Source organism: Polaribacter sp. ALD11 (assembly GCF_002831685.1).
Taxonomy (GTDB): Bacteria; Bacteroidota; Bacteroidia; order Flavobacteriales; family Flavobacteriaceae; genus Polaribacter.
Genome location: NZ_CP025119.1, coordinates 35,001 through 265,686, shown reverse-complemented (window position 1 = coordinate 265,686; position 230,686 = coordinate 35,001). Strand labels below are relative to the sequence as shown.

The 230,686-nt window shown below is 31.2% G+C and carries 179 protein-coding genes, 1 tRNA gene and 2 rRNA genes (2 of these 182 only partly in view); 93 read left to right on the top strand and 89 right to left on the bottom strand.

Annotated elements, in window-relative coordinates; all coding sequences use genetic code 11:
- The 3 genes in view from CW731_RS01045 to CW731_RS01035 are tightly spaced (at most 55 nt apart) and all read right to left on the bottom strand, a layout consistent with a single transcriptional unit that may run on beyond the window.
- Positions 1-1,202, bottom strand: the 5' portion of a protein-coding gene (locus tag CW731_RS01045; protein WP_232734699.1) for a SusD/RagB family nutrient-binding outer membrane lipoprotein. 205 nt of this gene lie to the left of the window's left edge; the window shows 1,202 of its 1,407 coding nt (coding positions 1-1,202); its start codon is at positions 1,200-1,202; its stop codon lies beyond the left edge, outside the window.
- 55 nt (positions 1,203-1,257) lie between these two features.
- Positions 1,258-4,356, bottom strand: a complete 3,099-nt coding sequence (locus CW731_RS01040; protein WP_100944969.1) for a SusC/RagA family TonB-linked outer membrane protein — start codon at positions 4,354-4,356, stop codon at positions 1,258-1,260.
- A 4-nt stretch (positions 4,357-4,360) separates the two neighbouring features.
- Entirely contained in the window at positions 4,361-5,611 is a 1,251-nt protein-coding gene (locus CW731_RS01035) for an alkaline phosphatase family protein (RefSeq protein WP_100944968.1), read from the bottom strand.
- A 170-nt stretch (positions 5,612-5,781) separates the two neighbouring features.
- On the opposite strand from CW731_RS01035, the gene CW731_RS01030 reads away from it, so the two are divergent.
- Positions 5,782-6,378 carry a TetR family transcriptional regulator gene (locus CW731_RS01030; protein ID WP_100944967.1) on the top strand — a complete coding sequence of 199 codons (597 nt, stop codon included), beginning with the start codon at positions 5,782-5,784 and terminating at the stop codon, positions 6,376-6,378.
- A 3-nt stretch (positions 6,379-6,381) separates the two neighbouring features.
- Here the strand turns inward: CW731_RS01030 and CW731_RS01025 are convergent, their stop codons facing one another.
- On the bottom strand, positions 6,382-6,615 hold the full coding sequence (locus CW731_RS01025) for a hypothetical protein (protein ID WP_100944966.1): 234 nt from the start codon (positions 6,613-6,615) through the stop codon (positions 6,382-6,384).
- Between the two features lie 604 nt (positions 6,616-7,219).
- Between CW731_RS01025 and CW731_RS01020 the strand changes: the two genes are divergently transcribed.
- Genes CW731_RS01020 through CW731_RS01005 form a run of 4 tightly spaced genes read left to right on the top strand, consistent with a single transcriptional unit; the run spans position 7,220 to position 10,499 of the window.
- Positions 7,220-7,660, top strand: a complete 441-nt coding sequence (locus CW731_RS01020; protein WP_100944965.1) for a GNAT family N-acetyltransferase — start codon at positions 7,220-7,222, stop codon at positions 7,658-7,660.
- 49 nt (positions 7,661-7,709) lie between these two features.
- On the top strand, positions 7,710-8,516 hold the full coding sequence (proC, locus tag CW731_RS01015) for a pyrroline-5-carboxylate reductase (RefSeq protein WP_100944964.1): 807 nt from the start codon (positions 7,710-7,712) through the stop codon (positions 8,514-8,516).
- A 1-nt stretch (position 8,517) separates the two neighbouring features.
- Positions 8,518-9,288, top strand: coding sequence for a glutamate 5-kinase (gene proB / locus CW731_RS01010; RefSeq protein WP_100944963.1), 771 nt, complete (start codon positions 8,518-8,520; stop codon positions 9,286-9,288).
- An 11-nt stretch (positions 9,289-9,299) separates the two neighbouring features.
- The gene (locus tag CW731_RS01005; RefSeq protein ID WP_100944962.1) at positions 9,300-10,499 is read left to right on the top strand and encodes a glutamate-5-semialdehyde dehydrogenase; all 1,200 of its coding nucleotides are present in this window, start codon (positions 9,300-9,302) and stop codon (positions 10,497-10,499) included.
- Between the two features lie 139 nt (positions 10,500-10,638).
- On the opposite strand, the gene CW731_RS01000 is transcribed toward CW731_RS01005, so the two are convergent.
- Together CW731_RS01000 and sucC are read right to left on the bottom strand one after the other, a co-directional pair.
- Complete coding sequence (locus CW731_RS01000; protein ID WP_100944961.1) at positions 10,639-11,202, bottom strand: hypothetical protein; 564 nt, start codon at positions 11,200-11,202, stop codon at positions 10,639-10,641.
- Positions 11,203-11,295: 93 nt separating this feature from the next.
- A complete protein-coding gene (gene sucC / locus CW731_RS00995) occupies positions 11,296-12,495 on the bottom strand; it encodes an ADP-forming succinate--CoA ligase subunit beta (protein ID WP_100944960.1) in 1,200 nt (399 codons plus the stop codon).
- A 240-nt stretch (positions 12,496-12,735) separates the two neighbouring features.
- On the opposite strand from sucC, the gene CW731_RS00990 reads away from it, so the two are divergent.
- The 9 genes from CW731_RS00990 to CW731_RS00950 all read left to right on the top strand — a co-directional run bounded on the left by CW731_RS00990 (position 12,736) and on the right by CW731_RS00950 (position 22,784).
- Positions 12,736-15,222 (top strand): DUF5916 domain-containing protein, encoded by a 2,487-nt coding sequence (locus CW731_RS00990; RefSeq protein ID WP_100944959.1) that lies wholly within the window; start codon positions 12,736-12,738, stop codon positions 15,220-15,222.
- A gap of 103 nt (positions 15,223-15,325) precedes the next feature.
- Positions 15,326-15,985 carry an ABC transporter ATP-binding protein gene (locus CW731_RS00985; protein ID WP_100944958.1) on the top strand — a complete coding sequence of 220 codons (660 nt, stop codon included), beginning with the start codon at positions 15,326-15,328 and terminating at the stop codon, positions 15,983-15,985.
- Between the two features lie 47 nt (positions 15,986-16,032).
- Positions 16,033-16,578: a CPBP family intramembrane glutamic endopeptidase gene (locus CW731_RS00980; protein WP_100944957.1), complete on the top strand. Its 546-nt coding sequence runs from the start codon at positions 16,033-16,035 to the stop codon at positions 16,576-16,578.
- An 8-nt stretch (positions 16,579-16,586) separates the two neighbouring features.
- Positions 16,587-17,351, top strand: coding sequence for a TIGR02757 family protein (locus CW731_RS00975; RefSeq protein WP_100944956.1), 765 nt, complete (start codon positions 16,587-16,589; stop codon positions 17,349-17,351).
- Between the two features lie 78 nt (positions 17,352-17,429).
- A complete protein-coding gene (locus tag CW731_RS00970) occupies positions 17,430-19,370 on the top strand; it encodes a BatA domain-containing protein (protein WP_100944955.1) in 1,941 nt (646 codons plus the stop codon).
- Positions 19,367-20,623 (top strand): dihydroorotase family protein, encoded by a 1,257-nt coding sequence (locus CW731_RS00965; RefSeq protein WP_100944954.1) that lies wholly within the window; start codon positions 19,367-19,369, stop codon positions 20,621-20,623. The genes CW731_RS00970 and CW731_RS00965 overlap by 4 nt, the downstream gene beginning before the upstream one ends.
- Positions 20,624-20,630: 7 nt before the next feature.
- On the top strand, positions 20,631-20,957 hold the full coding sequence (locus tag CW731_RS00960; RefSeq protein WP_100944953.1) for a hypothetical protein: 327 nt from the start codon (positions 20,631-20,633) through the stop codon (positions 20,955-20,957).
- 16 nt (positions 20,958-20,973) lie between these two features.
- Positions 20,974-21,615, top strand: coding sequence for an alpha/beta hydrolase (locus CW731_RS00955; RefSeq protein WP_100944952.1), 642 nt, complete (start codon positions 20,974-20,976; stop codon positions 21,613-21,615).
- A 65-nt stretch (positions 21,616-21,680) separates the two neighbouring features.
- Positions 21,681-22,784, top strand: a complete 1,104-nt coding sequence (locus CW731_RS00950; protein WP_100944951.1) for an aminotransferase class V-fold PLP-dependent enzyme — start codon at positions 21,681-21,683, stop codon at positions 22,782-22,784.
- A 58-nt stretch (positions 22,785-22,842) separates the two neighbouring features.
- Here CW731_RS00950 and CW731_RS00945 read toward each other — a convergent pair whose 3' ends face one another.
- Positions 22,843-23,520, bottom strand: a complete 678-nt coding sequence (locus CW731_RS00945) for a class I SAM-dependent methyltransferase (RefSeq protein WP_100944950.1) — start codon at positions 23,518-23,520, stop codon at positions 22,843-22,845.
- Positions 23,521-23,635: 115 nt separating this feature from the next.
- On the opposite strand from CW731_RS00945, the gene CW731_RS00940 reads away from it, so the two are divergent.
- Together CW731_RS00940 and CW731_RS00935 are read left to right on the top strand one after the other, a co-directional pair.
- Positions 23,636-24,871 (top strand): DEAD/DEAH box helicase, encoded by a 1,236-nt coding sequence (locus tag CW731_RS00940; RefSeq protein ID WP_100944949.1) that lies wholly within the window; start codon positions 23,636-23,638, stop codon positions 24,869-24,871.
- A gap of 99 nt (positions 24,872-24,970) precedes the next feature.
- Positions 24,971-25,726, top strand: coding sequence for a YoaK family protein (locus tag CW731_RS00935; RefSeq protein ID WP_100944948.1), 756 nt, complete (start codon positions 24,971-24,973; stop codon positions 25,724-25,726).
- 27 nt (positions 25,727-25,753) lie between these two features.
- Here the strand turns inward: CW731_RS00935 and CW731_RS00930 are convergent, their stop codons facing one another.
- The 5 genes from CW731_RS00930 to CW731_RS00910 form a co-directional block, all read right to left on the bottom strand.
- Positions 25,754-27,277: an ATP-binding protein gene (locus CW731_RS00930; RefSeq protein ID WP_100944947.1), complete on the bottom strand. Its 1,524-nt coding sequence runs from the start codon at positions 27,275-27,277 to the stop codon at positions 25,754-25,756.
- 6 nt (positions 27,278-27,283) lie between these two features.
- Positions 27,284-27,769, bottom strand: a complete 486-nt coding sequence (locus CW731_RS00925; RefSeq protein WP_100944946.1) for a Rab family GTPase — start codon at positions 27,767-27,769, stop codon at positions 27,284-27,286.
- A complete protein-coding gene (locus CW731_RS00920; RefSeq protein WP_100944945.1) occupies positions 27,769-28,581 on the bottom strand; it encodes a cell envelope biogenesis protein OmpA in 813 nt (270 codons plus the stop codon). Before CW731_RS00920 ends, CW731_RS00925 begins: the two co-directional genes overlap by 1 nt.
- Positions 28,582-28,935 (bottom strand): hypothetical protein, encoded by a 354-nt coding sequence (locus CW731_RS00915; protein WP_100944944.1) that lies wholly within the window; start codon positions 28,933-28,935, stop codon positions 28,582-28,584.
- Positions 28,936-29,048: 113 nt separating this feature from the next.
- A complete protein-coding gene (locus CW731_RS00910) occupies positions 29,049-29,831 on the bottom strand; it encodes an MBL fold metallo-hydrolase (protein ID WP_100944943.1) in 783 nt (260 codons plus the stop codon).
- A 77-nt stretch (positions 29,832-29,908) separates the two neighbouring features.
- Between CW731_RS00910 and CW731_RS00905 the strand changes: the two genes are divergently transcribed.
- The 4 genes from CW731_RS00905 to CW731_RS00890 are packed head-to-tail and all read left to right on the top strand — an operon-like array spanning position 29,909 to position 32,994.
- Positions 29,909-31,357, top strand: a complete 1,449-nt coding sequence (locus CW731_RS00905) for a nicotinate-nucleotide adenylyltransferase (protein ID WP_100944942.1) — start codon at positions 29,909-29,911, stop codon at positions 31,355-31,357.
- A gap of 55 nt (positions 31,358-31,412) precedes the next feature.
- Positions 31,413-31,961: an RNA polymerase sigma factor gene (locus CW731_RS00900; RefSeq protein ID WP_100944941.1), complete on the top strand. Its 549-nt coding sequence runs from the start codon at positions 31,413-31,415 to the stop codon at positions 31,959-31,961.
- Positions 31,962-31,994: 33 nt separating this feature from the next.
- Positions 31,995-32,537, top strand: a complete 543-nt coding sequence (locus CW731_RS00895; protein WP_100944940.1) for a hypothetical protein — start codon at positions 31,995-31,997, stop codon at positions 32,535-32,537.
- A gap of 1 nt (position 32,538) precedes the next feature.
- Positions 32,539-32,994, top strand: a complete 456-nt coding sequence (locus CW731_RS00890; RefSeq protein ID WP_157812162.1) for a sensor of ECF-type sigma factor — start codon at positions 32,539-32,541, stop codon at positions 32,992-32,994.
- A 52-nt stretch (positions 32,995-33,046) separates the two neighbouring features.
- On the opposite strand, the gene CW731_RS15720 is transcribed toward CW731_RS00890, so the two are convergent.
- The 4 genes from CW731_RS15720 to kdsB form a co-directional block, all read right to left on the bottom strand.
- Positions 33,047-33,241 (bottom strand): hypothetical protein, encoded by a 195-nt coding sequence (locus tag CW731_RS15720; RefSeq protein WP_100944938.1) that lies wholly within the window; start codon positions 33,239-33,241, stop codon positions 33,047-33,049.
- A gap of 126 nt (positions 33,242-33,367) precedes the next feature.
- Positions 33,368-33,628: a hypothetical protein gene (locus tag CW731_RS00880; protein ID WP_100944937.1), complete on the bottom strand. Its 261-nt coding sequence runs from the start codon at positions 33,626-33,628 to the stop codon at positions 33,368-33,370.
- 41 nt (positions 33,629-33,669) lie between these two features.
- Positions 33,670-34,362 (bottom strand): HAD family hydrolase, encoded by a 693-nt coding sequence (locus CW731_RS00875; RefSeq protein ID WP_100944936.1) that lies wholly within the window; start codon positions 34,360-34,362, stop codon positions 33,670-33,672.
- A gap of 2 nt (positions 34,363-34,364) precedes the next feature.
- Positions 34,365-35,096: a 3-deoxy-manno-octulosonate cytidylyltransferase gene (kdsB, locus tag CW731_RS00870; RefSeq protein WP_100944935.1), complete on the bottom strand. Its 732-nt coding sequence runs from the start codon at positions 35,094-35,096 to the stop codon at positions 34,365-34,367.
- 100 nt (positions 35,097-35,196) lie between these two features.
- Between kdsB and CW731_RS15520 the strand changes: the two genes are divergently transcribed.
- Positions 35,197-35,364 (top strand): lmo0937 family membrane protein, encoded by a 168-nt coding sequence (locus tag CW731_RS15520; RefSeq protein ID WP_157812161.1) that lies wholly within the window; start codon positions 35,197-35,199, stop codon positions 35,362-35,364.
- A gap of 62 nt (positions 35,365-35,426) precedes the next feature.
- A complete protein-coding gene (locus tag CW731_RS00865; RefSeq protein WP_100947587.1) occupies positions 35,427-35,867 on the top strand; it encodes a DUF4199 domain-containing protein in 441 nt (146 codons plus the stop codon).
- A gap of 83 nt (positions 35,868-35,950) precedes the next feature.
- Here the strand turns inward: CW731_RS00865 and CW731_RS00860 are convergent, their stop codons facing one another.
- Entirely contained in the window at positions 35,951-36,820 is an 870-nt protein-coding gene (locus CW731_RS00860; RefSeq protein WP_100944934.1) for an OmpA family protein, read from the bottom strand.
- A 192-nt stretch (positions 36,821-37,012) separates the two neighbouring features.
- Positions 37,013-39,649, bottom strand: coding sequence for a valine--tRNA ligase (locus CW731_RS00855; RefSeq protein ID WP_100944933.1), 2,637 nt, complete (start codon positions 39,647-39,649; stop codon positions 37,013-37,015).
- Positions 39,650-39,772: 123 nt separating this feature from the next.
- On the opposite strand from CW731_RS00855, the gene CW731_RS00850 reads away from it, so the two are divergent.
- Entirely contained in the window at positions 39,773-40,177 is a 405-nt protein-coding gene (locus tag CW731_RS00850) for a DUF1573 domain-containing protein (protein WP_100944932.1), read from the top strand.
- Here CW731_RS00850 and CW731_RS00845 read toward each other — a convergent pair.
- Positions 40,174-41,514, bottom strand: a complete 1,341-nt coding sequence (locus CW731_RS00845; protein ID WP_100944931.1) for an aspartyl protease family protein — start codon at positions 41,512-41,514, stop codon at positions 40,174-40,176. The genes CW731_RS00850 and CW731_RS00845 overlap by 4 nt on opposite strands.
- 154 nt (positions 41,515-41,668) lie before the next feature.
- Between CW731_RS00845 and CW731_RS00840 the strand changes: the two genes are divergently transcribed.
- Positions 41,669-42,859 (top strand): pyridoxal phosphate-dependent aminotransferase, encoded by a 1,191-nt coding sequence (locus CW731_RS00840; protein ID WP_100944930.1) that lies wholly within the window; start codon positions 41,669-41,671, stop codon positions 42,857-42,859.
- The gene (gene murB, locus CW731_RS00835) at positions 42,860-43,870 is read left to right on the top strand and encodes a UDP-N-acetylmuramate dehydrogenase (protein WP_100944929.1); all 1,011 of its coding nucleotides are present in this window, start codon (positions 42,860-42,862) and stop codon (positions 43,868-43,870) included.
- Between the two features lie 51 nt (positions 43,871-43,921).
- Here murB and CW731_RS00830 read toward each other — a convergent pair whose 3' ends face one another.
- A complete protein-coding gene (locus CW731_RS00830; protein WP_100944928.1) occupies positions 43,922-44,752 on the bottom strand; it encodes a mechanosensitive ion channel family protein in 831 nt (276 codons plus the stop codon).
- A gap of 126 nt (positions 44,753-44,878) precedes the next feature.
- Between CW731_RS00830 and CW731_RS00825 the strand changes: the two genes are divergently transcribed.
- From CW731_RS00825 to lipA, 6 genes are all read left to right on the top strand, one after another.
- A complete protein-coding gene (locus tag CW731_RS00825) occupies positions 44,879-45,082 on the top strand; it encodes a membrane or secreted protein (protein WP_100944927.1) in 204 nt (67 codons plus the stop codon).
- 12 nt (positions 45,083-45,094) lie between these two features.
- Positions 45,095-46,198, top strand: coding sequence for a glycosyltransferase (locus CW731_RS00820; RefSeq protein WP_198519838.1), 1,104 nt, complete (start codon positions 45,095-45,097; stop codon positions 46,196-46,198).
- Positions 46,189-46,755 (top strand): RNA polymerase sigma factor, encoded by a 567-nt coding sequence (locus CW731_RS00815; RefSeq protein WP_100944926.1) that lies wholly within the window; start codon positions 46,189-46,191, stop codon positions 46,753-46,755. The genes CW731_RS00820 and CW731_RS00815 overlap by 10 nt, the downstream gene beginning before the upstream one ends.
- On the top strand, positions 46,755-46,913 hold the full coding sequence (locus CW731_RS15515) for a hypothetical protein (protein WP_157812160.1): 159 nt from the start codon (positions 46,755-46,757) through the stop codon (positions 46,911-46,913). Before CW731_RS00815 ends, CW731_RS15515 begins: the two co-directional genes overlap by 1 nt.
- Positions 46,914-46,918: 5 nt before the next feature.
- The gene (locus tag CW731_RS00810; protein ID WP_100944925.1) at positions 46,919-48,139 is read left to right on the top strand and encodes an Nramp family divalent metal transporter; all 1,221 of its coding nucleotides are present in this window, start codon (positions 46,919-46,921) and stop codon (positions 48,137-48,139) included.
- Positions 48,140-48,432: 293 nt separating this feature from the next.
- Entirely contained in the window at positions 48,433-49,302 is an 870-nt protein-coding gene (gene lipA, locus CW731_RS00805) for a lipoyl synthase (RefSeq protein ID WP_100944924.1), read from the top strand.
- Between the two features lie 295 nt (positions 49,303-49,597).
- On the opposite strand, the gene CW731_RS00800 is transcribed toward lipA, so the two are convergent.
- From CW731_RS00800 to CW731_RS00790, 3 genes are all read right to left on the bottom strand, one after another.
- Complete coding sequence (locus tag CW731_RS00800; protein WP_100944923.1) at positions 49,598-50,878, bottom strand: dipeptidase; 1,281 nt, start codon at positions 50,876-50,878, stop codon at positions 49,598-49,600.
- Between the two features lie 121 nt (positions 50,879-50,999).
- Positions 51,000-52,358: a pyridoxal-phosphate dependent enzyme gene (locus tag CW731_RS00795; RefSeq protein ID WP_100944922.1), complete on the bottom strand. Its 1,359-nt coding sequence runs from the start codon at positions 52,356-52,358 to the stop codon at positions 51,000-51,002.
- Positions 52,359-52,664: 306 nt separating this feature from the next.
- A complete protein-coding gene (locus CW731_RS00790; RefSeq protein WP_100944921.1) occupies positions 52,665-53,900 on the bottom strand; it encodes an ABC transporter permease in 1,236 nt (411 codons plus the stop codon).
- A 3-nt stretch (positions 53,901-53,903) separates the two neighbouring features.
- On the opposite strand from CW731_RS00790, the gene CW731_RS00785 reads away from it, so the two are divergent.
- Positions 53,904-55,175 carry an exo-beta-N-acetylmuramidase NamZ domain-containing protein gene (locus CW731_RS00785; RefSeq protein WP_100944920.1) on the top strand — a complete coding sequence of 424 codons (1,272 nt, stop codon included), beginning with the start codon at positions 53,904-53,906 and terminating at the stop codon, positions 55,173-55,175.
- Positions 55,176-55,325: 150 nt separating this feature from the next.
- Here the strand turns inward: CW731_RS00785 and CW731_RS00780 are convergent, their stop codons facing one another.
- Positions 55,326-55,850 (bottom strand): YkgJ family cysteine cluster protein, encoded by a 525-nt coding sequence (locus CW731_RS00780; protein WP_100944919.1) that lies wholly within the window; start codon positions 55,848-55,850, stop codon positions 55,326-55,328.
- A gap of 166 nt (positions 55,851-56,016) precedes the next feature.
- Here CW731_RS00780 and argS point away from each other — a divergent pair, with 166 nt between their 5' ends.
- The 3 genes from argS to CW731_RS00765 all read left to right on the top strand — a co-directional run bounded on the left by argS (position 56,017) and on the right by CW731_RS00765 (position 59,907).
- Positions 56,017-57,792 carry an arginine--tRNA ligase gene (gene argS / locus CW731_RS00775; protein ID WP_100944918.1) on the top strand — a complete coding sequence of 592 codons (1,776 nt, stop codon included), beginning with the start codon at positions 56,017-56,019 and terminating at the stop codon, positions 57,790-57,792.
- Positions 57,793-57,957: 165 nt separating this feature from the next.
- Entirely contained in the window at positions 57,958-59,346 is a 1,389-nt protein-coding gene (lpdA, locus tag CW731_RS00770) for a dihydrolipoyl dehydrogenase (protein ID WP_100947585.1), read from the top strand.
- 186 nt (positions 59,347-59,532) lie between these two features.
- Positions 59,533-59,907: a LysM peptidoglycan-binding domain-containing protein gene (locus CW731_RS00765; protein ID WP_100944917.1), complete on the top strand. Its 375-nt coding sequence runs from the start codon at positions 59,533-59,535 to the stop codon at positions 59,905-59,907.
- Positions 59,908-59,972: 65 nt separating this feature from the next.
- On the opposite strand, the gene CW731_RS00760 is transcribed toward CW731_RS00765, so the two are convergent.
- Complete coding sequence (locus CW731_RS00760) at positions 59,973-61,463, bottom strand: hypothetical protein (protein ID WP_100944916.1); 1,491 nt, start codon at positions 61,461-61,463, stop codon at positions 59,973-59,975.
- Between the two features lie 148 nt (positions 61,464-61,611).
- Here CW731_RS00760 and CW731_RS00755 point away from each other — a divergent pair, with 148 nt between their 5' ends.
- Entirely contained in the window at positions 61,612-62,211 is a 600-nt protein-coding gene (locus CW731_RS00755; RefSeq protein ID WP_100944915.1) for a hypothetical protein, read from the top strand.
- An 87-nt stretch (positions 62,212-62,298) separates the two neighbouring features.
- Here the strand turns inward: CW731_RS00755 and rlmF are convergent, their stop codons facing one another.
- The 3 genes from rlmF to CW731_RS00740 all read right to left on the bottom strand — a co-directional run bounded on the left by rlmF (position 62,299) and on the right by CW731_RS00740 (position 65,529).
- On the bottom strand, positions 62,299-63,153 hold the full coding sequence (gene rlmF, locus CW731_RS00750) for a 23S rRNA (adenine(1618)-N(6))-methyltransferase RlmF (RefSeq protein WP_100944914.1): 855 nt from the start codon (positions 63,151-63,153) through the stop codon (positions 62,299-62,301).
- A gap of 118 nt (positions 63,154-63,271) precedes the next feature.
- A complete protein-coding gene (bshC, locus tag CW731_RS00745) occupies positions 63,272-64,864 on the bottom strand; it encodes a bacillithiol biosynthesis cysteine-adding enzyme BshC (protein WP_100944913.1) in 1,593 nt (530 codons plus the stop codon).
- 2 nt (positions 64,865-64,866) lie between these two features.
- Positions 64,867-65,529: a class I SAM-dependent methyltransferase gene (locus CW731_RS00740; RefSeq protein ID WP_100944912.1), complete on the bottom strand. Its 663-nt coding sequence runs from the start codon at positions 65,527-65,529 to the stop codon at positions 64,867-64,869.
- Between the two features lie 135 nt (positions 65,530-65,664).
- Here CW731_RS00740 and CW731_RS00735 point away from each other — a divergent pair, with 135 nt between their 5' ends.
- Entirely contained in the window at positions 65,665-68,148 is a 2,484-nt protein-coding gene (locus CW731_RS00735) for a M14 family metallopeptidase (RefSeq protein WP_100944911.1), read from the top strand.
- A gap of 322 nt (positions 68,149-68,470) precedes the next feature.
- On the opposite strand, the gene CW731_RS00730 is transcribed toward CW731_RS00735, so the two are convergent.
- The 5 genes from CW731_RS00730 to CW731_RS00710 are packed head-to-tail and all read right to left on the bottom strand — an operon-like array spanning position 68,471 to position 70,618.
- Positions 68,471-68,839, bottom strand: a complete 369-nt coding sequence (locus CW731_RS00730; RefSeq protein WP_100944910.1) for a hypothetical protein — start codon at positions 68,837-68,839, stop codon at positions 68,471-68,473.
- Positions 68,840-68,863: 24 nt separating this feature from the next.
- Complete coding sequence (locus CW731_RS00725; protein WP_100944909.1) at positions 68,864-69,355, bottom strand: pyridoxamine 5'-phosphate oxidase; 492 nt, start codon at positions 69,353-69,355, stop codon at positions 68,864-68,866.
- Positions 69,352-69,702, bottom strand: coding sequence for a hypothetical protein (locus tag CW731_RS00720; RefSeq protein ID WP_100944908.1), 351 nt, complete (start codon positions 69,700-69,702; stop codon positions 69,352-69,354). The genes CW731_RS00725 and CW731_RS00720 overlap by 4 nt, the downstream gene beginning before the upstream one ends.
- Before the next feature lie 2 nt (positions 69,703-69,704).
- A complete protein-coding gene (locus CW731_RS00715; protein ID WP_100944907.1) occupies positions 69,705-70,076 on the bottom strand; it encodes a hypothetical protein in 372 nt (123 codons plus the stop codon).
- A gap of 38 nt (positions 70,077-70,114) precedes the next feature.
- Positions 70,115-70,618: a GbsR/MarR family transcriptional regulator gene (locus CW731_RS00710; RefSeq protein ID WP_100944906.1), complete on the bottom strand. Its 504-nt coding sequence runs from the start codon at positions 70,616-70,618 to the stop codon at positions 70,115-70,117.
- A gap of 105 nt (positions 70,619-70,723) precedes the next feature.
- On the opposite strand from CW731_RS00710, the gene CW731_RS00705 reads away from it, so the two are divergent.
- The 9 genes from CW731_RS00705 to CW731_RS00665 all read left to right on the top strand — a co-directional run bounded on the left by CW731_RS00705 (position 70,724) and on the right by CW731_RS00665 (position 79,055).
- Complete coding sequence (locus tag CW731_RS00705) at positions 70,724-71,251, top strand: hypothetical protein (RefSeq protein WP_100944905.1); 528 nt, start codon at positions 70,724-70,726, stop codon at positions 71,249-71,251.
- Positions 71,252-71,563: 312 nt separating this feature from the next.
- Positions 71,564-72,103 carry a sigma-70 family RNA polymerase sigma factor gene (locus CW731_RS00700; RefSeq protein WP_100944904.1) on the top strand — a complete coding sequence of 180 codons (540 nt, stop codon included), beginning with the start codon at positions 71,564-71,566 and terminating at the stop codon, positions 72,101-72,103.
- Between the two features lie 71 nt (positions 72,104-72,174).
- Positions 72,175-72,738, top strand: a complete 564-nt coding sequence (locus CW731_RS00695) for a PAS domain-containing protein (RefSeq protein WP_100944903.1) — start codon at positions 72,175-72,177, stop codon at positions 72,736-72,738.
- A 43-nt stretch (positions 72,739-72,781) separates the two neighbouring features.
- Positions 72,782-73,672 carry a dienelactone hydrolase family protein gene (locus tag CW731_RS00690; RefSeq protein WP_100944902.1) on the top strand — a complete coding sequence of 297 codons (891 nt, stop codon included), beginning with the start codon at positions 72,782-72,784 and terminating at the stop codon, positions 73,670-73,672.
- A gap of 124 nt (positions 73,673-73,796) precedes the next feature.
- The gene (locus tag CW731_RS00685; RefSeq protein ID WP_100944901.1) at positions 73,797-74,618 is read left to right on the top strand and encodes a class I SAM-dependent methyltransferase; all 822 of its coding nucleotides are present in this window, start codon (positions 73,797-73,799) and stop codon (positions 74,616-74,618) included.
- A gap of 53 nt (positions 74,619-74,671) precedes the next feature.
- Positions 74,672-76,117, top strand: coding sequence for an NAD(P)/FAD-dependent oxidoreductase (locus tag CW731_RS00680; protein ID WP_100944900.1), 1,446 nt, complete (start codon positions 74,672-74,674; stop codon positions 76,115-76,117).
- Positions 76,118-76,426: 309 nt separating this feature from the next.
- Complete coding sequence (locus tag CW731_RS00675) at positions 76,427-77,167, top strand: hypothetical protein (RefSeq protein WP_100944899.1); 741 nt, start codon at positions 76,427-76,429, stop codon at positions 77,165-77,167.
- 72 nt (positions 77,168-77,239) lie between these two features.
- Positions 77,240-78,286 (top strand): sensor histidine kinase, encoded by a 1,047-nt coding sequence (locus CW731_RS00670; protein ID WP_100944898.1) that lies wholly within the window; start codon positions 77,240-77,242, stop codon positions 78,284-78,286.
- Positions 78,279-79,055, top strand: coding sequence for a LytTR family DNA-binding domain-containing protein (locus CW731_RS00665; RefSeq protein ID WP_100944897.1), 777 nt, complete (start codon positions 78,279-78,281; stop codon positions 79,053-79,055). Before CW731_RS00670 ends, CW731_RS00665 begins: the two co-directional genes overlap by 8 nt.
- A gap of 94 nt (positions 79,056-79,149) precedes the next feature.
- Here the strand turns inward: CW731_RS00665 and CW731_RS00660 are convergent, their stop codons facing one another.
- Positions 79,150-81,114 carry a YgiQ family radical SAM protein gene (locus tag CW731_RS00660; RefSeq protein ID WP_100944896.1) on the bottom strand — a complete coding sequence of 655 codons (1,965 nt, stop codon included), beginning with the start codon at positions 81,112-81,114 and terminating at the stop codon, positions 79,150-79,152.
- 482 nt (positions 81,115-81,596) lie between these two features.
- On the opposite strand from CW731_RS00660, the gene CW731_RS00655 reads away from it, so the two are divergent.
- The 3 genes from CW731_RS00655 to CW731_RS00640 all read left to right on the top strand — a co-directional run bounded on the left by CW731_RS00655 (position 81,597) and on the right by CW731_RS00640 (position 86,230).
- Positions 81,597-83,510, top strand: coding sequence for a CocE/NonD family hydrolase (locus CW731_RS00655; protein ID WP_100944895.1), 1,914 nt, complete (start codon positions 81,597-81,599; stop codon positions 83,508-83,510).
- A gap of 14 nt (positions 83,511-83,524) precedes the next feature.
- Entirely contained in the window at positions 83,525-85,348 is a 1,824-nt protein-coding gene (locus CW731_RS00650) for a Xaa-Pro dipeptidyl-peptidase (RefSeq protein WP_100944894.1), read from the top strand.
- A 420-nt stretch (positions 85,349-85,768) separates the two neighbouring features.
- Positions 85,769-86,230, top strand: a complete 462-nt coding sequence (locus CW731_RS00640; protein ID WP_100944893.1) for a DMP19 family protein — start codon at positions 85,769-85,771, stop codon at positions 86,228-86,230.
- Positions 86,231-86,233: 3 nt separating this feature from the next.
- Here CW731_RS00640 and CW731_RS00635 read toward each other — a convergent pair whose 3' ends face one another.
- A complete protein-coding gene (locus CW731_RS00635; RefSeq protein ID WP_100944892.1) occupies positions 86,234-86,620 on the bottom strand; it encodes a nucleoside triphosphate pyrophosphohydrolase family protein in 387 nt (128 codons plus the stop codon).
- 186 nt (positions 86,621-86,806) lie between these two features.
- On the opposite strand from CW731_RS00635, the gene CW731_RS00630 reads away from it, so the two are divergent.
- Positions 86,807-86,971, top strand: a complete 165-nt coding sequence (locus CW731_RS00630; RefSeq protein ID WP_232734698.1) for a hypothetical protein — start codon at positions 86,807-86,809, stop codon at positions 86,969-86,971.
- 52 nt (positions 86,972-87,023) lie between these two features.
- On the opposite strand, the gene CW731_RS00625 is transcribed toward CW731_RS00630, so the two are convergent.
- Both CW731_RS00625 and CW731_RS00620 read right to left on the bottom strand, forming a co-directional pair.
- Positions 87,024-87,749: a hypothetical protein gene (locus CW731_RS00625; protein WP_100944890.1), complete on the bottom strand. Its 726-nt coding sequence runs from the start codon at positions 87,747-87,749 to the stop codon at positions 87,024-87,026.
- On the bottom strand, positions 87,746-88,306 hold the full coding sequence (locus CW731_RS00620; protein WP_100944889.1) for a DNA-3-methyladenine glycosylase I: 561 nt from the start codon (positions 88,304-88,306) through the stop codon (positions 87,746-87,748). Before CW731_RS00620 ends, CW731_RS00625 begins: the two co-directional genes overlap by 4 nt.
- 100 nt (positions 88,307-88,406) lie before the next feature.
- Between CW731_RS00620 and CW731_RS00615 the strand changes: the two genes are divergently transcribed.
- Positions 88,407-88,841 carry a DUF6146 family protein gene (locus tag CW731_RS00615; RefSeq protein WP_100944888.1) on the top strand — a complete coding sequence of 145 codons (435 nt, stop codon included), beginning with the start codon at positions 88,407-88,409 and terminating at the stop codon, positions 88,839-88,841.
- On the opposite strand, the gene CW731_RS00610 is transcribed toward CW731_RS00615, so the two are convergent.
- Positions 88,838-89,326: a dihydrofolate reductase gene (locus CW731_RS00610; RefSeq protein ID WP_100944887.1), complete on the bottom strand. Its 489-nt coding sequence runs from the start codon at positions 89,324-89,326 to the stop codon at positions 88,838-88,840. The two genes, CW731_RS00615 and CW731_RS00610, sit on opposite strands and share 4 nt — an antisense overlap.
- 302 nt (positions 89,327-89,628) lie before the next feature.
- On the opposite strand from CW731_RS00610, the gene CW731_RS00605 reads away from it, so the two are divergent.
- Positions 89,629-89,925: an isoamylase early set domain-containing protein gene (locus tag CW731_RS00605; protein WP_100944886.1), complete on the top strand. Its 297-nt coding sequence runs from the start codon at positions 89,629-89,631 to the stop codon at positions 89,923-89,925.
- A gap of 67 nt (positions 89,926-89,992) precedes the next feature.
- On the opposite strand, the gene CW731_RS00600 is transcribed toward CW731_RS00605, so the two are convergent.
- The 5 genes from CW731_RS00600 to CW731_RS00580 form a co-directional block, all read right to left on the bottom strand.
- The gene (locus CW731_RS00600) at positions 89,993-90,817 is read right to left on the bottom strand and encodes a thymidylate synthase (RefSeq protein ID WP_100944885.1); all 825 of its coding nucleotides are present in this window, start codon (positions 90,815-90,817) and stop codon (positions 89,993-89,995) included.
- A 162-nt stretch (positions 90,818-90,979) separates the two neighbouring features.
- Positions 90,980-92,791 (bottom strand): NupC/NupG family nucleoside CNT transporter, encoded by a 1,812-nt coding sequence (locus CW731_RS00595; protein WP_100944884.1) that lies wholly within the window; start codon positions 92,789-92,791, stop codon positions 90,980-90,982.
- Positions 92,792-92,805: 14 nt separating this feature from the next.
- Complete coding sequence (locus CW731_RS00590; RefSeq protein ID WP_100944883.1) at positions 92,806-93,420, bottom strand: bifunctional nuclease family protein; 615 nt, start codon at positions 93,418-93,420, stop codon at positions 92,806-92,808.
- Between the two features lie 416 nt (positions 93,421-93,836).
- Positions 93,837-94,793, bottom strand: coding sequence for an electron transfer flavoprotein subunit alpha/FixB family protein (locus tag CW731_RS00585; protein WP_100944882.1), 957 nt, complete (start codon positions 94,791-94,793; stop codon positions 93,837-93,839).
- Between the two features lie 105 nt (positions 94,794-94,898).
- Entirely contained in the window at positions 94,899-95,645 is a 747-nt protein-coding gene (locus CW731_RS00580; RefSeq protein WP_100944881.1) for an electron transfer flavoprotein subunit beta/FixA family protein, read from the bottom strand.
- Between the two features lie 217 nt (positions 95,646-95,862).
- On the opposite strand from CW731_RS00580, the gene CW731_RS00575 reads away from it, so the two are divergent.
- The 4 genes from CW731_RS00575 to CW731_RS00560 all read left to right on the top strand — a co-directional run bounded on the left by CW731_RS00575 (position 95,863) and on the right by CW731_RS00560 (position 101,247).
- Positions 95,863-96,840 (top strand): pyruvate dehydrogenase complex E1 component subunit beta, encoded by a 978-nt coding sequence (locus CW731_RS00575; RefSeq protein WP_100944880.1) that lies wholly within the window; start codon positions 95,863-95,865, stop codon positions 96,838-96,840.
- A 179-nt stretch (positions 96,841-97,019) separates the two neighbouring features.
- Positions 97,020-97,547: an inorganic diphosphatase gene (locus CW731_RS00570; RefSeq protein WP_100944879.1), complete on the top strand. Its 528-nt coding sequence runs from the start codon at positions 97,020-97,022 to the stop codon at positions 97,545-97,547.
- A 119-nt stretch (positions 97,548-97,666) separates the two neighbouring features.
- Positions 97,667-100,156, top strand: coding sequence for a sodium-translocating pyrophosphatase (locus tag CW731_RS00565; RefSeq protein ID WP_100944878.1), 2,490 nt, complete (start codon positions 97,667-97,669; stop codon positions 100,154-100,156).
- Positions 100,157-100,242: 86 nt separating this feature from the next.
- Entirely contained in the window at positions 100,243-101,247 is a 1,005-nt protein-coding gene (locus CW731_RS00560) for an App1 family protein (RefSeq protein ID WP_100944877.1), read from the top strand.
- Positions 101,248-101,302: 55 nt separating this feature from the next.
- On the opposite strand, the gene CW731_RS00555 is transcribed toward CW731_RS00560, so the two are convergent.
- The 3 genes from CW731_RS00555 to CW731_RS00545 all read right to left on the bottom strand — a co-directional run bounded on the left by CW731_RS00555 (position 101,303) and on the right by CW731_RS00545 (position 102,768).
- The gene (locus tag CW731_RS00555) at positions 101,303-101,464 is read right to left on the bottom strand and encodes a DUF1328 domain-containing protein (RefSeq protein ID WP_100944876.1); all 162 of its coding nucleotides are present in this window, start codon (positions 101,462-101,464) and stop codon (positions 101,303-101,305) included.
- A gap of 197 nt (positions 101,465-101,661) precedes the next feature.
- Complete coding sequence (locus CW731_RS00550) at positions 101,662-102,108, bottom strand: PA2169 family four-helix-bundle protein (protein WP_100944875.1); 447 nt, start codon at positions 102,106-102,108, stop codon at positions 101,662-101,664.
- Positions 102,109-102,327: 219 nt separating this feature from the next.
- Positions 102,328-102,768, bottom strand: coding sequence for a hemerythrin domain-containing protein (locus CW731_RS00545; RefSeq protein WP_100944874.1), 441 nt, complete (start codon positions 102,766-102,768; stop codon positions 102,328-102,330).
- 159 nt (positions 102,769-102,927) lie between these two features.
- Here CW731_RS00545 and CW731_RS00540 point away from each other — a divergent pair, with 159 nt between their 5' ends.
- Positions 102,928-103,959 (top strand): AraC family transcriptional regulator, encoded by a 1,032-nt coding sequence (locus CW731_RS00540; RefSeq protein ID WP_100944873.1) that lies wholly within the window; start codon positions 102,928-102,930, stop codon positions 103,957-103,959.
- An 84-nt stretch (positions 103,960-104,043) separates the two neighbouring features.
- Here CW731_RS00540 and CW731_RS00535 read toward each other — a convergent pair whose 3' ends face one another.
- The 5 genes from CW731_RS00535 to CW731_RS00515 form a co-directional block, all read right to left on the bottom strand.
- Positions 104,044-104,244 carry a hypothetical protein gene (locus CW731_RS00535; RefSeq protein ID WP_100944872.1) on the bottom strand — a complete coding sequence of 67 codons (201 nt, stop codon included), beginning with the start codon at positions 104,242-104,244 and terminating at the stop codon, positions 104,044-104,046.
- Between the two features lie 24 nt (positions 104,245-104,268).
- The gene (locus CW731_RS00530; RefSeq protein ID WP_100944871.1) at positions 104,269-104,616 is read right to left on the bottom strand and encodes a hypothetical protein; all 348 of its coding nucleotides are present in this window, start codon (positions 104,614-104,616) and stop codon (positions 104,269-104,271) included.
- A gap of 3 nt (positions 104,617-104,619) precedes the next feature.
- Positions 104,620-104,952 carry a YtxH domain-containing protein gene (locus tag CW731_RS00525; protein WP_100947584.1) on the bottom strand — a complete coding sequence of 111 codons (333 nt, stop codon included), beginning with the start codon at positions 104,950-104,952 and terminating at the stop codon, positions 104,620-104,622.
- A 461-nt stretch (positions 104,953-105,413) separates the two neighbouring features.
- On the bottom strand, positions 105,414-107,024 hold the full coding sequence (gene pckA, locus CW731_RS00520; protein WP_100944870.1) for a phosphoenolpyruvate carboxykinase (ATP): 1,611 nt from the start codon (positions 107,022-107,024) through the stop codon (positions 105,414-105,416).
- Positions 107,025-107,117: 93 nt separating this feature from the next.
- On the bottom strand, positions 107,118-107,498 hold the full coding sequence (locus CW731_RS00515) for a DUF423 domain-containing protein (RefSeq protein ID WP_100944869.1): 381 nt from the start codon (positions 107,496-107,498) through the stop codon (positions 107,118-107,120).
- Between the two features lie 74 nt (positions 107,499-107,572).
- On the opposite strand from CW731_RS00515, the gene CW731_RS00510 reads away from it, so the two are divergent.
- Positions 107,573-108,940 carry a saccharopine dehydrogenase family protein gene (locus CW731_RS00510; protein WP_100944868.1) on the top strand — a complete coding sequence of 456 codons (1,368 nt, stop codon included), beginning with the start codon at positions 107,573-107,575 and terminating at the stop codon, positions 108,938-108,940.
- A gap of 81 nt (positions 108,941-109,021) precedes the next feature.
- On the opposite strand, the gene CW731_RS00505 is transcribed toward CW731_RS00510, so the two are convergent.
- The 9 genes from CW731_RS00505 to CW731_RS00465 all read right to left on the bottom strand — a co-directional run bounded on the left by CW731_RS00505 (position 109,022) and on the right by CW731_RS00465 (position 121,733).
- Entirely contained in the window at positions 109,022-109,744 is a 723-nt protein-coding gene (locus tag CW731_RS00505; RefSeq protein WP_100944867.1) for a tRNA1(Val) (adenine(37)-N6)-methyltransferase, read from the bottom strand.
- 89 nt (positions 109,745-109,833) lie between these two features.
- The gene (locus CW731_RS00500) at positions 109,834-112,455 is read right to left on the bottom strand and encodes a sodium/solute symporter (RefSeq protein ID WP_100944866.1); all 2,622 of its coding nucleotides are present in this window, start codon (positions 112,453-112,455) and stop codon (positions 109,834-109,836) included.
- Positions 112,456-112,627: 172 nt separating this feature from the next.
- A complete protein-coding gene (locus tag CW731_RS00495) occupies positions 112,628-113,401 on the bottom strand; it encodes a creatininase family protein (RefSeq protein WP_100944865.1) in 774 nt (257 codons plus the stop codon).
- A 1-nt stretch (position 113,402) separates the two neighbouring features.
- On the bottom strand, positions 113,403-114,053 hold the full coding sequence (locus tag CW731_RS00490; protein ID WP_100944864.1) for a GDSL-type esterase/lipase family protein: 651 nt from the start codon (positions 114,051-114,053) through the stop codon (positions 113,403-113,405).
- 1 nt (position 114,054) lies between these two features.
- Entirely contained in the window at positions 114,055-116,103 is a 2,049-nt protein-coding gene (locus CW731_RS00485) for a family 20 glycosylhydrolase (RefSeq protein ID WP_198519836.1), read from the bottom strand.
- 10 nt (positions 116,104-116,113) lie between these two features.
- Complete coding sequence (locus CW731_RS00480) at positions 116,114-117,295, bottom strand: glycoside hydrolase family 27 protein (protein WP_100944862.1); 1,182 nt, start codon at positions 117,293-117,295, stop codon at positions 116,114-116,116.
- Between the two features lie 16 nt (positions 117,296-117,311).
- Positions 117,312-119,384: a GDSL-type esterase/lipase family protein gene (locus tag CW731_RS00475; protein ID WP_100944861.1), complete on the bottom strand. Its 2,073-nt coding sequence runs from the start codon at positions 119,382-119,384 to the stop codon at positions 117,312-117,314.
- 25 nt (positions 119,385-119,409) lie between these two features.
- Positions 119,410-120,543: an exo-alpha-sialidase gene (locus CW731_RS00470; RefSeq protein ID WP_232734697.1), complete on the bottom strand. Its 1,134-nt coding sequence runs from the start codon at positions 120,541-120,543 to the stop codon at positions 119,410-119,412.
- A 23-nt stretch (positions 120,544-120,566) separates the two neighbouring features.
- On the bottom strand, positions 120,567-121,733 hold the full coding sequence (locus tag CW731_RS00465) for an AGE family epimerase/isomerase (protein ID WP_100944860.1): 1,167 nt from the start codon (positions 121,731-121,733) through the stop codon (positions 120,567-120,569).
- Positions 121,734-121,859: 126 nt separating this feature from the next.
- Between CW731_RS00465 and CW731_RS00460 the strand changes: the two genes are divergently transcribed.
- Positions 121,860-122,585, top strand: a complete 726-nt coding sequence (locus CW731_RS00460; RefSeq protein WP_100944859.1) for a FadR/GntR family transcriptional regulator — start codon at positions 121,860-121,862, stop codon at positions 122,583-122,585.
- Positions 122,586-122,791: 206 nt separating this feature from the next.
- Here CW731_RS00460 and CW731_RS00455 read toward each other — a convergent pair whose 3' ends face one another.
- The 8 genes from CW731_RS00455 to CW731_RS00420 all read right to left on the bottom strand — a co-directional run bounded on the left by CW731_RS00455 (position 122,792) and on the right by CW731_RS00420 (position 137,167).
- Entirely contained in the window at positions 122,792-123,697 is a 906-nt protein-coding gene (locus tag CW731_RS00455; RefSeq protein WP_100944858.1) for a dihydrodipicolinate synthase family protein, read from the bottom strand.
- 120 nt (positions 123,698-123,817) lie between these two features.
- Positions 123,818-125,326 (bottom strand): RagB/SusD family nutrient uptake outer membrane protein, encoded by a 1,509-nt coding sequence (locus tag CW731_RS00450; RefSeq protein WP_100944857.1) that lies wholly within the window; start codon positions 125,324-125,326, stop codon positions 123,818-123,820.
- 11 nt (positions 125,327-125,337) lie between these two features.
- Positions 125,338-128,592: a SusC/RagA family TonB-linked outer membrane protein gene (locus CW731_RS00445; protein WP_100944856.1), complete on the bottom strand. Its 3,255-nt coding sequence runs from the start codon at positions 128,590-128,592 to the stop codon at positions 125,338-125,340.
- Between the two features lie 424 nt (positions 128,593-129,016).
- Positions 129,017-130,369, bottom strand: a complete 1,353-nt coding sequence (locus tag CW731_RS00440; RefSeq protein WP_100944855.1) for a DUF3472 domain-containing protein — start codon at positions 130,367-130,369, stop codon at positions 129,017-129,019.
- 42 nt (positions 130,370-130,411) lie between these two features.
- Complete coding sequence (locus CW731_RS00435) at positions 130,412-130,609, bottom strand: hypothetical protein (RefSeq protein ID WP_100944854.1); 198 nt, start codon at positions 130,607-130,609, stop codon at positions 130,412-130,414.
- 450 nt (positions 130,610-131,059) lie between these two features.
- Positions 131,060-132,655: a RagB/SusD family nutrient uptake outer membrane protein gene (locus tag CW731_RS00430; RefSeq protein ID WP_100944853.1), complete on the bottom strand. Its 1,596-nt coding sequence runs from the start codon at positions 132,653-132,655 to the stop codon at positions 131,060-131,062.
- 13 nt (positions 132,656-132,668) lie between these two features.
- Complete coding sequence (locus CW731_RS00425) at positions 132,669-135,686, bottom strand: TonB-dependent receptor (protein WP_100944852.1); 3,018 nt, start codon at positions 135,684-135,686, stop codon at positions 132,669-132,671.
- Positions 135,687-135,823: 137 nt separating this feature from the next.
- Complete coding sequence (locus CW731_RS00420) at positions 135,824-137,167, bottom strand: Gfo/Idh/MocA family oxidoreductase (protein WP_100944851.1); 1,344 nt, start codon at positions 137,165-137,167, stop codon at positions 135,824-135,826.
- Between the two features lie 290 nt (positions 137,168-137,457).
- Between CW731_RS00420 and CW731_RS00415 the strand changes: the two genes are divergently transcribed.
- From CW731_RS00415 to CW731_RS00390, 6 genes are all read left to right on the top strand, one after another.
- A complete protein-coding gene (locus CW731_RS00415; RefSeq protein ID WP_100944850.1) occupies positions 137,458-141,549 on the top strand; it encodes an ATP-binding protein in 4,092 nt (1,363 codons plus the stop codon).
- Positions 141,550-141,816: 267 nt separating this feature from the next.
- A complete protein-coding gene (locus tag CW731_RS00410) occupies positions 141,817-142,773 on the top strand; it encodes a M28 family metallopeptidase (protein ID WP_100944849.1) in 957 nt (318 codons plus the stop codon).
- Positions 142,774-142,794: 21 nt separating this feature from the next.
- Positions 142,795-144,474 carry a beta-N-acetylhexosaminidase gene (locus CW731_RS00405; RefSeq protein WP_100944848.1) on the top strand — a complete coding sequence of 560 codons (1,680 nt, stop codon included), beginning with the start codon at positions 142,795-142,797 and terminating at the stop codon, positions 144,472-144,474.
- Between the two features lies 1 nt (position 144,475).
- On the top strand, positions 144,476-146,773 hold the full coding sequence (locus CW731_RS00400; protein ID WP_100944847.1) for a family 20 glycosylhydrolase: 2,298 nt from the start codon (positions 144,476-144,478) through the stop codon (positions 146,771-146,773).
- Entirely contained in the window at positions 146,766-148,334 is a 1,569-nt protein-coding gene (locus CW731_RS00395; RefSeq protein WP_100944846.1) for a sulfatase, read from the top strand. The genes CW731_RS00400 and CW731_RS00395 overlap by 8 nt, the downstream gene beginning before the upstream one ends.
- Positions 148,335-148,337: 3 nt before the next feature.
- The gene (locus CW731_RS00390) at positions 148,338-150,095 is read left to right on the top strand and encodes a DUF4091 domain-containing protein (RefSeq protein WP_100944845.1); all 1,758 of its coding nucleotides are present in this window, start codon (positions 148,338-148,340) and stop codon (positions 150,093-150,095) included.
- A gap of 211 nt (positions 150,096-150,306) precedes the next feature.
- Here CW731_RS00390 and CW731_RS00385 read toward each other — a convergent pair whose 3' ends face one another.
- The 5 genes from CW731_RS00385 to CW731_RS00365 form a co-directional block, all read right to left on the bottom strand.
- A complete protein-coding gene (locus CW731_RS00385) occupies positions 150,307-151,902 on the bottom strand; it encodes a sulfatase (protein WP_100944844.1) in 1,596 nt (531 codons plus the stop codon).
- 17 nt (positions 151,903-151,919) lie between these two features.
- Positions 151,920-153,482, bottom strand: a complete 1,563-nt coding sequence (locus CW731_RS00380) for an arylsulfatase (RefSeq protein ID WP_100944843.1) — start codon at positions 153,480-153,482, stop codon at positions 151,920-151,922.
- Positions 153,483-153,490: 8 nt separating this feature from the next.
- A complete protein-coding gene (locus tag CW731_RS00375; protein WP_100947582.1) occupies positions 153,491-155,920 on the bottom strand; it encodes a DUF4982 domain-containing protein in 2,430 nt (809 codons plus the stop codon).
- 177 nt (positions 155,921-156,097) lie between these two features.
- On the bottom strand, positions 156,098-157,345 hold the full coding sequence (locus CW731_RS00370; RefSeq protein ID WP_232734696.1) for a glycoside hydrolase family 27 protein: 1,248 nt from the start codon (positions 157,343-157,345) through the stop codon (positions 156,098-156,100).
- Between the two features lie 73 nt (positions 157,346-157,418).
- Positions 157,419-160,535, bottom strand: coding sequence for a glycoside hydrolase family 2 TIM barrel-domain containing protein (locus tag CW731_RS00365; protein WP_100944841.1), 3,117 nt, complete (start codon positions 160,533-160,535; stop codon positions 157,419-157,421).
- A 1,797-nt stretch (positions 160,536-162,332) separates the two neighbouring features.
- Here CW731_RS00365 and CW731_RS00360 point away from each other — a divergent pair.
- Both CW731_RS00360 and CW731_RS00355 read left to right on the top strand, forming a co-directional pair.
- Positions 162,333-165,401 (top strand): SusC/RagA family TonB-linked outer membrane protein, encoded by a 3,069-nt coding sequence (locus CW731_RS00360; RefSeq protein WP_232734695.1) that lies wholly within the window; start codon positions 162,333-162,335, stop codon positions 165,399-165,401.
- Positions 165,402-165,421: 20 nt separating this feature from the next.
- The gene (locus tag CW731_RS00355) at positions 165,422-167,335 is read left to right on the top strand and encodes a SusD/RagB family nutrient-binding outer membrane lipoprotein (protein WP_100944839.1); all 1,914 of its coding nucleotides are present in this window, start codon (positions 165,422-165,424) and stop codon (positions 167,333-167,335) included.
- 176 nt (positions 167,336-167,511) lie between these two features.
- Here CW731_RS00355 and CW731_RS00350 read toward each other — a convergent pair whose 3' ends face one another.
- Both CW731_RS00350 and CW731_RS00345 read right to left on the bottom strand, forming a co-directional pair.
- Positions 167,512-168,222: a LytTR family DNA-binding domain-containing protein gene (locus CW731_RS00350; protein WP_100944838.1), complete on the bottom strand. Its 711-nt coding sequence runs from the start codon at positions 168,220-168,222 to the stop codon at positions 167,512-167,514.
- Between the two features lie 44 nt (positions 168,223-168,266).
- Positions 168,267-169,064 carry a sensor histidine kinase gene (locus CW731_RS00345; protein WP_368356661.1) on the bottom strand — a complete coding sequence of 266 codons (798 nt, stop codon included), beginning with the start codon at positions 169,062-169,064 and terminating at the stop codon, positions 168,267-168,269.
- Positions 169,065-169,611: 547 nt separating this feature from the next.
- Between CW731_RS00345 and CW731_RS00340 the strand changes: the two genes are divergently transcribed.
- The 15 genes from CW731_RS00340 (at position 169,612) to CW731_RS00270 (ending at position 194,418) form a co-directional block, all read left to right on the top strand.
- On the top strand, positions 169,612-171,867 hold the full coding sequence (locus CW731_RS00340; RefSeq protein WP_100944836.1) for a GH92 family glycosyl hydrolase: 2,256 nt from the start codon (positions 169,612-169,614) through the stop codon (positions 171,865-171,867).
- Entirely contained in the window at positions 171,867-173,744 is a 1,878-nt protein-coding gene (locus tag CW731_RS00335) for a sodium:solute symporter family protein (RefSeq protein WP_100944835.1), read from the top strand. The genes CW731_RS00340 and CW731_RS00335 overlap by 1 nt, the downstream gene beginning before the upstream one ends.
- A 36-nt stretch (positions 173,745-173,780) precedes the next feature.
- On the top strand, positions 173,781-174,746 hold the full coding sequence (locus tag CW731_RS00330) for a glycoside hydrolase family 130 protein (protein WP_100947581.1): 966 nt from the start codon (positions 173,781-173,783) through the stop codon (positions 174,744-174,746).
- A gap of 80 nt (positions 174,747-174,826) precedes the next feature.
- Positions 174,827-175,900, top strand: a complete 1,074-nt coding sequence (locus CW731_RS00325) for a carbohydrate-binding family 9-like protein (RefSeq protein ID WP_100944834.1) — start codon at positions 174,827-174,829, stop codon at positions 175,898-175,900.
- A gap of 5 nt (positions 175,901-175,905) precedes the next feature.
- Positions 175,906-177,066, top strand: a complete 1,161-nt coding sequence (locus CW731_RS00320) for a glycoside hydrolase family 18 protein (RefSeq protein WP_100944833.1) — start codon at positions 175,906-175,908, stop codon at positions 177,064-177,066.
- Between the two features lie 22 nt (positions 177,067-177,088).
- Complete coding sequence (locus CW731_RS00315; RefSeq protein ID WP_100944832.1) at positions 177,089-178,192, top strand: family 10 glycosylhydrolase; 1,104 nt, start codon at positions 177,089-177,091, stop codon at positions 178,190-178,192.
- 38 nt (positions 178,193-178,230) lie between these two features.
- Positions 178,231-179,544: a sugar MFS transporter gene (locus tag CW731_RS00310; RefSeq protein WP_100944831.1), complete on the top strand. Its 1,314-nt coding sequence runs from the start codon at positions 178,231-178,233 to the stop codon at positions 179,542-179,544.
- A gap of 56 nt (positions 179,545-179,600) precedes the next feature.
- Complete coding sequence (locus tag CW731_RS00305; protein ID WP_100944830.1) at positions 179,601-181,847, top strand: GH92 family glycosyl hydrolase; 2,247 nt, start codon at positions 179,601-179,603, stop codon at positions 181,845-181,847.
- Positions 181,848-181,929: 82 nt separating this feature from the next.
- Positions 181,930-184,260, top strand: a complete 2,331-nt coding sequence (locus CW731_RS00300) for a family 20 glycosylhydrolase (RefSeq protein WP_100944829.1) — start codon at positions 181,930-181,932, stop codon at positions 184,258-184,260.
- 3 nt (positions 184,261-184,263) lie between these two features.
- On the top strand, positions 184,264-185,613 hold the full coding sequence (locus tag CW731_RS00295) for an alpha-L-fucosidase (RefSeq protein WP_100944828.1): 1,350 nt from the start codon (positions 184,264-184,266) through the stop codon (positions 185,611-185,613).
- 121 nt (positions 185,614-185,734) lie between these two features.
- Positions 185,735-188,080, top strand: coding sequence for a GH92 family glycosyl hydrolase (locus tag CW731_RS00290; protein WP_232734694.1), 2,346 nt, complete (start codon positions 185,735-185,737; stop codon positions 188,078-188,080).
- Positions 188,081-188,087: 7 nt separating this feature from the next.
- Positions 188,088-190,316, top strand: coding sequence for a GH92 family glycosyl hydrolase (locus CW731_RS00285; RefSeq protein ID WP_100944827.1), 2,229 nt, complete (start codon positions 188,088-188,090; stop codon positions 190,314-190,316).
- Positions 190,317-190,343: 27 nt separating this feature from the next.
- Entirely contained in the window at positions 190,344-192,371 is a 2,028-nt protein-coding gene (locus CW731_RS00280; RefSeq protein ID WP_100944826.1) for a glycoside hydrolase family 97 protein, read from the top strand.
- A 1-nt stretch (position 192,372) separates the two neighbouring features.
- Complete coding sequence (locus tag CW731_RS00275; RefSeq protein ID WP_100944825.1) at positions 192,373-193,218, top strand: endonuclease/exonuclease/phosphatase family protein; 846 nt, start codon at positions 192,373-192,375, stop codon at positions 193,216-193,218.
- Positions 193,219-193,233: 15 nt separating this feature from the next.
- Positions 193,234-194,418 carry a PNGase F N-terminal domain-containing protein gene (locus CW731_RS00270; RefSeq protein ID WP_100944824.1) on the top strand — a complete coding sequence of 395 codons (1,185 nt, stop codon included), beginning with the start codon at positions 193,234-193,236 and terminating at the stop codon, positions 194,416-194,418.
- 1,105 nt (positions 194,419-195,523) lie between these two features.
- Here the strand turns inward: CW731_RS00270 and CW731_RS15510 are convergent.
- Entirely contained in the window at positions 195,524-198,952 is a 3,429-nt protein-coding gene (locus CW731_RS15510) for a M43 family zinc metalloprotease (protein WP_157812158.1), read from the bottom strand.
- Positions 198,953-200,973: 2,021 nt separating this feature from the next.
- On the opposite strand from CW731_RS15510, the gene CW731_RS00260 reads away from it, so the two are divergent.
- The 4 genes from CW731_RS00260 (at position 200,974) to CW731_RS00245 (ending at position 207,193) form a co-directional block, all read left to right on the top strand.
- Entirely contained in the window at positions 200,974-201,930 is a 957-nt protein-coding gene (locus CW731_RS00260) for an ABC transporter substrate-binding protein (RefSeq protein ID WP_100944823.1), read from the top strand.
- Positions 201,917-206,053 (top strand): PAS domain S-box protein, encoded by a 4,137-nt coding sequence (locus CW731_RS00255; RefSeq protein ID WP_100944822.1) that lies wholly within the window; start codon positions 201,917-201,919, stop codon positions 206,051-206,053. The genes CW731_RS00260 and CW731_RS00255 overlap by 14 nt, the downstream gene beginning before the upstream one ends.
- Entirely contained in the window at positions 206,050-206,703 is a 654-nt protein-coding gene (locus tag CW731_RS00250; RefSeq protein WP_100944821.1) for a response regulator transcription factor, read from the top strand. The genes CW731_RS00255 and CW731_RS00250 overlap by 4 nt, the downstream gene beginning before the upstream one ends.
- Before the next feature lie 127 nt (positions 206,704-206,830).
- Entirely contained in the window at positions 206,831-207,193 is a 363-nt protein-coding gene (locus CW731_RS00245) for a response regulator (protein WP_157812157.1), read from the top strand.
- A gap of 305 nt (positions 207,194-207,498) precedes the next feature.
- On the opposite strand, the gene CW731_RS00240 is transcribed toward CW731_RS00245, so the two are convergent.
- The 3 genes from CW731_RS00240 to CW731_RS00230 form a co-directional block, all read right to left on the bottom strand.
- Positions 207,499-208,011, bottom strand: a complete 513-nt coding sequence (locus CW731_RS00240) for a hypothetical protein (protein WP_100944819.1) — start codon at positions 208,009-208,011, stop codon at positions 207,499-207,501.
- A 229-nt stretch (positions 208,012-208,240) separates the two neighbouring features.
- Positions 208,241-208,675 carry a hypothetical protein gene (locus tag CW731_RS00235; RefSeq protein ID WP_100944818.1) on the bottom strand — a complete coding sequence of 145 codons (435 nt, stop codon included), beginning with the start codon at positions 208,673-208,675 and terminating at the stop codon, positions 208,241-208,243.
- Positions 208,676-209,116: 441 nt separating this feature from the next.
- Complete coding sequence (locus CW731_RS00230) at positions 209,117-209,890, bottom strand: LexA family transcriptional regulator (RefSeq protein WP_100947579.1); 774 nt, start codon at positions 209,888-209,890, stop codon at positions 209,117-209,119.
- 802 nt (positions 209,891-210,692) lie between these two features.
- Here CW731_RS00230 and CW731_RS00225 point away from each other — a divergent pair.
- Positions 210,693-210,765: transfer RNA gene (locus CW731_RS00225), tRNA-Gly, on the top strand.
- A gap of 130 nt (positions 210,766-210,895) precedes the next feature.
- On the opposite strand, the gene CW731_RS00220 is transcribed toward CW731_RS00225, so the two are convergent.
- Both CW731_RS00220 and CW731_RS00215 read right to left on the bottom strand, forming a co-directional pair.
- Complete coding sequence (locus CW731_RS00220; RefSeq protein ID WP_100944817.1) at positions 210,896-211,597, bottom strand: hypothetical protein; 702 nt, start codon at positions 211,595-211,597, stop codon at positions 210,896-210,898.
- A 27-nt stretch (positions 211,598-211,624) separates the two neighbouring features.
- Complete coding sequence (locus CW731_RS00215; protein WP_100944816.1) at positions 211,625-212,281, bottom strand: rhomboid family intramembrane serine protease; 657 nt, start codon at positions 212,279-212,281, stop codon at positions 211,625-211,627.
- Positions 212,282-212,365: 84 nt separating this feature from the next.
- Between CW731_RS00215 and CW731_RS00210 the strand changes: the two genes are divergently transcribed.
- Positions 212,366-213,256, top strand: coding sequence for a lysophospholipid acyltransferase family protein (locus CW731_RS00210; protein WP_100944815.1), 891 nt, complete (start codon positions 212,366-212,368; stop codon positions 213,254-213,256).
- Here CW731_RS00210 and CW731_RS00205 read toward each other — a convergent pair whose 3' ends face one another.
- The 4 genes from CW731_RS00205 to rpsA all read right to left on the bottom strand — a co-directional run bounded on the left by CW731_RS00205 (position 213,257) and on the right by rpsA (position 219,161).
- The gene (locus CW731_RS00205) at positions 213,257-214,723 is read right to left on the bottom strand and encodes an aminotransferase class V-fold PLP-dependent enzyme (protein ID WP_100944814.1); all 1,467 of its coding nucleotides are present in this window, start codon (positions 214,721-214,723) and stop codon (positions 213,257-213,259) included.
- An 11-nt stretch (positions 214,724-214,734) separates the two neighbouring features.
- Positions 214,735-215,547 (bottom strand): hypothetical protein, encoded by an 813-nt coding sequence (locus CW731_RS00200; RefSeq protein ID WP_100944813.1) that lies wholly within the window; start codon positions 215,545-215,547, stop codon positions 214,735-214,737.
- Between the two features lie 40 nt (positions 215,548-215,587).
- Entirely contained in the window at positions 215,588-216,979 is a 1,392-nt protein-coding gene (glmM, locus tag CW731_RS00195) for a phosphoglucosamine mutase (protein WP_100944812.1), read from the bottom strand.
- 361 nt (positions 216,980-217,340) lie between these two features.
- Positions 217,341-219,161, bottom strand: a complete 1,821-nt coding sequence (gene rpsA / locus CW731_RS00190; protein ID WP_100944811.1) for a 30S ribosomal protein S1 — start codon at positions 219,159-219,161, stop codon at positions 217,341-217,343.
- Between the two features lie 245 nt (positions 219,162-219,406).
- Between rpsA and CW731_RS00185 the strand changes: the two genes are divergently transcribed.
- Positions 219,407-220,036, top strand: coding sequence for a 7-carboxy-7-deazaguanine synthase QueE (locus CW731_RS00185; RefSeq protein WP_100944810.1), 630 nt, complete (start codon positions 219,407-219,409; stop codon positions 220,034-220,036).
- Positions 220,037-220,230: 194 nt separating this feature from the next.
- On the opposite strand, the gene cmk is transcribed toward CW731_RS00185, so the two are convergent.
- On the bottom strand, positions 220,231-220,917 hold the full coding sequence (cmk, locus tag CW731_RS00180; protein WP_100944809.1) for a (d)CMP kinase: 687 nt from the start codon (positions 220,915-220,917) through the stop codon (positions 220,231-220,233).
- Entirely contained in the window at positions 220,918-221,943 is a 1,026-nt protein-coding gene (gene porQ, locus CW731_RS00175; RefSeq protein WP_100944808.1) for a type IX secretion system protein PorQ, read from the bottom strand.
- 627 nt (positions 221,944-222,570) lie between these two features.
- Between porQ and CW731_RS00170 the strand changes: the two genes are divergently transcribed.
- The 4 genes from CW731_RS00170 to CW731_RS15920 all read left to right on the top strand — a co-directional run bounded on the left by CW731_RS00170 (position 222,571) and on the right by CW731_RS15920 (position 229,955).
- Positions 222,571-225,651 carry a SusC/RagA family TonB-linked outer membrane protein gene (locus tag CW731_RS00170; RefSeq protein WP_100944807.1) on the top strand — a complete coding sequence of 1,027 codons (3,081 nt, stop codon included), beginning with the start codon at positions 222,571-222,573 and terminating at the stop codon, positions 225,649-225,651.
- A gap of 6 nt (positions 225,652-225,657) precedes the next feature.
- Positions 225,658-227,517, top strand: a complete 1,860-nt coding sequence (locus tag CW731_RS00165; protein ID WP_100944806.1) for a SusD/RagB family nutrient-binding outer membrane lipoprotein — start codon at positions 225,658-225,660, stop codon at positions 227,515-227,517.
- A gap of 33 nt (positions 227,518-227,550) precedes the next feature.
- Positions 227,551-228,423: a hypothetical protein gene (locus tag CW731_RS00160; RefSeq protein WP_100947578.1), complete on the top strand. Its 873-nt coding sequence runs from the start codon at positions 227,551-227,553 to the stop codon at positions 228,421-228,423.
- Between the two features lie 1,373 nt (positions 228,424-229,796).
- On the top strand, positions 229,797-229,955 hold the full coding sequence (locus CW731_RS15920) for a transposase (RefSeq protein WP_157812156.1): 159 nt from the start codon (positions 229,797-229,799) through the stop codon (positions 229,953-229,955).
- Positions 229,956-230,129: 174 nt separating this feature from the next.
- Here the strand turns inward: CW731_RS15920 and rrf are convergent.
- Together rrf and CW731_RS00150 are read right to left on the bottom strand one after the other, a co-directional pair.
- A 5S ribosomal RNA gene (gene rrf / locus CW731_RS00155) occupies positions 230,130-230,239 on the bottom strand.
- Between the two features lie 111 nt (positions 230,240-230,350).
- Positions 230,351-230,686, bottom strand: a 23S ribosomal RNA gene (locus tag CW731_RS00150); it runs 2,548 nt beyond the window's last position.

Genomic DNA, 230,686 nt, shown 5'->3' with positions numbered 1-230,686 from the left:
CCTGAATTTAGAAAAGTTGCAATATGCTTTTGATCTAAAATTTGTTGTATTTCTCTTCCTGCAACTAAAGCTACATTTGAATTTGAAAGGTATGTTGCCGCCTTATCTGAAACTTCGTAAAAAGTAAATGATGACTCAATTCCTTTTTGATAATACTCTTGTGCATCACCAGAAACCCAACCTCTAACAATTGCTTCAGATAAAATAAAATTCAATTCTGCATAACTAATAACAAAACTCGGTTTATTAACAGGGTTTGAAAAGTAGTTTTCATTAATTCTAGACGAATTTCCATTTGTATTTTGCGTTTGATTATCGCTTAACAATCCACTTCCTAAAACGCCATTATACGCATTAAAATCAGTTGTACTTAAACTAGCTGCTGAAGACATTTTTTGTGCTATTTCAAACAACCTTGGGTCTTCTAAACTTTTCATTTTGTCTATAAAAGTCTTTTCCATTGTGTAAGCTGTTTGCAAGCTATTACTATTAAATAGAGGAAATCTATTTTCTACAATATCTAAAAACTTCAACTGACCACTTTCATCATTGTTTTCAATTAAAGGATACAAAGTTGGATTGGAAATAATTTCACTAAACCTTCCTTTTATATTCAAATCTGCATCACCGGCATGTTTAGATAATTGCAGCAATACTTTTAAATAAAAAGAATTGATTAGTTTTTTCCATTTTAGAGGGTTTCCATTATAAATAATATCTCCTTTAAAGCTAATTCCTGAGCTTGGTAAATTAGTTGAAGCTTCTTTCAACTTATTCAATACCTTTAAAAATATTTCTTTTTGTGAATCGTATTTTGGCTGTGAAATTCCTTCTGTAAGTTTTAAAGCTTCAGCATACGGAATATCTCCAAAAAAACTGGTGGTATTCACAATAAAATAGGCTTCAAAGAAATCTGCTAAAAACAAATAATGTGTATCACCTGTTCTTTCTGCTTCTTTTCTCATTAGCACAACTTCCCTCAAATTATCATAATTATTAAAAGAAGCTCTATTCCAAGTATAGTATTGACTGTCTGCATTTGAATCTACATTTGCCATTTGCCTTGAGGCTAAAGCAGCATCTAATGATACATTGCTAAATGCGTTGATACAAAGTTTTGTTAAAATTAAATCTGGTGTAGCTTCTGTGGTTCTATTTGGATCATTTTGTAATTCTTCAATATTTGTGCATGATAAAAACATCAATATTGAAAAAATTATAACGTTATATTTTATATAGCTTTTCATTGTAATTGAATTAAAATTTTAATTTAAGATTGATACCTATATTACGTGTAGATGGTGTTTGTAAATTGTCTGAACCAGAATCTGGATCAATATTTGGCGCATCTGAGAACAACAATAAATTGCGCCCAACCAATGAAAGGCTTGCTGCATTAAAAAAGGTGTTACTTAGTACTTGCTCATCAAACCTATAGCTTAAAGTAACCTCACGTAACTTGATAAAAGATTGAGAATAATAGTGATGGTTATAATTAGCTCTATTTGATGTTTTTTGCATAAAGTTGATGTAATTAATTGCAACATCATTCTCTTTATAAGTACGAGTATCTGAAAGAATACCTCCATCTACATTATAAGTAACATCACCTCCTGTTACAACAACACCTTGTCCTACATATGTACTATTGCCATTATTAGCATCATCTCTAAATTGATTTACAGTACCAGAATGTGTGCCTCCCCACCACATTTTTTGATTTGTAGTAGAATAAATTACACCTCCGTTTCTTCCGTCGAAAGAGAATGAAAAATCAAAGTTCTTATAAGATAAATTATTTGTAATTCCGAAGACCCAATCTGAATTTGAGTTCCCTATAAATCTGTTGTAAGGATCTGCTACAGGTAGTCCGTTCTTGTAAATAATATCTCCATTTGGGTTCGTTTGATATACTTCTGTATAAATGGCATCTGTACGCTCTCCAACTTTTATATTATTAGCTGTTTTATCTTTACCTCCATAAATTTCAGTTTGAGTTCTTTCATTCTTACTTAGATTAGCACTAATGTCCCATTTAAAATTCTCTGTTTTCACAGGTTTACCACTCAATACAAATTCTAATCCTTGTCTTTGATACTCATCTCCATTTAACAATACATAAGAGTATGCAGATGGCTTAGAAACAGAACTATTAATAATGTTATTATAATCTCTAGACTTGTAATACGCAACATCTAAACCTAAACGATTTCCTAAAAGTTTAACGTTTGCACCAATTTCCCAAGTAGAAGTGCTTTCTGGTTTAATATCAGAGGAAATATAAGTATTACTTGAGTTAACAGAAGAAGTACCATTCCAACCTCTTCCTTTATCATATCCGCTAATGTAACCATAAGGATCATTACTTATCTTTCCGTCGGAAACCATTGCCCAAGAACCTCTAATTTTAGCAAATGACACCCAATTTGGTAATTCAACTAATTTAGAAACAATTAAAGACCCTGATACAGAAGGATAGAAAAAAGAATTATTTCCAGATCTTAATGTAGAAACAACATCATTTCTTCCTGTTAAAGATAGATAGTAAGTATTTTTAAAGTCAAAATCTACAAAACCATAAATACTATTTACTCCTTGCTTTTGAATCTTATTTTCTGCAACTATTGATGCTCCTGCGTTGTTTGACAAGTTGTAAAACTCGGGAATGTTTAAGCCATCTGTAGATTGAGATCCCGTAATGTATTTGCTATAGAAACTCTCTGTTCCTACTTGACCTCTAATACCAAAATCTTCTGTTATCTCTTTTTTATATTCTAAAGCAACGCCAGAAGTCATATCAAAATAATTAGCTGTAGAAATACTAAAATTACCTCTCGATTTATTTCCGTAACCTATGTAACTTTTTGGCTCTTTATACGTACGGTATAAACTGTAATTATTTACACCTACTCTACCTTTTAAGGTCAAACCTGAAGTAATTTCATAACTCGCATTAAAATTACCAAATACGGTATTTTTATCATAACCTCTTAAATATTCATATGCTTGAAAATAAGGATTATTATAGTAAGAACTATTAAAATGTCTTTGTTGATAGCCTTCTTCTCCTTTTTTCCAATAATTTTTTAAATCTCTAACATCTACATCTGCACCTGTCCAAAGAATTAAATTATATAAATAGTTTGTAGGGCCATATCCTACTTCTGGAAAGTTATCTGAATATTGGTTATTATAAGTTAAACCCCCAGAAACCTTCAATTTTTCTGACAAATCTACAGATGTATTAATAGAGAATGAAGCGTTTTCTAATGATGTATTAGGTACAATTCCTTCCTGAGAAATATTAGCTGCTGAAAAACGTACTTTTGCTTTTTCAGAACCCCAATCAATTCCTATAGAATTTGATAAAATACTTCCTGTTTCAAAAAAGTTTTTAATATTATTTTTTCCTCTAGAAAGAAAAGGTAATGGAACTAAATTTCCGTTAGTATCTGTAGGACTATTAAATTGAGTCGTTTCCACAAAACCACTAGAAGTTGAAGCATCTTTTTGGTCTAATTTTGGCCCCCAAATCCAACCTCCACCTTCAGTACCTCCACCACTTCCATTGATGTAAGCATAATTTCCTTGGTTTCCAGTTCCATAAGTTGTTTGCACATCTGGCACTCTAATAAAAGATGTTTGAAATATCTTTGAAGAATTTACTGTAACAGAAACCTTTCCTTCTTTCCCTTTTTTGGTCACAATCATTAAGGCTCCGTTTCTACCAATTGAACCATACAATGCTGAAGCTGTTGTTCCTTTTAAAACACTAATACTTTCAATATTATCTGAATTTACTTTCCAAATATCTGCAGATCGGTCTGGAATACCATCAATAACAATTAACGGAGTAGAACCACGTAGTTTAACAACTGCATTCTGAAATAAATCTGTAGAATTTTGAATGGTTAATCCTGCTACTTTTCCTGTAAGAGAGTTTACAAAATTAGACTCTTTTGCCTTATTAATATTGTCTCCTTTTACATCTTGAACAGCATACCCAAGTGCTTTCTTTTCTTTTTCAATACCTAATGCAGTCACAACAATTTCATCCATTTGAAAAGCATCTTCTTCTAATAAAATTATTAGATCTGAATAATTTTTTAAATGTACTTTTTTTGTTTTGTATCCCATAAATGAAAACTCAAGTGTTTCGTCTATCGCTACTTTTAACTCAAATTCTCCATTAAAATTAGTACTGGTACCTTTCGTTGTGCTTTTAATTATAACACTAACACCTGGCAATAATTCTCCTGCAGCATCTTTAACAATTCCTTTAATACTACTTTGAGCATATAAAGGGATTATTGTTATCAGGAAAAATAAATAAAATAAAAAAGGATATTTTTTCATCGTTTTAATTCTTTAGTATGATTGTTGTATTTAATATTTGATTTTTGGTTGTTAGAATACATTTAATAGTATCTGTTTTTTCTGTAGGAAAAGCTTTTGTAAATTTTGTATCTGATAGCTTTACGGTTGCTAATTCTATAAAATTGTCTTTACTACCTTTTTTAAAATTATTGGTTGTACTGAAAGAAATAGTTGCATTTTCTTCTAATTGTTCTATACCATCCCAAGAAAAATGAAGTGAATCATTTTCATATTCTCCTCTGAAATTTTTTACTGATTTTGAATTGTAAAATGAAATTCCGTCTAATTCTTGTTGTAGTTCTGCTGGAATATCCACATTAAAAAAATCTGTTATTGTAGGAAAAACATCAACAATACCAACGGTACTTGTTTTAAAATACTTGTTAAAGTCGTTTTTATTCGTTATCATCCAAGTACTTCTTTCTCGATCACTTTGCCCTCCATGACCTCTACCATCCTCAACACTTCTTCCATGATCTGTAGTTACAATGAACAACCAGTCTTCATTAAAATTTTTCTCTCTGTAGTTTACAGCTTCATATATTTTACCAACATTAGTATCTTCAAAATAAACAGCTTCATCAAACTCTTTACTGTCACCATATCCATGTCCCATATCATCACTAAATTGTAAATACACCCAAGAAACATCTGGAGCTTCTTTTTTAATGTATCTATTAGCTTCATTAGAAACAATACTGTCGATATTTCTAATATATTTCCTTTTTCTATCATGAGGAAAACCAACAGTGTCTAGTTCAAAACCATCATAATGATAGTCCAGTTTCATTTTTCTAGTAGCTGGTAAATTTTCTCCTACTAATTTTGTTCTATTATCTAGCCAAGTAGAAAAAATGGCAGTCTTTAAATCTGGTATAGAGTCCTTTAAGAATCGGAAGATTGTTGGATAGTTATAATTTGGTTTGTGAATGCTATTACCGTAAACATTGTGTTTGTTTGCCCATGTTCCTGTTAATAAACTGTTATAACCGACTGCTGAAATTGTAGGTGTTTCTGCTATGGTTTCTTTTATTCCTCCTACAAAAGCATCACTATAACTCCCTTTCTCTGCAATTGCATCTAAAATTGGTGTATTGGCTTTTTTCAATTGATCATTTGAGACGCCATCTACAATTATGAAGACCACTTTTTTCTTTTTAACAGGCACTTCTTCTTTAGCTTTACAGCCGATACCTAGAAAAAGAAAAATCAATAATAATTTTAGTAATTTCATTTTATATTTGTTTTAGTTGTGGCAAAACTAAAGAAGAGAGAAAATAAATTGACCAGTTGGTCAGTTAATAAATACCTACCTTATTGTTAAGAAATTCTAAACAAAATTCATAAATTAAAAAAAAGGAATAGTTTTTAAAATTTCTATTTTTGCTATTAAGAGAAAAGTTAATGGGAAGAAAAAATTTAAGCGTAATAAGAAAGAAAGAAATAATTATTTCTTTTTATGAAGTAGCTAAAAAAATAGGTTTAGAAAACACTTCATTTGCCAAAATTGCTGATGAAATGAATATAAGTAAAAGTCTAATTATTCATTACTTTCAGTCTAGAGAATCTTTATTAATAGGGCTAAATGAATATATGTTAGAACAACATTTACATATAGTTAGTGATAAAAGCCTTAGAATAAACTCTAAAGAGAATATTGAAAGATTGATACATTCTTTATTCTCTAGAAGTTGGAATAGTTATTTTGATGATGGTGTATTTTATAGTTGTTATGCGCTAATATATAGAATGAAAGAATTTAATGAAAGTTTTAAAAAATATTTAGAAGAACTACATATTATTTTAGAAAAACAATTGATAGAAGCTAAAGAAAATAACCTTATTAAAAATGATAATATTAAGGAAGTTACAGAAATTATGTATGCACTAATTGATGGTGCTTATTATTATTTAGGGTTATTCGAAGAAAATGATGAAAACTATAAGAACAAAGTCAAATTATATCAAAAGTATGCTTTAAGCTTACTTCAATTCAACTAAAAACTAAGCTTTTCTATTTTTTAGAAATATTTTAAAAATAGAAATTATTGCAATAATTAACCAAACCAAATTAACCACAAGGTTTGGGGTATCATCTAGATATAATGCATTAATTAATAAACAAATAGCTCCTAAAGCATTAAATATATGATACATTTTTTCTTTTGTAGTGAAAATTTCTAATAGCAAAAACAAATAGGCTATAATAAATAACAAAGCACCTGCCCAACCAAACATATAAATATCAATTTAACGCAAATTAAACAAATATTAATTATCCATTTGTAAACTTCGTGTTATCAAAGTTTTTACAATATTATAAATTTTAAATTAATGTTAAGAAACAATAAAACTAAGCCTTCATTTTATATTTTTTTTTAAAGTATTTAACGAACCTTTTTTTACAGCACCGAAACTTAACTTGCTTTCTATATAGCTTGTTGAAACACAATTTCAAAAAACATACATTTTAACTAATTATATATTCTTAAGATTTAAAAATAACATAAAAAAATAGTCACTAAAACATCAAATATAATAAGAGTTTTACCAAGAGTTTTTTTTAATAAACCCTTTATAACTTGGCTTATGGCAACCATTTTTGTAACTTTGTAAAATGAAAGTAAGGATACACGAACAGCGTAACTTTAGAATATTCAATTTTAATTTTTTAGTTTTTAGAAATCAACCTAAAAAATTCATACCTCCTCACCCTCTATTTTAAGCATTTCATCAAAAGTACTTATTCTTTTTTTTGATTAAAGATTTTATCTTTTTCAGAAGAAAACTAGCTATGTAGCTATTCATTTTATCGCTTTCAGATAAATTATATCAATTAATAATGGTTATAACAACATTTGACGCCTATACAAGGTTGTCGTTCTTAAATATAGATAAAATTACAAATTTTATACACCAACATTTAGAAAAAAATAGAGACGATAAAAGTGCCATAAGAAAATCTTTATTATATGCTGCAAAAGAAATTCCTAGTTTAGGTGGTTATGCTTTTGTTATGGAGAAAGATGATGAAATTATTGGAGCTACCATTATTAATAAAACAGGAATGAGTGAATACCAGTCAGAAAATCTATTAGCTTATTTGGCTGTTCATAAAGAGTTTAGAAACAAAGGCGTTGCCACAAAACTATTAAATGAAGCTATTGACTATTGTAACGGAAATATTACACTGAACATTAATAAAAAAAATGATGCGATTGGATTATTTGAAAAAAACGGATTTGAATCCAAAAAAATTCAAATGACATTGCATAAAAAGTAATCAAAATAAATAATAACAAAGAAAATTAATAATACTTAATTAAAACAAAATGAAAATTTTAGTAATTGGCGCAGGAAACATGGGTCTAACTTATGCTCAAGGAATGTCTAAATCAAAATTGTTGAAGAAAAAAAACATCATGATTTTAGACAAATCTGAAGAGAAGTTAGAAGAATTGAATGAAATTTCTCACTTTGATGCTTTTAAGGAACTAGAAGATTGTGTACCTAAAGCAGACATTATCTTTATTGCTGTAAAACCATACCATGCAGAAAACCTATTTAAAGCTTTAAAACCATTTGTAAAACCAGGGCAAGTTTTAGTCTCTATAATGGCTGGTATTAATATAGAAAACATCAAAAAATATTCTGGTTTAAACAAGATTGTAAGAGCAATGCCTAATTTACCCGCTCAAATTGGTAAAGGCTTAACATCTTACGTAACTTCTGAAGAAGTGTCTAGAATAGAAAAATTAACTGTTGAAAGTTTTTTAGATACCACTGGAAAATCTATGGAAGTAAGCAGTGAAAAATTTATCGATGCATCTACAGGTATTTCTGGTAGTGGACCTGCATACGTTTTCTACTTTATGCAAAGTATGATGGAAGCAGCTTTAAAAATGGGCTTTTCAAAAAAAGACTCTACAGTGTTGGTAAGTCAGACTTTTACAGGTGCAGTAGAACTCTTTAACCAATCTAACTTATCGCCAAATTCTTGGATGGAAAAAGTAGCTTCTAAAGGCGGTACCACACGTGCAGCTTTAGATTCTATGGAAGATAATAATGTAAACGAATTAATTAAAGACGCCGCTTTTGCCGCTTTTAATAGAGCTGTAGAGTTAGGTAAAGAACATTAAAATGTATAAAGAAAGAATAGTAATTAAAGTAGGAACAAACGTAATGACCAACAGAGACAACAGAATTGTTAGACCTGTTTTAAGACGTTTAGTAAAACAAGTTGCAGAATTATATGAACGTGGAATTATTTCCATTTTAGTTTCCTCTGGTTCTGTAATTGCTGGTAAAGAAGTTTTAGGAGAATCTAATATTGAAAATGAAACACAAAGAAGACAAGTATATTCTGCTATTGGACAACCAAGAATGATGCGCCATTATTATAATATCTTTAATGATTATGGTATGAAATGTGCCCAAGTTTTACCTACTAAAAGAGATTTTAGCGAAGGTGTTCATAGAGAAAATATGATTAATTGCTGTGAAGGTTTGTTAGCAGAAGGTGTAATACCAATTGCGAATGAAGACGATGCCGTTTCTGTAACCATGTCTATGTTTTCTGATAATGATGAATTGGCGAGTTTGATTGCACAATTGATTAATGCAGACAAATTAATTATCTTAACAGATATTGATGGATTGTATACCGGACATCCAGAATCTGAAAGTAGCGATTTAATCACAAATGTAAATCCTGATGAAGATTTAGATAAATACATTAAAGACAGCAACAAGAAACCTGGTGAAGGTCGTGGCGGAATGGGGTCTAAATTAGATTATGCACAAGAAGCTGCAGCAAAGAACATTCCTACCTATATCGCAAACGGAAAAAGAGACAATACCATTATTGATATTATCGACGGAAAGTCTGTTGGTACAAAAGTGGCACTTTAAAAACTTACACAATGAAATTATTAAACACAACCATAAAAAATAATGTTTTACAAAGCATGACAAAAATTCTTGATGAAAATCGGGAATTGTTATTAAAAGCAAATAAAAAAGATTTAGATGCTTTTAATAAAGAAGACCAAGCGATGTATGATCGTTTAATTTTAAATAATGGTAAAATTGATGGAATGATAAAAGCCATCAACGAAGTAAAGGCACAAGAAGATCCTGTGAATCAAATTATTAGTAATGATGTTTTAGAAAACGGATTGCAGGTGACTAATAAAACTTCGCCATTTGGCACCATCATGATTATTTACGAATCTAGACCAGATGTTACCGTAGAAGCTGCTGTTCTAGCGTTTAAATCTAATAACAGAATTTTACTAAAAGGTGGTAAAGAAGCGATATTTAGTAACAAAGTATTGGTAGAGTTTTGGCACAAAGCATTAACTGAAAATAATATAAGTGAAGATTATATTAAGTTGTTGCAAATGGACAGAAAAGAAACACAAGAGTTTTTAAAAAACCCAACAGAACAATTAGATTTAATTGTACCAAGAGGTGGAGAACGCTTAATTAATTTTGTTAAAGAACATGCAACATGCGCCGTTTTAATAAGCGGAAGAGGAAATAACTTTTTATATGTTGATGAAAAAGCAGACTGGAATAAAACGTTGGCAGTAATAATCGATGCAAAAACCGCTAAAATTTCTGCTTGTAATGCCTTAGATAAAATCCTTATCAACAAAAATATAGAAGATTTTAACAACAAACTAAAAGAGTTACAAACTGTCTTAAAAGATAGAAATGTAAGTATATTAGTAGACGAGGATGTACAAAATGTATTGAAAAATGAGTCGCTAATTACAGATAAGACTATTTGGAGACAAGAATTTTTGGCTTTAAAATGTTGCATCGGTGCTGTTAATAATCTTAATGAAGCTGTAGAAATGATTAACAAGTATTCTGGCGGACATTCAGCAGCAATCATGACAACGAATGATGAAAACGCAGATAACTTTATGCAACAAGTAGATTGTGCTGCAGTTTATAAAAATTCATCTACCAGGTTTACAGATGGTGGGCAATTAGGTGTTGGCGCAGAATTAGCAATTAGTACCGATAAATTACACCACAGAGGTCCTTTAGGTTTGAAAAAATTAGTAACCAATAAATATTATATTTATGGTAAAGGACATATTCGTAACTAATTTTTTAAGAATAGGATAAAAGTAAAAACGCCTCATGAAAATGAGGCGTTTTTAATAAATATAAAATTATTATTCTATTTAAAAATAAAAATCTAATAATAAGACACATACAATACACTTCCCATAGCTCTCTAATAAGTTAATCTTCACTTCCCCAAGGTGCACTCGGAGTCTTTATTTTTTTCGTTAAGTCAAACTTTACAGAAAAGAGTCTTTCAGATCCTATTCTTCGTAAATTATACGTAAAGCTAGTTTCATTTAAAGTAACCCACCAAATATTATTAGAAGCATAAGGTATTAAGTTTGCTGTATGCTGGTCTGCAGGAAAAAACTGAATATTAGCTAAACCAGTATTAGAGTTTATACCTCCGTACTGTGTTACTTTATCTTCTGCCCCATCTTTATGTCTGTGGTCGTGCTTCAATTGAATTAAATCATCCTCATTTATTGTAAAAACCCAAGTACGCGATTTATCATCACCAACAAAGAAAGGAATTCTAATTGTATTTTCTTCACAAGAACGAACATGCATTACTAATTTTTTCCCCGTAAAACCATCTCCTTCTTTCCCTCCTGCAACTATTTCACCTTCATATGTTTTACCACAGTGCTCTTTTAAGGTATTCCAAAAAACGGTTGAGTTAGGTACTTCCTGTGCCAATATCTGTAAAGGCAATAATAGTAGTATTAAAATTTTTTTCATTTTATGTATATTATTAACGTGTTTCAATATAATTTAAAAAAACAAAAAGCCTCACAAATTGTGAGGCTTTTTTTTATCGTTGATAAATAAAGTTTATGAAGCTTCTAAAACTTCTTGTACTTTATCTGCAGCTTCTTGAAATTCTGTAGCAGAGATAATTTCCATTCCAGAATTATCTATCAATTCTTTTGCTTCTTTAGCATTTGTACCTTGTAATCTACAAATAATTGGCACAGTAATTTTGTCTCCCATACTTTTGTATGCATCAACAACTCCTTGTGCAACTCTATCGCAACGTACAATACCACCAAAGATGTTAACTAAAATTGCTTTTACATTACTATCTTTTAAGATAATACCAAAAGCTTTTTCTACACGTTCTGCATCTGCGGTACCACCAACGTCTAAAAAGTTAGCAGGCTCACCACCAGATTCTTTAATTAAATCCATAGTTCCCATTGCTAAACCAGCTCCGTTTACCATACAACCAACGTTTCCGTCTAAATCTACATAGTTTAAACCAGCAGCTTTTGCTTCAACTTCAATTGGATTTTCTTCACGTAAATCACGCATTTCTGCATAATCCTTATGTCTATATAATGCGTTTTCATCTAAAGAAACTTTAGCATCAACAGCCATAATTTTAGAATCAGATGTTTTTAAAACTGGGTTAATTTCAAACATAGCAGAATCTGAACCAATGTATGCTTTATATAAATTGGTAACAAACTTTGTCATTTCTTTTAATGCAACACCAGATAAACCTAAGTTAAAGGCTACTTTTCTAGCTTGAAAAGGCATGATTCCTAATAAAGGATCAATCTCTTCTGTAAAAATTAAATGTGGTGTTTCTTCTGCAACAGTTTCAATATCCATTCCACCTTCTGTAGAATACATAATCATGTTTTTACCAGTAGCTCTATTTAATAGAACAGACATGTAATATTCATCTGGCTCAGAATCTCCAGGGTAATATACGTCTTCACAAATTAAAACTTGATTTACCAATTTTCCTTCAGCAGATGTTTGAGGTGTAATTAACATCATTCCTAAAATATCATCAGAAATACTTTTAACTTCGTCTAAATTTTTAGCCAATTTAACACCACCACCTTTTCCACGACCACCTGCGTGTACTTGTGCTTTTATAACGTGCCAACCTGTACCAGTTTCTTCAGTTAGTTTTTTCGCAGCTGCAACAGCTTCTTCAGGAGTGCTTGCAACAATTCCTCTTTGAATTCTAACTCCAAAACTATTTAATATTTCTTTTCCTTGGTATTCGTGTAAGTTCATCCTATAAATGTTTTAAAACGGTAACAAAAATACAAATTCAGATGTTATTTACTGCAATGTTTTAAATAAAAATAAACAAAAAAAGCTATTAAATTTCTTTAGGAAATTTTTAACGATTGGTATCTGTCACACTTTTATAATAAAAAGGTCTTTATTACAATTAACACAATTTTGTGAAATGAATTTCATAGGGATAAATACTTTTGCGATCTCCTTATACATAATCAACCAAAAAACCGCATGTTTAAACGAATTTTAGTATTACAATTAGTACTTTTCTGTACATTTAGAATCTATGCACAGACTAATGAAAACCGAAAAAAAACAACTACAACAAGGGTTTCTATAGCGCCTAAAATTGATGGTCTCTTAAATGATAGTGCATGGAAAAATGCAGAAATATTAACTGACTTTGTTATTTTAAGACCAGATAATGGAAAGTTGGTTTCTTCAGAGTATCAAACTGCTGTTAAAGTTATTTATGATAACAATGCCGTATATATTTCTGCTAAAATGCGAGATCCAGATCCTCTTAATATTCCACAAGAATTTGCTGTGAGAGATAATTTTGGTCAAGCAGATTTCTTTTCGGTAACTATTAACCCTAATGATGATGGTCAAAATCCTTTTCAATTCATTGTGCAAAGCACAGGAAACCAAGCGGACGCTAAAGTATCTAATGGTAATGAAGATTTTAATTGGAGTGCTGTTTGGGAAAGTGCTACTATAATTACAGACAAAGGTTGGAATGTAGAAATTAAATTACCTTACAGAGCAATTCGTTTTGCAAATAGACCTGTACAGTCTTGGGGTTTTAATTTTCATAGACGTTTAGAAAAATTAAATGAACAACATACTTGGACTTTTATTGATAATTCTGTTGGAAGATGGACACAATATGATGGTTTAATAGAAGGTTTTAATAATATTACACCACCAACAAGATTAAATTTATACCCTTACGCTTCTGCAACATCTGTTTCTTTTGATGGAAAAACAAAGTTTGACTACAGTGTGGGGATGGATCTAAAATATGGTTTAACAGATAATTTTACTTTAGATGCCACTTTAATACCAGATTTTAGTCAGGTTGGTTTCGACAATGTAGAACTAAATTTAGGTCCATTTGAACAACAATTCTCTGAACAACGTCAATTTTTCACAGAAGGAACAGAGCTATTTAACAAAGGACAATTATTTTATTCTAGAAGAATAGGAGGCTCTCCAATAGATCAATTTAACATTTCATCTAACTTAATAAAGCAAGATAATTTTGATGGAAATGGATCAAGAATTCATGAGGAAATTATAGATTACCCTAGAAAAGTAACGATGCTAAATGCTGTAAAAATATCTGGTAGAACAAAAAGTGGTTTGGGAATTGGTTTTTTTAATGCAATCACAGAAAACACAGAAGCCACAATAAAAACAACAACCGAACAAATGAATGGTGGTAAAACAACCGAAACGATTACTACTAGAAAAGAGGTAATAAGTCCTTTTACAAATTATAATATCATGGTTTTAGACCAACAGTTCAATCAAAACTCTACAGTAACATTAATTAATACAAATGTTACACGTGATGGTAGGTTTAGAGATGCAAACGTTTCTGCTTTAGATTGGCATCTAGAAACAAAAGATAGTAAATACAATGTAGATGGTTCTTTTAAAATGAGTGCTATTTCCGATGACATTAACAACCCGAATACTGGTTATACTTTTGATACGAGCTTTGGTAAAAACTCTGGGCATTGGAACTGGGAACTGGGCTATAATTTTGAAAACAAAGATTTTAACCCTAATGATTTAGGAATCCTATTTTCTAATGACCAACAAAGTATTTATGGTAGTGCAGGTTGGCGAACACTACACCCTACAACAAAATTTAACAGATATAGTTTCAATTTTTACAATCAAGCAAATTTCCAACATTTCTCGGGGATTTTTACAGGGTATGAAGCAGGTCTTAATGCTAGTGCTCAAACAAAACAACGTTTCACTTTTGGTGGAAACTTAAATTACGGTTCAGAAAATAGAGATTATTTCGAACCAAGGCAAGGAAGCACAAGTGGAATATATTTTAAAAGACCTGAAAAATTAAATGTAGGTGGTTGGATTTCGACAAATTCTCAAAAGAAATTAGAGATAAATGCAGATGCCTATTTTACAGGACATTCAAATCACTCACAAGAAAGTTATGGTTTTGAGGTTACACCTCGTTACCGTTTTACAAATCAGTTTTCTCTACAATACAGCCTAAATTATAACAAAACCGACAATGATCAAGGCTATGTAAGCGAAGATGCTAACAACGTTATTTTTGGTCAAAGAGATAGAAAAAGCTACACAAACACCATTTCGGGTAAATATAATTTTAGTACAAACTCTTCATTATCATTAAGTTTTAGGCATTATTGGAGTGATGTTGCTTACAATGGATATTACAATCTAAATGCTGATGGTTCTCTTTCTAAAAAGGCAAACTACAACGGTAAAGATGTAAATTTTAATAGCTGGAATTTAGATTTGAATTACTTCTGGCAATTTGCTCCAGGAAGTCAATTAATTGTCTTTTATAGAAATTCTATTTTTGATGCTAACAATAAATCGGGTTTAGATTTTTATAAAAACCTAGAAAACCTATTTAATCAACCTAATCAACACACGTTATCTCTAAGATTTGTCTATTTTATAGATTATAACGCTCTAAAAAGTATTTTTTAAAACATACTTTTTTAATTTATTTAAAGTTTAAAATTGAAATCAGAAGCGCATTTAGGTGTTTCTGATTTCTTTTTTATACATTCGTTTTTAAATTAGAAAAGGTATGATTGTTTGTAAAAATATTCACAAATATTATGGTGATGTAGAGGTTTTAAAAGGTGTAGATTTACACATCAAAAAAGGAGAAATTGTTGCCGTTGTTGGTCCTTCTGGAGCAGGAAAAACAACATTACTACAAATATTAGGTACTTTAGACAAACCTTTATCTGCCCAAAATTTTGAACTTTCTTTAAACAGTATTTCTCTTAAAAACCTATCAGACAAAGAATTGTCTTCTTTTAGAAATAAACATATCGGTTTTATTTTTCAATTTCATCAATTATTACCCGAATTTACAGCATTAGAGAATGTTTGTATTCCAGCTTATATTGGAAAAAAAACGAAGAAAGAAACAGAACAAAAAGCCAAAGAAATTTTAGATTTCTTAGGTTTATCTCATAGAATAAACCACAAACCGAATGAACTTTCTGGTGGAGAACAACAGCGTGTTGCCGTTGCTAGAGCGTTAATAAATAATCCTTCAGTAATTTTAGCTGATGAACCTAGTGGTAATTTAGATAGCGAATCTGCTAAAAATTTACATGAGTTATTCTTTAAACTTCGTGATGAATTTGGACAAACTTTTGTTTTAGTAACCCATAATGAAGAACTAGCAGAAATGGCAGACAGAAAATTAACCATGAAAGATGGTAAAATAATTTAATTCTGTAATAATTTAGGCCTTTATACTATTAATACGTAAACTTTAACATGAAGGAAACTTTTCTAAACTTAATTACCTATTTAAAAAACCCTGTTCTTGAAAAAGATTCTAATACAAGTCTAAATTACAGATTTACCATATTTTTTCGAATTCTTATTATAAGTCTTTTAACAGGAATCATCATCTCTCCTATTTTTGCATTAATAGAAGAAATGGGATGGGTAAATATGCAAAATCATAAAGTTGAAGCCATGTTTGAAAACATGGGAATTCTTCAAATGTTTTTGTTGGGTGCAATAGCTGTTCCCGCTATAGAAGAAGCCCTTTTTAGAGGTCCAATAACAGCTTTTAAGAAACCAAAATATTTTAAAATTGCATTTTATGCCTTTGCTTTATTATTTGGTTTTATTCACATTACAAATTTTGATATAACAACCAATACTTTGCTATTATCCCCTTTACTCGTATTACCACAAATATTGTTAGGTGGCTATTTTGGGTATATAAGAGTCCGTTTTGGCTTGCAATGGTCTATATTACTTCATGGGTGCTATAACGGAACCTTAATTTTACTTAGTTTTATCTTTAAATAATAAAATTTATGAAAAAATCTGAACTCAAAGAATTTCTAGACGAAAAAGTTATCTTATATAACAATCCTAAATTCATAGAGTCAGATCCCATACAAATTCCGCATTTATTTTCTAAAAAAGAAGACATTGAAATTGCTGCCTTTTTAACGGCTATTATTTCTTGGGGAAACAGAACTATGATTATTAGAAATGCTTCTAAAATGATGGAACTTTTAGACAATTCTCCGCACGATTTCATCTTAAATCATCAAGAAAAAGAGTTGAAAAGTTTAGAAGGTTTTGTTCACAGAACTTTTAATTATATCGACTTTCAACAGTTTATAAAATCGTTACAACATATCTACATAAATCATGGCGGATTAGAAAATGCGCTATCAATAAAAGACAATTCCAACACTTATCAAACCGCAATAAATAACTTCAAAATCTTATTTTTTGAAGTTGAACACCTACAAAGAACTCAGAAACATATTTCAGATCCTTTGAAAAATTCTGCTGCAAAACGAATAAATATGTTCTTACGTTGGATGGTTAGAAACGATGAAAAGGATGTAGATTTCGGACTTTGGAACACACATAATCCTGCTGATTTATCTTGCCCATTAGACATACATTCTGGCAACGTTGCAAGAAAATTAAAGCTCTTACTTAGAAAACAAAACGACTGGAAAGCTGTTTCTGAATTAGATCTAAATCTTAGAAAACTAGACAAAATAGATCCTGTAAAATATGATTTTGCACTCTTTGGGTTAGGCGTTTTCGAAAAGTTTTAATTAAAAATGAACAAGTGTTTCTAAATCCCTTTTTTTGTAATAAATTTATACTTTCATAAAATGAATAATTACAACTAAATGCAATTTAAAAACCCTGAAGTTTTATACTTTTTAGCACTACTAATTATACCGATATTAGTACATCTTTTTCAGCTACAAAGGTTTGTTAAAGTACCATTTACCAATGTTGCTTTTTTACAAAAACTACAAAAGGAAACTCGTAAAAGTTCACGTATAAAAAAGTGGTTAATACTAGCAACGAGATTGCTGTTATTTTTCGCGATACTTTTAGCTTTCTCCCAACCTTACTTTAGTAATAAAAATAGCAATAAAAAGCAACACAACTTCATCTACTTAGACAATTCTTTAAGCACTAATACCAAAGGAAAAAAAGGAAATTTATTAAAGATAGCGGCACAAGAAATTATAGAAAACACAGATTCTAAAAACGTATATTCCTTACTAACAAACACCAATTTCTACAAAGACATTAGCAAAGACGAATTAAAAAATGTACTTTTAAAATTAGAAAACACAGCTATAGAATTAGATTTAGAGACAGTTTTACTTAAAATCGGCCAAGAAAACAAAACCAAAACAAACACTTTAAATAAAAACATATTAATATCTGATTTTCAGAATACTTACAGAAAAAAGTTTACAAATGTAACACCCGTTTTTTCTGCTATAAAACTAGAGGCCAGCCTAAAAAGTAATCTTTCGATAGACAGTGTTTTTATCAACAATAAAAACAATGATAATTTTACCGTAAATGTAATTATAAAAAATCAAGGAAGTAAAAAAGACAACCTACCAATAGCCCTTTTTAACGGAGATAACTTAATTAGCAAACAGTCCTTCCCTATTGAGAAAGATACAGACAAAACAATTCAGTTCACCGTAAAAAACACACCTGAATTCTTAGGGAAAGTAGAACTTTCTTTTAGCGACACTTTTTCGTTTGACAACACTTATTACTTCACACTAAATAACAATCAAAAAACACGTGTTTTAGCTATTGGAAATGATGCTACTTTTTTAAATAAAATTTACACAAAAGAGGAATTTGAATTCACTAATTATTCACCACAAAACATAAATTACAACACCATTCAAAAACAACAATTAATTGTATTGAATGAGTTAGAAAACATTCCAGAAATTTTATTAAAAAGCCTAGTTAATTTTTCTAAAAACGGCGGAAGTATTGTCATTATTCCGAATGAAAAAACAGACATTTCTTCTTACAATATCTTTCTAAAAAAATTGAATTTAGGTAAAATTGAACCTCAAAAAAAGGACACTTTAAAGATTACAAATATCAATTATAAACACCCCATTTTTAAAAATGTATTCTCTAAAAAAGTTTCTAATTTTCAATACCCAACAGTGCAAACCCACTACCCCATTTTAACCAATATTTCTAAAATAGTTTCCTTCGAAAACAACTCACCTTTTATAAGTCAATTAGCAAATAGTAATACTTATTATATTTCTAGCGCGCTGAATAAAAACAACAGTAACTTTTTAAATTCACCTTTAATTGTACCTGTCTTTTACAACTTTGGTAAAATGAGTATTCAATACCCCAAATTAGCCTATCGCATACATCAAGAAAATAAAATAGAAATAGAAACACAGATTAGTAAAGATGAAATTTTAGCAATTTCAAATGCAAATAACTCTTTTATTCCGATGCAACAAACCTTCCAAAACAAGGTTGTAATTACTACCAAAGAGCAACCTCTAAAAGCCGGTTTTTACAAAATACTAAAAGATGATATTAAAATTAAAGACATCGCTTTTAATTACCCAAAAGAAGAAAGTTTATTACATTTTCTAGATTTGAATACTTTAAAAGAGCAGCATAAAAACATCACAATTTCTTCATCTATAGAAGAGGTTTTCGAAAAAATTAATAAAAATAATGAAGTTCATTGGCTTTGGAAATGGTTTTTAGCATTGGCAATTGTATCTTTGTTTTTAGAAATTTTGATTTTAAAATTCTATAAACCATGATTACGCTTATAAAATCGGCAACGATTATAGATTCTTCTAGCCCATACCATCAACAAAAAAAAGATATTTTAATTCAAGAAGGTATTATCAAACAAATTGACGATACCATTCCGTCTAAAAAAGAATACACTATTGTAACTAAAGAAAACCTACATGTTTCTTGTGGTTGGTTCGATACGAGTGTTTCTTTTGGTGAACCTGGTTACGAGGAACGTGAAACGATTAAAAACGGATTGCAAGTTGCTGCAAAAAGTGGCTTTACAGCAGTTGCTGTGAACGCAAACTCAAATCCTGTAATTGACAATAAAGCTGCCGTAGAGTTTCTAATTCATAAAGGAAATGGGTTTGCTACAAAATTATATCCAATTGCCGCCTTAACCACGCAAAGCAAAGGTATAGACATGGCAGAACTGTATGACATGCAACAATCTGGCGCAATTGCTTTTGGCGATTATAAAAAACCAATTGACAACGATAATTTGATGAAAGTCTCTTTATTATACGCTCAGAATTTTGATGGTTTGATATTAAGTTTTCCGAAAAACAGAGCTATTGCAGGGGAAGGAATTGCACATGAGGGCATTAACAGCACAAAATTAGGTTTAAAGGGAATTCCTGCATTGGCAGAAGAATTACAAATTGCTAGAGATTTGTTTTTACTGGAGTATACTGGTGGTAAACTGCACATTCCAACAATTTCTACCGTAAAGTCTATAGCACTTATTAAAGACGCTAAAAAGAAAGGCTTGCAAGTTACTTGTAGTGTTTCTGCACACCACTTAACATTAACAGATAACGAACTAAATGAGTTCGATAGCAATTATAAAACAAACCCGCCATTAAGAACAAATGCAGATTGTAAAGCGCTTCAAAAAGGTGTAAAATCTGGTATTATTGATATTATTACGTCAGACCACAATCCTATTGATATTGAACATAAAAAATTAGAATTTAGCGAAGCAAAAGACGGAGTCATTGGTTTAGAAAGTTTATTTGGCGCAATAAATTCTGTTTTAGATTTAAACGATTTTATTGAAAACATCACCTCAAAACCAAGACAAATTTTTGGTTTAGAAACCAATTCTATTTCGGAAGGAAAAACAGCAGATATCTCACTTTTTAATCCTGAAGAAAAATACACTTTTACAAAAAAAGATATATTATCTACCTCTAAAAACAGTCCATTTATCAACAAAAAAATGAACGGAAAAGTATATGGTATCTTCTCTAATAATCAACTTATATTAAATTAACAATTACATGGAAAATTATACAGTAAAAGAAGGAAAAACAACCGCTATTATTAGTCATTTATGGGTAATTGGCTTACTTATCGCTTTTATTATGAACAACAGTAAAAAAAATTATTTTGCTAGTTTCTATATAAGACAAATGATTGGCTTAAACCTTTTGTACTTTGCTAATCAATACATAGTATATAGATACATTGGTGCTACTGCTGGTTGGATTGTTGGTATTTTAGTTTTTGTTCTTTGGATTATTTCTTTATTCGGAGCAATTAAAGGTGAAGAAAAATTAGTTCCTTTTATTGGTGAACAGTTTCAAGAATGGTTTAAAAATATTTAATTAAGTTTTTTTTAGAATGAGTGATTTACATTATATCGTTAGAGAACCTAAAGTTGCTTTAGAAAACCCATCTTTATTAATTTTACTACACGGTTACGGTAGTAATGAACAAGATTTATTTTCTTTTGCAGAAGAATTACCAGACAATTTGCTAATTGTAAGTGCACAGGCACCGCTTTCTATGGGGTTTGGCGGTTATGCTTGGTATTCTATTAATTTTGATGATAAAAACGGAAAGTTTTCCGATTTAAAAGAAGCGAAAGAATCCATTGATAAAATTGCCATTTTTATTGATGAAATAAAGAAAAAATACAACACAAATTCTGAGAAAACCTTTCTTTTAGGTTTTAGTCAAGGTGCTATTTTAAGTTATTCTTTGAGTTTTTTCTATCCGAATAAAATACAACACGTAATCGCATTGAGTGGTTACATAAATACAGAGTTGCTTCCAGAAAATATCTCAACAGCTATTACAACCGATTATTACTGTTCTCATGGCTCGGTAGACCAAGTTTTACCAGTAGAATGGGCTAGGAATTCTAAACCTTTTTTAGACAAATTAGGTTTTGAAAACGTCTATTCTGAATACAATGTTGGACATGGAGTTGCGCCACAAAATTTTTATAGTTTTAAAAACTGGATTGAAGAGCGTTTGTAACCACAATTAAACTAAAAATGAATAGTTAAAGTTTAATTTAAAGATCATACCAAATTAATCTTGACATGAATACAAAAGAAATTCGATCACTTTTTCCAATTACCGAAGCATTTATTTATCTTAATAGCGCTTCGCAAGCGCCCCTAAACACCCTGGTAAATGATAAGTTGCAGACACTTATAAAATCAGAATTAAATTTTATTGATAAAAAAGGATTTAATCGTGATGATGTTCGTCTTCCGTTATCAAAAATATTAGGTGGTTCGCCAGATGAATACGCACTTACCACAAGTACTGGCGTTGGTTTAGGAATGGTAGCACAAGGCATCGATTTCAAAAAAGGAGACAATGTTGTTATTCCTGAAAAAGAACATTGGAACAACACTTTCCCATGGTTAAACTTAGAAAGTAAAGGTGTTGAAGTTCGGTTTGCAAAGTTAAATAAAGACAATAGTCTTGATTCTAAAGCAATTGAAAAACTTATAGATAACAAAACACGGGTTGTTGCAGTTGCCGCTGTAAGATTTAATAGTGGCTTTAGACCTAACTTATCTAAAATAAGCAAGATAGCACATGCTAATAACGCCTTATTTGTGGTAGATGCAGCCCAAGGAGCTGGAATGGTTCCAATAGATGTCGAGAAAGATCAGATTGATGTAATGTCTGGTTGTGGCTTTAAATGGTTGCTTGGCATGCATGGAACGGGATTCTTATATGTTAGCAAAAGAGTTGTAAAAACAATTAGCCCAATTTTACCAGGAATGTTTGCAGCACCTGCAATTCATGATCAACTTTCTTATCATACCGATTCTCGAAAATTTGAAACAGGCACAATTGCATATTCACTGTTTTCGGCTTGGTCTGCAGGTCTGCAACTAATTCTTAATATTGGCGTCGAAAATATTTATGAGAAAGCACTTCAAAACACAGATCTTATTATCGCTGATCTGCAAGCTAAAGGATATGAAATAGTAACACCAATAGAAGAAAGAGAAGGAAGAACAGCAATTGTTCATTTTAAAACAAGTGCTTTCGAAACAACTAAAGTACTATTTGAAAAACTTAAAGAAAATAAAATATTATTAACTTTACAAGGCGAAAATATTAGAATTAGCCCTAATTTTTTCACCACAGAAGAAGAAATTTCAAGTTTCTTAGCCTTAATTTAAGTCATACTCTTTTTTATACTAATAAACAAAAACACCTTTTCAGCAATAAAAAGGTGCCTTAAAAAAGTTTATATAAAGTAGTTACAATAATACCTTTAGAATCATTTAGAACAAATGATACTAATTGTTTTTGCTCAATTACCTTCAAATTAAATGGCGCCATTAATAAGTTGATTCCACTTTGTTTCTTCAATCGAATTCCTTGTCCTGAAATAATATCTTTATTTGGCGTGAAATTTCCTTCTGGTATATGCTCCGTCAAAACAACATATTTAAAAGCCACTAATTTATGCGCTACGTCTTGTACTTCTGCATTAGATAAATGCTGTAACACCTGCCTTACTAAAACACAATCTGCAGCAGGCAAATCATCTTTAGCAATATCTAAACAACGGAATTCTAAATTTTCTTCTTTAAATTTTTCTTTATTGTAGGCTATCAAATCTTTTACAATATCTATAGCAACGTACTTCTTTGTGTATTGTACCAATTCTTTTCCTACGTTAAAATCTCCACACCCTAAATCGCAAACTGTAATAAGGTTTTTAAAAGAGGTTAAAAACGCTGCAACAGCATTTATATAAGGTTTTACAATCCCAGAATTATGAGAACCGTCACCTGAATAAAAATCAGAGTTGTTATCTCCCCATAGTTTCAGTTTGTAAACCTGATCCATAGCGTCTTTGGTTGGCCAAGGTTTTTTTATTCTTTTAAGTCCGTTTTCTTTCTTATTCATAAATAATATTGATCTAAACCAGACTATAAAAGTAAATTATACACCTATACTATTAAAACAAAATTGAACAAAAAATATACTTACTTTTAAACTACCTTTGCATTAAAAATAATACATGCAGTTTTCTGATTTTCCTTTCAATAAATCTATCTTAAAAGCAGTTGCTGAAGAGAGATTTCAAACACCAACTTTAGTACAACAAAAAGCGATTCCTTTAGTTTTAGATAAAAAGAACGTTATTGTTTCTGCACAAACTGGTACAGGAAAAACGGCTGCTTTTGCATTGCCAATTATACAGTTATTATTTAAAGAACAAGATGCAGAAAAAGGCGATAAAAAGATAAAGTCTTTAATTGTAACTCCTACGCGTGAATTAGCTATTCAGATTTTAGAAAACTTTAAAAGTTTTAGTAAATATTCTAATCTAAGAGCTACAGCTGTTTTTGGAGGCGTTTCTTTAGAGCCTCAAAAAGAAATTTTAGCAAAAGGGGTTGATATTTTAGTTGCAACTCCTGGTAGATTGATTGACTTACAAATGCAAGGAAATATCGACTTAAGCGCAGTAGAAATATTTGTTTTAGATGAAGCAGATTTAATGCTAGACATGGGCTTTATAGCTGACATTAAGAAAATAGAAGCTTTATGTCCTAAGAAAAAACAAACCTTACTTTTTTCTGCTACAATGCCAGAAAAAATCGTTGATTTAGCAAAAAAAGTAATAAAAAGTCCGGTTGTTGTTGAAATAAACCCTGAAGAAACTACGGCTAAGAATATTGGTCAGTTATTATATTATCTTCCAAAAAAGAACAAGACAGATTTATGTTTGCATTTGTTGAGAAATACCATAAATGGAAAAATCATCATTTTTAGACGTACAAAATTTGGTGTTGATAAGTTAGAGGAATCTTTAACTAAAAACGGATATAAAGTAGCTAGTATTCATGGTGATAAAACACAAGGTGTTAGAAATAAAGCTATTGAAGATTTTAAAGAAAAAAAAGCACATATTTTAATAGCTACAGATGTTGCGTCTCGTGGAATTGACATTACAAATGTAGATGCGATTATCAACTTTGATATTCCTAATGTTGCGGAAACTTATATTCATAGAATTGGTAGAACTGGTAGAGCTGGTAAATCTGGAATCGCATTTTCTTTCTGTTCTCCTGATGAGAATGCGTATATTAAATTGATTGAAGTTTTAATTGAAAGACCAATTAAGGTTATTACAGAACATCCTTATGTTATAAATAAACCAAAAAACAAAAAATCACAACCAAATACAGTTAGTAAAAATAAAAAAGGAAGAAAATCTGAAGCTTCTAAAAAGAAGAAAAAACGCTGGTATTAATTCTCTAGTTTTATTTTGAATTAGAAAAACAAACTCGTTTACAGTTATTACAATTACAGGCTATAAAACGATAGATTATTATCTAAAGGAAGCTACAACATGTTTAGACATCAAGGCAAAAGCAGAACTTTAAAACACAACCTTAGAATTGCGACTGTTTTATCTTTTGTTGCTGGCATTGTTAATGTTACAGGGTTTTTATCTTTTAAACAATTAACAACAAATGTAACTGGTCATTTTGCTTTATTTATTAGTGACGTAGCCAATTTCGAGTTTTGGAAAGGCACTGTGTATTTCCTTTATATCTTTTCTTTTCTATTTGGTTCTTTTCTTTCAAGTTTCCTTATTGAGGCGTTTAGAGAGAAAAAGAAATTGAATCTTTTTGTCTTACCAACAATTATTGAATCTTTAATCTTAATAGCAATTGCTCTAATAAGCAATGTTACTAAAATAAAATATCCTGACTTAATTGTTTGTTTACTACTTTTTGCAATGGGTCTTCAGAATTCTTATGTCACGAAGATTTCGAATACCATTGTTAGAACCACACACCTAACAGGGCTATTTACAGATTTAGGAATTGAACTTTCTCAATTATTTTTTCCTAAATCTTATCCAAAAAGAGATCAAATTAAAGCGACTATAAAACTACGAATTTATATAATTTGCTTCTTCTTTCTCGGAGGAATAACTGGAGGATATCTTTATTCTAGTATTGGTTTAGAATTAAATACACTTCTTTTAGGAGCAATCATTTTATTAATAAGTCTGTTTTATGACGACTTGAGGTATCGTTTAATTAAAACGAATAGAAAGTATAAACAAAGAAAAACACAACATATTAATACTTATTAAAATGAATTACACTTCAAAAATAAATCACTAAAGAACTAAACCGATTCGCTTAACAAATTCAACAGCTGTATAAGGTTTTCCTATTACATCATTAAAACCGATACTTTTATATCGTTTTAAATCTTCTGGTGTTGTGTTTGCTGTTAATGCTAAAAAAGGAAGCGCTCTGTTTTCTTTTTTAAAATCATTTTTTTGTTGCACTAACTGTTCGCCAGTAATATTTGGCATGTGAATATCCAATAAAACAATATCAAAAATTGCAGTTTTAAGCACATTTAATGCTTCTAATCCATCTTTTACTTGTGTTAAAATTGAATTTTCCTTTTTAAGAATATGCGCAACAATTGTTTGATTTAAAGCATCATCATCTGCAACTAAAATTCTTTTACCTCGTAAACTTTTTGAAGTTAAAACTTCTACTTTTTCAACAGATACAATATTTGAAGAATTTACTTTTAAAAACGGAATTTCTACCTTAAAAGTGGTTCCTTTATTTAATTCACTTTCAACCAAAATAAAACCATTCATTGCTTTTAAGAGTCTTTTTACTATAGACAAGCCCAATCCTGCACCACCAAAAACACGATTGTCACTTTTTTTATTTTGCTGGTACTCGTTAAATATTTTAGAAGCTTGTTCATTAGTCATTCCTCTTCCAGAATCTGAAATAGAGAAAGTAATCTTCGTAGAATTTCTTTCTTCAGAAATCAAATTAATCTTCAATGAAACAATACCACTTTCTGTAAACTTTAAAGCATTCGATAATAAATTAGATAGTATTTGATTGATTCTTACATCATCTCCTAAAACTAAACTAGGTACATTTTCTGCAATTTCAATAACTAATTTTACTTGAGTGTTTTTATTCTGATATCTAAAATTTTTAATAGAATTTTCAGCAATTTCTCTAATATTTATTGGTGAGTTTATCAACTCTAATTTACCTGCTTCAATTCTAGACAAATCTAAAACATCATTTACAATTACTTTTAGATTCTTGCCAGAAAGCGATAATAATTTTGAGTACTCTTTTACATTCTCATTAATCTGTTCTTCAGAAATCATTTCAGCGTATCCCAAAATAACATTTAATGGGTTTCTTACTTCATGACTCATCATTGCTAAAAAACGTGATTTTTCTTCATTCGCTTTATCGGCAATTTTACGCAACCTATCTAGTTCTAAATTTTTTTCTGCAAGTTCTCTTTTAACAAAGAAAATATCGTTTCTATTTTGGTTTAGCTGATCTACATATTTATAAATTTTTGTTCTATTATGAATTAAAACGGTTACATTTTCTTCACTTTTAAACAATTCTAAATCTACATTATACTCTATCGAGCTAGAAAGAATAATCATTCCTTCCAATAAAAAAGGATCCGAAACTTCTAAAGCTTCTAAAGTACCTTCTAAAAAAGGGCAGGTTTTATAAATAGATTCTTGGAGAGTAAATTCATTCTTAGCAAATTTCCCTGCAACAATGTTTATAATTACTCCAGAAAGACTGGTTGTAATTTGTATAAAAACATCTTCTATTTTTGCAGGTATCAAATACGTTTATTTTATTGCTTGAGACGCTAATTGTAAAAATGCACTTTCTACATTATCATCTTCCTTAGCGCTTGTAATTAAGTCAATTTTTACAGAAACTGTTTTTATAACAGCATCTAATTCTTCTTTGGTTAGTAAATCTTTTTTATTACCAACAATGGTAACCTCCTTTAAACTAGAAAGATTTCTAATACTTTCTAAATGATTTTCTATGCTTAGATATGTTTCTTCTCTACTTAAATCGAAGACAAACATGGCTGCACTTGCGCCTAAAAAATAAGCTTTTGGTATTTTTTCATCTCCACTTGTACCCGCAACGTCCCAAATTAGTAATTTAATTTCTTGCTTTTCAAATTGTACTATTTTAGAACTTACCCTAACACCAATGGTACTTATATAATCTTCAGAAAATTGATTGAGCACAAACCTTCTTATTAACGAAGTTTTTCCAACGCCAAAATTACCAACCAATAAAACTTTCTTAGCTATCATTAACTTGATTCTATTAAATGTTTTTCAATTAGAGTATTAAGTTTTACTTCATCAGCTAAATAAGTACGGTCTCTTAAAATAATTTCTGCTAAATTACTTACATTATCAGCAATGGCCTCTTTAAATTCTCCGTTTAAAACCCCTGAAGTAGCAATGGCAATATAAATAGATTTGTAGTTTTTAATAGTCAGTTGAAAGTTATCGAACTTAATATCTTCTAAATTCTGATTCTCTTTAGAAAAAGCCTCTTCAGCAAAAGACTTAATAGCTGTTAACATACCAGAAACCATATCTTTGTCTGCTATACTACCTCTTGTATAACTTCCAGACAGTAAACCAGAATCTTTCTCAATAACAAAAATCTCTTCTATAATTGGTTCAAAAACTTCTTGCAAAACAACATCTGCATCATTCTTTTTACCCTTAAGGAATCGTGTGAATATTTCTTTTAAAGAAAATTTCTCTTTGATTGTTTTATTTACACTGTCAGATAATTTAGTAATTTCACTAAAAATAGCTTTTTTTATCAATTTACCCATAATTGGATACAAAGCTTCCACTACTTCATCCTGAGAATCTCTAATTTGAATTTTTATTGTTTGAGTAATTGTATCTCCAAAATATTCAGGAAAATTCTTGCGAAGGTCTTCAATTTTTTCATCTACAAGAGGCACAACTCTTTTTGATAATTTTTCTTTTAGAATAATTTCTTCACTTAGAGCTGTAAATTTATCTCTATCCTCTTCTAATAAAAGTTCTCTGAGCAACTCAAAACGATTGTCTTTTTTGTTATCTACAGTTTGCTTTCTCATCTATTCTTGCAACATCAATGCAATTTTTTCTAAGGCTTTTCCTAATTTTTTTCTGTCTGCTTTTTCATCATCTAAATCTGCTAACCTCTTGTCTAGATCATCATTTAAATCTTGAAACTTATGATCCATTAAACTTTCTAAATCTGCTAATTTATTTTCTAAATTACTAACAGAATCTCCTAAGTTCTTTTGTGTTTCATCTTCTAAAGCCTTAATTCTATTGAAAACATCTTCGAATTCAGAGTTATATTGCTGAATATTTTCACCAAAGATTAAGTCTCTAACTGCTGCAATTCTACTATCTACTACTTGATTAGTTTCTGCTGCTTGGTTTTTTTCTGACTTTTTTTCCATTTATATTTTTGTTGAGTTGAGTTTTTGGTAATATTCATTAAACTAGACAACCTTAAATCAATAATAAAAAGGCTATTTAAACAAATATACATTAAAATATAATTACTAAAAATCTAAGACTCAATTTTTAAACCATCAAACGCTAAAAACACATTTTTAGGTAATTTTTTAGAGATTTCGTTGTGAAACCCTAACTTGTGACTTATGTGTGTGAAATATGTTTTTTTAGGTTGAATTTCTTCCACAAACTCTAATGCTTCTTGTAAGTTAAAATGTGTAGGATGCTCTTCTATCCTTAATGCATTTACAATTAAAATATCTAAACTTTTAAGTTTATCCTTTTCTTCAGCAGTGATTGTTTTTACGTCTGTTAAATAAGCAATATTTTGAATTCTATATCCTAAAACTGGTAATTTACCATGCATCACATTAATCGGAATTACTTCTAAATCATCAATAAAAAAAGGTGCATTTCCTACAACGTTTGCCTGTACACTTGGTGCTCCAGGATATCTATTTTCTTTGGAAAAAATATACTGAAAACGTTGTTCTAAACTATCTAATGTTTTCTGATCTAAATAGATAGGCATCTCTCCTATTATATAACAAAACGGACGTAAATCATCTAAACCCGCTGTATGATCTGCATGTTCATGTGTAAATAAAACACCGTTAATTAACGGCACCTCTTCTCTTAGCATTTGCTGTCTAAAATCTGGTCCACAATCTATTACATATGCTTTATTATCCCAAGAAATTAAAACAGAAGAACGCAGACGTTTGTCTTTAACTTCTTTAGATAAACAAACAGGATCATTACTCGCAATCATTGGTATGCCTTGTGATGTTCCCGTTCCTAAAAAGGTAATCTTTAAAAGTTTTTTATCTATTTTCATTCAAACAAAAATAAGATAAAAATTGACTGATAGCACACTTATTCATTACATTTGTTATAACGTATAAAAACCGATTTATGGCCATTTCTTTAAAAGGAGATCAAGAAATAAGTAGTGTACCAACTACTAAAAGCAAAGCACTTAGAATTAACTTAAACTCAGATATTTACGGAACTTTTGCCGAAATTGGCGCAGGACAAGAAACTGCTCGTAATTTTTTTAGATCTGGTGCTGCTTCTGGTACAATTGCAAAAGCAATGAGTGCTTATGATAAAGATTTTTCTGATGCTATTTATGGTATTGAACACGATAAACGTTACGTTACACAGCCACGTCTTAAAAAAATGTTGCGTCACGAAATCGATTTAATGGAAGATCGCCTAAGTAGATCTAAACACCCAGATAAATTGTTTTTTAGTTATGCTAACACAGTAACAACTATAGATTTTGCTAAAAAATTTAAAGGACATGGTTGGATTGGTATTCGCTTTCAATTAGATCCTTTAGAAGAATATAATGAAATTATTTTACATCTTCGCTTCAAAGAATCAGATGCTCGTTTACAACAAGAAACTTTAGGTATTTTAGGGGTTAACTTAATTTATGGTGCGTTCTATTTAAATGACAACCCGAAAGAATTGGTAAAATCTTTTTACGATAATTTAAGTAACGACCAGTTAGAAGTTGACATGATTAATTTCTCTGGCCCACGTTTTATGTACGTAGATAACCGTTTAATGAGTTTACAACTGCTTAAAAACGGAATGACTAATGCAGTAATGTTTGGCCCTGATGGAAACAACTTATTACCTGCACAAGTTTTATATAAGAAGAATATTTTAGCGTTACGTGGTAGTTTTAGACCTGTTACAAAAGTTAATATGGATATGTATGAGAAGTCTAAAAGGCTTTTCTTAGAAGAAAACAAGGTAAAGGAAGAAAACACTCAAGTTATTTTCGAAATCACCTTAAGTAACCTTACTTCCGAAGGAAAAATTAACGAAAGAGATTTCTTAGATAGAGCAGAATTACTGTGTTCTTTAGGACAAAATGTAATGATTACCAGCTTTCAACAATACTTTAAATTAGTAGAGTATTTTAGCGAATTCACAAAAGAAAGAATGGGACTTGCAATGGGGGTTTACAACCTTATTCAAATTTTTGATGAAAAATACTATCGTAATTTAAGTGGTGGAATTCTAGAAGCATTTGGTAAACTTTTCTATAGAGATTTAAAAGTCTACATGTATCCTTACCACGATCAAGCTTCGGGAGATTATATAAATAGTGAAAACTTAAAAGTGCACCCAAGAATGAAAGAATTGTACAAATTCTTTAAAAACAATGGGAGACTTATAAATATTGATGATTTTGATCCTGAAATTCTTGATATTTTCTCTAGAACAGTCTTAAAAATGATTAGAGATGGAGAAGAAGGTTGGGAAGTAATGTTACCAGAAGGTATACCTGAAATTATTAAACAAAAACGTTTATTTGGCTACTCTAGATCTAGAATAAGTAAATAATTTGATTTCATTTTAAACCTTTTGGAAAACATTTTGTCTAAATAAAAAAACATACTTGACAGACGAAATTGTTTTAATAGAACAACTAAAAAATGTTCATACTAGAGAAAAGGCGTTCAGAGAATTAATTTCTCTATACAAAGAACGCTTGTATTGGCATATACGTAAGATTGTAATTTCCCATGATGATGCTGATGATGTTTTACAAAATACATTCATAAAAATTTACAGAAATGTAGGCAAGTTTAACCAAGAAAGTAAACTGTTTTCGTGGATGTATAGAATTGCTACCAATGAATCTATCACCTTCATAAACAAACGTGCAAAAGAAAAAAATGTAGCTATTTCTGAAATACATGAACAACTGGCCTCTAGTTTAGAAAGTGATGTTTATTTTTCTGGTGATGAAATTCAGGAAATTTTACAAAAAGCAATTGCTACTTTACCACAAAAACAACAATTGGTTTTTAATATGAAATATTTTAATGAAATGAAATATAACGAAATGTCGGAGATCTTAGAAACCTCTGTTGGCGCCTTGAAAGCCTCTTATTTTCATGCTGTTAAGAAAATAGAAAGTTATATAAAAAACAAAACAGATTAAACCTTTTATAAAAATAAAGGTCTAAATAGTTGTATGGAAAACAATATAAACAATAGCGAAGATTTTTTAAAACAAGTACTAAATAAAAGTACTGGATTTTCTGTACCTAAAAATTATTTTAGTGATGCTGAAGATCGTTTTTCTTCCTTTCTTATAGAGGATGAACTTCCAAAAGAAAATGGGTTTATAATTCCTGAAAACTATTTTGAAGGTTTAGAAAATTCCATAATTAAGAAAATAGCAACTAAAAAAGAAGTGAAAGTTATTTCCTTAAAGAATAAGTTGTTAAAATACATACCTATTGCAACAGCTGCTTCTGTAGCTTTATTTTTAAGTATTAATTATTTTAATACTTATAGTAACGAAGAAGTTAGCTTCGAAAATTTAGCACAATCAGACATAGAAAATTGGATTATAGAAAACTCAAATGAATTATCCGACCAAGATTTTGCAACTCTTTTACATAGTGAGATTACAAATGAAAATGATTTTGCCTTAACAGATCTTAATAATAATGATATTGAAGAATACATTATTGACTCAGGAAGTACTTCTTTATTAAATGAAAACTATTAATATGAAAAAACACATCATAATCTTAACGCTATTTCTTACAGCTCTCCATGCTTTCGGACAACACAGCAAAGAAAGTAGAGCTAAAATAAAAGCATTAAAAGTAGCTTTTCTTACCCAAGAGTTGCAATTTTCTTCTGTTGAAGCAGAAAAATTTTGGCCTATTTACAACAAACACGAAGAAGAAATTGATTTTCTAAGAAACAAAGGCCGTCTAGAATATAAAAAGAAAATTAAAGAAGTTGGTGACCTAAATAACTTAGAAGAAGCTGAAGCAAAGAAATTTGTACTATTAAGATTAGACTTAGAAAAAAAGATGGTTGCTGCTAAAGAAGATTTTCTTTCTAAAGTTTCTGTGTTTTTACCTTATAAGAAAATAATAAAACTTCATATTTCAGAAAGAGAGTTTACCAGACAGCTAATGCGAAAATATGGCAAAGGAAGAAAGAGTAAAGAATAATATATTTTAGTTGCTAAAATAAAAAGAGGCTAAAAGCCTCTTTTTATTTTTATTATTTTATCAAAGTCATGCAAATTAATAACTCTGGTTTATTTGCTGTAAAACTTTTTAACCAAATTGTTAACTCATCTCTTTCGTAAGGTAACAAACTTTCTAAACCCTTTTTTAATTCTTTACAAAATAACTCTGAATTAAAACTAACTTTCTTTAATACAGTTTTAGTGTATTCAAACATTGCTCTCGCCATATTTCTTAGTATTTAAATTATAACGCACATAATAGTATGTTTAGTATAACGTACTCAAATTTACTAAAAAAAACCATCAACTGATCGTTGATGGTAGTTAAAAAAATGTTTAAAAAATGTTAAGATTTAAAGCTTGTTAATTTTAGCAACTAACTCATTCGCTTTAACTTCTAAATCTGCACTGACTGCTCTGTAATGCGCTTTCTTGTTCTCAACACCTTTTTTGTTAATTTTTGCAATTAAAGCGTCAAAAGTATTTATAGTTTCATCTATAATTGCTTCAACTTCTTTATTATCTCCTTTAACATCTACTTTTTCTGAAACATATCCAATAATATCTCCTAAAGTGTAATTAATATCTTTTTTTAAGTTTTTTATGCTAGCCATAATTTGTTTTAATTTTAAAGGTGCAAAGTTAGTTTATTTATTTAAAAGAGCGTTATAAGTTCTTTGATATTTCTAAACGTTCTATAATCTATTTTTTGCTGGGCTTCTAAAGACACTTCTTCATGAAGCCAAGTTGTATGAAATGGTACGTGAACTGCAGCTGCTCCAATTCTTAACAACGGTAATACATCCGATTTTAAAGAATTACCAATCATTAATAATTGCGATGGTTCGATATCTAAATGTTTTACTAATTTTAAATAGTCCTTATCTTTCTTATCACTCATTACTTCTACGTGATGAAAATAATGCAATAAATTAGATTTTTCGAGTTTTCTTTCTTGATCTAATAAATCTCCTTTCGTAGCAACAATTAGCTTAAACTTGCCTTGTAAACTTTGTAACACCTCTTCTACCCCACTTAATAACTCTATTGGTTGCTCTAGCATTTCTTTACCAATATTTAGTATTTTCTCTATGGTTTCTTGCGGTAATTTATAATTAGAAAGTTCTAAAGCACTCTCTATCATAGAGAGTACAAAGCCTTTAACTCCATAACCGTAAATAGCTAAATTTTTGATTTCAGTTTTAAATAATTCTTGATCTATCTTATTTTTAGTTTCATATTTAGAAAGTAATTCTGCAAAAACTTCTTCAGCTTCCCTAAAATAAGTCTCATTTACCCACAAAGTATCATCTGCATCAAAAGCGATTACTTTTATATCTTTAAGCATTATTAAAGGTTTAAATATTTTTTTGCTTTTTCTAAATCTTCTGGCGTATCTATACCAACAGCTTCTACTGTAGTTTCTACCATTTTAATTTTTTTACCTATTTCTTGGTATCTAATTGCTTCAATTTTTTCTGAAGCTTCTAAAGGCGTCATTGGTGTATTGTAAAAGTCTAACAATGCTTGCTTTCTAAACGCATATACACCTTTGTGCTTGTAATACTTTACATCGATGTCTTTGTCTCTATGAAACGGAATTACACTTCGAGAAAAGTAAATAGCTAAATTATTTACATCTGTAATAACTTTTACATTATTCGGATTTTCTATATCTTCTTTATTTGTTATTTGAACTTTTAAAGAAGCTAAATCAATTTCTTTCTTTGTGTCTTCTTTAAAAACGGCAACTAATTTAGACAAAGACACTTCGTCTATAAAAGGCTCATCTCCTTGTACATTAATAACAATATCTGCATCTATAAACGCTACTGCTTCTGCAATTCTATCAGAACCACATTCATGCTCCTTTATACTCATTATTACGTTTCCGCCAACATTCGAAATATTTTCTCTAATAATTTCTGAATCTGTAACTACATATACCTCTGCAAACAGATTAGTATTTAAGGCAGCTTCGTAAGTTCTTTGTATAACCGTTTTACCTCCTAAGTCTTTCATTAATTTACCAGGAAAACGAGATGCACTGTAGCGTGCAGGAATCATTGCAATAATTTTCATAAACACGATGTATAAGCATCAAAGATAATATTTAAATGGATAGCGTTAAACTTCACTGTATAAATTTTCTAAATTTGAATGAACAAAAAAATTAAATATTATGAGAAGTATTTTGTGGCTTGTAGCCGTAGTTTGTATTATTATTTGGGCTTTAGGAATGTTAGGAGTTGTACCCGGAATGGCAACTAACAACCTAGTTCACACCTTATTAGTTATTGCAATAATTGTAATTCTTTACAATATTATTTCTGGTAGAAAACCTTTGTAATCTACACTTAGTATATTTCTTATTCAGAATAATTATTTATGAACTTAAAAACACCAAGCAAAATGTCAACAAATAAAATTATTATTAAAAACGCCTTGTTAACTACCATTTTGATTGGTGTTTTTTTCCTCTTATGTAAATTATTCGGGTTAGAAGAAAATCCATATTTGAGATTCTTAAATTTAGCATTTGTACTCTTCGGAATTTATTTAGCAATTAAAGAAAGTGTTTTTAGAAATAAAGAAACAAAATACACCACAAATTTAGGAATAGGAATTATAACCTCTGTTTTGGCAGTTTTTTTATCTATAATTGGCGTTGTAGTTTACATTAAATTTATTAACCCAAATTTTATGTCTGTAATGAATAATTCTTTTTTAATTGGAGGGAATTTATCATTGCCTGAAATTATAATTACTTTGGTAATCGAAGGTATGGCATCTTCATTTATTGGTTCTTTTATAATAATGCAGTTTTACAAAAACCATGATAAGAAAAATTAAAGATCAAACATAGATTCGAAATATTATAGAACAAAAAAAACGCCCAAATTTGGGCGCTTTTTAGTTTTTAATAATTAAACCAATTATTGGTCTAAAGGTTTATCGTTAGCTAATAATGCAAAAAACTTATCTAAATTAGGTAGAATAACAATTCTTGTTCTTCTATTCTTTGCTCTATTTGCATTGGTTGTGTTTTCAACTAAAGGCATTGTAGAACCTCTACCAGAAGCAATTAACCTACTTCCGTCTACCTTATATTTACTTTCTAAAAGTCTTACAATAGAAGTGGCTCTTTTTACACTCAAATCCCAATTATCTTGTACATTAGCATTATTTATAGTTCTAGAGTCTGTATGACCTTCAATCATAACATCCATACTTGGTTCAGACTTAATTATATTTGCTAACTTCTTAATTAACTTAAATGCGCCCTTCTTAACTCTATAACTTGCTGTATTAAATAATAATTTATCAGAGACAGAAATCATTACTACAGTTTGATCAATATCGATATTAATATCATCAGAATTGTTTAAATCTTCTGTATTCATCTTGCTTTTTAAGTTATAAGATATTGCAAGGTTTAAAGAATCTTTTAAAGTTTTTGCTTTTGCTAAAAGTGTAGGATCTACTTTAGACAATGTTGCTCTCATGGTTTCTCTTGTCTTATTAGAAATAACAGCCGTATTGCCAACCATATCTAATTTAACATCATTTTCATTTTGTAACGTAACGTTGTCACTTTTTAAAGAATTAATTTTCTCATTATAACTTGCAACTCTGTTTTCAATTTTCGCAAATTTTCCTTCTAAAGCTTCTTTTTCTAAAGTTGTTTTTTGAAGGTTTCCTTTAGTATCCTTATACTGGCTTTCTAAAGCAGCATATTTTTTCTTAGATACACATGATGTTGCCAATAGGGAAAATGCTACAACTGGAATAATTAGTTTGTTCATAATAAATTAGTTTAAATTACATAACCATTTACCGGTTATTTTGTTATTAAATTATACTATATAATTAGAACAACTATGTTTAAAAAAACCCTACCAAAAAATACGCTTTTTTCTAAAAAAAAATAAAACACAATAAAAAGCCCATAAAAAACTAGTTTTTATGGACTTATATTATGAAAAAAAAATCAACTTTTACTTAAGTGAATTCAAACTACTTTTAATGGTTTCAATTTTAGCAAGGGTATCTGCTTCTTTCTTGCGCTCTAAAGCTAATACTTGTTCTGGTGCATTATTTACAAAACGCTCATTAGATAACTTTTTTGTAATTCCGAATAAGAAACCTTCTGCTCTTTTTAATTCGCCTTCTAGTTTTATAATTTCAGCTTCAACATCTATATTTTCAATAGAAATAGGTACAAAGTATTCATTAGATTTCACTCTAAATGATGCTCCTTCTATTTTTTCTGAAACATAATTTATAACGGAAGTATTTGTTAATTTCTGAATAACAGCATCAAATTCGCTTGAATTCTTATCATTATTAATCACAAATAATTCTACAGCGTCTTTAAAAGAAATATTTTTATCTTTTCTAATTGTTCTAATTCCTGAAACAACTCCTGTTGCAAATTCGAAATCTTCAATAATTTTTGAATCAAAATCTTTAATTACTGGATATTTCGCAATTATCAAGGCTTCTTCTGGTGTTCTATCTGCAATATATTGCCAAATATCTTCCGTTAAAAATGGCATAAAAGGATGCAATACCTTTAAGTTATTTTCTAAAACTTCAATAATCGCATCAAAAGTCTTTTTATCTATTGGTTGTTGGTATGCAGGTTTTACTATTTCTAGTAACCATGAAGAAAAATCATCGTTAATTAATTTATAAATTGCCATTAAAGCATCAGACAAACGGTATTTAGAGAAATGATCTTCTATTTCTGCTAGTGTTTTTTGAAACTTTGCTTCATACCATTCTAAACCAATTTTAGACGTTTCTGGTTGTGGCAAATTGGCGTCTACTTCCCAACCTTTTATCAAACGGAAAGCATTCCAAATTTTATTTGCAAATCCTTTTCCTTGCTGACATAAATCTTCTTCGAACATTAAATCGTTTCCGGCAGCGGAACTTAATAAAAGTCCAACTCTTACTCCATCTGCTCCATAATCTTCAATTAACTTTAAAGCATCTGGTGAATTCCCTAAAGATTTAGACATTTTACGTCTTTGTTTATCTCTAACTAAACCAGTTAAATAAACATTGTTAAACGGTTTTTCGTCTTTATATTCATATCCTGCAACAATCATTCTTGCAACCCAGAAAAACAAAATATCTGGCCCTGTTACTAAATCGTTTGTTGGGTAATAATATTTAATTTCTTCGTTTTCTGGATTTCTAATTCCGTCGAAAACAGACATTGGCCATAACCAAGAAGAGAACCAAGTATCTAAAGCATCTTCATCTTGTTTAAGGTCTGTAGTTTTTAAATCTTCTTTTCCTGTTCTTTCTTTTGCTAAAACTAAAGCATCATCAATATTTTCTGCAACTACAAAATCTTCTTTTCCGTCTCCGTAGAAATAAGCAGGAATTTGTTGTCCCCACCAAAGTTGACGAGAAATATTCCAATCACGTACATTTTCCATCCAATGACGGTACGTATTTTCAAATTTCTTTGGATATAGATTGATTTCTGCATCTTCACCTAAAACTGCATCAATTGCAGGTTGTGCAAGATCTTTCATCTTTAAAAACCATTGATCTGACAATCTTGGTTCTATAACAGCTTTTGTTCTTTCTGATGTACCTACTTTATTTGTATGTACTTCCGTTTTTACTAAAATTCCTTTTTCTTCTAATTCTTTAGCAATTTCTTTTCTTACAACAAATCTGTCTTTCCCTTGATAATGTAATCCGAAGGAATTTAAAGAAGCATCATCATTAAAAATATCAATTACTTCTAATTTGTGTTTGTCTCCTAAATTCTTATCATTTTCATCGTGTGCAGGTGTTACTTTTAAACAACCTGTACCAAATTCTAAATCTACATACTCATCTTCTATAATTGGAATTACTCTATTAGATAAAGGTACTATTGCTTTCTTCCCTTTTAAATGTGTAAAACGCTCATCATTTGGGTTGATACAAATTGCAGTATCTCCAAAAATAGTTTCTGGTCTTGTAGTAGCAATTGTTAAGGTATCGTCAGATCCTTCAATTTTATATTGTAAGTAGTACAAGTTCCCTTGTCTTTCTTCGTGAATTACTTCTTCATCAGAAAGTGTTGTTTTTGCTTCAGGATCCCAGTTTACCATTCTGTAACCTCTATAAATTAAACCTTTGTTATATAAATCAACAAAAACTTTAATTACAGATTCAGACATTTCTGGATCCATTGTAAACGCAGTTCTTTCCCAATCGCAAGAAGCACCAAGCTTCTTTAATTGTTCCAAAATTTTACCTCCATATTCATCTTTCCAATCAAAAGCATGTTGCAAGAACTCTTCACGCGTTAAATCGTTTTTAGTAATTCCTTGCTCTTTTAACTTTGCAACAACTTTAGCTTCTGTTGCAATAGATGCATGATCTGTACCTGGAACCCAACATGCATTTTTACCTAACAAACGTGCACGTCTTATTAATACATCTTGTATGGTATTGTTTAACATGTGTCCCATATGTAAAACTCCCGTTACGTTTGGTGGCGGAATTACAATGGTGTAAGGCTCTCTTTCATCTGGCGTTGAATGAAAATAGTTATTTTTCATCCAGTAGTCGTACCATTTATCTTCTACTTGGCTTGCATCATATTTAGATGGAATTGTCATACTTTGGTATTGTTTTTGTAATATAGTCTACAAAAGTACAAAACTCTATTTTGTAGAAAAAATTAGTAGTTGATTTTTTAAAACAAATTATAAACCTTAATTTTACACCGTAAAATATTAGTTATGAAAGCATTCGGAACATTATTAGCAGTATTCTTTATTTCTTTTTCAATGAATTCTCAAGAATTTAAATTCGAAAAGGAGTCAATTAATTACGGTAAAATTAATAAAGGTTCTAACGGAGAGCGAGTTTTTGTTTTTACAAATATTGGAGACGCTCCTTTAATTATAAAAAACATACAATCTTCTTGTGGCTGTACAGTTCCGGAAAAGCCAGAAAAACCTATTATGCCTGGTGAAAAAGGAGAAATAAAAGTTTCTTACAACACAAGTATTATTGGTGGTTTTTCTAAACAAATCACCATTCTTTCAAATGCAAAAATGTCTAGAAAACTTTTAAAAATTAGAGGCTATGTAGAAAAAAAAGCTCTTTTAGAGAAAGAAAAAAGTATGCTGTTAAATAATTAGATTCTTTTCTCTAAACGAAACTGAAAAGCCATATCGATTCCTTCCCTCTCAATTCTAAAGCGTATTTTTTTGTTGTCTTTTTCGTGTAATTTCAGAATAATATCATTTAATGTATAACCGTAAGCTGGTTTACTGTTAATACTTAAAATAACATCACCCGCTTTTAAACCGGCTCTATCTCCTACAGAGTTTTTAACAACCCCTTTTATCACATAAGTATGGGTAAACTTATAGGTATAATTAGTAACAAAAGAAACGGTATTTTTAGTGTCTAAAGAATTACGATAAGTATCTGATGCTAATTTTTTAGTTGCTACTTTTAGCAATTGTTTTCCATTATATATAATATCTAGACCACTCATATTATAATTAAGACCGCTTTTAAAAGATCCATTTTTCTTTAACATTATTTGTCTATTAGGGTAATCTAACCAAACAATAAATCTTTTTAAAACATTGCCACCAATACTACCATTTCTATTTCTTAGCTTCCTTGCGTTTAACGTAGAAAGTGTGTCTAAAAAAGAGACTGTTGGTTTTTCAATTTCAAAATCCCCTATTTTTAGTTTCGGAATTCTACTTCGATTTCCAAAAATAGAACCACTTAAACCCTCTCCTAAAATATCATTAAAATGTTTTTTAGGTGTTTTAATTTCTGATTTAGAATTTTCAAAAAGCCAAATAGCATCACTTCCACCAGAATCTATTAACATTTTTACATTAGTTAATTTAGCACCAATAGTATCTAATTGCACTTTAACATCTACAAAGGGTTTATTTCTATAAAACTGAATAGGTAAAATTTCACATTTCCTACATTTTTTGTAAGGATGCGCATCAGGATTGTAAAAAATCAATTTTTTACTCTTATAATTCACCTTAACAATAAAATTTCTTAATAAATCGTAACCAATAATTCCATGAATCGTTGTTCCCATTCTACTCGATAAATCAAAAAAATCTTTAAGTATTACATAAATAGATTCATTGTAGCCAATTAAACTTTTTATGTTCATCTTGTTGTTTTTAGATATTATAGCCTCCACTGCCTCACCTCCTCCAAGACCTCTTAAAGTTATTTTCTCTGGGTTTAAAAGGCCAATACTATCATTCTTAAAAAGATTAAAAATGATTGTTTTGTTAACGCCCGTGTCTAAAATAAAAGAAAGTTCTTTTCCATTAATCTCTACAGGAATAACAATTAAGTTATTTATCAATTTAAAAGACACTTTTTGTTTTGTTCTTGTCTTTTCTTGAAAACGAAAACCATTTTGAGAATTACTGTTAAATATTACAGTAAATAATAGTGTTAATAAGGTAAAATATTTTTTTGTCAAATTGTTTTTTTTCTGTTATTTATAAAACTACAACAAAAAAATTAGCATAAATTCTTTTTTAGTAAAAAATTAACGTGTAAAGTTTCAGTAATATATCGCATGATATAAAATATATTTTGCAAATTTGCGGAGACAAATTTTAAAAAAAAATAATATGCCTTCAATATCTAGAAAAGGAATACAAATGCCAGAATCTCCAATTAGAAAATTGGTACCTTTTGCAGAAGATGCAAAAAAAAGAGGAGTTAAAGTTTTTCACTTAAATATTGGGCAACCAGATATTAAAACACCACAAGTTGCGCTAGATGCCGTTAAAAACAATACTATAGAAACACTTTCTTACGCACGCTCTGAAGGCTCTGAAGAATACAGAACTAAATTAGCAAAGTACTATGTAAAGAACAACATTCCTGTTAACGCAAACAATATTATTGCAACAACTGGTGGTTCTGAAGCTTTATTATTTACTATTGGTAGTATTACAGATCCAGGTGATGAAATTATAATTCCAGAACCATTTTATGCAAATTACAATGGTTTCTCTACTGCTTCTGGTGTAACTGTTGTTCCAGTAATTTCTAAAATTGAAGATAATTTTGCGTTACCAAAAATAGAGGAGTTTGAAAAATTAATTACACCTAAAACAAAAGCAATTTTAATTTGTAACCCTGGTAACCCTACAGGTTATTTATATTCTGAAGAAGAGATTGAAAAATTGAAAAAAATTGTTTTAAAATACGACTTATTTTTAATTGCTGACGAAGTATACAGAGAGTTCACATACGATGGCTTAAAGCACACCTCTGTTTTATCTTTAGAAGGCTTAGATAATAATGCAATTGTTATCGATTCTGTTTCTAAACGTTACAGTATGTGTGGTGCAAGAATTGGTTGTATTGTTTCTAAAAACCAAGAGTTTATTAAGACTGCCATTAAATTTGCACAAGCAAGATTAAGCCCGCCAACGTATGCTTTAATTGCAAGTGAAGCCGCTTTAGATACACCACAATCTTATTTTGATGATGTAAAAGAAGAATATGTTGCAAGAAGAAATACACTAATTTCTGAATTAGAAAAAATTAACGGCGTAAAAGTAGCCAAACCAAAAGGTGCTTTTTACTGCGTTGCAGAATTACCTGTAAAAGATTCAGATCATTTTGCACAATGGCTCTTAGAAGATTTCAACTTGAATAATGAAACAGTAATGGTTGCTCCTGCAAGCGGATTTTACTCAACACCAGGAGAAGGAAAAAACCAAATTAGAATGGCCTATGTTTTAAACAAAGCTGATTTAATTAGATCTGTAGAAATTTTAGGAGAGGCTTTAAAGCAATACCCTAACTAATTGAGTATTCAAAAAAACATATCATTAAAAAATTATAACACGTTTGGCATTTCTGTAAATGCCAAACGTTTTATATCTGTTACTTCTGTTTATGAACTACAACAGCTTTTAAAAACAGAAAAAGACTTATTTTTAATATCTGGCGGAAGTAATATGTTACTTACAAAAGATCTAGAAAAACTTGTTGTTCACATAGATATTAAAGGAATCTCTATAGACAGAGAAAATAATGAAGGTGTATATTTAACTGTAAATGCAGGGGAAAATTGGCACGAATTTGTTTTGTGGTGTATTTCTAATGATTATGGTGGAATTGAGAATTTATCTTTAATCCCGGGTAATGTTGGTACGTGTCCTATTCAAAATATTGGTGCTTATGGCGTAGAAGTTAAAGATACTATTACCAAAGTTGAAGCTTTAAAGATTGAAACAGGTAAGTTAGTTGTATTTCCGAATGAAGTTTGTGAGTTTGGTTATAGAAATTCAATTTTTAAGAATGATGAAAAAGGTAAATATATTATTACTTCAGTAAGTTTTCATCTCACAAAAAAAAACCACCAACTAAATACTTCTTACGGGGTAATTGAAACAGAATTAGCTTCAAAAAACATTACGAAACCAACTTTAAAAAATATTTCTGATGCCGTAGTTTCCATTAGAAAATCTAAATTACCAGATCCTAAAAAAATTGGTAATAGTGGTAGTTTTTTTAAAAATCCTGTTATTTCTAAAAATCAGTTTTTAAAACTTCAGAAAGAAAATCCAAACATGCCTAATTATCCAGTTTCTAACACAGAGGTTAAAGTTCCTGCAGGTTGGTTGGTAGAACAAAGTGGTTTTAAAGGTAAACGTTTTGGTGATGCTGGTATTCATGAAAAACAAGCCCTAGTTTTAGTAAATTATGGCAATGCTTCCGGTTTAGAAATTCATCAATTAGCAAAAAAAATACAAGAGACTGTTTTTAATAACTTCGAAGTTTCTTTGGAAATTGAAGTGAATGTCATTTTATAAAAAAAGACTGCCTTATTAGAACAGTCTTTTTTTTATGAATCTTTGTATAAACTATTTAGTCATTGTTACAATACGCTGTGGTAATGGTGCTTCATAACCTGCATTTCCAAGAGCTTCGACTACTTGCTGTCTAGTATCCCAATAAACATCCCAGTAGTTTTCACATCTTGTGTATGGTAAAGCTAATAATTCAACACTATTTTGCCCCAAATTATTTACTGCAACCCTTGGTGTATTTGCGCCTTCTTGTAAAACATTTTTATCCTTTTTAAGAACATCTAATACAATTTGTTTTGCTTTCGAAATATCTGAACCATATCTAATTGCAAATGGCATATCGATACGTAAATTTCCTATTTTGGTTAAATTTGTAATTTTATTAGAAGTAATTGCAGAGTTTGGTATAATTTCTGTTTCATTTTGAAACGTTTCTATAACCGTTACAAAAACAGATATCTCTTTTACAAAACCAAAAGCTCCGTTTGTTTTTATTAAATCGCCAACTTTAAATGGCTTAAAAATAAGCAGCATTATTCCAGATGCAATATGCCCTAAAGAACCATTAAAAGCAGCGCCAATTGCTAAACCAACACCTGCTAATAAGGCTGCAAAAGAAGCCATAGGTAAACCAACAATTCCTGCAATAGAAATTACTAACAATAGCTTTAAAATAAAGCCAATTGTAGTTAAAAGAAAAGGTTGTAAAGTTTCATCTAAATTTGTTTTCTCAAACGCTTTAGACACTGCCTTCATTATCATTCTAATTACCCAAAGACCAATAACTAAAGCAGCAATTGCCCCTATTAATTGAAGTCCCCAATTTCCTAAGCCAGAAGAAATAGATTTATAAAAATTTTGTAAAGATTCTGTAATTGTGTTCATAGATAAATTTTAATTAGTTCTAACTTTTGACACAGTTAAAATTAAAAAGTCACGAAGCAAAATAAAGTTTAGTTGATTTTTTGGGTAACAATTAGAATTTGTATCTTTGCAATTCAAATATTACTTATGAAACTATTACTGATTACTTTAGTATTATTAGGACTTGGTGTTGCAGGAATTGCAATTAAAATTTGGGCAAAAAAAGATGGTAAATTCGCAGGAACTTGTGCTAGCCAAAACCCTATGTTAAATAAAAGTGGTGAATCTTGTGGTTTTTGTGGAAAAACTCCTGAACAATATGAAGATTGTTCGGAACCGCAACATAATTAATTTTATTTTTTTATGATAATATCTGTACTTTTCTACAGCTTTGTAGTTTTTGCAGCAATTCAAATTATGTATTATCTTTCTTTCTCTTCTTTTTTATTTACGGATAAAAAACAAGTGAAAAATTTTAAAGAAATTCCTATTTCTGTTATAATTTGTGCTAAAAATGAAGCTAAAAATCTTCAAAAATTTTTACCTAGTATTTTAGAACAAAATTATTCTGACTATGAAGTGGTTTTAATTAATGATGCTTCTTCTGATGACACTGCTGATGTAATGGAAGCTTTCAAAGAAAAACATGCGAACATTAGAATTATTAGTGTTCAAAATACGGAAGCCTTTTGGGGAAATAAAAAATACGCACTTACTTTAGGTATCAAAGCAGCAAAAAACGAACATTTATTATTTACAGATGCAGATTGTAACCCTGTTTCTAAAGAGTGGATTTCTGAAATGGCTCAAAATTTTAATACAGAAAAAACAATTGTTTTAGGTTATGGAAAATATAGACAAGCAAAAGGTTTTGTAAATTTACTCGTCCGTTTTGAGACTTTGCTAACTGCAATTCAATATTTTAATTACACAAAATTAGGATCGCCTTATATGGGCGTTGGTAGAAATTTAGCATATACAAAAACCACTTTTTTTAGTGTAAATGGTTTTATAAAACATATAAGAATAAAATCTGGCGATGATGATTTATTCATACAAGATGCTGCAAGTAAAACAAACACACAAATTTGTATTTCTGAAAATAGTTTTACAGAATCTGAAGCACCAATCTCTTTAAATGATTGGTTTCAACAAAAAAGAAGACACATTTCTACTGCTAACTACTATAAAGTGCAACACAAATTTTTCTTAGGATTATTTTTTGTTTCTAAAATTCTCTTATTGATTTCTACAATTGTTCTTTTTTTCGTTTATCCTTGGGAATTTATTTTACCAATTATTTTAAGTTATTATGTTGTTAAATATTTAGTAGTTGGTTTTTCTGCAAAAAAATTAAAAGAACCACAAATTACTTATTTTTTACCTTTTTTAGAAATTGGATTATTAATATTTCAATTTAGTATATTTATCACTAATTTGATTTCAAAACCCAATCATTGGAAATAAACAACGAAAACCTAGAAACGTATATTATAAAAGCTAAAAGTGGAGATCAAGCTGCTTTTCGTTTCTTATTGGATTTCTTTTGGCCAAGTGTTTATAATTATCAATTAAAACGTACAAAAAGCGAAAATGATGCTGAAGATATTACCATTCAAACATTTTCTAAAGCATTTGATAAAATAAATACTTTCGATGAAAAATATGTTTTTAAAACATGGTTAATTACTATTTCTAAAAATATTCACATCGATTTACTTCGAAAAAAAAATACTTCAATCTTCACAGAAACATCCAAAGAACAAGAAGAAAAAGTGTATTTGGTTGTTGATGAAAATCCTACTCCCGAAGATAAAATTATTAGAGAGCAAAATTTAGCAAAATTGTTAAGAGACATCAAGCAATTAAAACCTAAATACCAAGAAGTTATTCATTTAAGGTACTTTCAAGAATTGAGCTATAAAGAGATTTCTACTCAAATTAACGAACCGATGAACAATGTAAAAGTGAAACTTTTACGTGCTAAAAAGCTATTGGCAGAGATAATTAAGAGTCATAAATAATGAAAAAATTAGAAACTTTATCTCTTCATGCAAATGGGAAGCAATCTTATCTGGTGGAATTAAGAAAAGAAGTTTGCAGAATAAAGTCTTCTTCAAATATTTTAGAAAAGAAAAACTTTTTAAAAAAATTAAAAGACGCTGAATTTTGTAACTTCTAAATTCAATGAAAAAATTATTCTTACAATCTTTAGGTCCGGGTTTATTATTTGCAGGAGCAGCAATTGGCGTTTCACATTTAGTGCAATCTACTAGAGCTGGTGCAGAGTTTGGTTTTGGTTTAATATGGGCATTAATATTAGTCCACTTGTTTAAATATCCCTTTTTTCAATTTGGCCCACGATATGCAGCAGCAACAGGTGAAACATTATTAGACGGTTACAAAAAGTTAGGTAAAGGAGTTTTAATTGCCTATTACATTATAAACTTTGCGACCATGTTTACCATACAAGCTGCGGTTACTATTGTTACAGCTGGTTTGGCATCGCAACTTTTTGGTTTTACCAATGATTTGGTTTTATGGGCGACTATTTTAATGGTAATTAGTCTGATTTTCTTAGTAATTGGTAAATATAAATTGTTAGATAATTTAATGAAATACATTATTGTAATTCTAACAATTAGTACTATTGTAGCCGTAATTATGGCTCTATTTAGCACAAAAGATGCTTTCGATGTAACTCAAATTATTCCTTCAGGCACGGTAGAATTAACATTCTTAATTGCATTTTTAGGTTGGATGCCAGCGCCTTTAGATATTTCTATTTGGCATTCTATTTGGTCTGTAGAAAAAGATAAAACTACCGTTCTAAAAACAAAAAGAAAAGCTGCTGTTTTCGATTTTAATGTAGGATATATTAGTGCACTTTTTTTAGGGATATGCTTTTTATTACTAGGTGCCTTAGTAATGTATAAATCTGGTGAGAATTTCTCTAATATAGCAGGTGTTTTCGCAACCCAATTAATTGATTTATACACAAAAAATCTAGGCGAATTTTCTTATATATTTATTGCTATTGCTGCCTTTACAACAATGTTTAGCACAACAATAACTGCACTAGACGCATCTCCAAGAGCAATGAACAGAACTACAAAATTATTATTCAATAGAGCGTTTAAATATGGGTATTGGTTTTGGATTCTCTTCTTATTTACAGGTACTTTTTTAATCTTAAAGTACTTTATGGATAATATGGGGATATTGGTTAAAACTGCAACTATTTTATCTTTCTTAACAGCACCTTTTTACGCAATTTTAAACTACAAATTAATTACAGGAAAACATACGCCAAAACAACACAGACCAGGAATTTATTTAAGAATTTTAAGTATTGTTGGTATTGTTTTTTTAATTGGTTTTAGCATTTGGTTTTTAATGAGTTTATAAATAATTCTTTATCTTCACAATAAAATTATTGTTATGACTTTAAAACTAAAAAACAAAACACTTTCAAAAAAAGAGAAAAATAAATTGAGATTTAGAATATTTATTATGGGAGTTTCATTCTATATCACTAAAATTATTATTTCTGATTGGGAACATTTTAAAGCTGGAGTATTTGGTAGTTTTTAAATACACCAGCATTCTTTTTTCATTAAACAATCAGTTTAATTACTAAAGCTATTAATCGCTTTTTTTCATAGAATTCTTTGTAAATTTGCATTCTAATAAAGTTAGAAATGGCAATAGAATCTGTAGTACTTCCTGAAAGACCTAAAAAACCAAAATGGTTGCGTGTAAAATTACCAGTTGGTAAAAAATACACAGAACTTAGAGGTTTAGTAGATAAATATAAATTAAACACCATTTGTACAAGTGGTAGTTGCCCAAATATGGGTGAATGTTGGGGTGAAGGAACCGCAACATTTATGATTCTGGGGAATATCTGTACACGTTCTTGTGGCTTCTGTGGCGTAAAAACCGGTAGACCAGAAACGGTTGAATGGGATGAGCCAGAAAAAGTGGCACGTTCTATAAAAATTATGAGCATTAAACATGCTGTAATTACTTCTGTAGATAGAGACGATTTAAAAGATGGTGGTTCTATAATTTGGGCAGAAACTGTAGATGCAATTCGTAGAGCAAACCCAAAAACAACCTTAGAAACTTTAATTCCAGATTTTCAAGGAAACACAAAACAAATTGATAGAGTTATAGCAGTGCATCCAGAAGTGGTTTCTCATAATATGGAAACTGTTAGAAGGCTAACACGCGAAGTTAGAATTCAAGCAAAATACGATAGAAGTTTAGGTGTTTTAAAATACCTAAAAGAAAACGGAATGCGCACCAAAACGGGTTTAATGTTAGGTTTGGGTGAAACGGAAGAAGAAGTAATACAAACAATGAAAGATCTACGTGAGGTTAATTGTGATGTAATTACAATCGGTCAATACTTACAACCTTCTAAAAAACATTTGCCTGTTAAAGAATTTATAACACCAGATCAATTTAAAAAATATGAAACTTTAGGTTTAGAAATGGGCTTTATGTATGTAGAAAGTGGTGCTTTAGTACGTTCTTCGTACAAAGCGCACAAACATGCTGTGTAAAAATTCTTAAGTTGATAATTCATTCCTTAAAAAAATTAAATATCAATACTAAAAATAAGTATAAACGAACGATTCTCTAACGAGAATCGTTTTTTTATTAAGAATATATAAAAACTACATAAAGCCATCACTTACTTATATTAAAAGGCACTTTGGCACAATACTTGTAAAAGAACAGATGAAAAGAAAACAACGTAGTAAACTGTTTTCATTGTGTAAATTATTTGAATTAGTTAATTAAAAAAAACCATCTCTTTGAGATGGTTTTTTGATTTTATAAAAAGTAAAATTAAACCTATGCCTTCAACTGGATTTCTTTAGCTATTTTTTCTACTTCGTCTAAAACACGTAATAAATTGCCATTCCAAAGTTGTGCTATTTGTGCTTCAGTATATCCTCTTTTAACTAACTCTACAGTAACATTTAAAGTTTCAGAAGCATCGTTCCATCCTTCTATTCCACCACCGCCATCAAAATCAGAACTGATTCCAACATGGTCTATTCCCATTTTTTTAACTAAATAGTCAATATGATCTACAAAATCAGTAACAGCTACAGGTGAAAAATCTGAGGTTTTAATTTTCGTTTTTGCTTCTTTAGAAAGTTTTTTATAGACTTCAATTGCGGTTGCTTGTTCAGCTCCTTCAAGGTTTCCAATCTCCCATCTAGCATGCAATTCTAAGTTTTGCTCATTCGCCAATCTCTTCATCACTTTTTGAAGTTCATCATTATAAGCATTATGTTTTTCTGTATTCACATAAGAGCTAAAAGCAACTGCTTGTACAACTCCCCCATTCTCTTTCATCCATTGTAATTGCTCATCATCTAAATTCCTACTATGATTACACAAGGCTCTTGCAGATGAATGAGACGCTATAATTGGCGCCTTAGACAACGCAATCATATCTTTCATAGATTTTTTTGAAGGATGAGAAACATCAATCATAATTCCCCATTTATTCATTTCTTTAATCACTTCTTTTCCTAGTTCGCTTACGCCATTGTGTAACCAAATGCTGTCTTTTTCTCCTGTATTAGAATCACAAAACTGACTGTGGCCATTGTGAGAAAGACTCATATATCTTGCTCCTAAGTCATGAAACTGCTTCACTCTAGAAATATCTGTTCCTAAAGGATATGCGTTTTCAACACCAATCATGGCTACTTTTTTTCCTGAAGCATAAATTGCTCTAGCTTCTGCAGAGTTTACAGCCAAACCAATTCTTTCTGGCGCAATTTCTTTTGTTAGTTTATGAATTGCCTCAAACTTACTCATTGCATTTTTATATGCTTTGTTATAACCTTCTTCTGTTAAATCTCCTTGCCCAGTATACACTATAAAAAAAGCAACATCTAAACCTCCTTCTTCCATGTTTGGTAGGTTTACTTGGTTGTCTAATTTTTGCGTGTAATTTATAGAATCTGTAAAATTATTTACATTAATATCTACGTGCGTATCTAAAGTCATAACACGTTTATGAATTTCTTTCGCTTTAGACATAACGTCTACTTCTTTTTTGGTCTCTTTACAAGAAGTTACAATTAAAAGTACTGCTAGAATTTTTAGGTATTTCATTTTGATAAAAGTTTGTTATTTTGATAAAGATAGCAAAATTTACAACACTAAAAAACCACCTCAAGGAGATGGTTTTTAACTTTATATCTAAGAGACTAAAACAAGTTTAACTTCATTAAAATTATATTGCGCTTATAATATCATACTTGGTAATAATATCATAGTTTCCGTTTTCTAAATCTACCAAAACAGCCTGATTCTCTTTGGTAATCAACTTAGAAATTACTTCTAACTTTGCAGATAGTTTTACAATAGGATACGGTTTTCCCATAATATCCTTAATTGGTTTATCTGCGATATTTTTATCTGCAATAAAATTGTGTAATAACACAGATTCATCAATAGAACCAACAAAACCATTTACATCTTTTACAGGAATTTGCGATATTTTAAAATCGCGCATTCTCTCAATTGCATGCGAAACTAATTCTTCTGTCTGTGCAGCAACTAATGAATTTCCTGAATGATTCTTAATGATATCTGCAGCCGTTTTAATCTCTTCTTCCAAGAAACCTCTATCACGCATCCAATCATCATTAAACATTTTACCAACATACCTGCTTCCATGATCATGAAACACAACTACAACAACATCTTCTTTTCTAAAATGCTCTTTTAATTGTAACATTCCTTTGATAGCAGAACCCGCAGAATTACCAACAAATATGCCTTCTTCTTTGGCAATTTTTCTAGTATAGACCGCTGCATCTTTATCTGTAACCTTGGTAAACCCATCAATTACAGAAAAATCTACATTTTTAGGTAAAATATCTTCTCCAATTCCTTCGGTTATGTATGGGTAAATTTCATTCTCATCAAAAATACCTGTTTCATGATATTTTTTAAATACAGAACCATACGTATCTATTCCCCAAACTTTAATATTAGGGTTTTGTTCTTTTAAGTACTTTGCAGTTCCAGAAATAGTTCCTCCTGTTCCAACACCAACCACTAAATGCGTTATTTTACCGTCCGTTTGTTCCCAAATTTCTGGTCCTGTTTGCTCGTAATGCGTTAACGCGTTACTCGGGTTGTCATACTGATTTACATACCAAGAATTAGGTGTTTCTGCTCCTAAACGCTTAGAAACCGAATAATAAGATCTAGGATCTGTTGGTTCTACGTTTGTAGGACACACAATTACTTCTGCACCAACAGCACGAAGAATGTCCATTTTTTCTTTAGATTGCTTGTCAGACATTACAAAAATACATTTGTAGCCTTTTATAATTGCAGCCAATGCCAACCCCATTCCGGTATTTCCAGAAGTACCTTCTATAATTGTTCCTCCAGGTTTTAAACGTCCGTCTGCTTCTGCATCTTCTACCATTTTTAATGCCATTCGATCCTTTATAGAATTTCCTGGATTAAACGTTTCTACCTTTGCTAAAACTAAAGCATCAATCTCTTTTGTAACCGAGTTTAATTGCACTAAAGGTGTATTACCAATAGTTTCTAATATATTTTTTGCGTATTTCATTTCTATAATTTACAGTTGCAAAGGTAATTATTTTTTGGGCGTTACCTAAAAAGGTCGTGCTTTCATTACTCGCTTTTTTTAATTTTGTTCTCGATACAAATTTTTGAAAAATGAAAATTCACTAGAACTAACAATAAAAAAGAGCTCAAACACGCCATTCAATCACTAACGCAAATTGTCTGCCAGCAAATAGATGCGCTAAAATTTTATAGAAATGCTGCGTTAGCGATTGAAACGGCATCCTTTTTCGAGGAACGAGGAAAAGATATAGTGAAAAGCGCGACCTGTTTAGGGAACGCCCAAAAGCTATGCAAACTTAATAGACTTCGACGGATTTATTTTGGTAATAATATAAGAAGGAATGATAAGCATTAGAAAACACAAAACTAATGTACCTATATTTAACGCCAAAATTGCGCCAATAGAAATATGAACTGGCATTACAGCAACATAATAAGTTTCTGGATCTAACGTAATTATTTTAAAGAAATACTGAATACCAATAATTGATAACCCAATCATATTTCCCCAAAAAAGTCCTTTTAAGATTAGATAAGATGCGTTGTACAAAAAGATTTTACGAATGCTCGAATTATGACTTCCCAAGGCTTTTAAAATACCAATCATTTGTACACGTTCTAGAATTAAAACTAGCAATGCAGTTATCATATTTATACCTGCAATTAAAATCATAATTCCAATTATAAACCACACATTGTTGTCGAATAATTTAATCCAATCGAATACGGTTGGGTATAAATCTAGAATAGTTTTGCTATTTAAGGTGGCTCCAATTTCACTATAAATCTCATCTCCTTTAGCTTCTATATCATCAAAATTATCTAGCACAACTTCGAAACCGCCAACTTGGTTTTCTGTCCATTTATTTAATTTCTGCACTTCTCTAATATCGCCAATCATCATGTTTTTATCAAACTGAGCGAAACCAGAATTGTAAATTCCAGAAATAATATACTTTCTATTGGATGGTAATTTACTGGAAGTAGTTTTTAAGAAAGTGGCAGCAATAGTGTCGTTTAATTTTAATTGTAAACGACTCATAACTGTTTGAGAAAGCAGCACCTCTTTTGTTCTTGGTTGTCTAAAATCTGGTAATTTTCCTTCCACCAAATATTCCTTGAACAAGGTCCAATCATAATCTGTAGAAACTCCTTTAAACACAATACCTTCAAAATCTGTGTCTGTTCTTAAAATTCCGCCTTTAGAAGCAAATATTTGTACATTTTTTATGCCTTCTATATTTTTAAATTCAGGATAGAAATCTTGTTCAATAGCTATAGGTGTTGTAGAAACATCAGAATTATTATTGTCGTAATTTACAACCTGAACATGCCCTTTAAAACCTGCCATTTTATCGCGAATCTTCGTCTGTAAGCCAGATGCTGTTGCCACAGCAATAAGCATAATCATTATTCCCAATGCAATTGCTGTAATTGCAATTTTTATTATTGGAGATGAAATGCTATTTTTATACTTTTTGCCAGCAATAATGCGTTTTGCAATAAATAACTCGTAATTCAAACTATGATCAATTTTAAACCCTTCAAAAGTACATATTTATTCTTATTTCTCTTACTGAATTTTCAGCTGATTTCTTGTGCACAAAAAGTAAAAGTTCAAGATTCTAAATCTAAAGGTCAAAATTTAGAAAAGGAAAAGTTAATAATTAAAACAGGGGCAGAAAGAACCGATTTATATTTAGATCTTTTAAAAGGGAAAAACGTGGCTATTGTTGCAAACCAAACTTCTGTTTTAACGGTTTTACAAAGAACTGAAGTTGCACCAAATGTAATGGGTTCTAAAAAAATTATGCATCATCTAGTAGATTATTTACACAATTACAATGGTATCAATATTAAAAAAGTTTTTGCACCAGAACATGGTTTTAGAGGAAAAGCAGACGCCGGAGAAGTTGTAAAAGACGGTATTGATACTAAAACAGGATTACCAATTGTTTCGCTTTACGGAAAAAACAAAAAGCCTTCTGTAGCACAATTAGCAGGAATTGATGTGGTGCTTTTTGATATTCAGGATGTTGGTGCCCGTTTTTACACCTACATTTCTTCTTTGCATTATGTAATGGAAGCGTGTGCAGAGGCAGGAATTAAAGTAATTATTTTAGATAGGCCAAACCCAAATGGTCATTATATAGACGGCCCTGTTTTAGAACTAGAGCACAAATCTTTTGTTGGCATGCATAAAGTTCCGGTGGTTTACGGAATGACTATTGGAGAATACGGACAAATGATAAACGGAGAAAAGTGGTTAGAAAACGGTATACAATGTGATTTAAAAGTGATTCCATTAGAAAATTATACGCATAAAACAGAATATAGTTTGCCCATAAAACCATCGCCAAACTTACCAAATGATAAAAGTATAAATCTATACCCGAGTTTGTGTTTTTTTGAAGGAACAAATATTTCTGCTGGTCGTGGAACAGAAATGCAGTTTCAAATCTATGGTTCTCCTTTTTTAACTAAAGGTAATTTTTCATTTACTCCTCAAGCAAATGAAGGTGCAAAATACCCAAAGTATAAAAATAAATTGTGCTTTGGTGAAGATTTAAGAAAAGCAGCAAACCTTAACAAACTCGATTTATCTTATTTAATAAGAGCCCACAAACAAAATACTTCTAAAGACTTCTTTAATAATTTCTTTACCAAATTAGCAGGAACAAAAGAATTACAACAACAAATAGAGCAAGGTGTATCTGAGAAAGAAATTAGAAAAACTTGGGCGGAAGATTTAGAGAAGTTTAAATTGGTTCGAAGTAAGTATTTGATGTATAATTAGTTTTTTATTTATTACTGAACCGAATAACAAGTAGAAAACAACGACCTAAAATCATATTATTTAAAACTAAAAATCACTCAAACGAACAGATTTATGTGTCGATTTGAGTGATTTTCTAATATTTTAAAATTCTTAAAAAATAAAACTAAATTAAGAATGTTTTACTTTTTTATTACCTTCTAAAGGCAAACGTTTCTTTAAATTTTCTACAATTCTATATGCTGCAGGACAAACTTCTGTATTATCTATTGTTAAATCTGTAATACCAATAAACTTTTTACGGTTTGTGTGCGGATATTCTGCACAGGCTTTTGGTCTTACATCATAAATAAAACAAGAATTATCAGATTCATCAAAAAATGAACAGGGCGCTGTTTTTAAGACTAAAAAATCATCTTCATCTCTTAGTAAGTACTTCTCTGTAAAAGCAGCTGCTTTCATTTTTAAAGACTTAGAAATTCTGTCTACATCTATGTTTGTAAAAATAGGACTTGTAGTTTTACAACAATTACCACAATCTAAACAATCTGTTTTTTTAAACTCTTCTTCGTGCAATTCTTGCATTAAATAGTCCAACCTTTTTGGTGTACGTTTCTTTAATCTTGCAAAATATTTCTGACTCTCCTTCTTTGCTTCTTTTGCTAATTTTGGTAATTCTCTTAAACGCTTTTCCATCATAAAAATAGGTTTCGACTCCGCTTTACCTTAGATATTAGAGCTCCAGAATCGGAGTTTGAAGGTTATAACGAATAACCCTGCAAAAATACAATTATTCTTGCCCGAAAATGGTTCTAAAAAACAAATAAAATTCTTAATTTTGCAATTCAATTTTTTTAAGTAAATGAATATTCAAAACACCATAGAAACCAAAGTAAAAGAAGGTTTTTTAGCTTTATATAATACTGAAATTCCATCTGTAGAATTTCAAGCAACAAGAAAAGAATTTGAAGGCGATATTACAGTCGTTGTTTTTCCTATGTTGCGCTATAAAAAAGGAAATCCTGTTCAAATTGGTGAAGACTTAGGGAAATACTTAGTTGAAAACGTCGAAGAAATAACTAATTACAATGTTGTAAAAGGCTTTTTAAACTTGGTAATTGATGATGTTTTTTACACTAATTTTTTCAATTCAATTTATGCTGACGCTGCATTTGGTTTTATTTCGCCAAAGGCGGATGAAAAAGCGATGATGGTAGAGTATTCATCACCAAACACCAACAAACCTCTACATTTAGGGCATGTTCGTAATAATTTATTAGGCTATTCTGTTGCAGAAATTATAAAAGCTTCTGGTAAGAAAGTTTATAAAACTCAGATTATTAACGACCGAGGAATTCATATTTGTAAATCTATGTTGGCTTGGGAGAAATTTGGAAATGGAGAAACACCTGAATCTACCGGTTTAAAAGGCGATAAATTGGTTGGAAATTATTACGTAAAATTCGATCAAGAATATAAAAAAGAAATAGCGCAGTTAATTTCTGAAGGTAAAACGGAAGATGAAGCTAAAAAACAAGCTCCTTTATTTGTTGAAGCACAACAAATGTTGTTAAAATGGGAAGCTGGAGATAAACAAGTCGTTGACTTGTGGGAAACGATGAACTCTTGGGTGTATGCTGGTTTTGAAGTGACTTATAAAAATATGGGTGTTAATTTTGACACGTTGTATTACGAAAGCAATACCTATTTATTAGGAAAAGATGTGGTTGCACAAGGTTTAGAAAAAGGGGTGTTCTTTAAAAAAGAAGACGGTTCTGTTTGGTGCGATTTAACAGAAGATGGTTTAGATGAGAAAATTGTGTTGCGTTCAGACGGAACAGCCGTGTATATGACACAAGATATTGGTACTGCTATTCAGCGTGTAAAAGATTTTCCTGATGTTGGCGGAATGGTCTATACAGTTGGTAACGAACAAGATTATCACTTTCAAGTCTTGTTTTTAATTTTGAAGAAACTTGGTTTCGACTGGTCTAAACAATTACATCATTTAAGTTACGGTATGGTAGATTTACCTTCTGGAAAAATGAAATCTAGAGAAGGAACCGTTGTAGATGCAGATGAGTTGATGTTAGAAATGACGGCTACAGCCAAAACAATTTCTGAAGAATTAGGAAAGTTAGACGGATATTCTGAAGAAGAGAAAAACGATTTATACGAAACAATTGGTTTGGGTGCATTAAAATACTTTATTTTAAAAGTAGATCCTAAAAAGAGAATTTTGTTCGACCCAAAATCTTCTGTAGATTTTCAAGGAAATACAGGTCCTTTTATTCAATATACATATGCTAGAATTCAATCTATTATTAGAAAAGCAACTTTCGATTATTCAAAATCTGTAACGATTGAATTGCACGAAAAGGAAAAAGAATTATTAAAACAATTAGAATTATATCCTGAAACAATTCAGCAAGCAGCTGCCAATTATTCACCAGCAATTGTTGCAAATTATACGTATGATTTGGTGAAGGAATTCAATTCTTTTTATCAGAACGTTTCTATTTTAGGAGAAGAGGACCTAGATAAAAAAGTATTTAGAGTTCAGTTAGCTAAAAAAGTTGCGGATACTATAAAATCTGCATTTTCTTTGTTGGGAATTAGTGTTCCAGAGAGAATGTAAAAAAAGTTGGCAGCTGCAGTATGCAGTTGGCAGTAAGACCAAAAGTTAGTAAATTAGCACGCGTTAGGGATTGAAGTGGCATCCTTTTTTGTTTTTACAAAAAAGATAGAACGGAAAGCCCGCTCGAACGCCCAAAATAAAGAAATAAAAGTTAAAAATACAATTATGAAATACGACATCATTATTATTGGAAGTGGTCCTGGAGGATATGTTACAGGAATTAGAGCTTCTCAATTAGGCTTTAAAGTTGCCATTGTAGAAAAAGAAAATTTAGGTGGAATCTGTTTAAACTGGGGTTGTATTCCTACAAAAGCATTGTTAAAATCTGCACAAGTGTATGATTATTTAAAACATGTGGATGAATATGGTTTAAAAGCTGAAGCTATTGATAAAGATTTCGAAGCGGTTATTAAAAGAAGTCGTGGTGTTGCAGACGGGATGAGCAAAGGTGTTGCTTTCTTAATGAAGAAAAACAAAATTGATATTATTAACGGTTTTGGTAAAATTAAAACGGGTAAAAAAGTTGATGTTACTGCCGAAGATGGAAAAGTAACTGAATATAGCGCAGACAATATTATTATTGCAACAGGTGCACGTTCTAGAGAATTACCAAACTTACCGCAAGATGGTAAAAAAGTAATTGGTTATAGACAAGCAATGACGTTGCCTACACAACCAAAATCTATGATTGTTGTGGGGTCTGGTGCCATTGGTGTAGAGTTTGCTCATTTTTATAATTCTATGGGAACAGAGATTACTATTGTAGAATTTATGCCAAATGTAGTGCCTGTAGAAGATATAGATATTTCAAAACAGTTTGAGCGTTCTATTAAAAAAGCGGGAATTAAAGTAATGACAAATTCTTCTGTAGAATCTGTAGATACTTCTGGTGAAGGTGTTGTTGCAACTGTAAAAACAAAAAAAGGTGAAGAAACTTTAAAGGCTGATATTTTATTATCTGCAGTTGGAATTAAATCGAACATCGAAAATATTGGTTTAGAAGATGTTGGTATTATTGTAGACAGAGATAAAATCTTAGTAAACGATTTTTATCAAACAAATATTCCTGGTTATTATGCTATTGGTGATGTGGTTCCCGGACAAGCTTTAGCACACGTTGCTTCTGCAGAAGGAATTACTTGTGTTGAGAAATTAGCTGGTTTACATACAGAACCTATCGATTACGGAAATGTACCGGGTTGTACGTATGCAACGCCAGAAATTGCATCTGTTGGTATGACAGAAGCGAAAGCAAAAGAAGCTGGTTACGAATTAAAAGTTGGTAAGTTCCCTTTTTCTGCTTCTGGAAAAGCAAAAGCTGCTGGAACACCAGATGGTTTTGTGAAAGTAATTTTTGATGCAAAGTACGGAGAGTGGTTAGGTTGCCATATGATTGGTGCTGGTGTTACAGATATGATTGCTGAGGCAGTTTTAGGTCGTAAATTAGAAACTACAGGTCATGAAGTATTAAAAACAATTCACCCACACCCAACAATGAGTGAAGCAGTTATGGAAGCTGTTGCAGCTGCGTATGATGAAGTAATACATTTGTAAAATTATAGAACCAAGAATTTAGACACTAGATTATTATCTTTTTATAAAACCTGGAAACTAAAAACAAAAGGAATCTAAATATAATTTCAACTACATAATTAGTAGTTTTATCGAAAAACCGAAACAAAATGTTTCGGTTTTTTTGTATATTTATAGTATTAACAACAATTATAAAAAAGAATTAAAATGAAAGCAAAATATCAAAGTGTTCTTAACTTAGGTGAAGAATTAAATATTAAAAATGGTGATGTAAAGGAAGAAAATGGTGTTTTACATGTTACAGGAACTGCAAAAAACCAATATGAAAAAAATCTTCTTTGGGATGAAATAAAAAAAGTTGGCGGCGAAAATCCTTCTGATATTATGGCAGATATTAAAGTAGAAAATACTGCTGTATTTGCAAATCATACGGTTGCTAAAGGAGAAACTTTAGGTAAAATAGCGAAGCAATATTATGGTAAAGCTTCTAAATACACTGTTATCTTTGAGGCAAATACAAATATTCTTAAAAACCCAGATGTTATACAACCTGGTCAAGAGTTAGTGATTCCTAACTTGTAGAAATAACAACATATGACAAAAAAACCGAAGCAAATCGCTTCGGTTTTTTTAGTTCATAAATTAACTTATGAAACCAAAGACTTTTGTAAACCCTTTTCAATATTCTTCCAAAAATAGTTCCAGAAAGATTTTGTTTGATCTCTTTCTAACTTTTCAATTTTCACTTTTACCATTCCGTTTTTCGAAGAATCTCTTATAAATAAATTTGCCAACCAACTGATAACTGTCTTTTTATTTTTTTCTTCATCTAAGATTTTAATGTTGAAATTATTAAAATCTAAATTTAATTTACCGTTAGAGGCAAAATCATTTCCTTCAAAATCAAAATACATTTTATCTATAAAACCATCCATTTTTACATTCATGGTTGGTAATAAGAAAGAACTCATATTTTTAGATGTTATATCTAATAAACTGCCTTTTATCCTAAAATCATCATTTTTATTATTAATATCAAACGTCCATTCAATCTCTAACGGAGAAGATTTCATAAAACTCGATTGAATTTTAGCTGTAGTTAATTTTGTCTCCTTATTACTGTTATTATTAATATTACTTATTTGAGCATTTAGATTATCAAAAATTAAGACACCAGATTCATTTCCTTTTATCGTGTATTCTTCATAAATAAGTTCAGAATTTTTTATTTCCAAATTCTTAATATCAATACCAAAAGGTAAATCTCTAAGACTTTTACTATACAAGTCTTTTCTTTTATTTGGGTGCTCGAGCAAGGTTGCATCTAAATACAAGTTAAAAAAAACATCCTCTAGTAAAACATCATTTGAAGTAAAGGTTAATCGTTCTTTTTCTTCAATTTGAATATTAGAAAATATTATTTTCTTACTAAACAACGTCAATAATTCTTTTTCTTCGGAAACATCGTGAATGTATGTTTTTCTAGATTTTAAAGGAACAATTTCTACACTATCTAAAGATAAATGATCCTTTTCAAAAACCAACCTAGAAAATTTTACTTTTTGAACTTTCGAAAATTGCATTTCAAAATCTGTTATTGAAGCTTCTATATTAGAGTATAGAAAAGGAATTGATGTATTTAAAGTTGAATCTAACTCAAAATTATTAATTTCAAAATAAATACTTTTCGCAATCAATGGAAAACGATCACTCTTTATAATATCAATTTCTAAATTATCGAATTCAATGTTTTCTATTTTCAAGTCCAAAGACTTGGGCTTTGAACTCTCTTTTTCAACCTCTTTATCAGTCTCTTTCTTTGTGATTTTTCCTGTAATTTTCGGATTTATCGTTTTTAAATCAGATATATGAATTGATTTATTTTTTAGATATTGATAATAAGAAATCCCTTTTATTTCTATCTTTTCAATTTTAAAATGAAGACTATCTTTTACTGTTATAACATTACTTAAAGAAACATTTCCTAACAATAAATTCGTAGAAATAGCATCATAACTTAACTCCTGAGACTTTAAATAAGTAGAAATTTTATCTGTAGCATAATAATCAGCCATTTTATAAATTCCCAAAATAGCTGCTAGCACTAAAAATATTTTAAAGGATTTTCTTTTGTTCATGTATTTTTAATTTAATACAAATTTAATACGGAAAAATATTTTTTCTTACACCAATACAGAAAAAAATTAACTGATATCCTTCAATTTTAGTTAAAAATAAGACTAGACTCGATTTTGTATCTTATTTTTGTGGCAAATAAATAATACTTTGATTACAAACAAAAAGGTTTTTTTTACAGAAACTCTAAAAGCTCTTGTTAAATTAATTGTCGCAGGAATTCTTATTGGGGTTTTAAAAGAATATGATTTTTGGATTGCACTTATTTTAGCTGCAAAAATTTTTCATAATATTTATAAAGACATTATAAGGCCCAAAAACAAAAATTGGTTATTGTTAGCAGGAATGTTACTAACATGTTTTGGCGGAATTGTGGGAGAAACTTGGGGCGTTGCAAATGGCTATTGGGAATATCATAAAGTTACAAGAGAATTACCGCTTTGGCTACCTTTTGCTTGGATATTGGCTTTCCATTATTTGTACAAACTAGAGTTAAAATTAATTCCTTTGTTAAAAAATAAAAGCCAAAAAAATAAAATTTTTCTGGCTTTAATACTCGCTTTAATTCTACCAGCTTTTGGTGAAATTATCACTATTTACTTAGGTGTTTGGACGTATTATTGGCCTTACCAACTTTTCGGTGTGCCTTTATATGCCTTTATTTGTTTGGTATTTGTTCACATGTTGGTCTACACAATTTTACATTTTGTTTGTAAAAAGTATAAAATTAACGATGTCGTTTTTAATTAGTTATTTAGTGTTATTGCGAAGAATGAAGCAATCTTTTTATTTTAATAAACAGATTACTTCGTCATTCTTCCTCGTAATGACGTTAGCCTAAAACCTCCAACACGCAATTCTAGTTACTTTATTTCCCTGACTCATTGGAATTACTTTAAACTCTACAGCGCCTAATTTTGCTGAAGATTTTTCTAAGCTCTTAATGTTTTCCTTTTTAGAAACCAAACTAGTAAACCACTTACTTTTCTCTTTAAACAAAGAACTTTCGTATAAATAGTTATGTAAAAATGCTTTTTCTCCACCAATGTACCACAACTCATTGTTGTTACCAGAGAAGTTTCTTACGGTATTATTTCCTAAATTTTTATTCTTACGTTTATTTGCTCCTTGTGCTTCTTCTGCCGATTTAAAAAATGGCGGGTTGCACATTACAGCTGAAAAAGAATCTCCTTCTTTTAAAATTCCTTTTAAAATTTCTTCTTCTTTTACTTGATGGCGTAATTCTATCTTGCTTCCTAAATCATTATCATCTATAATATCTTGAGCGGTATCTAAAGATTTTAAATCAATATCTGAAGCCACAAAACTCCAGTTATATGCTGCAACACCTAAAATAGGGTAAATACAGGTTGCTCCCGTTCCAATATCTAAAATCTTAACATCAGCTTCATCTGAAATTAGATCAGCTAAATAATGAATGTAATCTAAACGACCAGGAATTGGCGGGCATAAATTTTCTTTGGGAAAATCCCACACAGAAATTTTATCAAAAGAAAACAATAACGCTTTATTTAATTCTTTTACAGCCTCCGGATTAGAAAAATCAATCGTAACAACATCAAACTGATTCTTTGAAACGAAAGGTGCTAATTTCTGATTGATTTTGATTAATTCATCAAAGTTATAACCGTTATTAAATTTATTTTTTGGGTGAAGATTTTTTTCTTTCATAATATATCGTGTCATTGCTAATTCCAAAAATTTAGGAGACGCAATTTAAGCTGTAAAATTAGTGTTTATTTTTAGATTGCCACGGTATTCTTACTCGCAATGATGTATAAAATTTATTCTACAATTCTAAAATCGTAAATTCTAGCTCTAAAGGTTTTAAAGATTCTTTTAGAGCTGCTATAAAAGTAGCCCCATATTCTAAATAATACTCAGAGAAATTACGTTGTCTTTCTTCTAAACTTTGGTTTGGTAGCAGTTCATTTTGAAGCGCTGTAATTCTTTCTACTAAATCGCTTTGCCTTCTTTTTTCTGCTCTTAATAATCTTTTCTGAAGATTTTCTAAGCCTTTAATTTGCTTTCTCTCTTGCGCATTTACTGCATTTACAAAAGAAACATCTGTCTTTTCTGCAACTACTTTTAACTCAGAAAACTGATTTTCTAAATATTGAATTTTCTCATTAAAGTCAACTTCAATATCAGCGTTTTCTATTACCTTTTTAGATAATAATTCATGCTGATTTAAAAAGAGTTCTTCATGAGAAATCGTTAAATTATCTAGTTTTTTTTGTTGCTTTTCTGCTATTACTTGCACAGAATTGCGCAATAACAAAATAGGAAAAGGAACATTTACTTTTTCAAAATAATTCTTTAACTCAAACCAATAGGCAATTTCTCCTCCTCCGCCTAAATAGCAAAGATTTGGTAAAATTACTTCTTGATACAAAGGTCTCATAATAACATTGGGCGAAAATGCTAACGGATTTTCATCCACTTCTTTTAAAATTTCAGTCTTAGAAAAAGTGATGTCTGTATTATTTACTTTGTAAACCCCGTTTTCGAAAATAATGCGTTCGCGAGAATTTTTACTCAAGTAAAATAAATTTATTTCTCTTGGGTTTACTTGAATTTTATAGTTTTCTTCTAATTTAGAAATGGTTTTAGAAACTTCTTTAAATGACGTTTCGTTTTCTAATTCGTCTTTTACAAAAGGTATAAAAAGATTTTTCAAATCTTTATCATCACCATCAATAATTACCAAACCATATTCTTTAAACAAATCGTTTGCAATAAAACGTGTAGCATCTGCTAAATTATTGTGTTCTAAATATCCTTTAGAAAATAATTCTTTTAAATACTTGGCATTTTTAGAACCGCCTAATTGGTTTGCAAAAACGGCTAAAACATCTTCCAATCCGTCGGTAGAAAAACGTCCAACTGCGCCGCCATCTTCTCGCGTCCATTTTACTTTTTTCCCTTCAAAATTAAAATAATTAATTTCATCAAAATCATGATCTTCAGTTGCCATCCAATACACGGGAACAAAATTTTTCTCAGGAAATTTATGACCTAATTCTTCCGCTAAATTAATGGCAGAAATAATTTTATACAAAAAATACAAAGGCCCTGTAAACAGATTTAATTGATGCCCTGTAGTGATTGTAAAGGTGTTTTTTAATTTTAAAAGAGCTATATTTTCTTGCGTTTTTTCCGAAACATCAAAATTATGATACTGTTTTTTTAAAGCATCTACTAAAACCAATCGAGATTGTAAACGATATGATTTTTCTTTTTCTTCTATTTGATTGTGAAAACCTGTAATATCTGGAAAGTTGTTATAAAATGGTTGTATCGTATCTTTTTTCTCTAAATAATCTAGCATTGTTTTAGAGAAGAAGCCTGTATTTTTAAATGGAATTTGTGTTACTTTCATTTTTAACTTTTTCTTTGAAACAATGAATAAATATAAGGTCTGTCATCTCCGTTAGGATTTACAAACGTATGATTAAAACTTTTTATAAGCTCAAAACTAGGGCCTAAGTTATTTTGTAACATTGCCACGGAATATCTTTTTAAAGGCAAACCACAACATTTTTCTGCACCATTTTCTGCAAATACCGCAATGATTACAAATCCGTTTAGTTTTAAAATTTTCTTCAATAGATTAAAATAAGTGGCAATCTCTTCCTCTTTTAAAAAGAAGTGTAAAACAGCTCTATCATTCCATAAATCGATATTTTCTAACGTATTTAATTTTGAAGGATTTAATAAATCATCCACCAAAAACTGAACTTTACCACTATCTCCTACTCTACTTTTTAAAGAAGTTAAAGATGCTTCTGCTAAATCATTTGCAATAATATTAGAAAAACCTGCTGCTAATAAATTATCTATTATAGTGGATGAACCTGCACCAACATTTAAAATAGTTGCATTTTTTGCAATTTTTGTTTCTTTAATTAATGCTAAAGTTTGTGCTGAACTCTCTTCGTACCAACCTAACTTTTCAGTTGAATTCTTACTATAGGCAGCGTTCCAATGCTTTTTATAATCTATTGCTGGTGCTGTAATTTTACAGTCAGTTTCGTTTGTAGTCATATATCAAAAATACTAAATTTAGAAGTTACAACGTTGCGTCAAATTGAAACTAACAAATATTTAACGAGTTTAACTTTTTTCATTTTAAAAAGAGCATATATATTCATTACTTTTGAAAACCAAACGGTTTATTTTATGAAATTTATATCATTTTTTATTCTTGCATTATTATTAACAACAAATATTTCTTCTCAACAAGTAAAGTCTCCCTCAGAGTTTTTAGGTTATGAGATTGGTTCTCGTTTTACAAGACATCACAAAGTTGTAGACTATTTTAAATACGTTAGCAGTACTTTGTCTAATGTAAAATTAGAAAAATACGGAGAAACAAACGAACACAGACCTTTGTATGTAAGTTATATTTCATCGGAAGAGAACATTATCAATTTAGAAAAAATTAGAAAAGACAATCTTTCTCAAACAGGAATTATTGCTGGAAATGCTACCAATAAAAAAGCAATTGTTTGGTTAAGTTACAATGTGCATGGAAATGAAGCTTCTAGCACAGAAGCAGCAATGTTGACTTTATATGAATTAATTACCTCTAAAAAAGCCTGGTTAGAAAATACCGTTGTTATTTTAGATCCGTGTATAAACCCTGATGGTAGAGATCGATACGTAAATTGGTACAATCAAGTAAAAAGTACGCCTTTTAATATTGATCAAAATGCAAAAGAACACTCAGAACCTTGGCCAAGTGGAAGACCAAATCATTATTTATTTGATTTAAACAGAGATTGGGCTTGGGCTAGTCAAGTAGAATCTCAACAAAGAATTGCTGTTTACAATAAATGGATGCCACATGTTCACGTAGATTTTCATGAACAAGGAATTAATAGTCCGTATTACTTTGCACCTGCAGCAGAACCTTTTCACGAAGTAATTTCTGATTGGCAACGCAATTTTCAAACTGCAATAGGGAAAAATCATGCAGAATATTTTGACAAAGAAGGTTGGTTGTACTTTACAAAAGAAAGTTTCGATTTATTGTACCCAAGTTATGGTGATACCTACCCAACATATATGGGCGCAATTGGCATGACGTATGAACAAGCTGGTCATGGGCGTGCAGGTTTAGGAATTAACACAGATGAAGGTGAAGTTTTAACCTTAAAAGACAGAGCAGCACATCATCTAACAACAGGCTTGTCTACCGTAGAAATTTCTTCTAAAAATGCTGAGAAATTAAATATTGAATTCAAAAAATTCTTCGATAATTCTAATTTGAATTATAAAAGTTATGTGTTAAAAAATGAGAATGAAGACAAAATGAATCGTCTTAAAAAATTATTAGACACGCATGAAATTAAATATGAAAATGCAAAAAGCGGCACTGTAAAAGGATACAATTACAACACGCAAGAAGAGGATAAATTTGATGCAAATAACACCGATTTAGTAATTCATACAAACCAACCAAAAGGAAAAATGGTAAAAGTTTTGTTTGAACCAAATGCTAAATTAGCAGATTCTTTAACCTATGATATTACTGCTTGGTCTTTACCTTATGCGCATGGTTTTAAAGCCATTGCTTCTAAATCTAAAATAAGTTCAACTTTTATTAATGATACAAAAACGGTAAAAAATATTATTGATACATCTGCTTATGCCTATATTTCTAAATGGAATAGTTTAGACGATGCTACTTTTTTAGGAGCATTATTGCAACACAATATTGTACCAAGATATACTGAAAAAGCATTTTCAGCAAATGGAAAATCATTTAAAAAAGGAACTTTAATTATTCTAAGAAATGATAATAGAAACTCAGACTTTGATACAAAAATAATCGAAATTGCAAATAAGCATCAACGAAGTTTAACCCCTATTTCAACTGGTTTCTCCGAAATTGGTGTAGATTTCGGTTCTTCCTCTGTAAAACCAATTCACAAGCAAAAAATAGCAGTTGTATCTGGTAAAGCTACTTCTTCTTTAAGTTTTGGTGAAGTTTGGCATTTCTTTGAAACACAATTACAATACCCAATTACAAATATTAATTCTACTAATTTTGGTTATACAGATTTAAGTAAATATGATGTAATTATATTGCCAAATGGCTACTATAATGCTGTCTTAAACAAATCAACTTTAACAAAAGTAAAAAAATGGACACGTTCTGGGGGAACTTTAATTGCTATCGGAAATGCCTTAAAAAGCTTTGCAAATAAAGATGGATTTTCTTTAAAAACTAAAAAATTAGAGGAAGAAGAGAAAGGTAAAGAAGACAATTTAATTCCGTTTGAAGATAGAGAGCGTAAAAGTGTTGCTAATTTAATTACAGGAAGTGTTTTTAAAAGTACCTTAGACAATTCGCATCCATTAGCTTTCGGATATGGTAAAGAGTACTTTTCTTTAAAATTAAGTGGAACTTCTTATAGCTATTTAAAAGAAGGGTATAATGTTGGTTATTTTGATAAAAATGCTAAAAATATTTCTGGTTATGCTGGTAGTAAAGCTGTGAAAAATGTACCCGAATCTTTATTATTTGGTGAAGAACCAATGGGTAGCGGAAGTGTAATTTATATGGTAGACAATCCGTTATTTAGATCTTTCTGGGAAAACGGAAAGCTATTTGTAGCCAATGCTGTTTTTCTTTTAAATTCTAATAAATTGAAGTAACATATAAGCGAAATCTAACATCTAAAATATCGTTTTTAAATGAAACCCTTTCTTGTTTAAAAATAGGAAAGGGTTTATTTATACTTCAAATGAATCAAAATTATCTACAGAAAACTCAAAATCCTTTTCTAGTAATTTCTCAAGATATACTTTTCTGCTTTTCAAAATAAATTCAGATTCAGTTCTTATGACAATCCCCCCCTAATTTTAATAAAAACTTTGGGGTCAGAATTCCGATAAAACAATTCAACTTTTGTCTTAATCAAATAAAAGACAACCAAATACCCATTTCTGCCGGCGATTACTATTTTCATGATTTTTACTAATTAGTTTTTAAATTATTCTCTTTACTTGCTTTTCTTCCCTTTAAAAAGAATAGAATAAAAGCAATCATTACAACACCTAAATAGATCGAGAAACCTCCAATTTTACTACTTAAGGTTTCTACTAGATCTGTATAGTCTGCCAATCCATAAATTTTGATAATTCTCAACGCAAAACCGATGTTTAATAAATAGAATCCTATTTTAAAAAGTTTGTTTGTAGCCATTGCAATCTCTACTTTTTGATGAAAAATATCCAACATAAATATTTTACTATTTTTAAATAAATGTTGAGACACTAATGTTGTTAACCCAATACTAATTGGTAAGTAAATGATGTACGCGATTAATTCTAATGAGGTATTCATAATTATTGATTTTTAGTATTTATTTTAATTTTCTTTGGTCATTATTCCTAAATTGATTTTCTCTCCTTTTGTAAACTTAATTTCTCTTACCATCTTCATATCTTCCCACAAATAACTACTTCCTTTTAATCTTTTTGTCTTTCGAACTCTTCTTTCAAAAGCTCTGTATTCTTTCTGTGTAGCTTGTCTTTTAGTACCTAATTTTCCATATAATTTTAGGGCAGGATACTCAGAAAAACTCATTTTAAACAAAGATTTTAACCAAAACCATTTGTTACTATTCACCGCTAAAACACAAATATTTTTATTCGTTTTTGAGTTGATATTTAATTTTGATGCAAATTTTTCAAAATAAAAACCCGTCTGATATTTATTGAGAAACAAAGAACCAATTGGTGTAATTGTTGGTTGATGCTCTTCATTAACAGAAGCAATAGAAACATGCATATTTGCCTTAATAGATTTACTAAAATGTATTCTAATTTTTTGCCAGTTTTCTTCTAAATTAATTTTCATTTTGATTGTTTTTTAAAATGTTTATGAATTAAATACACTGTGTAAATATTAATAAAGTGTAGTGCTGCAATGATTAATAAAATAAAACTTAACCTGCTACTTATTTCAATAATAACCTCTATTGAAGTCTTAATTTCTCTCATAGAATGTAAACTCCAAATTGCCAAACCAAGGTTTAATAAATAATATGCAATTCTTAGTAATTTATTAATTCCGTTTCCGAAGTTTATATCATTAGAGAAATAACTTAAGATGTATACTTTTCCGTTTTTGTAACACCAATTACCAACCAGAATTACAATGGTACTTGAAAGTAAAATATAAAGTGTATAAGTGAGTAGGCTCATCTTTATTTTTTTAATGATTCTAAAATATATGTACAGAAAAGTGATAAAACAACAGGAGCTAGATAGCCTATACTGCTCAAAGTTGGGGTTCTCATAAATACCCCATAAAATATTGATAATAAATAAAAACTAACAAAATAAACTAAGACCAAAGACAAATAAATAACTAAAATTCTTCGGTTATTTTTATTAATATTTTTCCAAAAAATCAGTATTAAAAAGGATGATAAAACTTGGTAAATCCCTAGAAAAAAAGCAATACACAAAGCATAAAATAAGAGTTCGTAAATAGCTATAGAAACTAATAAACAACTTAAAAAAACGGCCATTAATATTAAGTTTAATATGGAGATTACTTTAACTGTACTTTTCATAGTTTCAGAAATATTTGAAAGTTTATCTGCAAATTTTTTTATTTTTTTATCATTTTTGTAAAATTAGACAACAACCAGTGTTCATCTGCTTTTATTGCTGTTTCTAACATACCATTTACTTTTGTGGTTACAGAAGATAAATCGCTTAATACTTTTTTAAATTGCATTCCGTCTTCTGTAGAATCATCAACTTTTTGTAAATCTTCTAATACTTTTAAAACAGGCTCAATTTCTCTTTTCTTGCGCTCTTTGGTAATTTGTTTAAACAATTCCCAAATATCTTTATCAGCAATAAAAAACTCTTTACGCTCCCCTACCACAAATTCTTTCGAAACAATTCCCCAATCAATTAAAGCTCTTACATTCATATTTACATTTCCACGAGAAATCTGTAAAGTATCCATTATTTCTTCAGCAGAAAGTGGCTTTGTAGAAACTAATAACAAAGCATGTACCTGCGCCATTGTTTTATTAATTCCCCAAGAAGTTGCTAAACTTCCCCAAGTCTGAATGTATTTATTTTTTGCTTCGTCTAATTTCATATGTCAAATGTACAACTATTCTCTAAACTTTCAATAATTATTGAAAACTAAATAACTTTATAATTTAGAGATTAATTATTATCTTTCAATTAAAAATAGAAACACATGAAATTATTAGGAGTTGGCTCTAGAATAGAGCATTCAGAATTTGGCTTAGGTGTTGTTACCAACGTTACAAGCAATCATTATTGGGTGACTTTTATAAAAGATGGTTTAGAAACCATAGCTATAGATAGCGATTTTGAAGTAATTGAAGCTGTTGAAGACGAAGTTGATACCGTTAGTTTTTACGAAGTAGAAAAATCTTTAAAAACTATTTTACAAAAATGGTCTGATGTTACAGAGATTTCTCCTATTGCAGACAAATGGAAAAAAGGAACTTTAATTTTTCAACCAGAAGACAAAAATCTATCGAAAAAAGAAATACCTATTGATACCTTTTTTCATAAAATAGTAATGGTTAGAGATCGAATTAGAGTTATGGAGCAAAAGATAAATGCAAGTAAAACTTTAGACGACCAAGATAAAATAGATTTACAACAATACATTACTAGAATCTATGGAAGTTTAACTACCTTTAATATACTTTTCAAAGTGAAATCAGATCACTTTGTAGGTGCAAAATTAACTTAGATTCTTGTTATATAATCAAACCCTATATAAATCTTACTGAATGATGATTTATAGGGACTTTCGAGAAAGTTTATTTTTTTTGCATCTTTTAGATAAATAACTTGTCTATTATATGAACATTAAAAAAGAATATCATGAAAAACACAAATTGTAACTGTAATTGTGAAGGTTGTAAAACTGGAGATTGTAAAAATTGTACGTGTACAAACTGTACTTGCAGTAATTGTAATTGTTAAAAAAAAATTCTAAAACACGAAGCAATCTCATATATTTAAAGGATTGCTTCATGCTTCATAATGATACATATCTGTTATGACTACAAAACAAGTTTGGACTTCTTATTCTAAAGATTTAAAACGATTTATCATCAGCAAAGTAAAAGATACCACTATTGCAGATGATATTTTACAGGATACTTTTATTAAAATTCATACAAAATTACATACGTTAAAAGATTCTACAAAACTGAAATCTTGGTGTTTTACTGTCGCTAGAAATTCTATTTTAGATTACTGGAAATCTACAAATCAGACATTTGAAATCGCTAATTTTGAAAGTAAAGCAGAAATATTAAATGAAATTCACACAGAAAAAGATTGCTTAAGAGGCATCTTAAAACACTTGCCTAAAAAATATAGAGATCCTTTATTTCTTTCTGATATAAAAGGTTTAAAACAACAGGAAGTAGCCAATCAACTCCATCAATCTTTACCAACTACAAAATCTCAAATTCAACGTGCAAGAAAATTAATTGCACAAGGTTTTATAGATTGCTGTGGTTTTGTGCTAAACAAAAACGGCAACTTAGTTGGCGAAATTCAAGATAAGGAAGACTGTAAAGTTTGCAGTTAGTATTTTTAACAGAAGAGTTCTTCATTTTTTTTTATAGCTTAGCATTTTAAACTTAAAAACTCTATTTTTCTATGAAAAAGAATTTAGCTAGTATGATGTGTTTAGACCTATTTATAGCCTCTCAAGATCAAGAAGAATATGCTGCCATAAAAGACCTTCTTGCACCTTCAAAATCTCTTCAACTTCCAATAATTAGTTTCGATTTATATATGGATTATTTTTCTACTGAAATGATTAACTTAGGTATAAAAAATGATATAGATATCGTAAAAAACTTTGCAACTAAGCTTCAATGGACTAATAATGTTGATGAAATTTTTAAGGATGAAGTTTTTGAAACAATTGTACTTACAAATAACAAGCAAGAAATTATTTGGGTAAATGATGGTTTTAAAAAAATGACAGGGTTTAGTAAAAATTTTGCACTTAAGAAAACTCCTTCCTTTTTACAAGGTGAGGGAACTTGCAAAGAAACTAGTACAAGAATTAGAGAAAAAATACGTGCAAAAAAACCATTCAAAGAAGTTGTTTTAAATTATAAAAAAGACAAAACTCCTTATAAATGTGAAATAAAAATATTTCCATTATCTTATAAAAATACAACACATTATATTGCGTTAGAGAGAGCCGTTTAACATTTATATTGTACTAAGCAATAGAAGAAAAAAAATCAGCAAGATGGAAAAAATAAAAAAAGAAGATATTAGCCAAGAAGTATTTGATTTATACGATGATTATGCACACAACAAGCTCAACAGAAAGGAATTCTTACAAAAACTTTCTTTATTTGCTGTGGGTGCAATTACATTACCCGCTTTATTAAGTTTTATTTCTCCAAACTATGCAGATTCAATTATAGTAAAATCTAACGATCCTAGAATAAAATCAGAAACTATTCACTATGAATCCCCTAAAGGTGGTAAAAAAATGAATGGTTTACTATCAATTCAGAAAGATGTAAAAGGAAAATTACCTGGTATTTTAGTTGTTCATGAAAACCGCGGCTTAAATCCTTATATAAAAGATGTTGCCAGAAGAGCTACTCTAGAAGGTTACGTAACCTTAGCTCCTGATGCGCTTGCTCCTATGGGTGGTTACCCAGGAAATGATGATGATGGTAGAGAAATGCAAAACAAAAGAGATAAAAATGAAATGCTAGAAGATTTTATTGCGGGGTATAAGTATTTAAAATCTCACAAAGATTGCAACGGAAAAGTAGGTGTTGTTGGTTTCTGTTTTGGTGGGTGGATTTCTAATATGATGGCGGTAAGATTACCCGAATTAGGAGCTGCTGTTGCGTATTATGGAAGACAGCCTGAAAAAGAAGATGCTGCAAAAATTAAAGCCCCTTTATTATTACAATATGCAGGTTTAGACAAAAGAGTAAATGAAGGTTGGCCAGCTTTCGAAAAAGTTTTGAAAGAAAATAAATTAACCTATGAAGTCTATATTTACCCTGAAGTTAATCATGGCTTTCACAATAATACAACACCTCGATTTGATGAAACTGCAGCAGATTTATCTTGGGAGAGAACCATTGCTTTTTTAAATATACATTTAAAAGGATAGTGCTGTCATTGTGAGGAAGAATGATGAAGCAACCTGCTTCTGTATTATTTTTTATCTCAGGTCTCGCATTAACTTTCTTACCTTTCATTTTAAATTAAGTACTTTTATCCTTTAAATATTTAAGGTGAAAAAGAAAACTCTTATTAGTAAAGAATTAGACGATTTTTACAACAAAGCTTCAGAAGAAACCAGACTAGAAAAAGGAATGGGAATTTTTGAATTTGAACGTATTAAAGAACTCATAGCACAACATATTTCAAAACCAAATAGCACTATTATTGATGTTGGTGGCGGAACAGGAAAATATTCGGAATGGTTAGCTAAAAACAACCACACTGTTCATTTAGTAGAACCTGTTTTAAAACACATAAAACTTGCCGAGAAAAGAGCTAATAAACTTAAGAAACCTTTTTCTGTTACTATTGGTGAAGCAAAAAAGTTACCTTTTAAAGACAATTCTGCCGATTTAGTAATTTTACACGGCCCTTTATATCATTTACAAAAAAGAGAAGATAGAGTTGCCGCTATTATTGAAGCAAAAAGAGTGCTGAAAAAAAGCGGAATTATTTTAGGTTTCGCAATTAACGCAACGGCTTCTACAGTGGTTGGTTTAATGAACGGAATGATTCATGCCAACTCATTTTTTGATATGTGCAAAGCAGAACTTACCACAGGTGTGCATGATGCTCCTAAAGATTTTCCTTTTTTATTAGCAGATGCTTTCTATCATAAACCAGCAGGACTAAAAGCAGAATTTTTAGAACAGAACCTCAACTTTGTAAATATTTTTGCAGTGGAAGGAATGATTTGGTTAGACAACGAATATTTTGCAAATATGCTAGATAAGAAAAAGTCGAAGACCTTAAAAGCATTACAAACGCTTACTCAAAATGATGAATATTTGTTACCATTTAGTCCACATATGATGATTGCTGTGAAGAAATAGTTTGAATATTAAATAGTCGCAGAAAAGCAAAATACTGATTTAAGTTAAGGAAACTGGAAAAGAAGAAAAATAAAAAGTCTAATTGGATTATTTGTCAGGACTGTAAAGGTGATGGCAAAAAAAAACAGCGTCTTCACAAGAAAGCACGACTGAATTACCAAATGGCATTAGAACAATTTGAGAAATCAAATGGTGAAGGAACTGCTCCTATTTCTCCTAAAGTACAAATCCAAGCTTGCATAAACTGTAAAGGATCGGGCTTGACTCCTACTACAAGTTATCCAATAGCAGACAAAGAAAATTTGCCACATATTGCAATTATTGGTGGTGGAATTGGAGGTGTTGCGCTCGCAATAGCTTGCTTGCATCGTGAAATTCCTTTTACACTGTATGAACGAGATAACAGCTTCGATACTCGGTCTCAAGGCTACGGACTTACTTTACAACAAGCCAGTAAAGCAATGGCGGGTTTAGGCATTCTCTCTTTAGAATCAGGAATCACTTCCACCAGGCACGTAGTACATACTATCGATGGAAAAATTATTGGCGAATGGGGAATTAGAAAATGGGGCCGACCAGCCAACAAAACCTCTCCAAAGCGAACAAACATTCACATTGCAAGACAATCTTTACGCTTAGCACTGCTTGAACAACTTGGTGAGCATAACACTGTAAAATGGGGCCATCAATTATTGAGTTTTAATGATTCTGACGACGGAACTGTACATTTAAAATTTGAAGTAAATAACGAAATAAAATTTGCCAAGGCAGATCTTGTAGTTGGCGCAGATGGAATCCGAAGTACCGTAAGAAAATTACTCATTGGAGAAAATAAGACTCCTTTGCGTTATTTAGATTGTATCGTCATTTTAGGAATTTGTCCGTTAAAGAGTTTAGAAAATATAGAAAGTCCACTACTCGATTCGGCTACTGTATTTCAAACTGCAAATGGTCATGAACGCATCTACATGATGCCTTATGATTCAGAGACTATTATGTGGCAACTTAGTTTTCCTATGTCAGAAAAAGAAGCTAAAAAACTCAATATACAAGGCACAAAAGCACTAAAAGAAGAAGCGTGTAAAAGAACGCAATGGCACGATCCTATTCCTCAGATTGTATCAGCTACTCATGAAACTCAGATTTCTGGTTATCCGGTCTATGATCGAGAAATACTAACACCTGAATTGTTTGAAAAAGGAACGAAAGTAACACTAATTGGAGATGCTGCGCACCCAATGAGTCCGTTTAAAGGACAAGGTGCAAATCAAGCATTGTTAGATGCACTAGCATTGGCTCGAGGAATTTCAAAAAAATGCAACATTTCTTCTCAATGGAAAGAAGTAGGAATACGAAAAAGTGTATTAACTGCCTTTGAGGCTGAAATGATAAAACGTAGTGCTTCTAAAGTGAAAAGTTCGGCAGAAGCTGCAAAATTACTGCATTCCGAAATTGTACTTTATGAAGGAGATGGACCTAGAGGGAAACATCGAGAATAAAAAAAAACTAACATTTAGCTTCAATTAGCAAAAAACGATACGCATTTCTTACTTCTTAACCATTTCATTCCAATCTACTAAGAGATGAATTAAGTAACTCTGCTCCGTAAATAAAATTTAAAATCCTTTTACATTAAAAACTTACTCTTAATTTAAAATACTAATTAACGTAGTAATTTAGAGAATCACTTAACATATTTTTTCCTTATTTCAACGGATATTTTCCTGCACTCACTATATGGTACTTGTTGAGATTCTATTATAGTTTTACTATTGTATCAAATAATTAAACTAATAGAAACAGAGACAATGAAAAAATTAAATCGTGAATTAATATTCCTTAGGGCATTTGCAGCATGTACAGTTGGTGGTATACTATTATTGTCAACTTTTGCTTTTAAAACAAATAAAAATCAAAAGTTTGGAACTATTGATGTTGAACGTATCAATATTGTAGAATCAGATGGTACGGTTAAAATGATTATTACTAATGTAGAGAAGTTTCCAAACGGAGCAACTACTATTAATAATAGAATACTAAATAAGAACAGAAAAAAAAGATCAGGAATGTTGTTTTTTAATGAAGATGGCATTGAGTGTGGTGGGTTTATATATGACGGAACCAAAAATGAAAAAGGTCATAGTTCTGGCCTTTCATTAACTTACGATCAATATGACGGAGACCAAGTAATGCAACTCTTAACTACTGATACAGGAAAAGGTGACAAGAGAAGAGTAACTAGTGCGTTAACTTTTAACGATCGAGCTGCAAATGAAACACAGCAAGGAACACAAAGCATAATGGATGAACTGGACGCTATTAAAGACAAAGAATTATGGAGAAAAAAATACCAAGAATATGTTGATCAAGAACTAATTGGCGCAACACCGAGAATAATGCTAGGAAAAACGAGAAGTGAAAATAATGGATTATTTTTATTTGGAGATAATGGTAAAACAAGAGGTATGTTTTATGTTGATAAAAACAATAAAGTAAAACTAGAAGTCTATGATGACAAGGGGAATGTTACTAATTCATGGCCAGAGTAATTTAATATCATTCCTAAACTTCCTTGAAGCATATTTAATATATTTCAAGGAAGTTTCTTAATTTGCCTTCTAATGAAAAAACTATTAAATTATTTACATGTTGATAAATATTTCATCCTATTTATCTTCTTTATAAGCTATGTACTCGTAGTAAACAATAGAATTAATGTAGGTCAAAAACTAAATGTGATTTTTTTACCAGACGGACCAATTGTACAGTTTTTAGCAGCTTTAATTATCTGTTTTTTTATAAAATTCATCATAAACCATCTGATTGGGAAGAATGTAAAAAAAGTTAGCAATCTTAAAACTTACTTAAAATACTTTGCCATCGCATTCATATTATATATTTGTGTTTCAAACATATTAGGAATTTTAATAGCAATAATATTTGATACTGTTTCTAGAAATTTTAATTTCCAAACTTTAGTGGCCTCAAATATTAGTAGAATTGTTGAATTCATATTATTCGGCAGCCTATATTTAGCATATTTATATTCAAAAGAGAACAACACCTATAGAATTGAGATGAATGCATACGACAAAGCACTCGCCTCAAGTAAAATCCAACAGTTAAAGGCGCAATTAAATCCGCATTTTTTGTTTAATAATTTAAACACACTAGACCAACTTATTGAAGAAGATAAAGATAAGGCAAGTGCTTTTTTACATCATTTTTCAGAACTATATCGTTACTCTTTAATTACATCAGAAAAAAAACTAGTGTTCTTACAAGAAGAAATTCTGTTTACCAAAAGTTACTTTAAATTAATGGAAGAAAAATATTTGGGTTGCTATTCTTTAGAAATCAACCAAGGTACTCTGCTACCAGAAATACTAGTTCCTCCGTTTTGTTTACAAATATTAGTAGAAAATGCTGTGCAACATAATTTAGGATTAATTGAAAACCCTGTACATATTAGCATTTCTATTAACGAAAACATTCAGGTAACTAATAATAAAGTTCTAAAGCAACATAAAAAAAGAACTAGTGGTAGAGCACTTAAAAACCTGTCGACTCAATTCGCTTTATTAGGGAACAACACTATTAACATAGAAGAAAATGACACTCATTTTAAAGTGACGTTGCCATTTATAAACAAGAATATAAATGTATAGAATACTTATAATAGAAGACGAAGCTCCCACAAGAAAAAAACTTAAAAGATATATAGCGCAGGCATGTAGCTCTTATGAAATTGTGGCTGAATTAGAAACCGTTACAGACACTAAATTTCTTTTATCACAGACACATCATTTTGACCTTATTTTTTCTGATATAGAATTAAGAGATGGTAATGTTTTTGAAGTTTATAATGACGTCTCGCTAAATTGTCCAATTATTTTTACTACCGCCTATAATGAGTTTTTAATGAATGCCTTTGAAGCTAACGGAATAGAATATCTTTTAAAGCCATATTCGTTTGAGCGGTTTTCGAATGCTTGGGATAAGTTTATTCGATTAAAAGAGAATTCACCTGTAAATTATAATAAATTGATTGGCAGAATAAATAATCTAGTAAAAGAAAGTCAAGAAAACCTCATTGAATATAAAGACCAATTCGCCATAAAAACGGCAAAGGGAATCTACTTTTTAAAAGTAGATACTATTGTTTATTTTAAAGCAGATAATGGAGTTATTTTTGCTTTTGATGAAATGAATAAGAGACATCTAATGCCTCAAACAGTCTTTAAAGAAATAGAGCCTTTTTTAGATCCAAAAAAGTTTTTTAGAATTAATAGAAGTGAAAATGTACAACGTAAGTTTATTGACAAGCTTGAAAGGTATAATAAAAATACTGTATCCATATATTTAAACTCAGAAAGCAAAATAGTAAGAACAAGCCAAAATACTACAGGAGCATTTAATACTTGGCTAGGTATATAATTCAAAAAACGAAACACCTCATTTTTATAAAGATCTTATAAAAATGAGGTGTTTCGTCATTAATTTTCACATAATTTGTTCGTCAAACACAAATCTATCTCCTTTTCTTAGGCGCTCTACTCACCTTCTTCTTTCGCTTATTAAAAGGAACAGGCACAGCGTCATCAAAAGTATTTTTTACTTCTTTGGCATTTTTATTCTTTTTCCAAGAATTATTTTCTGGCAATAATTTTTGTAATAAATCTTGTCTTCCAACTTTGTTTAGTGTGTTTTTAATCCAATCTTTATTTTCTTTCTTATACCAGAAGAAAAACTTGTGTTGGTCTTCACGCTCCTTTTTAGTCTTCGGAGTTTTAGTTGGCTTTAATGTATATGGATGAAATCCTGAATAATAAATTACCGTTGCAACCGTCATTGGTGTTGGCGTAAAACCTTGTACTTGCTCTAACTGAAAGCCCATATCTTTGGTCTCTGCAGCTAAATTTGCCATGTCTTCCACTTCACTTGCTGGGTGACTCGAAATAAAATACGGAATTAACTGTAAATTTAATTTCTTCTTAATATTTATCTTATCGAAACGCTCTTTAAACATATGAAAATATTTAAAAGAAGGTTTACGCATCAACTTTAAAACAGGATCTGAAGTATGTTCTGGCGCAACTTTTAATCGACCAGAAACATGTTTTGTCATTACTTCTTCAGTATATGCATCCAACTCTTTTGGGTCTGCGTTTTTATTGAATTCTGGTACTAACATATCATGTCGAATTCCACTTCCAATAAAAGATTTTTTAATCTTCGGGTGTTTATCAACTGCTTGATATAACTCCGTTAAAGGTTTGTGAGACGTATCTAAATTAGAACAAATCACTGGAGAAATACAACTTGGCGCAACACATTTGTCACAGATAGATTGTACTTTTCCTTTCATCTGATACATATTTGCAGAAGGTCCGCCAATATCAGATAAATAGCCTTTAAAATCTGGCATGTTAGCCACTTTATCTATTTCTTTTAAAACAGATTCCTGACTTCTACTCGCTATAAATTTTCCTTGGTGCGCAGAAATGGTACAAAAACTACAACCACCAAAACATCCTCTGTGAATATTAATGGAGAATTTTATCATCTCAAACGCAGGTATTGGTCCACGTTTGTCATATTTTGGGTGTGGTAAACGAGTAAAAGGCAAATCGAAAGAACCATCAATTTCCTTTTCTGTCATGGTAGGAAATGGCGGATTAATCACCAACGTTTTTCCTTCTACATCTTGTAAAATTCTTCTTGCTTTTAATTTATTAGATTCTTGCTCAATCACTTTAAAATTAGAAGCAAATGTCTTTTTATCTGCCAAACAAGCTTTGTGAGAATTTATAGTAACATCTTGCCAATCATTCACAACAGGCAATTTTTCTACCTTTTCATCCACAAAAACAGCCGTTTGCTTAATGTTTTTCAAACTAGAAAACGGCACTCCTTTTTGCATTAATTCTACAATTTCACGCAAAGGCTGCTCTCCCATTCCATACACCAACATGTCTGCTTTAGACGTTTCTAAAATAGAAGGCAATAACTTATCAGACCAGTAATCGTAATGCGTTACACGTCTTAAAGAAGCTTCAATTCCACCAATTAATACAGGAATATCCGGAAATTTTTCTTTTAATATTTTAGAATATACAGAAGTTGCGTAATCGGGTCTAAAACCCTTATCTCCATTTGGTGTGTACGCATCTTTATCTCTTCGTTTTTTACTCGCAGTGTAGTTAGAAACCATCGGGTCCATACAACCACCAGTAACCCCAAAAAATAAACGAGGCGTTCCTAATTTCTCAAAATCTTGTAAATTATCGTTTACACTTGGTTGCGGCACAATGGCTACGCGTAAACCGTAACTTTCTAATATTCGACCAATTACAGCAGGCCCAAATGATGGATGATCGACATAAGCGTCTCCACTAAATAAAATAACGTCTAATTCTTCCCAACCACGAATTTTAACTTCTTTGTTTGTTGTTGGTAACCAATCTGTTAGTTGATGTCTCTTTGTGCCTTCCATATTTTGCAAAAATACGAGAATTTTAATTGAATAAACACTTATTTTAAAAATGTCTTTTAGAATAATTAGAAGCTATTTCCTGCTTTCCACTATATCTTTTTTTCGTACCTCAAAAAAGGATGCCGTTTCAATCAGGGCTAGACTTTTTGCTTACTAAAGGCAATCCTTAAAGTTTCACTATTTCTAGAAAAAGAATATAAGAACTCAAAAACACAAGCACAAGAATGCCACTTTGATGAAATATGAGGAAAAGTCTTATTAGAATTCTTCTATTTTATGAGATTTCTCAGTCGCTTAAAAAGCTCATTTTAAAATAACATGGCTACACAATAATTAAATACGGAATCTTATTTAGCTTCAACCAATTATCAAAAGTTCTGCTAGCTACTTTACAAAAGTGTCATCAAAAATTCATTTTAACAGAAGTTTTTTCATCAACTCTTATTTGTTTCGTAATTTTATCAAAACTAATCAACAGTCAAATGAAAAAACTTTTACTATTAACCATTTTTAGTCTTTTCCTATTTGCTTCTTGTAATTCTACAAAGGAACAAGAAGACAAAAAAGACACCTATGTAATTGATAATTACATAAAAAAAGAAGTAAATATTGCCATGCGAGACGGTACAAAACTGCATACAACTATTTATTCTCCAAAAAACACTTCTAATAAATACCCTATTTTAATGCAAAGAACGCCTTATAGTTCTGCGCCTTACGGAGAAGGAAAAATGAAAACAAAAATAGCACCCAATGTTCATTTAATGAAAGAAGGAAATATTGTGGTCTATCAAGATGTTCGTGGTCGTTGGATGAGTGAAGGCGTTTATGATAACATGCGTGCCTATATTCCGAATAAAACAGCACAACAATCTGATGAGGTTTCAGATACCTATGACACCATCGATTGGTTGGTAAAAAATGTAGCAAACAATAACGGAAATGTGGGTACTTGGGGAATTTCATATCCTGGGCATTATGCAACCGTTTCTACAATAGATGCGCATCCTGCATTAAAAGCGGCATCTCCGCAAGCAAGTATTGGCGATTTTTTCTTTGACGATTTTCATCATAATGGTGCTTTTTTATTAAGTTATTTTAGAGCCATTTCTTTATTCGGAACTTACAAAGACACGCCAACAGATTCTGCTTGGTACTCTTTTCCTAAGATGGATTCTAAAGATCAATATCAATTTTTTCTAGACAAGGGGCCTTTAAAAAACCTGAATGAATATTTTCAATATGATAAGTTAGACGTAAAAACAGCGGAAAACAAAGACAGAATCGACGACTTTTTCTGGAAAGAAATTACAGAGCATCCTAATTACGATTCTGTATGGCAAAGCAAAGGAATTATTCAACATTTAGACAAGGTTCCTGCTACTGTAGCAACCATGGTTGTTGCTGGAGAATTTGATGCAGAAGATCTATACGGACCTTTAGAAACTTACAAAGCCATTGAAAAACATGCAAAAGACAATTATAATACCTTAGTTTTCGGACCTTGGGATCATGGAAAATGGGCTAGAAATACTGTAGAAAATTATGTTGGTAATTATTATTTTGGCGATTCTATTTCTTTGAAATTTCAGAAAGATATTGAAACTAAATTTTTCAATCATTTCTTAAAAGGAAATGGGGACAAAAACTCTGGTTTGCCAGAAGCCTACGTTTTCGATTCTGGTAAAAAAGAATGGAAATCTTATGATGTGTGGCCTCCTAAGAGTGTGGTAAAAGAAGATTGGTTTTTATCTGAAAATCAAGAATTAACTCCAACTAAAAAAGCAACAGAAAAAATAAATTTTATTAGTGACATTAAACGTCCTGTTCCCTATTCCGAAGATATTAAAACGGTTTTTACTCCTAGAAAATACATGACAGACGATCAACGTTTTGCAGCAAGAAGACCCGATGTGTTGGTTTTTGAAACAGCTATTTTAACGGAAGATTTTACTTTGGCTGGAGATATTTTAGCGAAATTAAAAGTAGCAACTACGGGTTCTGCGGCAGATTGGATTGTAAAAGTGATTGACGTGCATCCTGATAATGTAGAAGAAACGAACGACAAATTACAAGATCATTTAAAAATGAGTAATTATCATTTAATGGTTCGAAGTGAAGTTTTACGTGGACGTTTTAGAAATAGTTTTGAAAATCCAGAACCTTTTATTCCGAATAAAAAGACAGCTGTAAATATTAAATTGCAAGATGTTTTTCACACCTTTAAAAAAGGACATAAATTACAAATTCAAGTGCAAAGTACTTGGTTTCCTTTAATCGACTTGAATCCGCAAACGTATGTAGATAATATTTACAAAGCAGATGAAAAAGATTTTAAAACACAAACACACACTGTTTTTACCGACTCTTCAATAGAGTTTTCGGTATTAAAATAAATCAATAATTAAGAATGAAAAATAGAATTAAAATTCAGTTTATAGCTTTATTTATTTTAGCTATTTCAGTAAATGCCCAAGAAAAAGCAGCTCCCATATTTAAAGATGGTGAAGCTCAAATTGTAGCTGCTTTTAATGATGACAGCAAATGGATTCGTACCGACTTATGGGTAGAGACTACGTTTGACACAGATGGTGATGGTAAATTAGACAGAATGCATGTAGATGTTACAAGACCTGCACAAACCGAATCTGAAGGATTAAAATTGCCTATCGTTTATGAATCTAGTCCGTATTATGCAGGAACTGCAGGAGATACACCAGGTTTATTTTGGGATGTAAAACATGAAATTGGCGCAAAAGAGAAACAAAGAACACGCGTAGAAGTAGAAAGAAGAGGAAAAAGACCAATTATTTCGAATTCTCAAGTTAAAACGTGGGTTCCTAGAGGCTATATTGTTGTGCATTCTTCTTCACCAGGAACGGGTTTGTCTGACGGTTCACCAACGGTTGGTGGAGATAACGAATCTCTAGCTCCGAAAGCTGTGATAGATTGGTTAAACGGTCGAGCAAAAGGTTTTACTGAAAGAGAAGGAAATGAAGAAGTTAAAGCCTTTTGGTCTACTGGAAAAGTAGGAATGACAGGAACCTCTTATAACGGAACAATTCCTTTAGCAGCAGCAACAACAGGTGTTAATGGTTTAGAAGCAATTATTCCGGTGGCGCCAAATACTTCTTATTATCATTATTATCGTTCTAACGGTTTGGTGCGTTCTCCTGGAGGTTATTTAGGTGAAGATATTGATGTTTTGTATGATTTTATCCACAGTGGAAAAGAAGCTAACAGGGCACATAACAATAGGGTTACCAGAGATACTGAATTGGCAAATGGAATGGATAGAGCTTCTGGAGATTATAATGATTTTTGGGCTGGAAGAGATTATTTAAACGACATGAAACCAATGAAAGCAGCTTTGTTAATGTCTCATGGTTTTAATGACTGGAATGTAATGCCAGAACACAGTTACAGAATTTATAAGAGAGCTAAAGAAATGGGAATTCCTTCTCAGATTTTTTACCATCAAAATGGACATGGAGGACCACCTCCAATGAAGATGATGAATCGTTGGTTTACGCATTATTTACACGGCGTAGAAAACAATGTTGAAAATGACGCAAAGGCTTGGATTGTTAGAGAAAATGATAAAAGAGATGCACCAACTGCGTATGCAGATTATCCGAATCCGGAAGCAAAACCTGTAACATTGCATTTAGAAGCAGGAGCGCCAAAAGCGGGTAAACTATCTGTAAATAATACTTCTAAAGGAAAAGAAACGTTAGTAGATAACTATTCTTTTTCTGGTGAAGCTTTAGCGCAGGCAGAGTATACTAATCATCGTTTACTTTATCTTTCGCCTATTTTAAAAGAAGATATTCATATTTCTGGATTAACTTCAATTACAATAAAAGCGGCAAGTAGTAAACCTGCCATAAATTTATCTGTTTGGTTGGTTTCTTTGCCTTGGAATGATGGTAGAAGGGTGAAAATTACGGATAATATTATTACTCGCGGTTGGGCAGATTTACAGAACTACAAATCATTAACTAAAAGTAAACCTTTAAAACCTGGTAAATTTTACGAAATGACTTTTAATCTACAACCAGACGATCAAATAATAAAAAAAGGACAACAAATTGGTTTAATGATTTTTTCTAGTGATAATAATTATACCCTTTTACCAAAACCAGGAACAGAATTAACTGTTGATTTAAACGGAACTTCTATTACAATACCTGTAGTTGGAGGTAAAAATGCCTTTACAAAAGCAACTGAATAGTTTTTAAAATTGTTCTTAACCTAAAAGGTCTTGATATTTAAATATCAAGACCTTTTTTTATAGAATAAATTAACACCTTTTTTCCTTTTCAATTTCTTTGTTTCTTAAAACATTCCTCTTAAATAAAACTATTTATCATAAAAATACGTAATAAAATAAAAGGATTTTAAAATAGTTTCATTAGTTTAGAGGAACCTAAAAAAGGTATACTATTCTAACTTTTGATTACATTAAAATTAGGGTTATATCGAAGATTTAGATGGAATTCTAATCGAATTTATTGAGACTCATAAAGTACCAATTGTAAAAAAGTTAGGTATAAACATCAATTTAAAAAATAGAGATCCTAAAAAACCATTACCAAATAAGATGATTAAGGGAATCAATTTAAAAAGCGTTAAAAAATTTAATTAACAAGAAATGAAATCTACAGAAATTGCACTTCTTTTAAATGATAATAAAGAACAAGTTACAAGAATTGGAGAAATTATTGGGAAGAAAATTCCTGAAAGAGACAATTTTAGTAATTTGAATAAATTTGAAAAAACATTTATTTATATTGATATTTTAGAACAAAGTATTACCAATGGTGGTTTTATTCAGTTCTTCTTTGGTTCTTCTGGTCAATTTACACATGAAATTTTTCATGCTTATATGGAAATTAAAGCAGAAAAGACAATTGATATTCTTACGAAAGCAATTCACTTGTTTCCACAAATGCCTGTTCCTAAAAATTTAAGAACAAGACAAGCTGTATTAATGCAAAAAGAATCGAATATTGATTTGTGGGATGATTTAGATATAGAGTTTTACAAATATGAAGATGATATTTTAAAGCTTACATTAGATTATGTTCGAGAAAACATTGTCCATTTCGATTAAATATTACTTTTCTAAAATTTCTTTAATATTTGGCTTAAAATAATCTGGTCCTTTTAAAACTTTACCATCTTCTCTGTAAATCGGTTTTCCATCTTCCCCCAATTTACTCATATTACTGCGTTGAATTTCATTAAAAACTTCTTCAATCTTATCTTGCATTCCGTGTTCTATAATGGTTCCGCATAGTATATATAACATATCTCCTAATGCATCTGCAACTTCAACTAAATCATTATTTTCAGCAGCTTCTAAATATTCTTCATTCTCTTCTTTCATCAACTCAAAACGCAATTTTTTTCTCTCATTAGAAATAGCTACTGTTGGTTTGTCTTGAATATTTAATTTAAATGCTGTGTGAAATTGGTGTACTGCTTTTATTTTGTTTTTCATCTGTATTTTAATTCATAGAAGTTTTTAAATTCGTAATTTTGCAACTTCTAATAGGTTCATTTTTAGAAAGACAAGATATAGGAAAAATATTAAAAATTAAACCTAGAATTCTTCTATTCATCAAAATTATAAAGAATATTTAATATGTTTTTAAGCGCTTATTTTACAACTGGTAGAATTATATTTATGATTTTTTTCATTTTAGCTTTTATAGCTTTAATGATTTATAGCTATAGAAAAGACATAAAAAATCATGAGCGTTATTATAAGAATGCAGGTAAAAAAGTACTTATCTATGGTAGTTTAATTATTATCGTTTTTGTTGCTATTCGGTTACTTGCAGGAAATTAATTTACTTTAAGCTACTGTTTTACAGAGCTTTTCATATCTTTTTTAATATTTTTCAAGCTACTTTATGTCTTTTTGTATAAATAAATAAGCAAGTTATATTCAATAAAAAGTAAAATAAGCTAATTCCGCTTGGTGGGTTATTACTCGGTAAAACTTCAAAAATACCAAAGGCAATATTTGGCCATTTCCATACGCCAAAACCTGTACCAACAATTTCTAAAACAGCAACTAATATATACATTGTATAGAAAAATAATTGGAGTTCATGTTTTTTTCTGAATAATAGAAAAACACCAATTGTCATAACAAAACCAAAAACATCCTTATAAAAAACTAAATAGGTAACTGCAAAAATTGCGATTAAAATTGCAAACAACTGAGCGATCTCTTGCTTATATTTTTTTACTACAGATGCTTTACTGAACCGAAAAACTCTGGCAAACAAAACGGCATGACCGAAAGGCACATATAACGGAATGTTTTGTAACCTATAGGAATACATGTTCAATCCTTTAGAAAAAAGGTACTCGCCAATAAATCCTAAAATAACAGCATACAACATAAGCTCTTTAATTCTTGAAACTGCTCTATAAAACATTATAATAAAAGCAGAAATCATAAGTATATTAAGAAATGTTTGTACATCAAAAAACGCTTTGTTAAAATATACTCCATCGAAAAAGAGAATAAAAACTGAAGCTATAAAAACACCCGCCTCCCTTAAAAACACGTTTGCAATTTTTATAAAATCGCCCTTAGGAACAGAGAATATCTTCATAAGTTTAAATGTTTAAAACAATCGGTCGTGTGGTCATTTACCATACCAACTGCTTGCATATATGCATATATAACAGTAGAGCCTACAAATTTAAATCCGCGTTTTTTTAAATCTTTAGAAATCTTATCTGAAAGCTGAGTTGTTGCAGGTACTTCTTCCCTATTATCAAATTTATTAATAATTGGCTCGCTATCTACATAAGACCAAATAAACTTAGAAAAAGAGCCAAATTCTTGTTGAATATCCATAAAAAGTTGCGCATTTGTAATCGCACTTTTTACTTTTAATTTATTTCTAACAATACCTGCATCTTTTAAAAGAGATTCGTATTTATTTTCAGAATACTTAGCTATTATTTTATAATCGAAACCATCAAAGGCTTTTCTAAAATTTTCTCTTTTGTTTAAGATTGTAACCCAACTTAAACCTGCTTGGAAAGTTTCTAAAATTAAAAATTCAAAAAGTGTTGCATCATCATAAACTGGTTTCCCCCATTCTTTGTCGTGATAGTCTATATAAAGCTGACTATCTGAAACCCAAAAACACCTACTTTTCATTTCTATTAAATTTAAAAGTGAAAAATAGTGTTAAATCATTTAAAAATCTATCTATTTTGGAATATTTTTTGCAACTTTACTACTACTAAATTGATTGATTATGAAACTCTTAAAAAACATTTCTCTAGTTATTTGTGTAGGATTTTTTCTTTGTTCTTGTGGTTCATCTCCAATAAACAAGGTGAGAACTCCTAAAGAAGAACCTGTAGTAATTGCCAACGATAGTTTAGAATATAAGATTATAATTATAGATCCAGGTTTTACCTTATATTTAGCAACAACAGCACAACCAGAGGGTTTTTATAGTCAGAATTATCTGGAAGCTAGAAACAGCGCTTGGGTTGTTAGTTGGAATCAAAGAGCGCAAAACCCAATTAATTTTAATCCAAATATTTATGAAAACAGTATCGATTATCAACCTACCATAAATTATGGGTATGAAGTAAATTACAAACTTTTTAACTATTTCTTATTTGCGCAAAGAAAATACAAAATGAGTTTGGGTGGTGGGTTTAGATCTGGTAGAATTAATTAAACTTTCTGATAAGAGATAAAACTATAATCATACTTATTTTTTTCATCAGCTTTAAAGTCTTCTCTACTTACTTCTTTCCAAATTTTAACATCTATTTCTGGGAAATAAACGTCTGCATCAAATTCATTATGCACAACTGTAATATCTAATTGATCTGCTAAGTTTTTAGCAATTGTTTCTTTATAAATTTGAGCGCCACCAATAATAAATAGTTGTTTTTCTTCTTTCGCTAACTCAATTGCAGCCTCTAAACTATTTGCTATTAAGCAACCATCTTTAAAGTAATTTTTATTTCTAGTAATTATTATAGTTGTTCTATTAGGCAAAGGCTTACCTATAGATTCAAAAGTATTTCTACCCATTAAAATGTAATGACCTGTTGTTACCTTTTTAAATCTTTTTAAATCTGCAGGTAAATGCCAAATTAAATCGTTGTCTTTTCCTAATGCATTATTATTTGCAATTGCGGCGATTACTGTAATCATAGTTTAAATCCATTTTTAACAAAAATAAGAGAAATGATTTCAGATTCGACTGTTTTACATCATTTTCATCAAAAAAAGTAGGTTTACGAAACCGGCTTCAGAATAAAAACACTGATAATCAGCATAAAAGAAATTATATTATGTTTAAATAAATTACATTTTACATGTTGTTAATTTTACAATTATCAAATTTATAGATCGTCATGTTACTAAAATGATAATTCTTTAGGCAAACTAAGAATAACGATTGTTATATTCTACAACTTGTATATTTTTACCTTGAAATTTTAATCAATAAAATTATGGCAATTAAAAAAAAGTTTTTGAAAAGCAAACCAATATGTAAAGTAACATTTACGGTATCTGCAGAAGACGCTAGTGACGTAGCAGTAGTTGGTAGTTTTAATGAATGGAATGCGGAATTTACACCTTTAAAAAAATTAAAAAATGGTTCTTTTAAAGGAACTGTTGATTTAGAAGCGAAAACTTCTCACGAATTTAAATATTTAATTGACGGAGCTTACATTAATGAAACGGAAGCAGATGGTTATGCCTGGAATGATTTTGCTGGCACAGAAAATAGCGTAATTGAGTTATAACATAGTGCTATGAAAAAGAAAAAGAGCTTTCAAAAATTTGGAAGCTCTTTTTAATGCTATAAATTTATTAAACAGCAACCTTTCCTTTAATATGTGGATGTGGATTGTAATCTAATAATTCAAAATCTTCAAAAGTAAAATCTTCAATATTTTTTATTGAAGTATTCATCTTCATTTTTGGTAATGGTCTAATATCTCTAGATAACTGTAACTCTAACTGTTCGGTATGGTTATTATAAATATGAGCATCTCCAAAAGTGTGAATAAACTCACCTGCTTCATACCCACAAACCTGCGCCATCATCATTGTAAACAAAGCATAACTAGCAATATTAAAAGGAACTCCCAAAAAGATATCTGCACTTCTTTGATATAATTGACAAGATAATTTTCCGTCTGCAACATAAAACTGAAAAAAAGCATGACAAGGAGGTAAAGCGGCTTTACCATTGGCAACGTTTTCTGAAAAACCTACAGAAGTATCTGGCATTACAGAAGGATTCCAAGCAGCAACCATCATTCTCCTAGAATTCGGATTGTTTTTTAACGTTTCGATTACATCTTGCAATTGATCAATATCATCACTATTCCAATTACGCCATTGATGACCATAAACCGGACCTAAATCTCCGTTTTCATCTGCCCAAGAGTTCCAAATTTTAACACCATTATCTTGCAAGTATTTAATATTTGTATCTCCTTTTATAAACCAAAGTAGTTCGTAAATTATCGATTTTAAGTGTAGTTTTTTGGTAGTAATCATAGGAAAACCTTCATTTAAATCAAAACGCATTTGATACCCAAAAACACTTTTTGTTCCTGTACCGGTTCGATCTCCTTTTTCGTTTCCGTTTTCTAAAACGTGCTTTACTAAATCGTGATATTGTTTCATTCGAGTGTTGATTCGTTTATTCGTTAAAATCTTTACAGGTAAACTAATGTAAAAATAAAAAAAAGCTTCATAATTTCAAAATGAAGCTTTTTAAATAATATAATAAAGTTACCTACTTTTTCGAGATAACATTTTTTTATTTTTTAGAAGGATAACTAGGTACTATCCAATAATCATTCCTGCAATTGTAGCAGACATTAAAGAAGCAATTGTACCACCAATTAATGCTTTCATTCCGAATTCTGATAATGTTTTACGCTGCCCTGGAGCCAAGGAACCAATACCACCAATTTGAATACCTATGGAAGCAAAATTAGCAAAACCACACAGCATATAAGTGGCCATAATAATAGATTTATTATAGGTTAAATGCGTTGCATTTGCTACATTTTTTAATTCTGCAAGTTGTATATATCCTACAAATTCACTTGCTGCTAATTTTATACCTAACAGCTGCCCCATTAACGTCATATCTACTGTTGGCACACCAATTAACCACATTAAAGGAGCAAAAGCATACCCTAAAATAAATTCTAAAGAAAGACCGTCATATAGAGTATTATTTGCAATAAGTTCGTTTAAAGAAGTAAAATGCCAATCTAAATTTAAATAATCAATTGTAAATCCATCAAAAGATGCAACAACTCCTAAAACACCATTTAACATAGCAATAACAGCTACAAAGACCAACAACATAGCGCCAACATTTACTGCTAAACGTAAGCCTTCTGTGGTTCCGTTTGCAATTGCATCTAGAATATTAGAACCTATTTTCTCTTGAGAAACGGTAACATCTGTATTAACTTCCTCTGTTTGTGGATATAGAATTTTAGAAATTACAATTGCACCTGGGGCTGCCATAACAGAAGCTGCTAATAAATGTTTTGCAAAAACCAATTCTAACTCTTTATCTCCACCACCTAAAAACCCTATATAAGCTGCTAAAACGGCACCTGCAACAGTTGCCATTCCTCCAATCATTACTAAAAGCATTTCAGATTTATTCATCTTTTCTAAATATGCTTTTATTAATAAAGGTGCTTCTGTTTGGCCTAAAAAAATGTTTCCAGCAACAGACAAACTTTCCATACCAGAAATACCTAAAAACTTAGACAAGCCGATAGCTAACATTTTAACAACCCATTGAATAATACCTAAATAAAATAATAATGATGTTAATGCTGAAAAGAAAATGATTGTTGGTAATACTTGAAAAGCAAAGATATATCCAAAAGAATCCATATCTGAGATTAAACCTGCAAACAAAAATTGACTCCCTGCTTTGGTATATCCTAAAATTTCTATGAAAAGTTTCCCTACCAATTCAAATGCTTTTTGAATAAACGAAACTTTTAAAACTCCTACCGCAATAACTAGCTGAAGCGATAAACCAATAGCAACCCTTTTCCAACTAATAGCTTTTCTATTAGCACTAAACAAAAATGCAATAACTATTAAAGAAAACATTCCCAATACACCTCTCCATAAACTGGTAAATGTAAAATCTCCACTAGCAATAATTTCTCCATTTCCGCCTACAGCTGCAACCTCTTTTGGTACAGTATCTGCTTGTAATAGTTCTTTTGCTTCTTCTTTTACTTCTGTCTCTGGCAAAAGTATTTTAGCATATTCTTGTGATGAAAACTTATAAGTAACATCTCCTTCAGATAAAATTAAACTAGCATTATCAAAAGAAACAATATTAAAATATCTTAACTCCTCTTTTGGTTTTTTAAAATTAAAGATGATTAAGTTATTTTGTCGAAGATAGGTTCCAGATGCTTTTTCATTTTCACCAAAAGCAGGAAACTCAAATTTACTATTTGCTAAAGAAAAAACTTTTGTTTCTTCTGATTTCAATTCAGAAGATCCGTCTGACTTTGTAACGGCATCAAATGCCCAATCTTGTTCTAAATCTTGCCCTAAAAAAGTTATTGAAATAAAACAAAAGGCAATTAAAAATAGGTTTTTCATAAATACGTTAGTTTTTAAGAGCGTTGACTAATTTCATCTCTAATTTTTGCAGCTAATTCATAATTCTCATCGGCAACTGCTTGGTCTAATTCTTCATTTAGCTCGGAAACAGATAATTTTGAATACGAAGATTCGTTATCAACACCTAATAAACTCTCTGTATCTAAAGAAATTTCTTGAATTTCTGAAGGATCATTTAAACCTAATTCTTCTTCTAGTTTAAGATAAACACCTGCTTTATCTAAAATATTTTCATAAGTAAAAATTGGCGCTTGAAAACGAACAGCAATTGCAATTGCATCTGATGTTCTTGTATCAATTACCTCTTCTATTCCGTCTTTTTCACAAACTAAACTCGAAAAGAAAACGCCATCTACTAATTTATGTATAATAACTTCTTTAATATCTATTGAAAAACGATTGGCAAAGGTTTTAAACAAATCGTGCGTTAGAGGTCTTGGTGGTCTAATTTCTTTTTCTAGAGCGATTGCAATAGATTGTGCTTCGAAAGCACCAATAATAATTGGTAAAGTTCTGTTTCCTTCCATTTCACTTAACACTAATGCATAAGCACCGGTTTGTGTTTGACTGTAAGAAATTCCTTTTATTGTTAGTTTTATTAAACTCATATATCTTTCTACGGAAAAAATCTTAACACTTAAAATTGAATATCGCTATTGTAAATACCAAAGCTCTGGCAAAAGTAATTTTTTAAATAAAAAATTACTTGATTCCTAACAATGGCAAAACGATCTATTTTAATGTTTTTTTTAAGGGCACAATTTACTAAAAATTATATAGTGAAAACGGTTATTCTTTCTGAATTTGTTTTTTTGTAAGAACGAAAGCCCGCGTGAAGGATTGAAGCAGTTGTTTGAGTTCTTTTCTTTTGGCTTTTTTGCCAAAGAAAAAACGAGTGCTGAAAGCCTGACGAAATTATGCTTTAAAATGATCTGTTTTAATTAAAAAAACCTATCAAAATTTAGTATTCAGATAGGTTTTTTTAAAGTTCTATATTAAATAATTTGGGCACGCCCAAAAAATATTAAGCAGCTTTAAATGCTTTTAGTTTTTCTATTAATTTAGGAACTACCTCAAAAGCGTCTCCTACAACGCCATAATCTGCTGCTTTAAAAAACGGCGCTTCTGGGTCTGTATTAATAACTACTTTTACTTTAGATGCGTTAATACCTGCTAAATGCTGAATTGCACCAGAAATACCAATTGCGATATACAGATTAGATGCTACAGGTTTTCCTGTTTGCCCAACATGTTCACCGTGAGGACGCCAACCTAAGTCTGAAACAGGTTTAGAGCAAGCTGTTGCTGCTCCTAAAACTTCTGCCAATTCTTCTATCATTCCCCAGTTTTCCGGTCCTTTTAATCCTCTACCTGCAGAAACTACGGTATCTGCATCTGCAATGGTTACTTTACCAGTAACTCTTTCTATTTTTTCAGATTTTACACCAGATGCTATAATTTCTGCTTCGAAGCTTTCTGTTGTTCCAGTAACAGGGTTTTCGTGAATTCCGTATGAGTTTTTAGCAACTCCTATTACCTTTTTATCTGTAGAAATTACAGTATTTGAAAATGCTTTGTTTGAAAATGCCTTTCTTTTTACTGTAAAAGGACTTGTACTTGAAGGTGCCGCAACTGTATTTGAAGCATAACCTGCTTCTAAACTAACCGCTACTAATGGAGACAAATACAACCCATTTATACTAGAATCTACTACAACTACTGTTGCATTTTCTTTATTTGCTGCTTGCGTTATTACAGCTGCATATTCTTTTGCATTAAAAGTAGACAAACTTTCATTTGAAACTGTTAATACTTTTTCTGCACCATACGTGTATAATTCAGATGCATCTGTCGCATTTATTGTTAAAACAACTAAATGATCTCCTAGTTGTTCTGCAACTTTTTTTCCGTAAGAAACTACTTCAAAAGCAGTTTTCTTAAATTTTCCTTCCGTTGAATCGGCAAAAACTAAAACTGACATATATTTTATTTTTTTATTTTTTGACAAACTATAAGTAGACAAAAAATGGATTTTTAATTATTTTTATTGATGAAATTCAGCATTATTTTAAACTTCCAAAGAAATTTAAATCACTTTTGCTTCATTGTGCAATAAGTTGATTAACTCATCTAAGTTATCTGCAGCGACTAATTTAACAGCTCCTTTTGGTGCTGGTTTTTCAAAAGATTGATTATTTGTTGCTGCACTTGCTCCTATTGCTTCTACTACTTGCAAAGGTTTTTTACGCGCCATCATAATTCCTCTCATATTAGGAATACGTAAATCTTTTTCTTCTACAATTCCTTTTTGTCCTCCAATAACTAAAGGTAAAGCTGTTGCTAAAGTTTCTGTACCACCATCTATTTCTCTTTTTGCAGTTGCATTTGTACCTTCAACTTCTAGCCCTACACAACCATTTACAAAGTTAAAATCTACTAAAGAAGCTAACATTCCAGGAACCATTTGTCCGTTATAATCTGCAGACTCTTTACCTGCTAACACTAAATCATAGCTTCCGTTTTTTACCACTGCTGCTAATTCTTTTGCAACTAAAAAACCATCTGTAGGATCGATATTTATTCTAATCGCATCATCTGCGCCAATTGCCAATGCTTTTCTAAGAGTTGGTTCTGTTTCTGCCCCACCTACATTTACAACGGTTACAGAAGCACCTTGTTTTTCTTTAAACCACATTGCTCTTGTTAAACAAAACTCGTCATAAGGATTAATTACAAACTGTACTCCGTTTTTATCAAACTCAGCATCATTATTTGTAAAATTAATTTTTGAAGTGGTATCAGGTACATGACTAATACAAACTAATATTTTCATAAATTATAATTTTATATTCTTTCTTATTGACGAAATTACGTCTTTTTTTTTAAATTTACTATGCATGCATAGTAAATTTTTTAATTATTTAACAGATAACGAAAACGATTAAGTTAAATAATGATTAAAATTTGTTTAGTTTCTAAATTTCTATCAAAAAAATTGACATTAATTTCCTTACTTTTGCGTATCAAAAATAAACAATAATTTAGATTCAATGAGAACAGTTCAATTTAGACAGGCAATTTGTGAAGCCATGAGTGAAGAAATGCGCAGAGATGAAAGCATTTATTTAATGGGAGAAGAGGTTGCAGAATATAATGGAGCTTATAAAGCTAGTAAAGGAATGTTAGATGAGTTTGGCGCAAAAAGAGTTATTGATACTCCTATTGCTGAACTTGGTTTTGCAGGGATTGCAATTGGTTCTGCTATGAATGGCAACAGACCTATTGTAGAGTATATGACATTTAATTTCTCTTTAGTTGGAATTGATCAAATTATAAACAATGCAGCAAAAATTAGACAAATGTCTGGTGGGCAGTTTAATTGTCCGATTGTTTTTAGAGGACCAACTGCTTCTGCAGGTCAATTAGGAGCAACACACTCGCAAGCATTTGAAAATTGGTTTGCAAATACACCAGGTTTAAAAGTTATTGTACCATCAAACCCATACGATGCTAAAGGCTTATTAAAAGCAGCTATTAGAGATGATGATCCGGTTATTTTTATGGAATCTGAACAAATGTATGGTGATAAGATGGAGATTCCGGAAGGAGAATACATCATTCCTATTGGAGTTGCAGATATTAAAAGAGAAGGTACTGATGTAACTATTGTTTCTTTTGGAAAAATTATTAAAGAAGCATATAAAGCAGCAGACGAATTAGCAAAAGAAAATATTTCTGTTGAAATTATCGATTTAAGAACAGTACGTCCTATGGATCATGCTGCTATTTTAACTTCTGTAAAGAAAACAAATAGATTGGTAATTTTAGAAGAAGCGTGGCCATTTGCCAGTGTTGCATCTGAAATTACTTATAGGATACAAGAAGAAGCATTTGATTATTTAGATGCGCCAATTAAAAGAATTACAACAGCAGATACACCTGCACCCTATTCTCCTGTATTATTTGAGAAATGGATTCCTAATTCTAATGATGTTATAAAAGCCGTAAAAGAAGTACTATATGTATAAAACATTCTTCTAGAGATTTTAAAAAATCCTTTTTTCAATTGATGAAAAAAGGATTTTTCTTTACTTAAAAGAAACAACTTACTCGAAAAGCATTGCGCAAATTCATAATAAATTATATTGAAAAACTTAATAGATTTATTACTTTTGCATTAAATTTAAAATAGATAAATAAGAAATTCATGAGTCCAAAAGAAAAGATAACTTTCGATGTTTTAATTGAAATACCTAAAGGAAGTAGAAATAAATACGAGTATGATTTTGATTTGAAAAAAATCCGTTTCGACAGAATGTTGTTCTCTTCTATGATGTATCCTGCAGATTATGGTTTTGTGCCAGAAACATTAGCTTTAGATGATGATCCTTTAGACGTTTTAGTTTTAGGACATGAACCAACTTTTCCTATGTGTGTTATTGAAGTAAAACCTATTGGAGTTTTTCACATGACAGACGAAAAAGGACCGGATGAAAAAATTATTTGTGTACCAATTTCAGATCCTATTTGGAATGATAAAGAGGATATTTCTGATTTGAACCCTCATAGACTTAAAGAAATAGAACACTTCTTTAAAGTATACAAAGATTTAGAGAAGAAAAAGGTAGATGTAGGTGGTTGGGGAGATGCTAACGAAGCAATCCAAATTTTTAAAGATTGTGTTGAGAGATACGAAAAAAGTGACTACAAAAAGACTAATAATTTCAAGATATAGAAATTAAAACACCATTAAATTACAAACCTCTTAAAACTAAAAATTTTAAGAGGTTTTTTATTTCTCATTGATTTCCTTACATTTACGACTATTACTAACCAATCAAAAATAAATAATATATGGAATCAATGATGATTTGGATGCCAATTGCAATGGCATTATTAGGGCTGATATATATGCTTGTAAAAAAATCTTGGGTAATGAAACAAGATGCAGGTGATGGGAAAATGAAAGAAATTTCTGACCACATATATGAAGGAGCTTTGGCTTTTCTAAATGCTGAATATAGATTACTAGCAATTTTCGTAGTTGGAGCAAGTATTGTTTTAGCAGGTGTATCATTTATGGTAGAATCAACTCACATTCTTATTGTAGTTGCTTTTATCATAGGAGCTATCTTTTCTGCTTTTGCAGGAAACATGGGAATGAAAATTGCAACAAAAACAAATGTTAGAACTACACAAGCGGCAAAAACGAGTCTCCCAAATGCACTAAAAGTTTCTTTTGGCGGTGGTACTGTTATGGGGTTAGGAGTTGCTGGTTTAGCGGTACTAGGTTTAACGGCATTCTTTATTGTATTCTATCAATTGTTTATGAACGGAGAATGGGTGGCTACTGAATTTGGTGGCAAAATGATGGAACCAGGAGACATAATGATTGTTGTCTTAGAAACATTAGCTGGTTTCTCTTTAGGTGCAGAATCTATCGCTTTATTTGCAAGAGTTGGTGGTGGTATTTACACAAAAGCTGCTGATGTAGGAGCCGATTTAGCAGGTAAAGTACAAGCTGATATTCCTGAAGATGACCCGAGAAACCCAGCAACTATTGCAGATAATGTTGGGGATAATGTTGGTGATGTTGCTGGTATGGGTGCAGATTTATTTGGTTCTTATGTAGCAACAGTTTTAGCTGCTATGGTACTAGGTAATTATGTTATTAAAGATATGACTACTGCCGGAACATTTGTAATGGATGCGTTTGGCGGAATTGGACCAATCTTATTACCAATGTCTATTGCTGGTGTAGGAATTATTATTTCTCTTATTGGAACCTTCTTAGTAAAAATTTCATCTAATGACGCAAAAGAAGCTGATGTTCAAAAAGCATTAAACATCGGTAACTGGGCATCAATTTTAATGGTAGCTGCTGCATGTTATGGTTTAGTAACTTGGATGTTACCAGAAACAATGCAAATGGATTTCTTTGGTGAGGGGCTTCAAGACATTTCTTCTATGAGAGTGTTTTATGCTTGTTTAGTTGGTTTAGTGGTTGGTGCCGGAATCTCTGCGTTTACTGAATACTATACTGGCTTAGGATCAAAACCAATTTTAAAAATCGTACAACAATCTAGTACAGGAGCAGGAACAAATATTATTGCAGGTTTAGCTACGGGTATGATTTCTACGTTCTCTTCTGTTTTATTATTTGCTGCAGCAATATGGGCTTCTTATGCTTTAGCTGGATTTTATGGAGTTGCTTTGGCTGCTTCTGCTATGATGGCAACAACAGCAATGCAATTAGCTATCGATGCTTTCGGGCCAATTGCAGATAATGCTGGTGGTATTGCAGAAATGAGTGAACAAGATCCTATTGTTAGAGAAAGAACAGATATTTTAGATGCTGTTGGTAATACAACTGCTGCAACAGGTAAAGGTTTTGCCATTGCTTCTGCTGCATTAACATCGTTAGCTTTATTTGCTGCCTACGTAACTTTTACTGGTATTGATGGAATTAATATTTTTAAAGCCCCAGTACTAGCCATGTTGTTTGTTGGTGGTATGGTTCCTGTTGTGTTTTCTGCATTAGCAATGAATGCTGTTGGTAAAGCTGCCATGGAAATGGTAAACGAAGTAGTAAGACAGTTTAAAGAAATTCCTGGAATTATGGAAGGAACTGGGAAACCAGAATATGATAAATGTGTCGCTATTTCTACAAAAGCATCTTTAAAAGAAATGATGTTACCAGGTATCTTAACTATAGGCTTTCCAATACTTGTTGTATTAGTCGGTAAACTAGTCTATCAAGAGAATAATATGTTGGTTGCAGAAATGCTAGGTGGTTATATGGCTGGTGTTACTGTTTCTGGTGTGCTTTGGGCTATTTTTCAGAATAATGCTGGTGGTGCATGGGATAATGCTAAAAAATCTTTTGAAGCAGGTGTAGAAATTAACGGAGTGATGACGTATAAAGGTTCGGAAGCACACAAAGCTGCTGTAACTGGAGATACTGTTGGAGACCCTTTTAAAGACACTTCTGGGCCATCTATGAATATTTTAATTAAACTTACGTGTTTAATCGGGTTGGTAATTGCACCTATTTTAGGAGGACATTCTGACGGAATTAATAAGAAAGCCGTTGTAGAAATTGAAATGATTAATAATTATGAAGGAATAAAAGGTGGAGAAAATTTAAATAACAAAACAGAAACCACTGTAGAAATGCTGTCAAACGATTCTAATGGAAATGTTACTGCTAATGTAGAGATAAGAAAAACTGTAAATGGAAAAACAACCATTACAGAAAAAACTTTAGTAGGTTCAGAGGAAGAAGTTAGAACTCAGTTAAAAGATATTGAAGGAGTGAAAATTAAAATTAAGGATAAAAATTAATCTTAAAACAGCTTCAATATGTATATAAAGTCACAATAAAATGTGGCTTTTTTTTATGAACTTAGTGAATCTTTAAAATCAAAAAAATGTCATTTTTCAAAAAAGACCCCTTACAAATTATTATTTTTCAAAGCTATGGTAGAGATAATCATTTTTATGTTAGAGGAAGGGCTTTACAAGATGAAAATATCAATCTAGAAAGAAAAAATATTTTTAGCCTATTGATAAATTCTTGGAAACGCTTTGAGAGTGATGAAGTTAAAAACACTTCTCTAACAATTACACTTTCAAATAACTATAAAATTGAAACCAAAACCGATGAGAAAGGTTATTTTGTTGTAGAAAAAAATTTAAAAAACTTATCTGAGTTAACAAATAGTGAGGGTTGGTTACATTTTGAAGTTTCCTATACTAATGCTAACCAAGGTAGAAAAATAAATAATAAAAACAGGTTCTCTGGTGAGTTACTAATTCCTTCAGAAACTGCTGAATTTGGAGTAGCTAGTGATATTGATGATACCATTCTACACACAGGTGTTATTTCAAAATTAAAATGGAGACTTGTAATAAACACATTCTTTGTGTCTCCTTTTAAAAGAAAAGCACTGGTTGGTGCTTCCGATTTTTACAGTTTATTACACTTGGGGAAGTCTGGTAAAAACGCAAATCCTTTTTTTTATGTAAGTCATAGCCCATGGAATTTGTATAACTACTTAGATTATTTTTTAAAGAAGAATAACTTTCCTAAAGGAGCAATATTATTAAGAAGTGTTGGAAACATGTTTCAGAAGAAAACACGTGAAGAAAAACCTCAAAAGCAAAAAGAAATTATTAATATTTTAAATACATACCCTCAATTGTCTTTTATTTTAATTGGTGATGCTGGTGAACATGATGCAGATATCTACATGGAGATTGCTAAAAATCACCCAAAAAGAATTAAAGCAATTTATTTAAGAAGCGTATTGCATAGTAAAAAAATGAAAAGAATTGAAATGCTCATCGAAAATTATTCTGATACTCAATTTATGATTGTACATTCTTCTAAAGATGCAATTATACATGCCAGAAAACATGGTTTTGTTGCATAAAAAAACTGTTTAAATTTAATTTAAACAGTTTTTTTTTAATCATAGCAATATTTATTTATTTCTTGATACCACCTTTAATTAAAGATAATACGAATAACACTAAAAATACAAAGAATAAAATTTTAGCAATTCCTGCAGAAGCTCCTGCGATTCCACCAAATCCTAATACTGCTGCTATTAATGCGATTACTACAAATGTGATTGTCCAACGTAACATAATTTTAAAGTTTTTATAGTTAGTAATTAAATAGTTATTTTCTATTTCTTATACTACAAATTTACAGGCTTAATACAATTTGGCTTAACTCTAATAAGTGTAATATTAACTCAAATAACTAAACACAGAACAGTACAGAACAAAAAAAGATGCTACAAAGCATCTTTTTTAAATTCTAACTTAACTCTAATTTTCTACTAAAGTTCTTCTAAAGACTTAATATTATAAAGTCCGTTTTCAATGGTCTTTTTTTGTGCTTCTAAAATATTTTTTGTGCTTGAAGGTAAATCAATCTCCTTTAAAACATCATTATATTCTTCAACAGAAGCTTTTTCTCCTCTAATAGCTTCTTCTAACATCGATTCTTCATCATCTAATGAAAACAAAGATTTAACATCCATCCAAGCTCTGTGTACTGTTCCTGCGACACTTCCTCCTTTATCGATTTCTTGATTAAAAGAACTAATTTCCTTTTTTAAATCATGACCAAATGTGTATCTTTCTTCTGCTTTTTTGGTAAAGTATCTCTTTAGAGATTCGTTCTCAATATTTTCTGCTGCTTTTTTAAAACCTTTTTCTGCATCATAGGTTTTCTCTAAAAGAGCATTTAATTTTTTCCCAACTTCTTTTGTGTAAGTATTCATTTTTCTATAATTTTTAATGAACGCCCGCTTAATTTTAAGATGCCAAACGTTTACATCTATCTGTTACTATTGTCTACAAAATTAACTTTAAGTACTAAATCTATTTAATTCAAACACATTATTTTTTGACTCAATCAAAATAAAAAACACATACTAATTTTATTCTTATCTAGTTACAGCACAACTAGTTAATAATTACAAAATTTATCAAACGATTCTTTATTTTTTTAAATTTTTACTCATATAATCTCTGTATTCTTTTGCCAAAGATTTTTTTTCACTTTCTGAAAACACTTTTCCAGACAGTTGAAAAAATTGATGCTCCTCATCCTTTAAATGATGTTCTACCTTTTCTTTTAAATCTTTCGCTATTTTTAACCAAGCAGAAGAATCATAAGCTATTTCTTTTAACTGTTCTATTAACTCATCTATTTCATGATGCTCTGCAATACCGTGTCTTGCCTTTTCTTGCATCATATCATTAGAGATTAATGGTTTATAGAAGTGGCGTTCTTCTGCATTTGCATGTATTTCTAATTCTACTTTTATAGCTTTAAATAATTTATCTCTACTTTCAGAATCACCTGAAGTTGCTACTAACTTATTTAAAAGTTGTCTTTGCTTGTCATGGTCTTTTCTAATTTCTTCGTAAATGTTCATTTTTTATCTTTTTTATTTTCTCAAAAATAAGATTCAAAACGTTGTAGAATTGTCTCTATTCATAAAAATTTTAATCGGTATGGTATATGTATATGCTTTTTCAACTATCTTTATAAATTATTTTTAAATAAAATATCAATAAGGATTTAAGCTGAAGTTATGATTACAATTGAAATAATTGCGGATAGTCCGAAAGATACACTTGAGCAACTTCAAGAAGCTTTAGGTGGCTATATAGAAGAGCATTGGAGTGAGTGCACTTTAATTATTGATAATAAAAATGCTTCAGGTGAAGTTAAATTTACTCCTTTCGATTGGGGTGTAAATTTATTAGATTTCGATATTACTTTTCACAAAGAGGTTATTTTAAAAGTGAAAGCTCATAGTGAATTTAATCCTATTCGGTTTTTATACTCTTCACGAGGCTCATTAAAACATCGATTTGGTTTTGATAACGAAGAAAAAATGATTGAACAGTTTCAATCCTTAATATTTACAAATAAAATAGGTGGTTATAATTATATTCATTTTCCTAAGAATGAAGCTTTAGAAATAAATGTTATTCAAATAGTTCGAAAAGATTTTTTAAAAAAAAGAACTACAAAAATATCTACTCTTAATAAAAAATTATATGAAGTTTTTGTAGATACAGATCACGAAAATAGGTTTTCTCATTTTGGTACTCTAAACCTTAAAATGGCTGACCTTATTAAAGGTTTGAAAAAAATAAAAGGAACAGGAATGTTACGTATTCTTAAGATTGAAGCTAAAGTTTATGAAGTTTTATCTTTACACATACAACAACACAACAGGCTCTTAGAAGGTATACCTTTACCTACTTCTTTAGTAAAAAGTGAATTAAAAATAATACGAAAATTTAGTAGTATCATTTTAAAAAATCCAGAAAAAGAATACTCTTTAGAGGAACTTTCTTTACAATCTGGTTTAACCCAATCTAAATTACAAGATGGTTTTAAATTCTTATACAATAGAACTGTAACAGAATATATAAGACACGTTCGTTTAGAATCTGCAAGAGATTTAATAAGAACTACAGATTTAAATATCTCTCAAATAGTTTACACTATTGGCTTTAGTAGTAGAAGTTATTTTTCTAAAATATTCAGAGAAAAATACAACATTACACCTAACCAATTTAAGAAAAAACTTTTAACAGTTTTAGAAAAATAAAAAAACCTCAATGCTCTCACATTGAGGTTCTTCAACCAACCAAAACTTAGCCATTATAAATGGCTAAGTAATTTTTAATCTTACCTATTTAAAAATTTTCTTAATAAACATTAAAGCTCCGTACTTGCTTACAAACTTAAAAGTATTACTTAAAATACTAATTGGCTTTAAACTTTCCTCAAAATCATTTTTAACAATTTTAAGTTGCTCTAATGCTATTTGCCTTTCTAATGATAGTTGCTTTAAATCTAAATCAATTTCCTCAAAACTTTGATATGTTTTCATTACTTTTATTTTTAGTTTTGTTGGTTAATTAAAAAATATTTTAGACATTTTAGAAATCACTTTCTTATCAAAAGATTTTCTCAAAAGATAGAATAGTAGAGAAATTATTAATATAAATAATCCAACAGATAAATAGCCTAAAGCATTATTATTAAGATAGTCTCCTAAGGCAATTGCTGCAGAAAGAGCTAAAAAAATAAACCCTATAAACGCTAAACCTCCAATAACAAAAAGTTTTGCCATCATACCAAACGTTAAAGCAGATAATTGAAAAACTTTTAACTTTGTATGTTCATATGTTTTGGAAACAAATTGCTTGGTAGCCTCTGTTCCATTATCTGCAGAATTACTTAAATTATTAAATATACTCATGTATTATGCAGGTTTTTGTAATTTCTTACTCTTATCTTTCAATTCCTTTAATTTATTCTCTAAAGTTGCTATTACATCTTGAGCTTTATGACTTACATTAGAAACTACTTTGTCTAATTGTATATCTAAACTTTCTTTACTGTCTATTACTGTAGAAGAAACTTGTGCTTTAATTTCAGAAGCCTTTTCTGCCATTTTATCCTTAGCTGCTAAAGCTTCTTCAGATATTCTTTGTCTTGTTTTTTCTCCTTTATCTGGGGCAAACAAAACACCTAAAGTTGCACCAATTACTGTTCCTGCTAATAAACCTACTATTGTGTTGCTACTATTACTCATCTTTCTTATTTTTTTTATGGTTAAACTAATCTTTTGTACCAATTGTAATACAATTTCTATACCAATATTAGCACACAACAAAGATAAATTGAAAGTCAAATTCTAATTGACTCAATAAAAATTAATCTTGACTCAAACACTATTGTAGTAAAAATACAACTTTCTGATATATTAATTCCTGTAATAATAGAATAATGACTATTCTAGCGTTGCTATTAATCTAGGATAACCTACTTACTGCTAGACAATTTTACTTTCAAATAAATTAATTTTTAAGTACTATATTTTATTGATAATCTTCAAAATACTGCTAAAAAAAACAACACTTCGAATTAAAATGCAAATTTAAAACTGACAATTATTAAAACAAATACTTCTGCCATATCTAGTTTAAGTATAATTTTAAAAACAAAAAACACCTCTAAATGAGGTGTTTTAATTGTAAAACTAAAAATTATATATTAAAAGGCATAACGTTGAGGACCTCCTCTACGAATCTCCTCACTTGCAGCATCTTCAAATTGTGTAAAATTTTCTCTAAAAGCATTAGATAATTTAAACGCTGTTTTATAATATGCTTCATCATTATTCCAAGTTGCTCTTGGACTTAATAATTCTGCTGGAACTCCAGGACAACTTCTTGGTTGTGCTACTCCGAAAACAGAATGAATATGATAATCCTCATATTTATAGCTTCCTAAATCACCGTTTAAAACAGCAGAAATCATTGCTCTTGTATATTTTAAAGGCATCCTTCTTCCTACTCCGTATTGGCCTCCAGACCAACCTGTATTTATCAACCAAACATTAACCCCTGCATCTTTCATCTTTTTACTTAGCATTTCTGCGTATCTTGTTGGATGTAAAGGCATAAAAGGTGCACCAAAACAAGCTGAAAAGCTAGGTGTTGGTTCTGTAATACCTGCTTCTGTTCCAGCTACTTTTGCTGTATAACCAGATATAAAATGATATGCGGCTTGATTTGGAGTTAATTTAGAAATTGGAGGCAAAACACCAAAAGCATCTGCAGTTAAAAAGAAGATATTTTTTGGATTTTTACCAATTGATGGTTTTTGAATATTGTCTATATGATAAATAGGATAACTAACTCTTGTATTTTGGGTGATTGAAGTATCTGCAAAATCGATAACTCCTTTATCATCCATTACAACATTTTCTAGAATTGCTCCTTTTTTAATTGCTGCAAAAATTTCTGGTTCTTGTTCTTGCGATAAATTAATCACTTTTGCATAACAACCTCCTTCAAAATTAAAAACGGTGTTTTCTGCAGTCCAACCATGTTCATCATCCCCAATTAAACTTCTATCAGGATCTGTAGAAAGTGTTGTTTTTCCTGTTCCAGATAATCCGAAGAAAATTGCTGTATCCCCGTCTTTACCAACGTTTGCAGAACAATGCATTGGCAATGTATTTTTATAAACAGGCAATATAAAGTTCAACGCAGAGAAAATTCCTTTTTTAATTTCTCCTGTATATCCAGTTCCGCCAATTAAAGCAATTTTTCTAGTAAAGTTTAAAATAGCAAAGTTATGCTGACGTGTTCCATCTACTTCTGGATCTGCCATAAAACCTGGCGCATTTATTACGGTCCATTCCGGAGAAAAATCTTTCAATTCTTCAGCTGTAGGACGTAAAAACATGTTATGTGCAAACATATTAGTCCAAGGCTGTTCATTTACAACTCGTATGTTTAACTTATAGTCTTCATCTGCACAAGCATAAGAATCTCTCACAAAAATTTCTTTTTCTGAAAGGTAATCTGCAACCTTATTATAAAGAGCATCAAATTTATCAGAATCAAATGGTAGGTTAATATCACTCCACCAAACCTCATCTTTTGTTACATTATCTTTTACAATAAACCTGTCTTTAGGCGAACGTCCTGTAAACTCCCCAGTGTTTACCGCAATTGCTCCTAAAGAAGACTCAACTCCTTGCTCTTTTTCTAAAGTTTCTGCGTGCAATTCGTCAGATGATAATTGGTAACGAACTGTTGCATTTTTGATTCCTAAATTGTCTAACGAAATCGATTTCGTATTTAGATTTATCATTTATATAATTTTAGTTGTGTTTCTATTATTACGTAACAAAATTAAACAATATTTTTTCACAGAGAAGTTATTTTATGTTTTTTTACGGATACCTTACTTTTTTAATGTTTCCTTTAAGAAATAAATAATCATAAAAAGCCAACCTGTTACAAATAACAAACCTCCAATTGGTGTTATAAACCAAATTGATTTTGCAGTTATTTCTGTTAACTGAATCGCATATATAGAACCCGAGAAAAATAATATTCCGAAGAAAAACAACCAACTTATAGTATTTTTTTTAATAGAAGAAAAGCCACTATAGGTATTTACAAACAGTAAAACAATTACATGATACATCTGATAACGAACAGCAGTTTCAAAGCTCAATAATTGCTCTGGAGTTAAAGTCTCTTTTAAAGCATGGGCCCCAAAAGCACCTAAAATGATAGTCAACATTCCTAAAAAACTAGTAATTATTAAATTTTTAAACATTATTGATGGTTTTTGTTAAATTTTAAACAATTGATGTATATTCGTATTTCATACAAAAATACATCATTTATCATATGAAAAACATTCTAATTATTGGTGCTGGAAAATCGAGTTCTGCTCTCATTAAATATTTACTAGATAAATCTAATGAAGAACATCTTTTTTTAACCATTGGAGACATTTCAACAGAAAATGCAAATAAATTGATTAATAATCATAAAAATGCTGAAGCCATAGTTTTAGATGTTTATGACAAAAATCAGCGTGAAAAACTCATCAAAAAGGCAGACATCGTAATTTCTATGTTGCCTGCAAGATTTCATATAGAAGTAGCTAAAGATTGCATCACTTTTAACAAACACATGGTAACTGCTTCATATATTTCTGAAGAAATGAAGGCATTAGATGCTCAAGCGAAAGAAAAAGGCTTGGTTTTTATGAATGAAATTGGTCTAGATCCTGGAATTGACCATATGAGCGCAATGCAAATAATTGATAAAATTAAAAGTAATGGTGCTAAAATGCTGTTATTTGAATCTTTTTGCGGAGGCATCGTTGCGCCAGAAAGCGATACTAATTTATGGAATTATAAATTTACTTGGAACCCTAGAAACGTTGTTTTAGCAGGACAAGGTGGAGCCGCAATGTTTATACAAGAAGGCACTTATAAATACATTCCTTATAGTAAATTATTTAGAAGAACTGAATTTCTAAAAGTTAACAATGCAAAGTTTGAAGCCTACGCTAATAGAGATTCTTTAAAATATAGAAGTGTTTATGGTTTAGATAATATTTCTACAATGTACAGAGGAACCATTAGAAAAGTAGGTTTTTCTAGAGCTTGGAACATTTTTGTACAATTAGGAATGACTGATGACTCTTATACAATAGAAGAATCTGAGAACATGAGTTATCGAGATTTTGTGAATTTATTTTTAGCCTATTCTCCTTCTGATTCTGTAGAATTAAAATTACGTTCTTATCTAAAAATAGATCAAGATGATTTAATGTGGGAAAAATTATTAGAGTTAGATCTTTTTAATCCGAAGAAAAAAATTGGAATTAAAAATGCAACTCCAGCTAAAATGCTTCAGAAAATTTTAGAAGATTCTTGGACTTTAGAAGAAAACGATAAAGATATGATTGTAATGCAACATCTCTTTGGGTATGAAATTAATGGAGAAAAACATCAAATAGAAAGTAGTTTGGTAGTGATTGGTGAAAACCAGACCTATACTGCGATGGCTAAAACAGTTGGTTTGCCTGTTGGAATAGCTGCTTTAAAAATTTTAAAAGGTGAAATTAAAACTCCTGGTGTTCAGCTTCCAATTACAAAAGAGGTTTATGAACCTATTTTAAAAGAATTAGAGAACCATGGAATAAAATTTGCAGAGAAAGAGGTACCATATCTAGGATATAATCCTAATCACGTGATGGGATAAACTTTTATAATTACTAAAAAAGAAAACGAAGTAATCTTTTTATTTAGAGGTTACTTCGTTCCTTTGAATAACAAAATAGCATTACATTTTCAAATAAAAATCTTTCGTTAAATTAATATAGTCTTCTGTATATTGATGACGCTCAATTTCTATAATTAAGTTTTCTTCTTTTATTTCGATTTCATTGAAAGAAAACTCGAGTAAACTTCTTTTTATTTCTGAAGTTTCATTCCCTTGAACCCTACAAACCTTATTTAAAAACAATCCATTTTCTTTTGCTATATTGATGAAATCTACCTCTTCTCTAAAAGGAATTATAGTTGAGAAAATTCCATTTTTCGATAAAATTTTAACAACTCCAATAATTAATGCTGAAAAAGAAAGTGAAGAAGTAAATCGTGCTTTATTTCTAGCAGCATCTTCCGTTTCAAAATCCTCTGTATAAAAAGGCGGATTCGAAACGATTAAATCGTAATTCTCCTCCTCTTCACCTATTTCATTTGCAAATTCCTGAAAAGTAGCATTGTAGCAATACAAACGATCTCCCCAATCAGATTTCTCAAAATTTTCTACAGTTTGTTCGTATGCATTTTCATCAACCTCAACTGCATCTATTGTCATTGCATCTGAACGTTGTGCAATCATTAAAGAAACTACTCCAGTTCCAGATCCTATATCTAGAATAGCATCCGGATAATCATTAACAGAACACCAAGCACCTAATAAAACACCATCTGTACCAACTTTCATAGCTGTTTTATCTTGATGAATTGTGAACTCTTTAAATTGGAATGGTTTTTTCATCCTTCAAAAATAATATAAAAAAAATACTTAACAGGGTTTATGGCCTTGTTAAGTATTATTGTATTCTAAAAATTAAAAATAGTTATTATTTATAAAGCTTTAATTGCTTTCTTCTTATCAGGAAAGATCAAACTAAAAATGTATCCAAAGCCAAAACAAGAAGCAACACCAAAGAAAGAATACATTAAAAAGTTGATTTCTGTAAACACACTAATGTACCATATTACAAGGGCACTAACTACTAACCCCATTAAAGTACCAGTAGCATTGGCTTTTTTGGTAAGCATTCCTAAAAGGAACATTCCTCCTAGTCCTCCTGTAAAAAGTCCTAAAAAACGGTAAAACTGATCCCAAAGCGATTTTATTTCTGAACTTGCCATCCAAAGTGCTAAAAGTACGCCCAGAACACCTGTTACCATTGTTGCTACTCTTGCAATTTTTAAAAGTTTAATATCATTAATTTTAGGTTTAAAGTGCAAGTGAAAATCATTACAATAAGCTGTTGAAACCGAATTTAAACTACTACTAATACTAGACATTGCCGCAGAAAAAATTCCAGCTACCAACAAACCTGAAATTCCCATAGGTAATTCTCTTACAATATACCAAGGAAAAATAGAATCGTTATTAGAAATTGCTGGTGAAAGTTTGGATGGCATTTCCGAGTAAAAAATAAACAAAAGTGTACCTAAACCAAAAAAGATAATGGTTGCTGGCAATGTTAATACTGCATTTGTATACAAGGTTTTTTGAGAGTCTTTAACACTAGAACTTGTTAAATAACGCTGTACAATAGTTTGGTCTGTTCCTTGCGTAACCATCGCAGAGGCTAAACCTCCAATAAATACTACCCAAAAGGTAGATTCTGTAAAATTCAATTCTAAGTTAGCAATATTAAACTTCTCTCGATCTGAAGCGTACGTTATCATATCTGCAAATGAGGTTTCTGTATGCATCATAATCCATACAACTGCCAAAACACTTCCTCCAAGCAGCACAATTACTTGCATAACATCCGTCCAAACTACAGCTTCAATACCACCAAATGTGGTGTAAAAGATACACAGTATTCCCATGATTAAAATACTGGTTTCAACGGGAATTCCTGTTACAATTGAAATTGCTAATGAAGGCAACAATAAAACGATACCAATTCTTCCTAATTGAAATAATATAAAAGATAAACTTCCAAAAGCACGTGCTGAGTAATTAAAACGATCCTCTAAATATTCATAAGCTGTTTTTATTTTTAGTCTATTAAAAAAGGGAATAAATATAAAAGCGATTAATGGCGTAATTAATATTGCCGTAATATTTAGAAAAAAGAAAGACCAATCTGTAACAAAAGCCTTCGCTGGAATTGCCATAAAAGTGATGGCACTTAACAAGGTACCAAAAACACTTAAACCTGCAGCCCACCAAGGAATACGACCACCTCCTGAAAAGTAATCATCGGTAGATTTTTGTTTACGAGCAAAATAAAGACCAATAAATACAGATATTAACAAGTAAAGTACAAGAATACTATAATTAAGAATTCCGAATGGATGTGCAGCATCTGCTATTTTAAATGTTTGCACATTTGCCGTTCGAATGCCCGGAGAAACTTCGCCAGAAACAATAACAAAATCATCGTTATTTTTAAATGAAAGTGCTGTTACAGGAATCTTGGTTGAAAGACTATCATACACAAACCATTTTTTTGTAATTGTATTATATGCTAAAATATCTTTTGAAAACCCTGGGTGATTATTTAAAATAGCATCTCTTCTACCAGTTAATTCGCTTTTTACAGTAGCATCTTGTTCGCTACCCATTTTTAAACCAATATTTTCTAATTCATCAAAAAGTAATGCGTCACTTCCTCCATACACCATAATATGCATAGATCCCATAACTTCTGCAGAAGCTCCCATTAAGACCATAGGTTTATCATCTATCAATAATGTGCCTTCATCTTGCCATACTTCATTTTTAAAATCATAAGACAAATACGTAGTTAAAGCTTCTGATTTTTGTCCTTTTACTTCGTTTCTTCCTCCGATAACAAATAGTTTTTTAGCCTCTTTTGTTTCTTGAATAGCCGTAGTGTGAAGTGCTCTAGGAAGTCCTGGGAAATCAGTTAATTTCGTCCAACTATGTTTCTTTTTTAAATCTAATCTATAAAATGAATTTGTGCTACGTTCTGCGTTTTTACCACCAACCACATATACAAAGTCATCTACAACCACTGCAGAAGAAAAAGCTAAAGATTCTGGTAATTTCGGATATGCTGTTATTTCAACTTCTTTGCTTGCGCTATTATAACTCAGCATAAAAACACTGTTACTAGTCGAAGTTGCATTATTACCGCCAATGCATAAAATACCTTGGTCTGTATTTATAGAAGCCGAATAGCCAAGTGGTTCTGATAATTGTTTTGAAGACAGCCTCCATTCGTCGTTTTCAAAAATGTATATATCTTTGCTCCACACTTTTTTACCACCTTCCCAAGGCAAACCTTCAGGAAAATTAGCACCACCAGCAACTAAAAGAACTCCATTATGAGCCCCTCCTAACATACCTGCAAAACCAAGAGATTCTGTTGTGGTTGCTTGAGCGGGCAAACTAGGTAGATTTGTAAGTTTTAATTTAGAGATTTCTTGTCCGTAAAATTGAATACTAATTAAAATTACCACTAATAAGAGAACTGCCTTCTGAATTTTCTTCATTTTATTGAGATTACTTTGTAAATAATTTGTTTTTTTTCAAATCGTTGTAGAGCTTTACTACTTCGTTACTTTTTCTAAACTACTACAATGAACTGAAATAAATTTTTAATATAAAAACCGTAAGGCAAGTTAATAAAATAATCTTAACTGTATTATGTATTACATATTAAAATTATTCATACATATTTTCTAAATCAGAATGATATAATTCTACTAAGAAGGAAGCTATCTTAATTGTTACCGCTTTAAAAAAATCTTCTCCATTTTCTGCTGTTGCTTTTTTAGGATCTCCAACTCCAGTGTCTTTCGTTACAGAAGTCCATTTTCGTTGGCTAGTTACCCAACCTTCTTTTAATCCTTTTAACTTAAATTGCTTAGCAGCACCAGATCCAGCTTCATTTAAAGGCAACACTAAATGTGGCATTAAATGCATGGTAACAGCAGTTTCTAATTCTCCTGCATGGTCTCCAGGTTCAGTAAAGAAATCTTCTCCATTTTCTGTTTTCCACCAATTTAATGCACACACAAAAACTGACGGAAACTCAACAGATAATTCTCTTATCATCTGTTTGAAATTGTTGCCTCCATGTGCATTTACAATTACTAATTTTTGAATCTTTTGTCGATTTAACACATCAACAATATCTTTTAAAACTGCTAATTGTGTGCTTGGATTCATATTAATGCATAAAGAAACATCTAACTGCCCCGTATTTACACCAAAAGGAATTGTTGGCAGAACCACCACTTTCGCACCTTTATTCCAAGCAATACTTGCTGCTTCAATAGCAACAGCTTCAGCTAAAATATTATCGGTTGCATAAGGCAAATGATAATTATGCGCCTCAGTTGCGCCCCAAGGTAAAATGGCAACTGTATAATTTTGTTCTTTAACAGCTTTAAAATTGGTTTCTGCTAATACATAAGGTCTTGGTTTCTTTTTCATTTTAATTAACGTATTTACAAATTATTTTTCTCCATTTTTTGTAGCCTTCTTCACTTAAATGCAAACCATCATAAGTATACTTTTCTTTGATGTGTTTTTTACCATTTCTCATTTTTCCATGTAAATTAATAAACTTTACATTCAACTTTTTTGCTAACTTTTTCAAACGTTTGTTAGCATCCATAATTTTTTGATGATTATTTTTATGCCCTGAAAACTTTTTACCCACATTTGGATTTATAGGTAAAATACTTTGTATATACATTATTGTTTCTTCGGATTGACTTTTGATTTGCAAAATAATTTTTTCTGTATTTTCTAATACATAGTCGATACTTTTACCACGCGCCATATCATTTGTACCAATTAATAAAAATACTTTTTTGGGTTTAGATGAGGTAACTTCATCCAATCGAAACAATATCCCGTCAGTAACATCTCCACTAATTCCTCTATTAATTACATTTTTACCAGGAAATAAATCTTTCCATTTTCCGCCTTCTGTAATGCTATTTCCTAAAAAAATAATTTCGTTTTTAGTATCTTTTTCACTTTCAAACAAAGCTTTTCTTTTAAGATAATGCTCAGAATATTCTTGTGCAAAACCAGCATTTACAAAAGCGATTAAAAAAATAATGATGATTTTTTTCATTCTAATTATTATTGAAATTAGTGCTATATTTTAAGTCTGTTACTTCTCTAAATCCATCTTTTGTAACATTTACAGGAATGCAAGTAAACATCCATTTCCAAGAATTATTATCTTGTGGAATTTTTAACAACACTTTATTCCAACCTTTTTTTAAGGTGATTTTAGTCGGACTTCTAAAAAAGTAATCCTCATCAATAAACGGAATTTCCTCTGTTTTTGTTCCTAAATTTGGCTGTTTCCATAATGGAGGCGCAATTTCAGTATTATTTACCCAAATTTTTGGTTTTGTGGTGTGCCAATCTCCTGCATCTGGAAAAGGACCAACTCTTCTTCCGCCAGATCTTGACCAACCTTGAAAACCAACCCAAAAATCTTGCACACTATCTTCTAGAGAATAAATATTTGTATATGCATAATACGTTCCTTGTTTTGCTTTGGTAACACTTTCAAATCCGAAGAAATGTTTTAAATGGATGGTTCCACCAACGTGCTTATTAGTCCAAGAAAATTCTTCTCCATCAACTTCATACGTTTCTTTAATACGCTCTTCCACAGGAAATGATTTTTCTACATTTCCTTTGTGATTAAATGGCCCAATTAATTTCCAATTTTTATCAGTTTGCTTAATATATTGAAACTCTTTTCCTTTAAAAAATAAATCTCTGTGCGCAATTACTTTCTCTTCAAAAGTTTTAAAATCTTTAAATTCTTGTGTTTTTTTTGACGGTAATTTCGCCCAATATTCAGGGTAATCTTTTGCTCTACCATTCCAAATTGCATCAGCATAAAATACCATTGATGGATAAATAGGATTTTGCTTTAAAATATCACGTTCGTTATGAATGTTATTGTCTGGCCACGCAGCTAAAATTCCTCCAAGTGCTAAAGCATCGCCTTTTGGTTGTCTTGCTGGTTGCTGAAAGAACAAACGTGCCATTCCTGCAAAAGGGTCTAAATGATTAATGTAATTACTTCTCGAATCTATAAACCTGTGCCCTTTTGTACCTTCGTGATACGCCCAAAGTTGATTAATAGAAGTAGAATCTTTTTCTACCACAATACCTTCCTTCCAAACAATTACTTCTCTATTATTTTTTTTTATGAGTTGCATCAATTCAAAAATATCATCCTTAGAAACACGCTCAAAATCATTTCGAACTTCATCTGTTCCAATATGTATATAAGGCATTGTTTCTGCAGCTGCCAAATTCATTAATTCTTGAAATAAATTGAGTAAAATAGGTTTCACTTTTGGATTGCGCATTTCATCAATTTGCAACGCTTTTCTAAAAGCATCTGTATGTCCTGGAATATCGAATTCGGGAATAACAGTGATTTTTCTTTCTTTACAAAAAGCTATAATATCTTTGAAATCTTCTTGCGTATAAAAATCCCCTTTTTGTCTTGTTGTAGCTTCTTCCGATTGTAATTCTGGATACATTTTACTCTCTAATCGCCAACCAGGGTTGTCTGTTAAATGCCAATGAAACACATTGTATTTGTATTGTGATAAAATTTCAATCTGCTCTTTTATTTGTGCTACCGATTGAAAATTACGACCAGTATCGTGCATAAAACCACGGATTTTAAATGCAGGTATATCTGTAATATCAACTTTAGGAAAAACGCCTTTCGCTTTGTTTTTTCTGAAGATTTGCTTTAGTGTTTGAATTCCGTAGAAAATTCCTTTATCAGAATTTGCAGCAATAATAATGCTGTCTGAAATACTTATTTTATAGGCTTCCTCATTATCATAAACAGAAATATTTTCTTTTATCAACTGAATATGCAATCCGTTTTCTAATGAAGTTATATCGTTTGTTTTGAAAAAATTAGTTAATAATTTCTTTTCATTTTTAAATTCTATTGTACTGATGTTGATACTCTTAAATTTAATTTCTGCATCGCCAAAACTTATTTGATTTGGTACAGGTATTATAGGATATGTAGCTTCAAAAGCGATAGAGTTATTTTGAGAACATCCAATAAAACCTAAAAATAAAATACTAATAAAAACAATACTTTTTATTTTAACTAAATCTAGTTTCATAATTATTATTTTATTTCGCCAGTCTAAAAACCACAACATCTCTAGCAGGAACTTCAATTAAAAAATTGGTATTTGTAGTTCCGATTGTTTTATCTTCCCATAAATTTTTAATAGAATATTCTTCAGAAAAACCTTTAATATTCATCTGCTTCCAATTAACTTGGTATTTATTATTTGAAGTTTCTCTATTAAATAAACAGATCGCAATGTCTCCGTTTAATAAAGGCTTTTGCCAAATTTCAAAGTTTCCATAATCTTTAACCTTAAAACCTTGTTTTCCTAAAACGTCTTGATTTATAGCTATTAATTCTTTGTTCGTTAAAATTTCTTGATCGCTAAAAGACATTGTTCTTAAATCGTTTCCAGCCATTAAAGGCGCTGCCAACATTGCCCACATAGTAAAATGTGCTCTTGCTTCATTAATTGGCATATCATTATTTCCTACAGCCAACATATCTGGGTCATTCCAATGTCCTGGACCTGCATATTTTTCTAAACCAACTTGCAGGTCCACTAAATCTGACCATCCAATTAAATTTCCATTAATATTTCCATCAAACCTACCTTTCATGTCAATATCTAAAGTAGTTCTCCATAAATGCCCAACATTTTCTGCCCATTCCCAAGGTTTGTTTTCACCCCATTCACACATGCTAAAAACAATTGGTTTGCCTGCTTTATATAATGCATCGCGCATTAACTTGTATGCTGTTTTTGCATCTTGTTCTTCCGTATAACACCAATCGTATTTTAAATAATCTACTCCCCATTTCGCATAGGTTTCTGCATCTTTATACTCAAAACCTTTACTTCCTGGTCGTTTTGCACAAGTCATTGTTCCTGCGTCCGAATAAATCCCGAATTTTAAACCTTTAGAATGTACATAATCTACTAAAACCTTAATTCCTGATGGAAACTTTTCTTTATCAACAATAATGTAACCGTTTTCATCTCGATCTATTTGCCAACAATCATCAATTACAATATACTCATAACCAACGTCTTTTAAACCTTTTGTAACCATTGCATCTGCCATTTCTCGAATTACAGTTTCGTTAACTCCAGCACACTCAAAAGTGTTCCAACTGTTCCAACCCATTGGCGGAGTTAATGCTAAGTTTTCAAATTTTTGCCCAAATATTGAACTTGTAGTTGCTAAGCAAACTAATAAAAAAAGATAAATTGTTTTCATTTGATATTGTATTAAATTAATCTAAAATATTCGAAAATGTTGATGCAGGTAAACCGCTTTTATTGGTTAAATTACTTTCTGTAAATGGCGAATAACCATAACGTACATATCTCGGATTTTTAATTTCTTTAGACCACACAGTAAGTATGTTGTCTTTAATTAAAGTGCTGGCTTTTACAAAAACTTTATCTTCTTCTGCTATTTCTATATCTTTAACAGTTTTCTCATCTGAAGTTTTTAAACCTTTTCCGTATTTAAAATGGACTTCCAACGTATTATTTTTAACGTTTACAAAATCTAAAAGTGGTCCAGAAAAAGGGGGGTTGGAATTATAATTTTTATTTAATGCTATTTTTGATAATCGCTCACCAACAATCCATTTTTCTTTCGGATGCACATCTGTTTTATTACCAACATCAAGAGATACCGCCATTCCTGTATTTGGAATGGATAATAATTTGCGTTGCGAATCTCTAAATGCTCCCCAATTCGGACGATTGATACTACTTAATTGCACATAATAAAAAGGAAGTGCTGGCTTTTTAAAATGAATGCGCCAATCATTCACCAACATTTTAAATAATCGCGCATGTAAACCAACTCGTTCTGCATTCGATTCGCCTTGATACCAAAGAACGCCCTTAAAATTGTAATTTATAAGAGGTAAAATTCCTGCATCAAACAAAATAGTGGAATCGTAAGGATGTCTGCCTTTTAGGTTTTTATTCTCTCCAAAATTTTCAGATTTTCGTTTAGAAACCCAAGAATCTATCAATGGATTTTTCCAAGAATCGTTTAACATACTAACGGTTTCGTGCGTTTGCTCCATGCGCTCTCTACTAACCCAGCTTTGGGTTGGCAAACCACCAACTGCATTGCAAATAATACCAATAGGTACGTTTAATTCTTTTTGAAGATTGTGCGCAAAAGCATAGGCTATTGCAGAGAAACTCTCTAAGACTTCACCTTTCTCATTGTGCCAACCAGAATATTTAAAATAATCATTTGCATTGATATTTTCGAATTCTTTTTTTGTGAATGTATTTCCGCCTAAAACTTTTGGATCCATTGAAAATACAAAAACATTTGGATTCAAGGAATCTTTTAAAACGGTTGCAGCATTTTTCATATCACGGACTTTAAAATCCATATTAGACTGCCCTGAAGCCAACCAAACCTCACCAACATATACCTTATTTATTACGATAGACTTTGTAGCTGTAAAAATTTTTAATTGATAAGGACCACCAGCTTTCATAGAAGGAAACTCTAGTTTCCATTCACCGTTAAGAGCTGTTTTTATTGTTTTTATTCTATTGTTAAATTCAACTTTAACCACATCATTAAAATTAGCAAATCCGTTAAAATGTATTGGTTCATTTCTTTGAAGAACCATATTTTCTCCATAGATTTTAGGTAGAATTAATCCTCCAAAATCGCCAGTAATTGCACTATAGGTTTTTTCAGCAATAATCTTAGCTCCTTTTTCTGTTGGATGTAAATTATCTGGAAAATATTCTGGATACCGATATAAAGGTTCGTGTAAATCTATCAATTCTACGTTTGCGCTTTTTGCAATTTCTTCAATTTTAGATTGAATTTCTTTAAAGTTTTCACGCATTCCTTCTTCAAACCAATGATGACCAGAAAAAGTTGGTGTCATTTTACAAATAATTACCTTGGGTTTAGAAGGTAGATTTTTATAGACAGAAATCATCTCTAAATAATCAGCGATAAATTCGTCTTTATATTTTGGCCAATTATTATTTCCTTGATCATTTAATCCTAAATGAATAATAACAATATTGGGTTTAAAATCTTGTGATTTTTTAAATACTGGTTTATCCCAATACGGTTTATGTCCGTTTTTAAGTAATGTAGCACCAGAAAAACCAAAATTAGCAACTTGATAAGAGTCGCCAAGTAAATTTTGTAATTGCTGTGGATAGGAATTTAATTCTCTATTTTTAATACCTGCACCGTAGGTAACAGAATTACCAACACAAGCCACTTTAATCGATTGTCCGAAACTAATACTTGAAAAAAAAAGTAATAGAAATAGATTTTTATAAATAAACTTATAGCTCATGTTAGTTTCATTTTATTTAAAATGATTATTTTTCAGCCTTTTTATAACTATCCTTTCCGTCTGTTAACCAAGCTAATGAAAAGCTAGTAAATTCATTTTTTTTGTAACCATCCTTTTCAAAAAACAAACCGATTTCTCCATTTTCTAAAATAGTTAAAGAAGAATATGCAGAAGACCCCTCATACACTGTTTTTCCTTCACTCCATGTTTTTCCTTCATCATAACTAATACGAACCGCCATATTTACACGTCCTTTTACAGATTTCGCGTTCGAGAAAATAATTCTATTTTTATCGAAACCATCTTCTTTTGACGTGTATCGAATAATACTTGCATTACAACCCGGGTCTATTAATTCTGGTACTGGGTTTGTTTCCCAAGTTTTTCCTTCGTCATTTGAAGTGTGTACATAACGCATTCCTTTTCCGTTTACACGTGCATTAATCATTAAAGAACCATCTGCTAATTGAATAACTTTAGACTCATCTGCAGGTAAAACTGGCGTATCTATAAAGTACCATGTTTTACCATGATTATCACTACCAAACAAATGCAAACCGCTATTTAAGTTTACCATGGTGTGTAATAATTTCCCTGAACGCATTTGAATACCACGACCAGAAGTAATAAATTTAAAATCTTTTTTCCATTCTGATTTTGCTATCTGTGAAGTAATATCTTCTGGTTTACTCCATGTTTTTCCGTTATCAGAACTTTTCATTACGTGTAAATAGTAAATATCTTTTTCGGTATCTAAATTCATATAATTGTAAAACATAAAAATATCTCCCGTAACTTCATCAACAATCATAGATGGATCTGAAGCAGATTTACCTTCTGGAAAATCAATAACCATTTCAATTGGTGTCCAATTTTTACCATTATCACTACTTCTTCGAATGATAACATTAATGTCTTTACTCCATTTTAAATCGCCACAATTTGGCACACGTTGATCAATAGCTGCTATTAAATCGCCATTTGGTGCCGTAACAATTGAAGGAATTCTGTAACAAGAAATGCCTTCTTCCATTCCTGAATTAAACAAAGCTGTAAACTCTGGTTGTTTATTTAAATCTTCTTTTGCTTCTACTAAAGTTTTCGTTCCGCACGAACTCAAGAGTGCAATTGCCATAAAAAATATTGCGTTTTTAATCATCTTACTATTATTTAAAAATTAAATTATTTATTATTTTTTGCTTCTATTTTTTCAAAAGATTTCCAACATTGATACATGGCTCTAGGCACATGAAAACAACCTTTCCATTTTCCCCCTTTTGAATTTAATAACACTTCTCCTTGACGGTTTAAATAGCCAAACCATTCGCCATTTTCTGGATCTGAAAAGTGAGTCCACGCATATTCATGTACTTTGGTGTACCATTTTAAAATTTCAGGATTTTCTGTTTGTTCATACGCTTTTGACAGTGCTACTAAAGTTTCTAAGTGAACCCACCATAATTTTTGATCCCATTCTAATTGTTGTGGTGGATGCCCTTTTGAATCCATAAAATAGAAAATCCCACCATATTTTTCATCCCAACTATACTCTAAAATAGTTAAAATAGTTTGTGTTGCTCTATTGATTAGTGCTTGGTCATTTTTACGCACACCAATATCTATCATAAACCACATGGCTTCAATACCATGACCAGGATTTAACAAACGTCCGTTAAAACTATCATGATGTTCTCCGTTCGGTAAAACGTTTTCAAAAATTAACCCTGTTTTTTTATCCAAAAACACTTCCATCACTTGATGAATGCTATAGTCTATCGTTTTTTGAACTTCTTCTGGTTCTAAAATTTCTTCTAATTCTAACACTAAATTAGATAATATCATTGGTAATGAAAAACCAATTAATTGTCTGGTATCTGTGTTTTTCTCATAAACGCCTTTCGGATTATCAATTCTACTTAAAATATTGAAATACGTTTTTTTAGCGAGTTCTTTTACCTCTTCATCTCTAGATGCAATTGCATACTGACTAAATGCCATTGCAGCAAAACAATCTGAAAATATATTATAAGCTTCTACTAAAGGTTTACCTTCTGCTGTTACAGAAAAATAAAAATCGCCTTTACTATTCATACCGTATTTGCGTAAAAAATCTACACCATTTTTAGCAATTTCAAGCCATTTTTCGTTTTTTTCTACCTTGTTGTATAACATAGAAAAGGTCCAGATTTGTCGTCCTTGAAGCCAGATGAACTTATCTGTATCATATACATTTCCATGCGCATCTAAACACGTAAAATAACCGCCATTCTTGTTATCTATTGAATGTTTTTCCCAAAAGGGAATAACATCTTTAAGTAATGTATCTTTGTAATGTTTAGAAAATTTCATATTCAAATAAAATTTATATATTGGTTTTTTATTCTTAAGTTAAAATAGTGTACTTTTATATGTGTGACATAATACAAAAATAGACAATTATCTATTTGTATGTCATGTTTTTAATAAAATAATTAGATGAAAAGAAAACTTAGTAAAATTAAACCACTTGAAAACTTGTCGTTAGTCGATAAAGTGGAACTTAGATTGAAAGAATATTTTAAAGAAAATAATTTAAAGATTGGCGATTCGCTGCCAAAAGAACTAGAATTTGCTGAAGCATTAGGCGTAAGTAGAACCGTAATTAGAGAAGCACTTTTAAGATTGAGGACAATTGGAGTTATTCAATCTAAAAAGCGAAGTGGAATGATATTGACGCAACCAGATATCATACAAAATTTTGAAAAAGCCATTGAATATAACTTATTAGGAGAAGAGGCTTTAGTTGATATTTTTGAACTTAGATTGATTTTAGAAGTAGGAATGGCAGATTTATTGTTTGCCAGAAAAACAGAAAAAGATATTAATGACTTAGACAAAATCGTTTCTAAAATAGAAAAAGAAGAAGATGGCAACGTCATTTTTAGCTTAAAACACGAAATTGCTTTTCATAGTAAACTGTATCAAATGTCAAACAACATAACACTACAAAGGTTTCAAGACCTATTGTTACCTGTATTTAATTATGTACATGAAGACATGCCAGAAAGTGCAAAAAACTTTCAGTACTCAAAAGGGAAATTTGTATCGCATAGAGATTTATTAAATATTTTAAAAGACGGGAATGCCGAAGATTTTAGAGAAGCTATGAGAAACCATCTAGAACCACATTTTGAGAGAGTTTTAAGTTTGGTTAAAGCTTAAGGTTTCTTCAGGAAATTAACAAAAGTGCATCAATAACTAAGAGGAAATTTATTTAAAATATAAACTAAATAAATTCTCATCAGCAAAAACATAGGAGTTCGTTATTTTAATAATACTTTTTTAAATAAATCTTCTCAATAAAAAAAGCCAACTTTAAAATTATTTAAAGTTGGCTTTATATTTAATTTAGCTATTAGAAGCTGATTCTATTTACTAAACAAATCTGCTAAACCAGTAGCGTCTAATTCTTCTTTAATAATTTTATAATCTGCATCTGTTAGTGTGGTATGTGGAAATCTACTTGGGCCACAATCTATACCCAAAACTCTCATAAAACCTTTTCCAACACCATTAAACCCACCTTTGCTGTCTAAAATTTCTACAAATCGAATGGCTTTTACTTGTAATTCTGAAGCTGCTGCCATGTCTCCTTTTTCAAAAAGTTCTTTTATTTTGTAATATAATGGTGCCAATTGATTGTATGTGCTACCAACCCAACCTGTAGCCCCCATTGGCAAACTGTTTAAAAATATTTCATCATAACCAAAAAGGATATTAAACTTATCATTGGCAACTTTTTTACTGTGCTGATAATCTATTAAATTATTATTGGTAAATTTTATCCCCGCTAAATTAGGGATTTCATCTTCTGCTAATTTCAAAAATTCTTGCATATTAAAATTAGCTCCAGATAATACAGGGATATGATAATAATAGAATGGAATATTTGGTGCACATGCAGCAATTTCTTTACAATATTCTACTAATTTTTCTATTTTGTTTAATCTAAAGTAATAAGGAGCCAAAACAGCAATAGCATCCATTTTATCGGCTGCATACATTGCTAATTCTTTTGCTTCCCTTAAACTTGTGTGGCCTACATGATCTATTAAATACAAATCTTTCGATTTATTTTGAGACCAAGCCAATGTAATTTGTTTGCGCTCTTCTGTTGATAATGATGCAAAATCTCCTGTAGACCCGTTCATAAATACTCCTGCGATTTTATTATTGATTAAAAACTGACTATAGTCTTTAATCTTCGCGGTGTTTAACGATCCGTCACTATGCATAGGTGCATACGCTGCAGCTATTAAATTTTTTATTTTCATAAAGTGAAATTAATTGTTTTAATATTTAGTTTTTTTTAATAGCCATAAAAAGAGAGTTTAGTTCTACAACTAAAACTCTCTCTTCAACTAATTCAAATTAACAAATGAATTGTATAATGATTAATTTGTATAACCAATTGTTTGTTCTAACAAAGGGTTTCTACCAATCATGTCATTAGTTATGGGTAATACTAACTTATATTCTTCTCCTGCAGATAAAAAGCTAACGTTATCTATTACAAAGCTATCTCCAGCTCTCCTTAAATCCCACCATCTTTTTCCTTCTCCGATAAACTCTTTGTAACGCTCATTTAAAATAGCATCTGTATTATCTGCTTGCGAACCATTTACATACGCATGGTTAGCAACTACATAATTTGCCCCATAAGCTCTTTTACGAATTTGATTGATTTCTGATGACGGATCCTCTCCTAATAAATTTTTTGCTTCAGCTAAAAGTAAAACAACATCTGCATATCTGTATAATGGCACATCGTTTTCAAAAATACGTTCAGAACCATTTACTTGCCCTAAAAACTTTTTAAAGATAGAACCAAAGTATGTTGGCTCGCTATATGTTGGGTAACCAGCTCCTCCATTATCATCTGTATATAATTTTATAAAAGTTGCATCTCCACGAGCATCATCACTATCATCTAACAATAGTATTGTTTTTTCAGATTGACCGTATCTATTTGCTCCAGCAATAACAAAATCACTCATAGATTCCCCTACGTTATTAAACTGTGGATTAATTTCGGTACTTCTACCAGTTAAACCATTATAAAAATTACTTGCTTCATCTTGCTGATATTGTATTGCAAAAATAAACTCACTGTTACCTTCATTCGGAACACCCCATAAATTCGAGATATTAGGCTCTAAACTTACACCTAAAGTTGCTACTTTCTGTAATGCTGTTTTAGCTACTGTAAAATCTGCAGCGCCACCGCCAAGTAAATTTCCAGACCAGATGAATACTTCACCTTTAAGTGTTAAAGTTGCAGCCTTAGACCAAAAGACTTTACTACTTTCCCAGTAACTTCCATCTGAACCAAATGAGGTTAAAGAAGCTTCTAAATCTGATTTTATTAAAGCCATTACATCTTTTTTTGGAGTTCTTATTCTACTTAAATTGGCAGGATCTACATCTGTAAAAGGTTCTAAAATAATTGGTACATCTCCCCAAGTTTTTAGTAATGTATAATAGTATAAAGCTCTTAAACCGTAAGCTTGTCCCAATAAATGCTTCTTTTCTGATGCGTCATTAAAAGTAATGTTGGGTACGTTAATTATAAAATCATTTACTCTATGAATTCTAGTGTACAATCCTGCCCAACCCCCAAAAGGCGCTGTAGCAACTGTAATATTAGATTCTATTAAAGACTCGTTAGCAGGCGACTCATAGGTGCGTCCTCCCCAAATATCACTCCTCATCTCCCCTAATAACCAAAGCGTGCTAGCAGATGACCTTAGATTTGCAAACAGACCTGTATGTGCTGTTTTAGCTCCTTCTTCTGTATCCCAAAAACCGGCTGTTGTTAACTGGCTAGGGCTTGTTAACTCAAGCTCGCTTTCACAGGCACTTAAAGTTAATGCAGCAATAAATATATATAAATACTTCTTCATTTTTTTAAAATTTAAAATGTTAGGTTAAGTCCTATTGTAATTGTTTTAGGAACAGGAAATTGTCCGTATTGCACACCACCTACTTCTGGTGTATCTCCACTCATGCTTTTAAAGTAATGCAAGTTTGTACCTGTTGCGTACACGCTTAACCTTTTAATAGCGTCTTTAAAATATGCTGTTGGTACGTTATAACTTACTGTTATTTCACGCAATGCTAAATAGTTTCCTTTTTCCCAGAATTTATTATTCGCATAATTTTGTAGACTACCACTACCTTCACTACCTCTCCAAATATTTTTAGCTCCGTTCACAAAAACAAAACGAGGTAAATCTGTATCTGTATTGGTAGGAGACCAAGAATCTAATACTTCAATAGGTTGTGCTAAATTACCTTGTGTTTGTCCGTACCCTTTATTTTTAACATGATTCCAAACTAAATGACCTGTCGCAAAATCTGTTTTAACAAATAGACTAAAGTTTTTATAATTTAAATTTGTTGTAATACCACCAACAAAGTCTGGAGTAGTACGTCCAATCACTTTTCTATCTAGACCATTAATGATACCGTCCTTATTTTGATCTACCCATTTTACATCTCCTGCCCAACGTTTATTTCTACTTGCACCTGGCATGTATTCATCTGTTATGGCATTATCTGCATCTGCTTCTGCTTGTGTTGCATATATACCTGCTTGCTCAAAAGCAACTACTAAATCTCCACCAGATCTTTGCCCTTCTTGGTAACCACCAACCCATTCTTCAGATTGAGTATCAGCATTCCAAATTAAGGTTCCTCCTTGTCTGTTTAAATCATTGTCATTTTCAGGAAGTTTTACTACATAATTTTTATTAGTAGTAAAAGTAGCACCTACATTCCAAGTTAAATTATCATTTCTAATAATATCACCGTTAATTTGCAACTCAAAACCTCTATTTCTAATGGTTCCGTTATTTGTTAAGATACCACTAAACCCTGTGTAGTATGGCAAAGTAAGGTTTGCCAATTTATCTTTAATGTCTCTTGAGTAAATGTCTGTAATAATTGAGATTCTATCATTTAAAAATGATACATCTAAACCTGCATTTAACGTTGTTGATTTTTCCCAAAATAAATCTAAGGTTGGTAAAGATGAGTTAGCATAACCGGTTTGTCCATTATAAACACCCTGACTTCCGTAAGAACCATAAACACCATAATTACTTAAAACCTCTAGATTACCATTTACACCATAACTTAATCTTGGTTTTAATTTAGTAACTACATTACTAATTGAAGAATCTTCAAAGAAAGTTTCTTTATGAGCATTCCATCCAAAAGATACTCCTGGAAAAAAACCAAATTTATTATTCCCTAATCGAGATGACCCATCATTTCTATAGGTAAATCCGAATAAATACCGATTATCATAATCGTATAATAATCTACCAAAGTTAGATATAATAACATACTCAGATTCAAAACTAGTAGGAATACCATCTGCTTCAGCCCCTGCGTTTAATGTTTCAATTAAATCTGTAGGAGAGTTTCTAGTACCTGCTGATGTACTGAAATAGTTGTCTTTATAATACTCTGCTCCAATTAATGCATTAAAACTATGTTTACCAACGCTTTTTGTATAATTTAAAGTACCTGTTAACTGATTTCTTAATGTTCTTTGTAAGCTAACTGAAGCTTCACGTCCTGTACGTAATGGTCCGTCAGTAGTACCTACTCTATACGCTCTATTAAAACTTTCATTATGATTATTAACTGTAAAATGACTACCAGTTACAGATACATCTAGATTGTCTATAATTTCCCAATTAACACCTACAGAAGCAGACAAACGCTGTTCTAAATTCTTTCTAACAAATTTATCTTGGTAATATAATGGGTTACCAAAACTTTGATTTTGCCCTGGTGCATAATCATCTGTTAACGTACCATCTGCATTAGAGTTAAAAGTTCTTGAGGTTGATGCTTGCCCTTGAAATCTTCTAAATACAGTATCATCTCCCCCTAAAGGACTTCTATTTAAGCTAGAGTGAGCATATAAAATATTTGAGTTTACTTTTACATTATTTGCAACTTCATAAGAACCACTAAATTTTCCTGAATATCTTTTAAAACCAGAACCTAAAACCAAACCATCATTATCTAAAACACCTAAACCTAAATAATAAGTCCCTTTCTCATTACCACCATCAAAAGATAAATAATGATCTTTTGATTCGCTAGTTTGATAAATACGATCACCAACTTCTTGGTTGTCATAAAATAAAATTTGTTGTGTTGGGTCTAAAACGTCTGGAATAGACGCCCAACCTGGTTGCTTTAATAAATATTGATTTGAAGGCGTTAAAAGTTGTGTTGTAAAAGGATCGGTAGTTGTATTATTACCAAGTCCTGCACTATTACTTCCATTTAAAAAAGCACCAAAAGCACCACTATTACCAGCAATTTCTCTGTACCAAGCAATCGATTGTCTGTTGTAGTTTATATGATCTGCAGCACCAATATACTTTTGATCATCCCTTTCGCTATTCATACTATATTTATATTTATAGTTGATAGACGACTTTCCTACTTTACCGGTTTTTGTGGTTACTAAAATAACTCCATCTGCAGATCTTGCCCCATAAATAGCTGTTGCTGCTGCATCTTTTAATACTTCTATAGATTCGATATCATCTGAATTTAAAGCATAAAAAGAACCTGGAATCCCATCAATTAAGATTAACGGAGAACCAGTACCGTTAAAATTAGTACCACCACGTAAAACAATTTGTGGTGTAGCACCTGGTTGACCTGTAGTGTTTGTTACTCTTAAACCAGCAATAGTACCTTGTAAGGCTGTTGCTGCATTAGATCTTGTTGAGTTTTCTAAAATTTTTGTATCTAATTTAGATACAGATGTTGTTAATTTAGATCTCGATTGTTTACCATAACCAGTAATTACAATCTCATCTAACATTGCACTAGACTCTTCTAAAGCTACATTAATTACTACTTTGTTTGTAACGGTAACCTCGGTTGTTTTATAACCAACATAGCTAAATACTAGCACGTCTCCTACTTTCACTTTAATAGTATACTTACCATCAAAATCTGTTGCTGTACCTTTTTTGGTTGCCTTAATAAATACAGTGGCACTAGGAAAAGGTATATTATCTCTTAAGGAAACTACCGTTCCTGTAATTGTTTTTTCCTGACCATAACTTAACGTTGGTAAGGTAAAAAGCAAAATAAATATCATATAAATGATATTGGAATCTTTTTTTTTCATACTAAAACAGTTTAAAATTATTAAAATTAAATTGACAAATCACATCAGTATTATGTCGTACATAATGCAATGATATTGTAATTTTTTAACTTAACAAAAAAAGAATTAAGAAATTTTTAACTTATGTAGATACAATTCAGATATTTAATAAATAAAAAAAAAAGGAAATACGCGAAAAAAAAGGAAACTTAAATAGCAAATAACTTACGCTATAATTACAAAAACCAGAAGAAACACAAAATCTTTAAAACAAAATGCAAGGCACTAAAATAGTTAGATTAGAATTAAATTATTTTAAATATACTATATTTAAGAATCAACATAAAATTGACAATATCATCTTATCTAAAACATCTTTAAAATAAAGAAACCCCAAAAATATTTTTTTAGGGTTTCTTACAAATCAATTCAAATCAAAATTTATTCACTCTAAAGCTTCCAATTTAGAAAAATCTATAATTGGTGCAACTCCATTTGATTTTCTTGTAAAATGAGAATCAATTGGAGTAGTATCACTAAAAAAACCACAATTTTTCATAAAAAACTTATTTCCTTCTACACCACCTGCATAATCCCATCTAGATTCTTTTCTTGCAGTGGCATCTGCTGTAAACTTAGCCTTTGTTAATTCTATCCATTCATTATCGCTAGTGTATATCCATTGATTATTATAATTTGCTTTTCGCGAAATATAACCAGTTTTCGTCTCAAAATTTTCTAAGAAAGAATACAGGTTTTGTAAATACCTACTGGCTTGCGGTCTTCTAAAACTAGCTATTAAGTTCCACTTACCTTGTTCTGGCGCATAAAAATAAGCTGTATAATCTGTTGAATTATTTTTAGCTGGAACTCCTTTTAATAAAAACTTATAAGTAGTACTCGCCTTCCAGTTATACACTTTATAACTTTGCCCACCAGAACCTTCATTACCAAACTCGCCAGATGTTACGCCATCTCCTTTTCCTAACAAAATAATTTTATGATCATCTGGAATCTCATTCGGGTCTTGAGTATCAAAAGGACTCCAAACTGAAAAAAGAATGCGACGTTCAGTTTCTGAATTTACCTGAATACCAAAATAACCATCCTTAAATCCGTTTGCCATGTAGTAAGAGCCAATAACATCTTCACCTTCCGGAACATTAATTTCATTATAAAAATATGTTATTTTTTTTTCTTTTGGTAACTCATAAGATAAATGTACTGATGGCCCACGTCTACCAAAATAAAAATCTTCTTTAATAAAGTAAACATTTGCTGCGGTAGCAGCTCCTTCAATAATAAAAGCATCGATATCTGCATACACAGTACCATCTTTTTGTAATCCTTGAATTTCTATCGTTTGATAACCTGCTTTAGAAATATTAAATTCTCCTATAGAAACCTCTTTTTTATTGGCTTTTTTTATGGTAATTTCTTTGGTATCGCTGCCTAAAGAAATTCTAATTTTTGATGATTCTTCTATTCCTTTTAACTTTAACATCAAGTTAATCTTCCCAGTCTTTTCTGTTTTAAAATAGGTTTTAATTCGTGTTTCAGAATCTTTCCAATTTCTGATTCCATCATCTCTAATAATTCTATTATTTAACACTACATTATTTGTAACCCAGCTATTTCCCTTTGCTGGTATTTCAAAAGAAAGAGGTTTGATTTTCGTTGCAGCAATTTGATCTGGGTTTTTATCATTTTTGCATGAAAACACAATCCCCATCATAAACACAGATAGTATTATTATTGAAATTCCTGAAAGTGTCTTTTTTGTTTTATTTAATATCATTTGTTTCTTTTTTTACCAAAAAATTAATTTTTTAATCGAAAATTATTGTATTGAAATTTCTTGACGCTCGACATCATAACCTACTGCAAATATTTTATATGAAGCATCGAAAGAGCTTACAATAAAATTATTTCTAGCTGAAAGATGCACAACGACACCCTCTTTTTCTTGATGATAAACGGCAGCGTTGTTTGTTCCTGAAATTGTTCTTGTATTGCCAGGTACCGATGCTTTGTTCATATAGAAATTGCAACTTCATCTCTGGTTTGGGGTATCCTTTAGATTGTATAGAAGCAATTGCGTAATCTACCATTGTCTGTGTAACATTAATATTTCCTTGACCATAATCATCTAAATCAGCATTTACCACTTTTTAAAAACCCCAATCGATAAAAAACTCAGTTAAATCGGTTTGTGCAATATCAGAACAAATCTTAGCAAACTCTACTTATGCAGCTCCTGAAGAAGCTGGGTTCTCATTTACTCGAATTACTTCGTATTCGTCTTTATTTTAATAAGCTTGTTATTTAAAAATAACCCAATTATTCTCTTAAATTGTAATGAATAGCTTTATGTTAAAATTGATAAATCCCGTCAACAATAAAATAAATTGACGGGATATACTAATCAAATAAATAAAACTTACCTCTTTAAATACCTGTTTTCTATTTATAATTTGATCTTAATCACCTAATATCCAACATTGTTAGGCACCAAGTTCGGGTTCTTGTCAATTGCTCCTTGTGGGATTGGTAAAAGATTATTTTTAGGAGCTTGAAAAGATCTGTTCTCAATTAGATTTGATGGTAGTGTTAAAGAAACATTATAATCTCCATTTGGTTGTATTGTTCCTAATACTGTTCCTCTTTTTGTTCCCATTAAATCACCATTAAGAACGTCTGAAGCAATATCCCAACGTATAATATCGTCTCTACGAAGACCTTCCATTGCAAATTCAACTCTACGTTCATTTCTTATCAGCTTCCTTAGGTTTGATTCATTAGCGTATTTCACCCTGTCTACCGGGGCAATACCAGCTCTCAAACGTACATCATCTAAAGCCTTATAAAGTTCGTTGTCTATTTGTCCCAATTCTAACTTTGCTTCTGCAATTGTTAGAAGTACTTCTGCATATCTAAATATAAAGATATCATTACCCATATTCCAATATGCAGCACCTGGGTCTAACTCCATAAACGCCGTATATTTTTTAAAATTATATCCAGTTTTAGATGCATTATCTGCTTTGTTAAAATAATCATTACTTTCTTCTTCAACTGAACGATAGACTTTACTTCCAAACTCTTGACCAGAATAAACGATAGAAGCTCTTAATCTAGGATCTCTATTTACATAAGGATTTGTTGGATTGTATTCCCCATCACTTTCTGCTTCTTGAATCGTTTTTCCGTCTAGCATTCCGAAAGCGTCAACCAGTGACTGTGTTGGTACTACTGAAGACCAACCACCAATTCCATTCGGTAAAAAGGGAGTAAAACCTATTGCATAAAGATCTGGAGTGTGTTGTACCGATAAAATTATTTCACTATTTTGCTCATTAGCCGGATCAAAGAGTCCTTCAAATGTAGGGTTCAAAGAATAACCACTAATACTGTTTGCAGTTATTAATGCATTTTTATAGTCTTTAAAATAAAGATAATAACGCATAAGTAACGCTTGAGCAGCTCCTTTTGTAGCTTTTCCATATTCTGCTCCAGAATAAGATTCCGGTAGAGTGCCAATCACAGACTTTAATTCATCTTCAATAAATGTGCGTATTACCTCTTGCGAGTCCCTTGGTACTTTAGCTTCTTCTGGAGTAGCAAAGTTTTCTACAATTAAAGGTACATCTCCATAGTTTATTGTCAAAGTATAATAATTATATGCACGAATAAAGCGCGCTTGAGCCTTATAAATTTCTCTATCACCTTCAGGTACTGCTGTTGCATTGTCTGCATTTGCAAGAAATTCATTACATCTGTTAATAGTACCAAAACCGTAGTAATTAGCACCTGGGTCTGCTGGCGACATCTTACCATTTCCTATATTTGTCCATCCTTCCCAAGGGAAGTTATTGTATGCATTATCAGAGCCACAATCACGATACATAATTGAACCTCCATCTTCAAAACCGCTATAACAACCTGTTAAAGCCAAATCTAAATCTTTTTTGCTTTTCCAAAAAGTAGAAGGAGAAAGAGCATCATTAGGTGCTGTTTCTAAAAAAGATTCGCTGCAAGCATTGAATATAAAAACTATAACTAATAAATATATTATTTTTTTCATCTTATATTATAAATTAAAAAGTTAAATTAACTCCAATTGAGTTTGTCGCAACAACGGGGTAACTACTACCACGTCCCGATGGTGCTTCTGGATCCCACCCTTTAAGATAAGACGTTAGTGTGAATAAGTTTTGAGAACTATAATAAACTCTAAGACGTGAAATCTTCCAATTCTCCAATATTTCTGACGGAATATTATACCCAATTTGAAGATTCTTCATTCTTAGATAATCTGTACTTCTTAACCAGTAGCTCGTTGTAGAATTTTGAGGCATACTAGGTCCATTTATTCCTGCAATAAGTCGAGGCACACTAGTATTAGTGTTTTCTGGGGTCCAACGATCCAACCAAATTGCTGATGGTTTTTGACCATCACCATTTACTGCACCCACGGCATCAAAATCCATATAACCATAACCACCTGCCGCTCCTTGAAAAAGTGCTAGGAAATCAAAATTTTTATAACCTAAGCTAAAATTGAATCCGAAAATTAAATCAGGCATAGAATTACCCAGTAATACACGGTCATCTGCATCAACCTTACCATCTCCAGTAACATCCACATAACGTAAATCTCCTGGTTGAATTTGATTACCATAAATAGTATTAGTTGCATAAGAGTCTATATCTTCTTGACTTTGGTACAAACCATCTGTTTTGTAACCATACCAAGAATCTAAGGATTCACCTAATTGTCGTATTTTACGCCCATTAATTACTTGATCTGTATCGGCTAATTGTACTAACTCATTTTTATTAAAGGCTATATTTCCACCAAATCCGAAATCAAATTCTCCAAATCTATCTGAATAATTAAGACTTACTTCAATCCCTTTATTTTCTAATTGCCCAACATTATCAAAAAAATTATTTAAAGCAAATTCATTGGGAGCAGGCACCTTCATAATTATACCTTCAGTCAGTTTTTTATATAAATCAATAGTGACATCTATTTTTCTAAATAATCGAGTATCTATACCTAAGCCATAACTCGTTGTTTTCTCCCAAATTAATCTCGCATTTTTTGCATTTGTCACGGCTGCTCCAGAATTGATTTCACTATTAAAAGGATAATCTATTCCAAGGCCCAATGTTGGAATGGTAGGATAGTAATCATCTAATGCATCCTGATTACCTAGTTGTCCCCATGAAACCCTAACTTTCAAATCATTCATCGTATTTTTAAAACCTTCAAAAAAAGATTCTTCAGATATACGCCAACCCGCAGAAAAAGAAGGAAACACTCCCACTCTATTATCTTTAGCAAAACGCGAAGAAGCATCGGCTCTTACATTTGCTTCAAACAAATATCTTCCCATATAATCATAATTGACACGACCAAACCATGACACCATATTTAACTCACGTGTATATCCGGTGTTTTTCATACCGTTGGTAGATCCAGCATTTAAATTAGGTAGTTCTGTGTTTGGAAAATTTTCACGATACGCTGTTGTTCTCTTATAATTGTATGATTCAGTATGATACCCAGCCAAAACACCTAAATTATGTCTTTCGTAGAACGTCTTATTGTAGTTTGCTGTCAAATCAAATGTATTTCGGGTACTTGTACTTAGGTCTTCTGTTAACTTTGTAGGACCGTGGTATTTTGATGGATTATACTGAATCTCTTTATTCATTTCTGAATTGTCAGATTCCACATTTCTATGAGATACTAAAGCTTTCACATTGAAACCTTCAAATAAATCAACTTGAACTGAACCTATCCCCACAAATGTTTTACGTTGATAATTGATTTGCGGCCCCATATCAAGCCATGCAATCGGATTACCGTCTGAGATCGTTCCATAGGTTCCGTCTTCATTTTTATAAGGTATCCAAGGTGCTATTCTATTTGTTTGTCTTATTATTTGATCAACTCCACCACCTACGTACGCATTGTTTGGCGATTCACGATCCATTTGTGTATATGATAAATTCATATTTGTGGTAAGCCATTTTTTTGGAGTAACAGTTAGATTAAGCCTTACATTGTATTCATCTTTTCCAGTATGTTTAATTATACCATTTTGTTTTTGATGATTAATAGAAGCACGATATTTAGTAAATTCCGAACCTCCAGATATACCTAAATTATTAGTGTTAACAAATCCTGACCCACTATATAAGAGGTTTTGCCAATCTGTATTTGGATGACCAAACGGATCAGTGCCGTTTCTAAATAGTTCTAAATCGTTATCACTAAACTTAGGTGGTTTTCCGCTATTTACTAAAGCCTCGTTGTATAGAGAGCCATAATCATAAGATCCTAAATAATCAGGTAATCTCGTTGGAGACTGCCATCCTATATCACTCATAAAACTAATTACAGGCTCTCCTGTTTTACCTGATTTAGTTGTAATTAAAATCACACCATTTGCAGCTTTCGAACCATAAATAGCTGCTGATGCAGCGTCTTTCAGTACAGAAATACTCGCAATGTCGTTTGCTTGCACATCACTCAAAGACCCCTCAGCACCATCTATTAAAACCATAGGAGAAGCTTGGTTTAAAGTGCCCGTACCACGAATTCTAATTGTACCTCCATCAGCTCCCGGCATACCTGAAGATTGATTTACAGATACCCCTGGCAATAAACCCGAAAGTCCTGCAGAAACACTTGTTATTGACCTACTTTCTAACATGTCCCCATCTACAGAAGCAACAGAACCCGTAAGGTTTACCTTTTTTTGCGTACCGTAGCCAACCACTATAATTTCATCTAAACTAGTAAAAGCTCCTTCTAAACTTACATTTATTTGAGAACGATTATTTACTGCAACCTCAACAGTCACATACCCCATGTAAGAAATAATAATTGTTGCATTTTTATTTTTAACAGATAACTTAAAATTTCCATCAAAATCAGAAACGACACCGTTTTTAGTTCCTTTCTCCATGATACTTGCTCCTGGTATTGGCTGATCATAAGCCCCATCTATAATTACACCTTTAATGGTAAATTCTTTTTCTTGTGCTATAACGGATGTTAATAACATTGAAAAGAATAAGACAAATAATTGTTTTTTCATAAGTTTTAAGTTGAGTTATTGATTAGTATTAAAAAAAATGTTGAAAATATTGAAGCTTCTAAAAACAAAACTCACCGAATTAAAATCCATAAATTCAACGGAAATAGTATTATTCATTTAAAATCAAAAAAGATTGATTAATAAGTTTCCTTCATCCAATTGTAAGGCTTTCTTTTCAACCACATGCCTCTTGTAAAATCTGGAAAATCTTGAGGTTCTCCATTATTTTCTATAGAAGCTTCAGAAAGTGGTGTAATAGCACTCCAAGCAGCAGCATCATAAGCATCCATAGGTGGTGCAATATTTTCTTTAGCAGATTCTACAAAAGAATTCATTACAAAAAAATCCATACCTCCATGACCTGCTCCTGTAGCTAGTTTTCCATATTTTTTCCACAAGGGATGATCATATTTCTCTAACCATTCATCTGCCTTGTCCCATTGGTGAGGTTTAGAAGTACCTTCTACATACATTCTATTACCATCAACTTCCCACAAACCATTAGCTCCTTGCACCCTAAAACCTAAAGAATAAGGTCTTGGTAAATTACAATCGTGCGTTATAATTATGGTTTCTCCGTTGGTAGTTTCTACGGTAGTTGTAATAACATCTCCTTGCTTAAATTTTAGTTTCGCATTCGGATGGTCTTTACCTCCTTTATCAACAACATAATTATGCAAGCCAATTCCTTTAGATGCATGTGATGTTAGAGACATAAAACGATTTCCTCTATTGATATCGCACATAGCAGCTATTGGCCCTACACCATGTGTTGGGTATACATCTGCATTTCTTAATAAAGAATGTTGTGTTCTCCATTTTGCTTCAGAAATCCCTTTCTCACCAAACTCTGCTCCAGATGTACCATTAAACTTCACACCACGTAAATCATGCTGATACCCACATCTAAAGTGAACCAACTCACCAAGAACATTTTGTTTGACCATATTTAATACAGCTAAAACATCTCTTCGATAATTTACATTTTCAAGAATCATTAGGTGTGTACCTGTTTCTTCATGTGTATTTACCAAATCCCAACATTCTTCTAAAGTATTTGCTGCAGAAACCTCTAAACCGGTATATTTTCCTGCTTTCATAGCATCTACTGCCATTCTTGTGTGCCAAAGCCAAGGTGTAGAAATAACTACTGCAGCTACATCTTTTGATGCTAATAAGTTTTTATAATCGAGTTCAGACTTATCAAATACTTCTGGTTTTTTAAAACCTGCATCTGCAATCATTTTTAATGCAACCTTTATTCTTGCAGGATCTGTATCGCAGATTGCAGTGACTTCAGTATCTTTTCGAAGTAGTGCATTGTTTAAATGACTACAACCTCTATAGCCTACTCCTATAAAGGCCATTTTTAATTTTTGACTAGAGTCTCCTAATACCGATCCAAATGATAAATTTGGAAATATAGATAAACCCGCCCCTACAGCAGCTGTACGCTTTACGAAATCTCTTCTTGAACCCATTTTACTACAAGTTATTTTTTTGTTAAAATATTGTTATTCTTCAAATGTGCTACTTCATCTACAATATATAGTAGACATTTTATGCAATTTTAGATGTAATTTAATTTATGCTTAAATAGTACTCCTTTTTGACGAAAAACTCGTTAAAACACCTATTTTACTACAATATATAAAGTGTCTTCAATTTTTTTTATTAATATATTTACAAATGCTTCTTAACCTATTTTTTACAAAAAAATATCATCTTTATCTATTCGATTAAATGATTATAGACAATCAAATTTTATCTTATGTGTAAACTTAAATTACAACTAGTTATAGTATGCAGTCTCATTGGATTCATTTCTTTAACAAAAGCACAGCAGCATGTAAGCTTTACGCACTTATCTCCTTCTATAGACAATAGGCCAATTGCGATAGGTAAATCGATACAAGATGCTGCCGGTAATATTTGGATGGTTCAAGGTGGAAGTATTTATAAGTACGATGGATATAATTATAAACTGATACCCAATCAAAAAATATTTCCGAAGAATGAAATTTTTGCTCCTATAAGAGATATTATAATTGATGATGCGAATGATATATGGGTTCTTTCAAGCAACGGATTGTTAGCGAGATATAGTAATTCAAACGGTGTTTTTGAAAACTTAACACTTTTACTGAATAACAAGGAAGTGAGTGCCATTACTTCGAAAAATAAAAAACTATGGCTAGCTACAAGTAAGGGTGAACTATTTTTTTATGCAAATTCTAAATTTGAAAGGATTACAAACATTCCTGAATTAAAAAATAAAACCAATAAAGTTATAACCATAGCAATATCTAAGTCTAATAAACTTTTTGTAAGTACCGGAGATGGACATGTTTTTATGTACAGCATAAACTCAAAAGAAATAGAATCGCTTGTTGCTCCTTTTAATAATTACCATGAAGACTTAAAACTGATAACCGACACACACAATAGATTATGGATTGGTACAGAGACACAGGGTCTTTTTCTGTATGACATTGCCTCTAAAAAATTTATTCAAGACACTTTTTTCACTGGAAATACATATAATATAAGAAGTGAATTATTTCTAGATTTATTTTGTGATAGTAATGGCTATTTATGGGGAGGAACTGATGGAGGTGGGTTATATAAAGTGAGTTTAACTACTGGAGAAGTTTTTTTATATACAAACCAACCACAAAACAACTTTTCATTAAGTAGCAACACCATCTTAGATATCAATGAAGATAGTCATAAGAATATTTGGATTGCCCCTAATTATGGAGATTTAAATATTTTACCAAATGCTCATAATAATATTAAATACCATGAAGGTTCAGAAAACAAAACACCACAAAGAATTTTAAGTATTTACAAAGGTTCTAATGATGTCTTATGGGCGGGTACAGATGGTTCTGGATTAACAAAAATAACTTTTAATACAGATGGAAGTACCAATGAACAGCAATTTTTCAACAATTTCACGACTCACAAAGGCTTTTACATACAAGCGATTACAGAAGACAATAATGGTAATTTTTGGTTTGGAACTTATAAAAAGGGATTATGGTTTTATGATTCTAAGAAAGATACATTTAAACAAATACCTATAGTAAATGCTAAAAATCAAAAAGCTTCTGATGTTAGAGAGGTTTATACAGATAGTAAAGGTAGAGTTTGGGTAGCTTCTAATACTTGTTTAAATATTTATTCAGATGAATTAAAACTTTTAGCTTCTTTTGAGCATAGCACAAACGGACTAAAAGGTACAATTACAGAGACTATTACAGAAGAACAAAACGGTACTATATGGCTGGGTGTTTCTCTTGGAGGGTTGTTTCAGTTTAATGAAAACCTTAATAGTTTAAATGCTTCGACCTTTATAGACCATTCTATATTAAATGCTGAATTAGACAGGATAAATAGTGTTAAATGTATTGCCGTTGGTGCTTTTAATACACTATGGCTAATTAATGATTTAGGGAAGTTATTAAAATACGACACTAGAAAAAATTCATTCGAAATGTTTAATCATGTAAAACCTTTTACGAATAGATACTTAACAGCTGTAATAAACGCAGGTAATGACAATTTATGGATTAGCTCAAGCAATGGTATTGTCAATTTTAATGCTAAAGATAGTACTACTGTCACTTATTCCGTTTCAGATGGTCTTCAAGACAATAAATTTATGTTTAGAAGTGCTTTTAAAGATTATTCGGGCATGTTATATTTTGGAAACTTAAAAGGGTTTAATTATTTTTATCCAGAGAGTTTAGAAAAAAAATACACAAAGCCTACGTTACAAATAAACACCATAGAAGTGCTAAATCAATCTGCAGAGGTTTTGCTACCAGAACAAATAAAAAGTAGTATCCCGCATGTAAAATCGTTAAACCTAAAATATAATCAATCTTCTTTTTCTTTTCGATTTGCAGCTTTACAAAACATACTAAACCCTAAACATTATTATGCGTATCGCTTAAAAGGTTTTGATAAAAACTGGATAATTAGCCATCAAGAACGCTTGGCAACCTATACAAACATCCCTTCTGGTAATTATACATTTGAAGTGAAAGCAGGTACAAAAAATGATACTTGGGACATTCCTACAAAAAGTATAGAAATTACTATTGAACAACCTTTTTGGAACAAGCCAATTGCTTGGATATTGTATCTATGCTTTCTATCTTTAATTGTTTATACGATTAGACATTGGTACAAATTGAAAAAGAAATTATTGTTTGAGAAAATAAATAATAAAAAAGAAATCGAGTTGCATCAATTAAAAATGAACTTTTTCGCAAAAATGTCTCATGAAATACAAACGCCTATCACCTTAATTTTAGGCCCTATAGAAGACATGATAAATAATGCCAAAAAGAATGGCAATCTACTATTAAAACAACGTCTTAATATTATTGCATACAACACCAATCGCCTTTCTAAAATAGCCTATGAATTAACCCTAGTTAGAAACAAAGAGTTAGATAAATTAAGATTAAATGTTACTAAGAATAATTTACATACAAATATTGAAGAAATTACCCAATCGTTTAAAGAACTCTCGAGAAAAAAAAATATAGACTTTGCTATTAACTGTCCTAAAAATTTAACGGAAGCATGGTATGACAAAGAAAAAATAGAACATATCATTTATAATTTACTATCAAATGCTTTTAAATTTACACCAAAAGAAGGTAACATACAAGTAACAGTATTGCCTATTAATTCTAAAAAAATGATAAAAATCTCTGTTGTAGATTCTGGTTCTGGAGTTTCTAAAGAAGAGTTAAACACCATTTTCGAATTATTTTATCAATCTAACACCAGTAAAAAGAACAAAGGCTCTGGTATTGGACTAGCGCTTACAAAAGAATTAATCGATTTGCATAAAGGAAAAATTGAAGTAGAATCTTCGGCAGTAATCGGTACAACATTTACAATTACTTTTCCTATAAATAAAGAAGCATATACAGATCTCGAAAGAATTATATCAGATACAGAAGACAAAGCAACCCAAATTAAAGTTGAAGATTTAACTGCTCAAGTAGAACGAAAAAATGAAGATGATGCCTTTAAAAAAACAGTTTTAATTGTAGAAGACAACTTAGATTTACAGCAACTTTTAAAAGATCTTTTACAAAACCAGTACAATATTATTTTAGCTGAAAATGGTAGTGAAGGTTATTATTACGCAAAAAGTAATATTCCAGATATTATTTTAAGTGATATTATGATGCCAGATTTAGATGGTATTGCCATGTGTAAAAAACTACAAGAAGAGCATCTTACAAAACATATTCCCGTTATTTTACTAACCGCAAAAAACTCTACCAACTCTAAAATACTAGGTCTAAAATCTGGGGCAATAGAGTATATTAATAAACCATTTAACACAAATGAACTGCTTCTTAAAATACAGAATATTCTTATTTCTAAAGAGCATATTATTTCTAAATACAGAAAGGAAGTTATTACTAGACCCGAAGTCTCATTAAAGAAATCTCAAGACGAAATTTTTCTTGAGAACTTGGTTGCCAATATCAATTTAAGATTTGAAGATTCTAAATTTAAAATGGAAGAATTAGCCGTTTCATTAAACATGGGATACTCTAGTCTTTATAGAAAATGCCATGCGCTAACAGGCCATAGTTTGGTAGATTTTGTTAGAATACTTCGTTTAAAAAAGGCAGCAATATTAATTACAAAATTAGGATATACCGTTTCTGAAACTGCTTTTATGACAGGATTTAATGATCCTAAATACTTTTCTAAATGCTTTAAAAAACAATTCAAAAAAAATCCGATGGATTTTAAAAATGAAGCTCAAGAAATAGGCGTTAATGAATATTTAAGTAAACATAAAGTAGAATCTATTATATAAGCGTCAATCAGAAATACGAAAGAAAAAAACGGATACAATTTTCCTTATCTGAACATCGTAAAAGAACAATTAAATTATGTGTAACATAATAATTTGTAGATTTGTATTTGGTCAAATTTTAAAATAATCGATATGTTTAAGTGTTCTGATAAGAAACAATAAAGTTCATTTAAAGATATATTATAATTCTTTAAAATAAACAATAGTTATTAAATTACAATAGCAGATAAAAACACAATTTAAAACAACAAATCAACTGAAATAATTATGAAAAAAACACTTTTACTTTTTGTCTTTATACTACTTGGCTTCAATGCTTTTTCGCAAGATGAGATTACAGAAAAAGAACTTAAGAAACATATAGAGTTCCTAGCTTCAGAAAAAAATGCAGGTCGTTATCCGGGTACAAAAGCAACTAAAAGAGTAGTGAAGTATTTACAGAAAGAGTTCAAAAAACAAGGGCTTCTTTCTTTTAATAAAAGATACCTACAAAAATTTAAAGTACGCTTACGTGTAAAAAAAGGGACTCCAGAACAACCACTTGTAAAGACCTCAAACGTAGTTGGTTTTATAGAAGGCAAAGATCCTATTCTTAAAAATGAGTATATCATTTTAGGTGCACATTACGATCATTTAGGTTTGGGTGGACCGTCTTCAAAATCTGATAAAAAAAATAAAATCCATTATGGCGCAGATGACAACGCTAGTGGAACTGCTGCTTTACTAGAAATTTCAGAAAAAATAGTAGCAAATCAACAAAACCTAAAACGTAGTATTATTTTTATTGCATTTGGTGCAGAAGAACAAGGTTTATTAGGGAGTGAATATTTTGTAAATAATTTACCAATTCCTATTTCTCAAATAAAATTGATGATAAACATGGACATGATAGGAAGATTAAATACCGAAAAACATATATACATGGGTGGTGCTGGTACATTTCCTAACGGCGTAAGTTTTATGCAAAATCTAGGGGAATCTTTAGGTTTAAATCCGATTGTGCATGCTGGTTCTGTTGGCGGATCAGATCATGTATCATTTTATAAAAAAAACATTTCCGTTTTAGGATTACACACAGGTGGACATCCCCAATACCATACACCAGAAGATACTTTAGAATTGATAAATATTACTGGAGAGAAACAAGTAAGCGACTACATTTATAAAGCATTAATGGAAATTGCAACTACAAATTATAACATGGAATTTATAAAACAAGACTAACAACAACTAAAATTAAAAAACATGAGATTTATTTTATTAGCTTTCATAACGCTTTTTACATTTACAAAATGTACCGAAAAAAACAGGACTTTTTCACAGTCTGAAATTACCTTATTACCAAAACCAACTTCATCAACATTAAATGAAGGGTCTTTTGCTTTTAAAGACGGACAAATAATTTTTGCAGATCTTGATGCGCAACAAATAGCTGTAAAAGATTTACAAGCTTATATTTCTAAAACTGCTGGTTTAAACACAAACACAGGAGAAAGCACAAACGCTTCTATTTCTTTTTATAAAAATGAAACACTAGCTTCTGAAGCGTATGAATTAGAAGTGAATCCAAATAATATAAATATTACGGCAAGTGATGCCGCAGGTTACTTTTACGGAGTGCAAACTTTAAAGCAATTATTATCTATTGAAACGTTAGAAGAAATTAAGAAAACGGTCTATTTAATTCCTGCAATTACAATTAAAGATAATCCACGTTTTAAATGGCGTGCATTTATGTTAGACGAGTCTCGTTATTTTCATGGCGAAAAATTTGTAAAACAAATGTTAGACCAAATGGCTTTATTAAAAATGAATACTTTTCACTGGCATTTAATTGATGATGCTGGCTGGAGAATAGAAATTAAAAAATATCCTTTGTTAACAGAAGTAGGTGCTTTTCGTTCAGATAGTGAAATTGGAACCTGGAAAAGTGGCAAAACATCTGGCAAACCTCATGGTGGTTTCTATACCCAAGAACAAATAAAAAATATTGTTGCGTATGCTAAAGACAGAAATATAAACATTGTACCAGAATTTGAAATGCCCGGGCATTCTAGTGCTGCAATTGCTGCATATACTTGGTTGGGTACTGCTGGCGTAGATATCGATGTTCCTGTTAAGTTTGGTCGTTTGTATGATAACTATGATGTTACAAAACCAGAAGTAATTACATTTATTAAAGATGTTTTAACAGAGATTTTCGAGTTATTTCCTTCGAAAGTAATACATATTGGTGGTGATGAAGTTGGTTATGAAGTTTGGGAGAATTCTAAATCTGTTCAAAAATACATGAAAGAAAACAATATTACATCTCCTGCAGATTTACAAATAAATTTTACGAATAGTATCTCTAAATTCATGGAAAAAAACGACCGTAGAATGATGGGTTGGAATGAAATTTTAGGTAAAAATATTCATACCGATTTTGAAGAGAAAAAAGGTGACAAAGAGGCTGAAACAGCATTGGCAAAAAACGTAGTTGTACATTTTTGGAAAGGGAATTTAGAGCTATTAACAGACGCTGCCAAAAAAGGATACAGTATTGTAAATTCATTACATAGCAGCACATATTTAGATTATAGTCATAAAGGAATTACATTAGAAAAAGCATATAATTTCAATCCTATTCCAGAAGGTTTAGATACCCAATATCATAAAAACATTTATGGTTTGGGAAGCCAAATGTGGAGCGAATGGACACCTACAAATGCAGATGTAGAGCGTCAAACTTTTCCTAGAATTGCTGCGTATGCCGAAGTTGGTTGGACTGCGTTAGACAATAAAGATTACGAAAGTTTTAAAGTTGCTCTTAAAAAAATGCAAAAACATTGGGACACTTTAGGCATCAATTACTTTAAAGATAGTGATAAGATTGAAGCTGAATTGAAAGAAAAAACAGCAGCTAAAAAGAATAAAAAAGAATAAAATGAAATATTTATCGATACTATCAGCAGTACTATTTATCTGTTTTAGTTGTCAGAAACCAACAAAAACGTTTACAGAAGCAGAAATTTCAATCATACCGAAACCTATTCAAACCATTATAGGAGAAGGTTCATATTCGTTTTCTAAAAACACAACTATTTTAGTTGAAGAAGAAGCACAAAAACCAGCTGCAAAATATTTATCAGATTTATTTGAAAATGCTGTAGGCTATGCACTTCCGTTTTCAGAAACTGCAGAAAATGCAAGTATTATATTAATGAAAGACGTTGGTATAGAACCAGAAGCGTATCATTTAAAAGTAACTCCAGAAAAAATAATTATTAAAGCAAACGATGCTGCAGGTTATTTTTATGGTGTGCAAACCATCCGCCAATTACTTCCTTCAAATATTGAAAAAACAGCCAATAAAGAACAAAAATGGGTAATTCCGAGCATTGTAATTAATGATGCTCCTCGTTTTTCATGGAGAGGAATGCACATGGATTTTAGTCGTCATTTTTTTAGTATCGATGAGGTTAAAACCTTTTTAGACTATATGGCATTGTACAAGTTAAATACATATCACATGCATTTAACAGATGACCAAGGTTGGCGAATTGAAATAAAAAAATATCCTTTATTAACAGAAAAAGGTGCGTGGCGCATAGAAAGTTCTCATGATAAAACATGTAACGAATTGGCTAAAACAGATCCTTCTTACATAATAGATCCGCAACATTACCACGAAAGAGATGGTAAAAAAATGTACGGAGGTTTCTTTACACAAGAACAAATTAAAGAAATTATTGTGTATGCTTCAGAAAGACAAATTGAGGTAATTCCAGAAATCGATATGCCAGGACATTTTAAATCGGCTATCGATAATTATCCGTATTTATCTTGTACAGGAAAACCAGGTTGGGGTAAAGACTTCTCAACTCCGGCATGTTTAGGAAAAGAGTCTTCTTACGAGTTTACAAAAAATATTTTAGCTGAAATTGCAGTTTTATTTCCTTCAAAATACATTCATATTGGTGGTGATGAAGTAAATATTGAATCTTGGGAAGAATGTCCACTTTGTCAAAAAGCCATAAAGCATAACAACTTAAAGAACGAACATGAATTGCAATCTTTTTTCAACAAAGACATTGAAGCTTTCTTAAAAACAAAAGGAAAAGAACTAATGGGTTGGGATGAAATTGTGGAAGGTGGTTTGTCTAAAGATGCAACAATGATGTGGTGGCGCAACTGGGCACCTAAAATGCGAGATATTGCTGCAAATAATGGTAGTGATATGATTATTACACCTTGTTTCGAATATTATTTTGATGCAAAACATGAGGTAACACCATTTGAAAAGGTGTACAAATACGAACCGATTCCTGAAGGATTTACACAAGCGCAATCTAAACACGTTTTAGGAATTCAAGCGAATTTATGGTCAGAAATGATTCCTAACTTTAAGCGATTACAATATCAAGCTTTTCCAAGAATGTTAGCAATGGCAGAAACAGCTTGGTCTTCAAAAAGTAATAAAAACTATGAAGCCTTTCAAGAACGAATGGGCATTCAATATGATCGATTAGATGCGTTAGGTATTCAATATCATATTCCTTCTGTAACTGGTTTTAAAGACAAGGTAGCCTTTTTAGACAAAGCAATCGTAACCTTAAATCCTCCATTAAAAGGGATGGATATTTATTATACAACCGATGGAAGCGTTCCTTCGAAAAAATCTAATAAATATACTGCTCCATTAGAATTTACAGAAACAATTACTTTAAATACCATTGCTTTTAGAGGCGATATTGCAAGTGATACAAGAGCTGCAAGTATCGAAAAACAAACGTATTTAGAGCCTGTGACTATCACTCCTAAGAAGGGTTTAATAAAACGTTGGGTAGGTGTTAAAAAATTTAAAGTAGTTGATGCTATTGTATTGCCTAAAAAAGCTTCTTTTACTTCGGTTGCTGCTATTAATATTGAAAATTATGATGTTGTAGAACAATTATCTATGGTTTTTAAAGGATATTTTTATGCTGAAGAAGAAGGGTTATTTGAGTTTGCTACAAAATCTGACGATGGAAGTTTACTTTATATTGGCGATCAATTGGTGGTAGATAATGGTGGAAACCATCCTGCAATTGAAAAAAATGGAATGGTCGCATTAAAAAAAGGATGGCATCCACTTACCGTAAAATTTCATGAAGCAACTGGTGGCGGACAATTAACCGCTTGGTACACGGCTCCTAATGGAGAAAAGACAATTTTAAAAGGTAACACAATTGCCCATGATTAATTCACTAAGAAAAAACACCTATTTTCTACTATTTCTTGCTGTTTTTCTAGGCTGTAAAACTGTAAATAAAGACACTGAAATAAATGAAGAGAAACCAAATATCATTTTATTTATGGTAGATGATATGGGATGGCAAGATACTTCTGTTCCGTTTTGGAAAGAAAAAACAGCTTATAACAGTCGCTATCATACACCAAATATGGAACGTCTTGCTAGTCAGGGTATGAAATTTACGCAAGCATACGCAACACCGGTTTGTACACCAACGCGTGTGAGTTTAATTTCTGGAATGAACGCTGCGAGACATAAAGTGACCAACTGGACTTTTAAAAGAGATATTTCTATGGTAACGCCTCCTAAAGGATTAAAAATACCATTATGGAATTTAAATGGAGCGCAACCTACAGATACAGTACCACGTTCTGTTCATATAACGCCATTACCGCAATTATTAAAAAACAATGGCTATGAAACCATTCATGTTGGTAAAGCGCATTTTGGTGCAATTGGTACACCTAGTGCAGACCCGAAAACGCTTGGTTTTAATGTAAATATTGGTGGTCATGCTGCAGGACAACCCGGAAGTTATTACGGAACGGATGATTTTAGAAGTCTAAACAGTCAAACTACTATTTGGGATGTTCCTGGTTTAGAAAAATACCACGGAAAAGATATTTTTCTTACGGAAACACTTACCAAAGAAGCAATCACTGCAATAGACAATTCTATTGCAGTTGATAAACCTTTTTATTTATACATGTCTCATTACGCAGTGCACACTCCTATTCAAGGAGATCCTAGGTTTGAACAAAAATATATTGACCAAGGATTGCACCCTACAGAAGCAAAATATGCTTCGTTACTTGAAGGAATGGATAAAAGTTTGGGTGATTTAATGAATCATTTAGAAGAGAAAGGCATCGTAGAAAATACAATTATTCTGTTCATGTCAGACAATGGAGGTTTAAGTGCAGTAGCGCGTGGTGGAAAAAAACATACGCACAACAAACCGTTATCTAGCGGAAAAGGTTCTGTACACGAAGGTGGTATTCGCGAACCAATGTTAGTAAAATGGCCAGGAATTACCAAAGAAAATTCAATAAGTAACGATTTTGTTATTATTGAAGATTTTTTTCCTACCATTCTTGAACTTGCAAAAATAGATGGTTACAAAACCGTACAAATAGTAGATGGTAAAAGTTTTACTCCTATTCTAAAAGGAGAAAAACAAGACAACACAAATAGCGCCTTAATATGGCATTATCCTAATAACTGGGGACCAACAGGCCCTGGAATTGGAGCAACAAGCACCATAAGAAAAGGAGATTGGAAGTTAATTTATTATCATCTAGACATCAGTTTCGAGTTATTTAATATTACTGCAGATATTGGTGAAACAACCAATTTAGCATTTAAAGAAGGAAAAAAACTACAAGCTTTAGCAAGCGAGTTAAGTACTTACTTAAGAAGTGTAGATGCTCAAATGCCAACGAACACAAATACGAATGAGCTAGTGCCTTTACCAGACAATAAGTTCGTATTAAAACCTTATATAAAATAAATTATGAATTATCGAATTTTACTATTTTTAAGTATTAGCCTTATTGCTTTTGGTTGTCAAAAACAAGATTTTAAAATTGAACAAACCTATCAAGAACCAAAAGATCCGTCACCAAATTTAGATGAAAATTGGGCTGCCGTTCCTAAAGGATTGCAAGCAGCTATTACTTCTACCAACATTCGCTTTGTTAAAAGTGAAATTCCAACTATTAAAACACAAAATACTTGGACTGGAAATGTTTGGAAAGGTGAACGAACATCTGCACAATTAGTACTTTGGAGCACGGATTCTATAACAGAAGTAAAAACGAATATTTCTGATTTTAAATCTGATACTGGGGACGTTTTATCTTCTAATATTGCTGAAATCAGTTTTGTTAAATATCTAATTACAGATGAATTTGCCAAAGGTTGTGGTTATAGAAAACCCGAAGATTTCGCGGCTTCTTTAGCCGCAGATGTTTTAGAACCTGTGAGTTCTTATGCTGTTAAAGCAAAAGAAACAAGACCAATTTGGGTTACTATAAACACCCCATCTGACGCCGTAGCGGGAATCTACAAAAGTACTTTTGAAATAGTAGTAAACGAACAAGAAACTCAAAAATTTGAATTCACTTTACATGTAATTGATAAAGTGTTGCCACCAGCAACCGAATGGAAATTTCATTTAGATTTATGGCAAAATCCGTATGCTGTTGCACGTATTCACAACGTAAAACCTTGGTCTTCGGAACATATTGAGTTATTAAAACCCGTGATGAAAAGACTTGCGGATGCCGGACAAAAAGTAATTACTGTATCTCTAAATAAACGCCCTTGGAATGGGCAAACTTTTGATCCGTTTGAGGCAATGATTGATTGGAAAAAGAAAACCGACGGTACTTGGACCTATGATTTTACTATTTTTGACAATTGGGTGCATTTAATGATGGATTTAGGAATCAAAAATCAAATTAGTTGTTATTCTATGGTTCCTTGGGGAAATGAGTTTTATTATTTTGATGAAACAGAAAACAAGGAAATTAAAATAGCTGCAGCACCAGGAACCAAAGCTTACGAAGATTTATGGGTTCCTTTTTTAAAAGAATTTAAAATACATTTAGAGCAAAAAGGATGGAATAAAATCACAAGAATTGCAATGGATGAACGCGGTCCTAAAGAAATGAAAGCAATGCTTGAACTATTGAATGAGCATGCGCCAGAATTTGGAGTTTCTTTTGCAGATAACCATAAAAGTTATAAATTATATCCAGATGAATTAAAAGATATGTCTGTTGCTTTTGGACATCCTGTAGATCACGAAGACTTAGTACTAAGAAGAAGCGTAGGCCATATAAGTACACATTATGTGTGTTGTTCTGATAAATTTCCAAACACGTTTACCTTTTCTCCTCCAGCAGAAGGTGTTTTTATAGGTTGGTACACTATGGCGGCAGATTTTGACGGTTTTTTACGTTGGTCATACAATAGTTGGACAGAACATCCTTTACAAGATTCGCGCTTTCGCGCTTGGCCTGCTGGCGACACGTATATTGTATATCCAAAAAACAGAAGCTCTATTCGTTTTGAAACGCTTCGAGAAGGGATTCAGGATGCTGAAAAAATTAGAATTCTAAGGGAAGAATTGGTCAAAGAAAATAGGTTGAATGAATTAGACCATTTAAATAAAGTTGTAAACCAATTTAATATCACTAAAAAACCAGAGAACTTAGAGAGCATGCTTCAAGATGCCAAAAACACCTTAAATATTTTAGCCAAATAAAAATGAAACTATCAAAAAAAAGAAAACACTTAATTTACTAACTTAAAATTCAAATTCGCAAACTAATAACCCTGTTCCTTTTAGAAACGAATCTCATTGCCTTCTAAGAGGCATAATCCGTCGTGTTTAAAAGAGCTATGTTTCTTAACAAAAACACACGTTATATAACAAACTACAATAATAGGTCTTTAACAAAAAAAAAACAGACACCTTATTTTTTATTATAAAGCTCAATATAGTGGTTATCTAATGTTTCTGAATCTTTATATTTTTCTCTTATCTCTTTCAGTTTTTGTGTCATTTTTTTCACGACATCTGCATAATTTGGATCGTTGTAAACATTGTTTATTTCTTGCGGATCCTTTTTACCATCATACAATTCCCATTCATTCACATCGTGGTAAAAGTGAATCAATTTAAATTCTTTGGTTGCAATACCATAATGTCTTTTCACTGCATGCTCTGCAGGATATTCGTAATAATGATAATAGACAGCTTCTCTGTCCCAAGCTTCTTTTTTACCCGTTAATAAAGGCACCAAACTTTCTCCTTGCATCTCTTTTGGAGCATCAACACCAGCAATTTCAAGAAAAGTTTGAGCAAAATCTAAATTCTGCACCATTTCATCTTCTGTAATTCCTGGTTTTATTTTATTTGGCCATTTAATTAAGAGTGGAGTTTTAAAAGATTCGTTGTACATAAAACGTTTGTCAAACCAACCGTGTTCTCCTAAATAAAAACCTTGATCTGAAGTATACACCACCAACGTATTGTCGGCAAGCTTTTCTTTATCTAAATAATCTAATACACGTCCTACATTATCATCTACAGAAGCAATTGTTCCTAAATAATCTTGCATATACCTTTGGTATTTCCAAACAGTTAATAAAGAATCATTCATGGTTGGATATCGCTTTTTAAAATCTTCATTGATAGGTCCATAAACGGCATCCCAATTTGAACGTTGTTCTGCATTCATACTATACAAACTTTCTCCTAACCTACTCCACTCTTTGATCCCTAATTCCTTAATAGTTTGTGGTGTCAATTTGTTATCATTGGTTAAAGACATGTGTTTAAAAATGCCCATTTGCGCAGTTTTAGACGCAGTTCCTCTTGTCTTATAATCATCAAACAGCGTTGCTGGTAAAGGAAATGTCTTTTTAGTGTACTCCGTAAAATACTTTTTACTCGGCAACCAAGCTCTGTGTGGTGCTTTGTGCAAATACATTAACATAAAAGGTTTTTTAGGGTCTCTTCTGTTTTTCATCCAATCTAAAGTAAGATCGGTAGTAATATCTGTCACATAACCATTAATAATAGTATCTCCTTTTTGTGTTATAAATTTCGGATTGTAATATGCCCCTTGACCTGGTAAAATTTTAAATTCATCAAATCCTTTTGGATTATTACCAAAGTGTAACTTACCAAACATAGCAGTTTGATACCCTGCTTTTTGAAGCAATTGAGGAAACGTAACATTCGTCGTATCAAACTTACTTAAGTTATCAATTTTTCCGTTAATATGACTGTGCTTACCTGTTAATATTACAGCTCTTGAAGGTGCACAAATAGAGTTGGTAACACTTGCGTTTGTAAACAACATTCCTTCTTTTGCAATACGGTCTATGTTGGGTGTTTGTATCAATGCATCATCATAAGCACTAATTGCTTGATATGCATGATCATCAGACATAATGAAAATAATGTTTGGTTTTTGCATATTTTCTTTGGATGAATTTTCAGTTTTACATCCAAAAGCTAAAAGAGCTAAAGCAAAAAAAATAATATGTTTAAATAATTTCATAATGTTTCAGTTTCACTTTATATTGTTTCTAAAACATCAATTAGAAAAGAACTGTTTTCTGGTGTAGTATGTTCTTTTTTAATGATTTCAAAGAATTTTTCAAGCAATTCGGGATGTTGCTCCATTATATTATTTTGTTCTTGAATATCCGTATCTAAATTATACAACTCTACTTCTTTGTTTCCTTTTTTAATATTTTTCCAAATCATTTTCCATTTGCCCATTCTTACTGCAACCTGCCCATTATATCCAGCAAACTCCCAATACAAATACTCGTGTGCTTCTTGTTTGTTTTCATTTGTAAGTGCATTGTAAAAACTAATTCCATCACTTTTATGGGTTGTTTTTACATTTGCAATCTCATTAAACGTTGGTAAAACATCATAAAATGCTGAAATGTGATTGCTTTTAGAACCTGCTTTAATTTTAGCTGGCCAAGTAGCAATCATCGGTACTCTAATTCCGCCTTCATAGGTAAAACCTTTTACCCTTCCATAGTTATTTTTGAAGATTCCAGCACTGTTAAACCACTTAGAATCTGCACCTCCATCTCCAGGACTCGCTGGTCCATTGTCTGATGTAAAAATGATTAAAGTATTCTCATACAAACCTTCTTTCTTTAAATAAGTAACCAATTTCCCTACATTTTTATCTAAATAAGAAACCATTGCTGCATAGGTTGCACGCGGATTTCTAGCCGGAAAATAGCTTCCTTTATTTTTGTGATAATACGGTTTTTCATCTCCAAATTTTTTCACATAATAATCTACCCAATTTTTTGGCGCTTGTAATGGTATGTGCGGAATTGGACTTGCCCAATACATAAAGAAAGGTTCTTTTTTATTTTTTTCAATGAATCCCATCATCTTATCAAAAATTAAAGACGGACTATAATCTGGTTGATTAAATTTCTCATACGTTGCAGCATCTAAAGGATCTCCATCATTTCCAGTACCTGCGTGTGGAGCAATCGTGTCGTTCTTTAAATAAAAACGATGGTCATTTTCATATAAATGTACTGGAGTATATGTATGTGCTTGTCTTTGGCAATTATATCCGAAGAAATAATCGAACCCCATTTCTGTAGGGATAGATGGTGTTTGTGGTGCTCCTAAACCCCATTTACCAACAATACCTGTTTTATAGTTTGCTGATTTTAATAATTGAGCAATGGTTGTTGTATTTTTAGGCATAGGCCTTTGCCCTTCTAAGGTAGAATCTTTTAGCATAGCGGTATAATTCCAAACATCTCCTCTTTCCTCCCACTCATCATTCCCTCTAATACTTGCATGACCACCATGTTTCCCTGTAAGTAAAGAAGCTCTTGCTGGTGCACAAACTGGCGCAGCTGTATAATGCTGGCTAAACAAAATACCTTCTTTTGCTAATGCATCAATATTAGGTGTTTCTATTTTTGTTTGTCCGTAAGCCCCTAAATCTCCATACCCCAAATCATCTGCCAAAATATAAATAATATTTGGTTTGGTGTTTTTTTGTTTTTCTTCGGATTGCTTTTTAGCTAAACAACCTAGTAAAGAAATTAATACTACAAATGTTGTTAGAATGTTAAATGTTTTCATTTTTATATTTATTTTGTGGGGATATTTATTTTTGATGATTTCAGTCCTTTTCCTGAAACCGATAAATTTATTTCTCCTGCTTTTTCATTAGATTGTACCAAAACAACCAATTTTCCGCTAAATAATTTCATGGTTGGTAAATGGAATAGTTCTAAAGAAGTCGCATCACCATTACTAGCTGCTCTGTAAGTTCCATCACCTTTTACTTTAAATTTTAATTGATTGGTTGCTGTAGGACAAATAATTCCGTTTTTATCTACCACCGAAACCGTAACAAAAGCCAAATCTTTTCCGTTTGCTTTTAATACTTTTCTATCTGATTCTAAAATTAGTTTGTAGGGTTTACCAGCCGTTTTTATTTCTTTTTCTGCAGCCGCTTTTCCTTCATTATCAAAGGTAACCACTTTTATCGTTCCTGGTTCATATTTTACGTCCATCCACATTAAACGGTAGCGATTTTTTGGAGTACTTTTATTCTTTTTCTGGATCCCCTTACTTTTTCCGTTTACAAAAAGTTCTGCACTGTCATAACTCGTGTAGACAAAAACTGGTGTAATTTTTCCTTCTCTTCCTTCCCAATTCCAATGCGGAAGCATGTGTAAAGTTTCTTCTTTTGTATTCCAGCGACTGCGATATAAATAATAGCGATCTTTTGGCAAACCTGCCAAATCGTTAATTCCGAAATACGAACTTCGCGATGGCCATTTGGTGTCATACGGAGTTGGTTCGCCTAAATAATCGAAACCGGTCCACACAAACTCACCAATAACCCATGGTTTATCATCTTGTAAAACAAAATCTTCATCGGGAATATTAGACCAACTACAGGCTTCTAAATCGTAAGAAGACGACTGAAAATCTTTATATTGTTTCATTTTAGCTTCTACGACTGGGAATTTATAAATCCCCCGAGAACTTACTGTTGAAGCCGTTTCTGAACCTAAAATGAAACCTTGCGGAAAAGATTCATACGCTTCTTCGTATAGATGGGTTCTGTAATTTAAACCCGGAATATCTAATAAGGCTCCGAAACCAGATGCCATTGTTGCTTTTACTTGATCCATACCAACCGTTACAGGTCTGGTTGGATCTTCTCTATGAAAAATATCTTGCAATCTCTTCGCACGTTTTGCGCCCTCACTTCCCCATTGATCTGGAACTTCATTTCCTGAACTCCACATAACAATACTTGGGTGGTTCCTGGTTGCATGTACTAAATTGACAATGTCTTTTTCTGCATCCGTTTCAAAAAAACGATGATACCCGTTTTCTACTTTGGGTTTTGCCCATTCATCAAAACTTTCGGCTAAAAACAAGAAACCCATTTCATCACTTAATTCTAGTTGTTCTAAAGAAGGCATATTGTGTGCGCTTCGAATGGCATTTACGCCCATATCTTTTAAAATACGTAATTGTCTGCGGATGGCAGCTTTGTTTACAGCGGTTCCGATAGGACCTAAATCGTGATGCAAGCAAACTCCTTTAAATTTAGTGATCTCACCGTTTAAACTGAAGCCTTTTTCTGCTTCGTATTTAATAGATCTAATTCCGAAACGTGTTGAAATTTCATCTTTTAAAATAGTTCCGTTATATATTTGAGAAATAGAAGTATATAAATAAGGTGTTTCCGGACTCCATAACTTTGGATTTTTCACGGCTATATTTTGCTCAAATTCATTACCATAAATGGATGAAGTTTTATTTTTAGCAACTAAACTTCCTTTTGCATCTAAAATTTTGGTAACAATGGTCAATCCTTTTCCTGAAACTTTCGTTTTTACATTTACTTTCGCTAATTCTTTGGCTACTATTGGCGTTGTTATAAAAGTTCCCCATTGTTTAATACTTTCTTTATTCTTGGTAATAATTCGTACATTTCTGTACAAACCTGCTCCTGGATACCAACGTGAAGACAAGCTTTTATTTGTTAACTTAACTGCTAAAGTGTTTTTTTTATTTGCTAGAATATGTTCTGTAATATCAAAATAGAAATAACTGTATCCATAATTCCAACTACCTATTTTTTTACCATTCATAAAAATTTCTGGTTCACTCATAGCGCCTTCAAACAAAATAATTACTTTTTTGTCTTTATTGAAGTCAGGCAACGAAAACTCATTTCTATACCAACCAATTCCTATATAAGGCAATGCACCAGTTCTACCTGTTTTCTCGGTTGGTACTTTTTCTCCGTTTTGAACAATGGCAACCATTTGTTTGTCTATTTCTTTATCAAAAGGACCTTTAATTGCCCAATCGTGCGGAACAACAACTGTTTCCCATTTTGAATCATCAAAAGAAATATTGTGTGCGTTTTTGACAGCACCTTTGGTGAATTTCCAATTTTTTTCTAAAGTAAGTATTTCTCTTACATTGCTTTGTGCAACTGCTGATATGATTAAGAAAAGACTAAATAAAGCTGATAATAGGTTTTTCATTGGACGTTTTAACTTTTCACTTCTTAACACATAAAAACATGATTTACAAATCATTGAGACTAAATAATCTTCATTTTACAAAAAACTGCACGTTTGAGCGCAGTCGAGAACTTAATTTAGGTCTCGACTATGCTCGAACAGACATCTTTTTAATAAGTACACATTACTTTTATATACTTATTTATTCTGAAACACATTAAATGGTTTTGAAGTTCCGATAATTGTTAAAACAACAACACCATGTTTTGGCACCTCAAAAGACAAACTTTTTTGATTCGTTTTTATGAAATCTTTTTTAGCCCAAATATCACGATAGGTATATCCTTCTACAACATCAATTCCTACAGTGTCTAAATTAAAACTAATTGTTTTTGCTTCATTTGACCTGTTCAATAAAGTCACTGCTACTTTACCACTCATAGTATGCACTAATGGTTTTGCCCAGACTTCTAAATCGCCATGATCTACCAATCGTCTAGCTTGATACACTAACGGATCTTGATTTAACGCTATAATTTCTTTATTGGTTAAAATATCGATGGTTTGCTGACTCATTTCTCTTAAATCATTACCTGCCAACAATGGTGAATTCATCATAGACCACATGCTAAAATGTGTTTTATCTTCTTCAAAACTCATACCTCTACCAACTTGCAACATGTCCATATCATTTACATGACCTGGTGAAGCATATTTCCATAAATCTACATTCAAATCTATAATGTTTAAAATAGAATGAAATTCATTGCTAATATCACCAGATATCCTCCAAGAATCTGCTATTTGTAACGCCCATTCCCCAGGAAATTTCCATCTACAAATATTGTAAACCGTGTTTGGTTTAATTTCATTTATGATGTTTGCAATTTGGGTATATCTTGTTTCTTCATCTAAACCTAACCAATCTCCACCACACCAATCAATTTTAATAAAATCATAATTCCAGTCTTTCAACATCAATTTTAAATCTTTTCTATCATGACCTAAAAGTCCAGATCCTACACTAATCGTGTCTTTGTCCCATTGAGATCCACAAGTATTAATACCTGCGTCTGAATAAATACCCGCTTTTAAGCCTTTCGAATGAATATAGTCTGAAATTACTTTCATTCCGTTTGGAAACCTTTCTGGATGTACTAATAAATTTCCTTCGCTATCACGACCACCGAAAAAACCATCATCTATATTCACATAAGAATAACCAGCGGCTGCCATTCCCGAAGAAACCATAAAGTCTGCTTGTCCTTTTATAATCTCCTCATTAATATTCACATGAAAATTGTTCCAACTAGACCAACCCATAATTGGGGTTTGCGGCTTTAAGGTTTCTTTACTATTTTTTTCATTCTGAATGTCTTTGGTATTACCAGAATTTTGACAAGACATAAGTAGCATCAACGCTAAAAATAAAGAGTATTTAATCATATTTTTTTATATTAGAATATCGACTTCCCATAAATTGAGAAGTCGATATTTATTTATTTTTGCATTAATTACCCTATTTACTAATTGGTTTCATCCAATAAGAATATGAATAATTCTGATATTTTAAACGGTATTGTTCCATAGGTAAAGTTCCCCAACTATTGATGCTTCCTAGACCTTGCTGAAAACCATCAATATTTACAAAAACCTCTTTTCTAGCATCTAATTCGCCAGCGTGTCTTTGGGTTCTTTTATCACCAGAACTTAAATCGTCTTCTGTATAATTTAAGGCAGAGAAATGAAATGGAGTTTCACTTAAAAACTGAATTCCAGAACCATCTGCTTTTGTTAAACTTGCCCAACGTACATCTAACTTATTTCCTGTTTCTTGCGGACGGATGTATGGAAAATACTGTTCTTTTATCGTTTGTTTAAACAAGCCTATTTTTACAGCATGCTGTCTGTCTGTATATCCTTCAAAAGGTCCTTTTCCATAAAAAGCAACGTTTTTATAAGCTTCAGGAAAAATCAATTTGTTTCCGAATTTATAAAAATTAGAATACTTCCCTTTATGCGCTTTTAAATCATTCGTTACTTTTACAACACCATTACCATCGATAGCATACGTAACTATTATTTCTGCGTCACCTTCAAATATTTCTCTAGTAAAAACAATTTGAACATCATTTTTAGATACTTGCTTCGTAGCCGTTGTTACAGTACCAGAAGTACCAGCATTTTTCCAAGATTTAAATTTATACTGTGTACCAGCACCATAATCGTTGTCTATTGGTGCACGCCAAAAATTAACTTCTGGTCCGCTTGTTAATAGCTTTTTATTATTATAGGTGTAATCTGTTAAGCTTCCTTCTTTTTGATTAAACGTTAATTGGAAATTGTTTCCGTTTACAGTAATCACATCTCCTTGTGTTTTATAAGTAACAACTTTTGTTGCTTTTGCAGGAACTTGAAAAGTTGCCGCTTGCAATTGAAATTGTTCATACGCAATTCGATGACCTGCTTTTAACAAAGGCTCGTCTGTTTTTAAAACAGCAGCAACATTTAAGAAATATTCAGCACCCTTTTTAAATGAAACTTTAAACGGAATTGCTATAGCTCTTTTAGTTTCTGGTGTTGTTATAATATTATCAATGGTGCCAGATTCTACTATTTCTCCATTGGCAAGTACTTGCCAGTTTAATTTGTAGTTAGATAAATCTCTAAAGAAATACCAGTTTTTAAGATCGATTGTTTTGTTTTTTAAATCGTTTTCATAAAATTTTATATCTTGATAGATGTGTGCAACTTCATGAATATGCGGATTTACTTTTCTGTCTGGTTGTACCAATCCGTTATTTAAAAAGTTATTATCACTTGGCGTTCCTTCGGGTCCGAAATCACCTCCATACGCAAAAATTTCTCTACCATTTTTTTCAATCTTAATTCCTTGATCTACAAAATCCCAAATGAAACCACCCTGTAATTTATCATACTTTTCAAATAAATCCCAATATTCTTTAAAACCTCCCATACTATTTCCCATTGCATGTGCATACTCACATTGCACTAAAGGCTTGGTTCTTCTATCATCTTTTGCATACGCTTCTACATCTTTTGGTGTTGCATACATTGGTACAAATAAATCTGTGTTCCACTCATAAACTGCTCTTTCATGCTGCACAGGTCTTGTATTATCGGTTTTCTTTGCCAATAAATAAGATTCGTAGAAATTATACCCATTTCCAGCTTCATTTGCTAAAGACCAAATTACAATAGAAGGATGATTTTTATCACGTTGAATCATGCGCTCTACACGTTGTAAGTGTGCATTTAACCACTTCGGATCGTTTGCCAAAGTTCTATCTAGAGCATACCCCATTCCGTGAGATTCTATATTTGCTTCATCTACTACGTAAATTCCATATTCATCACATAATTCATAAAAATAAGGATCGTTAGGATAGTGTGAAGTTCTTACTGCATTGATATTGTATTCTTTAAATATTTTAACATCCTTCAGCATATCTTCACGAGAAATAACGTGTCCTGTATTAGGATCGTGCTCATGTCTGTTTACTCCTTTAAATAAAATTGCTTTTCCGTTAACTAAAAAGTTCCCATTTTTAACTTCGGAAGTTCTAAAACCTAATTTTCTAGAAACTGCTTCTAAAACTTCTCCTTTTTTGTCTTTAATAATAATACTTAATTGATATAATTCTGGCGTTTCTGCAGACCAAGTTTTTACTTTTGGGATGGTTTTGTTAAACTGTAAAGTTTTACTAGAATTTGCCGCTAATTCATACTTAGATGAATTACTATAAACTGTTTGATTATTTTTGACTAACTCAACAGAAACAGATCCTTTTTGTTTTTTAGTGTGAATATTTTTAAGAGCTACTGCTAAATCTAAAACGCCGTCTTTATAGTCGTTTTCTAAACCTGCTTTCGCAAAATAATCGGCCAATTGTACTTTTGGTCTCGCATATAAATAGACGTCTCTTTCAATTCCAGAAATTCTCCAAAAATCTTGGCATTCTAAATAACTACCATCACTCCAACGATACACTTCTAAAGCAATACTGTTTGTTCCTGGCTTAACAAATGCTGTTAAATTGAATTCTGCCGGCAATTTAGAACCTTGACTGTACCCAACTTTTTCACCGTTTACCCAAATATAAAAAGCAGATTTAACGGCTCCTAAATGAATAAAGATATCTCTACCATCCCAGTTTTTAGAAACTTCAAATGTTCTTTTATAAGATCCAACAGGGTTGTCTCCGTCTGGAATATCTGGTGGATTTAATTGTCCTTTTTGAAAAGGATACGAAGCATTTACGTAAATAGGCACTCCAAAACCTTCTATTTCCCAATTTCCTGGCACCTTTATACTATCCCATCTAGAAGTGTTGTAGTCTTTTTTATAAAAATCTACCGGTCTAGATTCTGGATTATCACTATAGTTGAATTGCCAAATTCCATTTAATAATAAATAATTTTCTGCTTTAGACAGCTCATCTTGTTTTGCTAAATCTAAAGAATTGTAAGGAAAAAAAGTAGCTCGTGCGTCTAATTTATTAATTCCTACAACATCAGGATTTTCAATAACTGGATCTAGCGTTTGCGCTTGAATGAAGCTACTTCCCATTACCCATAGGAAAACAACTTTTAATAGATGATTTGTTTGTTTCATTATCTCTTTTAATTTAAAAATATTTTTTTTTATTAGTTATATTGAGATAGTTTTTATTAAAAAACATCCTTTATTGAAACTTATTCAACATAGAAAAACTATAATTTAAAAAAACTATAAAGTTATATTAATTTAGCAACCACTCGATTTTATCAATCTACTAAAATAGTTAATTTCCAACAAGTATTATGTTATACTTATATTAAGAGTGATTTCTAATAAATAGAATTAAAAAAAACTATAAAAATCAATCAAATAATAAATATTCTAAACAAAAAATTAATTATTTTTTATCTATTGGCACCCTGGGTTTTGAGTAACACTCGTATTTGTTCTTTTGACACAAGAGGTAAATAATCTCTAGTTAAATAAAACTAAAAATCCTGACGGAAGACTATTTAGATAAGGATATATATTACCATATTCTACAGTTTAATTTAATAATTTATAAAAATTAATTAATCAACATAATATCAACATATTAAATCATCAAAACATCTATCTTCTAAGCCAACTCTACGTTCTCTTTTTACTTCATTAATAAAGTCGCTTACAGCTGTATAAGCGTTGTTTGGCCTACTACTGAAAATATACTTAAACCTTGCGTCCCACCACGATCTCTTAATAAATTAATAGTTATTTCTAAATCAGCTTGTGTTAAAGTACCTAAGTACCTTCATACAAACCTACTCTAAATTTTAAATCTAACGTCATATCTTAGCCAGGTAAAGCTCTATGAGACACCTGCATCACATTAGTTACAGGTCTATCTTTTAGAATTTCAGAATCAGTTGCAATTATCACACCTGTTAAGTTCCCTTTTTTCTGAATACCAAAACCTACATAACTGCATTATAAGGTAGCACTTTAGCCCTGTTTTATTGAGTACTTCCATTAAAATCAAGTAGTGCCATCATCTAAATCTGTAATTGTTGCTTTTACTGCAACTTGCACCGCCATAAAGCTGAGTAAACAAAACCCAAACAGTAATTTACTTACTTTTTAAATCATAAAATTATTTTTACATTATGTTGTACATAATATAAAAATAAAATAAGGGTTAATTTAAGGTTAATTATTTCGACAAACAACAGATGAACAGATCTAAAGGATCTTTTATTGTAAATTATTTAACATTTTAGATAGAATACACATGTTGTAAACTATTTAATAAAAAATTAGAATTAGATAAACTAGAGATAAACAAACAATTTAAAGCGTAAATAATTAATTTATTACTTAAGCTATAACAAAAAAACAATAAAAGTATTTTGAAGTTTAAGAAACTAAATGCTATTATATAAAATTACACTTAACACAATACCTAAGTAACTTATTTACAATAACACATACACTAATAAAGTATTATATATGTTGATAATTTAAAACCTAAATTATTTTTTTTGCTCTTTAATTATACATTTAAAAGAGATGTATATCCCATTTAAAACATATTTTAAACTTATAAACTATAAAAGACATTCCACTTAATTGAATATAAGATTTAGCTACAAAAAACTATCTAACCCAATACATCACAACATGTAATTATACAGGAGCATTAACCAATGTAAAACACAAATTCTTAATAAGAATACTAGTTACTAATAGTTTACAAGAATAATAAATAACATAATGATAATAATATAGAACCAACTCATGTCCAAAATTGTCATTAGTCGAAAATATTTATTTTTCATTTGTTTTTTCGATTAATTTACGAAACAAAAATAATTAATTATGACAAAAAAGGTACTTAGATTGCTGTTTATGTTTGGAATATTCTGCACATGCGGTATGATGCAAGCGCAAACAACAGTAAAAGGGGTGGTTATTGATACTGCAACGGGTTTCGGACTTCCGGGAGCTAGTGTAATGGTTAAAAACACCTCAAACGGAACAACAACAGATTTTGATGGTAAATTCAGTATTAAGGTTTCAAGTGCAGATGCTGTTTTACAGTTTACATACATGGGGTATGTAACTCAAGAAAAAGCATTGAATGGTGCAGTTGTTATGAATATATCTTTAGCAGAAGATGTAAATCAATTGAATGAAATAGTAATAACTGCTCTTGGTATTAAGAGAGAAAGAAAATCTTTAGGTTATGCTGTTCAAGAAGTTAAAGGAGAAGCTTTAACAGAAGCAAGAGAAACCAACGTGGCGAATGCTTTAGCTGGTAAAGTGGCGGGTGTACAGATTATCAAGGGAAGTAATGGTCCTGCGAGTTCATCTAAAATTGTTTTAAGGGGTAATAGCTCTTTATCTGGTGATAATCAACCTTTAATAGTTGTTGATGGGATTCCTATGGATAACTTTACAGGTGCTGATAATACAGATTTTTTCAATCCTTCTCAAGATTTAGGAAATGGTTTAGGAGATTTAAATTCAGATGATATCGAAACAATGACTGTTTTAAAAGGTGCTTCTGCTGCGGCTTTATACGGTTCACGTGCAGGTAATGGGGTAATTTTAATTACAACAAAAACAGGAAAATCAAGAAAAGGTCTTGGTATTACAGTCTCTGTAACTACTGGTTTTGAAAGGTTATTCATTAAGCCAAAAACACAAAAATCATTTGGTCAAGGTAGCCAAGGCATTTATGTAAATAATTCTGGTTCTAGTTGGGGGCCTAGAATTGAAGGACAATCGGTATCAGATTGGAAAGGTGATCAAGTATCTTTAAGAGCTTATGATAATTTAGATAATTTTTACAATGGTGGATTTAGCCAGAATTATAGCGTATCATTTCAACAGCAAGCTACAGAAGCAACATCTCTTTATACTTCTGTAAATTATTTAGAAAATGAAAGCAATATTCCTGGATCTACATTAGAAAGATTAAACCTTACCACTAGGGCTGTCTCTAAATTTGGTGAAGATAATAGATGGACAACAGATGTGAAAGTACAATACATCAATGCAAAAGCTGGTAACAGACCTTTAAATGGTAACAATAATAACAATGCTTTTGGTACGGTAGCACAATTACCTGTATCTGTAGATATTACTCAATTTCTAAACAGTTCTGATGAATTTGGCAACATGAGGTGGTATCTTTCAGAAAATGCTGAAAACCCATATTGGTCTGTAAAAAACAGATTAAGTGAAGATGCTAGAGATCGTTTTTTATTAAATGGATCTTTAAAATATAGGTTTAATGACTGGTTAAGTTCTGAAGTAAATGCAGGAGCTGATTTATATACAACCACAACAGAGTCTAAACTATATTCTGGTAGCCCAGATAGTGAAACAGGTAGATATAGTTTTGGTAAAGATTCTTTTATCGAGAAAAATTATAGTTTACTATTACTTGCTAATAAAGATGATGTTATTGGTAAATTTGGTGGTGCAGTAACACTTGGTGGTAATATAATGGCAAGATCTTCTAATTTTTTAAACGGAAGTTCTGGCGATTTAGTAGTACCTAACTTATTTACGTTGAATAATGGTGTCAATCCTTCAAACATTAATCAAGGTTCAAGAGAGAAAAAAATCAACTCTATTTACGGTACATTCCAAGTAAACTATAATGGATATTTGTTTGTAGATTTTACAGCTCGTAACGACTGGTCTTCTACTTTAAGCAAAGAGAATAGGTCATTCTTCTATCCATCAATAAGTACTTCTTTCGTGTTTACAGACATGTTAAAAAAACAAAATGTAGATTTACCTAGCTGGTTAACCTTTGGTAAAGTTAGAGCATCTTATGCTACTGTTGGTAATGACTTAGGAGAATATGAGCTTTACAATTATTACACTGTTGGTAACGACCCAAATAACAACACCACTGCAGGTACTAATGATGTCTTGTTTAACCCAGATTTAAGAAGCGAATTAATTAAATCTAAAGAAATTGGTATTGAAGGAAGATTCTTTAACAACCGTTTAGGTTTAGATTTTGCAATGTATCAATCAAATGCAACAAACCAACTAATTAACTTACCATTAGACCCTTTAAGTGGTTACAACTCTAAAAAAGTAAACGCAGGAGACGTGCAAAACAAAGGTTTTGAATTGTCTTTAAACGGTAAAATTCTACACAACCCAGAAGGCTTAAATTGGGAAGCAAGTATTAACTATTCTCGAAATGACAATACAATTGAACGTTTAGCTGAAGATGTTACTCAATTTCGTTTAGGAGGGTATGACAACTTAGCTGTTTTAGCTATTGAAAAAGGAGTATATGGTGAAATTTGGGGAACTAAATATGCACGTGTTACAGATGAAGGTAGTGCTAACTTTGGTCAAATAATTGTAGATGGTAATGGCTTACCTACAGCTACTTCAGATAAATTTAAATTAGGAGAACAACAACCTGATGCCTTAATTAGTTTTTCAAACACATTTACTTACAAAAATTTATCCCTTGGTTTTTTAATTGATGCTAGTATAGGTGGAGATATATTCTCTGGTTCTAATTTAGCATTACAACAATCTGGAACTGCAGCTGCAACAGTTGTAAACGGGTTAAGAGAAGACTTCATAGTAGAAGGTGTTGTTAGTGATGGTGGTTCTGGTTTTGTTCCAAATACTACAGCAGTATCTCCTCAAGATTACTGGACAGCTATAACAGCAAGATCTGGAAATTTAGGTATTAATGAAGCAAATGTTTACGATGCTACGCATGTAAGATTAAGAAACGTAAACCTTAACTACAATTTAAAAAGTAATTGGTTGACAGATTCAGGTATACAAAATGCAAAAATTGGAATTTCTGCGAATAACGTTTGGATGATAAAAAATAACCTAAATGGTATTGATCCAGAATCTGTATTTGCTACATCTACCAATGCTACAGGTTTTGAATACCTTTCACCACCTACAACAAGTAGCGTGTTTATGAATGTGTCTTTAAGTTTCTAAAAAATTAAAAAATATAAGTAATGAGAAAAATATTAAAAAAAGCGAACTTACTTGGTATAATGCTACTCGCATTTACTTCTTGTTCAGATTTTGAGGAGATAAACATCAACCCAACAGCTGCAAGTAAAGATCAAGTACAAACAGAATATTTTATTAATAGTTCTATTGGTGGTGCACAACAAGACCCACACATTGCAGAACGTGTATTTGTTCTATATTGGGATGACGCAGGTAGAATGACTAGAGTAGGTACTTTATCTGAAGGAGGATCAAACGATGGTTGGACAAGTGATTACTATAACAGATATGTTTCTTCTTGGTTAAGAAACATAAACGCAGGTATTGAAATTGCTGATGAACAAATAGCATCTGGAAGTTTTAAAGAGCATACACCTAATCTTAAACAAGTTGCAAGAATATGGAGAGCTTACATTATGAGCGAAATGACAGATAATTTTGGACCAATTCCTATCAACGGTTTTCAAGGTGTAAATCCAGAATATAGTAACGTGAAAGAAGTTTACTATTACATGCTACAAGAATTAACCGAAGCTACAGCTGCCTTAGACCTATCTGTTTCAAACCCTGGTGATGCATTAAAAAAGTTAGATCCAGCTTATGGATATGATTATGCAAAATGGCAAAAGTATGGTAATTCTTTGAGAATGCGTTTAGCAATGCGTTTGTCTGAAGTAGATCCAGCTAAAGCACAGGCAGAATTTGAAAGTGCTGTTGGTAGTGCTTTTATTCAAGATGCTACAGATAATTTCTCTGTAAAAGAAGAATCTGGTTATAATGACTATACAGGTGTAATGACGAGACAATGGTGGGATCATGAAATTACTGCAACTCTTAACAATTTAATGATTGGTTTAGGTGGCGTAACTTCACAAAGCATGTTATCTGCAGACAAACACAGCCATATTAAACCTGCTAATTATATGGGACTTAAATTTGATGATCATTTTTCTAGCATGACAAATGATCCTTCAGCAGGTTTCTTTTTCGATGGTTTACAAAACACCATTGATCCTAGAGCATATGATTTGTTTAAAATTCCAGGAGATTTTAATGATCCTGAATTTAATGCTTACCCTTCATGGAATAGTAATGCATCAATTACAAAAAGAAATCTTGTAGATGGTTCAGATAATGTTGTAAAAGAAATTGAAGCTGCTTTTACCTGGAATGCTTATGCTGCAGGTAACTGGGGAGAAAAAGGATCAAAAAATAAAGTGTTTGGTTTTACAGGTACTTTACCTCGTTTAGCTAATAAATACAGAAACGATTCTAATAGCAGAATATTCTTTGCTTCTTGGGAGTCTCACTTTCTAATTGCTGAAGCTGCCTTAAGAGGATGGAACGTACCTATGACTGGCCAAGTAGCATATGAAAAAGGTATTGCAGATAGTTTTACTTACAACGGGGTTTCTAGCCAATTAAGCGACTACTTAACTTCTCAAGATTATAGTAGAGTAGGTACTTCTGTTAGTTGGACGCATACTACTGAGCCATCAGCTACTGTTGCTGTAACCTATGTAGATGGGTACACAAATACTGCAGGCACAATGAACATGAAATATCCAGAAAACACAATCTATAAAAATGGTGCTGTAAAAAATGACCTTTTAACTAAGATTATAACTCAAAAGTTTATTGCACAAACGCCATGGTTACCTTTAGAAACTTGGAGTGATCATAGAAGACTTGGATTGCCATTTTTTGAAAATGCGGCAATTGAAAAACCATTAACAAACATGCCTCAATTAACGAGTGGAAATTTTATGACCAATACCATTAATTTTTATGGTCAACGTTTAAAATATCCTTCAAATTTCTCTAGTAATATCCCTGGAGGATATCAACAAGCAGTTGAAAAATTAGAAGGACCAGACACCGTTTTCACACCATTGTGGTGGGCACAACAGAATTAAAAGTATAAGTATATTTTAAGTTAATATATTTAATTTTGAATTATTTGGATTGAAGGGAGCATTTTAATAGATGCTCCCTTTTTTTTGCTATAAAAAAGAACAAAAAAAACATCTAATAAAGAACAAATTCCTTATAGATGTTAAAATTATAGTATTATAACTGTTTTAAAATAGTTTTAGATAGAAGAGCTTAAAACCTTTTCTTTTACTTCGTGAATATAAGATCTTCCAATAACATATTTCATACCATCAATCTCTATACAATTACCTTCAACGGCATCAATTTTATCCATAGCAATAGTGTAAGACCTATGTATTCTAATAAAATCATTAGAAGGTAAAAGTTTCGTAAAGTCTGACAATGTACTATGAATCATAAATCGACCATGAGTCGTATTAATTTTCAGATAATCTTTAAGGCATTCAATAACCAATATTTCATCTAAAAAAATCTTTTTCATTTTTTTCTTATCAATCTTAACAAAAAGATAAGGACGCGTATTATTGTTCTCAGTTACATTTTTATGTATATCTAGCCTATTGTAAACCTTATTTAACGCTCTCATAAACCTAGGGAAGTCAAAAGGTTTCACTAAATAATCTAAAACATCTAGTTCATAGGTTTCTATAGCAAACTCAGTATAAGCACTCGTAACAATAATTAGTGGAGGGTTTTTTAGGCTCTTGATAAAATTAAGTCCGTCTAAAATAGGCATATTAATATCTAGAAAAATAACATCAACTGAATGGTCTTTTAGAAAATTTAAAGCATAAATAGCATTGTTAAAAGTATTTACCAATTCTGCTCCTTCAATTTGCTCTAAATAGTTTTTTACAACATTAACAGCTAAAGGTTCATCATCAATAATCAAGCATTTTATTTTCATACGTACTAATTAACATAAAAATCTGCCCTAAAAATAAAGTTCATTTAAGTAACTTTAATCTTTAGACTTACAGTAAATTTATTATCATTATTTATAGTCAACTTATAATCATCTTGATTATAGCCTAAAGTTAACCTTTTTTTTACATTCTCTAAACCAATACCACTAGAATGTTCAAAAATATTTTCAATTTTTGTTATTACAGGTAAAGGATTGGTAATTGTAAAATAAAGAAAATCTTCTTTTACTGTAAAATCTACATCAATTTTTATTACACCTATATTTTTATTAACACCGTGTTTAAAAGCATTCTCAACAAATGTGAGCAATAAAATAGGCGCAATTTCTTTGTCTTGTATATCTCCTGAAATAGACATATTTACCTCTAATAGATCATCATGTCTAATTTTTTCTAAATCTAAATAATTTTGAATACAACATATTTCGTTTGACAATGACTGCCTTTGAGACTTTGTTTCATAAAGAAGATAGCGCATTAGTTCTGAAAGCCTCATAATAATTCTTGGTGTTTTGTCAGACTTTTCTAAAGCAAGAGAATGTATATTATTAAGCGTATTGAAAAAAAAGTGTGGAGATACTTGGGCTTTTAAAAACAACAATTCTGTTTCTAATTGCGTTTTTTCTAGATCGGTAACGCGTTTCTGTTTCTCTAAAAAATCTAGAGTAACTTTAATGGCAGTAACAAAAGTGATAACGTACACCTCACCTATCATCATATCTAAAACATAATTAAGCGATAATGAAGTTATAGGTTCAGGGCCCTCAGGCCAAACTTGATTACTTATAAAAAAATAGGTTAGATTAAACTTTGCAAGAACCATCAAAAAAATAGCTGTAAAGAATAAAGTTATATAAAGAATATATTTTCTTTTAAATAAAAATTTTGGCATCAAAAAAAAGATATTGAAGTAACACAAACTAATATGTATAGGAAACCCTAATAAATTTGTTTTAAATGAATATAAATAATCATTAAAGTAACTTCCCCAACGAAACGTATTAAAAAGGAAATAGACAGACCAAAAAATAATATGGTGCCAAAATGATATTTTATAGAGGTGATTCGATTTAAAATTCATTAAATAAAAAAATTTTTTGATGTTTAGGAGAGTTGTTATGTCGTACGTCTAAATTTATTTCAATTGTGGTTAAATTTATGAATTTTTATACAAGATAAATATATCTTGGCTTTTTATTTTTAATATAAAATGTATTCTGCCAACACTATTTATCAAAAACACGGTAAAACTTCGTGTTAAAAAATATGAGAAATAGAACTCATTTTAAATATTTTCTATTAACAAAAAAATAGGTTATAGAAAATGGAAAAACAAATATTAATTTAATAATTTGGATTAAAACATATATATGAAGAAAAAATACGTACTTATTATTTGCGCTATTTTAATTGTAAGCTGTGGTAAAAAAACAACAGTTGTAAATAATAACGAAAAATCGTCAATAAGTTTTGTCGATCCTTTTATAGGAACTGGCGGTCATGGTCATACATATCCTGGTGCAACTGTACCTTTTGGTATGCTACAAGTAAACCCTGTAAATGGTGTTAGCGCTTGGGATTGGTGTTCTGGATATCATTATTCAGATTCTGTTGCTGTTGGTTTTAGCCATTTAAGTTTAAGCGGAACTGGTATTGGAGATTTAGCTGATATTATTTTTATGCCTGTAAATAAAGAAGTAGATTTAACTACAAATCCGCAATCGAGAGATAGTATTTCTTACAAATCTTCTTACAGCCATCAAAATGAAAAAGCATCTCCAGGTTATTATCAGGTTTTTTTAGAAGATCATGATATTAATGTAGAATTAACAACCTCTAAAAGAACAGCGAATCATAAGTATACATTTAAAAAAGGTGATAAAAATGCTGTCGTAATCGATTTAGGTTTTGCCATCAATTGGGACACACCTTTAGAAACTTCGCTAAAAGTTGAAGATGAATATACAGTTAGCGGAACTCGATTTAGTAAAGGTTGGGCTAATAATCAAAAAGTGTTTTTTGTCGCTAAATTTTCGAAACCGATTATAAGCTACAAATTATATGCTGATGGTCTTTTAACGGATAGAAAAACAGCAAAAAGCACAAAAACATCCACACAATTATTTTTTGAAACGGATGCTAAAAATGAATTACAAGTAAAAGTAGCACTATCTTCTGTAAGCATAGAAAATGCAAAAGGGAATTTAGATTCTTCTGAATTTAATTTCGAAAATGTAAAAATAGCCGCGGAAAACTCTTGGGAGAAAGCGTTGTCTAGTTTTAATGTAGAAACGAAAACAGACTCTTTAAAAACTATTTTCTACACAGCATTGTATCATACACAATTAGCTCCTGTTACTTTTAGTGATAAAAACGGACAATTTAGATTAGAGAATGACAGTATTGCAACTGCAGAAAATTACACAGCTTATTCTACTTTATCTCTTTGGGACACTTTTAGAGCAGAACATCCTTTATTAACGTTAATTGCTCCTGATAAAGCATCTGATATAATAAACTCGATGTTGGCCTATTATGATACTAAAAAAATATTACCAGTTTGGACTTTGTACGGAAACGAAACAAATACCATGACGGGTTACCATTCTATTCCTGTAATTGTTGATGCTTATAAAAAAGGAATTCGTGGTTTTGATGCTGAAAAAGCATACGAAGCAATGAAGAACACGATGATGCAAGATGAACGTGGCTTAAATCATTATAAAAAGTACGGCTATATTCCTTATAATTTAATAGATGAATCTGTAACCATTTCTTTAGAATATGCGTTTGATGATTGGTGTGTTGCAGAAATGGCAAAAATGTTAGGAAAAGAAGATGACTATCAATTTTTCTTTAATCGTTCTAAAGCATATCAACATTTATTTGACAAGAAAAGTGGATTTATGCGTGGAAAATCTGAAGACGGTAAATCTTGGAACGAACCTTTCGACCCTAAACATTCGAACCACAGAGAACAAACGGATTATACAGAAGGAAATGCTTGGCAACACAGTTGGTTTGTGCCACATGCTGTAGATAATTTAATAGAAAATCATGGTGGTAATGAAGTTTTTACCAATCGTTTAGAACAATTATTTACAGAAAGTTCTGAAATTACTGGCGACAATGTTTCTGCAGATATTACTGGTCTTATCGGTCAATATGCACATGGAAATGAACCTAGTCACCACATTGCGTATATGTTCAATCACGCAGAACAACCTTGGCGAACACAGTTTTGGGCACGTCATATTATGGATACACAATACAATACAACTCCAAATGGATTAAGCGGGAATGAAGATTGCGGACAAATGAGCGCTTGGTATGTATTGAGTTCTATGGGATTATATCCTATGAACCCAGCTTCTGGTGAGTACGAAATTGGAACACCAATTTTTGAAAAAGCAAGCATGAATCTTCCAAATGGAAAGACATTTACTATTGAAGCAGAAAATGTTTCTGATAAAAATATTTACATACAATCTGCAACCTTTAATGGCAAAGATTTTAATAAGACAGCAATCTCTCATCAAGATATTTTAAAAGGTGGCACTTTACATTTTAAAATGGGTGCTGAACCAAATAAACAATGGGGTCTTTCTAAAAACATGCAAAAATAATGGATATTATTGATGCTTCAATTATAGCAGTATACATTGTTTTAACACTTGCTGTTGGAATTTGGATTTCCAAAAGAGCTTCCAAAGGATTAGATTCTTATTTTTTAGGAGGAAAATCTATAAAATGGTACTATTTAGGACTTAGTAACGGTTCTGGAATGTTCGATATTTCTGGAACAGCCTTAATGGTAGGTTGGCTTTTTCTATACGGAACAAAAAGTTTTATGTTGATGTGGCTTTGGCCTATATGGAATCAGATTTTTATTATGATGTTCTTAGCCGTTTGGATTCGACGTTCTAATATTATGACGGGGTCGGAATGGATTTTAACTCGTTTTGGTGATGATAAAGCAGGTAGAGCTTCTCATAAAATCGTCGCTATTTTTGCGGTTATTGCTGCCATCGGATTTATTGCCTACTTTTTTGAAGGTGTTGGTAAATTTATGACCGTTATTTTACCTTGGGATTTAGCATTAATTTTAAATGCTTCAGAAATATTAACTTCAGAACAATCGTATGCGCTTATCATTATTTTCCTAACCACAATTTACACCATAAAAGGTGGAATGTTTTCTGTAGTTGCCACAGAGGTTTTACAGTACGGAATTATGGTGATTGCGGGTGTTTTAGTCGCTGGGTATACCTTTTTCGCTTTTAGTGATATTGAAATTACAAGTGTGATTACAGAACAATGGAAAAATGTGTTTTTTAGTTGGGAATTAGACACGCATTGGGATTCCAAGTTTCAGAAATTTAATGATTTGGTAGATTCCGAAGGTTATAAAATGTTTGGCGCTTTAATAGGTATGAGTCTTTTTAAAGGATTTTTCGCAAGTATTGCAGGCCCAACACCAAGTTTCGATATGCAACGAATTTTATCAACAAAAACAGTAAAAGAGGCTGCATATATGAGTGGTTTTACAAACCTAGTATTATTCATACCAAGATATTTATTAATTGGTGGTGTTGTAGTAATTGCCTTGGTAGTTTTAGCTCCTCAAATGGCGGCAAACCCAAATCTTACTGGTGCAGATTTAGAAATTTTATTACCGCAAGTAATTAATTTTCATGTTCCTGTAGGAATTAAAGGGTTACTATTAGCTGGTTTATTAGCGGCATTTATGTCTACTTTTTCTGCTTTTGTAAATGCGGGTCCTGCGTATATTGTAAATGATATTTATAAAAAATATTTTAAACCAGAAGCAACCGACAAACATTATATAAAAGCGAGTCATATCGCATCATTTGCAGTAGTTGGGTTGGGTGTTTTTATGGGCTTTTTTGCAGATTCAATTAACTCATTAACGTTATGGATTACCAGTTCTTTATTTGGTGGTTATGTGGCTGCAAATTTCTTAAAATGGATTTGGTGGCGCTTTAACGGTTGGGGGTATTTCTGGGGAATGTTATCTGGTTTAATCATTGCCAGTTTGCAGTTTTTATTAAATCAAAATAAAGGGAATTTCTCTGAAGGAACAATTTTATATGAATTATCGCACGTTTCTGCCATTTACTTATTTCCAGTAATATTCGGTGTGTCGCTATTGGGATCATTTTTAGGAACCTTTTTAAGCAAACCAACAGACATGAAGGTTCTAAAAGCATTTTATAAAAATGTGCATCCTTGGGGATTTTGGAAACCAGTATTGAAAGAATTAAAGAAAGAGAACCATAAAATAGAAAGAAATTCCGATTTTTGGTCAGACATGTTAAACTGCGCTATTGGTATTGTTTGGCAATCTAGTATGATTGTTTTACCTATCTATTTTATCATTAGAGATTATCCAAAAGCATTTATTTCATTGGGTGTATTTGTAGTAACTTCGATTATTTTGAAGTTTACATGGTTAGATAAAGTTAGAAAAATTCCGAATTAAAAATAATAAAAATTGACATTAAAAAATAAAGCAAATATGAATTCAATTCCTTGGCAAGATAAACCAGAAGGTTGCACTGATGTAGTTTGGAGATATTCTGAAAACCCTGTAATTAACAGGTACGACATTCCATCATCTAACAGTATTTTTAACAGTGCTGTTGTTCCTTTTGAAGATGGTTTTGCAGGTGTTTTTAGGTGTGATAACAAAGCGGTACAAATGAATATTTTTGCTGGTTTTAGTAAAAACGGAATTGATTGGGACATCAATCATGAGCCAATTGAAATGCAAGCCGGAAATACAGAAATGATAGAATCTGATTATAAGTACGATCCTCGTGTGGTATTTATAGAAGATCGATATTGGATTACTTGGTGTAATGGCTACAACGGACCAACAATCGGAATTGGGTATACTTTCGATTTTAAAGAATTCTTTCAATGTGAAAATGCCTTTTTGCCTTTTAATAGAAATGGTGTGTTATTTCCACAAAAAATCAATGGTAAATATGCAATGTTAAGTCGCCCAAGTGACAACGGTCACACACCGTTTGGCGATATTTATATTAGTTACAGCCCAGATATGAAGTATTGGGGAGAACACCGTTGTGTAATGAAAGCAACACCTTTTGAAGATAGTGCGTGGCAATGTACCAAAATTGGTGCAGGCCCAATTCCCATTTTAACAGACGAAGGTTGGTTAATGATTTATCACGGAGTAATCAATACTTGCAACGGTTTCCGGTATGCAATGGGATCTGCGCTTTTAGATGAAAACGAACCAGACAAAGTTAAATATAGAACGCAACCTTATTTATTAGGTCCTGCAGAACAATATGAAACTACCGGCGATGTGCCTAATGTAGTTTTCCCTTGTGCTGCGTTGCACGATGTAGAAGAAGATAAGTTGGCTATTTATTATGGCGCTGCAGATACTGTGGTTGCAATGGCATTTGGTAAGTTGAGTGAAGTTATTCAATATACAAAAGAAAATAGTTTATAAGTTTTTTGAATTTTCAGACCTTTAATCTTTAAAATAATTAAAGGTTTGAATCAATTTTCATCATAAAATAAGAATTAAAAATGATTTTAAAATTTCAATATTTATCGATTTTATGCTGTTTTTTAACAACAATAGCTACTGCACAGTCAAAGGTTGAAATTACGCCAGAAAGTTACATTGCGTATCATACTTCTGAAGCAATTCTTATTGATGGAAATGAGAAGGATGCTTCTTGGAATAAAGTAACATGGTCCGAACCTTTTATAGACATTCAAGGTGTAAAAAAACCAACCTACAAAACCCAAATTAAAATGCTTTGGGACGATACGTATTTCTACATTTTAGCAAAAATGGAAGAACCACACGTTTGGGCAGATATCACAAAGCATGATGCTATTATTTTTCATAATAATGATTTTGAAGTGTTCATAGATCCAGATGGTGATACACATAATTACTACGAAATTGAAGTAAATGCCATCAATACCATTTGGGATTTATTTATTACAAAACCTTATAGAGAGCAAAACAATATCGCTTTAAATGACTGGATGGCAACTGGAATGAAATCTGCCGTTACAATAGATGGTACTTTAAACAACCCGAACGATACCGACAAAGGTTGGGTTCTTGAAATGGCCATTCCTTGGAGTGTTTATAAAAAATCTTATTTTGAAAAAAATGTTCCTAAAGATGAATTTTGGCGTGTAAATTTCTCAAGAGTAAATTGGGATTATCAACTTACAGATGGAAAATACGAACGAAAAAAGGATGTTAAAGGGAAATACCTTCCTGAATATAATTGGGTTTGGTCTCCACAAGGAGTTATTAATATGCACGAACCAGAAAAATGGGGCTATGTTTATTTTTCTTCCAAAGAAGTAGGGAGAAGAGATACGTTTGAAATTCCGAATGATGAAAAATTAAAATGGGAGTTGTACAAATTATACCGTGCTCAAAAAAAGCATTTTACTGTCAATAAAAAATGGGCTACTGCTATTAAAAAATTAGCAGCAGCACCAATAATTATAGATGGAAAAAAAATGAATCTAAAACTTGAAAATCATCGTTTTGGTTGGACTATTTTTGTAAAAAGTCCTTTTTCTAATAAAACGTTAATTATTAAAGAAGATGGATCTTTTCTAAAACAATAAATAAAATGAAATTCATAAAATATCTTTTTATAATACCACTTTTTTTTGCCTGCTCAAATAGCACTAAAAAATCTAATGACAAAAAAGTAGCAATAGAATCGGTTAATAATGCAGCTGTAAATAAAGATTTTAAAATAATTGGGTATGCTGCTGGTTATGAAGATTATGATTTCTCTAAAATTGATGCGACTAAATTAACACACATCAATTTTGCATTTGCAAATATTGTAGATGGTAAAGCAAAGTTTGAGTTAGAAACAGATAAAGCTAAAATTGCGACGCTGATATCACTAAAAAAACAAAATCCAAATTTAAAAGTATTGTATTCTGTAGGTGGTTGGGTTTGGTCTGATCAATTTTCTACAATGGCAGCTTATGAAGCTTCCAGAAAAAAATTCGCAGAAAGTTGTGTAAACCTATTACTAGAACATGGTTTTGATGGTGTCGATTTAGATTGGGAATACCCAGGGCAACGTGGAGAAGACAATCCTTTTCGTCCTTCAGACAAAGATAATTTCACCTTGCTTTTGGCAGAAATTCGCAAAGCTTTAGATGTTGAAGGAAATAAAAATAATACATACTATTTGTTAACCATTGCTACGGGAGCTGATGAAACTTATATAGAACAAACTAATTTGGGGGAAGCGCATCAATATCTCGATTTTATAAATGTAATGTGTTATGATTTTTATCAAGGTTGGTATTATCAAACAGGGCATCATGCAAATTTATATCCTTCAGAAAAAGATACATACAATGTGAATAGCGGAGTAGATGCTATGGAAAGACATTTGGAAGCAGGCGTGCCAGCAGATAAGTTAGTTATGGGAATTCCTTTCTATGGAAGACAATGGAAAAAGGTAAGTTCTACAACAGATGGTTTAAATGATCACTCGCTAGAGGGCGGTTATATTGTGTCTTACAAAGACCTTAAGAAAAAAGTAGCAACAGGAAAATATAAAGAAATGTATGATGAATCTGCAAAAGCTTCCTATTTATGGAGTGAAACCGATAGTACATTTGTTTCTTGGGAAACGTCTAAAGATATTAAATTAAAAGCAGCGTTTATAAAGGAAAACGGATTTGGAGGCGCTATGTTCTGGGAATATAGTTTAGACAAAGATCAGGAATTGTTGAACACACTTTTTGAAAATTTAAAGGAATAATTTAATATTAAATCACAGATCAATGAAAGTAAAACAACTATTGTTTTTTATGTCAATTTTAATTTTGGCAAGCTGTAATCAAAAACAAGAAAAAAAACTCATCAATGCCTCTACAAAAGAGGATACATTTACTTTTGGTACTTGGATAACCTCTAGCAAAAACAAAACCAACGCTAGTTATATTGCCGAGTTTAAGAGATATAAAGAAGGTGGAATTGACGAACTTTTAATAAATACAGGCACAGACCCTAAAGAACTAGAGCGCTTAGCTCCTTTGGCTGCCAAAGAAGGTTTAAAAGTACATGCGTGGATTATGGCTGTAAACAGACCTGGAGACACAATTGCGTTGAAACACCCAGAATGGTATATGGTGAGTAGAGATGGTAAATCTTGTTTTGATACCCGTCCGTATGTTGGTTATTACCAATGGTTATGCCCAACAAGAACCGAGTCTAGAAATCATATTTTAGGTCTAGTGGAAGGTTTGTCTAAAGTTGACGGAATTGAAAGTGTTCATTTAGATTACATTCGTTTCCCAGATATTTTCTTGCCAATTGGTTTACTTCCAAAGTACGACTTAAAACAAGAGACTGAAATGGCAGAATTTGATTTTTGTTATTGCGAAGTTTGCATTAGTGAGTTTGAAAAAATTCATCATAAAAATCCTTTAGAAAGTGAAAATACAGCAATTGATATGGAATGGAAAAATTTCAGATTGAATGCTATCCGAAACCTAGTAAATGACGCTTATGAAATTGTTCATAAGAACAATAAAAACTTAACAGCTGCTGTTTTTCCCTATCCAGAAATGGCCGATCATATGGTTCGCCAACGTTGGGACAAATGGAATATTGATGCAGTGTATCCTATGATTTATCATGGTTTTTATAATGAAGAAATCGATTGGATTGGGTATGCAACAAAACAAGGTGTAACAGATTTAGAAGATAAAGATGTTGCTATAAACACAGGCGTATATTTACCGCCTTTTTCATCTAGCGAAGAGTTAAAGCAAGCCATCCATTTAGCGAAAGAAAATGGCGCAAAAGGAATTACTTTTTTTGATGGTCCACAATTAACAGACGACTATTTAAAAACAATTAAAGAAATTAAGAAAACTCTATAATAGAGGGAATATTTAAAGTAGAAATTATAATCAGAACCATGTCAAATCAAAAACCCTATCGCTCCGCATTTATCTTACTAACTGTTTTATTTTTCCTTTGGGGATTTATTACGGTATTGGTAGATTCTTTGATTCCTCGTTTGCGTGAACTATTTACACTAACCTATTTTCAAGCAGGATTAGTGCAATTTGCTTTTTTTGGTGCATTCTTTTTACTATCGATTCCAGCAAGTTATATTCTATCTAAAATAGGCTATAAAAAAGGTATTATTTTAGGTTTATTAACCATGGCATTAGGTTGTCTGCTTTTTTATCCGGCAGCATCCTATCGTGAGTTTGGCATTTTTATGCTGGCCTATTTCATTTTAGCAGCGGGTATTACCGTTTTGCAAGTAGCAGCAAATCCTTTTGTGGCTGTCTTGGGTTCTGAAGCTGGCGCATCTAGTCGGTTGAATTTATCTCAAGCATTTAATTCTTTAGGAACAGCAGTAGCTCCCGTAATTGGTGCGATGTTTATTTTAAGTGATGTGATAAAAACTAAAGACGAAATTGCGGTACTAGATGGAGCTGCAAAAGAAGCATATTTAACTACAGAAGCCGCTGCGGTTCAAACACCTTTTTTAGGCTTGGCAGCATTTATAGGTTTGATTGCTTTGGTTTTCTTATTTGCAAAATTACCAAATATGATTTCTGAAGTTTCCACAGGAACGTATCGTGAAGCTTTTAAAAATAAAAAATTAATGCAGGGTGTATTAGGTATCTTCTTTTACGTTGGTGCAGAGGTTGCTATTGGTAGTTATTTAGTAAACTACTTTTTAGAAATGAACCTTGTATCGGTTATTAAAGAAAATGGGATTATGAAATCTATTGCAGAAGCCATTTTAAACTCAGGTTTAGCCGAAAAAGATGACAAAGCAGTCGTTGGCGTTTTTGTCACCTTTTATTGGTCTGGTGCTATGATTGGTAGATTTGCAGGCGCGTATCTTACCCGAATTATGAAACCAGGAAAAGTCCTGGCTATTTTTGCATCTATCTCTATTGGCTTAATTGTCTTATCTGTAAGTACGTTTGGCTTGGTAAGCATGTGGAGTATCTTGGCTGTTGGTCTGTTCAACTCTATTATGTTTCCAACAATTTTTACGCTAGCTATTGATGGTATTGGTCATTTAAAACCAAAAGCATCAGGTTTATTATGTACAGCCATTGTTGGTGGTGCGATCATCCCTCCTACTTTTGGATTTTTAACAGATTATATTGCTTTTAAAAGTGCATTACTTTTAATCGTTCTTTGTTATGCATACATTGTTTGGTTTGGTTTCAAAAACGGGAAATCTGAAGTTGCTATCAGCTAGTTTTAAATAAAAAGGAGAACAACTTTTAGTACAATTAAATTTTAGAATCTAAATTAATGAAAACATACAATCTATTATATCTACTCTGTACTATCTTTTTGCTACAATGCAAAGAACCAGAAAAAATAGTTACTCAAGAAAACCTTACTAATTTTGTGAATCCGTTTATTGGTACAGATGGTCCTGGAAATACGTATCCTGGTGCAACCGTTCCTTACGGAATGGTGCAATTAAGTCCAGATATTGGTATTCCTGGTTGGGATAGAATTGCAGGATATTTTTATAAAGATTCTATCATTTCTGGTTTTTCACACATGCATTTATCTGGTACAGGTGCTGGAGATTTATATGATATTCTAGTAATGCCTACCAATAGTAAGTTTTCAAAAAGAATTAAAGCGAATAGTTTTAAACCATTTTCTAGTTTTTCACATGAAAAAGAATCCGCTTCCCCTGGTTATTATTCGGTTGATTTATTAGATTACGGAATTAAAGCTGAATTAACAGCAACAGAAAGAACGGGTATTCATAAATACACATTTCCAAAAGATGAGAATACACAAATTTATATCGATTTAGGCTATGCGCTAAATTGGGACAGTCCTACAGAAACTCATTTTAAAGTAGTTAATAACACCACAATAGAAGGTTATAGAAAATCTTCTGGTTGGGCAAAAGACCAACGCGTCTATTTTGTAATCAAAGTATCAAAACCTTTTAAAGAATATCAATTATTTAAGAATGATACGCTTACAAAATCTCCTGTTACTGGTAAAAACACCAAAATAATTTTAAATTATTCAACGGAAGAAGGTGAAGAAATTATTTTAAAAACAGGCCTTTCAACGGCAACTATTGAAGGTGCTTATCAATCCTTAGAAAAAGAGGCTCCTAATTTTGATTTTGAAGCCTTAAAGAATCAAGCGAAAGACAAATGGGAAAAACAACTTCAAAAAATAGTAATCACAACAAAAGATAGTACAAAAAAACACATTTTTTACACAATGTTGTATCAATCGATGTTGGCACCAACTTTATTGAGCGATCATAACGGAAATTATAAAGGAGCAAACGATGCTATCATGAATGCTGATGGTTTTGATAGATATGATACGTTTTCATTATGGGATACGTATAGAGCTGCACACCCGTTATACACCATTTTGCACCCTACTAGAGTTTCAGACATGGTAAATTCTATGCTTGCTCATTACAAAGAAACAGGTTTATTACCGGTTTGGTCTATGCAAGGAAATGAAACCAATATGATGATTGGTTACCACGCAGTACCTGTAATTGTAGATGCTTATTTTAAAGGAATTAAAGGTTTTGATGCTGAATTGGCATACGAAGCGTGTATTGCAAGTGCTACAGATGCATCAAGAGAAATTGATAAATACATGCAATTGGGATACGTGCCAATTGACGAACAGCATGAAGATTGGTCGGTTTCTAAAACCCTAGAATATGCATACGGAGATTGGTGTATTGCTCAATTTGCAAAAGCATTGGGAAAAACAGAGGATTATAATACGTTTTTAAAGCGTTCTGAAAATTGGCGAAATGTGTACGATTCTAAAAGTACATTTATGCGACCTAAATCTAACAACGGACTTTTCTTAAAAGATTTTATTCCTAAAGATTACTCTCCTTATTTCTGCGAAAGTAATGCTTGGCAATATTTTTGGTCTGTGCAACACGATATTGAAGGTTTGGTAACTACTGTTGGTGGAAAAGAAAATTTTGAAAAAAAGCTAGATTCTATGTTTACTTTAGATCCGCTTCCAGAAGATAAGTTACCAATTTTTAGTACCGGAATGATTGGTCAATATGCACATGGAAATGAACCTAGTCATCACGTAGCATATTTGTATAATTACATTGATAAGCCTTGGAAAACACAAAAATTAATCCGTGAAATTTTAGAAACACAGTATAAAAATAAACCAAACGGACATTGTGGTAATGAAGATTGCGGACAAATGTCTTCTTGGTATATTTTTAGTGCCTTAGGTTTTTATCCTGTAAATCCTGCACAAGGAGTTTACGCTTTTGGTTCTCCTATTGTAGATACAGCTACCCTCAATCTAGAAAACGGAAAAACCTTTACTGTAGAAACAATACATAACAGTTCAGAAAACAAATACATTCAAGCTATTACCTTAAATAATGAGGTTATAGAACGAAGTTACATCAAACATACAGAGATTATGCAAGGTGGAAAATTGATTTTTACAATGGGAAATACTCCTAATAAAAACACCAAGAAATCGATGGCAGCAACTTCTAAAATGTATCAATAAAAAGTAATAAAACAGAAAGAAAGACCATATTGATGTGTCTTGATATAATTAAAAAAAGATTGATAATTAAAATTTCATAAAAATGAGTGTAATCAAAAAAATCTTGGTTATGGCTATAATCGTCATAACGGTTTCCTGTCAAAAAAGTAATGAGGATATCATTTTCACAGAAAGTGATATTGCAGTGATTCCTAAGCCAGCAAAACTACTGCTGAATAAAGGTGCTTTTCAGTTTGATGAAAACACCAAATTTATCTTAGCAGCTGCATCTCAAAAAGAAGTAACTTCGGTTTTAATCGATAAATTTAAGAATGTATCTGGGTGGAATTTAGACGTTTTAGAACAAGCTCCAGAAGAAAATTATGTTCAATTTATTATTGATAAAAACTTAGACGATGAAGCTTATAAATTGAATGTAGGTTCTAATCGCATTTTAATTACTTCAAAAGGAAAAGCTGGTTTTATATACGGTGTAGAAACACTTAGACAACTACTTCCTGTAGCAATTGAAAGTTCAAATTCGGTTTCAGGTACAGATTGGCTCATTCCTAATCTTACAATTGAAGACCAACCTCGTTATAAATATAGAGGTTTAATGTTAGATGTTTCTCGTCATTTTTTCGAAATAGCGTATTTGAAAAAAACGATAGATCGTTTGGCAATGCTTAAAATGAATGTGTTGCACTTGCATTTAGTAGATGACCAAGGATGGCGTATCGAAATTAAAAAATACCCAAAATTAACGGAAGTTGGTGCTTGGAGAGTAGATCAAGAAGACAAACATTGGGATGGTAGGTATACAACATCCGCAGATGAAAAAGGGACGTATGGTGGATTTTACACACAAGATGAATTAAAAGATTTAGTAGCCTATGCAGCAACTAAAAATATAGAAATTATTCCAGAAATTGAAATGCCTGCGCACGTATCGTCTGCAATTGCAGCGTATCCAGAATTGTCTTGTCATGAAAAACCAATAGGAGTTCCTTCTGGCGGAGTTTGGCCAATTACGGATATTTATTGTGCTGGAAAAGAACATACATTTGAATTTTTAGAAAATGTTTTAGAGGAAGTAATGGAGATTTTTCCATCAAAATACATTCATGTTGGTGGTGATGAAGCAACCAAAACCAATTGGAAAAAATGCCCTGACTGTAACAAAAGAATGCGTTCAGAAAATTTAGAAAATGTTGAGGAATTACAAAGTTATTTCATCAAAAGAATGGAAAGCTTCATCAACTCTAAAGGAAAAAGATTAATTGGTTGGGATGAAATTTTAGAAGGTGGTATTGCACCAGAGGCTACTGTAATGAGTTGGAGAGGTACCAAAGGTGGTCTTGAAGCGGCAAAACAAGGGCATGATGTTATAATGACACCAGGTTCTCATTGTTATTTTGACCATTATCAAGGTCCACAAAATGAAGAGCCATTGGCTTGGGGAGGTTATACGCCTTTAAGCAAAGTGTACACGTTTGATCCTGTTGTAGAAGGAATGACAGCTGCAGAAGCGAAACATGTTTTAGGAGGACAAGCGAATTTATGGTCAGAGCAAATAAAAACAACATCTCATTCAGAATATATGATTTTTCCTAGATTGGCTGCATTATCTGAAACGTTATGGTCAACTAAAGAATCTCGTAATTGGGAAGATTTTTCAACTAGAATTGTTACCATGTTTGAGCGTTATGATTATTTAGATATCAATTATGCAAAAAGTGCCTACTTGGTAATGGAGGATGTAAAAATTGATATGGATACCCAAAAGGTAACACTAGCATTAAATAATGAATTTACAGATGCAGATATTCGTTATACTTTAAATGATGTAAAATTAACAAATGCTGCAGTTAAGTATACAGAGCCATTAACAATTAACGAATCCACAGAAATTCATGCGTCACTTTTTAAAAACGATGTACCTGTAGGTGTTCCTTTTCATACAAATATCAAATTTCACAAAGCAGTTGGTAAAAAACTAACCTTCAAAGAAGTTTATGATGATCGTTATCAAGGTGAAGGTGAATTCGGAATGGTAAATACTTTACGCGGAACTAAAAATTTTAGTGATGGTCATTGGCAAGCTTGGTTAGGTAAAGATATGGAAGCTGTTGTTGATTTAGGTGAAGACACATCAGTTCAAGAAGTTATTTTGGGGACTTTAGAAAACCAAGGGCCTGGAATTTATTTTCCGACTGCAGTAACCGTTTCCGTTTCTACAGATGGAAAAAATTACAAGGAAGTTGGTGTAGAGAAAAGAGCATATGCTAAAAATCCTTCTTTCGATTTAAAGGAATTTAAAATTTCTTTTGAAGAGCAATCTGTAAGGTATGTAAAAATATTTGCTAAAAACTTATCAAAAACACCAGAAGGAGGTAATGTTTGGTTGTTTGTTGATGAAATTATAATTAATTAAAATATGAAGTATTTAAAGATAACAATTGTTTTACTTTTCTTGTTTACAAATCAAATTTCGGCACAAGAAAAACTGACGAAAGAGGAACGTTTAGAGTGGTTTAAAGATGCTAAATTAGGGGTCTTTATTCATTGGGGATATTACGGTGTAAAAGGAATTGGCGAGTCTTGGTCTATGTATCATAAACGTATTTCTTATGATGATTATATGGCACAAGGTAAAGAGTTTACTGCTAAAAACTATGATCCGGAAGCTTGGGCTAAATTATTTAAAAAAATTGGCGCGCGTTATGCCGTTTTAACTACAAAACATCATGATGGAGTTGCTTTGTGGGACACGAAATTAAGCCACTTAAATGTATTAGAAAAAACACCTGCAAAGCGCGATTTGGTAGCTCCTTTTGTAGATGCACTAAGAAAAGAAAATTTAAAAGTAGGTTTGTATTATTCGTTAATTGATTGGTCGCATCCCGATTATGATGTGGTTTTTCCAAGACCAGATACACGTAAAAATTATCCTCAGAAAAATCAAAATCAATTATCGCCTTGGCAACGTTTTCTTAAATTTAACAACGGTCAGTTAAAAGAATTGAGCGATACTTTTAAGCCAGACTTGTATTGGTTTGATGGTGATTGGGAAAAATCTAGCGAACAATGGAGAGCGCAATCACTAAAAGATAGTTTGTTAACATGGAATCCTAAGGTGGTTGTAAATTCTCGATTAAAAACATACGGAGATTATAGTACCCCAGAACAAGGAATTCCTGTAGTTAGACCAGATGGTGCATGGGAATTTTGTATGACGATGAATAATAATTGGGGTTATTTTCCATCGGATACCAATTACAAACCAAAATCTCAAATTATAAGAACTTTTGTTGAAGTAATTGCTTCTGGAGGAAATTTATTATTAAACATCGGTCCGAAACCAGATGGTACCATTGCAAAAGAGCAAGTAGAACGTTTAGAGGCTTTAGGAGATTGGATTAGAAAACATGAAACAGCTGTCTTTAATTCTAAAGCAGGATTGCCTTATGGTCATTTTTATGGACCAACAATGTTGAACAAAGATGAAACTAAAATTTACTTGGCTTTGTTTGATGCGCCAAAAAATTATATTTCTTTAAAAGGTATTCAGAATAAAGTGAAATCTATTAAAGTAGTAGGCTCTAATCAAGAATTAAGTTTTGAAAGAAATGGTGGCGCTGCTTGGAACAATATTCCTGGAATTTTAAGAATTGAAATTCCCCAAGGAAAAAACTTAGATCCCAATGTAACTATTATAGAAGTTGAATTAGAAGATGCTTTGAAACTGTATAGAGGTCATGGAAATGCTGTTGAATTAAATAAGTAAAAAATAGAATTGAGAAGTAATTTTTGTGATTCCGAACGAGGTACGAGGAGGAATCTTTTAGTCTACTTTTCAATTATGAGATTATTTCACTACGTTCCCAATGACGTTAATATTATCAAATATGAATAAAATTAATAAGAATGATATGCCAAAAATGATTTTCAAATATTCGTGGATTTTAATGATACTGTTGTTTTGTGTGAATACAAATTTGAAAGCACAAAACAGCTCTTATATAGAAAGTAAAGATTTAGTCGATTTTGTGAACCCTTTAATGGGAACAGATTCTTCTTTCGATTTATCTAACGGTAACACCTACCCTGCTATTGCAACTCCTTGGGCAATGAATTTTTGGACGCCAATGACGTCTAAAATGGGTGATGGTTGGACCTACAAATACGATGAAAATAAAATTAGAGGAATCAAACAAACGCATCAACCAAGTCCGTGGGTTAATGATTACGCTGCCTTTTCGTTGATGGCAGTTACAGGAGATTTAAAGTTTCAGGAAGATGAAAGGCAATCTTGGTTTTCTCATAAAGCAGAAACCGTAAAACCTTATCATTACTCGGTTTATTTAGCAGATTATGATGTGGTGGCAGAAGTTGCGCCAACAGAAAGAGCGGCACATTTTAAATTTACCTTTCCAGAATCTGACAAATCTTATATTGTTTTAGATGCTTTTAATAAAGGTTCTATGGTAAAAATTATTCCTGAAGAACGTAAAATAATTGGGTATTGTAGAAATAATAGTGGCGGAGTTCCAGAAAATTTCCACAATTATTTTGTGGCAGAATTTGACACCGATTTTGAACTAAATCACACATGGACTGATGGTTGGCAATTGCTTGAAAATTCAGTAAATAGTGAAGGTGAACATGTTGGGGCTATTGTAGGTTTTAAAACTGAAAAAGGAAAAACAGTTCATGTAAAAGTAGCTTCTTCATTTATAAGTCCAGAACAAGCACAATTAAATCTTTCGAGGGAAATTGGAGCAGATACTTTTGAAGACACAAAGAAAAAAGCAAAACAAGCTTGGGAAACAGAATTGAATAAAATTCAAATTGAAGATGATAATATTGATAATTTAAGAACCTTCTACTCTTCTTTATACCGTGTTTTATTGTTCCCTAGAAAGTTTTATGAATTTGATGCAAACAATAAAGTAGTTCATTATAGTCCTTACAATGGCAAAGTTTTACCTGGCTATATGTTTACCGATAATGGTTTTTGGGACACTTTTAGAGCCGTTTTTCCATTTTTTAATATGATGTATCCAGAGTTAAACGGACAAATTATGCAAGGTTTGGCTAATACATATAAGGAATCTGGTTGGTTGCCAGAATGGGCAAGTCCAGGGCACAGAGATGTAATGATTGGTTCTAACTCTGCTTCTATTATTGCAGACGCCTTTTTAAAAGGCGCAAAAAATATGGATGCCGAAATATTGTTTGAAGCAATGCTTAAAAATGCAACCGTTGCAGATGGTAGACCTGTAAATTCTGTAGGTAGAGCTGGTTTAGAGTATTATAATAAATTAGGCTATGTTCCTTATGATGTTAATATTCATGAAAATGCTGCGAGAACTTTAGAATATGCATATGCCGATTTTACGATTGCTCAAATGGCCGAAAAAATGGGCAAAACTAAAATTGCTAAAAAATACTTTGAGAAATCTATGAATTATAAAAACTTATTTGATCCATCGACCAATTGGATGCGTGGAAAAAATGAGGATGGAAATTTTCAAAGTCCGTTTAATCCTTTAAAATGGGGTGATGCATTTACCGAAGGAAATAGTTTGCATTATACCTGGTCTGTTTTTCATGACATCGAAGGTCTTATTGATTTAATGGGAGGTAAAAAACAATTTGCTGCAAAATTAGATGAAGTTTTTGAAATGCCTCCAAAGTTTGACGCTTCGTATTATGGTTTTACAATTCACGAAATTAGAGAAATGCAAATTGTAAATATGGGAAACTATGCACACGGAAATCAACCCATTCAACACATGATTTATTTGTATAATTATACAAATCAATCATACAAAGCACAAGAAAAAGTGAGAGATGTTTTAACAAAATTATACTCGGCAACACCAGATGGTTACTGTGGTGATGAAGATAACGGACAAACATCTGCATGGTATGTATTTAGTGCATTAGGATTTTATCCTGTAACCCCAGGAGTTGATGAATACGTAATTGGAAGTCCGTTATTTAAAAAAGCAACATTGCATTTAGAAAACGGAAATACGTTTGAAATCACTTCCAAAAATAATTCAAATACGAATGTTTATATTCAAGGCGCTCAGTTAAACGGTAAGGCATATCAAAATACTTTTATAAAGTTTAATACACTTCAAAATGGTGGAACTCTAAATTTTAATATGGGAAATATTCCTAATAAAAATTGGGGAACTGCGGCTAAAAACAAACCGTATTCATTAAGTACTTCAAAAAAATAAACAAAGCATGAAAAAGCTTCAGTTAATTACACTATTTGCAATTTTCTGCATTCAATTTAGTGCTGTAACACAAGAACCAATCGATTATGTAAATCCTTTTATAGGAACCTCTAATTTTGGTGCTACGAACCCTGGCGCAATTGCACCCAGAGGAATGGCAAGTGTTTCTCCTTTTAATGTGGCAGGAGAACAAAACTTACCGTTAGAAAAAGACAGCCAATGGTTGTCTACACCTTATGTAAATGAAAATGCTTTTTTAACCGGATTTTCTCATGTAAATTTAAGTGGTGTTGGTTGTCCAGATTTGGGTGTTATTTTAGCGATGCCTACAACAGGAGAACTGGAAACAGATCATTTAAAATACGGAACGACTTATACAAATGAGGTTGCAAAACCTGGTTATTACAGTGTTCAACTTTCAAAATATGATGTAAAAACCGAACTTACTGCAACCACCAGAGTTGGCGTAAGTAAATATTCATTTCCAAAAGGAAAATCGAACATCTTAATCAATTTAGGCTTGGGTTTAACCAACGAAGAAGGCGCTATGGTTAAAGTAGTATCGCCAACCGAAATAGAAGGCATGCGTAATGTGGGTTCATTTTGTTATTACAAACCAGAAGAATCATATCCTGTTTATTTTGTTGCAAAATTTAGTAAACCAGCTGATGAATTTGGAGTTTGGAAAAAAACTAGAAAAAACGAAGGTGTAGAAGGACGATGGATGGGATATAATGGCAAAAAACGCTTTTATAAAAACTATAGAAAAGAGGTTATTGGCGATAGTATTGGAACTTATTTTACTTATAATTTTGAAAAACCAACGCAAGTAGAGGTTAAGATTGGTGTTTCTTACGTTAGTATAGAAAATGCCAGAGAAAATTTAGAAAAGGAAACGCAACATTTATCATTTGATGCTATCTATAAAAATACTGCTTCACAATGGAATCAATTATTATCTAAAGTTGAAGTAGAAGGCGGAACAAAAGATGATAAAACTATTTTTTATACAGCGTTGTACCACACATTAATTCACCCGAATACGTTAAATGATGTGAATGGCGAATATCCAACAATGGGAAAACGCGAAACTGCAAAAACTGACGGAACACGATTTACCGTATTTTCTTTTTGGGATACCTATAGAAACCTTCATTCTTTAATGTCTTTGATCTATCCAAAACAACAATCGGATATGGTAAAAAGTATGCTGAACATTTATGATGAAAGCGGATGGTTACCTAAATGGGAACTGAATGCAACCGAAACAACCACAATGGTTGGTGATCCTGCAGGAATTATTCTAGCAGATACGTATTTAAGAGGCATACAAGATTTTGATATTGAAAAAGCGTATGAAGCCATGCGAAAAAGCGCTACACAACTAGAAAACAACCCGTTAAGGCCAGGAATTAAAGATTATATAAAGAACGGATATTTATCAACAAAAACAACCAATAGCGGTTCTGTTTCAACAACACAAGAATATAACATCAGTGATTTTGCAATCGCACAATTGGCAAATAAATTAGGGAAGAAAAAAGATTATAAATTATTTTCTAATCGTGCTGTTTCCTATAGAAGTTTCTTTGACAAGGAATTTAATTTATTGCGTCCAAAAAATGATGATGGTTCATGGCATTCGCCTTTTAATCCTAATCAAGGTGCTAATTTCGAAAAAAACGTAGGGTTTATTGAAGGAAATTCGTGGCAGTATACTTTTATGGTTGCGCATGATACAAAATATTTAATGAAATCGATGGGCGGTAAAAAAGAATACGTTGCTAAATTAGATGAGGTTTTTGAGAAAAAACAATTTGATATGGCGAATGAACCGGATATTGCTTACCCATATTTATACAACTATGCAAAAGGATATGAATGGAAAACACAACAACGTGTTACCAATTTAATTAATGAGTATTTTACAAATAAACCTGCTGGTTTACCTGGAAACGATGATACAGGAACCATGTCTGCGTGGTTAATTTATAGCATGATGGGAATATATCCGGTTTCTCCTGCAGATCCTATGTACACAATTACAACTCCAAGATTCGATAAGATAACGATTCATTTAGACACAAGATATTACAAGAATAAAACTTTGGTTATAGAAAAAAATGGAAAAGGAAATTTAAAATCGTTTACTGTTGATGGAAAAACTAAAAAAGCTTTTTTTATAAGTCATGAAACGTTAACGAATGCTTCTAAAGTTCAGTTTAATTTAAAATAATAATTTGTTTTTAAATCAATAAAAAAGATGAAATTAAAAAAATGGACTGTGTTATTCTTATTTAATTTAACACTAATAAGCTGCTCTAGTGAAAAGGTTTTAAAAATTGAATCTCCTGATAATAAAATTAAGGTCTCTGTAAATACGAGTCAAGGGATATATTACACGGTTAATTTTAAAGATTCTGTAATTATAAATCCCTCAAAATTAGGGTACGAATTTAAAAATGCAAATCCTTTATCTAAAAACTTTATAGTAACAGATTATAGCATTACACAATCCAACACCAAATGGACTACTGTTTGGGGAGAAAAAAGTGTAATAGAAGATAATTACAATCAACTATTAATTTGCTTACAAGAAAAAGATGGATTCAAAAGAAAACTGAATCTTTACTTTAAAATATACAATGATGGTATTGGGTTTCGGTATGAAATTCCTAAACAAAAAAATATAGACAGTCTTCTAATTACACAAGAATTAACGGAATTTAATTTCGTAAAAAACCATAGTGGCTGGTATATTCCTGCAAATTTTGAATCATACGAAACACTCTATAAAAATGCATCTTTAAATGAAATTGAGTCAGCAAATACACCAATAACATTAGAAACGGAAGCTGGTAATTTTATAAGTATTCATGAAGCGAATTTAACAAATTATGCAGGCATGACTTTAAAGAAAAATGAAGCGGCCTCATTTTCTTTTAAAAGTGATTTGGTACCGTGGCCAAATGGTGTTAAAGTAAAAGCAAAAACACCAATGGTTTCTCCTTGGCGTACCATTCAAATAACAGACAATGCAAAAGATTTAGTGGAGTCTAATTTAATTTTGAATTTAAATGAACCGAATAAAATTGAAAATGTGTCTTGGATTGAACCTATGAAATATATAGGAATTTGGTGGGGAATGCACTTGGGAACACAAACTTGGACTTTAGGTGAAAGACATGGAGCAACAACCGAAGAAACAAAGAAATATATCGATTTTGCAGACAAACATAAAATTAAAGGTGTTTTAGTTGAAGGCTGGAACACAGGTTGGGAAAATTGGGGAAAGAAGGATGCTTTCGATTTTGTAACACCTTACGACGATTTTAATTTGAAAGAAGTTACAAACTATGCTACTGAAAAAAACATTTCATTTATTGGTCATGTTGAAACTGGTGGGGCCGCACAATCTTTTGAAAATAAATTAGACCCTATTTTTTCAATGTATCAACAATTGGGGGTTAAAGCTGTAAAAACGGGTTACGCAGGAGGCATTCAAACAAAAGGTCAATTTCATCATGGGCAGTTTATGGTAAACCATTATAGAGAGGTTGTTAAAACTGCTGCTAAATATAAAATTATGATTGATGCTCATGAGCCGATTAAACCCACAGGAATAAGAAGGACCTATCCAAATATGATGACTCGTGAAGGTACTAGAGGTATGGAATGGAATGCTTGGAGTTCTGGGAATCCGCCAGAACATTATACAATTTTGCCTTTTACAAGAGGTTTAGCAGGACCAATAGATTATACACCTGGTGTATTTGATATTTTATATAAAAACGCTAAAAACAGAGTCAAATGGAATGATTTAGATGATGGGACTTCCAGGGTAAATACAACATTAGCAAAGCAATTAGCTTTATTTGTTGTGTTGTATAGTCCAATGCAAATGGCATCTGATTTGATAGAGAATTATGAAAATCAACCTGCTTTTAAATTTATTGAAGATGTTGCTACAGATTGGGAGTTTTCAAAAATGATTAATGGAAAAATAGGAGATTACATAACCATTGTTAGAAAAGATAAAAATAGTGATGATTGGTTTTTAGGAAGCATTACAGATGAGAGCCAAAGAGAATTAAATATAGAATTAAGTTTTCTTGAAGAAAATAAAACATACATCGCTCAAATCTATGCCGATGGTACGAATGCAGACTGGGAAACCAATCCGACAGAAATTGATATTCTAAAAAAAGAAGTGACTTCAAAAACCAATCTTAATATAAAGTTAGCTGCTGGTGGTGGACAAGCTATCCGATTTACACCAATAAATAAATAATATGAAAAAAATAGTTATTTTACTTTTAGTATGTTTTTCATTTTCTTGCACTTCGGAAAAAGAAGTCTATAAAATAATGACCTATAATATTAGATATGATAATTCAAACGACGGCGAAAATCAATGGTCTAAGAGAAACGTTTTTTTAACGGATCAGATTTCATATAACAATCCAGATGTTTTCGGAATTCAAGAAGGTCTACAGCATCAAGTTCAGTTTTTAGATAGTGTTTTCACGAATTATTCTTATATAGGAATTGGACGTGATGACGGTAAAACGAAAGGTGAATACAGTGCTGTTTTTTATAATAAAGAAAAGTTTAATCTCATAAACGAAGGTACCTTTTGGTTGTCTGAAACTCCTAATAAAATTTCTGTTGGTTGGGATGCATCCATGGAACGTATTTGTACCTACGGACTTTTTAAAAACAAAACCAACAGCGAGCAATTTTGGGTATTTAACACACATTTCGATCATATTGGAAGTGTAGCAAGAGTTAAAAGTGCAGCATTAATTCTTGAAAAAATTAAAGAATTAAACACCAATAATTTACCAGTAATTGTTATAGGAGATTTTAATTTAAAACCAGAAACAGCACCAATTCAATTACTTTCAAAAGTCTTGAATGATACTAAAAATGTAAGTATATTAAAACCTTTTGGTCCAACAGGAACTTTCAATGGTTTTAATTTTAACAAACCTGTTTCAGATAGAATCGATTATATTTTTACAAGTAAAGAGGCTGTAAAAGTGTTAAAATATGCAGTATTAAGTGATTCTAAAGACTGTAAATATCCGTCAGATCATTTACCTGTTCTAGTAGAATTAAAATTTATAAACCAATAATTTAATTTGTTTAAAATGAAGTTTAAAAATATTATAGTAATCTATTTGCTGGCGTTTTGTGCTAATATAATTGCTCAAGAAAACAGTACTAAAATTAATGTATTCAATAAACAGCCTTTAAATTTTGGAGGTAAAAAAGGACTAGATACAGAAGCAGTTCGTTTAATGAGCGGCCGTTTGGTGTATAAAAAAGTAACGATTCCTACCTTTATAAGTGGTACAGATGTAAAAGTAAAAATAACAGTGCGTTCTAACGGAGATCGTTGGGATAAGTCTGGATCTTGTTTTGTGGTTTCAGATCCTAAAAAACTTTCTATCCTTTCTATTACGGAAAAAGAGGGGAAATTCCCTAAGGATTCTTATATAGATGGTACATATGCTGGTTTAGTTTCAGGAGACAATTATAATCCAGTTATAGAGTTAATGAGGTTTATGACTCCTTTTGGTGTTGGCCATTACAGCGACAATAAAGTAAAATACAGAAGACCCGTTTATATTCCTAATTGGGAAAAACAAGTTGTTTGGGAACAAGATGTTACAAATTTAGAAAGCTTAGTTACCGGAACGTTTTATGTAGGTGTCTGGATAGATTCTTGGACCTCGGAAGGTTATAATTTTGATTTAGAGCTTACATATTCAAATAGAAAACAGCGAAAAGTCTTTGTACTGCCTTTAGTAAATACGGTACCTTATGTTGGTGGACAGCAGATACCAGATAATTTTGCTCATAATGACTTAGAGAAAACCATCAATTTAAAAAAAGACATTAAAAATGTAAAATTACATTACATCACAACAGGTCATGGAGGGCATAGTGGCGGCGATGAGTTTATTAAAATTAAAAATAGCGTTTATTTTAATAATACACTTGTTTTAGACACGATTCCGTGGAGAGATGACTGTGCCTCTTTTAGAAGGTTCAATCCTACTTCTGGCGTGTGGCTAAGAAAAGACTCTGCTTCTTATATAGATTCAAAAACAAGATCTTATCAAATAAAAGAAATTGAAGAGCGCATTGCTTCTTCAGATTTATCAAGATCAAATTGGTGCCCGGGCTCTTCGGTAGCACCTATGGTTGTTAATTTAGGAGATTTAAAAGCAGGAACTCATACATTAAAAATAAAAATACCAGCAACACCTGTAGATGGAGACAAATTGAATCATTGGTTGGTTTCTACCTATATTACCTATGATCAATAAGAAATTACTTTAACTATTATAAATACAACTTAAAAGACACTATCCAAAATAATACAAACAAGTAGTTATAAAACTTAATTTTCAAATTAAAGCTGAACACTAACACCATTGTTCAGCTTTTTTTGTTTTTGACATAAGATTAATTGCTCTTGTTCACTATAAAGTTTATCTTTTTAGAAATTGTAGAATCTACTTGAAGACTGTCTTAAACCTTTAATTGAATCTTTATGAGAGATTCCTAGTTCTAATATCTTTAAATTGAAGTTAAAAAAGAAGTAATTACACTAAGGTTTTGTCTTTCTTTATTTTCAGAACTAAATACATATAACCAGAGGTGCAAAAGTATCTCCCTTTTTAAGCAATAAAACTAAATCCTATTTCCAGCTGCTTCTAAAAATCTGTGCTTACACTATTATAGTATGATTAAAAAAATCATAAGAGGGTATATTTGCATTCCATTGATATACAGCAACTCTATCTAGGGCTAAGTTTATTCTATTCATCAATAAAAAGTTATTTGTTCCATTGGCATTACTCTTTAAATTAATTGATACGGTAAACATTCCTACTAAATTCCATTTGCTACTAACACTATGCTATTATTAGGAACTACAACAGGAACCTTTTTGGTTTTTGAGATTCCTAAAAAAGTTCAAATCCCTACGATATCAGTATCATTTACAATAGTATTGTATGTGTAATAGTAATAACGATTAATAGCTCTTTATCAGATATTACAAGAACACGCGTTTATCAAATGCCTACAGAATTTCATGTGAAAGTATCGTATTTAGAAAATGCTACACAAAAGACTGCTCAAATAAATACAACTTGTAGAGCTGTATATGATGTAACTATAACGGTTCCATAGATAGTATTGATTACTTATAATACAATGTTTATCAAAGGTATTAGACTAATAATTGTAGATATAGAGATATTATTTTAAGTAGAAGTTTTATTTTTAGATGACAGATGTTTAAATACTAAGGACAAACAATTTAGGATAGGGTATAAAAAAAACACTTGCAAAAAATTGCAAGTGTTTCTATTTGTAGTATTTTCAAACAACCAATACTAATTAGTTTGAATAGTTCAAATTAAACTATTTTATTAATAATTTTTGGGTTTCAACAAAGTTACCATCTGTTGCAATAACAATGTACATTCCTTTTGCAAGGTGATTAACAGAATATCTTGATGCATTTTTAACAACATCAACTACAGCACCACTTATATTATAAATAGTTAATGTTATTTTGCTAGCATCTAGATTATTAAAATTAAACTCTACAATATCTGAAGCAGGATTAGGATATATAGTAAAAGACTTAATATTTAACGCGTAATTAGTTGTAGATAGTACAAAAGATTTATCATCTAAATTTACTGTTACATAACTCCTAGCACTTGTTTCAGAAGTGTTTATAGCTCTAACTCTAACCTCATATATTATTTGTTCTCCTTGTTTATTAATTAATAAATAATAACCAGGAGCATCAACTGTTTCAAGGGTTACCCAATCTCCTGAAGCATCTTTTAATTGAACTTCATATTGAGTAGCACCACTAATCGGTTCCCATTGTACATAAAAATACTCTTCATATACTGTACCATAAAGAATAGGCGCGTCCAATGTAGGTGAAGGACTGTCCGAGAGTAATACAGAAGTAACGTTTGAATATTCAGAATATTCAGCAGCCTCTAAAGCCCTAACTCTATATTTGTAAGTAACTTCTTTTGTTAATCCTGTATCGGTATAACTTGTTGCTGTACCTGTTAGAGTAGCAATTTCTGCAAAAACATTATCTGCTCCAGCTCTTTCAACTATTACGCTTGTAGCACTTGCAGCATTGTTTGTCCATGATAAATTAGCTTCTAAATTCTGTACATTACCAGCAGCAGCTAAGTAAGAAGGAGCTTGAACAGAATTTCCAGATTGATCTGTACCTGTTATAATAAGCTCGTTTGGTTTTGTGTTATAAGCAAAATCTAAAACAGTATACCCTGTTCCTCCTGCTTCAACTTTTACATGAAACCAACCATAGCAAATACGTCCTCTGCTTGTATATTCGAAACCAACAAAACCAGTTTGACCGTCCCAAGTTGTGTATGTAGAAGTTCTTAAATCTAATTGATCTGGGTAATCACCTGGAGCAGTAAAATTGTTTGAACCATCTATAGTTGTAGCTACAGGTATTAAACTAATGTTTCTAGTCCCTGTTTCAGTAACTAATCTTTTACCATAAGTTTCTATTTTCAAATTAGTAGCATCAAATGCCCACGCACCATATTCTGTTTCATCTCCAATGTCTAAGTAAAACCACTGCCACCCTGAAGCTTGAGAAACAGTATAATCTGGATTATCAACATAAAAGATACCATAAGGAGCTTCAAATTTTAAATTAATTGTTTTCTCTGCATTATCTAGAACAGCAACACCTCCAGTAATAGCGGCATCTTTAAAAGTTATTACTACAGCAGCATCATTAGCTGGAAGATGAGAAGTTGCGTTTCCTGTAAAAGAAACCTCTACTTCTGAATTACTTTGAAGAGTAAGGGTAGCTGTAAATCCTGCAGGAACTCCTGTTATGGTGTAATCTGTACCAGCGGTGAAATTTCCACTACTTTTTGTAAAAGTACTATTGTTTGTTGATAATGAAATAATACTAGTGTTTGTTATAGTACCATCATTTGCATTTGATTCATATAGAGTGTCTGCAGATAAAACAACAGAAACTTTTTCAGTCATACCTGTGTAAATAACCTTACCCGGTTCCGTGTTATAAGCATACTCAGAAATAGTGTATCCATCTCCATCAGCATCTACAGTAACTTTAAACCATCCATAGCAAGTAGCGCCATCAATTAAATAATCAAATCCTACATATCCTGTTTTTCCATCCCAAGCAGTATAACTTGCCGTACGCAAATCAAGCTGGTTTGGATAAGCTTCAGGAGCAGTAAGGTTACTTGATGCATCAATACCAACATTTGGAGCTAATAAGGAAATGTTTCTTGTTCCTGCTTCACAAACTAAATTTTTATCATAGGTCTCTATTTTTAATGCATTAGCTTCAAATCTCCAGCCTCCAAAAGCAGGGTCGCTTCCAATAGCTATTTCGAAGTATTTCCAACCTAAAGACGAAGATATAACAACGTTTGGCATGTCAACAAAAAAGATACCGTAAGGATCTGCATATTTAAAGTTGAAGTATAATGAAGTACAAGATAAATCAGTAGTTCCTCCAGAAAAAGCTGCAGGTAAAAAAGCAATATCTCCTGATGCATTATTAGCAAGTGCATGATTTGTAGCGTTTCCTGTAATAGTAATACTAACCTCATTATTTGAGTTAACTGTTAAAACGGGTGTAACACCTGCAGGGAAAGTATGTGTGTAATGAGTACCTGCAGTCATTGTCCCTGAAGTCATTGTAAATTCTTTTCCTCCATCTAAACTTACTATAGAAGAAGTGTCGAAAGAACCATCATTAATAACAGCTTCTTTGAAAGATGTTGCTGATGCTACTAAAGTACTTCCTGTTGAGTTAACTCCTGTGTCTATAAGGTTTTGTGGTTGCCATAGTGTTACACGTGCTGGATGTTGTAAAGCAGCAAGCATACGAGTAATTTGACCTTGGGTGTACATTTTGTAACAACCTTGAGCTCCATTGTAACCCATATAATTTTCAATATTTACTTTGTCACCATCACAATTTGTTCCAGGAGAACAAGCTAGGGTATGTGCTGCATCTTCTTTAGGAGTATCGGCTACTTCATCCGTACCCGAACAACCTCCCTCGAAAGTGTGTATTAAATTCATGAAATGACCAAATTCATGTGTTAAAGTTGCTGAGAACTCTTTACTGTAAGAGTTGTCATACAAGTAAGCACCGTTAAATACTACACGAGCTGTATTAGCATCTGTCATACCTGTGTTAGGATACCAAGCAACACCAGAGTTCGTTAATGAACCTTCGTTATATAAATCATTTTGAATGTATACATTCATATACTTTTCATTATCCCATGCATCTGCAGCAATTTGGTCATCATAACCACCACCATTACCATAGCCATTTTTTGCTGAATGAAAAACGACACCATTAGTACAACCTCCGTTCGGGTCTATTTTAGCCAACTTAAATTCAATGTCTAAAGTTCCTCTACGAGATTTGAAAAAATCTTCAACTGTTTCATAATCATCATTTCTTCCGTTAAAGTCATCATTAAGATGCCTTAGATGTGTAACAATTTTGTCATAAGTTACAGTTTGACCACTTTGAATGTCTCCATAAACATGAAAAACAACAGGTATGGTATATGACACTGCTTCTTGTTTTGTAGATTCCTTTTTTTGCTTTAAAGCAAATTCTTTACTAAAAATATCAAAGTCTTTCTTTTCCTGAAGCGCACTCGGGTTATCTCTATACACTTTTGCGTTTTCCTCTGCTGCTCGACACGATATACTCTGAGCGTTAACGTTTAATAAACTGAAAAGCAGAAATAATAATAATAATAATTTTAATTTCATAATATCTTTGTTTACAATTAATAAACACAAAATTAACACTAAAGGTAATAGCTAATTGATACTATATTAGCTAATGCTAATATACAATTATCAATTAATTAACATTATAACTATATATATTATTATTAATCCTAAAGGAATATTAGGTTTTCTTAAAGAATTATAATTTTAAGCTATTTATAACTAAAAGGAATTTGTTGGAAGGTTTGTATTTATTTATTTCAATGAACTACCTCAAGGCAGAACCATCGGGGTATTAAGTGGAAAAAAAACTTATTTTTTAGTTTGATGAAAAACCAGGTTTTTCAAAATTTCCTATTAACCACCGACGCATAGCATCGGGGAGTTCTATCGATTTTTAAAAAAAATGCCTAGAATTATTCTTTTGAAACTAAGTCGCTCTAATTTCTGCTATTTTATATCAAATGACAATTTAGTGTTGTAAAAGTTGAGTCCTTGTCCTTATTTACCTTTAATAATTACTATGTTTAGTCTATATTTTCCTGATATAGATCGATTAAATATTCATAACTTAATGATAGTCAATTATGAATATATATAAAACTGACCAAAAAGCAACTCATTCGTCGTTAACCAAATTCAAAATGGATAAATCTCTACGAATCATACTTCTAAAAAATATAGTGTTACCAGAACTACAATTGATTATTGGATAAAAAACACATTATGTTAGTCTAACAAAATACTGATATGTGTAAATTTATGAGAAATTAAAAAACCAAAGTAACATATTGAAAAAATGAAGTTTGTATCGTATTTTCTGTAAGATATTATTGCCGACTTGGAAATCATTATTGGAATCGACTTAGCAAAAAAGTCGTTGCCTAAAATATTAGCAGACAAGATATAACTAAAAAAGAAAAACATTTTAAAAGAAAATGACTCTATTAATCTTTTTAGATTAGTAAACAAGTCTTTTATAAAGATTTAGAGCCAAACACAACAAACAAATAAATAATGAAAAACTCATCCTAATAGTACAAAAATACAGCAAACAAGTGGGCATGAGAAATAATGGAGTTAAGCTTCATAACACGCTCAAAAACACCCCTATATAATAAATAATCGAAATAGGCAGATACAAATTTTATACTTTTTAAAGTTTCATAATTTGCTCGTTCCTAACGATTAAAAATTACGTAAAAACAAACTCAAATCATCAATTTAGAAAGTATAAAACCTGATTAAAGACCAAGTTAATACTCGTAAAGAACAGCTCTGGCTAAGTAATATAAAATACATTAAAACTGATAAGAGGTAATGTAATAGATACTTATTCTAAACAAATTATGACTTATAAATTTCATAATAATATAATAACATCGCTTTGCAAAGAAGCACTCGCTGTAGCTTTTAAAAATAGAAAATGCCTTAATGAAAAATTGATCTACCATTCAAATAGAGAAATCAAATACACCAAAAGTAACGGCACATCAATATGATTGATAAAAAAATACTATTGTAGAAAAATTAACAGAACTTTAAAATATAAACATGGACTTAAAGGTTGTATTAAAAATACTATTAATACTCAATAAATGACAAAACAATCAATAATTTAAGAACTCATTTTAGCTTAAGTTTAAGAAAATCTGCTTAAGGTCATTTGAAATCAAATACAAATCATATTGCAGAAATAACGTAAATTGACCTGAACTGATTATTTAAAAATTTATAGTCAAAATTTTTATTCCTAAAAAGAGCAACCTATATTAGTATAATACGTAGCATTTTTTTTTATCTTTAAAAAATATCAAATATATTTCATAGATTAAATTTTAACCTAATACCATGTTTTTCAAATTGATGTAAAAAAAACACCCCATTTATAATAAGAACTCGAATTATTCAAAAGTAATAAAAACACCTTAGACTTACATTATTTATAGTTGCTAATAGGAATTATATTGTTAGCTTCATATCTTTTACTTCATATTTTTATTAGTAAAAATGAAGGGTAAAATAAACTATAGTATAACTGAAGCCAGTAAAATATTAGAATGAAAAAAATTATTCCCCTTTTAATTATAATTTTATTTTTATCCTGTAAAAACAAGACACCTGAACCTTTAAGAGTAGGCATGTTACTTTGGCCTCCCAACGAGTTTTTTCATTTAGCAGAAAATTTAGGGTATTATAAAGACATGAATATTCAGCTTATCGATTACCAAACACCATCAGAGTTACTTAGGGCTTATGAAACAGGCTTGTTAGACGCGTTAATTGGTACTGACCATATTTTTTTAAAAATGAATGATAATAATTTGAAAGACCGTATTTTAATGGTTATCGATTATTCGTCTGGAGGAGACATTCTTCTAGCAAAGCCTGAAATAACATCTATGAAAGGGTTAAAAGGGAAAAGATTGGGTGCCGAAGCAAGTCCCCTGGGCATATTTCTAATGTTTCGTTTTTTAGAATTATATGGTTTGTCTCCTAATGAGATTACACATGTACCAGTAGATATTGCCAACCAACCACAAGCTTATGATAACGGACTTTTTGATGCAGTGATTACCTACGAACCATTTGCCACAAAAATTAAGAAACAAGGTGCAGTAGAATTATGTAATAGCAAAGAAATTCCTTTTGAAATTTCAGATGTTTTAATTTCAACACCGATGATAATATCTAAAAAAAGAGAACAGTTTGAAGTATTATGTAAGGGTTTTTTTGAAGTACTAGAAGTTTATCGTAAAGACCCTGAGAAATATAAACCCGAATTTACGGCAAGACAAAACATATCATCTGAAGAATTTATAAAAGCACTAAATGGGGTTACAATTTTAAATTTAAATGATAATAAGAGGTCAATTAAAAATCCGAAAGCAAGTTATTTTAAAACACTTTCAAAAGTAAATAAAAAAATGGTTGATTATAAATTAATTGAGACAAACCATAATGTCACGAAATTAATTGATACTAGTATCATAAAAAATATAGATGTTAAAAATTAAAAATTTTCCTTTACGGTATAGTATTCCTATTGGAATTCTTTTATTAAACCTTATTTTATTACTCGCAGATTTTTATAGTAGCAAGCATAGCCTCACCTCACAAACAATTAGAAGAACTACAGAGCAAATTAGAGAAACAGGCTTGTTGCTAAGTATGCAGGTTGAAAATTCGATACGAAATAAAAACACCAATGAAGCACACGACATTATAAATCATATTAGTGGCTTTAAAAATATAACACACGTTTTGTTGGTCGATGAAAATCAAAAAATTATTGCAGCCAATGATTTTCGACTTGAAGGAAAGAGTATTTTACAGGTTTCCGATAGTGTTTTTCCGGGCATCTCTATACCTCAACTTAAGGATTATGGCCTAAAAATAGATTATCATGAGTCTGATCGTATTCTGTATTCATACAATCAGGTATTTGTTGGTACAACAGAGGGTAATTTCTTACCCGATTTAACAGGCCAACTGATTATAACCAAAGATTTAACAGAAGAATTACAAGAACTACAACAAGAAATTTGGTCGAAATCAGGAATAAAATTTGGACTGTATATCGTTTTTAGTTTCATTTTGTGGTTGATTTTTAATTTTGTCTTTCTACAGCGAATTGTAAATATTGTCAAAGGATTTGAAAACCCAGGACAGCTAAATAAACCTTTATTTGAAGGGAGAGACGAAATTTCTGAACTGGCAAACGGATTTTTAAAAATACATAACCAATTAAAGGAAACATTGATAAGATATCAAACAATCCTTAATGGTCCCAGCGTTGCAATAGCAGAAGTTAATGTAGAAGGTACATATTTATTTGTAAACAAAACATGGCAGAATTTATTTGGCTATAGCTATGAAGAAGCTATAGGGAAGAAAACTAGCATGATACTGCACCCTGACGAAAAAGATGCTTCTCTTTACCAGCAGGTTCTATCGGGTAAAATAAACCATTACAGTCATCAGAGAAAATACCTTCATAAAAACGGAAGGGAAATATGGTGCGATTTATACGTGAGTGAAAATAAAAATGATGCTGGTAATTTAATTTCAGTTGTAGGGATAATGCACGATATTACAGAGAAAAAACAAGCAGAAAAAGCAATTAAAGAACAAGAAAAGAAGTTTCAATTATTGTATGAGAATATGAACCTTGGTGTTACCTATCAAAATAATAAAGGGCAAATAACCGATGCGAATCCTGCAGCTAAAAAAAAAATAGGGCTTTATCTAGACCAAATACATGGCAAAACATCCTTAGACCTAACTTGGAAATCTATTCACGAAGATGGTTCTACCTATTCAAGTAATACACACCCTAGTATCTTGGCTTTAAAAACAGGGAAACCGATTTTAAATAAAGTGATGGGAATTATACATACCTCTAATAATAAGTGTAGATGGATAAAAATTGATGCAATTCCTCAATTTAAAGATGGCGAAAACAAAGCCTACCAAGTATTTGCCACATTTGATGACATAACAGATATAAAAAAAGCAGAGTTTTTACTTAAAGAAAACGAACAGCGCTATGTTAAAGCACAACAACTAGGTAAAGTAGGAAATTGGGAATATAATATTCAGACAGAGATGGTATGGGGTTCTGACGAAACATTACGCATTTTTGGATTTGACACTAAAATCAATTATTTTACAAGAGACTTTGTAAATACCTGTATTACAGAAAGAAAATTTGTAAATAAGGCTCTAACTAATTTAATTGAAAAAGGAAAAGAATATGATATCGAATATGAAATTATTACAAATAATGAAGGTAAATCTAGAATAGTTCACTCAAAAGCAGAATTAATAAAAGACAAACAAGGGAATCCAATTAAAATAATAGGTGTTCTTCTGGATATTACTGATAGGAAAAGAGCTGAAATTGAGTTAAAAGAAAGTGAAGAAAAATTCTTTAAAATTTTTAAGAACAGCCCTAATTCAATATTACTTATAAAGTTTAGTAATTATGAGATTATAAATACCAATGACGCAACATTTAAGATATCTGGTTATTCATCTGAAGATTTAAAAGGTAAAAAGATAACTCAAATAGATATATGGAAATCGCAAGATGATCGTACAGATTTTATAAATCAATTGATTAAAATTGGTAAAGTAGAGAATTTTGAGGCAGGTTTTATTACAAGATCAAAAGAAGCCAAAATTTGGTTAGTTTCAGCAGAAATAATACAAATTAATAAAGAAAAATTTATTTTAGGCATTATAAAAGATGTAACTGAAATACGAAAGGCTCAATATGAATTAAAAACACAAGCTGAGTTTATAACTACAATGACAGAGAACCAGCCAGCAAGCATAGTCGCATGTAATGCTGAAGGTAAATTAGTGTTGTTTAATAAAGCTGCTAAAGAATGGCACGGTGTAGACATTCTGAAAATTCCTCAAGAAAAATGGGCTGAAAATTATGGGCTGTATAAAGAAGATGCTAAAACCTTACTCAAAACGGATGAAATTCCACTTATACAAGCATTTAACGGTAAAAAAATTTTAAACCTCGAAATAATTATTAAAGCTACTAATCAAAATCCGCGAGTTGTTGTTTGTAATGGTGCTTCATTTTTTGATGCGAAAGGGATTAAATTAGGAGCGGTAATTGTTATGAACGATGTTACACATCAAAAATTAATAGAAAATAACTTAAAAAGAAGTGAGTCGAAAATAAAAAAAGTACTTATCGAAGTAGAACGAAGTGAATTTCTTCTAAATGAATCAGGAAAAATAGCTAAAATTGGTGCTTGGGAACTTGATTTGGCTACACAAAAAATACGTTGGTCTAATCAGGTTTTTAAACTTCATGGTATTCCGATTGGAGAGGTTCCACCTCTTGATCAAGCTTTAGCTTATTATGTTGAAGGTTCAGGTGAAATACTAAAAAAAGCAATTGAAGAATCTATTACAAATAATAAAAAATATGAACTTGAATTAAGACTTAATGATGCACGTAACGAAAAGCTTTGGGTAAACGCTATTGGATACCCAGTAACAAACAAAGCGGGAGAAGTTACAGGTCTAAGAGGTACGATACAAGACATTACAGAACAAAAAAGGATAAGAGCTGAAATTGAAAAGACTCAAGAAATGTATCGTTTATTAGCCAATAACACGAATGATTTGATTTGTTTGCAAGAACCAGACAGTACTTTTAAATACATTAGTCCTTCTATAAAGAATCTATTGGGTTACGAGCAATCAGAGTTTATAGGCAAACAAATTCTAAGCATAGTTCATAAAGATGATGTTCAATCTTTAAAAGAGGTTAATCGATACATTGATATGAAAGCTTTTCCTTTTAGAGTTCGTCATAAAGAAGGGCATTTTATTTGGTTAGAGTTTTTAACATCTCCCGTTTATAAAGATAAAAAAATTAGCTATTACGTTACAACTGCTAGAGATATTACACAATGGATGTTAGCAAATCAAGAAATTCAAGAATATCAAACATCTCTTCAGAAATTAACCACGGAAATTACGATGGTGGAAGAAAAACAAAAAAAAGAAATTGCTTCAAATATTCACGATCATCTAAGCCAGTCTTTGGTTATCTCAAAGATGAAAATTAATGAGTTAGAAAAAAGATCTGATTTAAAAATGATTGACGAAGATTTGCAGTTTATCAAAGCACATATTTCTGATGCTTTAGAAAATAGCCGTAAAATTACCTATGAACTTTCACCTCCTATATTATATCAATTAGGTATTATTGAAGCATTAAATTGGCTACTTGAAGATGTAGAAACTACTCATAAAATTGCGTATCGATTAAAAAGCAATGTAGACAATATTAATCTTAATGATTTAAAATCAATTTTATTATATAGAAGTATACAAGAAGTCGTAACAAATGCTATAAAATATTCAAGCGCATCCTTAATAACTTTAGATCTTGATAAAAATAAACTTGGTATTAATATTCTTATAGTTGATAATGGTGTTGGGTTTGATACTTCTGTTTTAAACAACCTTCATAATCATTCTGGTTCTGGTTTTGGCTTATTTACAGTACAAGAACGCATTCGAAATATACAAGGAATTTTTAAGATCACTTCAAAAATAAATGTAGGAACTACTATTAAAATTTTTGTACCTTTAGCTGAATGACCCATACAAACGATATTAAAATAATATTAGCAGACGACCATCAATTACTTCGAGATGGTTTAAAAAATATTATAGAACAAAAATCAAATATGTATATTGTTGGGGAAGCTTCCAACGGTAGAGAAGCTATAGCGATCTGTTCGAAATTAACACCAGATGTTATTATTATAGATGTTGCAATGCCTGGTTTAAATGGTATTGAAGCAGCAAAACAGATTCATAAAATGCACCCAGACATAAAAATAATAGGTCTTTCGATGCATTCTAACAAGCAGTTTATAGAAGGTATGTTTAAAGCAGGTGCTTTGGGTTACTTGCTAAAAGACGGAGATGCCGATGAATTGATTACTGCAATAAATACGGTAATACAAGACAAAAAATATCTTTCTAGAAACATCAATCAAGAAATTCTTTCTTTACTAAAGAAAGGTGAGACATTAGAAAAAGCTGAATTAAGTTCTAGAGAAAAAGAGGTTTTACAATTAATTACAGAAGGTAAATCTTCTAAAGAAACAGGAGAAATATTATTTTTAAGTTCTAAGACTATAGATGTTCATAGAAATAATATTATGAAAAAAATAGACTTATATACAATTCCTGAATTGACAAAATATGCTATTCAAAAAGGATTAACTACATTGGATTTCTAACAATGACTGATTATTAATTTAAATTTAAAAAAGTTAAAAACAAGCATATTGCTTATTTATTTAAATTTACAAAGTACCTATATTTACTATGGAAAGTTAATTTATTTTAAGACATAAAAACTTAATTTTGAAATCAACATTAAATAATTTATTAATAGTAGAAGATAACCCGTTTATTGGAAAAAATATTTTTGACGCAACTAAGGGTGTTAGAGGTATAAAAGATATACGTATGACAGAGTCCTTGCAGGAAGCAATTTCTTTTTTAAATGACACCACCTTTACATTAATTATACTCGATTTAAAATTACCCGATGGAAATGGTATAGAAGTATTAAAGTGGCTTATTGAAAATAAAGTAGAAACTAAAGTATTTGTTTTCTCTATGAGTACAGCTCTAAAACAAATCTGTTTAAAACATGGTGCTTTTGCCTTTTATGATAAAGCAACAGATTTTGACAAACTAATTGAGGCAGTCAAAATAGCTTAACTTTTTTTCTTTAAACCAAATAGTACTAATAGTTTTCTTATACTTTTTTCTAAACTTTTACAAATTTATCAAATAAGCAAAAAGCTAAACTTTCTCAAAAGTTTAGCTTTTCTAAATAACATATTTGGGGGAATATATAAGGTTAAAATTAGTACAATTTAAGCTTCATCATTAATAACTAGACTTATTTACGAGCACTTAAAATTTTCCTTACTACAAATATAAGCAAGAATAAAAAACCATTCAATAGGTAGTTTTCTTAATTCTTGTAAATACGTACCCATAACAGCATCTTAATAGTAGGGTTATATCCGATACTTTAAACCAATAAAACCACTAATTATATACCCTTTTTTTGAGTTGTAAAGTACTTTTAGATCTTTTCTATACGTAAGCTGCTGTGTACAGATAAATTTTAATCTATTACTAATCTTGTAATTGAGCTCTCCACTAATACTATGGCTATAAAAACCTTCTTTTTCCCTGTATATTTTCCCAAAATCTACATACGCTCCAGCACCAATTCTTCGGTAAACATTTTTAAAAACATATCCTAATCCAAGAGCATATCTTTTGTAATTTTTCCCTACTAAATCTGCATACTCTGCGGAAAGATAGGTTGAAACATGACTTTTGTTAAGCTTGTAAACAGATGCTTCAATCTTAGATAAAAGGTTTAAAGTTAAAGGGGCATTCCCTTTTTTATCTCCAAAGAATAACAATCTTGCATCTTGTTGTATAGAGATTTCGACACCTCTCTGTCCGTAACAATTACATAGCACAAGCATAAAACTAAAAACAAATAAAATTTTTCTCATAATGGGGGATATATAAGATCAAAGAAATAAAAAAATTCAAGTATAGATTATAGTAGAAATTTATGAGTATGATAACAATGAAAAATCATTTAATAGATTCTCTCTTCATTTAAAATGTGAGATTAGATTTCATCTAATTAACTTTTAAAAGAAAGTAGTGTTTCACAAAATAAAATTTTTAAAAGCCAATTTTAAGTTTGATTCTTAATCTAAAAACATTATAACTAATTTAGATTAGTTGTTTCATTTTACCCGTCCAACTTCTACCACCTAAGGTAGATTCGTAATGAATATAACCACGCTTAACTTTAATAATTCTCATATGCAATTTAATACCTCTTTTAAAAGGGAAATCAGGCAAGTTAGACTCTTGCAAAGTCATATAGCATTCGTCACTGGCTGTCCATTCTATACTCGATTTAATAAAATATTTTTTATCATTAAAGTATTCTATGTGTTCATCTTCTGAAAAAATAACCAAAACGTTGTCTCCTTTATATTTATAAGTATAGGTAGCTTCATTTAATAGAGGAATTATTTCGTTGTCTGAAACATTGTTAGCAAAGTTATCATTATAACTCATTTGAGTACTCATTGCTATGTCTTGAGCTTTAGTAGAAAAAGCGATTGCTGCTAGTATAAAAAGTAATTGTAATTTTTTCATAATATTTTTTTTGGAGGTTGGGGGTTTTATATAAATTTTAACTATTAACAAAAAATAAATAGTAAAGTTGCTAATAATACACTCCAAATATATTTAAGAACATAAAAACATTCAATAAGCAATTTCCTTAATTTTCTAATTATGATTAAAAAAGCAGCTATTCTATTTCTTAATTTACCAATAAAAGAGAAAAAAAATGAAGACTAACGAATTGAAAAAACATAAATTAACATTAGAATTATGTTATATAGCTATCATTATATCTCATCAGTTGATAAATATAATAGCCAAATCTTCGGAACTAATGAATTTAAGTTACTTTTAAAAAAAAAGAGAAACTAACCTTTATAAAGATGAAACAGTTATTAGATATTGTATATTTAGTTACAATTAAATCTTATTAATTATAGATAAATTCTACAAAAAATAAATTTCAAGTATTTAAATTAAAGATTTCTTCAAAGCCTCTAACTCTACTCCTAACCCATTAAACATATTAATAATACTACTTAATTTTAACTCATGCTCTTCATATTCTTGTGTGTTGATGCTGCATGTAAATTTCCATAATTCTAATACTTCCGAAACAGGAACTTCATAAGATTGATAACTTAGATTGTCTGGTTTCAATAATAAAGATTGCTTGTCCTCTATTTGATTATAGACTCTTTTATAGGTCATTCCATCATCTTTTGTTACCACAATATAGGAAACTCCACTTTTTGCATCTTTTATATCTTCAACAAATTCTGCAACCACGTAAGAACCATCTTTCATTGGCAACATCGAATCTCCTTTTATAGGAAAAGCTCTGTGTTTTCCTGTAGGTAAAAAAGGTAATTTTATTTTTTCTAATTGTTCTATATACTCAGGGTCATCATATCCTAACAAATAACCTGCAGAAGCTTTTACAGGAACAACTTCAATCAAATTTTCATTTTCATTATCTACTGTAATTGGAAACAATATTCTTTTATTCCCAACCTCAATAAACGATACATCTTTTGCTTTTGTTAGGTCTTTTTTAACAATAATATCAATTGGGATGCTAAAGAGTTTCGAAAAATCTATTAAAAAATCAATAGTTGGTGAAGATCTATTGTCTTCATAAGAACTAATTCTTGACCTTGTAACCGATAACTTTTTTGCTAAAGACTCTTGAGTTAATTTTTTAAGAGTTCTTAAATGTTTTATATTTTTTGATAAAGTATTCATATAGCTACAATTTAAAGCGTCAAATGTATGCATTTGTAGCGAATTATACATCTTTAAAAAATGTTTTACTTTCCTATTTTAAAAAAACTATAGAATATATTAACAAAAACTCTAACAATCAATATTTAAGACATTCTCTAACATAGCAAATATTTTATCAATCCAACAAAGACAATACTGTATTCATCGAACTGCTTAATTCCTTTTTATTAGAATGAATTTGAAACACCACTCGAATACCTTTAAAAACTATGTAGAAAAGGAATGCAAGAGACTTTACTTCTTTATTAGAATTTAATTAGCCCACTCTCTGCTCCTTTTTAAGGTGCATTTAATATACGCCCATCATTTGAAATAAATTCTGTTGTAGTATTTAACAACAAAACAGCCTTTCCAATCTTTATCTAAAATAGCTTTTTGAATAGCAACCTCAAATAATTGAGGAAATCCGTTCTTTATATTTAGCCTTTTTTCTAAAAACTGAATTAATCCTTCAATATTTGTCTTTTGATAAAGTTCAAAATATTTTTAAAAAGTTAATTTTATCTCTTGAAATAACAAGAAAATACAACGAATAATGAGCTATTTAGAATTTTGAGGAACAAAAAAATCTAATTAAGAACGTCAAAACGTAGTTTTATAATCAAAAAAGGTAAATTGTCACTTCCAAAATTGATAAAAAAGCATGTTTTTTTATTGCTAACTATTTCATAATGAAAGCTATTAAAAAAAAGGTTTATTTTTTGTAAAAAAAATGCTTGCAGATGTTAAAAAACATTCTATATTTGCAGCTCTTTACCACGCGAAAGTAGCTCAGTTGGTAGAGCGTCAGCCTTCCAAGCTGAATGTCGCCAGTTCGAACCTGGTCTTTCGCTCAAAAGACTTCATATTTTTATGGAGTCTTTTTTTTTTATCTTAAATTAATGAAAAGTGGCAATACTATAGAAGATATTTTAGCCTAAATGAGGCTACTATTTTATTCTTATTCTGGTTGAAGTTGAAAAGTTATTTATTCCTATTTTTAATTAAGCGTAAACTTCTTTTTATCTCTTTTTTTATTCTTTCATTATTAGTTTCTGTGCTTAAAACATTTAAAAAGTTTTCACTTTCATCAATTCCGCTAAAAGCTCTAATAATTTTCCATTTAATTAAATCTTCAGTATTATTTTTTTGATAGCAAGATTTTAGAGATTCATAAATGCGTGGTCTTCTAGAGTTAAAATTAATATGCCCAATAGTGTCAATCAATTCACTTAAAACACGTTTATCTTTAGATTTTAAGGCGTTTAGTAATTCTGGCATCACATTACCTCTCATTCTAATTAAAGTGCGGCTCGCAATATCTCTTGGCAAAGGATAACTGTTTTTTAAAAACTCTTTCTCTGGTACTTTCTTATGTTGGTTATTTCCAATCTTACCTAAACTATTTATAAGAGGATGTAAAGAGAATTTCTCCATTTGAAATAATGTATTACAAATTTCAATTTTAGAGTACAATCTGGTTTCCGTTTTTAAAGCATTTATAAGATGCTCAACAGTTTTGCTAGTTTTATTTTCATTTAATAATCTTGCTCCTAAAGTTCTTTCTGTAGCAATTTTACTTGTAAGTAATTCAATTTTTCTGTCGTAAGAAATATTTTCAAAATTTGTAACAGTCTCAAGAGGAAGAAAACCACGAGCATCAAGTTGTTCTTTCTTACTTTTCATTTTTAATATGGAAAGAGATCTTTGTCTCTAAAGAGATTTTAATTTATCTCCGAACAACAAAAGCAATACTATAGGAACTGCTAATAAAATAACCATTAATCTATTGGTAGTAAACAAAGAAGGGTTTAGTAATAAAGTAATTGCAAAACCACCAATTGCACCACCTAAATGTGCAGAATGGCCAACGTTACCAACTTGTTTTTTCATTCCGTAAATAGAATATAATAAATAACCAACGCCGAAGACATAACCAGGAATAGGTATTGGAATAAAAAACAGGTACAAGCTCATGTCTGGGTACAACAATATGGAAGAATATATAATTCCAGAAACGGCACCCGAAGCACCAACAGCGCTGTAATAAGGTTCGTCTTTATGATATTTAAGAGAATACAAGCTACCGCCTAATAAACTTAGAAAATAAATAATTAAAAAATTAGAGGTTCCGGAAAATCCAGTAACGATGCCTCCAAATAAATACAAAGCGTACATGTTAAATCCTAAATGCATCCAATCTACATGCAAAAAACCAGAAGTAAGCGTTCTTATTTTTTCACCAGATAATATTTTACCTACTTGAAACTTGTACTTATCTAAAAAAGCATAGTCATTAAAACCTTTCATAGAAACCAAAACATTGGCTATTATGATTAACAATACTGCTCTATCTATATTTTCTATCATATCACAAACATAATGAAAACGGATTACTATTATATCGATTCATTTTAAATTTATATACGATATTTGCAAAACTAAAATATTACTATGCAGTTTATTGTTTTTGCGATTACCTACCCTTTTATTTGGCTTCTCTCTAAGCTTCCTATGAGAATTCTATATCTAAAATCAGATTTTTTCTATTTATTGATTTATTACGTCATCGGATATCGAAAGCAAGTAGTTCTTGACAATCTAAGGCTTGCTTTTCCAGAAAGACCTGAAGAAGAACTCTTAAAAATAAGAAAAAAATTCTTTAAACATTTAATGGATTTAATGATGGAAAGCGTAAAAGCTTTTTCTATTTCTGAGAAAGAAATTTTGAAAAGATATACGTATGTAAATCCAGAATTGGTTAATAAATACGCAAAAGAAGGAAAAAGCATTGCTTTAGTTGGTGCACACCAAGCAAATTGGGAATGGTCTACAAGTTTGCCTAAAGTTTTAGATATTGATGTTTATGGAGCTTATACAAAACTTAATAATAAATATTTTGAAAAAAAGGTTAGAGATTCTAGACAAAAATTTGGTGTAATTGGTTATAAAACTTCTGAAATGGTTCGGGGAATGCAACAACGTTTTTCTAACAAACAACAAGGTTTGTATTTATTATTAAGTGATCAGTCTCCACAAATTCACAAAACTTATTATTGGCGAAAATTTTTTAACATTAAAGTTCCCATTCATACAGGTGCAGAAATGCTATCTAAAAAGTTCGATTTAGTTGTAATTAATTATGTAACAAAAAAAGTAAAACGCGGTTATTATAAAACTGAATTTCAATTAATTACTGAGAATCCAAAAGATTTTGATAACTATCAAATTACTGATTTGTACACAGAATTGACAGAAAAAAATATTCTAGAACAACCAGAGTTTTACTTGTGGTCTCATAAAAGGTTTAAGCACAGAAATAAAGTTCCTGCTGAGTTTCAATAACTACAGAGTAAACCATTCTTTTACTAAATCGTGTTCAATTGGTTTAACCGTTTTATGAGCATAATCATTTTTAATAGAATTATATTCATAGTCTTTAGACCAACTTTCTATATTTTTAGATAATTCCTCTAAAGAATTACATACAAATTCTACTTCTTTATTTGTAATTGTTGGGTGTACAGATAAACGAACCCAACCTGGTTTTTGAGTATTACAACCGTGTAAAATCTCATCTTTAATTCTGTTAGAAGTTTCTTGATCTACATTCAATAAAAAATGCCCATAAGTTCCTGCACAAGAACAGCCACCTCTTGTCTGAATTCCGAACCTATCATTCAATAATTTTACAACTAAGTTAAAATGATATTTTTCAAAATAGAAAGAAAAAATACTCAATCTTTCTTTATGATCTGGTGCTAATATTTTTACGCCATCTAAGTTTTCTAGGGTTTTAAAAATGATTGTATTAATTTCATTTTCTCTACTTTTAATATTTTTAGTCCCCATTTGCTCTTTCAACTGAATCGAAAGTGCAATTCTAATCGTTTGCAAGAAAGGAGGCGTACCTCCATCTTCTCTTGTTTCAACATCATCAAAATAATCATGTTGTCCCCAAGGGTTTGTATAACTAACGGTTCCACCTCCAGGATTATCTGGAATTGTATTTTTATATAACTTTTTATTGAATATCAACACCCCAGAAGTTCCCGGTCCTCCTAAAAATTTATGAGGAGAAAAGAAAACGGCATCTAAATATTCATCCTCGTTTTCTGGATGCATGTCGATATCTACATAAGGCGCACAACATGCAAAATCTACAAAGCACAAACCATTATAGCGATGAATTAACTTAGCTACTTTATGATATTCAGTTTTAATACCCGTTACGTTAGAACAAGAAGTTATTGAAGCAATTTTAATTTTTCTGTTTTCGTGTTTTTTTATAGATTTTTCGAAACTCTCTAAACAAACCAAACCTTCATCATTACAAGGTACAACTTCTACATCTGCAATGGTTTCTAACCAAGATGTTTGGTTCGAGTGATGTTCCATATGAGAAATAAAAACAATTGGTCTCATTTCTTCAGGAATATCAGTATAATTTTTTAAACTTTCTGAAACCTTTAAACCTAAAATTCTCTGAAATTTATTTATAACGCCGGTCATACCAGAACCAGAAGTAATTAAAACATCATTATCGTTTGCATTTACATGGCGTTTAATTATTTTTCTTGCTTCATGATACGCCAATGTCATTGCCGCACCAGAAGTAGATGTTTCTGTGTGAGTATTTGCTACAAAAGGACCAAATTTATGCAACATTTTTTCTTCAATAGGAAGATATAAGCGTCCACTTGCAGTCCAATCTGTATAAATTAAATCTTGCTGTCCATAAGGAGATTCAAATTTTTGATTGATACCTACAATATTTTTTCTAAACTGATCAAAATACTTTTCTAAACTCATGTTTGTTCTATTTAAAAAATTCTAAACTTTCCTCCTATTAAAATATTCTTTTGGAAAAAATAAAAACTTTGTGATGCACCATCATTTGGGTTTATTGTAGTTCTAACATCTGGCAAATTTATATAACCCAATTTTAAATCTGATTGAATATAGAAGTATTTAAAAAAAGTTAAATTAAGACCAACTACAGCAGAAGCTCCCCAACCTGCAATATGAAATTCATCGTGTCTTTCTTGGTTAAATAATGTTACATCTGTTCTTGGATACAAAATACCTGCTCCAAAACCTTCTGTAAGGTTTATTTGAAAGTTTTTATGATTTAGACCAATTAAATGACCTATTTCATCAAACCTCCTAAACTCTACATTTACATAATTTAAACCATCTGTATGTTCTAACTGTAAAAAATCTTTAGACAGAATTCTATCATCATTATTATATACACCATCAAAAGGAGTTCCTGAATTGATTTCTCCATCAATTTTTACTGTTTGATCTGCAACCATTACATATTTCATATGATCTACACCAATAGAAATCGTATAGTTTTCTTTTAAAAAATAACCTATTCTATAATTATTTTGAGGAATAGTTATTCTTCCTGGGTTAAAATAATCGTTAAAGCTAAACGGAGTTTGTCTGTCTTTCGCTTTTACATTCTGTAGAGTAAAATCGTAGTTATCACCTGTAAAATGAATATCAGAATTAGAATAATTAGCTCTATTCCATCCCCAATAGACAAAAAATTTTCCTTTGTTTGTTACTTTTTCTATTATTTCTAAAGTGTCTGTATTTTTTTTTTGTGAAAAAGAACAAATACTCATTAATAAAAACGAACCTATTATTACTTTTGTTTTCAAAATATTATGCTATTATTTCTTTAATTTCCTTAATAAATCTTACAGCCAAATCATCTGCTGCTTGTTGTGATTTTGCTTCTGTATAAATTCTAATGATTGGCTCTGTATTCGATTTTCTTAAATGAATCCATTCCTCTGAAAAATCTATTTTTACACCATCTATTGTGTTTACATCTTCATTTTTATATGTTGAAGCCATAGTTTCTAAAATCTTGTCAACATCTATTTCTGGCGTTAACTGAATTTTATTTTTACTCATGAAGTAACTAGGATATGAATCTCTCAATTCCTTACAAGACATTTTAGTGTTTGCTAAATGTGATAAAAATAACGCAACACCCACCAAAGAATCACGGCCGTAGTGAGAAGCAGGGTAAATAATCCCTCCATTTCCCTCTCCACCAATAACAGTGTTGGTTTCTTTCATTTTGATGACGACATTTACTTCCCCAACTGCTGATGCTGTATACGTTCCACCATGTTTTTGGGTAACATCTCTTAATGCTCTAGAAGATGATAAGTTAGAAACCGTGTTTCCACCACCTAATTTACCTAAAACGTAATCTGCACAGGCAACTAAGGTATACTCTTCGCCAAACATAGAACCATCTTCAGAAACCAAAGCTAATCTATCTACATCTGGATCAACAACAATTCCGAAATCTGCTTTTTCTTTTACAACTAAGTTAGATATGTCTGTTAAGTGTTCTTTCAAAGGTTCTGGATTATGAGGAAACTCACCATTTGGTGTGCAGTATAATTCTACACAATCAACACCCAATTCTTTTAACAAAGCAGGAATAAAAATACCTCCTGTAGAATTTACACCATCTACAACTACTTTAAATTTCGCTTTTTTTATTGCTTCTATATCTACCAATTCAAGATTTAAAACTTCTTGAATGTGTTTTTCTAAATAAGAATTGTCTTTTGTATAAGATCCTAAATCATCTACATCTGCAAATAAGAAATCTTCGTTTTCTGCTAATTCAAGAATTTTTTCTCCTTCTGCTCCGTTTAAGAATTCTCCTTTTTCGTTTAATAATTTTAATGCATTCCATTGTTTCGGATTGTGGGATGCGGTTAAAATAATACCACCATCTGCATTTTCTAAAGGTACTGCAACTTCTACGGTTGGTGTTGTTGATAAACCTAAGTCTACAACATCAATACCTAAACCGACCAAAGTATTTGCCACTAAGCTAGAAATCATTTTTCCAGAAATACGAGCATCTCTACCAATTACTACTTTTATCTTTTTCTTACTTTTGTTTCTTTCTTTTATGAAAGCTCCATAAGCTGAAGCGAATTTTACAGCATCTATTGGTGTTAAATTGTCGGCAGTTTTACCTCCAATGGTTCCTCTAATTCCTGATATTGATTTTATTAATGTCATACTTCTGATTGTCTTTTTTAATTAGCTTTACAAAGATAAATTATTCTGATTTAGTTCTTTGTATAAAGGTTAAAAAAAGCAATCTGATTCCCTTTTAAAACTCAAAGAAATTATAGCTCATTAAATAAGTTAGCAAAAATGCTTGCGTTAGGGATTGAAGCATTTGTTTGAGCTCTTTTTTATTTTTCTTAAAAAAAACGAGTGCGTAAAGCCCGACCTTTAGGGAACGCCCAACTTAATATTAAGTTTATAGAACAGTAGCTTCTAAAATAAATTAATAGGTAGAGTTTTAAACAAAAAAAAGCCGATGCAAATTGCATCGGCTTTTAGATATTATAAATATCGGCTTGTTGTAAAAGAATTACTTCTTTTTGTTACCAGCTTCCATTTTCTCTTTTAATGCTGCTAAACCACCGATGTCTCCAAGTGTAGTTTTTTCTGCATCTGCAGTTTTCTTAGCTGCTGTTTTAATATTTCTCTTTTCTTCTTCTCTAAATAATGAAGTATGAGAAACAACAACTCTTCTGTATTCTTTAGAAAATTCTAATACAATAAATTTAATTGTATCTCCTTTTTCTAATTTAGAACCGTCTTCTTTTTCTAAGAATCTTGTTGGTGCAAAACCTTCAACTCCATCAGCAAAAGTTACAACTGCTCCTTTATCATTCTTTTCTTTTACAGTACCTTCATGTGTAGAACCGATTGCATACGTAGCTTCATGAGCATCCCAAGGGTTATCTTGTGTTTGCTTATGACCTAAGTTTAACTTTCTGTTCTCTACATCTAATTCTAATACTTGAACCTCTAATTTGTCACCTACAGTTACAAAGTCTGATGGGTGCTTAATTTTCTTAGTCCAAGATAAATCAGAAATATATACTAAACCGTCAATTCCTTCTTCTAATTCTACAAAAACACCAAAGTTTGTGTAATTTCTTACAGTACCTGTGTGCGTAGAACCTACTGGGAATTTAGTTGTAATATCTGTCCAAGGATCTGGGTGTAATTGTTTGATACCTAAAGACATTTTACGGTCTTCTCTATCTAAAGTTAAAACTTGCGCTTCTACTTTATCACCAACTTTTACGAAATCTTGTGCAGAACGTAAATGTGTTGACCAAGACATTTCAGAAACGTGAATTAACCCTTCTACTCCTTGTTCAACTTCTACAAATGCGCCATAATCTGCAATTACTACAACTTCTCCAGTTACTTTATCACCAACTTTTAAAGTATCGTTTAAAGCTTCCCAAGGATGCGCAGATAATTGTTTTAAACCTAATTGAATTCTAGATTTGTTATCATCAAAGTCTAAAATTACAACGTTTAATTTTTGATCTAATTCAACAACCTCGTTCGGGTGATTGATTCTAGACCAAGATAAATCTGTAATATGAACTAAACCATCTACACCACCTAAATCTACAAACACACCATAAGAAGTAATGTTTTTAACAACACCTTCTAATACTTGTCCTTTTTCTAGTTGACCAATGATTTCTTTTTTCTGTAATTCAATATCAGCTTCAATAAGAGCTTTATGAGATACAACAACGTTTTTAAATTCGTGGTTGATTTTCACAACTTTGAATTCCATTGTTTTCTCTACATATTGATCGTAATCTCTAATTGGCTTCACGTCAATTTGAGATCCTGGTAAGAATGCTTCGATTCCGAAAACATCTACAATCATACCACCTCTAGTTCTACATTTAACGAAACCGTTAACTACTTCACCAGTTTCATGAGCGTTATTAACACGTTCCCATGCTTTAATTACTCTTGCTTTTTTGTGAGACAATACTAATTGACCAGAAGAATCTTCTCTTTTGTCAACTAATACTTCTACTGTATCTCCTTCTTTTAAGCCTTGGTTGTAACGAAATTCGTTTAAAGAAATAACTCCTTCAGATTTAGAGTTGATATCGATAATTGCATCTCTATCAGTAATTCTGATTACAGTTCCTTCAATTACGTCACGTTCGTTTACAAAACCAACAGTTCCTTCTAACGCTTTTTCAAAAGCTTGTAATTTTTCTTCATCAACAGCTTCAATACCTTGTTCGTATTTGTGCCAGTTAAAATCAGCTAAAAATTGTTTTGGATCTACAGCTGGAGTCGCTGTTTCTTGTACTTCAGTAGCAGCTAACTGCTCTTCAGTGTTTTTTGTTTCTTCAGACATTTCCGAGAAATAATTTTTGTATCTTATTGTTCACCAGATTTTTAACGATAAAAACGCAAAGAGTTGTTTTTATAAATTGTGTTATACTTTTCCTTTTATAAATCTGTTCTCGTAAAAAGGAGTGCAAATTTACGAAATTGTTTTGATTATTAAGCCTTTAGAATTAATTTATTATTCCTTTTATTCTTGATATACAAAAACTACCTTTGCACCCTTAAAACCTTTTTGGGTAGATTTTAATGAAGATGGATAAAAATACAAAAGATTTAGTAGATAAAGGAATTATGCTTCCATTAATGGAAGAGTTCTATACAATACAAGGTGAAGGTGCTCACACAGGAACTGCCGCTTACTTTATTAGAGTTGGTGGTTGCGATGTTGGTTGCCATTGGTGCGATGTTAAAGAAAGCTGGAATGCAGAATTGCACCCACCAACGTTGGCTGACACGATTGTAGATAATGTAAAAAAACATGCTAAAACCGTTGTTATAACTGGTGGTGAACCTTTAATGTGGTCTATGAATTATATTACAGATTTGCTCCAAAAAAATAATATTAGAACGCATATAGAAACTTCTGGTGCGTATTCTTTTTCTGGAAAATGGGACTGGTTTTGCCTTTCACCAAAGAAAAATAAACTTCCTTTAGCCGAATGTTATCCGGAAGCGAATGAGCTAAAAATGATTATTCATAATAATTCTGACTTTGATTTTGCAGAACAAGAGGCTGCTAAAGTGGGTGCTGAATGTGAACTTTATTTACAACCAGAATGGAGTAAAAAAGAAAAAATGACGCCACTTATTGTAGAATATGTTATGAAAAATCCGAAATGGAAAATTTCTTTACAAACGCATAAATATCTGAATATTCCTTAATATTCAGATATTCTCTGTTTTTTTTAGAAGCTATTTCCTGCTTTCCACTATATCTTTTTATGCTGTCATTCCGAAGTTTACTTTTTGTAAACCGTGGCAATCTCATAATTAAAAGAATTACTCTTTTTTAAAGAGCTATAAAAAGGATGCCGTTTCAATCAGGGCTAAACCTACTTGCTATGTATTAGAAGTTTTTAAAGTTTTCTATCTACTAAAGCGCAAATACGTTCAAGCTGTTCGTTAATTCCCATATCAGAATTATCAAACCCAATAGCGTCGGCTGCTTTCATTAAAGGAGAATCTTCTCTTGTAGAATCTATTCTATCTCTTTCTTCTACATTAAAAAGAATGTCTTTAAAATCTACTTTGTCTCCTCTATCAATTAACTCTTTGTAACGCCTAGTTGCTCTTTTGTCTGCAGAAGCGGTCATGTATAACTTTACATCTGCATTCGGAAAAACGACTGTTCCAATATCTCTACCATCCATAACAACACCACTATCTTCTCCCATTATTTGCTGTTCTGCAACTAATTTTTTTCTAACTTCAGAAATAGCAGACACTTTACTTACTAATTGAGAAATTTCTAATGTTCTAATTTCCTTTTCAACATTTATTCCGTTTAAAAACATTTCAGCAAAACCTAAATCTGCATTAAAACAAAAAGAAAGAGAAACATTTTTTAGACTAGAAATAAGTTCTTCTTTATCTAAAAAGTCTTTTCCAACAAAATTATTTTGTTTTGCATACAAAGTTACGGCTCTATACATTGCGCCTGTATCTACATATATGTAATTGTACTTTTTTGCTAATAATTTAGCGATTGTACTTTTCCCTGTCGATGAAAATCCATCTATAGCAATCGTAATTTTTTTCTTCATTTAATACCTTCTATTATCTAAATCTATCTCTAAACTAAATGTACTAACATTAGACGCAGAGTGAAATTTAGAATGTGCATAATTAAATTTAAATCTATTCATTTTTATTCCAAAACCAAAGGAAATTCCACTAAAAGTTCTCGCATTTTGTAACTTTAATTCTGCTGCTCTTCTAAAGTTATATCCCAATCGTACATTTATCAAACTTTCTGGAAACAATTCTGCTCCAAGCACAAAGTGTCTTAAAGTATTTCCAATAAAACCAACGCCTTCTTGAGATACATTTCCTTCTAAATCTGTGGTTTGATCTGAAGGATTCGCTACAGAAATATCCCACTGTTGTAAATTATCTAAAGTTCCGTACCATTTTAAAGGAACATGTTCTAATTTATAAGAACCTCCTAAAGCTACCTCCAAAGGTAATTTTTCTGTTAAACCATTAAAGGTTGAAATTTGAGTTCCTATATTTCTTGCCACAAGTGTAAAAGAAAATGGCTTAAAAGGACTTTGGTATAATAAAGCTATATCAGTTGCAATTCCTGTAGAAGAAAAATTACTAATATTAGACGTTATTAACTTTAAGTTCGCTCCTAAATAAAAGTTAGTATTTGGCAAATTATAGGCATATCCAACAGAAACAGCAATATCACTTGCCTTAAAATTACCAATTTCAACTCCTTCTTCATCTGCTCCAATAATAGTACCATAATCTAAGTACTTTATACTCGCATGAACTGTACCAAATCTCCTTGAAATTTCTCTAGCATAAGAAATAGAACCAACGTTTATTCCTGCTAAATAACTAGAATAATTTACAGATAATCTCCTATCTAAATCACTGTTTATAGTAGAAGGATTCCATATCGGTTGATTAATATCATCTATCAACGTTAATACTTCACCTCCCAATGCTACTTGTCTTGCAGATGTAGAAACATTTAAAAACTGATAGATTCTTTCTCCCCCAACCTGAGCATTTAAGGAGATCGAAAAAAATAAAATAGAAATAAAAAATAACTTTGTCATTAACTAATTTAGTTTCGTTTTACAAATATACTTTATAACGGAATAGCATCATAAAAATTACTATTTAAAACAATAAAAAGCTCCTTTTGAAGACCTGAGAATTAAATGATCTTAAAATAAACACCAAATAGCTTCATTCCTTTCTACGAATCTAATTTATAGACAATAATAAGTTATAAAATTTAACAATTGTATATCTCATAAAATAAGCATGTCTATTTTTCATTATAATTAAGAAAAATTTGTATTCAACCGGAGATTCAATCTTCTAAAAAGAACTTCCACTTGCACATTTCTCCTAAAACTATAATAAAACTTGCTACGCCCTTCCATCTTTTAAATTAGAGATATGTTTTTAGTTTTATTAGGAAACAATAGTAATTTTTTCTTTTCTGTATTGAATTAAAAATTGTGTTGTTTTATTTAAATACAGTTCTATGTAATCCTAAATAATATAATTAGAAATATGTGTTAAAAAGAGAATATACTATGTTTAAGAACACAAAATACTGCAATAAAACAACATCAAAACACATAAATACGCATAAATCCTGCATAAATATCTCTTAAAATGCATAAATATTGTATTTTTTTTATTAAGTTTACAATCACAAATAAAAAAAAGTCATGACAAAAAACATTCAACTCACGCTGCTGGTTTTTTTTACAACTTCGTTTTCCGTATTATTTTCACAGAATATAACAGTGAGCGGAAATGTTACAGACGAGCTAAATAATGGCTTACCAGGAGTGGCTGTACAAGTAAAAGGCACAAAAAAAGGTACATTTACTGATTTTAAAGGAAACTATAACCTAACCGTTGAAAAGGGTGAAAAATTAATTTTCTCTTTTATGGGGTACAAAAGCCGAGAAATAATTGCTGATAAAATAAAAATAAATATCACCTTAACTGAAAGTGAAACAGCTTTAGATGAAATTGTAATTACTGCTGAATTCGGTTTAAAACGTGTTCAAAGAAGTATTGGTTCTTCGGTACAAAAAATTGATGGTAAAACAATTGAAGACTCTGGTAGAGAAAATTTTATTTCTGCACTCGCAGGAAGAGTAGCTGGCCTTAATATAGGATCTACTAGCGGAAGCCCTGGAGCATCTAATACCGTAATTTTACGAAATATCACCTCTATATCTGGTAATAATCAGCCACTTTATGTGGTAGATGGTATTCCTATGAACAACTCTACTTTTGATCCTAGTGGTATGGCTGGAGGTGGTTTTTCTGTTCGTGATATGGATTTTTCTTCAAGAGGTAATGATTTTAATCCTGAAGACATTGAGTCTATAACAGTATTAAAAGGTGCTGGTGCCGCGGCTTTATACGGTTCAGATGCCTCAAATGGTGCAATTATTATCACTACTAAAAAAGGTACTGCAGGAAAAGGTAAAGTGAAATTTAGCAACTATATCAAATTTAGCAAAGCTTACGGCTATCCAGAAATGCAAGATAAATATGCCAATGGAGCCTATGGAACAACAAACTACTATTTTACAAGTAAATTTGGAGGACAGTATCCTGAAGGAACTAAAACCTATGATAATATTGATGCAGTTCTTCAAACAGGTTTTCAAGAACGATACAATGTTTCTATTGAAGGTGGGTCTGAAGAAGCGACTATCCGTGCTAGTTTTTCTCAATTAAATGAAACAGGTGTTTTAAAAACTACAGATTATAGTAGGACAAATTTAAGTTTGTCTGGTAGGGCTAATGTTACAGATTGGCTAACGTTTGAAGGAGCACTACAATATACAAGTACTACAAATACTAAGGTTCGAAAAGGTACAGCAGGTCCATTATACAGTGCTATGTTGTGGCCAATGGTAGACGATATGAGCAATTATCTTGCTGAAGATGGTAGTCATATGAGAAACCCAGAGTATTATCTTGATGAAGATTTACTGAACCCTCTTTTCGGAATGAATAAAAATAAGTATTATGATGAATCAGATCGATTTATCAGTAACATCGCTCTTAATATTACCCCTTCTAAAAACACGTTTATAAGAGCGCAAGTTGGTTGGGATGTTGGAATGCAAACTTTTGTAACCTCTAACCATCCTTATTATGCCAATAGAAATGCTGGTGAAGGTCAGTATAATCTTGTACAGTCTAATTTTTCTGATCCAACTATTAATATTCTTACAGGATACACAAATAATTTTTTTGATGAGAAATTTTCATTTTCTGGTCAGTTAGGATATCATCAATTAGAAAACGGAGTTACAAGAGCTGCAAGTTACGGTGGTAAATTTATTGAGCCTAATTTTCAATCGATCAACAATACAGACCCATTAACACAAACTGCTAGACAAAGAAATACAAAACGAAGAGTACAAGGAGTTTCTGGTTCGTTTGAATTCGGATATGACAATATTGCTTTTATAACTTTAAGAGCTAGAAATGACTGGTCGTCTACATTACCTGTAAATAATAACAGCTATTTCTATCCTGCTCTTGAAGGCGCTCTAATTGTTTCTGATTTCGATTTTATGAAAAATATAAAACCAATCAATTATTTAAAACTACGTGGTTCTTGGGCGCAAGTTGGTAAAGACGCAAGACCTTTGCAAATTGATCCTGAATTGCAAAACACCAACCTAACAGGTGGCGGTTTTAAATATGGTTTTACAGGACCAAACCCTAATCTTAAACCAGAAATTACAACAGCACATGAGGCAGGTATAGATTTAAGATTGTTTAATAACAGAGTTAAAGCAAGTTTTACCTACTTTGAAACAGAGAATTCAGATCAGATCGTACAAGGTTTCCGATTAAGTTATGCTACAGGCTTTGTGTTAAACACCATGAATGTTGGTACCTTTAAAACAAAAGGATGGGAAGCAAATATTGATGTTGATGTGATAAAGACAGATGATTTTACTTGGAATGTTGGAGTAAATGGTTCAAAAGGAACTTCAGAAGTTGTTTTTCTTCCTGAAAATGTAACGGAATACTACAATCCAAATACCTGGAATTCAGGAAATATAAGAAACGGTATTATGAGAGGTGAACCAATTACCACACTAACTGGAAGAGCTTATGACCGCAATGATAATGGAGATATCTTAATTTCACCAACAACCGGATTACCACTAACTGCGAGTCAATGGTCCATTATTGGAGACAGAGAACCAAAATTACGTTTCGGAGTAATGACAAGTTTGAAATATAAAAACTTTAGAGTATCAAGTTTATTTGCAGGACGTTTAGGAGCTACAGTTGTAAATGGCACAAAACGATATATGATGCAACGAGGAACAAGTTGGGAATCGGTTGCTTTGCGAGAAAGACAACCTCAAATTTTTAATGGTGTTATCAAAGACGGTAATGAGAACAGTGCAAACCCAACCCAAAACACAATTTCTGTGGATTATAGAACCTATGGATCTACTATTTTTAGTGGAGGAGATGAAGATTGGTTAGAAAAAGATGTAAACTATTTAAGAATGCAAGAGTTCCGTTTTTCATACCGCTTGCCAGAGGAAGCACTTCGCAAAACAAAAATTTTATCTAAAATGGATTTATTTTTTGTAGCAAATGATTTATTTACATGGACAAATTACTCTGGTATTGATGCTGTAGGAAATACAGTTTCTGCTGCAGCTGGTGGTACAGGTGGTGAAGGTATCGATGTGTTTTCAATGCCAAACCCTCGTAGTTTCTCTATAGGATTAAGTTTAACCTTAAATTAAAACGTCATGAAAAATAAATTTATATACCTACTAATACTATTTTTCAGCTTAACTAGCTGTGAAGAATACCTCGATGTAAATGAAAATATAGATGCTCCTGCTAAAGTAGATGGATATTTGTATTTAGCTGGTGTCACTCAGCAATACCAAGAACTTTTTTACGACTTACGCGCCATTGCACCAATGACACAAATGATGGGTACAAGTAGCTACTCTAATTTTGCTAGTCATTACTACAACCCAGGAAGTGATTCTGGAGGACAAATTTGGCGAATGACGTATTGGAGTCAAGGTCAAAATCTAGAAAATTTAATCAATCAATCTAAAGCTGCAGAAGATTGGACATTAGCTGGAATTGGTTTAGCCATGAAAGCATTTAGTTGGGATCTATTAACAAAGGTTCATGGAGAAGTACCTATGAAAGATGCATTTGTACCAGATTTACTGCAACACGACTATGATTATCAAAAAGAAGTGTATGCACAAGTGCGCGAATGGGCCTATGAAGCTGTTGAATTACTAGAACGAGCTGATGATCAATCTTATGGAAATAAAATAAGTGATAATGATTTTATTTATGGTGGAGATAAAGACAAATGGATTAAATTTTCCTATGCTATTATTGTTCGTAACCTAGCTTCTTTAACCAATAAAACAGATTTTAGTAGTACTTATGCACAAGAATTAATAACAGCTGCAGGAAAATCTTTTCAAAGCCCTAGTGACGATGCAACCGTAAAAATTGGTGGTGGCTCACAATCTTCACCTTACAGTAGTTATAATAATTTCTGGGGAACAGCAAGACGCAACTTAAGTTATAGTTATTTTCAACACGAATACGCTGTACAAGTATTTACAGGAACAGTTCCTGAGTATGAATTAGGAACAGGTGATAAAATTATTGGAGGTAATAATCCATATCATCCATACGAACTTGCAACAAAACAAATTATTACAGATACTTTAGTAAACCAATTAGGTCATTTTGATCCTAGAGTCGCAGTAAAGTTGGCAACCACAAGCAACCCAACTTATGAAGATTTAGACAATAATGATAGTATAAAAGCTTATAAATATTATGGAGGCTCTTTTACAGGAACTACAGGTTCTATTGGACAAGCACCTTCTTACTATGGTAGAACACTATCATCTCAATATTCAGGAACCGTAAATGATGGATCAGGGCGTTGGGTATACAGAGACGACGCTCCTTATATTTTAACAACCTATGCAGAAATAAAATTCTGTTTAGCAGAAGCTTATTGGAAATTAAACCAAAAACCAGAAGCATTTAATGCCTTTAAAGAAGGAATTAGAGCAGACATGCAAACAACAGCACGTTATATCTCTACAGGTAACGAAGGTAGTGCAACTGGTGGAGACAAGATTACAACAGGTGCTTTTAATGATCTTTCTTACGAATATCTAAACGGACCATTTGTGAATGGATTAACCGATTTTACGCTATCACACATTATGATGCAAAAATGGGTGGCACTATACCCATGGGGAGCGCAAGAAGCGTGGGTAGATATGCGTAAATATAATTATGATATCGCTTTTGCAGGAGATGCTCCTAGCAACGGAGACGGATTCATACAGGCTTCTTTAAATCAAAAAATAGATTCAGATCCTTCTAAAATATATAAAGGATTGTATTTAGCACCAGCACAAGTACAAGGAAGAAAGGGAGCTTATAATATACGAAATGAAGGTTCTCCAAGTTATCGTTTAAGACCGCGTTTTAATTCAGAATATATGTGGAATTTACCATCATTAGAAAAACTAAAACCTATTTCCGGAACAGCAGACAATTATCATACTTCAATACCATGGTTTGTATACCCTGGAGAGTTACCAGAATAAAAAAATATGTTAAACTTAAGAAATATAAAAATTATGAAATATTTAGCTAAAATAGGACTCTTTCTGGTTTGCACTTTTCTAATTGTAGCCTGTGAGCAGCATTTTGTAGAATACGAAAGCACTCAAGTTAATGATGGTACAACAGCGCAATTCCAATTACATTATATGGTTCCCATGAGTGGAGGAAATGCGAATAGCATTAATATGGTAGAATTAAATGAACGCCTATTAACCAATGAAACATCTTCATTACCCACCTTCAGTTATATTCCTAGGGGTGCCGTAGGTAAGTTTTTTACAACCGAATCAGGAATAGCCAATCTTAAACTACACAAAGGAGCGGTAGCCAATTTAGACCTAGTCTATAATCGTGACATCGATTTACCTGTAGGAAAATCTAATGTGATTATACATAGTTTTGATGAAGCGCCAATTATTATAGAAAATAAAGTTCCGTACCCAACAATAACAACGGCAAATACTGGTGAGACAGCATGGGTAAAATATTATAACATTCTTTATGAAGCCCCAGGGGTACCAACACTTCTAAAACTTCAGTACCAATACCAGTATACAACAGATAATGAAACGGGAGATAAAAGTGATTGGATTAATGTTGGTAATCCTGTTGCATTCGGAGAAGCAACCGAATGGGAACCTGTAACCGTAAACAAAAGAGTAGAAGTATCTTCTGGTAACGCTCGAATAGATTACCGCATTCGATTAATCGGACAAGATGGATCCGACCAAGGAAATCTACAAGTAACAAATAGTAGAGGAAACACCGTTGAGTATAGTGATTGGTGGACAGCATATGTGGGTCGTGTGTACCACCACATGTTTACTGGTTACCGTGTAAACTCAAGCACATTGCGTGCCAGAGTAAGACAATCTACCGCATTATAATTTTATAAGATAGTCACTAATAAAATAGTTAGATTTATATAAACTCACTTAATGGGTAAAACAGAGTTACCTTCAAAAGATGTCTCTGGCGATTTAGTTGCGATGTAAATATTCTAAAAAATAGAATTAAATAAAACTCATCGGTAATCCTGATGAGTTTTTTACTATTAAATAAGATTTCAATTCATTTGGGCGTGCCCATTTTTTAAAATAGTATGGTTCAGATAAATAAACAATCAGCATAAAAATGGTCAGGCTTTCCGCTACAAGTCCTCGTTCGTTCCTCACTGTGGGCTTTTCACTTCAATCCTTCACGCAAGACAAGCATTAATTACGTTCTTTAAATAACATCAATAACTTCTTGCTTGAAAAGCTCGTCTATTACACTACTTTCTAACTATTAATTAACGAATAATGATACTTCGAATACAAATTTTCAGACAGTTAAATTGATACTATAAAATTATTATTACTAGAAGTTCTTATCACTTATTTTAAACTGACCAAACACAAACTTAAACAAGGAGAAATTCACTTCTATTTTACAGAATTAAATACGGTTCCAGAAGAATTTAAAGTCCTGAAGTTAAGTTCTAAAGTTTTTTTTCCAGAGGCTACAGTAAAAGATTTCCTAATCCGTGGTAAAACGTTTTTCTACGTCTTATTAGACGACATTCCTTTTAAAATTCTAAAAAGTAGTTACAAGAGATTTGTAATTAGTAGCAAAAGGCACTAGGATTACTAGTGAGTTTACTGCTTTTTTTTTTAAATAAATCAGTCACTAATAATGCTACGAGCACTGGTCTTATATAAGGTTTTTATGATGTAAACCTTAGAAACTCACAAAGAAAGTATAAAGATTCTCTAAGTGACTTCAAACAATGGAATAAAAACAGCATGTTAAACAATGGTTATTATTTCCAGATAATACTGTAGCATATTCTTCGATAGATAAAACTGCTTTTCTAATGGCGATTTATATACAATCGTAACCAATAAGAATACAAAAGGAAAGAAAGGTGTTTTCATAACAATGATTAAAAGTACTAAACTAACAACTGGAATAAAAATACTTAAAAATACAGAAAAATTAAAATAGTTGACGCTAGATATGGGTTAATTATTAAGAAATCATTCCCACAAGCTACACAAGTTATTAATAGATTTCATGCGCAAAAACTAACCTTGGCTACTTTAAACTATTAGAATTAAATAACGTTGGAAGACTATAGAAAATGACACTATAAATCGAATAGTAATTGGCTTAAATATAAAAGAGTTGAAATTATTTTAAAAGTCTATCCCGACATAGAGAAGACTTACAAATTATATCAAATTTAGCATAGATTTATAATCAAACAAATTACAAAACGGTGACCCTTATTAGATTTGCAAAATGGGATGAAAAAGTGAGACAAGCAAATTTTAAAAGATTCAAGAGTATCGCTAGAACAATGTCTATTCATAATCGAAATATACTCAACTATTTTAATAATAGAAGCGCAAATGCGTCTACTAAATCTTATCTTTAAAATACAGTTTGCAGGAATTAGAAGCTATAGCCTTTCAAATATTGAAACCTAACAGTTTTTTGGTAAATTCCTTATTCCATAAAAGTATTCCAGTTCATATTTAATTATTTTTCATAAAAAAACCTCATATCGTAAGATATGAGGTTTGTAGAATTCTGATTGTATCAGAATTAAGAAAGGCGGCGACCTACTCTCCCACATAAATGCAGTACCATCGGCGCGATTGGGCTTAACTTCTCTGTTCGAGATGGGAAGAGGTGAGCCCCAATGCTATAACCACCCTAAGATTTTCAGTTGAACCAGGTTCAACCGTATAAATTAACATATGGTAAAATAATATCTAAATTGTCAAATAAAAAGAGTGTGTCTCTCCCGCTATTGCTAGCGGGAGAAGCGTACATAAGTCTATGGGTTATTAGTATCACTTGGCTATGACATTACTGCCTTTACACCTGTGACCTATCAACGTTGTAATCTCCAACGACCCTTTAAAGAAATCTCATCTTGTGGTGGGTTTCGCGCTTATATGCTTTCAGCGCTTATCCCTTCCCGACGTGGCTACCCTGCTATGCTTCTGGCGAAACAACAGGTACACTAGAGGTCAGTCCAACTCGGTCCTCTCGTACTAGAGTCAGATCCACGCAAATTTCTAACGCCCACAGCAGATAGAGACCGAACTGTCTCACGACGTTCTGAACCCAGCTCGCGTGCCACTTTAATGGGCGAACAGC

Coding starts and splice junctions, on each gene's coding strand:
- CW731_RS00565 (WP_100944878.1), top strand. CDS start 97,667: ATGGAATCAATGATGATTTGGATGCCAATTGCAATGGCATTATTAGGG.
- CW731_RS00605 (WP_100944886.1), top strand. CDS start 89,629: ATGGCAATTAAAAAAAAGTTTTTGAAAAGCAAACCAATATGTAAAGTA.
- CW731_RS00940 (WP_100944949.1), top strand. CDS start 23,636: ATGCAGTTTTCTGATTTTCCTTTCAATAAATCTATCTTAAAAGCAGTT.
- CW731_RS00910 (WP_100944943.1), bottom strand. CDS start 29,831: ATGAAAATAGATAAAAAACTTTTAAAGATTACCTTTTTAGGAACGGGA.
- CW731_RS00400 (WP_100944847.1), top strand. CDS start 144,476: ATGAAATATTTATCGATACTATCAGCAGTACTATTTATCTGTTTTAGT.
- CW731_RS00255 (WP_100944822.1), top strand. CDS start 201,917: ATGTTAAAAATTAAAAATTTTCCTTTACGGTATAGTATTCCTATTGGA.
- CW731_RS00440 (WP_100944855.1), bottom strand. CDS start 130,369: ATGATATTAAATAAAACAAAAAAGACACTTTCAGGAATTTCAATAATA.
- CW731_RS00260 (WP_100944823.1), top strand. CDS start 200,974: ATGAAAAAAATTATTCCCCTTTTAATTATAATTTTATTTTTATCCTGT.
- CW731_RS00210 (WP_100944815.1), top strand. CDS start 212,366: ATGCAGTTTATTGTTTTTGCGATTACCTACCCTTTTATTTGGCTTCTC.
- CW731_RS00275 (WP_100944825.1), top strand. CDS start 192,373: ATGAAAAAAATAGTTATTTTACTTTTAGTATGTTTTTCATTTTCTTGC.
- CW731_RS00505 (WP_100944867.1), bottom strand. CDS start 109,744: ATGAAAAAACCATTCCAATTTAAAGAGTTCACAATTCATCAAGATAAA.
- CW731_RS01030 (WP_100944967.1), top strand. CDS start 5,782: ATGGGAAGAAAAAATTTAAGCGTAATAAGAAAGAAAGAAATAATTATT.
- CW731_RS00465 (WP_100944860.1), bottom strand. CDS start 121,733: ATGAAATTTTCTAAACATTACAAAGATACATTACTTAAAGATGTTATT.
- CW731_RS01035 (WP_100944968.1), bottom strand. CDS start 5,611: ATGAAATTACTAAAATTATTATTGATTTTTCTTTTTCTAGGTATCGGC.
- CW731_RS00955 (WP_100944952.1), top strand. CDS start 20,974: ATGAGTGATTTACATTATATCGTTAGAGAACCTAAAGTTGCTTTAGAA.
- CW731_RS00165 (WP_100944806.1), top strand. CDS start 225,658: ATGAAAAATAAATTTATATACCTACTAATACTATTTTTCAGCTTAACT.
- CW731_RS00990 (WP_100944959.1), top strand. CDS start 12,736: ATGTTTAAACGAATTTTAGTATTACAATTAGTACTTTTCTGTACATTT.
- CW731_RS01025 (WP_100944966.1), bottom strand. CDS start 6,615: ATGTTTGGTTGGGCAGGTGCTTTGTTATTTATTATAGCCTATTTGTTT.
- CW731_RS00580 (WP_100944881.1), bottom strand. CDS start 95,645: ATGAAAATATTAGTTTGTATTAGTCATGTACCTGATACCACTTCAAAA.
- CW731_RS00270 (WP_100944824.1), top strand. CDS start 193,234: ATGAAGTTTAAAAATATTATAGTAATCTATTTGCTGGCGTTTTGTGCT.
- CW731_RS00880 (WP_100944937.1), bottom strand. CDS start 33,628: ATGGCTAGCATAAAAAACTTAAAAAAAGATATTAATTACACTTTAGGA.
- CW731_RS15515 (WP_157812160.1), top strand. CDS start 46,755: ATGAAAAAATTAGAAACTTTATCTCTTCATGCAAATGGGAAGCAATCT.
- CW731_RS00510 (WP_100944868.1), top strand. CDS start 107,573: ATGAAAAACATTCTAATTATTGGTGCTGGAAAATCGAGTTCTGCTCTC.
- CW731_RS00810 (WP_100944925.1), top strand. CDS start 46,919: ATGAAAAAATTATTCTTACAATCTTTAGGTCCGGGTTTATTATTTGCA.
- CW731_RS01005 (WP_100944962.1), top strand. CDS start 9,300: ATGAAATTATTAAACACAACCATAAAAAATAATGTTTTACAAAGCATG.
- CW731_RS00240 (WP_100944819.1), bottom strand. CDS start 208,011: ATGAGAAAAATTTTATTTGTTTTTAGTTTTATGCTTGTGCTATGTAAT.
- CW731_RS00370 (WP_232734696.1), bottom strand. CDS start 157,345: ATGATTAAATACTCTTTATTTTTAGCGTTGATGCTACTTATGTCTTGT.
- CW731_RS00970 (WP_100944955.1), top strand. CDS start 17,430: ATGCAATTTAAAAACCCTGAAGTTTTATACTTTTTAGCACTACTAATT.
- CW731_RS00635 (WP_100944892.1), bottom strand. CDS start 86,620: ATGAAAAACAAAATAAAAGCAGTACACCAATTTCACACAGCATTTAAA.
- CW731_RS00410 (WP_100944849.1), top strand. CDS start 141,817: ATGAAAAAAACACTTTTACTTTTTGTCTTTATACTACTTGGCTTCAAT.
- CW731_RS00795 (WP_100944922.1), bottom strand. CDS start 52,358: ATGAAATACGCAAAAAATATATTAGAAACTATTGGTAATACACCTTTA.
- CW731_RS00425 (WP_100944852.1), bottom strand. CDS start 135,686: ATGAAAAAACAATTATTTGTCTTATTCTTTTCAATGTTATTAACATCC.
- lpdA (WP_100947585.1), top strand. CDS start 57,958: ATGAAATACGACATCATTATTATTGGAAGTGGTCCTGGAGGATATGTT.
- CW731_RS00905 (WP_100944942.1), top strand. CDS start 29,909: ATGGCCATTTCTTTAAAAGGAGATCAAGAAATAAGTAGTGTACCAACT.
- CW731_RS00570 (WP_100944879.1), top strand. CDS start 97,020: ATGAGTCCAAAAGAAAAGATAACTTTCGATGTTTTAATTGAAATACCT.
- CW731_RS00415 (WP_100944850.1), top strand. CDS start 137,458: ATGTGTAAACTTAAATTACAACTAGTTATAGTATGCAGTCTCATTGGA.
- CW731_RS00585 (WP_100944882.1), bottom strand. CDS start 94,793: ATGTCAGTTTTAGTTTTTGCCGATTCAACGGAAGGAAAATTTAAGAAA.
- CW731_RS15510 (WP_157812158.1), bottom strand. CDS start 198,952: ATGAAATTAAAATTATTATTATTATTATTTCTGCTTTTCAGTTTATTA.
- CW731_RS00535 (WP_100944872.1), bottom strand. CDS start 104,244: ATGAAAACATATCAAAGTTTTGAGGAAATTGATTTAGATTTAAAGCAA.
- CW731_RS00960 (WP_100944953.1), top strand. CDS start 20,631: ATGGAAAATTATACAGTAAAAGAAGGAAAAACAACCGCTATTATTAGT.
- CW731_RS00825 (WP_100944927.1), top strand. CDS start 44,879: ATGAAACTATTACTGATTACTTTAGTATTATTAGGACTTGGTGTTGCA.
- CW731_RS00595 (WP_100944884.1), bottom strand. CDS start 92,791: ATGAAAAACCTATTTTTAATTGCCTTTTGTTTTATTTCAATAACTTTT.
- CW731_RS15720 (WP_100944938.1), bottom strand. CDS start 33,241: ATGGCGAGAGCAATGTTTGAATACACTAAAACTGTATTAAAGAAAGTT.
- CW731_RS00555 (WP_100944876.1), bottom strand. CDS start 101,464: ATGTTACGTTGGACAATCACATTTGTAGTAATCGCATTAATAGCAGCA.
- CW731_RS00560 (WP_100944877.1), top strand. CDS start 100,243: ATGTCATTTTTCAAAAAAGACCCCTTACAAATTATTATTTTTCAAAGC.
- cmk (WP_100944809.1), bottom strand. CDS start 220,917: ATGAAGAAAAAAATTACGATTGCTATAGATGGATTTTCATCGACAGGG.
- CW731_RS00355 (WP_100944839.1), top strand. CDS start 165,422: ATGAGAAAAATATTAAAAAAAGCGAACTTACTTGGTATAATGCTACTC.
- CW731_RS00590 (WP_100944883.1), bottom strand. CDS start 93,420: ATGAGTTTAATAAAACTAACAATAAAAGGAATTTCTTACAGTCAAACA.
- CW731_RS00715 (WP_100944907.1), bottom strand. CDS start 70,076: ATGAAAAGTACAGTTAAAGTAATCTCCATATTAAACTTAATATTAATG.
- argS (WP_100944918.1), top strand. CDS start 56,017: ATGAATATTCAAAACACCATAGAAACCAAAGTAAAAGAAGGTTTTTTA.
- CW731_RS00360 (WP_232734695.1), top strand. CDS start 162,333: ATGATGCAAGCGCAAACAACAGTAAAAGGGGTGGTTATTGATACTGCA.
- CW731_RS00640 (WP_100944893.1), top strand. CDS start 85,769: ATGAAATCTACAGAAATTGCACTTCTTTTAAATGATAATAAAGAACAA.
- CW731_RS00220 (WP_100944817.1), bottom strand. CDS start 211,597: ATGAAAAGTAAGAAAGAACAACTTGATGCTCGTGGTTTTCTTCCTCTT.
- CW731_RS00725 (WP_100944909.1), bottom strand. CDS start 69,355: ATGAAAATTAATTTAGAAGAAAACTGGCAAAAAATTAGAATACATTTT.
- CW731_RS00875 (WP_100944936.1), bottom strand. CDS start 34,362: ATGCTTAAAGATATAAAAGTAATCGCTTTTGATGCAGATGATACTTTG.
- CW731_RS00895 (WP_100944940.1), top strand. CDS start 31,995: ATGGAAAACAATATAAACAATAGCGAAGATTTTTTAAAACAAGTACTA.
- CW731_RS00215 (WP_100944816.1), bottom strand. CDS start 212,281: ATGATAGAAAATATAGATAGAGCAGTATTGTTAATCATAATAGCCAAT.
- CW731_RS00945 (WP_100944950.1), bottom strand. CDS start 23,520: ATGAATAAGAAAGAAAACGGACTTAAAAGAATAAAAAAACCTTGGCCA.
- CW731_RS00695 (WP_100944903.1), top strand. CDS start 72,175: ATGAAAAAGAATTTAGCTAGTATGATGTGTTTAGACCTATTTATAGCC.
- CW731_RS00405 (WP_100944848.1), top strand. CDS start 142,795: ATGAGATTTATTTTATTAGCTTTCATAACGCTTTTTACATTTACAAAA.
- CW731_RS00305 (WP_100944830.1), top strand. CDS start 179,601: ATGAAAACATACAATCTATTATATCTACTCTGTACTATCTTTTTGCTA.
- CW731_RS00735 (WP_100944911.1), top strand. CDS start 65,665: ATGAAATTTATATCATTTTTTATTCTTGCATTATTATTAACAACAAAT.
- CW731_RS00315 (WP_100944832.1), top strand. CDS start 177,089: ATGAAAGTAAAACAACTATTGTTTTTTATGTCAATTTTAATTTTGGCA.
- CW731_RS00670 (WP_100944898.1), top strand. CDS start 77,240: ATGAAAAAACTATTAAATTATTTACATGTTGATAAATATTTCATCCTA.
- lipA (WP_100944924.1), top strand. CDS start 48,433: ATGGCAATAGAATCTGTAGTACTTCCTGAAAGACCTAAAAAACCAAAA.
- porQ (WP_100944808.1), bottom strand. CDS start 221,943: ATGACAAAGTTATTTTTTATTTCTATTTTATTTTTTTCGATCTCCTTA.
- CW731_RS00530 (WP_100944871.1), bottom strand. CDS start 104,616: ATGAGTATATTTAATAATTTAAGTAATTCTGCAGATAATGGAACAGAG.
- CW731_RS00325 (WP_100944834.1), top strand. CDS start 174,827: ATGATTTTAAAATTTCAATATTTATCGATTTTATGCTGTTTTTTAACA.
- CW731_RS00250 (WP_100944821.1), top strand. CDS start 206,050: ATGACCCATACAAACGATATTAAAATAATATTAGCAGACGACCATCAA.
- CW731_RS00855 (WP_100944933.1), bottom strand. CDS start 39,649: ATGACAATTCCATCTAAATATGATGCAAGCCAAGTAGAAGATAAATGG.
- CW731_RS00980 (WP_100944957.1), top strand. CDS start 16,033: ATGAAGGAAACTTTTCTAAACTTAATTACCTATTTAAAAAACCCTGTT.
- CW731_RS00160 (WP_100947578.1), top strand. CDS start 227,551: ATGAAATATTTAGCTAAAATAGGACTCTTTCTGGTTTGCACTTTTCTA.
- CW731_RS00780 (WP_100944919.1), bottom strand. CDS start 55,850: ATGGAAAAGCGTTTAAGAGAATTACCAAAATTAGCAAAAGAAGCAAAG.
- CW731_RS00550 (WP_100944875.1), bottom strand. CDS start 102,108: ATGAATACTTACACAAAAGAAGTTGGGAAAAAATTAAATGCTCTTTTA.
- CW731_RS00205 (WP_100944814.1), bottom strand. CDS start 214,723: ATGAGTTTAGAAAAGTATTTTGATCAGTTTAGAAAAAATATTGTAGGT.
- CW731_RS00765 (WP_100944917.1), top strand. CDS start 59,533: ATGAAAGCAAAATATCAAAGTGTTCTTAACTTAGGTGAAGAATTAAAT.
- CW731_RS00475 (WP_100944861.1), bottom strand. CDS start 119,384: ATGAGCTATAAGTTTATTTATAAAAATCTATTTCTATTACTTTTTTTT.
- CW731_RS15520 (WP_157812161.1), top strand. CDS start 35,197: ATGAGAAGTATTTTGTGGCTTGTAGCCGTAGTTTGTATTATTATTTGG.
- CW731_RS00490 (WP_100944864.1), bottom strand. CDS start 114,053: ATGAAAAAAATCATCATTATTTTTTTAATCGCTTTTGTAAATGCTGGT.
- CW731_RS00485 (WP_198519836.1), bottom strand. CDS start 116,103: ATGAAACTAGATTTAGTTAAAATAAAAAGTATTGTTTTTATTAGTATT.
- kdsB (WP_100944935.1), bottom strand. CDS start 35,096: ATGAAAATTATTGCAATGATTCCTGCACGCTACAGTGCATCTCGTTTT.
- CW731_RS00650 (WP_100944894.1), top strand. CDS start 83,525: ATGAAAAATAGAATTAAAATTCAGTTTATAGCTTTATTTATTTTAGCT.
- CW731_RS00540 (WP_100944873.1), top strand. CDS start 102,928: ATGATTACAATTGAAATAATTGCGGATAGTCCGAAAGATACACTTGAG.
- CW731_RS00280 (WP_100944826.1), top strand. CDS start 190,344: ATGAAATTAAAAAAATGGACTGTGTTATTCTTATTTAATTTAACACTA.
- CW731_RS00965 (WP_100944954.1), top strand. CDS start 19,367: ATGATTACGCTTATAAAATCGGCAACGATTATAGATTCTTCTAGCCCA.
- CW731_RS00865 (WP_100947587.1), top strand. CDS start 35,427: ATGTCAACAAATAAAATTATTATTAAAAACGCCTTGTTAACTACCATT.
- CW731_RS00230 (WP_100947579.1), bottom strand. CDS start 209,890: ATGAATACTTTATCAAAAAATATAAAACATTTAAGAACTCTTAAAAAA.
- CW731_RS00665 (WP_100944897.1), top strand. CDS start 78,279: ATGTATAGAATACTTATAATAGAAGACGAAGCTCCCACAAGAAAAAAA.
- glmM (WP_100944812.1), bottom strand. CDS start 216,979: ATGACATTAATAAAATCAATATCAGGAATTAGAGGAACCATTGGAGGT.
- CW731_RS00285 (WP_100944827.1), top strand. CDS start 188,088: ATGAAAAAGCTTCAGTTAATTACACTATTTGCAATTTTCTGCATTCAA.
- bshC (WP_100944913.1), bottom strand. CDS start 64,864: ATGAAAGTAACACAAATTCCATTTAAAAATACAGGCTTCTTCTCTAAA.
- CW731_RS00385 (WP_100944844.1), bottom strand. CDS start 151,902: ATGAAATTATTTAAACATATTATTTTTTTTGCTTTAGCTCTTTTAGCT.
- CW731_RS00830 (WP_100944928.1), bottom strand. CDS start 44,752: ATGAACACAATTACAGAATCTTTACAAAATTTTTATAAATCTATTTCT.
- CW731_RS00170 (WP_100944807.1), top strand. CDS start 222,571: ATGACAAAAAACATTCAACTCACGCTGCTGGTTTTTTTTACAACTTCG.
- CW731_RS00610 (WP_100944887.1), bottom strand. CDS start 89,326: ATGATTACAGTAATCGCCGCAATTGCAAATAATAATGCATTAGGAAAA.
- CW731_RS00890 (WP_157812162.1), top strand. CDS start 32,539: ATGAAAAAACACATCATAATCTTAACGCTATTTCTTACAGCTCTCCAT.
- CW731_RS00330 (WP_100947581.1), top strand. CDS start 173,781: ATGAATTCAATTCCTTGGCAAGATAAACCAGAAGGTTGCACTGATGTA.
- CW731_RS00705 (WP_100944905.1), top strand. CDS start 70,724: ATGAAATTATTAGGAGTTGGCTCTAGAATAGAGCATTCAGAATTTGGC.
- CW731_RS00925 (WP_100944946.1), bottom strand. CDS start 27,769: ATGATAGCTAAGAAAGTTTTATTGGTTGGTAATTTTGGCGTTGGAAAA.
- CW731_RS00575 (WP_100944880.1), top strand. CDS start 95,863: ATGAGAACAGTTCAATTTAGACAGGCAATTTGTGAAGCCATGAGTGAA.
- CW731_RS00365 (WP_100944841.1), bottom strand. CDS start 160,535: ATGAAACAAACAAATCATCTATTAAAAGTTGTTTTCCTATGGGTAATG.
- CW731_RS00235 (WP_100944818.1), bottom strand. CDS start 208,675: ATGAAAAAATTACAATTACTTTTTATACTAGCAGCAATCGCTTTTTCT.
- CW731_RS00395 (WP_100944846.1), top strand. CDS start 146,766: ATGATTAATTCACTAAGAAAAAACACCTATTTTCTACTATTTCTTGCT.
- CW731_RS00480 (WP_100944862.1), bottom strand. CDS start 117,295: ATGAAAACAATTTATCTTTTTTTATTAGTTTGCTTAGCAACTACAAGT.
- CW731_RS00185 (WP_100944810.1), top strand. CDS start 219,407: ATGGATAAAAATACAAAAGATTTAGTAGATAAAGGAATTATGCTTCCA.
- CW731_RS00295 (WP_100944828.1), top strand. CDS start 184,264: ATGAAGTATTTAAAGATAACAATTGTTTTACTTTTCTTGTTTACAAAT.
- CW731_RS00800 (WP_100944923.1), bottom strand. CDS start 50,878: ATGAAATACCTAAAAATTCTAGCAGTACTTTTAATTGTAACTTCTTGT.
- CW731_RS00760 (WP_100944916.1), bottom strand. CDS start 61,463: ATGAACAAAAGAAAATCCTTTAAAATATTTTTAGTGCTAGCAGCTATT.
- CW731_RS00515 (WP_100944869.1), bottom strand. CDS start 107,498: ATGTTTAAAAATTTAATAATTACTAGTTTTTTAGGAATGTTGACTATC.
- CW731_RS00460 (WP_100944859.1), top strand. CDS start 121,860: ATGAAAAGAAAACTTAGTAAAATTAAACCACTTGAAAACTTGTCGTTA.
- CW731_RS00700 (WP_100944904.1), top strand. CDS start 71,564: ATGACTACAAAACAAGTTTGGACTTCTTATTCTAAAGATTTAAAACGA.
- CW731_RS00720 (WP_100944908.1), bottom strand. CDS start 69,702: ATGAGCCTACTCACTTATACACTTTATATTTTACTTTCAAGTACCATT.
- CW731_RS00350 (WP_100944838.1), bottom strand. CDS start 168,222: ATGAAAATAAAATGCTTGATTATTGATGATGAACCTTTAGCTGTTAAT.
- CW731_RS00730 (WP_100944910.1), bottom strand. CDS start 68,839: ATGAATACCTCATTAGAATTAATCGCGTACATCATTTACTTACCAATT.
- CW731_RS00435 (WP_100944854.1), bottom strand. CDS start 130,609: ATGAACAAAGCATCGGTACCTGGCAATACAAGAACAATTTCAGGAACA.
- CW731_RS00290 (WP_232734694.1), top strand. CDS start 185,735: ATGAATAAAATTAATAAGAATGATATGCCAAAAATGATTTTCAAATAT.
- CW731_RS00300 (WP_100944829.1), top strand. CDS start 181,930: ATGAGTGTAATCAAAAAAATCTTGGTTATGGCTATAATCGTCATAACG.
- rpsA (WP_100944811.1), bottom strand. CDS start 219,161: ATGTCTGAAGAAACAAAAAACACTGAAGAGCAGTTAGCTGCTACTGAA.
- CW731_RS00470 (WP_232734697.1), bottom strand. CDS start 120,543: ATGATTAAAAACGCAATATTTTTTATGGCAATTGCACTCTTGAGTTCG.
- proC (WP_100944964.1), top strand. CDS start 7,710: ATGAAAATTTTAGTAATTGGCGCAGGAAACATGGGTCTAACTTATGCT.
- CW731_RS00820 (WP_198519838.1), top strand. CDS start 45,095: ATGATAATATCTGTACTTTTCTACAGCTTTGTAGTTTTTGCAGCAATT.
- CW731_RS00625 (WP_100944890.1), bottom strand. CDS start 87,749: ATGAAGATATTCTCTGTTCCTAAGGGCGATTTTATAAAAATTGCAAAC.
- CW731_RS00740 (WP_100944912.1), bottom strand. CDS start 65,529: ATGACTACAAACGAAACTGACTGTAAAATTACAGCACCAGCAATAGAT.
- CW731_RS00445 (WP_100944856.1), bottom strand. CDS start 128,592: ATGAAAAAAAAAGATTCCAATATCATTTATATGATATTTATTTTGCTT.
- CW731_RS00430 (WP_100944853.1), bottom strand. CDS start 132,655: ATGAAAAAAATAATATATTTATTAGTTATAGTTTTTATATTCAATGCT.
- CW731_RS00600 (WP_100944885.1), bottom strand. CDS start 90,817: ATGAAACAATATCACGATTTAGTAAAGCACGTTTTAGAAAACGGAAAC.
- CW731_RS00335 (WP_100944835.1), top strand. CDS start 171,867: ATGGATATTATTGATGCTTCAATTATAGCAGTATACATTGTTTTAACA.
- CW731_RS00545 (WP_100944874.1), bottom strand. CDS start 102,768: ATGAACATTTACGAAGAAATTAGAAAAGACCATGACAAGCAAAGACAA.
- CW731_RS00630 (WP_232734698.1), top strand. CDS start 86,807: ATGATTTTTTTCATTTTAGCTTTTATAGCTTTAATGATTTATAGCTAT.
- CW731_RS00935 (WP_100944948.1), top strand. CDS start 24,971: ATGTTTAGACATCAAGGCAAAAGCAGAACTTTAAAACACAACCTTAGA.
- CW731_RS00860 (WP_100944934.1), bottom strand. CDS start 36,820: ATGAACAAACTAATTATTCCAGTTGTAGCATTTTCCCTATTGGCAACA.
- CW731_RS00310 (WP_100944831.1), top strand. CDS start 178,231: ATGTCAAATCAAAAACCCTATCGCTCCGCATTTATCTTACTAACTGTT.
- CW731_RS00710 (WP_100944906.1), bottom strand. CDS start 70,618: ATGAAATTAGACGAAGCAAAAAATAAATACATTCAGACTTGGGGAAGT.
- CW731_RS00985 (WP_100944958.1), top strand. CDS start 15,326: ATGATTGTTTGTAAAAATATTCACAAATATTATGGTGATGTAGAGGTT.
- CW731_RS00455 (WP_100944858.1), bottom strand. CDS start 123,697: ATGAAAATAAAAAATTTAATAGCTGCAGCGTATGCACCTATGCATAGT.
- pckA (WP_100944870.1), bottom strand. CDS start 107,024: ATGATAAATCTAAATACGAAATCGATTTCGTTAGACAATTTAGGAATC.
- CW731_RS00620 (WP_100944889.1), bottom strand. CDS start 88,306: ATGAAAAGTAGGTGTTTTTGGGTTTCAGATAGTCAGCTTTATATAGAC.
- CW731_RS00390 (WP_100944845.1), top strand. CDS start 148,338: ATGAATTATCGAATTTTACTATTTTTAAGTATTAGCCTTATTGCTTTT.
- CW731_RS00345 (WP_368356661.1), bottom strand. CDS start 169,064: ATGGTTCTTGCAAAGTTTAATCTAACCTATTTTTTTATAAGTAATCAA.
- CW731_RS00975 (WP_100944956.1), top strand. CDS start 16,587: ATGAAAAAATCTGAACTCAAAGAATTTCTAGACGAAAAAGTTATCTTA.
- CW731_RS00840 (WP_100944930.1), top strand. CDS start 41,669: ATGCCTTCAATATCTAGAAAAGGAATACAAATGCCAGAATCTCCAATT.
- CW731_RS00915 (WP_100944944.1), bottom strand. CDS start 28,935: ATGGAAAAAAAGTCAGAAAAAAACCAAGCAGCAGAAACTAATCAAGTA.
- CW731_RS00450 (WP_100944857.1), bottom strand. CDS start 125,326: ATGAAGAAGTATTTATATATATTTATTGCTGCATTAACTTTAAGTGCC.
- CW731_RS00375 (WP_100947582.1), bottom strand. CDS start 155,920: ATGAAAAACCTATTATCAGCTTTATTTAGTCTTTTCTTAATCATATCA.
- CW731_RS00615 (WP_100944888.1), top strand. CDS start 88,407: ATGAAACTCTTAAAAAACATTTCTCTAGTTATTTGTGTAGGATTTTTT.
- CW731_RS00495 (WP_100944865.1), bottom strand. CDS start 113,401: ATGAAAAAGAAACCAAGACCTTATGTATTAGCAGAAACCAATTTTAAA.
- CW731_RS00525 (WP_100947584.1), bottom strand. CDS start 104,952: ATGAGTAATAGTAGCAACACAATAGTAGGTTTATTAGCAGGAACAGTA.
- CW731_RS00920 (WP_100944945.1), bottom strand. CDS start 28,581: ATGAGAAAGCAAACTGTAGATAACAAAAAAGACAATCGTTTTGAGTTG.
- CW731_RS01020 (WP_100944965.1), top strand. CDS start 7,220: ATGGTTATAACAACATTTGACGCCTATACAAGGTTGTCGTTCTTAAAT.
- CW731_RS00850 (WP_100944932.1), top strand. CDS start 39,773: ATGAAAGCATTCGGAACATTATTAGCAGTATTCTTTATTTCTTTTTCA.
- CW731_RS00320 (WP_100944833.1), top strand. CDS start 175,906: ATGAAATTCATAAAATATCTTTTTATAATACCACTTTTTTTTGCCTGC.
- CW731_RS00785 (WP_100944920.1), top strand. CDS start 53,904: ATGATCAATTTTAAACCCTTCAAAAGTACATATTTATTCTTATTTCTC.
- CW731_RS00690 (WP_100944902.1), top strand. CDS start 72,782: ATGGAAAAAATAAAAAAAGAAGATATTAGCCAAGAAGTATTTGATTTA.
- CW731_RS00675 (WP_100944899.1), top strand. CDS start 76,427: ATGAAAAAATTAAATCGTGAATTAATATTCCTTAGGGCATTTGCAGCA.
- CW731_RS00420 (WP_100944851.1), bottom strand. CDS start 137,167: ATGGGTTCAAGAAGAGATTTCGTAAAGCGTACAGCTGCTGTAGGGGCG.
- sucC (WP_100944960.1), bottom strand. CDS start 12,495: ATGAACTTACACGAATACCAAGGAAAAGAAATATTAAATAGTTTTGGA.
- CW731_RS00340 (WP_100944836.1), top strand. CDS start 169,612: ATGAAGAAAAAATACGTACTTATTATTTGCGCTATTTTAATTGTAAGC.
- CW731_RS01040 (WP_100944969.1), bottom strand. CDS start 4,356: ATGAAAAAATATCCTTTTTTATTTTATTTATTTTTCCTGATAACAATA.
- CW731_RS00200 (WP_100944813.1), bottom strand. CDS start 215,547: ATGAGTATTTGTTCTTTTTCACAAAAAAAAAATACAGACACTTTAGAA.
- CW731_RS00655 (WP_100944895.1), top strand. CDS start 81,597: ATGAAAAAACTTTTACTATTAACCATTTTTAGTCTTTTCCTATTTGCT.
- CW731_RS01000 (WP_100944961.1), bottom strand. CDS start 11,202: ATGAAAAAAATTTTAATACTACTATTATTGCCTTTACAGATATTGGCA.
- CW731_RS00950 (WP_100944951.1), top strand. CDS start 21,681: ATGAATACAAAAGAAATTCGATCACTTTTTCCAATTACCGAAGCATTT.
- rlmF (WP_100944914.1), bottom strand. CDS start 63,153: ATGAAAGAAAAAAATCTTCACCCAAAAAATAAATTTAATAACGGTTAT.
- proB (WP_100944963.1), top strand. CDS start 8,518: ATGTATAAAGAAAGAATAGTAATTAAAGTAGGAACAAACGTAATGACC.
- CW731_RS00500 (WP_100944866.1), bottom strand. CDS start 112,455: ATGAAGAAAATTCAGAAGGCAGTTCTCTTATTAGTGGTAATTTTAATT.
- CW731_RS00660 (WP_100944896.1), bottom strand. CDS start 81,114: ATGGAAGGCACAAAGAGACATCAACTAACAGATTGGTTACCAACAACA.
- CW731_RS00380 (WP_100944843.1), bottom strand. CDS start 153,482: ATGAAAACATTTAACATTCTAACAACATTTGTAGTATTAATTTCTTTA.